The following is a 230,686-nucleotide window of genomic DNA, read 5'->3' on the forward strand; positions in this document are numbered from 1 at the left end:
AACAACAATGCAAATCTAAGGGGGGAATAGCAAGAGGGTAACACGCTACGCGATGTTTCGGATTCCTTTTCGTTTTCAAATAACTGATTATCAGCTATTTGAATACATTTTAATATCCTGACAACCAACGATTTGCGACAAACGGGCTGAAAACGCCCATTTTTAGGGAAGATTTTGCGACAAATCGGCGAAATATGGACACATTTATAGGAATTAGATTCAAAAAGGAAACAGCAAAACGTTTTCAAGAATTTTCAAGAACACACTTCAAATCACATACTGAGGCGATGGCAGCGATGCTCGATTTTTTCTTCTACAACGAGATATCGCCAAAGGAAAAATTGGGTCCGACCGGTCGGACAATCGAAGCTTCTATTAAGAAACGTATCAATGCGGTAATCGCCATCATGCGAGATATGGAAAAGACCCAGACCAAGCCGACAGTCGCAATGATAGAATCACTTTTTCAGACCGAAGCACCAACAAAGAAACCTTTGATTTTAGAAAAGAAATTCGTGGAAGAAAAGAAGGAAGTGCGATTCAGAGAAAAGCAAAATCACAACAACGAACTTTAAATTTTTGAGCTATGTATATCACAATTACACCTCAAAAATTAGGCGGTACCTACTCACAAAGTTCAGCGGATTTTGTGGGTTATTTAGAGAAAGAAAACCAAGGTCTTGAGCAAGAGAATCTGGAACACTTTTTCAACCAATATGGCGATGAGATTTCAGCCGAAGAAGTGGTAAAAGATATCGATGGAAATGGTGCTAAATTGAAGAAGACCGAACCGAAGTTTTATTCCATAACGGTCAGTCCTTCAAAATACGAATTGAACAGATTGCAGAATAGCAGCGAAGATTTAAAAAAGTATACTCGTGAGCTGATGAAGGATTATGTAGCGTCTTTCAATCGGGAAATTAATGGTCGACCGATTACCATCGATGATATAAAATGTTATGCTAAAATTGAACACGAAAGAACCTTTAAGGGAACTGATAAACAGATTCAAGAAAACCAACCCTATGCCACAAAAATACTTCAGCTCAAAAATGACATTCGTAAAATTGAGAGCGGAACACTAGAAGGAAATATTAGACATAAGGAAAAGGAAATGGCAAAATTGGAACGTGAAGCACCACACCAACAAAATGGCAAACGTATTGTTCAAGGAATGCCTAAGGCGGGAAATCAAAGTCATATTCATATTATCGTGAGTCGAAAGGATGCATCCAATACATTCAGCCTTTCGCCAGGGAGTAAACACAAAGCTTCGGAAGTGGAGATGCATGGTAATAAAGTAAAACGTGGTTTTGACCGTGATAAATTTTTTCAGAGTGCAGAGAAAACTTTTGATAAAACGTTCGACTACCAAAGAAACTTTGCGGAGACCTACAAGGCAAGAAAGGATTTCATAAAGAATCCAAAAATCTATTTCGCATCATTGATGAAATTACCCACCAATGAAAAAGCATTGGCCTTCAAAATAATGGGCAAAGCGGGCATTTCGATGATGCCAAGTATTCCTGTTACGCAAGCACAGTTGGCAATGAAAATATTTAACAGGCTACGACGTAGTGCGGAAGTGGCCATCAAATCAAGTTCCATAGGAATCTAAATTATGCAGTTGGACAATCTCTTAACGGTACTTTTAATTATTGGTTTGACCAGTACGGTTTTCTATGGAATGTTTCGGATAAGCAGATATGCATTCATCATCAATTTTCTGATGCTTGGTGTCCTTGTATTTAATCTAAACGAACAAACACAACTAATTTTAATAGCACTCTATTTGGTCTGTCCTCTCACATTAATTAATATTGTATGTCTATTTCTTTTGGTCTGGAGAAAGGCAAATATCAGAATGAAAGTATCTATTAAAAGATAAAAGAAAGTCGTCCAATGTATTGATGTTCCAAACATTTAATTTGATTAATTGATTAAAAATTCAAACCGATTGTCCGCTACATTTTTAATAACGTAATCCCACGGGAAGATTTGACCGTTCATAGCAATATAGACACCCTTCTCCAATGTCCGTAAAGCGCAAATTGCATATCCCAAGTTAAAAGGAGCATCGCTGTTCTTTTCCGTTCCTAGTAGAAAAGAGCCAACCAAAACTATAGTTTTATTAAAATCAACTTGACCAAGAAGTGCAGCAGTCTCCAACATGGTAATTGTGCCGTGAGTTATGAGAATCTTTTCTTCTTTGGAAGTCTCAATCTTACTGACCAGTTGTATTCTATCTTTAATTGTAATCAAACGACTATCCTTGCAAAAGGCCTCTGTTATCTTATACTTAAATGAAACATTCGCAGCTTCGAGAATATCTACAATACTCATTCTAGCTATTTGTCGATTTTTTTCATTCTCATAGTCTAACCCCTCTATAGTGCCACCTGTAGTAATAATTTTAATCATCTTTTATTATAATTAATAACACTATTATTTAGTTCAAGTTATGAGTCGAATTACGAATAGTCAAATTTGTCTTAATAACTTTATGGACATGAATTCCACTATTCTTGTTTTCAACCCTTTCAATTAAAGCTGTAAGTGCTTCCTTTCCTAAGTTCGCAGAGTACTCAGAAACAGTAGTCATTGGAGGGTTAGAATGTTTTGTCATTAGACTATTATTAAATCCAATAATTGAAATATCTTCAGGCACTTTAAAACCTGCTAATTGAATCATATTCAAAGCGCAAATTGCTGATTGTTCATCTGCCGCAAGTACTCCGTCAATTTTGTTGGTTTTTAATGCCTGTTTTAATATTATTTCAAAGTTTTCATAGTTATCAATCTTAATTAAAATCGGTTGTATTTTTTTACTTGTTTTCATTTTTAATGCTTGCAGGTATCCTTGTTTACGAAGTTCGCCTAGGCTAGTATCTTCTATTGCGGATAAAAAAGCAATATTGTTGCATCCAGAATCAATAAGGTACTCCGTAGCTTGGAAAGCTCCGTCAAAATCATCATTTGTCACTTTGTCACATGCAAATTTTTCAAATACCTGCTTGAAAAGGACGATGGGGTGATTTTGATGAATAATCAAGTCAAAATTCTCCTTGTCCTCTAGCAACTGTGTCTCTTTTGATAATGAGATCAATATTCCTAGTACGCCTCTACTAATCATCATTTCCAAACTTTCCTTTTCTTTTTCGGTTTCAACATCGGATATTCCAATGACTATATTATAGTTAAGGCTATTAGCCTCCGCTACAATACTTTGTATCGCCTTTGCATAAGATTCTTCAATAATATTTGGTACGATTACACCTAAACTCCTTATGCTTTTTGACCTGATATATTGATTGCTCGGACTTTGCAACCAAGATTCCCCTAATCTTAAACTTCGTGCGGCAAAATTCGGCTCATACCCACAGGCCTCAGCCATCTCCTTTACTTTTACTTTGGTTACCTTGCTTATTTCAGGGCTATTGTTTAATGCCTTTGAAACTGTAGAGATTGATAAGTTAAGTAAGTATGCAAGCTCTTTCAGAGTTGTAGATTTCAATTTTTTATTTTTTAAAAGTTTGAGAAAGTCGAATAAAACTTTCAACTTTCTTTATTTAATTATTGTCGCTTTTTTCAATTGGAACTATAGAATATAATCAGTATTAACAAAATTTGAAGTTCGGGTCTCAAGCAATCTCTCCAAAATTTCATTATTTAGTTGATTGTCCTTAGAGGCCACGAAGGTCCGAATGGAGAACGAACGTAAAGAGTCATGAACACTCAAAGTAGCAACTGCCGAATCCTTTCTTCCCGTAAATGGATATACGTCAGGTCCACGTTGACAAGAACTATTGAGATTCACGCGACATACCAAATTAGCCAAAGTATCAATCAACGGCGCCAATTTATACACATCCTGACCAAACAAGCTCACTTGTTGACCATAGTTACTTTCCGCCATATCATCCAACGGTTCCTTAATATCACTAAATGATAAAATGGGAATAATGGGACCGAATTGCTCCTCCTTATAAACCCTCATGTCCTTAGTCACAGGATATAAAACCGCTGGCCAGATGTAATTTTCGAAACGTTGTCCTCCTTTTTTATTTAAGATTTTAGCTCCTTTAGCTAAAGCATCATCGAGTAATTCCTGAATATAGGCTGGTTTTTGAGGCTCAGGAAGTGGAGTTAATTTCACACCTTCCTCCCAAGGATTCCCAAATTTTAATGTGTCTACTTTTTCTGCAAAAGCTTTATTAAATCCATCAATAATTTCATCATGCACATAAACCACTTTCAAAGCTGTACAGCGTTGTCCATTGAAAGACAAAGTTCCGGCTAAGCATTCGCTAATTGTCAAATCTATATCAGCATCTGGCAAAACGACAGCTGGATTTTTAGCCTCTAGACCCAATACCAAACGTAATCGATTACTCTTCGGATGTTGCTCTTGCAATGCGTTAGCCGATGAGCTATGTCCGATAAGTGCCAAAACATCTATCTTTCCAGTTTTCATAATAGGTCCAGCAATAGCTCTACCTCTACCAAAAATAATATTTACAACTCCTTTCGGGAAGCTTTCTTGAAAAGCTTCCAAAAGCGGAGTGATCAACAAAACACCAATCTTTGCTGGTTTGAAAACAGCAGTATTTCCCATTAATATTGCAGGAATTAACAAACAGAAGGTCTCATTCAAGGGATAATTATAAGGCCCCAAACAAAGCACAACACCTAGAGGTCCTCTTCGAATGTGGGCTAAAACACCAGATTGTTTTTGAAACTTAGCCGAATCTCTATCGAGTGCCTTATAGTTTTCAATAGTATCATAGATATAGTCAACCGTCCGATCAAACTCCTTTTCAGAATCGGGGAGGGTTTTTCCAATTTCCCACATCAAAAGCTTAACCACTTCTAATCTCTTTGTTTTCATTTTCTCAACAAAATGTTCCATACATTCAATACGATCACGTACACGCATTGTGGGCCATGTGCCTTGCCCTTTGTTATACGCTTTTACCGCAACATCTAATACTTCTAAGGCTTCTGGTTCTCCCATATCTGGAGTACTTCCTAAAAAAGTGGGTGCATATTTTTTAGTCAAAGAGATTGTGGAATGTATATCCGTTGTTTTGCCCTTCCATTCTTTTAGTTCGCCGTCAACTAGATAGTGAATTTGTTCAATTGTCTTGGTTATCCGAAATTCTTCAGGTATAATAAAGTTCTTTTTGCTCATTTCTATGTTTTCTTCTTTTAATGGATTTGAGTATAAATTGAATTAGCTTTTTTTTTTAATTATTTTCTGCTTAAGTCTACGATTTTATCTCTTTTTAGTGGGTCACAATTTGTGCTAACGTTTAAAGCACTTACCATCCCATGTCAATCACTAAATTCAAGTTTGTTTATTAGTTTTACCTCCGGGAATTATGTTTGTCATAAATCGATTATTGCTTTCTTAAGTTAATCAAGATTTATCTCAAAGTTTTCAATTCTATTAGTATGAGATTTCTTCATATTAATCAATTCACAATACCTATTTCTACTAAATCAAATCCAACTTAATATTTGTATTGTGGGTTATAAAAGAAAAGGATGGCTACAGTAGACCACCCTTTCTCACTTAAACTAACCAACTAAAAGCTCTTGTTCCAATGTTGGAAATTGTAATTATATAACAATGGTTTTAAGATAGCTCATCGGCTGCGATGAATTCTTCCAAATCACTTACCATATCTACACTTCCACAATAGAAAGGTACGCGCTGATGTAATTCTTTTGGCTCAATATCAAGTATCCTTCCCTTCCCATCGATAGCTTTACCACCGGCCTGTTCCGCTAAGAACGCCATTGGATTGCATTCATAAAGCAATCTTAATTTACCATCTCTACTGATCTCACTATTGGGGTATAAATAAATTCCTCCTTTTATCATGTTTCTATGGAAATCGGATACTAATGATCCTATATATCTAGCTGTATAGGGTCTATCTTCCTCCTCTTTTTGACAATACTTAATATAGTTTTTCACCCCTTTAGGGAAGTGCACATAATTACCCTCATTAACTGAATATATATTACCTCTTTTAGGGAACTGCATATTTGGATGGGATAAATAGAAAGATCCGATCGCTGGATTCATAGTAAATCCATTAACTCCATCTCCTGTAGTATATACTATCATTGTAGATGTACCGTATACCACATATCCTGCCGCTACTTGATTTTTTCCTGGTTGTAGAAAATCTTCTAACACAACTGGGCTTCCAATCGGACTTATTCTTCTATAGATTGAAAATATGGTTCCCACAGAAACATTAACATCAATATTCGACGATCCATCCAAAGGATCTATCAAGACAACATATTTATTGTTATTCTTCTTATCACTACTATTCAGGGCAATGAAATCATCCTCTTCCTCCGAGGCGATCCCACATACAATTTCTCGGTTATCCAATGCTTGGATAAATTTTTCATTTGCAAAAACATCTAGTTTTTGTTGATTTTCACCTTGAATATTAGTTTCGCCGTAAGAGCCTAAAATATCTTCTAATCCTGCCTTATTGACTTCATGACCCACGACTTTGGCGGCCAATCTTATTCCGTTTATTAAATTGGAAAGTTCCCCTGTGGAATATGGAAAAGCCAATTGATGCTTTATTATAAATTCGCCGAGTGTCCTGGTATTTTTAACCATCCTTTAAAGAATTATCAATTTTGATTTAACAGCTATATTCAAAACAACACAATTTTTTCTTAAGGTATTTTTCAATTCATTTTTTCTAATAGAAAGTTCAAAATGAAATACTTTAAATTTTAAAAAGATTGCCGCATTGAGAAATGATTTCGATGCGGACAATCAAATTTGCTAATGGTTACCTATATCGTCTTTTAATTAGTTTCAAATCGTTTTTTTTAAACAATAAGAGGATAGTTTTAACTTAACCTTTTTATTACAAGACTTAAAAGAAGCTCAAGGCTACTTGTAATGCAACAAATTTTTGGTCTGGATTAAACATAACTTGTGCTGATGTAGGAATATATTTTTCTCTAAAAACTTTAACATCCCTATTGAACACTACACCAAAATTATTTAGTGTGTTATCGCCATAAAAATTAGTTTCGTTTGCAAAAGAAAATGCAGCTGCTGCAAAAAGACCGACAGAGGAGTGTTTTCCACTATACACCGTATAATTAAGTTGTACGTAGTTAGAGAATGCATTTTTTAGGTCTCCATTATCGTTAGCATAGCTGTCTCTACCTAAAAGAATAGTACTCCATGACAGTGAAAAAGGAATCTTTTTAAACGCATAGCCAACGGTAAGGTCAACAAAGTGTGACGTAGTAGCTATATCATAATCAAAAACTTTCGCATCTGGAAAACTACTATAGTTATTAATATCCCATAAGGAAACGAAGAACCCTCCTGAAGAATAACTTACATAATAGTCCATTTCAGTATAGTCTCCGTTAAATCCAGCACCAGCCCAAAAACCAGCGTCAAATTTTCCATTCTTAGAAGTATAGTGCGCTTGAGCAGCAGTCATGGGGGCATCGGTTACCCGATATCCACGCCACAAATGCATGTTTTTAACAGTTAGATTAAAGTTGAAGGGCTTATATGGTTTGCTTTCTGCCATACCCATTTCTTCAGCCTTGTCTATTGTTTCTTCCTGCGCATTGATAGAAACTATCGAGAAGGCAATAAGAAATATGGCAACAATATGTTTAAAATTTTTCATCGTTATAGTTAAATTTATTTTATAGGTTTTATGAAAGGCTCATGTAAAGAAAAGCTGCAAGTACACCACCTATGATGGGGGCAACAACGGGAATCCAAGCGTAGCCCCAATCACCTTTACTTTTTTTTGTTTTGACAGGTAAAAGCGAATGCATAATACGCGGCCCTAGATCTCTTGCAGGATTAATAGCATAACCCGTAGTTCCACCTAAGGACAAACCGATAGCCCATACTAAAAATGCAACTGGTATAGCACCTACTGAGCCTAGGCCTACTAAAGTGCCTTTGCCATCTTCTAGGTTCGCTCCCGCGAAGTAAAAAATTACAAATACCAATACGAAGGTTCCAACAAGCTCACACATAAAATTGGTGAACACGTTGCGTATTGCTGGTCCAGTTGAATAAACGGCCAATTTTGAATCTGGATCTTCCGTTACATCAAAGTGATCTTTATGTGTCAACCATATTACAAAGGCACCTATCATGGCACCAATGAATTGTGCTAGAATAAATGAGGGTACACTTGCCCAATCAAATTTTCCAGCTACGGCCAAAGCAACAGTTACAGCTGGATTTAAATGTGCTCCACTATATGGGCCTGCTACTACGACTCCTATGAAAACTGCCAGGGCCCATCCTGTGGTAATAACTATCCAACCACTATTGTTGCCTTTTGTTTCGTTAAGGACTACGTTTGCTACGACTCCACATCCTAATGTTAAGAGAAGAGCGGTTCCTATAATTTCTGCTATAAATGGTGTCATGATAATTAGTTTTTTACGTTAGAGTTCGCCCAATATTGCAAAGCGTCGATAGCTCTATACCAGCCCTCAATACCTTTTTTAATTTCTGTTCTTTCCTTGGTTGGTTTGAAATGAACATCAGCATCCCAGATCTTTTGAATCTCTTCAGGACTTTCCCAGTAACCAACAGCCAATCCCGCTAAATAAGCAGCACCCATAGCTGTTGTTTCAACGATTTTTGGTCTTACTGTGATGGTGTCGAGTACATCAGATTGAAATTGCATCAACATGTTGTTAACAGTTGCGCCACCATCTACTCTTAGTTCTTTTATGGAGATTCCCGAATCAGCTTCCATTGCTTTTAAAATATCCATAGTCTGATAAGCAATGGCTTCTAATGAAGCACGAGCAATGTGTGCATCTGTACTACCTCTAGTAATTCCGAAAAGAGTGCCTTGTGCTTGTTGATTCCAATACGGTGCTCCTATGCCAGCAAATGCAGGTACAAAGTAGACACCTTCTGAGCTTTCTACCGAAGCTGCTAACTCCTCAATTTCTGAAGAAGTCTTTATTATCTTTAAACTATCACGAAGCCATTGTACCACGGCACCGGCTATGAAGATGCTACCTTCAAGTGCATATTGAGTTTTGCCATTGATTTTCCATGCAACTGTAGTAAGTAAATTATTCTTTGAAACCTTTGGTTGATCACCTATATTCATAAGCATAAAACAACCTGTGCCATATGTATTTTTAACCATTCCCGGTTTGGTGCACATTTGACCGAATAGAGCTGATTGTTGATCGCCCGCTATACCAGCTAATGGTATTTTACTCGCAAAAACAGTACCTGAGGTATGACCATAAATCTCACTTGATTGTTTCACTTGTGGTAGCATACTTTTTGGAATTGTAAGAAGTTCTAAAAGCTCATCATCCCAGTCCATAGTATTTATGTTATACATTAGAGTTCTGGATGCATTGGTGACATCGGTTATATGAAGTTCACCTTTTGTGAAATTCCATATTAGCCATGTATCGATGGTTCCAAGAGCTAGCTCACCAGCCTCGGCACGTTCTCTCACCCCTTCCACATTATCCAATATCCATTTTACCTTTGTGCCAGAAAAATAAGAGTCAATTACAAGTCCTGTTTTTTCCCTGATAACTTGTGATTTACCTTGACTTTTTAATTCATCACAATAGTCGGCGGTTCTTTTATCTTGCCAAACGATAGCATTATAAACAGGTTCTCCTGTTCTTCTGTCCCAAACGACCACCGTTTCTCTTTGATTGGTAATACCAATAGCAGAAATATTTTCTCCCACAAGCCCTTCTTTTGCTAAGGCTTCAGTGGCAATACCTGCCTGCGTGGACCATATTTCTTTAGGGTCATGTTCTACCCATCCTGGTTTAGGAAAATATTGGGTAAACTCTTTTTGCGCCACGGAAATAATACTACCGCTTTTGTCTACAATAATAGCGCGTGAACTGGTTGTTCCCTGATCTAGGGTCAATATAAATTTTTTCATAAGTAAAAAGTTTGATTATTGTAGGACTGCGCAATCCTAAGGTTAATAAATATGAATATTCGATTTGTTTTTTACAATACGTAATGCATAGCCACCATATTAAAGTCGACGATTTCTTTTTGTTTCCATTCATCACTTTTATTCAACTCTTTTGCTAGGATTTTAGCAACCGTCGGTGCAGCTTCTATTGCTGCTCTAGCATCCAGAAACAATATTCTCACTCTTCTGGCTAAAATATCTTCAACAGTCCTAGCCATCTCATTTCTTATTGCCCACACCACTTCAGCTCTAGTATATTGTAGATTTGGGTGTATTCTTTGTCTTAACTCAGGAGATACAAGGATTAAGCTTTCAATGTTCTCTCGATCGCTACCATAAATATGAAGTGGATGGGATCTATCAACGTGATTGCAGGCTCCGTGTATTTTCAATTCCTTTGTTTTGCATTTGATATGGGGTAACTTTCCTAACTTCATTGCTTTATCAATAGTATCCTGAGCCATTCTCCTGTAGGTTGTCCACTTTCCCCCGATAACGGAAATCAATCCCGATTCCGATACAATCACTTTATGACTCCGAGATATTTCTTTGGTTTTTTCCGACCCATCTTTTGGAGCAGCTAATGGTCTGAGCCCAGCATAAATACTTCGAACATCTTTCCTTGTAACTTTTTTAGTCAAATACAAATTTGCTGTTGCTAGTATAAAATCAACTTCTTGTTCGAGGGCTATGGGTTCTATAGATGCTTTTTCTAGCAAAGTGTCAGTAGTGCCTAAAACGACTTTATTATGCCAGGGAACTAAAAATAAAACCCTGCCGTCACTTGTTTTGGGAATCATAATTGCGTCATTTCCCGGAAGAAATGATTTATCAATCACCAAATGCACGCCTTGACTAGGACGCACGGTTTTCTTTGCATTCTGGATATCCATTGTAAGGATATCATCCGTTAATACCCCCGTTGCATTGATAATCGTTTTGGAGGAGAAAGTAAAAGAATTATCAGTTTCTGTGTCAATTGCCGTGACCCCACTAACCATTCCATTTTCCTTGGTCAATGCCTTCACTTTGAAATGATTCAGAACGGTAGCCCCTTTTTCAATACATGTTTGTGCTATATTAACAGCTAATCGCGAATCGTCAAATTGACCATCGTAATAAAGAACACCACCTTTTAAGTTTTCTTTTTTTACGGTGTTCAATCTTGAGTATGTCTCTTTTGGATTAATCCTTTGGGATTTACCCAGACTAAGATTACCCGCAAGAAAGTCATATGCCTTTAGTCCCACAGTGTACTGTATCTCATCCCATCTTCTGTAGTTGGGAATTATAAAAGACTGATTTTTTACGATATGTGGTGCGTTCCTCAGCATAAGCCCTCTTTCGAATAGTGCTTCTCGGACTAAGGATATATCTCCTTGGGCCAAATACCGTACACCACCGTGTGCTAGCTTAGTACTCTTACTAGATGTGCCTTTAGCAAAATCATATTGTTCCAGCAACAAAGTTTTAAATCCTCGAGTCACGCTATCTAAAGCTATGCCCAATCCTGTTGCCCCACCACCGATTACTATAACGTCCCAAGTTTGGATGATTTCCAATTGTTTCATTAAAGTTTCTCTTTCAAATAAATTCATTTCAAAATGATTCTTTTAGTTTCGTTTGGTTGTAAATATATCTAAATTTTACGAATCTCAAAATTTTTGAGTAAAATATTTATATATTTGACTATAATTATCCATCCGAATTATGGATTTATTACAACCGTTTATCTGAATTGATTGACTTTACTTGTGTTAGTGCAGTTTAGTTTCGATTTAGTTTCGTTTTTATTCTTTTAATTTTTTTATATGATCAATACTCGAAGTTCTATGCAGCGTTATGAAATTATTTTAGATAAGCTCCAAAGAGAGAAGCACGTAGAGGTGTTAAGTCTCAGCCAAGATTTGGAAGTTTCTGCTGTTACGATAAGAAAAGATTTAAAGGCCTTAGAAAATAAAGGAATGTTGTTTCGTACGCATGGAGGTGCTTCCTTGAAGAAGCTCTATATAAATGATAGACCTCTTACCGAAAAAGAAAAAATACATATAGAAGAAAAGACAGAAATTGCCAAAGCAGCTTCTAATTTAATTGTAGAAAATGACTCCATCATTATTGCATCCGGTACAACAGTTCAGGCTTTGGCAAGTGCGATTGTTCCTTTGGGCCGTTTAACTGTAATTACTTCGTCAATAAAAGTCGTTCAGGAATTAATGCGATTTGACAACGTGGATATTTTGCAATTAGGTGGGTATATTCGAAATAGTTCCTTATCTGTAATCGGTAATTATGCAACTAAAATTCTTGAAAACATTTCCTGTAGCAAGTTGTTTTTAGGTGTGGACGGTATTGATGTAGAGCACGGGTTTACCACGACTAGTTTAGAGGAGGCTCATTTAAATAAAAGCATGATGGCGGCTGCGCAAAAAACTATAGTTTTAGCGGATTCATCTAAATTTGGTCAAAAAAGTTTTGCTAAGATATGTGAAGTGTACGACGTTGATGAGATTATTACGGACAGTGACCTTTCTGATTTCATCGTTAAGCAGTTTGAAGAAAGGGGCGTAGATATTACCGTTGTCGATGTTAAGTAGGCAATGCGATGTAAAGAAGTTCAAGACATTAAATCCCTCCTATTTACATTAAATTCATCCGCAAATCGGCTACTATTCCATTCTTGGAATAGCGCCATATACAAACTGATATGTGTGGGATTTAAACGGTCATCCAAAAAGAACTTTTCAAAAGCCGCATTGAGTAGCTTTATATAGTTCATAGCTTATGATTTTATCGTGTGTTGTACGCGATTTGTAATCATTACATTTTGAATTTCCTCGGCATCGTAGTAAATAATGCCTCCCACTTTGGTATAAGGTAATGTACCATTGATGCGCAGCGTTTGAAGTGTGCCTGGACTAACTTGAAGTAAGTCCATTACTTCAGAAGATTTTAGATACTTCTTAAGTTTTCCACTTCCTTGTTTTGATAAAAGGTTTTTAATATCATCGAGCAATTCCATTTTGAATTCTCTTAAATCATCTGAGGTAATAATTGTTGCGGGCATAATTGAACGGGTTTTAGAAGAAAGAGGCTATATTATTTTCTGTTTTAAATGATAGCCTCTAACTTGATTTGACTTTCGTTCTACAAATTTGTGGAGTTTTATTAGATTTTATTCCCCATATCGACCGTAGTACGGTCAAAATTTAACATCTTTAAATTTGGAGTGTTTTGTACCTATTTAATGTTTAGTTTATCAATTTTCACTATGAAATAGATAGAAATAAACTAAAAACTAGCGCGCAAAGAAGATGACCGTAGGTCAACCGTACTACGGTCTTTTTAGGATTGAAAAATGATGATTAGACAGAACTATTCTTCACTTTTATTCATTTCAGATAACAAGCTTGTAGTGAGGTCATCTAGGAATACCGTTCTACTGTTTTTTCGATTTTTAATATCCTGGTAAGTTTTGTAAATGTCTTTAGGTGTAAAATCGAAAATCTCTTGCATAATTTTGGACACTTTACTAATACTTAAATTGTTTTGCTTTGAAACTCCAGCAGAAGATAGAGCATAAACAAATTCTACCCAATCAGTATTTGTGAACGGCCATATCAACTTTTCGGTATTTTTCAATGCCGTTTTAGTAGGCCTCAAAGAGAATTCTAAATCGTGTAACCTATTATCAAGATAAGCAACTAGACGGTTGTAGGCCCTAAATTTCCCTAAGAGCATATCTCTAGGGGTAAAGAAATCAGGATCCTGAAAATAAAATTTAGAAGTTGTTATATGATAAAAGTCCATATAATCTCTTGTGTAATATTCCTTGTCAAAATGGGTTTCCTCTGCATCAGTGTATTGAGTGAAATCTAAATTGTAAATAAAGAAACGGTTAACTTTCTGTATTTTTTTTCTAATAAATTTTCGCTGACAATCTTTGTCAGCTTTTGGGAACTGAATCTCAAAAGAGCGTATTTCAGAAAAATAGATAAGATGTCTTAATGGGATTTGTTTGGTGTGCTTAAAAAAATAAATTTCATCCGAGATAGAGTCGAATCCTTTGTTAACAATTTCCTTTTTAAATTGACCTAAAAGTTTCGTGCAGACTATTATAGAATGCTTTGAGCGTTGCATAATTGTCTTTGAGTTTTCTTCAATTTCTAATAATTGCTTTTCTAGATTTTGAGCGAGTAAATGTAATTTCATACCATACCTAATTACAGAGTTAGCAACTGTTGATAGTATGGTCGATATTAGATAAGGTAATTACAAAGAATTATGTTATTGACGTTCTATAGACAGTTTTTTACAGGAAAACTGCAAAAATTATGCCTTTTTAAATATTTATCTAATTCTAATTTCTTTAGGAGGTAAAAACTGGTGTAGGATACTAGGGCGATATTTCTATTTACTATAATTTACTTATTAAAAATTAATTACACTATCCAAAGCATCATCAGCATCTTTGTGAATAAAATTTGCTTGATAGCGAATGGTAGTTGTTACAGAAGAATGACGATATAATTTTTGCAGCATCTGAATAGGGATTTTATCCCCAGATATATTTCCGAAACTATGTCTTGCGATGTGCATACTGATGTTCTTTTTAATTCCCAATTGCTTAGCAGCAATCTTTAACCTTCTGTTTAAATTTCGAGTTATTGATTGTGTTCTTTTTGAAATTTCCTCAGCATTATTAAGGTCTATATCCCTCAATTGAGGAAACACTAGTCCATTGTTTTCTGATTCATCCTTATAGTTATTGAATATTCCAGTTGCTTTCTCAGGAACTTTTAGCGAAACCAGTTTACTGTTTTTATTCATTCTATAAAGTAGTCTTCCATCATTAAAATCCGTCCATTTTAATTGAAGGACATCACCAACCCGAATACCAGCAAAATAAAAACTGATTAGCCAAATATGAATTGCTTTTTGTTGAGCTTCTGTAATATCTTGAGCATTTTCTAACTTTTGTATTTCATCAGAAGTAAAGCCTATTTTTTGAGATTCAGGAATTCTAATTGTCATTTTGCCTTTACCAAAAGGATATAGCCCTCTATCAGTAATAGATTCTGCAATAGCAAGATTATAAATTGTTCTAATTAAAATAAGGTAGTTTACAACCGTTCTAGGGGAAAGCTTTTTGCTATGTATTAAATAAGTTTCAAATTTCTTTAGTAAGGCAACATTTAACTTGTTAAAAGGAAGCACATCCTTACCTAAAAATTCCTTAAACTTTTTTAAACGGCCAAACTCAGTATCATATTGATGATGTTTATTTCTATTTTTAAGATTTTTAAGGTGCATATTGGCAACAACAAAGAAATCAAATCCCTTGTTTTCTACTATCTTGTTTCTAATTTCTGCAACTGATTCGTACTCTGGTTTCATTTCAGATTTTAAAACCTTATCATTAGCTTCTGCAACTTTACTGACAATAAAATTATTGAGCACCTTTGAGTTTGGATGGGACTTCCGAACGTTACGATTTTTTTCGTCCCAAAATTTTTCATCAATATATTGTCCAGTATTTAGGAAAGAACTTTTACGGTCTTTAGTTATCCGTATAGCAATAGGGAACCGTCCAGCTTTATTCTTCTTTTTTCTCAAAACTACTCTTACCGTTGCCATATTAAAACTATTAGATTATAAAGATAATCATTTTAGGTACAACATAGGTACAACATTTGTTGGTTTTGTTTGCTATTATTTGATATTAAATAATATTAATCGTTACTTAATACGTTGTATTTCAGTGTATTTGCACTAGTTTAGCATACAAGTATCAAACACTCATAACCCGAAGGTCGCTGGTTCGAGTCCAGTCCCCGCTACTAAAACAAAAACCTCTGAGATTTCAGAGGTTTTTTTATGCAGTAAATTCTCCTAATGGGTTTTTGTCCAATTTCAAATCAACACCCTTAAACTTTATATTATTTTCATTAAGTTTTATTGAAAGTTGGTTTAACTTACCTTTAATGACTCCTTATTAAACATTTTTATCTAAAAGATGAAAACTAGATTACTTCTTATCATCACTTTGTGCATTATTCCTTTGTGGAGTAATGGGCAAAGCCTTTCCCCTCCAATTCAGAATTACAGTAGCTATGAATACAATGCCGCTAGTAAAAATTGGGGACTAACTATTGATGAGAACGGTGAATTATATGTGGCAAACAACATAGGCTTGCTTCACTTTAATGGCGAAAGTTGGACACTCAACAAACTGCCCAATAAAACGATAATACGCTCAACCGCATATGTGAATGGAAAAATTTATACCGGCTCTTATGAAGAATTCGGTTTTTGGAAAATGAATCCATACGGTTCATTAGAATACACCTCTTTAACCCATTTAATAAAAGAACACGAATTTACGAACGAGGAGTTCTGGCAAATAATACCTCTTAACAATGCCATCATTTTTCGATCCTTTTCAACCGTATATATTTACCGAAACAATGAAATAAGAGTTTTAGATGCTCCTTTTGTTGTTACAAATATTGCCAAGTATAAAAACGAGATTATTGTTGCCGGTGAACAACGTAGATTATATCGTATTAAAGACAATACACTTGCTCCCTTGGAATCTCAGGAAATATTGGAAGGAAAAACTATTGTAGATATGGTTTCCTTTGGAGACAATCTACTTATCGGCACCAAACTTAATGGCTGTTATATGCTCAACAATGGTCTAATAGCTCCATTGGACGACGCTATAAACAACGAGCTAAAAGACCACCAACTGAACAAAGTATTGTCTCTCGACAAAAATACAATTGCATTTGGCACTATTAAGAACGGCATCTACACTTATGATGTTAAGCACAATACCTTTCAAAACCTCAACAAAGCACTGGGACTGCAGAACAATACCGTTTTGGCCATGCTGCATTATAAAGAACAATTATGGCTGGGTCTAGATAATGGTATAGATAAAATTCAATTGAAAAACCCTATTACTTATTATACCGACCATTCAGGTGTTTTAGGTACCGTTTATGATCTTGTAGATCATGAGGGCGAGCTATATTTGGGCAGTAATACCGGTATTTATCATTTTAAGGATGACCAGTTGCAATTTGTACCTGGATCACAGGGGCATGTTTGGGATTTGGAAATTATAGACGGAGATTTATTCTGTGGTCATAACACAGGTACTTTTATTTTAAAAAATGATAAGCTCAACAAAGTGTCCGACATTTCCGGGGGATATCAAATAGCCAAAATCCCTGAAACACAATCTTCTTATATTCAGGGTACATATACCGGTTTAGCAAATTTTAAAAAGGGGGAAAACGGAAATTGGATCACCAGCCGTATTACCGGCATTGACTTTCCCGTAAAGCAATTATGTTTTGAAAACGCTACAACTTTATGGGCGGCACATCCATATAAAGGGCTTTTTAAAATAACCATGAACGGTACGCACACAAAAGTGCTATCAACAACAGAAATTAAAACTGGTGCCATACCCAACACTTACAACATCAAATTGTACAATATTAAAAACCAAATAATACTATCTAGTGAAGGTAATTGGTTCAAATATGATCCAATAGCTGATATTATATCGGAATTTGAAGAGTTTAAAGATTATGTAAATATGGATCTTGTCAACTATAATTCAACAAGTTATTGGTTTTTTGATAATGATAATCAGAAAAAAATTATTCATACAGACCTTGGTGATAATCAATTTACATTAGATGATGCCCTTCTTAGAAAAAGACTTGCTATAGAAACGGAAACCATAGTAAACTATAATGATTCCATATATTACTTTACCCTTACCGACGGGTTTGGAAAACTTAACCTGAATAAATTTGAAAATGAATTAAAAAATGTAGCATTACCAATACCCAGATTAAGTTCTTTTCAAGATGAAAAAGAAACGTATTTATTAAATAATTCAAGTTTTAAAATACCCTTTAACAAATCCAAATCTTTACTTATTAATGTTTCCGCTGGCAGTATTAAACAGTATACCTATTTCTATGAACTTACAGGCACAATTGATCAGTCTAACTATTTGGATCATGGTACCATTCAACTTCAAAACCTACCCTTTGGAGATTACACGCTAAAAGTTCATACCGTTAGTATTGGTAATGAACTATCTGCCCCAAAGATTATTGAATTTAAAATTTTGAGGCCTTGGTATTTTTCCAATTGGAGTTTATTGGGCTATCTACTATTGATTATTGCGGCCATTCTTTTAGTCCGCTGGTACAACAGGCAAAAATTGGCTAAAAAGCATAACCAACTAAAGGTTCAAATGCAACGGGAACAAGATGAACGTTTGGCACAAATAGAGAAAGAAAAATTAGAAAAAGAAATTAAGAGAAAACAGACAGAACTGGCAAGAACCACCATGAGTGTTGCCAAAAAAAACGAATTGATCATAGAGCTAAAAGATATGATTGCATTAAATCAAGAAGCCTTTAGCAACAAACAGCGCTTTAAGTCGCTATCTAAAAAACTTGATAGCTCTTTGGATGAAGACCAAGACTGGAAACATTTTGAAGTAAGTTTTAAAGAACTGCATGAAGATTTTTTTGAAAATCTTTTAAAGAAATATCCAAAATTAACACCCAAGGATTTAAGATTATGTGCTTATCTCAAGATGAATCATACCACAAAAGAGATTGCTCCGTTAATGGGTATTTCTGTTCGTGGTGTTGAGATCCACAGATATCGTCTTCGCAAAAAATTGAATATAGACAGCTCGCAAAACCTATCTAATTACCTCATTAAATTTAAATAAAACATCAATTAATAATTTTTACAACCACCACTCGTATTAAGAATGCGTTAATTAGCTACATCATTACTACATCAAAACGTTAATTTTTACTTTTCCATTAACACATTTACTACTGCAAAACCCCATAATCAAGGCTTTTCACGCACTACACACTATTGATGTACTTTTTATGTAGTTCAATAAAATTTAACTGCTCCTTGTTTTGATAACTTGCTATCAAAATTAACAACTTGATAATTTTACAACTCAATTTTTAAACAATTATGAAAATAGGAATCAAATTTTTAACATTCTGCATTTTAATGACCCACTTGGCGGTTTTTGCGCAAAATGGAATTTCGGTTTCGGGAACTGTTATTGACGAAGGTGGTCAACCATTACCTGGTGCAAGTATTATAATTAAAGGTACTACTACAGGAACCCAAACTGATTTTGACGGTCTATATGTTTTAAACGATGTACCTAGTGATGGTACTCTAGTAATCAGTTACATTGGCTACTCTTCCCAAGAAGTTTTGGTGAACGGTCAATCAACTATTGACATAAGCTTATCTGAAGATTCTCAAACTTTAGATGAAGTGGTTGTCGTGGGTTACGGTACTCAGAAAAAGGCAGATCTTACTGGATCTATTACGACCATTAAAACAGAAGATATCACTAGAACGCCAACGAGTGCGGCCATGCAATCCTTACAGGGTAAAGTAGCAGGTCTTCAGGTAGTAAGTAGCGGAGCTCCCGGTACAGGACCAACAATTAGGGTTCGTGGTATTGGATCATACGTAGGTGGCGCATCAGACCCACTATATGTAGTTGATGGTACCTTTTTCGATGACATCGATTTTCTTAATACAGAGGATATTGAAACTATCTCTGTTCTTAAGGATGCCTCTGCCTCCGCAATATACGGGGTACGTGCCGCTAATGGTGTAGTATTGATCGAAACCAAATCGGGTAAAACCAACCAAAAACCAGAAATTACATATAATGGTTACCAAGGGGTACAAATTGCACAAAATGTGGTTACACTTTCAAACAGTGAACAGTTTGCTACCTTGGCAAGAGAATCTGGTTCTGCTGCCGAGGCACAGTCTATTGAAAATGCCATACAACGATATGGAAGAAGTAGAATCAACCCTAATGTACCAGATGTCAACACAGATTGGTACGATTTAATTTTACGTCATGCCCTTCAACAGAACCACAGTATTGGTGTTGCCGGTGGTACGGAAGCCGTAACATATTCATTAGGCTTAAACTACTTTGAACAAGAAGGTATTTTGAACATGAAGAATGAATACCAAAGGTTCAATATTAGGTCTAAGGTAAATGTGGATATTACCAATCGCTTAGATATTGGTATCTCTACCCTTTTTAGCAATGCTACAAGTTATAGACCGGAAAACACGGCTTTTGCTTTGGCATATTATGCAACGCCTACAATGCCTGTACTAGATCCTTCTAAAACAGATGCATACCCAAAACCTTATGCGAATGCACAAGATTTAGGATACAGAGGTACGCAGAATCCTTTTCCTATAATGGAAAATACCGAGAACCGAGACAAGATCAGAAATACCTTAACTACGGTGGACTTGAACTATCAATTAGTTCCGGATAAATTAACACTAAAAACTGCTTTTTACCACAACTTTGAGACTACAGAAACTAGAGAAGTACGTTTACCTTACTTTTTTGGAAATGGTAACGCATTTAGGGAAAATGCCGAGTTAGTAAAAAGAAACCAAACTTTTTCTGAACAAACATGGGACAACACGTTAACCTATGACGATAGCTATGGCAAACATAACCTAACGGCATTGGTAGGTACTTCTTACAGAGACCGCTCTTATGAGCAATTAGAGGCTAAGGGACTTAACTTTCCCAACGGACCCGGTATTGGCGATGAATCTTATTTCTTGGATTTAGCAAAAACGATTGATGTAGATGGCGTAGGTGATGACGGTCTTAGACAATATTTTTTCTCATACTTTGGGCGAATTGCTTATAACTTTGATAGCAAATACTTGCTCTATGGTACGTTTAGAGCTGACGGAACAAGTAAATATCAAGAGAAATGGGGCTATTTCCCAACCGTTGGTGTGGGCTGGGTGGTTTCCGAAGAATCTTTCTTGGAGAACAGTAACGTTATTGATTTTTTAAAATTGAGAGCCAGTTGGGGTGAGTTAGGTAATGCAAACGTTGCAGCCAGTACCGGTGGTATTACCTCAACAGAGGTAGATGCCGCTTTTGGTGATGTTCGTTATCCAGGCTTAGTAACCAGCAGTGATTTTGAAGCCCTAAAGTGGGAGGTTACTGCAGAGACCAACGTAGGTTTGACCGCCAGATTATTCGATAATAAATTAACCATAGATTCTGATTACTACGTAAGGGAAACTCGTGATGCGGTTATACCGGTATCTAGATTGTTAGTACCAGGTGAAACCAGACAGAACGTGGGCGTCATTAGAAACTCCGGTTTTGAAATAGTTGCCAATTGGAATCAGAAAGTATCGGACAACTTTAGCTTTAGTGTTGGGGGTAATTTCTCAACTCTTGATAATGAGGTATTAGACTTAGCGGGACAAGAAAATCTAACTTCTGGTGGCGACACTGCCCAACGTACCGTTGTTGGCGGCACCATTAATCCGTTCTTCGGATTAAAAGTAGACGGTGTTTATCAGACCGATGAAGAAATTTTATCGGATCCTGCGGCACAAGCTGCAATTGCCAATGGTTTAACCGTAGCGCCAGGAGATTTAAAATTCGTTGATCAAAACGGAGATATGGTAATTGATGCCCAAGATAGAGTGGATCTTGGCTCATATCTTCCAACATATTCTTTCGGATTCAATTTTGGAATGAATTATAAAGCGTGGGATTTTAATTTAAATGTAATTGGTCAAGGCGGTAATGTCATTGCCAACCAAAAACGTTTTGCCATTCGCCAGACACCAGATGCCAATATAGATAGAGATTTCGCCGTAAATAGATGGAACGGTGCCGGTAGTACCAATAGCTATCCATCGGCAAGAGGTATCAGAAACCCTTGGAGCAACCAGTTCTTAAGCAGTTTTTTTGTTGAAAAGGGAGATTTTGTGAGACTACAGAACGTAACATTAGGGTATACGCTACCAAAACTTAATAGCAAATTCAATCCTGATATAAGATTCTATATCACCGCAGAGCGTCCATTGACATTCTTCAACTATAACGGATTTACTCCTGAAGTTTCTGATGGTAGAGACACACAGGTTTACCCTATACCCGGTGTATACACCTTTGGCGTAAATATTAAAATTTAAACATACAGCTATGAAATATATAAAAGTTAAGAAACTAACAGTGCTTTTAGCCTTTCTAGGTACTGTACTAATAGGTTGTTCAGACGATCTGGACCAACCGGAACTGAATAATAATTTTGCGGGAGGAACCGATTTCTCCCAAACCGATGATATGATTTTTTCATTGATAGGAGTTTACCAATCTGTTGCAGATAGAGGTTGGGAACAGCCACTAGTAGTTGCTACAAGAGGTGATGATGTTAATGCAGCGGGTGACCAACAAGGTCTAAAAAATCAAGACCGTTATGTGTACGACAACTCCTTCTTTGGATCAAGAACATTATGGGAAACGTATTATGGCGATATCATAGGTGCACATACGGGTATGGAACAGATTGAAAGATATATGGAATTTGCAGATGATGAGGGCATCGCTTTAGGCAATCAATATATCGCCGAGGCAAAAGTTTTACGTGCCGTGCTGCTTTTTCAACTATCGCAAGTGTATGGTTCGGTATTCATTCCTACCTCATCAAACTTAAATGATTTTGCAGACGTAACATCCGTACCTAGTAAAGATGAAGTTATGCAACACATTTCGGATCAAATGGACGAAGCAATTCCGTTCTTGCTTGACCTAAGACCAAATGAAAGAACTGACCTACCTGGCGGCGTTACCAAGTACACCGCTTTAATGATAAAGGCAGAGGCAAATCAAGAACTAAAAAACTACCAAGCCGTAGCAGATGCAACTGGTGAAATTATTGCTTCTGGAAAGTTCAGTTTGTTCCCAGATTATTACGAACTGTTTAAAACTCCCGGTAAACTAAGCGACGAAAATTTATTTGAATTTCAATACTCGGATTTCGGCAATGGTGAGGGTGATAGGGTAAGCCACTTGTACGCTCCATATGGTCCAAACTCATGGAATCCGGAGGTTGATGGTTCTAGTAATGGCTGGGGATTCTTTGAACCTAGCTTAAAATATATAGAATTCATGTTGGACAGGGGCGAGACCGATCGTCTGGAAACTTCGGTTTTCTTTAGTCAAAAGGGTATTGACAGTTTGATCGCTACTACGCCTTATACCGCAGAAACCCTACCTTCATTTGTATCTCCCATTACCAGGGATGGTGATGAAAATACTTCAACGGTTCGTTCCATATTTTCAAGTGGAAAACACTATTTACCTACCAATCAATTAATACCTGGCCGTACGGCTTATGGCAGTAACAAGAACAACATTGTTTTTCGTTACTCAGAAACATTGCTAATGTATGCCGAAGCTCTAGTTCAAGGTGCCAATAATTCTGTAATGACTGCAGATGAGGCGGTAAACCAAGTAAGGGCAAGAGCAAATATGGCTCCATTAAGTGGGGTTACCCTTGATCAAATCGTGGATGAAAAATATGCAGAACTTTCAATGGAATGGGGAAAGCGTTTTTTCGATATGGTACGCTTGGGCAGGTATGATGAACTAAGTTTTGATGGCAGAACATTTACGGAAGACAGGGCTTTTGTAACCTATCATCAAGATCAGATAGACGAGTTTCCAATATTAGGTGAAATAGCAAACTAAAAACCAACTACAATGAAATATTTTAAACACATTATTACATTTTGGTTGGCTGCCTTTATTTTGGTAGCCTGCGAAGATGGTATAGATTCTCTTACCGAAGTTGACCCAGGCGCAGATGAAACGGCTCCTAGCATTACCATTACATCTCCAACAGAAGGTTTGGCAGTAAAAGTTAATGAAGAATTAGCAACTATTACCATAAAATTTGAAGCTCAAGATGATATAGAATTAGCTTCTGTCAACGTTGCTTTAGATGGAACAACTATTAAAAGCTATGCTGATTTTCTGGATTACAGAAGGTTGGTAGTTGATGATTTGGTTTATGACCAATTAGCGGATGGTGATCATGTTCTTACCGTAACGGCCACAGACCTAGATGGTAAAACTACTAACGGCACGGTCAATTTTACAAAAGAGCCAGCCTATGTTATTAAATATCCTGGTGAAATTTTATATATGCCTTTTGATGGCGCGTATGTTGACCTGATCAGTTTTGAAGAAGCCGAAGAATTTGGTACACCTTCTATTAGTGAAGATAACATTGCTGGAGACGGCGCTTACCAAGGTGCAACCGATACGTATTTGACCTTAGACCCTGAACGATTCAAGAATGCAGAATTCAGTGCTATCTTTTGGATGAAAATCAACAGTTCTCCCGATCGTGCAGGTGTATTGACTATGAGTGCGCCTTTAGTGAATGGCGCAGACAATGACCTTTCTAAAGGGTTTAGATTTTTCCGCGAAAATGCTAATGGCAATCAACGTTTTAAATTAAATGTAGGTTCTGGTGATGCAGGTACTTGGTTTGATGGCGGCGAGGCTGCAGACGTAGATCCTTCTTCAGGAGAATGGGTAAACTTCGCATTTACCATTTCCGATGCTGAAGCCGTAGTATATATTGACGGTCAAATTGCCAGTGAAGGTGCTTTTAGCGGAATTGATTGGACAGATGTTAATGTGCTTTCCATCATGTCTGGCGCCCCTAACTTTACAGCATGGGGTCACTTATCAGATGAAAGCTTAATGGATGAACTTCGTATTTTCAACAGAGCAATTTCTCAAGATGAAGTTCAACAAATAATGGCTGACGATTCAGGTGAATTCGTTTCTTCCTACCCTCCTACTTTTGATGGTGAAATGTTCTATATGCCTTTTGATGGTAGTTACAATGAACGTTTTAGAGACATTGACGCTACCGTTGTAGGTACACCTGGTTATGCCGGTGAAAGCGTAGAAGGTGATAATGCTTATGCCGGTGCAGCAGATTCTTATTTAACGTTTCCAACAAATGAATCCGGAGCGCTTACTACAGAGGAATTTAGTGCAACATTATGGTACAAATTGAATGCAGACCCAACAAGAGGTTCCATCTTAGTTATGGGTCCAGAAGATGTGGACAACGCAGGTTACCCAGATGTACAGAACAAACGCACAAACGGATTCCGATTCTTTAGGGAAGGTGATGCAACAAGACAAGTATTTAAGTTGAATGTGGGTAATGGTGACGGTGAATCTTGGTTTGATGGTGGCGATGCGGCTGCACTGGATCCTACTACTACAGACTGGGTGCACTTGGCTTTTACCATCTCCGGTAATGAATGTGTGGTTTACTTTGATGGAGAAGTTGTTGCTCAAGGTGACTTTACAGGCGTAGATTGGACAGGTTGTGATCTATTATCCATAGGTTCAGGCGCTCCAAGGTTTACAGAATGGGGACATGGTTTTGACCTTAGTTTTATTGATGAGCTAAGATTATACAACAAAGCACTGACCCAACAAGAAATTCAAGATATAAGACAAGCAGGTCTTTAAGCACGATAATAGTTTAGTTTAAATTAGTTAATGTAGTAGATTTTATGAGGTTATTTTTAATTTCAATGACCATTGCAACTTTGTTAGTGGGTTGTAATGGTCAATCCTCTAAGTCCAAACTTAGAGATCAAGACAAACAAAAAGAAGACATCAAATTAACGGATGAACAATTATTGGATTCCGTACAAAAGCAGACATTCAATTATTTTTGGGAAGGTGCAGAACCTACATCAGGGCTGGCAAGAGAAAGAATTCATTTAGATGATATTTATCCAACCCACCATAAGGATATTATTACCATAGGTGGTTCAGGTTTTGGTGTAATGGCAATTTTAGTTGGTATTGAAAGAGAATTCATTACACGCGAAATGGGTCTTGAAAGATTGGAAAAAGCTGTAGATTTTCTTGACAATGCCGATCGTTTTCATGGCGCATGGCCACACTGGCTTACTCCAGATGGTAAAATGACTCCGTTCAGCAAAAAAGATAATGGGGGAGACCTGGTAGAAACCGCATTTCTTATTGAAGGCTTATTGACCGTTAAAGAATATTTTAAAGACGGTAATGAACGTGAACAAGCACTTGCCCAACACATACAACAACTATGGGAAGAAGTGGAATGGGATTGGTATACCAAAGGTGAAAACGTACTGTACTGGCACTGGTCCCCGGAGTATGAATGGGATATGAACTTCCCAGTAGGTGGTTATAACGAAGCTTTGATCATGTACATTTTGGCAGCGGCATCTCCTACCCATCCTATTAAAAAAGAAGTTTATGACAAAGGCTGGGCTAGAAATGGCGCTATAACAAAAGATACCACTTTTTACGGTCTACCCACCGTTTTAGATCATTATGAAAGTGATGCATCTCCCGTAGGCCCTATGTTCTGGGCTCACTATTCTTTTACCGGTTTAAACCCAAAAGGTTTAAAAGACCAATATGCAGATTACTGGGAATTGAACCATAATCATACCATGATACAGTACAAATATGCCGTTGACAACCCTAAGAATTTCAAAGGGTACGGAGATGACCTTTGGGGGCTTACGTCCAGCTATTCTATTAAAGGATATGACGGACATAGACCAGATAGGGATATCAGCGTTATTTCCCCAACTGCGGCACTGTCTTCCATGCCATATGCCCCTAAGGAAAGTATGGCATTTTTAAGAAACCTGTACACCAACCATGATACGCTTGTGGGTAAATACGGTCCATATGATGCCTTTAGTTTGGAAAAAAACTGGGTATTGCCTAGATATTTAGCTATTGACCAAGGTCCTATTCCGGTGATGATAGAAAATCATAGAAGCGGATTATTCTGGATGCTTTTTATGACCAACAAAGACGTAATTAACGGGTTGGATAAATTAGGATTTTCAGTAGCATCTACAAAATGAAGGGCAAAAACCGACATAGGTACCAAAAGAAAGCACTCCAAAAGGCGTTCGCTATATTCTTGGGAATCTTAACGATGACGGTAATGGCGTGCTCCTCATCGGAACCCGATGCCCCAACTGGGCAATCTGAGCTACCGGAAACACCAACAGAGCCAGAACCAGACCCTGAAGTACCCGAAATTACGGATGAGGAACTTTTAGACCTTACCCAACGTGAAACTTTCAAATACTTTTGGGATTATGCCGAAGCAAACTCTGGTGCGGCACGTGAACGTTTTCACCCCAATGAACCATCTAACGACCCAAATACGGTTAGTATTGGCGGTACAGGTTTTGGATTAATGGCACTGATCATCGGTATAGAAAGAGGTTTTATTAGCAGAAACGAATCTGTAGAACGTATTGATCAAATCTTAAGTTTTCTGGAAACTGCCGATCGTTTTCACGGTGCGTGGCCACACTGGCTAGATGGTACCAATGGTACCGTTAGACCTTTTAGCGAAATGGACAATGGTGGCGACCTTGTAGAAACCGCATTTTTGGCGCAAGGCTTGATCTGTATTAAAGAATATTTTAAAGATGGTGACGATACCGAAAAGTCTTTAGCGAATAAAGCTGACACCCTTTGGAAAGGGGTTGAGTGGAACTGGTACACGCAAGATAAAAATAGCCTGTACTGGCACTGGAGTCCCAATTTTGGTTTTGATATCAACTTAGAACTTAAAGGGTATAATGAAGTAATGATTGCTTATATAATGGCTGCCGCTTCACCAGAATATTCCATTGAAAAAGATGTGTACACCAACGGCTGGGCATCTAACGGAGCTATTAGTGATGCTACCAGTGCATATAATATTCCATTAGTGGTGGATCACGCAGGAAACTCCGCTAACGGTGGACCATTATTTTTTTCGCATTATTCTTATTTAGGGCTGCGACCACAAAACTTGAACGACGAATTTGTTGATTATGGTGCTGCGGCCATCAACCATGCTAAAATCAATTATCTGTACTGCGTAGAAAATCCTAAAAATTTCATCGATTATGGCGAAAATTGCTGGGGATTAACGGCTAGCTACTCCAGAAACACAGATGGCACTTTAGGGTATAACGCACATAGCCCAAGTAATGACACAGGCATAATATCTCCAACAGCGGCTATAAGCTCCATTCCTTACACTCCGGAAGAATCCCTAAAAGCGCTACGCTATTTTTATCAGCATAAAGATAAATTATTGGGACCTGCAGGATTTTATGATGCTTTTAGTCCGCAAAACAATTTTTGGGTTGCGGAAGCCTATTTGGCAATTGACCAAGGACCTGAAATCATAATGATAGAAAACTACAGAACGGGCTTACTTTGGAATCTTTTTATGCAGAATGAAGACATTCAAAATGGTCTTAACAAACTAGGTTTTACGTATGAAAAATAAACACTTGTTTCTTCTCGCCATAATTCTTGTGTGCAGCTATACAGCTTTTGCACAAGATAGCAGCTTATTTGAAAAGAAAGAATTGATCGTAAAAGGTGATACGTTGCCATATAGAATGCTATACCCAGAAAATTTTGATACGGAAAAAACTTATCCGTTGATCTTATTTTTACATGGTGCAGGTGAAAGAGGCAATGACAACCAAAAACAATTAACACATGGTAGTGCTTTATTTCTTGATCAAAACAATAGAACCAAATTTCCCGCAATTGTTATTATGCCACAATGCCCTAAAGATGATTATTGGGCTCAGGTAAACGTAGATCGTAGCAACTACCCTGTTCAATTGGACTTTCAATTTAAAAAAGGACCAACCAAGGCAATGGACCTTGTGCTGCAATTATTGGAAAATTATGAAAAAGAAGACTTTGTAGATAAAAACAAAACTTATGTCATGGGGCTTTCTATGGGCGGTATGGGCACCTATGAACTTTTAGCAAGACAACCAGACCGTTTTGCTGCCGCAATTGCAATATGTGGAGCGGGCGACGCAACTTACGCAACAAATTACGCGAAGAAAATTCCTGTATGGGCATTTCATGGTGCTCATGATAACGTTGTTGCCCCTTTACAAACAATGGAAATGGTTAGTGCTTTACTACATGAGGGAGCTTTCCCCCGGCTTACCTTATATGATTTTGCCAACCATAATAGTTGGGATCCTGCTTTTACAGAACCAGATTTACTACCATGGCTTTTCTCTAACTCCTTGAACAAAGAATAAAAGGTCATTAAAACCGATATTTATGTCTCATACCTTTAAATTACTACCATTACTCCTATTGTCTTTTGCCATTTCTAAAATGTCTGCGCAAGAAACCATACCTGAAGTTGAAGCCTTATTGAGCAAAATGACTTTAGATGAAAAGATAGGACAGCTAAATCTATTGACACCTGGTGGCGGTATTGCTACGGGGTCTGTTGTAAGTGAAAATGTTGAAGCAAAAATAAAAGCTGGTCAAGTAGGTGGTTTATTTGGTGTATCAGGACCAGAGAAAGTTAGGCAGGCACAAGAAATAGCGATAAAAAATTCTAGATTAAAAATTCCTTTATTAATAGGTTCCGATATTATTCACGGTTACAAAACCACCTACCCTATTCCATTGGGTGTGGCTTCTAGTTGGAATATGGAACTAATTGAAAGTGCCGCAAAAATGGCTGCAAAAGAAGCTACCGCAGATGGTATTAACTGGAATTTTTCACCAATGGTAGATATATCCCGTGATGCCAGATGGGGAAGAATTTCTGAAGGTTCTGGCGAAGACCCATACTTAGGATCGGCTATTGCAAAGGCAATGGTAAAAGGTTACCAAGGAAAAGATTTAAAAAATGCGTATACCATGATGGCCACGGTTAAGCATTTGGCATTGTACGGTGCCGTTGAAGCTGGGCGTGATTATAATTCGGTTGATATGAGTAAGGTAAAAATGTACAACCAGTACCTACCACCGTACCAAGCAGCTGTAGATGCCGGCGTAGGTAGCGCCATGACATCTTTTAATGATATTGACGGTATACCTGCTACTGGGAATAAATGGTTGATTACGGACCTATTAAGAAAGCAATGGGGCTTTAAAGGTTTTGTTGTTTCTGATTATACTTCTGTAAATGAAATGACCGCGCATGGATTGGGAGACCTGCAAGCTGTTTCTGCCCAAGCCATTAATGCGGGACTTGATATGGATATGGTGGGCGAAGGTTTTTTGACCACACTTAAGAAATCCGTACAAGAAGGCAAGGTAACCAAAGAAGCCATTACCATTGCCTGTAGAAGGATTTTAACCGCAAAGCATCAATTGGGACTATTTGATGACCCTTATAAATACTCGGACACTTCAAGACCTAAAAAGGATATCCTGACCGCAGAAAACAGAGCAGCTGCCAGAAAAATTGCCACACAATCCTTTGTACTTCTCAAAAACGAGAACAACATACTTCCTTTAAAAAAAGATGCTAAAATCGCATTGGTTGGTCCTTTGGCAAATGATAAAAACAATATGCTGGGTACATGGGCACCCACAGGTGACCCTCAATTATCCATTCCGGTTTTAGAAGGTTTAAAAAATGTAGCTCCAAAAGCTAAGATAACGTACGCCAAAGGGGCTAATATCACCAATGACCCTGAACTGGCTTCACGTGCCAATGTTTTTGGGCTACGCGTAGATATTGATAAACGATCGCCAGATGCCATGATTACAGAAGCTTTGCAAAACACTAAAAATGCAGACGTCATCGTTGCCGTGGTCGGGGAAGCTTCAGAGTTTGCAGGGGAAGCAGCTAGTAGAACCGAAATTTCAATACCTCAGAGTCAAAAAAAATTAATCAATGCCTTGGCAGAGACTGGCAAACCTGTGGTATTGGTACTTTTTAGTGGAAGACCACTGACCATCGCAGAAGAATTTAACCTACCGGTAAGTATTCTACAAGTTTGGAACCCTGGTGTTGAAGCCGGTAACGCTATTGCAGATGTGCTTTTTGGAGATTATAATCCGTCAGGTAAATTAACGGCAAGTTGGCCTAGAAACGTAGGGCAAATCCCCATATACCACAGTATGAAAAATACAGGTAGACCAGCACCTACCCATACATTTGAAAAGTTCAAATCCAATTACCTGGATAGTGAACTATCTCCCCTTTTCCCTTTTGGTTATGGGCTGAGTTATACCACATTTGAGTATAGTGCAATAGCTATTGACAAGAAAAAAATAGCACAAGATGAAGCTGTAAATATCTCGTTTACCGTAAAAAACACTGGTAATTATGATGGTGAAGAAGTAGTTCAGCTCTACTTAAAAGATGAGGTCCGTAGTATAACACCTCCAAAAAGACAGCTTAAGGGTTTTAAAAAAATATTCCTGAAAAAAGGGGAAAGCCAAAGAGTGACTATCTCCCTTTCTGCAAATGATTTAAAATTCTATAACAGTGAATTAAAATTTGTAGCTGAACCAGGGAAATTTATTGTTTTCGTAGGTGGAAATTCCAATGCTGAGATGTCTACTGAATTTGAACTGGAATAAATCTTTGATCCAATATTTAGAATAAAATTTAATTCGACTATGCGACTAGGCATCCTAACGCTTATAGGCTTATTGACCATTGCTTGTAACACCAAAATAAATACGAGTAAAAAAACCGCTCAAAAACCAAATATCGTATTTATCATGGCAGATGATCACGCCATTCAAGCAATAAGTGCTTATGGCCATCCCATCAGCAAAATGGCAAATACTCCTAATATTGATAGGATTGCCGAGAATGGAGCCATATTCCAAAACAGTTTTGTTACCAACTCCATTTGTGGTCCTAGCAGAGCAGTGATCCTCACCGGAAAACATAGCCATATAAACGGATTTAGACAAAACGGAGATCACTTTAACGGTAGTCAGCCCACATTACCTAAAATGCTACAGCAATCTGGTTATAACACCGCCGTATTCGGTAAGTGGCATTTACATGGTTATCCGGAAGGATTTGATGATTGGAAAATTATTGTAGACCAAGGAAACTATTATAATCCTGATTTTATTGAACATGGCGATACAACCCGTATAGAAGGCTATGCCACCGATATTATTACCAATGATGCCTTACAGTGGCTGCAACAGGACCGAACAGATTCTCTTCCATTTTTTTTAATGGTACAACATAAGGCACCGCATAGAAATTGGATGCCCGCACTGAGACATGCAAACCTTTACGATTCTATACAATTTCCATTACCCGATAGTTATTTCCCTGATTTTAATAAACAATGGGCTTCTAAAGAGCAACTACAGACCATATATAATGACATGTACGAAGGCCATGATTTAAAAATGACCAAATCTTTTGGGAGCACACAACTCCTGAATAATCCATGGACCACGGACTTTGATAGAATGACCCCAAAACAACATGACGCTTGGGATGCCGCTTACTTAGATAAAAACAACGATTTTCATAAAGCTCACTTAACTGGTAAAGATTTGGCCATTTGGAAAGGTCAACGTTACCTTCAAGATTATATGGCAACTATTGCCGCAGTAGATGAGGGTGTAGGCAAAATTCTTGATTATTTGGAAGAAAGCGGTCTTGACAAAAACACGCTAGTGGTCTACACTTCCGATCAAGGTTTTTGGATGGGTGAAAATGGTTGGTTCGATAAACGTTTTATGTATGAAGAATCTTTTAAAACACCACTACTAATACAGCTACCTGGTACCATAAGACCAGGAACTAAAATCAATGCCATGGTGCAAAATCTAGATTTCGCGCCTACTTTTTTAGAACTTACCGGGTTTTCCAATTTAAGTAAAGACATGCAAGGAGAATCTTTTTTCGGGTTATTGAACGGGACACTTAACGAAGACGATTACAGAGATGTGGTCTACTATCATTATTACGATTACCCCGCATTTCACATGGTGAAGAAGCATTACGGTATACGAACAAAACGTTATAAACTAATACATTTTTATGATGATATAGATACTTGGGAGTTATACGACCTTGAAAAAGACCCAGATGAAAAAATGAATTTGATCATGAATACCAATTATGCCCAGGTCTTACATAGAATGCGCGTTAAACTGGATAGTGTACAAACACATTACAAGGTTACCGAAACTGAATTTAAAAAAGCTTCTAAAGATAAAGTGGACAAAGCCTACGAGCAATTTAAGAGACTTAGGGGCACACCAGCTACATTTAACTAGGCTCGCTGCTCTAGGCTGTTAAGTAAGTTCTTTGCCGCCAACCAAAATTTCTTGGTAGTGGGGTTTGGTATCACGTGCATTTCCTCATCTTCATCACTAGAACCCACCATAAGCTTTATATATTCAAATGCCTCATTAGGTATTTCATCCGATAGAAATGCCATACTCCAAGTATCAAACTCCCTAGAATAGATATTTCCCTCAGAGAGCAGCTTTACCTCATGATGTCGATTATCAACCTTTATCCTTTCGAACAATGTCAATACAACTTCTGCTTCCCCTTCCAAATACTGTATAAACATTCCATCATGATATATTAAACAACCCGTAATATCATTTTTAAAATTAAAATCTCTTGAGGTATTGAGTATTTCATTTATTTGGGTTGCATTCAGTGTTTTGGCAATAGACCTATAAACCAAATTATACATAAAAACCGGTGTCTAATTATTAAATTCTACAACAATTTCTTTAACATAGCGAGGGAACAAAAAGACATCTTTTTCTTACAATTATATTAAAAATAAATATCTTAACACTATTTAGCACCTAATCTTCTAAATTAAATCTGTAGGGTCAATTTTATTTTTTATAGCGACTATAGTATTTACATATATACCATAATTTTCAGTAACACTCTTAAAACATGAATATTATGAAAAATACAATAGTTATAACTGCAGCATTGACCTTGATATTAGCATCATGCTCAAGCACAAAACAGACGACAACAAATCCAACAGAAACCGTTACCGAGCAGGTAAGTACTGAACAAAACGTAACAACTGAGAATACAAATTCAGAAGCCTCCAACACATCGGTTATTGATCAGCAAAACATGGCCGCACAAGCTAATGGCTCAACAGGTTCCATGAACAACGTAATGGCAAAAGGTAGCACAACTACCATTAGAGATGAATATGCTGATATGTTCACAAAATTGGAAATGAGCAACGAACAAATAAGTACGTTTACCGCTGCCATGAACAGATTTAAAACTAAACAGGCCAACACACCAAGTGGCGAAATGTTAGGAAGTATTGAAAGTGAACGTACCCGACAATTAGAAGAAATTCTTTCTAGTGGCCAATATGCAAAGTATGAAGAATGGTTAGCTAATAATCAGTAAGTAGCTACGGCTTTCATTCATGTATTGCATCAATTCTATAAGCTATTCAACAAACTTTTGAGCAAAGCCCCTTGTACCTTTATACAATACTAATTATAAAATAATATTACAATGATAAAACCTACGCAAGAAGTACCTGAGTTAAAATTGCCGTTGATCAATGATACAAAATGGAGTTTGTATGATCAAGATAGTAAAGCATTTACAATGCTTGTTTTCTATAGAGGTCTACATTGCCCCGTTTGTAAAAACTACCTTGAAGCCCTAACAAAAAAATTAAAGGATTTTAGCGATAGAGGTGTTCATTTAATCGCCATAAGTAGCGATAGTGAAGAAAGAGCAAAAAAGGCTGGTAACGAATGGAATATTCCTGAGCTACCCGTTGGTTATAATTTACCTATTGAAACCGCAAGGGAATGGGGGCTATATGTTTCTAAAAAAACATCTGACAAAGAGCCAGATGAATTTTCAGAACCAGGATTGTTTTTAATTCGACCAGATAATACTTTATATGCAAGTGCCATACAGACCATGCCATTTGCAAGACCTAACTGGGACGATATTTTAAACGCAATTGACTACGTTACCAAAAATGATTATCCTGCCAGAGGTGGAGAATAAAAATTTGCGCTTTGTTATAATAGCACGCAACAAAAAAAGTGATTTGAATTCTTAAGAATCAAATCACTTTTTTTCTGTTTTCAATCTATGTTAATTTCGTTTATTCTTTCTTCTCTTTCCACTTTTCAAACTTGGCTTTTGCTTCATCGCTCACCATAGGATAAAGCCCGATAATAGGCGTACCTGCTTGTACACTTTCCATTACGAACTCTTCATACATGGTCATTTCTAAACATTCATTGGCTACTTCATCTGCAAGATGCGCCGGAATAACCATTACACCATCATCATCACCCAGTATAATATCTCCAGGAAATACCGCAACATCACCACAACCGATAGGATCATTTATAGCAATTGCCTGGTGCAGGGTAAGGTTTGTAGGTGCCGATGGTCTATTATGGAATGATGAAAAATCCAGATCCGCAATTTCCGCAGAATCCCTAAAACCGCCGTCGGTAACAATTCCAGATACCCCACGAACCATTAACCTTGTTATCAATATTGACCCTGCCGATGCCGCCCTTGCATTCTGGCGGCTATCTATAACCAAAACAGCACCTTCTGGACACTGCTCTACTGCTACCCTTTGCAAATGCTTTGGGTCTCTAAATACTGAAATTGGGTTAAGATCTTCCCTTGCCGGTATATAACGCAAGGTATACGCTTCGCCGACCATCGTAGGCCTTCCTAATTTCAACGGTTTAACATGCTGTATAAATTGATTTTTCAATCCTTTTTTAAAAAGACATGTTGCTACTGTAGCGGTACTTACTTTTTTTAATTTGTTTTTTGTAGATGTTGATACTTTGGTCATAATTGCTTCTTCAATAATTTTAATATTCCGCCTTTTTCCATGCTTCTTTGATAAAGGTTAAATCCTTTTTCATTTTAGCGAATACTTCTTTTTTATCCATTTTTATGGTTGTTGCACCATGTTCCGCACCACCAAGATCATATTCTAAATGCAATGACATAGGCACCTTAATTTTATACTTTTTTAGTATAGAGAAATAATGTACAAAATCTACCATTCCCTCACCTAAAGGGGTATTGATCGGCTGCCATACACCATCTTTAAGACCCCACTTAAAATCTTTGATGACCAAAGATTTTATAAATGGCCGAATACGCCTTAAATCCAATTCCCAACTTTTACCTCCTTCTACTATGGCATGCCTAATATCATACTGACAACCGAGAAAATTAGTATCTGACTTGGCAAAAATAGATGGCAGATCCCAAATTGGGGCACCTACATGATTACCCGCATGGTTTTGATAACAACCAACCAAACGTAATTGTTTATTTACTTCTGCCAACTTCTTCGCTTGATCAGTAAACTCCTCCATACTTTCATCTATGGTTTTTTCCTCAGGATAAGATAACCAACCGGTACGATAATGTGTAAAACCTAATTGACTTGCGGTCTGTAATACATTCAACTCATTTGGTTGTAAAATATCCCAAACGTTAGTGGTCATCATTTGAGGTTTTAACCCGTACTTTTTCATTGCTTCTACTACGCGAGGCAAATCGTTTGTAACATTATCTGGCAATACATGACCTTTTGGACGTACGGTTACATCCAATCCATTAAATCCTATTTCTGCCGCTTGTGCAGACATTTCATTGTAATCCAAAAATTGTAAATGTTTGGAGAACAGATTGATTTCCAATTCGTCTTCACTCGTAGCTAATGATGGAAAAAAAGAATTATTTACATGTAGTAACGGTATGCCTGCCAAGGCACTAGCAGATTTTTTCGCGAATTCTCTTCTTGATATCGATTTATTATCATTTCTCATTTTCACCTACTTAAAATTGTTTTACTGCCAGTTTTAATGTTAAAAATTTGGAGGTCTTACAAATATATGTATTTTTGGTCAACCAAACTGGTTAACCAGTTTTGATAAATCGACCTATTTTTTGACGATTAAATCTAATGTCAAATCACAACTAATAACATACACCTGTCACATTACATTTATAGAACAAGATTAACCCCGTTATAATGAAAAAGTATTTTACACTATTAGCTGCCGTCTTACTCCTAATTTCTTGCGGTAAAAAGACCAACGTAAATAATATTACCGTAAAGGATATCAGTGAGCTAAATACGGCATTAGCAAATGCAAAACCTGGTGATGAAATTGTTATGACCAATGGTGATTGGAAAAATGTAAACATTAAGTTTGTAGCCTACGGCAACCAACAGAACCCTATCACCTTAAAAGCCGAAACCCCCGGAGAGGTTAAAATCACAGGAACATCTGACCTTAAAATTGGTGGTGAATATCTTATTGTAGATGGTTTACATTTTGTTAATGGAGCTTCTCCAACAGATGCCGTTATAGATTTTGGTATTGATCAGGATACAGTAGCCAATCACTGCAAAGTAATCAATAGCGCCATAACCGATTTTAATAAGGCGCAAAGGAACATGACCGATTTATGGGTTCGTTTCAGAGGAAGACATAATGAGCTTGACCATTGCTATATTGAAGGAAAATCAAATAGAGGACCAACAGTTAGAATAGATTTAGCAGGAAACAACAGTATCAAAAATTACCATAAGATTACCAACAATTATTTTGGACCAAGACCTCCAAAAGGTGGTCCCAGTGCAGAGACCATTCAACTAGGTAATAGTTTTACATCTATGGCTCCTAGCCATACCTTGGTAGCCAACAACTTTTTTGATCATTGTAATGGCGAGGTAGAGGTTATCTCTAGCAAAACAAATTTCAATGAATTTAGAAACAATGTATTTTATAAAAGTGAAGGATCATTGGTTACCAGACATGGTAACTACTGTATTGTAGATGGTAATATTTTTATTGGTGATGAAAAATCTGAACAAATTGGTGGCGTAAGGCTAATAGGTACGGGTCATTGGGTGACCAATAACTACTTTTATAACCTGAACGGACAAACGTTTAGAAGCCCATTGGCCGTTATGAACGGAATTCCTAAATCTCCATTAAATAGATATTTACAGGTTACAGATGTCGTTGTCGCCAATAATTCTTGGGTAAACTGTGTGTCTCCTTGGCAATTTGGCGTAGGATCTAATGTTGACCAAAAAGACATCCTACCAAAATCAGAGATAAGATCGGCAACCCCTATACGTACCATAGTAGCCAATAACCTAATCTATAACGAAACACCGGACAAACAACCTATAGTCACCCATGATTCCATAGATGGTATTTTGTTCAAGAGCAATATGATCAACAACCAAGGCGGCATTTTCAAAACGGTAGACGGACTCATACAAGAAGATATTGCTATGACGGTTGCCAAAGGAGATATATTAATGCCCGAAAAAACAATGCCCGATTTTAAGCTGTACCACGGCTTTGAATTTGACCAGATCAAAACAGATCTTTTTGGTAGTCCCAGAGCTGATCACAACATGGTAGGCGCAGTTGTAGAAAAGCCATCTGACAAAAGTGATATGATGAATATTTCATTATATGGACCAGATTGGTACAACAAAGACACCGCTAAAAACTCCTTGACCAAAACACATACCGCTGCTAACACAACAACACTTATAAGCGCTTTGTCTTCTGCAAATAATGGGGATACCATTGTACTATCTGCCGATCGTTATGAGATAAATTCCCCCTTAAAAATCAATAAAAAAATAGTTATTACCGGTCCTTCAAATAACTCAAAGACCACCATACAATATAGTGGAGCATCTAAATCTCCTGCTTTTGAAATGCACCCAAAAGGCGAACTTATGCTTAGAAATGTTCATTTAAATGGTCAAAAAGAACAATACGCTTTTGCTAGTTTAAAAGAAAGCATGTCCAGCTTATACAATCTTACTGTTGAAAACTGTATTATTTCTGACTTTGATTACGTTCTAAAAGCCTATAAATACTCCTTCTCAGAACATATCACTTTTGAATCTACATCGGTATTAAACTGTTCAAACGGACTTGAACTATCTGAAGAAACTGAAGACAAAGGAGAATACAATGCAGAAAACATAACCATTAACAACAGCACATTTGATGGTGTAACCAGCAATGTGATCGACTATTACAGAGGTGGATATGATGAATCTACCGTTGGCGGTAATCTAATTATTACCAATAGCACTTTTACGCATTGTGGCTCAAAAGCTGAAGAAGGATTACTACTGAATACCTACGGAATTATCAATGTACACCTTAAAAACAATGAGTTTATAGATAATCCTGTAAAACTTGTTGCACGTCTTTGGGGAGCCAAAAACAATAATGCTTCTGGTAATGAAATTAAAAATTCTGGGGAATTGGTGGTACAAGAGAATTTGCCATTAAAACTAATGTATTAACATATTAAAACATGAAAAATACGGCAGCCCTTTTCCTTATAGGATTTTCAACAATGCTATGTGCTCAACATATTTCCTCAGATAGCGTTTTAGGTGTAAATGAACTTGCCACTGTTCTTAAACCCGAGACAAAAGCTGAGTTTTCTGATGAAAACAACATTACGGATAAACAGTTGGCAGCCTATTTTAGAAGAAAGTTTACAGAACGTTTTTTCTATGATTACCGCACTGTTGATAATAGACTAGCCCTTTACAATGAGAAGTATCATAATTTTGAGGAGCACAAGAGCAGAGCTCAAGACCATATCTCAAAATTCGCTGATTCTACCCAATGGGTTTTGCCTTTTAATTATTTAAACGGAGATAAAGTAAATGCTTACGCGCTACGCCATTTAGCCAGACAGCACAAAATGGCAGATATTATTCTCACCTATTTTAATGAGGATAGAGACCCAAAACACATTCAATATTTTGAAACTCAAATGCGCTCCTTAAATACCGCACTTGAAAGTGGAGCTTATGAAAAAATTGAAGACGGTAACGGAGTTTATGAGGTATTTAGATCCGGGTATAGAATACTGAATTGGTTGTGGATCCATAATTTAATCTTGAACGAAGCCGAATATTCAGATAGGGACCAATTAACCACAATAGCTACCCTTCTGCAACACGGGCAACACCTTTACGAAAGAAACCAAGAGTTTCAACCAGGTAACCATCAAACAAGAGGTATGTCGGCTTTGGCAATGTTGTCTATTTTATTGAGGGATTTTGAAGGTACAGAGTTGTGGTACAACACAGCAATGCAGCGCCTTAGTGAGCATTTGGATAAGGAAATCAATGATGACGGGTTTCAATTTGAACGTTCTGTTCATTACCATATGAGCGACATCAATAATTATTATTACGTATACCAATTAGCTAAGATTAACAACATAACTATTGATACTTCTTGGAAGAACAAGCTTGAGGGCTTATTCTCTACATTGGCAAAAATAGCTTACCCAGATAAAAGTGCACCTGTATTACAAGATGATACTGAAATTCCTTGGGCAGAAACCAATGATATATCAAAGGTTATGACCCTTGGATATTTATTATTTGAAAATCCTGAGTTTGGGTATTTTGCCTCGGATAATGTAGATGACAGAATGTATTGGTTCTTAAATCAAAATCAGCTGCATTTATTGCAAAATATTGAACGTAAGAAACCTACTTATGGATCTCTTGCACTAACGGACACTCACTATTACGTTATGCGTGAAGGATGGAATGCAAATGATAAAATGATGATGATTAGTGCCGGATTAGACGAGGACAAACCAGACCACCAACATGGAGATATGCTAGGCATACAAGCCATGGCAAACGGTCATGCCATTCTACCAAATTATCAGGTTAGATATTCGCTGAAAGATTTTGAATTATTCAAGAACTCCATGGTCAAGAATGTGGCTTTAGTAGATAACGAGCTACAGGGAAAACAATGGACTTCTAACAAAGGAGGCAGTGGCTTTGGCAAATTTGGTAATTTGCCAAAGCCAACCGTTATTAATTGGACCACGCACAAAGATTATGATCTGTTCATTGGAAAGCATGATGGTTTTGACAATGTAGGTGTTAGTTACTCAAGACAGGTCATCTCTGTAAAAAATGATTTTTGGATCGTGAAAGACAACTTTTCCTCTGATCAAGAACATGAGTACAAACAAGTTTGGCAAGGACATTATACAAATGAAAATGGATCCAATCTTTTGCGGGCTACCGCACCGGACGCTAGCGGACATGACATCTTACAATTATATGCCACAGATACCGTAATCACTTCTGGCAGCAGAGGGAAAAATTGGTCTCAAGTTTCTAAATTGAATGAGAAGAATTTTAGCTTTTTAACCCTTATATATCCGTACAAAGGCTATGACAACAGAATTGATGAGACTAGTGAAACGTTAAATTTGAACGAATGGAACATAAACGCATCTCTTTCCAAAATTCAAAATGCAGGCTATACCATCATCAGCAAAGAAAACACGGCTTATTTCTTTAATGCAAATAATATCTTGTTCAAAGAACTGAGCGTGAGAACTTCCAAAAATGCGGATTTTATCATTCAAAAAGTTGGAAATACATATCGAATCACTTCTACTAGTGCGGATGAAAATTCTTTTACGGTTTCAAAATTAAAATCACCTGAAGAAACCAAAACCCTACTACCGGGCGAAACTTGGGAATTATAATAGCATCGATCATCTATAACAACTCTATTCAACCAATTTACAATAAGGCATTTAGTGAACAAATTTTATTGGAGAAATCGCGAAAATCAGCGACCGAATTTCAAAATTTAAATATTACGAAATTGGTAATTGTCCAAGGTATAAATTATCAAAACATAATTAAAAACACCTATAATATGTTAAATATTTGCCAGTCTTACAAATATCCTTATTTTTGGTAAACCAATTTGGTTAACCAGTTTTGCTTTATGAAACCTCATCATCTATTATTTTCAGTTTTATGTCTTTGTTTGGTATTCTCCTTTACGCCAAGCCCATCATCTAACCTGGTGCATACCGTAGAAGAGTTTGAAGCTAAACTAAAACAAGTACAACCTGGAGATAGTATTGTACTCGCTAATGGTGTATGGACAGATGCTGAATTACTTTTTGAAGCCAACGGTACGGCAGAAAACCCCATAACACTTACTGTTGAAGAAATGGGCAAAGTCATTCTATCCGGTGAATCTAACCTAAGAATTGCCGGAGATCATTTAATTGTCAAGGGCTTGGTTTTTAAAAATGGCCACACCCCTACCAATGCTGTAATTTCATTTAGAAAGAGTAGGGAAAAAATGGCAAATAATTGCCGATTAACCGAATGTGTAATCGATAACTACAACAACCCAGAACGTCAAGTACAGGACTATTGGATCACTATTTTCGGAAAAAACAATAGAATTGACCACAATCACATTGCAGGAAAAAAGAACCTTGGGGTAACCATGATCGTTGGTTTAGATACTGAAGATAGTAGAGCCAATAACCACCAAATTGACCATAACTATTTTGGACCACGCCCTACGTACGGTAATAACGGAGGCGAGACCTTAAGAATTGGAACCAGCCACCATGCATTGGAAAAATCCAACACATTGGTTGAATCCAATTATTTCGACAGAACTAATGGGGAGCATGAAATTATATCGAACAAGTCTTGTAATAACACGTTCAAGTATAATACTTTCTTTGAATGTACCGGCACATTGACTATGCGCCATGGTAATGAAACCTTAGTGGATGGCAATGTGTTCATAGGTAACAACAAACCTAGCACTGGCGGTATTCGTGTAATCAATGAAAGCCAAACTGTAATAAATAACTACCATATTGGCTTAACCGGCTATCGTTTTAGAGGTGCTTTTGTTATGATGAACGGTGTACCAAACTCACCTCCTAATAGATATGTACCTGTTATAGATTCTAAAGTAAACAACAACACATTTGTAAATTGTGATAACATTCTTTTTGGTGCAGGCAGCGACGCCGAAAGAAGTCAGGCTCCAAGGACATCAGAGTTTTCAGAGAACATCATTTATAATGAAAGCAAAAAAGATGTTTTCACCATTGATGATGATATTAGCGGCATTACTTTTAAAAATAATATTCTTGGTGAACATTCTGAAACCACTATAGAAGAAGGGTTTAAAAATGCCAAAATTAAACTGGTAAAAGACGAGAACGGATTATTGATTCCTACTTCTAATAAAATCAAATCGAAAGTATCTATCAGTCCTAAAATTGCAACTAAAGAAAATACAGGTACAACCTGGTATTCTAAAACTGATAATTACGTGAGCTTAAACTCTGGCAACGTTATCAATGCTGAAGCTGGCATTAACACCCTGTACGAGGTGGTAAAAACATCAAAACCTGGCGACATTATTATTCTTGAAGATGGCGGAACATACTTACTGACCAAAGCCATTAACATTAACCATCCACTTACTTTTAAAACACTAGGTAATGAAAAAGCAACCATTCTCTTTGAAAGAATGATGGCTTTTGAAATACAGAACGGTGGTAGTCTATCACTGGAAAACATCACTTTTGACGGCACAAAATCTCCGGATTACGCAGGTAACGCTGTAATAAGTACCAGCAAAACCAGTATGATAGATAATTACAAACTGTTTATAGAAAAGTGTGAATTCAAAGATATGGTTGTCAACCACTCGTTTGATGTACTACGTGTTTCTAAAGGAACTTTTGCCGATACCATTAGCATAAAGAACTCTAGCTTTAAGAATATTTCTGGCAGTATTGCCGCATTGGATAAAGAAACAGATGACATTGGCGCATATAATGTAGAGTATTTTATAATGAAAAATAACGCAATAAATGATTTACAGGGCGCTGCATTACGATTATACAGAGGCGGTAAAGATGAAAGTACTTTTGGTCCGTTCTTAGAAGTAGAACACAACGTTTTTGACCATGTAGGTTATGGCAAAAAGAACAAATATGACGCTACCCTTTCGTTATACGGCGTGCAGGAAATTGATATCAAGAACAATATTTTTAAGGACAGTAAAGCCATAAACATGCATTTGGTAGTTGGTGAACCTATTGTAAAAGTTCTCAACAACGCTTTAAGCAATTCAGAAAAACTGATCGTTACCGGAGACCAAAAATATCATGTAGAAAATCAGTGGCAACTTACCCCTGATTTTAAAGAAAGTAGCAATTATTCATTAACTACAGACTCCCCTTTAAAAGGTAAAGGTACCGATGGCAAAGACTTAGGTCTTATTAAAAATTAACAACAAGAATGACCAAAAACATAACAACGATACAAGTAATTATTTGCTGCATTTTTCTTTGTTTCAGCACTATGGCCCAAGAGCACCCCAGCTTGATTCTGACCAAAGCCGGCGTTCAAAATATACGGGCAGAACTGGGTAACGTTCCCCTCTTTGATGCATCGCTAGAAAAGTTAAAACAAGAGGTTGATGCAGAGATTGCACTAGGTATTGACACTCCGGTGCCACAAGATTATTCCGGTGGTTACACACATGAACGTCATAAACGTAATATGGTGGTCATGCAGCAAGCAGGTGTTCTCTATCAAATTTTAGATGATGCAAAGTATGCCAAATATGTAAAAGACATGCTTATGCAATATGAAGCAATGTACAAGACCTTACCCTTACACCCTAAAACAAGGTCGTACGCAAGAGGTAAATTATTTTGGCAATGTTTAAATGATTCCAATTGGCTGGTCTATGTTAGTCAGGCATATGATTGCATTTATGATTATTTGGATAAAGCCGAAAGAAAGAAACTTGAAAAAAATCTTTTTAGACCTTTTGCCGACCATATATCCGTAGATAGTCCGCAATTCTATCAAAGAGTACACAACCACAGCACGTGGGGTAATGCCGCCGTAGGTATGATAGGCCTGGTCATGAACGATAAAGAATTGATTGATCGCGCCTTATATGGCATAAAAGGGGTCAGTTTAGATAAGACAGCAAAAGATGATGATGGCGGTTTCTTAAATAAGGATGGTAAAGCAGGATTTTTAGCAAACATAGAAGAACCATTTTCCCCGGATGGCTATTATAACGAAGGGCCATATTATCAACGTTATGCCATGTATCCATTTCTAATTTTTGCGGAAGGATTACATAACGTAAAACCTGAACTTAAAATTTTTGAATACAAAGACGGCGTACTGTTAAAATCTATAGATGCACTTCTAAATTTATCTGACGCAGACGGTGATTTCTTCCCCCTTAACGACGGTCAAAAAGGAATGTCCTATTATAATAACGCATTGGTTACAGCCGTAGATATTTCATATTATTTTGGCAATCAAGATCCTGGTCTTTTAAGTATTGCCGCTAAACAGAACAAAGTTTTGCTAGATGATACCGGACTTGCCGTTGCCTTAGGTGTTAAGAATGGAAAAGCGCAGCCTTTTGAAAAAAAATCCATCAACCTGTCTGATGGACCAGAAGGTAAACAAGGTGGTGTGGGAATTCTAAGAAGCGATGGATTAGAACTTGTTTTTAAATATGCTTCTCAAGGATCTAGTCACGGTCATTATGATAAACTCTCATATTCTTATTATGAAAATGGAAATGAAGTATTACAGGATTACGGATTGGCACGTTTTGTAAATATTGAACAAAAAGGGGGTGGCAATTATCTAAAAGAGAACAAAACTTGGGCAAAACAAACCGTTGCGCACAACACGCTGGTTCAAAATGAACAGTCTCATTACCAAGGAAAATATGATATAGGTAGCAAGTATCACCCAAATTTGTATCTATTTGATAGCTCTCAAGAAAATATTCAAATTGTTAGTGCTACAGAAACAAATGCCTATCCTGGAACAAAAATGCAAAGGACCATGGCCATCATTAAACAAGATGGATTTGAAAAACCGTTTATGTTGGATATTCTAAAAGTGACATCGGACAGTACAAACCAATATGACCTTCCATTCTATTTCATGGGACAAGTAGTAAAAACCAATGTAGACTATAAAATCCCCAATACCCTTGAACCTTTAGGTGAACATAACGGCTACCAACATTTATGGTTGGAAGGTACCGGAATGACAAATAACGAAAACACAAAATTCAGTTGGCTGGACAATGGTAGATTTTACACCATGACATCAGCTACATTACCAAATGATGAATTAAAATTGGTTAGAATTGGTGCCAACGATCCAGAATTTAATTTGAGGAGAGAAGCAGGTGTAATTTTACGTAGAAAAGACATCAATAATACATTGTTCGTTTCTACAATTGAATCTCATGGTAGTTATAGTCCGGTTTCGGAATTAGCCATAAACTCTAACAGTAACATCCAAGAATTGAAAGTTGTAGTAGATACCGCCGCATATACTGCCATTGAGATTACAGCCATTAATGACGAAACAAGCCTATTCATTATAGCCAATACAAACAACTCTAAGGAAGCTGAACATAAATTAAAAATTAACGATAAGAATTATGAATGGTCAGGTTCTTATCACTTTAACAAATAATAACAGAAATAGATTATGAAAAGATTTAGTGAAAAATATGTCATTGCAAAAGATATGGAATGGGAAGTTCTTGGTGGCGGAGTATCAAGAAAATTCTTAGGCTATGACAACCAAATTATGATGGTAAGAGTTAAATTCGACAAAGGAGCACTAGGGGCTCCACATCAACATTTTCATACACAGGCTACTTATTGTGTGTCAGGAAAATTCGAATTTGAAATTGACGGTGTAAAGCAAATTGTAGAAGCGGGAGACGGTGTTTATATCGAGCCAAATTTACTTCATAGCGCAGTTTGCCTTGAAGAAGGAGAACTTATTGATACTTTCAGCCCTGTAAGAGAAGATTTCTTAACAGGTGAGGGTCCATCTTACTTTGGTGACAAAAAATAATTAAGATATATATTTCAATTAACGCTACGTTTTGCATTGGTTACGCCCCCTTTCATGACCCATGCCATAAAGCATCAATATTAAAATTGTTACGAATGTAGTGTACCATTTTAATTCGTTTTCATAGCGATAACGAATATCAATTTAAAAGCTGAATCAAAAAATAATGGCAACAGACAATTTACCCCTTTTAGGAAAGATAAAACGAAGCCTTAAAAATTTTGGTCCAGCTTTTTTTATTATTGGCTATGTAGTAGGAACAGGAAGCGTAACCTCTATGGTGGTTTCCGGTGCCAAATATGGCCTTAGCCTATCGTGGGCGCTATTACTATCATGCTTTTTTACATATTTTCTTCTTGTAGCCATAAGTAAATTGACCATAGTTTCTGGAGACACCTTAATGTTCAATTTTAAAAAGACATTTGGTAAGCCATTAACTATATTTATAATTACTGCCCTACTCGTCTCTATAGTTTCTTCATGTATAGGTGTAATGGGTGTTGTAGCAGAAGTTACCATGGAATGGATTTCGGTAAAAACAGAAATCTCTTTCCTTAACGGTCCTATGGTATCCATTTTCTTTATTGCATTGCTTATTGCTCTTTTCTGGACCGGAAAACACGAAAATTTTATAAAAGCAATGAGTATAATGGTCGGTTTTATGGCGCTAGCCTTCATTATAACCAGTTTTATGGTCGTTAATGAAGCAGGTACCTCTATCACCGAATTTTTTCCGGAGCTACCTAAAGGGGATAATAACGGATTAGTTATTGCCGGTATTGTAGGCACCACAATGGCTGGTGTATGTTTAGCCTCTAGAAGTATTTTGGTTCAAGAACAAAATTGGGGTTTAAAGGATTTAAAGACTGAAAATAAAGATGCCATGTCATCTATGATCATGACATTCTTTATTAGTCTTGCCATTATGATCAGTGCTACCGGAACATTATATTTTAAAGGCGCACCGGTAGATGATGCAACTGACATGATGCATGCCTTAGGACCTTGGGCCGGAGATTTTGCCTTAACCCTGTTCACACTGGGTATTATTGGGGCAGGTTTATCTTCCATATTCCCTAACCTACTTCTTTTCCCATGGCTGGTGGCAGATTACACCAATACAGAGCGTGACATGAAAAAACCGCTTTATAAACTTATAGTTGTTTTAGTGGCGTTATCCGGTCTAATTGTTCCTGTTCTAGGAGGTAAACCAGTATGGATCTTAATAGCCTCGCAAGCTTTGAGTCCGTTTGTAATGCCATTGATCACATTGTTTTTACTTATTCTTTTAAATAAAGAAACGATTATGAAAGAACATAAAATTAGCTTGTGGATGAATCTTGCTTTAGGTGCCACCTTCATTTTCAATTGCTATATGCTTTATGTAGCCTTAAACGGGTTTATTGATTTTATTCAATAACACGTTCAAATTACACTACAATTGAATATTTAATCTTATGAAATACATATCTCTGGTATTAACCATGTTATTCCTTCTGGCATCATGTAAAAAGAATATCGGAAATAACGGCATTTATGTTGAAAATGCCACGGAACTAAAGAACGCTATCGAGCAGTCCAAACCAGGAGATAACATTATACTTTCTAATGGAATTTGGAAAAATACCGGAATTACCTTCTACGGCCACGGCACCAAAGACAAGCCTATCTCAATTATTGCAGAAACACCGGGCAAGGTATTTCTAGAAGGCAATTCATACCTACATTTGGGTGGTGAACATTTACACGTTGGCGGACTCTATTTTAGAAATGGTTACTCGCCTAATAGTTCTATCATACGGTTTATGATCAATGAAGACAGTGTTGCCAATTACTGCCGAGTAACCAATACCGTTCTAAAAGATTTTAACCAACCCAATAGATACACTAATGATAGGTGGATAGAATTTTATGGCAAGCACAACAGTTTTGACCACAACTTTGTCTCCGGAAAATCTAATGACGGAGAGACTTTACGGGTTTTCTTTACAGGAAACCAGCATATAAACAACCACCATCAAATTACACATAATTATTTTGGACCGCGCCCTAGAAAAGGTGGACCAAGAGCGGAAACCATACGCATTGGCGATAGCAAAACCCGTTTTGCCCCTGGTTATGTGAATGTATCCCACAACTATTTTGAAGCTTGCAACGGGGAGGTGGAAATCATCTCCGATAAAACCAATTTTAATATTTTCAATAGAAATATTGTTTACAAATCAGAGGGGTCTTTAGTACTAAGACATAGTAATTATGCCAAAGTAAACGGAAACATTTTTATTGGGGGCGACGATTCTGATTTTTATGGTGGTATAAGGGTAGTGAACTCCGGACATTCTATTACCAATAATTACTTCTATAAAATTAAAGGGCAAGAATTCAGGTCTCCACTTGCTATTATGAACGGTATTCCCATGACACCTTTGAACCGTTACCTACAAGTATCTGATGTAGTCATAGCCAATAACACTTGGATAGACTGCAAATCACCTTGGCAAATAGGAATTGGAGAAAATATAGAAAGTGCCAGTGTATTGCCTGCCAGTGAAATTAGATCCGCACCACCAATTAGGTCTATTGTAACCAATAATCTTATTTATAATACAAGAACTGATAAATTACCTGTAATTAACCATAGCGAAATGAATGGGATTAAATTCCATAACAACGTGATTGACAATAATGGTGAAACGTATTCCGAATTTAATGTGCTAAAGAACGGTAACCTTAAGATGAAAAAGGTCAACGAATGGCTTTATATATCTGCAGATATTAACGATCCTATTTTAAGCGACACATATATTGGAAATGATGTACCGCTCATTGAAACCGATCTTTTTGGATCTCGTAGAAAAGATAAAAATAGAATAGGTGCCATTAACCAGTTATCCCTTGCTGAAGAGTTTGTAATTGACAAAAACAAATACGGACCAGATTGGTTCTCCCCAAAAAATGTTACACATGAACCTAAAATCATTAAAGCAACAGCCACTAAAGGAGATTTAGCCCGTAAAATTGAGCAAGCCCAGTCTGGCGATATTATTGAATTAACAGATACGGCTTACCATATTGAAAAACCATTATCTATAGATAAAGACATCACACTACGTTCTAAAGATTCTACAAATAAAGCGCAAATACTATTTTCAGGTGCTACCGATAGTGTTGCCTTTAATATGATGCCAAAAGGACATCTTAAGTTAAAGGATCTTCATATAAAAGGCCTAGACCATATAATTGCTTTTTCTCCTTTAAAAGATCAAATGTCATCTGCCTATACTGTGGATGTAGACAATAGTAAGATAGAGAATTTTGCATTTATCATAAAAGCGTACAAAGGCTCATTTGCAAACAACATCACACTTAAAAACACCCTGTTTAAAAATTGCTCTAATGGCATTGTTCTAGCCGCAGATTTAAAAGGAGATTATAATGCGGAAATGGTATTAATTGACCATTGTACGTTTCTTAATATCGATAAAAACGTTATTGATTTCTTTAGGGACGGATATGACGAATCAACTATTGGCGGTCATTTAACCGTTACCAACAGCAATTTTACTGCGTGCGGAAAGCTTGAAAAAAGTAGTATTCTTCTCAAAACAAAAGGAATTATCAACGTCTTGTTAGCTAATAATACTTTTAAAGAAAACCCTGTTGATTATGCAGCATTATTATGGGGAGAAAAGAATAACCATTATACAAACAATACTTTTATTAAATCTGGAGGAATTAAGGTTGAAGAACAACAAAAACTAAAAATTCTTTATTAAAAGTACTTAAAGTTCAAGCTGCTCTACAATTACTTATTTGGAAAATATCAACTATTTAGGCGGATAGCAAAGTAATATTTTCGATGCTATTTTTGATTTAAAAACGACCTCCTCTATAGCGGCCGAAAAAAATATTTCATCGCCTTGAGCAAAACTATACTCCTTACCTCCACTAATGATTGTACCCTCACCGTAATAAATAACAGCAACAAAAAAACTACCATTAGCTTTTAAGGAATGTTCACCATTTACAGTTAAATCCAATTCACTTAAACCAAAGCAATCTGTATGGCTTTCATTAAATATTGTATTCAGGGTATGTTTATCAGATGAGTCAATGGTCTTTGGAGATACTTTCCACCTTTTCAACGCCTCTTCATAAGAGCAACCATCATAATGAAAACAGTCTAGCATATTTTGCTCACCAACACCTTGGTGTATTAACTCATCGGAAATTGTTAATCCCGCGGGAGTCACTTTTTCTACTCTCATAGTATAATCCGTAGGCTCTTGTACTTCCATTAAAAAACACCCACTACCAATGGCATGTGGCACTCCGCCATAAATCATATAAGCATCACCAGGGTTCACCTCTATTTTATGAAGGCAGTCTAGCATACCTTCTATATCTTGATTTTTAAATAAGATTTCCCACTGTTCTCGGGTCACTCCTTCTTTAAACCCCATGTAAATGACACTCTTTTCGCCATTTATTTCACGTTTGTTCAATACATACCAAGATTCTGTTTTTCCAAAAGCGGAATCTAACATGGTTTTAGCATAGTCTTTATCCGGGTGTACCTGTATGGTTAATCGCTCTTTTGAGTCCAACATTTTTATCAGCACACCGGTAGTGCCAAATTTATCTGCCAAAGCCTTACCTAAATAAAGTTCTTTGTTAGACGCTACCAATTCCTTTAAAGAATAAGTTCCAGAAGGTGTTTGGACCATAGATAGACCTTCATTTTCAGGTCTACCCTTACCCCTAGCCGTCACAGTTGACATTATCCACTCCTCTGGCATGCTCCCATCAACCTCTGGAGAATCTTTTTTCCATTTATCGATTAAGGCGCCACCTTCATATGTTCTCCAAACCCTGTTTGAAAATTGTTTTAGAGGTATATAAGCATATTGCTGAAAATCGGTATTCATATTCATGTTTTAATATGTGTTTAGAAAAATCAAAAAGACCTATGAAAATCAAATATTTTGAATTCAAGGATTATTATTAAAAAGTAAAAACAATTGAAATTTCAGTGTAGAAAACCGTTCAAATTTAAGAATTAAAATACAGATTTTAGATAAAAAACTAGCATTAATGGATTCAAAATTCATTATCTCAAAAATGTTGGCATTTGTTAATTAAATACCAAATCCTCAATATTATATAGGGTTTAAAACAGATTTAGAAAAATTAAGTCACCCCGAAGATGTTAAAATGTAAATTTCTCTTTTTTTAACGATTAAATAACATATATTTGGTAAACCAAATTGGATAACCAGTTTGGAAAACCAAAATTTTCAACATTACTCAACTTAAATTCGAACTTAAACTTCAATTAATTAAATGACAAAAATTAAGATTAACAACGAGATTACCCCTTAGTTCCACATTAGAACTATGTAATGATTTACCACTGTATACTATAAGCAAGAAGAATTAAAGATCAATCTAGATCAAACAGTGATTAAATGACTTAATCAGGCTTAAAACAAGTCGAACTTAAATTAACATAACAAGACAAAAATGAATTTAAAAACGAAATTAGCATTGATAATGATGTTGTTGGTCAACATTTCATTATTCGCACAAGATGGGTACAACCTGACCGGTACGGTTACCGACGAAACAAATATGCCTGTGCCCGGTGCCAATGTTGTTATTCAAAATACAACAACCGGTACTTCTACAGATTTTGATGGTAACTATTCCATTACCGTTAAAAACGGCGATGTTTTAGAGTTTTCTTACATTGGATACGCTAAAAAATCTGTTACTATAAACGGCCAGCAAACGTTAGACGTTGTACTTGCTGAAGATGCAAGTCAACTTGAAGAAGTTGTTGTTGTAGGTTATGGATCTCAGAAAAAAAGTGATATTACAGGTTCTGTTTCATCTGTAAAATCAGAAGAATTAAACGCTTACCCTGTACTGAATGCAGAACAAGCATTGCAAGGTCGTGCAGCTGGTGTTGTTGTACAGTCCAACAATGGTGGTGAGCCAGGTGCTCCTATCAGTATTAAAATTAGAGGTAATACCTCTATTAATGCAAGTAGTTCTCCACTTGTTGTTGTAGATGGTTTTGTTGGCGCTTCTATGCCACAAGCAAATGACATTCAGTCAATGGAAGTTTTAAAAGATGCATCTGCTACCGCCATTTATGGATCAAGAGGTTCTAATGGTGTTATACTGGTAACTACTAAAAAAGGTAGAAGCGGAAAATTATCAATTGAAGCCAACACTACTTATGCCATTCAAAATATCTCTAACAGATTAGATTTATTGAACGCCAGTGAATTTGCCGATTACCAAAATCAAATTAGAACTAACAACGGTGTAGCCACTCCTTATACTCAAGGACCAGCTGATACAGATTGGCAAGATTTGATCTATAGATCGGGTAGTACATCTAATAACCAAGTTTCATTTTCCGGTGGTAGCGAGAAAATTAACTTCTACGCTTCTGCCAACTATTTTAAGCAAGAAGGTATTATCATAGGTTCTGATTTTGAAAGATTAACGTTCTTATCTAACGTTGATGCTCAAGTAACGGATAAATTAAAATTAGGTATGAACCTTTTTGGAAGTAGAGGAATTAAAAATGGTTCCGCTACTCAATCAGACGGTTCAGTTTCTGCCGGTGGAGATGATGTGATTACATTAGCTTTAAGATATGCGCCAGACCAGCCTGTTTATAACGCAGATGGAACGTACACATTTGGTAATACCGTAGGTGACCCTGTGGACAACCCTTTTGCTGTAGCAACAGAGAGAATAGATGAAACAAAAACTGATAATTTTAGAGCTAACCTTTATGCTAACTATGAAATTATTGAAGGTCTTAGCTTTAAAAGTACTTTTGGTTTAAGTACAGAGAACCAGACTAGAGGTATATACTTACCTTCATTATTAACCCAAACAGCAGGTGGTGAAAGTGGAAGAGCAATTGTAAATACTGATAGAGAAACAAGTGTTTTAAGTGAAAACTATTTGACTTACAACAAAGAATTTGGAAAAAGTAATTTAACTTTATTAGGAGGTTACTCTTACCAAAAAACGGTTTCAGAAAACTTTTTCTCTGAAGCAACCGGTTTCATCTCCGATGGTTTTTCTTACTATGGCCTAGGTTCTGCAACCAATATATTACAACCAGATTCTTCAATATCAGAAGTAGAAATCCAATCTCAATTTGGTAGATTCAACTATGATTATGATGATAAATACTTATTGACTGCAACGCTAAGAAGAGATGGTGCATCTAACTTCTCTGCTAATGAAAAGTATGCTCTTTTCCCTTCTGCAGCTTTAGGGTGGAAAGTTTCCAATGAGAATTTCCTTAAAGATAGTAAGGCTATTTCCAATTTGAAATTTAGAGCTAGTTACGGTGTAACCGGTAACCCATCAATTGGGGCTTACGAATCTTTATCAAGACTTGAAACTCTTTATGCTTCAAGTAACGGACAAACTGTTAGCGCCGTAACACCAGAACAACCAGAAAATCCTAATTTGAAATGGGAATCTTCGTATCAAACAAACTTTGGTATTGATTTAGGTTTAGTCAACAATAGAATATCCATGTCATTGGATTACTATAACATTGATACTAAAGATTTGATATTAACGGATAATAGTATCACCGAATACCTAGGATTCTCAGGTGATGATATTCTAGCTAATGTTGGGGAAATAAACAACAGAGGACTTGAAATTGCTTTAAGCACAAAAAATATTCTTAAAGAAGACTTTAGATGGACTACTGACTTTAACATTGCCTTCAATAAAAATGAAGTAGTTAGCTTAGTAAACGATGCTGATTTGTTTTTTGATGCAACACCAAGTTATTTTAGCCATGATAGAAGTTATATCTTAAGAGTAGGCGAAGAAGTAGGTCTTTTCTGGGGTTATGAATATGCTGGCGTATACCAAGGCGGTACAGCACCAGATGGCACACAAACTTTATCTGGCGGTGTAGCAGGTGATCCATTATTTGTTGATGTAGATGGAAGTGGTGACATTACAGAAGCAGATAGAACAACGATAGGTAACCCTAACCCTGATTTCACATGGGGTTTCACTAACAATTTTACATACAGAAACTTAGATTTAAGCATTTTCTTCCAAGGTTCTCAAGGTGGTGACATCTTTAACTTGACCAATGTTCAGTTAACAAACGGTGATGCAAATACTACAAGAGCATATTACAATAGCGCTTGGACACCAACCAATACAGATACCAACACACCGCGTGTAGGTAACAACAGTAACAGAGAAATTTCTTCTCGTTTTGTGGAAGACGGTAGCTATGTAAGACTTAAGAATATTTCTTTAGGCTATACAGTTCCTTCTGAAGTTTCAGAAAAGTTAGGTCTTGATAACCTAAGAGTATCTTTAAGTGGACAAAATCTATTGACCTTTACAGATTATTCTGGTTTAGATCCAGAAGTTAGTTACTACGGTTCTGGTGGTAACAATAATACTTCTGCTAACACTGCTCAAGGTTTTGACTTTGGTAACTACCCAACAGTAAAAACTGTTACAATGAGCCTTAATTTAAAGTTTTAATAACGAATTAATTTAAAATAAGAAAAATGAAAATATTTAAATTATTACTATTATTGGTAGGTTTATCAATAATGGGCTGTTCAGATCTAGAAGAAGAGCCTGTAGGTATATTATCAGCAGAAGGTTTCTTTGAAACTCCTGCGAATATACAAACGGCAGTAGATGGTTCGTTAACACATGCTATAAACGAGAAGTTCTGGGGAAGAAAATTGTCTATTGCGTTAATGTTACGATCAGACATGGTTAGTCTTGCCTCTAATGAAACAAGAAGAGTTGAAATGAATGAATTCACAACTCTTGCAAGTAACGGTATGATTAGTGAATTTTGGCCTAGAACTTATCAAGGTATTGCCGCTGCAAATGCTGCAATTGCAGGTGCTGAAGATGTAGATGTTGATGATTCCATAAAAAACCCGATAACTGCACAAGCTTATTTTGCAAGAGCATTCTACTATTTTCACTTAGTACGCCTTTTTGGAGATGTTCCTTATATTGATGCTCCTGTAACAGATTTTGACGCTGCTACATCAATTAGTAGAACACCAGCTGCGGAAGTATATGAAAATATTATTTCAGATTTAGAGTACGCAAAAACATGGTTACCAGCAACGGTGACATCAAGAGCAACACCTTCAAAAGCGGCAGCTAGTTCGTATTTAGCCTTAGTTTATCTTACATTGGAACAATGGCAGAATGCTTACAATGAAGCTCAAGAGGTTATAGACAATGCAGGTACTTATAATTTAGCATTAGAGCCTAATTTTCAAAATCTGTTTAATGCTGATGCTATAGACGCATCTCTCGAACCAATTTTTGCATTGGATTATAACAATTTTGAAGCAGACGATAATGCTTATGATCAAACAGCTCCTATGACCGGTATTAGAGGCGACGATAGAAACCTAGGAGGAGGATGGTCTGTAGCCGTACCAACTTTAGAAGTATATACTACATGGGATGCTGCAGATTACAGAAGAGCGGTTAGTATGGATGACGAAGTATCTATTGGAGGTACTGTTGTTGACTACACTCAATTTGACATTAGTGGTCATGAATTCGCAAAAAACAACCCTTACATTGCAAAATACACTCGTTTCCCTGGACCATTTGCCCGTGCGAACGCTAGAGCAACTAGCCATAACTATTCTATGATTCGTTATGCCGAAGTATTATTAATTGCAGCAGAAGCGGCAGTAGAATTAGGAGACAATGCAACGGCGTTGAATTATATCAACCAAGTGAGAGCAAGAGCAAGAATGGGGGGAGAAACCCAAACTGGTGCAGGTGTTACCGTAGTGGTAGAGCCTAGTGATGAACCTGCAGATCTTACAGGTACCGTTACAGTTGATGACGTTTTAGAAGAAAGAAGACTTGAATTTGCTTTTGAAGGCATTAGATGGTACGATATCGCTAGAAGAAGAATCGGAAATGAAGTATTTGGAGCATCTGGATTAGAAGGTGAAAAACCATTTTTCTCTGAAGATGATTATTTACTTCCATTACCTGAAGATGAATTGGAAAGAAACCCTAACCTAACACAAAACCCAGGGTATTAAAATATAGATCATATTAAAGAAGTTGTTTGAGTTGGTTTTTTTAAAAGATGGCTGGCTTTTTGAGATAGCCAGCCCATCTTTTTCCTTACAACAAAAGAAGTTCTGAACATTAGACCGGCGAAAAATTTGTTTATACAGTTATTTTTTTAAATTTGACAAACCAATCTGGTTAACCAATTTTTTCCGTAACTAAAAAATGTGAACTATGAAGTTGGAAATCTTAACAAGAAATGAACATAAGGAACTTCACAATACCATTATTGCTAAAATAAGGGATCTCATACTGAACAAGAATCTTGAGCCAGGTGACAAATTGCCTTCTGAGCGCATGCTATCAGAAAAATTTGAAGTAAGTAGAAATAACATTAGAGAAGCTATTCAAAAACTTGAGTTCTATGGCATATTAAAATCTAAACCACAAAGTGGAACCTTTGTTGCAGATATAGGACCGGTTGCCATGAAAGGGATGATGAAAGATATCCTAGCACTAGAGGATCCAGATTTTAAATCATTGGTAGAAACTAGAATATTACTAGAACTTAAAACAGTTAGACTAGCAGCAAAAAGAAGAACGGAAGAAGATTTGGCTAAAATGGAAGCGGCTTTAGAATCTTATAAAGAGAAAGTCTTGAATAATGAAGAGGCCGTGCAAGAAGATTTACTTTTTCATTTAGCTATTGCCCAAGCTTGTGGAAATAGCACTATAAATAGAATGATGTTGATTATTACGCCAGAGATCATCAACAACTTTGAGAAATATCATGTTTGTGATAAAGACCAAGGTCCAAAACGAATTAAAGAGCATCAAAACATTTTTGACGCTATTAAAGAACAAGATACTCAATTAGCGAAACAAATGATGAAAGATCATTTTAATGAGCTATACAAGTATTGTTACAATATTTAAACGGATGATTTAATTTATCCTAATTAACCAGCTGAATGATAATACAAGGATTTTTATATACCAGCATAAAACGTCCACTTATTCTCATCGGTAAGCAATAACCAATAAATATAGAATTATGAAAGTTAAGGGTTTAAGATGGTGGATAATTGTGCTCATTTTTATTGCAACGGTTATTAACTATATTGATAGAACTGCATTTGCTCTACTTTGGCCAGAGATGGGTAAAGACTTAGGTATGGACAAAGCAGATTATGCTTTCATGTTCAATATCTTTCTTGCCGCTTATGCAATAGGAAAATTTGCATCGGGCAAATTATATGATGAAATAGGCACCAGACTTGGATTTACCGTTTCTATTATTGTTTGGTCTGTAGCATCAGTACTTCATGCCTTTGCAGGTGGTATAGTTTCGCTTTCTATATTTAGAGGAGCATTGGGCTTGGGAGAAGCCGGTAACTGGCCGGGTGCTGTAAAAAGTAATGGTGAATGGTTTCCTGTAAAAGAAAGAGCAATTGCACAAGGTATATTTAATGCCGGGGCTTCCATTGGAAATGTCATAGCACCCTTCATTATAGTATTTCTTTATGCCCAATTTGGCTGGAAAACTACCTATATAATATTAGGAGCCGTAGGACTTTTATGGGTGATTCCATGGTTATTTTTAAACAAATCTACACCTGAAAAACACCCTTGGGTAACCGATAAGGAAAGGAAATTAATTTTATCGGATAGAATTGAAGAGGAAGACACAGGGTCTAAAAGAAAGAGTTTAAGCGTAAGTGCTATACTAAGCTATAAAGAGTCTTGGGGTATTTTATTATGTAGATTTTTTATAGAGCCAATATGGTGGTTCTTTGCTGCTTGGATGCCAATTTATTTAAATAATAAATTTGGATTAAGTATTGAAGAAATCGCCAATACTATGTGGATATCATACTTAATGGCGGCAATTGGAAGTATTGCTGGTGGTATGGTATGTGGTAATTTAATGAAAAAATATTCAGTTGATATTTCCAGAAAAGCTACTATAGTTCTAGGCGCAATTTTAATCCTTATAGGATTTGTAGGTATCATAATGTTCGTAAAACAAGACAACTTTATGACTTTTATATACCTGGCAGGTCTAGCTCTTTTTGGTTTCCAATTTGCAATAGGAAATATACAAACCTTATCAAGTGATTTATTCAGTGGTCCATCTGTTGGTACATTGGCAGGTATGGCAGGAACAGTTGCCGCAGTATCCCCGATGATAATGAATTGGTTTGTTGGTAAAATTACCGCAAATTCTTATACTCCGGCATTTATTGCAATTTGTATAGCAGTTGTTTTGGGAGTCCTATCCGTTCTATTTTTAATAAGAAAAATAGAACCCGTTAAAAAATATGTAAGTAAAAATTTAAAGTAAAATAAAATAGTAATAAATATAAAACAGCATGAGTACAGAAGGAAAAGTAGCAGTAATTACAGGAGCAACTGGAGGAATCGGATTTGCAGTTGCTAAAAGATTAGGACAAGATGGTTACACCGTTATCTTAAATGGAATAGATGACGAAGCTGGTGCCGAAAGAATTAAAGAACTTACTGCAGAAGGTATTACTGCCGAGTACTTAGGATTTGATGTTACCAATGAAGAAGCGGTGGCAAAAAACATTAAAGCAATCGGTGAAAAATATGGTAAAATAGATACATTGGTAAACAACGCTGGTGGTCTAGGTGGTAGATCTCGTTTTGAAGAAATGACAACTGAATTCTATAGAGGTGTTATGGCCTTGAACTTAGATTCAGCTTTCTTTGCTTCTAGAGCTGCAATCCCTTACCTTAAAAAAGGTGAGCACCCATCTATAATCAATTATACCTCTAATGCAGGTTGGACAGCTGGTGGACCAGGTGCTGGTATCTATGGTACGTCTAAAGCAGGAGTTCATGCTTTGACCAGAGCTTTGGCAAAAGATTTAGCTGAATATGGTATTAGAGCAAATGCAGTATCACCAGGTACTATTGACACTCCTTTCCATGCTCAAATTAAAGCTACGAAACCAGAAGTTTTTGCTTCTTGGGCAAATAACATTATGTTAGGTAGATTAGGTCAGCCAGAAGATGTAGCTGGTGTTGTTTCTTTCTTAGCTAGCAAAGATGCAGCTTTCATTACTGCCGAAACTGTACAGATCGGTGGTGGTCAAGCTTTAGGTATTTAATAAAACCTCTGTTTATAATAATAAGGCGTCATTGTATTTACATTGACGCCTTTTATTTTGATGATTCCCTAATGATCAGTTCTGAATTCAATATTAATTTATTCAGTTTTTGTTCAACAACCTCCTTTTCAACGTAACCTAAAAAGGTTTCGGCAGCAAGCCTTCCTATTTGCGCACTATGCTGACTAATACTTGTAATGGTAGGAGTCACCAAAGAAGTAAACGGTTCATTTCCAAAGCCTACCAACTTAATATCTTGGGGCACCCTAATACCTTTTTCCTTAAGAACCTGTAAAGCACCCAATGCGGCATAATCACTTGCTACGTAAACCGCGTCGGGCCTGTTTTTAAGAGATAATAAATTTTCAATTTGCAACCTGCCGTCCTCTAAGGTCAAACCACTTTCTATAAGTAATTCTTCATCTGGTGGCAGATGATGTTTTTTAATAGCATCAACATACCCACGTATTCTATTGTTAAAAATTCTAGTTCTTCTATATCCTCCAATATGTGCTATGCGCTTACAACCTTGCCCCACTAAATGATCTACGATCATATGGCTACTTTGATAATCGTCTATACCAACGTAATCCACATTTAAGTCATTCTCTCCCCTATCAAACAATATTAAAGGAATTCCATTAGATTTTATTTTCTCATAATAAGAAAGATCTACCGTTTCATTCGCCATTGAAGCAATTATTCCATCAACTTGGGTATATAAAAGTGCATCGATATTCTTACACTCCTTTTCGAATGATTCGTTAGATTGGGTAATAATTATATTGTATCCGGCTTTATTGAGAACACCTTCCATATTTTCAACTACCGATGAAAAGAAGTTACTATTTGTTCTTGGTACAATTACCCCTACCAAATTACTTTTACCTTTTCTTAAAGCACTAGCCAAATGATTCGGTTGGTAATTTAATTCCTTAGCAACTTGCTTTACCGCCTTCTTCGTCTTAACACTAATACGGGTATCGTCATTTAAAGCCTTGGAAACCGCTGCCGTAGAAATATTCAAAACATTGGCAATGTCTTTTAAAGTTGTTCTTTTTTTATTCAATTACTTTATATATATTTGTTTAATCGATTAACCAAAAGTAAGACTTTAATTAAAGTAAACAAAAATTGTCTGTTTTGGTTATTTTTTACCTCAAGTGGTTAATCGATTAAACAAATGATAATTTAGTACATATTAAACTTAATAGTCAACATGAAAAAAGTAGTAACATTCGGTGAAATCATGCTTCGTTTAGCACCACAAGGATTTTTAAGGTTTTCACAAGCCAATAATTTTGATGTAGTATATGGTGGAGGGGAATCTAACGTAGCTGTTTCATTAGCTAATTATGGTGTTCCTGTAGATTTCGTAACACGTTTGCCAAAAAATGACATTGGTGAGTGTGCCATGATGGAAATGCGCAAAAGAGGCGTTGGTGTAGATAAAATAGTATACGGTGGTGATCGTTTAGGTATCTATTTCTTAGAAACCGGTGCGGTATCTAGAGGTAGTAAAGTAGTTTATGATAGAGCTCATTCCGCAATTTCAGAAATAGAATCTGGAATGATCGATTGGGATGCCGTATTCGAAGATGTAGAATGGTTCCACTGGACAGGTATTACACCTGCAATTTCCCAAGGTGCTGCAGATGTTTGCTTAGAAGCTGTCAAAGCTGCAAGTGCAAAAGGAATTACTATTTCTACGGATTTAAATTATAGAGCCAAACTTTGGACATATTGTGACGATGCTCACAGAGAAAAAATAATGGCCGGATTAACTGAATATTGCGATATTATATTAGGTAACGAAGAAGATGCCGAAAAGCACTTTGGTATTCACCCAGAAGGTTTAGATGTTCATAAAGATGGTGCTGATGTTAAGGCTGAAGCTTTCTTATCTGTATGTAAGCAAATGATGAAGAAATTCCCTAAAGCTAAAAAAGTGATTACCACTTTAAGAGGTTCTATTTCTGCATCGCATAACACATGGGCCGGTGTTCTTTGGGATGGAAATAAAATGTACGAAACCCGTCAATATCAAATTACCGACATCGTTGACCGTGTTGGTGGTGGAGATTCTTTCATGGGTGGTTTGATCTACGGATTATTAAAATACCCAGAAGATGACCAAAATGCACTTGATTTTGCAGTTGCGGCATCTTGTTTAAAACATACGATCAAAGGTGATGCCAACCTAGTTACAGTTTCTGAAGTTGAGAAACTAATGGGTGGTGATGCTTCTGGTAGAGTTGCTAGATAATTAAAACATTATCCTTTATCCTCTAAAACTAAAAATATGTCTCAAAAGTCAATTTTAATCCTCTGCGGTGGCGGTCCTGCTCCTGGTATAAATACCGTGATCAGCACTGTGGCAAAGGCATTTTTAAAAGACAATTATCGTGTTTTAGGTTTGCATGAAGGTTTTAAAGGAATATTCGATGAAAATCCGCAAATCAAGGAGTTTGATTTCTTCCATGCGGATCGGATTTTTAGTAGAGGTGGCTCCACTTTGATCATGAGTCGTTTTAAACCTAAAAACGAAAAACTAAACACTAACCTGTTTATTGATAATAATGTGAAGCTATTGGTAAGTATAGGTGGTGACGACACCGCCTCTACTGCCAATAGAATTACAGGTTATCTAGAAAAAGAAGGTATTTCAATAGCCAATATTCACGTACCTAAGACTATTGACAACGATTTACCATTACCTGACAGAAACCCTACATTTGGTTTTCATTCTGCTAAAGATGAAGGTGTACGCATAGGTAACACAACTTATGAAGATGCACGTACCAGCCAAAACTGGTTTGTTATGTCTACCATGGGAAGATCAGCCGGTCATTTAGCATTTGGTATTGCGGCAAGCTGCCATTTTCCAATGATGATCATACCAGAAATGTTTAATCGTACGGCTATCACCTTTGATAAAGTAGTACGTATGGTTATTTCATCAATGATCAAACGTAAAATTGAAAACATTCATTATGGTGTTGCTTTGATCAGTGAAGGGGTATTTCATAATATGCCAGATTCAGAACTTAAAAAGTGTGATATCAATTTTACTTATGATGACCACGGGCACCCAGAATTAGGTAATGTTAGTAAAGCGCATATTTTCAATATGCTCGTTCAAAAAAAATTAAAAGAACTAGGTATAGATATTAAAAGTAGACCAGTAGAACTGGGTTACGAATTACGCTGTTGTAGACCTATAGGCTTTGACCTTACCTTATGTACGGTTTTAGGTCTGGGCGTAAAAAAATTATTTGACGAAGGTAAAAGTGGCTGTATGGTCACTGCCAATTCAAGAGGGGAAATTACACCGTTGTTCTTATCGGATATTCAAGATGAAAACGGTAAAATAGCCCCAAGATTAGTAAATATTGATTCAGAATTGGCAGAACAATGCTTTCAAAACCTTTACTATGTAGGTGAAGATGATTATGAGGATGCGAAAAAATATGTAGATCATCCTTCAGACTACGATTTCAACAAAATTTTAAAAGAGAAATAAAAAACAAATGGCACAATATTCAAGAATAGAAGTAGCAAATGTAATGAAGGAATCTGGAATGGTACCTTTGTTCTACCATCCGGACATTGAGTTAGGTAAAAAGATTTTACAAGCTTGTTATGATGGTGGTGCACGTTTAATGGAATTTACAGCTCGTGGCGATTTCGCTTTCGAAGTATTTTCCGAATTGAACAAATACGCTATTAAGAACTTACCTGGTATGATTATGGGTGTAGGTTCTATAACCGATGCTGCTGCAGCATCATACTACATGTCTATAGGCGCAAATTTTATTGTAACTCCATCTTTAAGAGAAGATATTGCTATAGTTTGTAACCGTAGAAAAGTATTATGGTCTCCTGGTTGCGGTTCATTAACCGAAATCAACAAAGCCGAAGAAATGGGCTGTGAGATCGTAAAATTATTCCCTGGTTCTTTATATGGCCCTGGTTTTGTAAAAGGCATTAAAGGACCTCAACCATGGACCAGCATTATGCCTACCGGTGGTGTAAGTACAGATGAGGACAATCTAAAAGGTTGGTTTGATGCAGGGGTTACTTGTGTTGGTATGGGATCAAAATTAATCAGTAAAGACATTTTAAACAATAAAGATTACGCAGGTTTAGAAGCTTTGGTAAAAGAAACCTTGGCTACTATCAAGAAATTAAGATCATAAAGTATAGAGACAGTACCTGAAACATTTTTGTTATCGGGAAAGTCTTTTAAAAGTGCATATTTAAGTTGTTAGTTGGAAAAGGGCATTTAAACTTTGACATTACGTTGAAGTTTGGTGCTCTTTTTTTTTGACAAAATTCAGGACAATACAAATTATTAGTCAATAAACATTGAACAACCTGACCTTTAGTTTTCAGTAACTATAACTATTTTAGACAGTTACCATCTTAGAAAAAATTCAATCATATTATTAACCAATTAGTTTATATTTTAGGGGTATGAACAACAAATTAAGCATAATCATCCCTCAATATATATTCCTTGCTTTCTTTATATTTCTAATACCCAATCGCTCCTTAGCACAAATTTCAAAAGATAGTTCACTACATTACAGAAAAGCAATTCTAAACCCTTCTCAACCTCAAGACCTGCCCTCTGGCGTTCACTATTTTACCAAGAAAAAAGAGCGGGATATAGAATCAAAAGATACCTTAAATGCAATTTATGACCTTAGGCTGCTTTCTATAGCTGAATTTAAAATTGGTAATAATTTCAGTAGTGAAAATCATATTGTTGAAGCCCTTAATCTTATTGAGTCAATGCAGACCAAAGATACTTTGATCAACTCTAGGGTAGGTCTTTACAACCAATTAGGGCGTATTTATAGAGCATCGAACAACGCAACCGAAGCTATTAGAACTTTTGACAACGCATTACAAGTTGCCAATAAACTAAGCGATAGTGTTATCGTCTTGAACAATAAGGCCAATATCTACAAAGATCTTTTGGACTATAAAAACGCATTGGACATTTATTCGTTTCTATTTGAAAAACGTTTTGATTTTGCCAATGATTATCAAACTACCTTGGTAACCGATAATTTAGGTCTTGTACAGTCTAAACTTCACATTCCAGAGGGATTGGATAATTTAAAAAATGCTTTAACACTTCGTCAAAAAAATAATGACCTTATTGGTCAGCACGCGAGCAACACTCATTTATCAGAGTATTACTTGGATAGAAAAGACACTACAAAAGCATTATTCTATGCAGAGAAAGCGCTATCCCTTTCAGACAAGATCAACAGTAGTTCTTTTAAACTAGAATCCATATCGTTACTTATGAATATGGATAAGAATCCTCTTATTCATGAATATAAAAAACTGACCGACAGCATAGCCAATGCCAAGCAAATAGCAGAGAACAAAAATGCATTTCTAAAATATAATGTAGCCGAAGAACAAAAGAAAACTCAAGCCAGTATATTACTGCAAGAAATAGAATCACGTAAGCGGTTGGCTTACCAAGCCCTTGCCTTTATTATTTTTCTAATTCTCGTTGGTTCTTATTTTATCTACAGAAACCGATACAGAAAGGCTAAAATCGAAGAAATCTATAAAACCGAAACCAGAATTGCTAAAAAAGTACATGATGAAGTTGCCAATGACATGTATAAAGTGATGACATCTCTTGAGAACAATTCAGGAATTGACACTACTATTTTAGATGAAATGGAAAAAATCTACACCAAAACACGAGATATTTCTAGAGAAAATAGTGCAATTGACCTTAGAAAAGATTTTGGCAAGCAATTAAACGATTTATTGCTAGGATATAAAAATAGCAAAGTCAATATCATAACCCGTAACCTTTCTAAAATGCCTTGGGACAGTATTTCTGAAATGAAAAAAACAGCTATCTATAGGGTATTGCAAGAGCTCATGACCAATATGCGCAAACATAGCCACGCAACTTTTGTAACCTTAGTTTTTGAAAAAGAAGGAAAAAAAATTCATATTAATTATCGTGATAATGGCGTTGGATGTGATCTTTTTAAGAAAAATGGCCTTCAACATACGGAATCCCGTATCGCTTCTATAAATGGAACTATTAATTTTGAATCCAAGCAAGGTGATGGCTTTAAGGCATCAATAATAATTTAATGCATGTTCAAAAAAGTTTTAATTGCGGAGGATATGGAAGACATCAATAAAGGTGTATTTTCATTACTGACCGAATTGGGTGTTTCACAAATAGATCAGGTTCAATATTGCGATGATGCCTATTTAAAAATAAAAAGGGCGGATTTGGATTCGGTTCCGTTTGATCTTGTAATATCGGACCTATCATTTAAGGTGGACCACAGGTCACAGACTTACCCATCAGGGCAGGCTTTAGTGGCTAAACTAAAGTCAGATTTCCCTTCCCTAAAAGTCATTGTATATTCTGTTGAAGATCGTTTGCAAGCCGTGCGTACTCTCTTTAACCAGCATGATATAGATGCATATGTTTGCAAAAGCAGAACAGGACTTAAAAATTTGACCCAAGCTATTTGTGAAGTTGCTAAAGACGGAAAATTCTTATCCCCAGAAGTTTCAAATGCATTTAGTGCCGAGAACGAACTGGAAATTGATGACTACGATATTTCACTTTTAGACAACCTTAGTAAAGGCTTATCTCAAGATGAGATCAGCGCACTCTATAAAAAAGAGAATATTTCACCTGCTAGCCTAAGTTCAATTGAAAAAAGATTGAACAAATTGCGAATACAATTCAACGCCAATAATGCCATTCACCTTGTGGCCATCGTAAAAGATTTAGGGCTAATCTAAAAATAAACCGTTGCCTTACGGAAAACCGTAATACTGTTAGTTATAATGGTGTTAGGTTTGTTCTTGCTTAGCAATAGGCACACTAACCAGAATTAAAATACATATTGCTATGGCCATCCTGCTGAAGAGGTATTTCGGGGGAACTGACCGATTTGGTAGGTATGGCCTATTTATAAAATAAGCATTTGGTTCCTTTTAAACCACAGCAGCAATATCAACCGCCACTTTTAATTTACTCTGTCCGCTACCATATACAACCCCTTTTAAAGGTGGCACGTCATAATAATCCCTACCCCAGCCTACCACAATGTGTTGGTCTTTGGGTATCTGGTTGTTCGTTGGATCAAAATCTACCCAACCGAAACCTGGAATATAAATAGCAAACCATGCATGGGAAGCATCGGCTCCTATTAATTTTTCTTTACCGGGGGCGGGTAAGGTTTCTATATAACCACTTATATAGCGTGCCGGTAACCCTACAGACCGTATACACGCAATGGCTATTTGGGCAAAATCTTGACACACTCCTTTTTTCTCTTTCATTACCTCTTCAATCGGTGTAGAAATCGTAGAAAATTCCGAATCAAAATCAAAGTCGGTATAAATGCGTTGCATCAATTCATATGCAGCTTCAAAAACTGATCTATCACCCTTAAAGGACAATTCTGCATAGTCCCTAATCGCCTTATCCGTCCTTCTAATAAAAATAGATTCCAGCACATATTGCTTAGCTTCCAAAGTTTCCGCATCCATCCCCTGTAATGCAGCTAGGGCATGGTTCATGGTAATATTTTTACATGCCTCGCTATTGAATGATTCATGGTACTGGACGTATTCCCGTTTAATCTTACTCTTTGTGGTTACTTTTAACGTTCTATGCTCGGTTTGAATAGAAAAACGTGTTATATAATTTCCAAAAAAGTCTTTACGCTCGGTAATTTCAGCTGGTTCAGGCGATATTTCAATGGCATAATCCAACAGTTCCTGGCCTTTTGATTCTCTAGGGCGTAACGTTGCAATGTTATGACAATAGCTTACAGGAGCGTTATAGTCATACTTGGTAATATGTGTAATATTGAATATCATTATTAAATGGGAAATGACTGTGTAAACAATTGTGTTTGCTTGTCCGTATGATTAAAATAGGTATTGGATATAGATTGTGAGGTCTTATACAACAAATCAGAAAGTTCTTTTAAAAGGGTATCTAACTGCTCTCTTGTAACATCTGTTTCAGATTTTGTCCGAACCAGCTTAGAAGACTCTGCCAATCTTAACTTTGAAAATGCCTCAAATACAAATTTTTGATAGTTACTTAATTGATGGTCATGTTTGGAGTGTGGCAATCTTGCGATATCTTTTTGCAATCTATTGATCATAAAGGTCAATGAACGTGCATAATCCAGATCCAATACCACTAGATCCAACACATGTGCCAACTCTATATGAGAGCGGTAACTGTATCTGTATATATTAAGGCTTTCATGACTGGTCAACAGGTACTCCAACAAATCATACTCTACCTGCTCATCATATTTTATGGTCAATAAGGCCCTACATTTAGTAATATTCAAACTACTTTGCTCCAATTGCAACCCTATAAAGTATAATAGCAAACCTTGTTGCACCATGATACTTTCTTCAATGAGCCCCATAAATGCAATTAAACGTGTAATCAATTGATTTAAAACTTTGAGAATTTTATTTATGGAGTGATCATCACCATCTACCAAGGAGTTCCAAATTTTTTGGATATTCTCAAATACACGCCACATATCCGAGGACCATAAATTACGGATGGAATAATAGGAGTTTCCGAACATACTTATGGTATGCGCCAGACTGCCCACCCTATGCTTATCTAAAATAACGGATAACATTTCCTCATACGGATTATCCATGGCCAATTTGCCATCTTTTGCTCTTTCCACGAAGCCAGGATAGGTACCCGTCAATTGTGTAACCGCTTTAAAAAGCACCTTAAGTTTTTCAGAATCGGGTTTTTCGTTTCTGTTCTGCACAATGGCCATTTGTCGCATTACCGTACGTAAAAAACGTGCATTTACCAATGTACGCCCCACATAGCGCCCCGCCCAATATAAATTTTCTGCCGTTAAGCTGGGTAAATCATTTAGTCCCGAAATGGCAATAGATGATTTTTGCTGCCAATGCCTATTTTTTTCTTCCACAATGGGTTCATCGTCCAATATCCAAAAATCTTTACTGGTACCACCTCTTTGATTAGACACTCTTACCGTCTCGCCATCTGGAGCCACCCTGACCAAACCACCTGGCATTACGGAATAGTTTTTTTTAGATGCGATGCAAAACGCTCTTGCCACAACATTTCTTGGCGCTAATTTATCATTGGTAAAATTGGGAGCCGTTGAGAAATTAATGCGTTCTTGTGCAACAAAACGATAGGGACGCTCCAAAATGACTTTTTTAAGTTCATCCAATGCTTCCGCACTCATTAATTCTCCAAAATAGATACTTTCCCTATTGGTACGATCTATTCTTTTTATGACCAATTTTGAAATGTTATCCAAAACAAAGTTTCTTTCTTTTTCTTGTCCGCACCACCATGATGCGATCTGAGGTAATTTTAATTCCTCATCCATAAAGAATTTTGCTATGGCCGGCATAAACGGAATCAATCCCGGATTTTCAATAACTCCACTTCCTATGGGGTTTATGACCGCTACATTGTTTCTTCGTACAACATCCAATAATCCGGCTACGCCCAAATGTGAATCTTCCCGTAGTTCCAAGGGATCGGTAAAGGCATCGTCTACCCTACGCAATACCACATCGATCTGCTTTAAGCCTTGTAAAGACTTCATCCAAAGAAAGCCATCACGCACCACCATATCATTACCTTGTACCAATGGATACCCTAAGAAAGACGCCATATAGGCATGTTCAAAATAGGTTTCGTTATGTGAGCCCGGTGTAAGAATCACAATATTCGGATTTTCCTTTTTCCCAGGTGCGGCATCAATAAGCATTTGATTGAATTCCTGAAAAAATCCGGATAAACGCTTCACTTTCATTTCCGCGTACAAATCCGGCAGAATTCTACTGGTCGTGGATCTATTCTCCAAAGCATACCCCATACCTGATGGTGCTTCTGTCCTGTCATTTACTACCCATAAACGCCCATCTGTTCCACGGCATAAATCTGCGGCATAAATAGACAAATACTGCTCTAACTGAAGCTCCATACCGGAACATTGCCTAAGAAAACCCCTATGCCCATAAATTACTTCATAGGGTACAATACCGTTTTTTATTAATTTTCGGTCGCCGTAGACATCTTTTAACACCAAGTTGAGTAATTCTGCCCTTTGCTTCAACCCTGCCTCGACTTCTGCCCACTCATTCTGGTGCAGCATAAAAGGAACCACATTAAGGTTCCAAGGTCTATGCATACCCTGTGGATCGTTGTACACATTATAAGTGACCCCATTTTCTGACAACAGCCAGTCTATATCTTTTTGACGTGCCGTTAGGCCCGTGATCCCCAAGTTATCAAAATTGGTCAATAGTTTACTCCAATAGGGTTTTATACCATTGTTCAATGAATACATTTCATCATTGCCCTGTTGGGTATCATAATTATTGAACCACGTGGTTTTTGTTGTTGGCATTACCTCTTCAATTACTTCTTACGCAAATCTGTTACATGTGGATACTCTGGGTTAACCGGCATCTCTTTGTATGCAAATGTATTTGAACCTTTCTTAGGTTCTACCATTCTGCCCGTAAAATTTGTTGAAGCCACCAATTCTGTAGGTGTTACCTCATCTTGTGTCATGCCAATATCCCAAAATCTATTAATTCTGCGCGATTCTGCTTCTAAGCTATTTACCGGATAGGTGTCATACGACCTACCGCCTGGGTGTGCCACAAAATAGGTACAGCCACCAATCGACTTTTTGTTCCAATCATCAACTATATCAAATACCAGCGGAGTATCTACCCCAATAGTCGGGTGTAAGGCAGACCATGGTTCCCAGGCCTTAAAACGCACTCCCGCTACGTACTCGCCCTTTGTTCCTGTTGAGCTCAATTCAATTTTAACTCCATTACACGTTAAGGAGTATCGCTTTTCATTAAAATTATTGACTTTTACCTGTACACGCTCTAATGAAGAATCTACATAACGGGATGTTCCGCCACCGGTCATTTCCTCACCAAGCACATTCCACGGTTCTATGGCCATACGCAATTCCATTTGTATGGTATTGACATCTACCATACCGTATAACGGGAAACGGAACTCAAAGAAGGGATCAAACCAATCTAATTTGAACGGATATCCCGCTTCGTTCAACTGCTCTACAATATCCTTAATATCTTCTTTTACATAATGCTCCAGCAAGAATTTGTCATGCAATTCCGTACCCCAACGCACCAATTTGTGTTTGTACGGTTTTTTCCAAAACCATGATACCAACGTACGCACCAACAACATTTGCATTAAGCTCATTTGCGCATGAGGAGGCATATCAAAAGCACGTAGCTCCAAGATACCCAAACGCCCGGACGAAGAATCCGGAGAGTATAATTTATCTATACAAAACTCCGCTCTATGGGTATTCCCTGTTATGTCCGTCAACAAATGCCTGAACAGACGGTCAGTGATCCAAAACGGTACCTCTTTATCATCTGGTATTTGCGAAAAGGCAATTTCAAGTTCATATAAGTTCTCCAACCTTGCCTCATCTACTCGTGGAGCCTGACTAGTAGGCCCTATAAATGCACCTGAGAACAAGTAGGACAGTCCGGGGTGATGTTGCCAAAAAGTCAAAAGACTTCGTAATAACTGAGGGTTACGTAATAACGGACTATCAGCCGGAGTTACACCGCCCAAGGTAACGTGATTACCACCGCCTGTACCGGTATGCTTACCATCTAGCATAAATTTTTCGGTTCCTAAGCGGGCCTGCTTTGCTTCGGCATATAAGGTTAGCGTATTGTCCGTAAGTTCTTGCCAATTTTTTGCAGGATGTACGTTTACCTCAATAACACCAGGATCAGGGGTCACCTTTAAAACTTCTAACCTATTATCACGAGGTGGTTCATAGCCTTCTAGAATCACCGGAACTTTCAATTCTTTTGCCGTAGCTTCTATACTTGCCACCAAGTCCAAAAAGTCTTCGGCACTATCTAACGGAGGCAAATAAAGAAATAATTTATTCTCCCTGACCTCTGCACAAATTGCCGTACGCACATAAGGGTGCTTTCTTGGGTGACCTATAGATTTTAATTTCAATCGTTTTTCCAATGCATCGCCAGGTTTTGGCAAATCCGGCGAGGGTTCAAACAACTCTACCTCAGCCGTTGGTTCTGAAGGTATTGGTGGGTCTTGGGGCAATGCCGCCAAAGGCAAACGTAGTCCTATAGCGGAATTACCGGGTGTAAGAAACAAATTTTTATTTCTAAACTTCCATTTATTCGTAAGCCATTTATTGTTCTTTTTGGTCAAAGGATATACGTGACCTACTACTTCACCAATTCCATTTTCCAATATTTCACCCAATTTTCTACGTAGGTGACCATCATCTTTATTATATTTTTTAGGATTGACATCTACCGGTAATTTTCCTTCTTCCCATAAAAAGTAAAAAGCATCTTCATAGGCTGGCATTACACTGTTGGTCTTACAACCCAAATAGCCCCCTAAAGTCTTTAAAAATCGTTTGGTAATATTTCTGGGCATTTTATATTCCTCAGAGAAAGATGCCAATAAACTTGGATCGTTCCAAATGGGTTTTCCGTCTTTGCGCCAGTGGATACCAATGAGCCAACGTGGCAAGGCCTCTCCAGGATACCATTTACCCTGTGCGTGGTGCAAGAGCCCCCCTTTACCAAATACCTCTAGTAGCCTGATGGAAAGTTTGCTCGCCAATTCCCTTTTGTGTTGACCATCTGCAGCGGTATTCCACTCCTCAGACTCCATATCATCTATAGAGACAAAGGTAGGTTCGCCACCCATAGTTAAACGAACGTCATTGGCCTGCAATTCTTCCTCTACCTTAAAACCAAGATCATAGATTGCTTGCCATTGTTCATCTGTGTAGGGCTTGGTTACACGTGGCGATTCAAATATTCTGGTAACCGAATTTTCAAATTCAAAGGTAGTTTCGGCAAAATCACTGAATCCGCTTACCGGTGCGGCACTTTCATAAGATGGTGTACATGCCAATGGAATATGACCTTCTCCCGTAAACAAACCAGATGTGGCGTCTAGACCAATCCATCCGGCACCGGGCAAATATACTTCTGCCCATGCATGAAGATCGGTAAAATCCTCTTCTGGACCAGAAGGACCATCCAGTGATTTTTCATCGGACTTCAATTGTACTAAGTACCCGGAAACAAAGCGAGCCGCCAAACCTAAATGACGAAGTGTTTGCACCAGCAACCATGCAAAATCCCTACAAGAACCCAACTTAGCCTCTAAGGTTTCTTCACAGGTTTGTACCCCGGGCTCCATTCTCAACGTATAATCCAAGTAATTATACAATTTGCTATTTAGCCCAATTAAAAAATCTATACTTCTTTGCGGAGTCAAATCTATCTTTGACAACCACTCATTCAATAACGGACCACTCTCCACTTTTTCCAAATAAGGCAAAAGTTCTTTCTTAGCCTCATCGGAATATTTAAATGGAAATTCCTCTACAGCTTCCTCAACAAAAAAATCGAACGGATTGATTGTTTTTAAATCGGCTATAATTTCTACATCAATTGACAGCTCAGTGGTTTTATCGGGAAAAACAATTCGTGCCAAATAATTTCCAAAAGGATCTTGTTGCCAATTAAAAAAATGATTTTCAGGTTTAATTTTAATTGAATAAGCCTCTATTGGTGTTCTACTATGTGGTGCCGGACGCAACCTAAAAATATGTGGCGATAGATTTATACTTCTATCGTAGATATACTTGGTCTTGTGTTTAATTGCAACTTTTAATGCCATACGGTTGTGGGATTTCGGTACTACCTAATATAAGCACATTAATCAGCAAATGAATATAAGTAGGCATGAATCACAAAATTTTTATTCAAATTGGAGTTGGAACGCTATTTATTGATAGATTGCTAATGTTAGGGGGTGTTTGTTGATCTTTTTTGGATAGAATAACTTTAAAAAAAAAGATGGTGCTGAATAACGCAACCCAAGGGGTTACTATTTTTTTGTAAATTGAAACGTACATAAAACGCTCTACTTATGGAAAAGGCACTGCAAACCATGATCGATAACATGCCTGAAAAGACGGGGAAATCATTGAATGAATGGAAGACCATTCTTAAAGAAAAGTCATTTGCCAAACATTCTGAAGGTGTCAATTATTTAAAGAAAGAACATAGTGTTACCCACGGTTTTGCAAATACCATTGTTACCCTTTCAAAAGAAGAAAACCATGCTCCAACGGATTTGGTCGATCAGCAATATAAAGGTAAAGAAAGCCTACTCCCAATTTATGAAAAGTTGCTATTTGCAATAAAGCCTTTTGGAGATGATATTACCATAACCCCAAAGAAAACTACCGTAAGTATTATTCGCAAAAAGCAATTTGCATTGATAAAACCTGCTACCAAAACCAGAATAGATTTAGGATTAAAAATAAAAGACAAGCCAACTACTGAGCGCTTGCAGAATTCTGGTCCGTTCGGTACCATGTGCACCCATAGAGTTCAACTTACCGAAGTTTCCCAAGTGGATACCGAATTAATTGACTGGCTAAAAGAGGCTTATGAAAAAGCTATTTAACACAACCCTTTCATTAATTATATCACATTAAGCTATCATACATTTTCTTGGCACTGTACCTTTGTCCCATGAGTATTGAACAGACTGCCATTAAAACAACATACTTTAGCATTATAGGTAATATCCTCTTGGCCCTTATTAAAGGTTTAGCGGGATTCTTTGGTAATTCTTACGCTCTTATTGCAGATGCCATTGAATCTACCACTGACATCTTCTCCTCTATTTTGGTGTTATTAGGATTTAAGTATGCAGAAAGACCCGCAGATGAAAATCACCCTTACGGTCATGGTAAAATAGAACCCATTATTACTTTTTTAATTGTTGCTTTTCTAGTGATATCTGCAACCGTTATTGCCTATGAAAGCATTGATAACATACAAACTCCACACAAAACCCCAAAATCATGGACATTATTAGTTCTTGGCGTTATCATTCTTTGGAAAGAAATATCATACCGAATCGTCATTAAAAAAAGTAAGGAAACCAATAGTACTTCGCTAAAAGCGGACGCTTGGCACCATAGAAGTGATGCCATAACATCGATCATGGCTTTTATAGGCATTTCAATTGCCCTAATTTTTGGAAAGGGTTACGAAACGGCCGATGATTGGGCCGCCCTAATTGCTTCGGGTTTTATTCTTTACAATAGCTACCTAATCTTACGACCTGCGTTAGGCGAAATAATGGACGAGCAACGGTATGACGAACTATTGGAAGAAATACGTAAAAAATCACTGGAAGTACCCGGGGTTACCGGTACAGAAAAATGTTTTATACGAAAAGCCGGAATGAAATATCATATTGACCTCCATGCCATGGTAGATGGCACTATATCGGTTACAAAAGGGCATGATATTGCACATTTACTAAAAGACCATCTACATCATGAAATTCCGAACCTAGATCACATATTAATACATATTGAACCTGATGATTTGTAACTAAACCCCCAAATGCAACAAGGCCAAAGCATCTTCTGTTTTTCCTTCTACCAACCACTGTTGTGCCAGTTTGTGCAATGCCACAGCATCTTCATCGCCGTTTAGTATAGATTTCACCTCTGCATGTGCTGCAATAGCAGCAATTGCTTCTTTTGTAGGTAATTCTTCTAAATTCCCCAATCTACCCAAATTATTCCCCGTCAGTACCGTACTGTTACGCACAGCTTCTGGCAACATATCCACCCCAATACCTTTGGTTCGTATAGGTTTTGGTATTTCAAACAAGGCATCGCCATTAGCCCTGCAATACCAATTACCGCCCATACGGGCAACCAAATCTAACTTGGGGGTATCCAATTTTCCTTCGGCATCTAGAAATGCTTTCTTTACGTGTATCTGAACTACTTTTGCCAACACTAGATTTCCTGCTCCCGGACCATCACCCAATGCTATTACCTGATCCACCACACACTCAAAAGCTACGGGAGCTTCCCCTACTCTTGGTGGCTTTACCTTATCACTTGGCACTTGGGTTAACCCTGATTTTACAAATTCATTTACACCATCACCGTATTCGGTACTTGACAATGACATTTGCTCTACCATGTCATAATTCACTATATTGATTACCGTTTCCTTTACTTCCAATACATTCTCCAAGGTGTGCTTGGTGGTATTGTCACGACCTCTTCTTGAAGGGGAAAAAATCATGATCGGAGGGTTTACACTGAATAAGTTGAAATAACTGAACGGACTCAAATTTACATTGCCGTCCTTATCAATTGTGCTGGCGAAACAAATAGGTCTTGGCGCTACAGCAGATAATAAATACCCATGCAGTTCTTGTTGAGATATACTTGCCGGGTCAATTGTATTTATTTCTTCGTGTTGTGACATTGTGCTCATATTCTAAATTACTTACTGGGTAAAATAGTACCCGTTACTTCACCAAAACCAACCCTTACGCCTTCTTTTTCCGCGAATCCTTTCAAGGTTATGGTGTCATTATCTTCAATAAAGGTGCGTTTGCTTCCGTCTTTTAATTCGAAAGGTTTTTTACCTCCCCACGAAATCTCCAACAACGATCCATAGGAGCTTTCATCTTTGCCCGATATGGTACCCGATGCCATGACATCGCCTACATTTACATTACATCCGTTTACGGTATGGTGCGCCAATTGCTGCATCATATTCCAATACATGAATTTAAAGTTTGAGCGACTGATTATTGTTTCTTCCGAAGATTTGGAAGACATCCCTACTTCTAACTGTATGTCATAATTTTTGGCTCCCTCATATTGTAAATACGAAAGTACAGCTGGATCTTGCTTAGGACCTTGAACCTTAAATGGCTCCAATGCCTCTAACGTAACAATCCACGGCGACATGGATGATGCAAAACTTTTGCCCAAAAACGGACCTAAAGGTACATATTCCCATTTTTGAATATCCCTAGCGGACCAGTCATTGAATAACACCAATCCAAAAATATGTTCGGAAGCATTTTCAACTGTAATTCGTTCTCCTAATTGTGTAGATTTACCTACTATGAACCCCATTTCCAATTCAAAATCTATAAGCCCCGATGCTTGAAAAACCGGTGTTTCCATTTCATTGGTTTTCACTTGACCCATAGGTCTATGAATATCGGTACCGCTAACTACAATAGAAGAAGCGCGACCGTGGTAGCCTACCGGAATATGCCTCCAATTGGGCAATAGCGCATTTTCTGGATCACGAAACATTTTACCTACATTGGTAGCGTGCTCAATACTCGAATAAAAATCCGTATAATCGCCTACTTGCACCGGTAAATGCATCGTAGCGCCTTTCTGTTGCACAAATGCTTCCGGATGATTTTTTAATGGCGAATTTTCAATCACCAGCAACTGCTGTATATCTAAACGGACTTTATTGGTAATCTTCTTTCCTAGAGCAATAAACTCGTTTAAAGTTGATTGATTAAAATAGTTGGCATCGACCTCTATCAACCCTAACTCTGATACCACAACCAAATCAACAATTTGCGCTCCAATAGCAATACCTACTCTTGGCTTATCATCGTTCACCGAAAAAATGCCAAAAGGAAGATTGTAAATGGAAAAATCTGAATTATGGGGTACGCTGACCCATGTTCTTAGTGTTGTCAAGTGTTTTCTTATTTCTGTTATAACCAAGATTGATAATAATCGCCATCATCTAATTTCATGGCATTCTCAGTAACCATCAACGGCTTAAAGGTGTCTATCATAACCGCTAATTCTTCAGACCCTTTTTGACCTATGCTACGTTCTGCAGCACCTGGATGCGGACCGTGTGGTATACCTGCGGGATGCAAAGAAATATTACCCGGTTGCACACCGTTTCTGCTCATGAAATCACCATCAACATAATACAGCATTTCATCCGAATCTATATTGGAATGGTTATATGGTGCCGGAATGGACTGCGGATGATAATCGTACAGTCTTGGCACAAACGAACAAATTACAAAGGCATTTGTTTCAAAAGTTTGATGCACTGGTGGCGGCTGGTGAATTCTGCCCGTAATAGGCTCAAAATTATGAATGGAGAATCCGTATGGGAAATTATATCCATCCCAACCTACAACATCAAAAGGATGCCCTACATATACCATTTCATGCATGACCCCTTGCTTTTTCACCTTTATCAAATGTTCATTGGTATCGGTAAATGTTTCAAGGTCTTTCGGCAATTTGTAATCGCGCTCACAGAACGGAGAGTGTTCCAATAACTGCCCAAACCAATTGCGATACCTTTTTGGCGTATAAATTGGCGAATATGATTCGGCATATAATATGCGATTGTCTTCACTATCAAAATCTATTTGATAAATGGTTCCTCTGGGAATGATCAGATAATCACCATATTCAAAAGGAATTTGCCCAAAAATAGTCCTTAAGATACCAGAGCCTTTATGTATGAACAACATTTCATCGGCATCGGTATTCTTATAAAAATATTCGCGTAACGATTTTCGTGGTGCCGCTACCCCAATGATGATATCACTATTGACCAATAGTGGCTCACGAGCTACTAAAAAATCGTCTTTTGCGGGTGCATTAAAACTAACCAACTTTAACGAACGTATATTCTTCTCCAAAGCAATTTTAGGAGACACATCGGTACTCTTTACGATCTCTTTGACCATGGTAGGTCTATTTTGATGATATAATAAAGAGGACATACCGTCAAAACCAATGGTACCGAACAATTGTTCCGAGTACAACTCCCCATTGGGTTTTCTAAACTGCGTGTGCCTTTTTGGCGGCAACGCACCTTGCTTATGATAGATAGGCATATACGTTCGTTTTGTTAGTTACTACTATTTTATTAAAATTAAACTATTCTTGGCATGTCAAGAAATCTGTTGAACTTATAAGGTTCCCCTTAATTCTTGCTCACGTTCAATAGCTTCAAACAAAGCCTTGAAATTTCCTTTTCCAAAAGAAGTTGCTCCTTTACGCTGAATAATTTCAAAAAACATGGTTGGTCTTGCCTGTACCGTTTTGGTGAAAATTTGCAACAGATATCCTTCATCATCACGATCTACCAAAATACCTAGTTTTCTCAATGATTCTATATCCTCATCAATTTCACCAACTCGCTCTGTCAATACATCATAATACGTTGTAGGTATAGTCAAAAACTCCACACCTCTACTTTTTAAATCAGAAACCGTTTTTACGATATCATCGGTTGCTACGGCAATATGTTGTACACCTTCACCTTCATAAAACTCCAAATATTCATCTACCTGAGATTTTTTCATTCCAGGAGCAGGCTCGTTGATCGGGAATTTAATACGACCGTTGCCATTACTCATTACTTTACTCATGAGCGCTGTATAATCGGTAGAAATATCCTTATCATCAAAAGACATTATTTGCTTAAAGCCCATTACATTGGCGTAGAAATCTACCCAATAATTCATTTTACCTTCGTTCACGTTACCTACCATGTGATCTACAAATTTTAATCCAGTAGACGTTGGCTGATAATCGCTTTCCCATTTTTGGTAGCCTGGTAAAAATGTACCGTTATAATTTTTCCGCTCTACAAAAATGTGTACTACTTCACCATAAGAATAAATACCAGAACTTACCACCTTACCGTGCTCGTCTTCTTCGGTTTTTGGCTCCATGTAACTTTTAGCTCCTCTTTTCATAGCCTCGTTGTAAGCATAGGTAGCATCATCTACCCACAGTGCCGTTACCTTAACTCCGTCACCATGCTTGTCTATGTGCCTACCCACATCTGTACCACTCTTTAACGGTGACGTCAAAACCAATCTAATTTTATCTTGCTCTACCACATAGGATTCAAAATCCCTACTACCGGTTTCAAGACCTTTATAAGCTAAGGATTTAAAACCGAAAGCGGTTTTATAATAATGTGCCGCTTGTTTAGAGTTACTTACATAAAGTTCTAAATAATCGGTACCGTTAATAGGCATAAAATCTTGTGCCTCTTTGTGTTTGTTTTCTGCTACTGTTGAAGTTGACATAGTATATGATTTAGTTTTATATTGTTTTTTGTTGCTCATGCAACATATATGATAAAAAAATTTATGTTGTGGTCGTTTGGCTCTTCATTAAAACCTCAATTGCGGCCAAAAGTGCTTTGTTAGCCTCTCTTACTCCAAAAGATATACGCACTTTCCCCGGCGCACCAAAATTACCTACAGGGCGTACCATTATACCTTTTTTTTCTAAAAAAGAGGTAAACTCCATATCATTCACCGGTGGATCTATTAGCACAAAATTACCCTGTGTTGGCCAATATTTGATATTCATTGTATCAAGTCCGTTCAAAACATACTTTCTTTCTTCCTTAACCAATGCTACAGTTTTGTTTACAAACGCTACATCTTCCAAAGCAGCAATTGCCCCCTCTAAAGCCAATGATGACAATAGAAAAGGTTTACAAATCTTACGCATGTAATTGCTTAGTTCTAAAGGGGCATAACAATAGCCAACCCTTAGACCTGCCAAACCATAGGTCTTTGAAAAACTATTGATTGCAATTACATTTTTACCTTCTACTACAAAAGGAATTCCCGAAGTGTAATCTTCGGCTTCGGCAAAATGTCTGTATACCTCATCTAACACCAGTACTACATGGTCAGGTAATTTATCAATGAAATTTCTTAAATCTGTCAGTGGAATATAATTTCCTGAAGGATTGTTGGGCGATGCTAGAAATACCAACTTTGTTCTATCATTAATAGCCTCTAGAATACCGTCCAAATTGTAATCATAATCCTCGGTCATGGGTACGTTGATCGCCTTGGCTCCCATCCAACGGGTAAAGGCCGTATAAGGTAAAAAGCAAGGCTGACTCACAATTACCTCGTCATCTTCGTTCAAAAATGCCTTAGAAATCATATCTATAATTTCTGAACCACTATTTGCAGTAATAAAGTTATCTACGGTAAGTACACCATCAAAATCTTTCACCAACGCCTCACGTAACCTTATATCCGTATTATCCGGATATAGGCTCAAATCATCTAAGGTATTTGCCAAGGCTTCCTTAACTTTTGGGGAATACCCTAACGGATTTTCGTTAGAGGACAATTTGTGAACGGTAACACCATCGGGCATTACAATCTTCTTACCTCCGCCTTTGTAAGTGCTATCTTCTAATATATATTTCTTAAAACCTGGTTGCATATTTCTAGTACTTTTTGCCAATTTGAACTAAGTAAAAATACAACTTTTTTTTAATTTTGTTGCATTAACAACAATTTTAACGATAAACTCCTGTATTTTTGGAAGAATAACTTTGAGATTATGGACAGGACGGAGGGCTTCGGCGTTTACATTGATCGTACTTTAAAAAAAGTACAGAGCACTTTTTTACAGGTATTTGCAGAAAACAACATTGATCTTACTATTGAACAATGGGTGATCTTGCAACGTGTACATTTAGAAGGAAAAGACGCTTCGCAAGCTGACATTGCCAAATCTAACTTTAGAAATAGGGCTACAACCTCTAGGGTAATCAGTGGATTATGCAAAAAAGGGTTGCTACGTAAATCAAGATTCAGAGATGATCAAAAAAGATATAAATTGGTCATCACAGAAGAAGGTTCGGCTCTAATAAAACAAGTAATGCCTTTTATTCTTGATTTAAGAAAAGTTAGTACCCTGGGAATCACTGAAGAAGAATTCGAAATTTTCTACAAAGTACTTGACCAATTATGGGAAAATTTTGATCAATACGAAGGTCGTTCATAGTCATATTCCAGTCGATAAAAGAAATAATTAAATTTTTATTGATTTTGGTTTTACCAGTCTATAAAAATCACTAAGTTTGCACCCACATTTGAAAAAATGGTGTCGGTCGCATAGCTCAGCTGGATAGAGCATCTGCCTTCTAAGCAGACGGTCGGAGGTTCGAATCCTCCTGCGATCACTCTGAAGCCCCTTTTTAGGGGCTTTTTTGTTTAAATAACTTATTCAAGTCGTTCTATTTTTTTCACAAACCCAATAATCTTAAGGTTTTTATTATTTTTGAGATACTAAGACCATCACCAAACTACCATGTATACACTTACCTACGAATCTACTGCCGTTAATATTATGACCAGTTCAGAAATGGAGTCTTTGCTTGAGGAAGCACGTACACATAACAAGAGTAAAGATATTACCGGTTGCCTTATCTATTATAAAGGGAAATTTGTTCAACTTTTGGAAGGGGACAAAAAGGAGGTGCAAGAACTCTATGATAGAATAAAAAAAGACCCACGCCATAAAGAGGTTACCTTATTTTCAGAGGATAAAATTATCAAAAGAACTTTCCCTAATTGGGGCATGGCTTACTACCCTATGGATGAGGAGCACACCAACCAATATGAACTTGAACAGTTTAAAAGAAACTTAATCTTACTTTCCGATCTTGTTGAACCTACTAATTTGACAGCAAAGCAATTTTGGAAAAAGATAAAGACAATGATTGCAGAATCGCCCACGTAATTTCACTCAATTCTATATCATTTTATTATCTAACAGTAATTAATTATCATCTTCATTCTTTATAAGTGGATGATCCGTTCTGCCTAAACCAATTATCTTTATAATATTGATTATCGTATTATACAACATTAATACCACTACGATCAAGGCAGAACTTAATATTGCGCTTACACCAATAGTAATGTAATATATGGCATCAAAATAATTTTCCGGAATATTCTCACTTTCCGTGACAGGCAGATTAAACACCAAAAAGAACAACAAAGAGGCTATAAAAATTGCCGTATCCAGCTTTGCAATTTGCATAATGTGCAAGTAATGATCATTCTTCAGTTTAGAATTTGTCCCTGAACTCACACCTAAAAGGGTTAACATTAGCGCCAATATGGTTGCCGATGCTAGCACTATGGTATTACATAAGGTATTTAATCCGGTAAGGCTAGACTTTATTAAAACTTTAGCTTCATAACCGCTTAAATTTCCAAGCATAAAAGTACCTAAACCAATAAACCCTAAAGAGATCAAGCCGCCTATAATTGCGCGCTTTGTATAAAGTGAAATATCTATACTCATATTACATAAACAAATTAATACTGATTAGATTTTTTTATAAGTATCCCATTAAAACCTTGCGAATACCCATGAAACTGTAATACCGAAAATCATATGTGCAAGGATCAATTGCAAAAAGAAGTATGTCCAATTAATTTTTGGCGGGTTACTGTGATTACTAATTATCATTGACCACCCGGCAACACCTATGACCCCAAGTGCCAATCCAAAAATTAATCCCGTCCAAATGACAATATCCTTACTGAAATGGAAATAATAGGCGTACATAATGGCAGCCATACTAATGCCTATTAGAAAATGAATTAACCAGCCTAAATAATAATTATTATCCACATAATCTTTCATAGTCTTAGAAAGACCAATAAGCTGATTTAATAAATGTGCCTCGTTAAATTTGTGACCGCTCAACAATTCAACTACATGACTAAAGCCTGTCATAATCGTAGTTCCTATAATGCCAGCGCAAAATATAGTTAACATTTCCATTGCTGTTTTTATTTCGTTAAACTGCTCCTAGCATTAAATTAAATAATAATTGGTGCATACCATTATCTATATTTTTTTGAACAAACAATTACTTGTAATGAATTACTTTTTGGAGCTTAACGCCAGTACCTTCAATGATATGTAATGCAATTAATGACAGTTATGCATTTTAAATAACCAACAAATAATAAATGGCATGGAAGAAATTATTGGAATTTTCGCCGGCGTCTTTACCACCATTGCGGCAGTTCCACAAATTTACAGAGCTTGGAAAATAAAAAAGGTAGATGATGTCTCCCCTAAAATGTTTTTTATATTAATTCTAGGGGTCCTGCTCTGGACAGTATATGGTGTTATGAAACAAGATGCTCCAATTATTATTACCAACGGTATTTCAACACTATTGAACATCACCATGTTCATTCTCATTTTCAAATATAGAAAACAAGAAAAATGAAGGAATTATTTAACACCTCTTGGGAAACAGTAATGTTAATTTCAATCAGTGCATGTGGCATATATTTAGCAGTTATTGTTTTTACACGCATTACCGGAAAACGAAGTTTTTCAAAAATGTCAAGTTTTGATTTTGCAATGACCGTTGCCGTTGGATCAATTATTGCTACAACAATCCTATCTTCTTCTGTAAAAATGATCGAGGGTATAGTTGGCTTGGCAATGGTATATCTATTGCAAATAAGCATTGCATTTGCCCGAAGAAATAAAACTATACAGAATTTGGTAGATAATTCACCTTTATTACTCATGGATGGGGAGAAAATTATTGAATCCAATTTAAGAAAAGCCAAAGTTACAGAGAGTGATTTACGTTCAAAATTGAGAGAAGCCAATGTAACCGAACTCAGTCAAATTAAAGCGGTTATTTTTGAAACTACGGGAGACATTTCAGTTCTACATAAAAAAGATGATGCTCCTTTAGATTTATGGATTATGAAAGATGTGAAAAGAGAATAGCACCTCCCTTCTCATACTTACACCATTACAATTTAGTCCTAATTTGTGTCTTATTGCTATCATTATTTATCCATATGCTATACCGCACAATTTCCAATTAAAAGAGCAAATCAATTAAGTGCTCAAATTTTAATTTCAAGTAAGAAATTACAACATATTAAAATCTAACAAGATGAAATTAGCATATAAAAATTGCATAGAAGCCTGTAAAAAATGCTTTATCGATTGCCAAAACTGCATAGTTAACATGGCTGGTAAAGAAAGTATGAATGAGTGTCCAAATTGCTGTATTCAGTGTGTAGATACTTGCCTTAGCACCATTAAAATATTAATGGCAGATAGTCCTTTTTCTTCAAAACAAGCAGCGCTTTGCGCTGAAATTTGCGAATGGTGCGCAGAACAATGCCAACAACATGACCATGAGCATTGTCAATTGTGCGCAGAATCTTGCTTGGCATGTGCCAAAGAATGTAGAAAACTTGCAGCCTAATACGTATTTAAAACTAAGAACATGGAAAATATAACGATAGATAAAAATCAAGAACAGGCAAAACAACCTGGTAATGAATTCAAAATGAATCCTGAGCCACTTACCATACGTGAAAGCTACAAAGGCAGTGATAAATTAAAAAACAAAGTTGCACTGCTTACAGGTGGAGATAGTGGTATAGGTAAAAGCGTAGCGGTACATTTTGCAAGGGAGGGCGCAAAAATTGCCATCATTTACCTAAACGAGGAAAAAGATGCACTACAAACTAAAATTGAAATTGAAAATGAAGGTGGAGAGTGTCTTTTGATCAAAGGAGACGTTAAAAATGAACAGTTTTGCAAAGATGCTATTGATAAGACCATTTCTAATTTTGGAACCTTAAACTGTGTTATTAATAATGCGGCCATGCAATTCCCTACCGAGCATATTGAGGATATCAAAATAGAGAATTTGCATACCACTTTTGAAACCAACATCTACCCTTATTTTTATATTGTCATGGCTGCCATGAAACATTTAAAATCTGGTGATACCATTATCAATACGACATCTGTTACTGCATATAGAGGGTCTGAGCACTTAATAGATTATGCCAGTACAAAAGGAGCAATTGTTTCTTTTACCAGAAGCTTGTCAAAATCACTTGCAGAGAAAGGAATTCGTGTAAATGCTGTAGCCCCCGGACCTATTTGGACTCCTTTGATACCAGCTACTTTTGACGGTGAAAAACTAGAGAAATTTGGTAAAGATGTGCCGTTGGGTAGACCTGGCCAACCTGCCGAAGTAGCTCCAGCCTATGTGTATTTAGCCAGTGAAGACAGTAGCTATATGACAGGACAAGTATTACATATAAATGGTGGTGAAGTAATTGGCGGATAATTAATTGTATACATAATGATCAAAGATGAAGTGTTCCATATTTATATGGCAGAAGATGATATGGAAGATCAACAAATATTTAGAGATGCTATAGCTAGTTTGCAAGAAAATATAAATATTACCATGTTCTCAAATGGGTTAGATTTACTAAATGAATTGCAAACTAAAACTCTAAAGCCAAATGTTATTTTTCTGGATCTTTTTATGCCTCGATTGAATGGAGAGGAAAGTTTGACCGAAATTAGAAAGAGTACTGCCCTTGATGATATTCCGGTAGTTATATTTTCTAATCTGTACGATATTGACCGTATTTCAAATTTGTTCCAAAATGGTGCAAATAGATATCTCCATAAGCCTAATTCCTTTAAAACGCTAACATTTGCTTTAAAGAGAACTATAGAATCTATTAAAAACAACACTTTAGGGGGTACGGCGATAATAAACTATGTAGAAGAATAGTTACATAGTAGGATGATTCATTTTTTTTGACTCAAAAGGATCAATAAACTTTTAGGTATTGAGTTATTTTTAAAATCAATCGCATTATTGCACAACGAAGGCAAAAGCTAACTTGCAATTGAATTATCAGCACATATAGTGCATATTCAACCAAATAATTTTAGAGTACAAATTATTTACCGAACATGAGCAAACCAATTTTAAATGTTTTCCTGGCAGATGATGACAGTGATGACAGAACATTCTTTTCTGACGCCTTGCGCGAAATACCGATACAGACCAAAATATCGGAATTTAACAATGGTGTTGACCTAATGGCAGAATTACTATCTGAAACTGCGGCGCAGCCAGATGTAATTTTTCTAGATTTAAAAATGCCCATGATGGACGGATTTGAATGCTTGTCCGATATCCGAGATTTGGATAAATATCTTAATACACCGGTAATTATCTATTCAACTTCGTATCATCCTAAAGAAATTGACCGACTAGAGGAAATGGGAGCTTCATTGTACTTACAAAAACCTTCATCTTACAATCAATTAAAAACGCTATTACACAAATGTCTTCGTTATGTAAACAATGCAGAAGGAGATATCCTAGATAAAGAATTTGTAATCTCTATCTAATTCCCCTATTCATATTACCCTCCTCCTTTAAATTATATCAGAACACTTTTTTATTTATCAGTTTTTTTATTAATTGTTACACTAAACCAGTAATACCTAAATAGCACTTATCTGGCAAATATTTATTTTATAAAGCCAGATTTCGATTTTTGATACCACGTAATACTTCAGATTTTTCCAAAATAAAAAAGCCAGCTCATAGAGCTGGCTTTTTTATTTTTATATCGTTCCTCTTATGCAGAAAGGGATACGTTTCTAATATTCATTAAGTAAGCTTTTGGCGTACAATTAAATTTGTTTCTAAATATTTTAGAAAAATAACTTCTACTGGTAAATCCTATTGAATATACTATTTCAGAAATATTCATATCAGAAGTCTGAATTAGCTCTTCCGCTAAAATTAAACGTTCGTTTCTAATAAAATTAGTCACTGTCGTACCTTCCATCACTTTAAAACCTTCTTGAAGTTTGGTTGGCGAAAGACCGTATTCTTTACTTAAATCTGTAACGGTATAAGGGTACTCTGGCTTTCTCTTAATTGCATTCACTGCTTCCTCTATTCTTAAAAGCTCTTTTTTAGTCAACATTGAAGATACTTGTCCATCATTCTCCATGTCTTGCTTACAATGTAAAATCTCTAACGCAAGGGTAAAATTCACTATTCCTTCAATAAGTAGCTTTCTTACCAAGCCTACCTGCGTAATAGCTCTAATCTGCAATAATTGTTCTTTAATCTTTAAATTAAAAGTACCTATATGTGGTTCTCCATCTTCATTTAGAAAAGTTGCGAATAATTGATCATAAAGTTCTTGATGGTTATTATTATCTATTGCATTACCATCTTGAGTAACCTTAATAATAGATAAATTGGATTTTGAAGCTCCTCTCAACTTAATATTTATTGTATCGTTAGATCCACCTACTACAACGGTTTGCAAAGCCTCAACTTTTTGAGAATCGCTACCTTTTGTAAATCTAAAATTACCTTCTAAACAGTAAACGAAATATAAACTACGGTTTTCATCAAGCTTTAAATCAAAATTAAAATCTTGATTTAAATCCATGTCATATTCAGTATAAGATATACCTGATCCTAATGATACTGTTTGTATTCTACCTGTTCCCTTATCATTATCGTATTGAAGAATACGATCGCCTTGAAAGCTAGATATACTTCCACCTAACACATTGTTGAAATAACTTAATTGATTATGAACTATTTGCATGATAAATTGTTTTGAAGGTTATTATTTAACGCAGCCTCTTGTGCCTCAAAAGCATTTGATGAATCAGGAGTGCTACCTTTTACATTTGACGTTTGGTCATAAGAACTTTTTCGTCTTACGTTACCTACTCTAGCATATTGAAGATTATTCATAGGGACTTGCATTTCTTGTTGTTACAAAGATGCAGCCAAAGAAGAGTAAATGTGTTACATGATTTTTAGAAGCTGTTACACAATTTTAAGAAAGGCGAATTACGAACTATATTAAGGTAGGTAGGTAAACAATGAATTGCGCCCCTTTATTGATTTCCCCTTCGGCATGTATTACACCATTATGGGATTGAACAATTTTTTTACAAATAGACAACCCTAAACCTGTACCGGTAAATTCGGTTTTTCCGTGAAGTCTCTGAAAAATCTCGAATATTTTTTCTTGATACTTTTTCTCAAAGCCTATACCATTATCAATGAACTGTAATTTTACATAATTGATATTTGGTAGCAAAGTTTCTAAACTATCATTTTTGCCAGTAATAACACTACTTACAATCTTAATTTGAGGTTGAACCCCTTCCCTAATATATTTTAAAGAATTACCAATAAGATTAGCAAATAACTGTTCTAATTGAAACTGAATGCCGTTGACCACCGGTAAGTTTTGAGTAACAACTTCGGCATTTAACTCATTTATACGTTCACCAAGGTCTTCAAGTACGTTGTTAAGAACATCGTTGAGATCTACCCTTTTTGGTTGCTCATTAACCTCATCAATTTTTGAATATGAGAGAAGATTACTTATCAAATTTCGCATTCGATCAGATGAATATTTTATTTTATCCAAATATCCTTGTGAACGACTATTTAAACGACCTTCTTCTTCATCGTGTAATCGACTGGCGAACATTTGTATTTTACGCAAAGGTTCTTGCAAATCATGACTGGCCACTCTATTAAAAGCTTCTAGATCAGCATTGGTTCTCTTCAGCTCCGCATTTTTAATCTGTAAAACGGATTCTGCCTCTATTTGCGTGGTAACATCTCTTATAACGCCTACCATATACCATTTACCTTCTTTTTGGTAACACTCGCCAATAGTGTTCATATACTTAAGTTCATTAGACTTCGTATACACCCGAAACACTTGATCTGTCTTCGATTTCTTTCGTTTAGCCTCTTTAAAACTTGTCTTAACCTTTTCTATATCATTAGGGTGCAGAAAGGTCAATAAACGATCATACTGATTGTCAAACTCGTTAGGTTCATAGCCAAATAACCGGTACACATTATCTGAGTACTTAATCTGTTCTTTCTCTAAATTCCAACGAAAACTACCAATATTGGCCACATGTTCAGCCTCTGACAATAATCTGTTTTGTATGAAAAGTTCATTCTCATATTTCTTTTCTTTGGTTACATCTTTAGAAAATAAAATGAGACCATCGTTCATTTTAACAGCTCTAGTACTTAACCAAAATGAATCTTCCTTAAATATAAATTCCCTGGTATATTCTTTATTCTCTCCCGTAGCATAGCAGGTTTTCAATATTTCTATTACCCCGTTTTCAGAATTCTTTGGATAATATTCTAAAATACTTAGCCCTACAATTTTGTCGGCTTCTTCATTGGTAATTTCATCCATTCGATTATTTAAATAATCGATTCTAAAATCTTCAACCTCACCATCATTATTGAAAATAGGCTTTAAATAGCATATAATACTATCATTACTATCTAAAACGCGAACACCAAATAGATTGGAAATTTCCAATTCATGCGTTCTAGATTGTTTAGTACCCAACGGTAGTTTAGACTCGGCATCGGTAATATAACTCGGTTCCAACTCAGCAAGGGTAATCAAGAGCCCATTGTTAATGCACTTTGCATCTACACGGTAATTAAAAACCCCGTCATCTTTTTTAATAGATATATGTGTAGTACTTGGTTCTTTGGCAGTAAACACCTTATTAGCAACAGTTAGTATTCCATCAACATTGGAAAGTTCCCCAAAATTTAGGTCAGTAATCACTTCGGTTGTTTTGCCAAAAAAGTCAAGGGCTTTTTGGTTGGCATACTTTATAGTATACGCTGAACTTTTTGAAGTTACATCGGTTTCTGGTTCAATATATAGCAGTGCAGTGTTGAACCCGTCAACAATATCCTCAAAAAAACTGCCTACCATATTATTCACCATTATCTCCTACTATTTTTTATTTTAAGTTAATACACTGCGAAGTAACCGTTTATATTATGATTTGACTAGTGCTAAAACAAAAAAAGTTGCTCCTAATGAAACAACTTTTACCTATAAGACCTATTGAAAATTTAAATTTTCAATAAAAAATTCTCTTTCTTAAAATCATTTAGGTGGTATGCCCAATTCATTTTAACCACTTGTTTCAATGACTTTTTAAGCTCGCTGAAACTAGAAGGTTTTTTTATGTAAATGTTTGCCCCTTTTTCAAAGGTCTCCTCAATATCTCTTTCTGCAGAAGAGGTAGAATAAATAGCCACCAACAAATCTTTAAGATGTGGTGTATTTCTAATGGCTTCTAAACACTCAAACCCATTCATTATAGGCATGTTCAAATCTAAAAACACCAAATCTGGAGTATTCTTCGTATCACTAAGCAAAAACTCCATACAGCTTTTTCCATTTTCCAATTGATGCAAATCTGTATTAAGCTCTATTCCTTCTAACGCATCAGCAAAAAACTGTCTGTCGTCTTCGTCGTCATCTACAAGGAGTATCTTTAATTTATCCATTTCACTTTTCATGTATTGAAAGAAGAACCATTCTTCTTACTTTTTTCTAAACTTCAAGTATTGGGTAATTGTCAACCCCGTTACTTTTTTGAACTGATTCGATAAATGAGGTACACTACTAAAATTCAAGTCGTGGGCAATTTCGCCCAAACTTGCATTTTCTAAAAGCACTAACTCCTTCACTTTTTCAATGCGCACTAAGATATAAAAATTCTCAATTGAGGTGAATGTTTTACTAGAAAACAAGTTTGAAAGATATGGATAACTAAAACCCAACTGATTAGAAAGTAATTCTGATATTTTTACGTTTCTAATATCTCCATCATACACCATTTTCTTAATGTATATCTTGATTTCCTCAACGATATCCCTATTCTCCTTTGTTTGGATTTTTATTCCAAAACCTTTAAGCTCTTTAGAAATTGACTCAAGCTTTTCATTGCTTATATCTTCAGGTAGCTTAATAGTACCGTCTTCCAAAATTTCAAAATCAATCCCCGCTGCAACCATTGTTTTACGAAATACTTCACTAACCATTTTTTCAGGGTCGACTATGAAACTATATTCCATTTAAAAACAGTAATTAATTCGCAACAATTTAAGTTGTAAAAATATTATTTATATGAAACTTAATATAACAAAATACAATAAATATTGACCACTTTTGAGCCTATGGTGTAAATTAATTTTATTTGTAAGGTTATTACTAGAATTATTTATCGAACCAGTAGTTAAATACAGACCTACCGCTACTCCATGGTATAAATTAATGCTCCATACGCAGGTATATTCATTTTTCCAGTGAAATGTTTGGCGTCTGTGACTTTATCTACAAATTCTACGTCGGCAACTTCCATATTAGAAAATGCATTATCATAGATTTCACTCCCTGCATTGATTTTTAACATAAATGGTTGGCTCTCATTTAACCCAATACCATAGTCTTTATATTCTTGATTGCTGAAATTCAAAATAACCAATACCGGTTCTGTAGGGTCATTGGCATCAAAACGTTTGTAAGCTAAAATTTTGGTTTCGTTATTAACATGAAGAAAATCAATATGCTGGCTTCTTAGCCCTTTGCCTCCCGGCATTTCTCCAGTTCTCAAATGAATAATGTCACTTACCAAAGTTTCTATTCCTTCATGTTTTTCCAGTTTTCCCCAGTCTAAAGCTTCGGTGTCTTTAAAATATTCATCTTCAATAAACTCCTGTCCTTGAAAAAGCATGGGTATACCAGGTGCGGTTAGCGTTAATACCATTCCCAATATGGCTCTTTTCTTGGCAAAATTGCTCTCTGCATCGCCTGGCTGAATCTCTTCTGGCACCCTTGCTTTACCATTGGCTACCTCATCATGAGATTCTGTATAAACTACGCGGCTAAAGGCATCGTCACTGTACTTAAAACTTAGGGCTCCTACGATTTTTTCCAAATCCCTACCATCATCATGGGTATCTTCAATAACTTCCCTTACCGGATGCACAAAATTCATATCCCATTGTGAGCCATACATTAACCCACCGTCTTCAACGGCATCCGTCACCCTACTATCACCTTTCAAATCTTCTGCTATAGTCAAAACGTGAGGGTATTTCTCTCTAATCTCCATGTTAATATCGCGCATTAATATATTTCCTTCCTCTATTTCCGTATCATATCCCAATCCGCCACCTTCATAGCGTATGTATGAAGTAGCGTCCATTCGCAGCCCATCACAATGGTATTTTTCTATCCACATCAATGCGTTATCTCGCAAATATTGGCATACTTCCTCTCTACCATAATCTGGTCTGGTGTCTCCCCAAGGCGTATCGCTTCTGTGATCATTATAAAAGTATATACCGCCTTTGTCATTTTCACTCCAACCATCAAATTGCCACAGATCCACATCTGAAGGACCAAAGTGATTGTATACCACATCCATAATTACCGCAACTCCTTTTTTATGCGCCTCATTCACAAGTTTAGCAAAACCATCTGGTCCACCATAATCTTGTTCAATAGCAAATGGATGAGCCGGATTGTACCCCCAAGAAATTCCACCTGCAAATTCAGCCACAGGCAATAGTTCTATACAATTAATCCCCAAACCTTTTAAATAATCCAACTTTTCAATAACATCATCAAAAGTACCTACGGCATCTGGTGACGACCTGTTAAAAGTACCAACATGCAGTTCGTATATCACCAATTTATTCCAACTTGGCATTTTAAAACCGGTATCATCCCATTCAAAATCCAAAGACCTTATGACAGAATTTCCATTACTGTTTGTTACTTCAAACGCGTAAGGGTCATTCCTGGGCAATAGCTTACCATTATATTCAATAAAGTATTTGTATTCATCTCCTGAAGAAGCTTTATCCGTTACCACAGACCAGTATCCGTTTTCCTCTATCTCAAGGGGAATTTCGCTTTCAGACCAATTATTAAAGCTACCTGCCACAAAAACCTTGTCTGCATTAGGCGCCCATACTCTAAAGGTTACAGTACCATCATCTATGATAGCACCCATACCTGCCGATTTTGTTATAGTAGTATTCATATACCAAAAATAGACTGCATTTTTGGCTAACAATACTCTTAACGCACCATGCTTTAACTCAAAAAAATAAATTTTGAATAACCGCTAAATGAGATATTATGAAGTTAATTAATATTCTAAGATATTTGTTTATTGCTGCTTAGGAACAACTACAGTAAAAACGGAACCTTTGTTTAATTCGCTCGTTGCACCAATGTAACCAAAATGGTTCTGTACGATCTTTTTAACGATTGCCAAACCAATACCGGTACCCACATATTCTTGCTTGGTATGCAAGCGCTGAAAGACTTCGAATATTTTCTTAGAGAAATGCTCTTCAAAACCAATACCATTATCGGTAATGGTAATTTTCACATACTCCTTACCTTCCAATAAATTATCATCAATAATCTGTGCATTGGTTATAGTTTCCGTGTTAATGATAATAACAGGTGCAGTGTCATGCTTTACATATTTCAATGAATTAGACAATAAATTATAGACCAACTGTCTAAATTGAAATGGCACTACCTCCAATTCTGAAGAATTCAGCAAAGTAATTTTTCCGTTCTTTTTCTGAAGCTCTTCTCCTAAATCACTTTTTACGTCTTCTACGAGATTCTCCAATTCAATTTTTTCAAATACCCGTTGCTCGGTATCTGCCCGTGAATAGGATAATAAATCATTAATAAGAGATTGCATTCTAAAGGCTGCGGACTGTATTTTTTTAAACTTTGTCTTACCGGAATCAGACAGTTTATCATATTCTTTATCAAGTAAAATTTCCGTAAACATTTGAATCTTACGCAATGGCTCTTGCAAATCATGACTAGAAATATAGGCAAAGGACTGCAGTTCTTTGTTCATGGCTTCTAACTTAATATTGCTATCCGCCAATTCCTTGGTACGGTTATCCACTTCCATTTTCAACTCATCTGCAAATGATTTTTGCTTATCAATACTCATGGCCGTACCTACAAAGCCCACCATCTCTTCCTTTTCATATTTTGGAACTCCTAGCACTTTGAACCATTCATATTTACCGCTTGAATGTCTTTTGACCCTATACTCCAAGGCAAACTCGGTTTTATTCTCTACTGCATGTCCAAACCCGGCATAGATCAGATCCAAATCATCTGGGTGAACTACATCTACCCAAACCTGTCCCGTAAAATCTTCTTCCTTTTCTATACCAACATAGTCCAATAACGCGCGGTTGGCATATTGTATATTTATTTCCTTATCAGTTACCCAAATCCATACTGGCGAAAGATTTGCCAGCTCCCTGAACCTTCTTTCACTCTCCTTTAATCTTCTTTCTGCAAGTACGGTTTCTGTTGTATCTGTTACAATGACCAAAACCCCAGACACATCACCTTCTTCATCTTTTACCGGGCTATAACTAAATGTCCAATAAACGTCTTCTATTCTACCGTTTCTAAATATAGGTACCAGTAAATTTTCTCTCCATATGGACTCACCCTTTTCCGTAACAACTTTTAACATTGGTTCAACTTCTTCCCAAGCTTCATCCCAGGCCTCTTTTCCATTTAGTCCTAAAATTTTTGGATGTTTACCATCGTCACCTAAAATTGGCCTATAAGCATCATTGTAAAAACTTTTCAAAGTCTTTCCCCAAAACAATAACATAGGGAATGGAGAATTCAGTAGAATGTTTATGGTTGTTCTTAAACTCTGCGGCCAGCCTTCAGGAGGGCCTAAAGGTGTAAGAGACCAATCTTTTTCTCGCATCAACCTACCCATTTCACCACCATCATCAAGAAAATGAAATTTTTTATTCATAAGGGTTGCAAATAGAAGTTTCTAAAATTATGGTTATTGTATTCTTTACGTAAAAGCATTACAAGGTTAGCTAAATTAAACTAGCTATTACAAATTAAATAATTTACCGAAGAAAGTCTTGACTCAATAAAATAGAATTGCTCTTTATTAAGACCATGAGGATTGATTGAAACTTTGTGACTTTTACATTCCATTTTATAAAAAACCTTAAAATTGAAAATGTTAGAAAATCAGCAATTTTGACTCAAAAACAAGCAAAAAACCCTTTAAAATAGTCAAAAAAATCATAAAACAAGTCAATTTCTTGCATTTTAACTGAATTTTACTATGTTACTGTTTAACTAAAGTTATTCTATGCGACAATTAAAGATCACAAAACAAATTACGAACCGAGATGCCAAATCATTAGAAAAATATTTTCAAGAAATCAGTAAGATAGATTTAATTACTGCTGACGAGGAAGTAGAGCTGGCGCGAAAAATTCGTGAGGGTGATCAAAAAGCATTGGACAAGCTAGTGAGCGCCAATTTAAGGTTCGTAGTATCTGCCGCCAAGCAATATCAAAATAGAGGCTTACGCCTTACAGACCTTATTAACGAAGGCAATTTAGGCTTGGTAAAGGCTGCAAAACGTTTTGACGAGACTAGAGGATTTAAGTTTATCTCATATGCCGTTTGGTGGATCCGCCAGTCTATTTTACAAGCACTTTCCAAGAAATCTCGTATGATACGTTTACCTCAAAACAAAATAGCGGTCAGTTCTAAAATTTATCAAGTGTATTCAACCTTGGAGCAAGAAAACGAAAGACCTCCAAGTGCTGCGGAAATTGCAAAAGAATTGGATATGAGCGTTTCTAAAGTTAAGAGCTCTATGAAAAACTCCGGAAAATCCATTTCACTTGATGCTCCTTTTAAAGAAGGTGAATCCTCATCCCTTTACAACGTATTAGAGTCTACATCTCTGGAAAGACCGGACAAGGATGTTATGGCAGAGTCGTTGGAAACAGACATCAATCAAGTTTTGCAAAAAATTCCAGAAAGACAGGGCGATGTTTTACGCCTGTTCTTTGGCCTAGGGAACCAACCTGCTATGAGTTTGGTTGAAATAGGCGAAGTATTTGATGTTACCAGGGAACGAGTTCGCCAAATTAAAGACAAGGGTATAAAATCTTTACGCCGAACTTCTAACACAGAAGTATTAAGAGCCTACCTGTAAACCAAAGCTACATAATTAGCTAATCACCTTATACACAAACTATTATTAACACCCCTTAAAAATAGTATAACATAAGCTTAACACCTCTAATTTGTAGTTGGTGATGCTTATGTTATGTTACTGTTTTAAAAAAGAATACATGAAATTAATCTACATCAAAAGAGAAAGTAATATTAAAGAACTATACAGAACACGCACCGGACTTATGAAATCGAAAGTGACTTCGATCACCAAATATTTTATGGGAGTACCTATAAAAACCATTCACTCATACAAACAAATTTATCAAGGGCGTAAAAATAATGCCATTGAAAAAATGCTATTTATATAATCACATTATCACACAAATATTATCCAATAAATTAAACAGAATTCATGAAGATATTAGTAATAGGAGCAGGTAACATGGGCTTAACGTATGCTGAGGGCATGTCCAAATCAAAATTACTTAAGAAAAGGAATATAATGGTGCTTGACACTTCTGAAGAAAAATTGGAGGAATTAAGAGAAAATCCTCAATTTGATGCTTTTGATGACCTTAAAAATTGTGCCCCACAGGCAGATATCATTTTTATTGCCGTTAAACCATACCATGCTGAAAGCGTTTTTTTAAAGCTAAACCCGTTAGTAAAACCTGGCCAGATCATGATATCGATCATGGCGGGCGTTACCATAGATACCATAAAACAATTAACGGGACTCACAAAAATAGTTCGTGCCATGCCTAATTTACCGGCCCAGATCGGTAAAGGCCTCACCTCTTTTGTAGCCTCTGAAGATGTTACCAGAATTGAGCTGTTGACCATTGAAAGTCTTTTGGACACCACAGGTAAATCTATATTGGTTAGTGATGAAAACTTTATTGACGCCTCTACGGGTATTTCAGGTAGTGGACCAGCTTACGTTTTCTATTTTATGCAAAGTATGATGGAGGCAGCTTTAAAAATGGGCTTTACCCCAAGTGTTTCTAAAGTACTGGTAGCACAGACCTTTACAGGAGCCATTGAACTTTTTAACCAAAATGAACTATCGCCAAATTCTTGGATGGACAAGGTGGCAAGTAAGGGTGGTACTACCCGTGCAGCATTAGACTCTATGGAAAACAATAATGTTGGAGAATTAATTAAAGAAGCAGCATTCGCAGCATTTGAGCGTGCAGTAGAACTTGGAAAAGAAAAAGTAAATGTATAAGCAGAAAATAGTAATTAAGGTAGGCACTAACGTCATGACCAATAAGGACAATCGTATAGTGAGACCAGTATTACGAAATTTGGTACAACAGATTGCAGAATTATATGAACGTGATATTTTAACCGTATTGGTATCCTCAGGATCGGTAATTGCAGGTCGTGAGGTTCTTGGTACATCGTCTATAGAGAACGATACGCAACGCAGACAGGTGTATTCGGCTATTGGCCAACCTAGAATGATGCGATTATACTATAACATTTTTCATGATTATGGTATGAAATGTGCCCAGGTACTGCCTACAAAACGCGATTTTACACCTGGTGTACACAGACAGAACATGATCAATTGCGTAGAAGGTCTGTTGTCCGAAGGGGTAATACCGATCGCCAACGAAGATGATGCCGTATCTGTCACCATGAGTATGTTTTCCGATAATGACGAACTGGCAAGTTTAATAGCTCAGCTGATAGATGCTGACAAGCTGATTATTCTAACGGATATTGACGGACTCTATACCGGTAACCCTAACGAAGAAAGCAGCGACCTTATAGCACATGTTAATCCTGAAGAAAATTTAGAAGAATTTATTCAAGATAACACCAAAAAAGCAGGTGAAGGTCGTGGTGGCATGGGTTCTAAATTAGATTACGCTCAGCAAGCCGCCGCAAAAAACATACCTACGTTTATTGCCAACGGTAAAAAAGATAGGACGATCATTGATATTATAGAAGGAAAAAATGTGGGCACAAAAGTTACCCTTGAAGAAAAAGCAGAAGCATAATGAAGATAATTTCAACAGAAATAAAAAATAAGGTTTTAAATAGTATGATGTTACTTTTGGATACCAACCGAAGTAGCATTCTCAACGCCAACAAGAAAGATCTTGATTTGTTTACCAAAGAAGATCAAGCTATGTATGATAGACTCATTGTAACCAACGGCAAAATTGATGGTATGATCGGATCTATTAAAGAGGTGATGTCTCAAGAAGATCCTGTGGGTAAAATCATTTCTACCAAAAATTTGGATAACGGATTAGATATTACCAACAAAACAGCTCCTTTTGGTACAATCATGATCATCTATGAATCTAGACCGGACGTCACCATAGAAGCCGCTGTTCTTGCTTTTAAAGCGAGCAATAAAATATTGCTAAAAGGTGGTAAAGAAGCGCTTTACAGTAATACAATTCTTGTTGAACTATGGCACAAGGCATTAGAGGAGAACGGACTCTCAAAAGCATACATTCAGCAATTGACCATGAACAGGGAAGAAACGCAAGAGTTCTTAAGAAACCCTACCGAAAAACTTGACCTCATTGTACCTAGAGGAGGTGAACGCCTCATTAACTTTGTAAAGGAACATGCAAAATGTGCCGTGTTGGTTAGCGGAAGAGGAAATAACTTTTTATTTGTAGATAAAGAAGCAGATTGGGAAAAAAGCGTTAAGGTCATCATGAACGCCAAAACCGAAAAAATATCGGCATGTAATGCTTTGGATAAAATTTTGATCAATTCCAATATTGAAAATTACGAGCAGAAATTAGCGGATATTTACCAACTTTTAAATGCAAATGGTGTGGAAACATTGGTTGATGCCGATGTAAACAATATTCTAAAAGATGCTCAACAAATACATGATGAAGCAATTTGGGAAGAAGAATTTCTAGCCATGAAATGTTGTTTAGGTGCTGTTGAATCTCTCGATGAAGCGATAGAAAAAATAAACGATAATTCTGGCGGACACTCTGCCACTATTATGACCACCAATAAAAATACGGCACTACAGTTTATGGAAGAAGTAGATTGTGCCGCAGTATACCAAAACGCATCTACAAGGTTTACAGATGGCGGTCAAATGGGTGTTGGTGCAGAACTTGCGATTAGTACAGATAAATTGCACCACCGTGGTCCATTAGGTCTTAAACAATTGGTAACCAATAAATATTATATATTTGGTAACGGACAAATTCGTGAATAGCATTCTAGTTCCCCTAAAAGTGAAATAATGTTCGAAACAATTGAAAATATAGACGGTGCATTGGTCTATCATGGCAACATGCACAAACGAATCTTTTTTTCTGAAGCAGAAAATATCAATCTTGACCATTTACTTCTCAAAATAAAAGATTTGGCCAAAAAGAAAAACTACGAAAAAATACTTGGCAAAGCATCTGAAAAAGGTGTCAAGGTTTTAAAATCCAAAGGGTTTGTAGTGGAGGCTAAAATACCAGGTTTGTATCGTGGTACAATTGATGGCTATTTTCTTGCAGAATACACCAAGCAAGAACGTCTTGCCCATGATGAAAAGACGAAAAAGACCATTAGCACGGTAAAGACCATTGCAGAAGCCGCTAATAAACCTCAAACAGACCCACATCTTCAAACGCCTAGTAACCTGAAAATAAGGTCACTCACGGACTCGGATTTGAAAAATTTAGAAAATTTACATCAGAAAGCGTATAAATATCACCCGCATCAAATTAAGAATGCGGAATACTTCTCTAAATTAAAGAGTTTGAACCATGAGTTCTATGGGCTCTTTCAAGATGGTCAATTACTGGTTTCTGCTATTCTTGCCATTAATGAAAGTGAACTGAATATGGAGATTGTAGATTTTGTAACCCATCCAGATTTTAGAGGTCAAAATCTTTCTTATTACCTAGTACAGGATATTAAGGGTCAAATGAATATTTATGGATGCAAAACCCTTTATACCATGGTAAGGGCTACCTCATATGGTTTAAACATCACCTTTAGCAAACATGGGTTTGTTCTTGCCGGCACCCTTACCAATAATTGTATGGTAAGAGATGCTATGGAGAGTATGAACGTTTGGTATTACAAAGAAAAGTAATATAACACTACACATAATGAATGCCGGTTTTGAGCCTATGACTACTCAAAATCGGCATTATTTATTTATTGTCTCACTTTATGACAATAATTCTTTGATAGTGTTCAATTTTGTGCTTTATTTGAAAAAACTATTCAAATTTTATCAAATTCACTCATGAAAGGTGCAAATAATACGAATTACATTCCTAACCTTTCTTATGACTGTGTCATATTTGGTTTTAATGGTAAGTCGTTGAAAATACTCATTCTTGAATATCATAACACTGGTTTTTTTGCATTACCCGGTGGCTTTATCAGAAAAAATCAAAGTTTAAAAGAAGCCGTACAACAAGGGGTAAAAGAACGTACCGGATTAACCAATGTTTACCTAGATCAGTTTCAGGTATTTGGTGAAGTTGACAGGGCAGATTCTTATGCCATGAGCCGCATTTTAGATGGTAGCAACAAAAACACACCCGAAAACCAATGGATGATGGATCGTTTTTTAACCGTTGGCCATTACGCACTGATCAATTATGAAGAGGTAGACCCAAAACCAGATCATTTATCTGATAGTATTGGCTGGTACGCAATAGATGATGTTCCAAAATTAATGATGGACCACAATGAAATCGTGGATAAAGCATTAGAGGTTCTTCGTAATAACATTAGCGAAAAATTGATAGGGCTCAACCTATTGCCCCAAAAATTCACCATGAAACAATTACAACAGGTTTTTGAGGCAATCCTAGACCAAAAATTAAGACGTACAAGTTTTCAACGTAAAATGCTGTCATTGGATATTTTAGAACGTCATGAGAAGCTTTTTGAAGGCAAGGCGCACAAAGCACCTTATCTATATAGCTTTAAACAATAAAAATAATACTCACACTTTATACAACAACAATGAAAAATTCAACTAACAACTTATTTAAATGCATGGCAATTGCCATTTTTATGCTGGGCACGGTAACCACTTTTGCCCAAAAGAAATTTGGAGGTCTTGCGCTTTACACGGTCAGAGATGACATGGGCAAAGACGCCAAAGCTACATTACAAGCGGTATCAGATGCAGGATACAAGAATATTGAAGCTGCAGGTTATGAAGATGGAAAATATTATGGTATGACTCCAGCTGACTTTAAAGGTTTATTAAAATCTTTAAAACTGAAACCGATCAGTACGCACCAAAGCGCGGTTACCCTTGACAATGCCGATCAGATGATGGCAGATGCCAAAGCCGCCGGTTTTAAGTATTTCGTTGTTCCTATTCCACCAATGGGTATGTTTACCTTTAACCAAGAGAACATGACTATGGGCATGACCGGTACCGTAGAAGAACTGGCGGAAATTTTAACCACCTTAGGAGAAAAAGCAAATAAGGCAGGGTTAAAATTATTATACCATAATCATGATTTTGAATTTAAAAAGAATGAAAATGGTATTGTACCCATAGACTACCTATTGGAAAATGTAGACCCAAAATTATTGAACTTTCAAATGGATCTTTATTGGGTAACCAAGGCTGAGGCCAATCCAATTGCTTACTTCAACAAATATCCGGGAAGATTTAAAATTTGGCATGTAAAAGACATGGATGAGCAAGGAAGATTTGCCCCTGTTGGCACAGGATCTATCGGTTTTGAAAACATCTTGGACAACAAAGAACTTTCTGGCATGAAATATTACATGGTTGAACAGGACATGACTTTTGACGGACTAAAACCTTTAGAAGCTATTAAAATAAGCCATGAAGGCATTAAAAAAATAGGTTTCAAATAAATTTAAATACCAAACAACGGAGACTGCCCCAAAGAATTTATTTTCTTTGGGGTTTTCTTTTTTTTGCACTGTCCAGATTAAACCTTTTATAATTTTTTAGGTCTAAAACTCTTATTAACTATAATCTTACATTTGCACGCGCAAAACCGACTTTAAAATTTATAAAATGAAAATGACCACCAGTTTACGAATGAGAATTATTCACCGCTACCTAGGCTTCTTTCTAGCAGGTATTATGGCTATGTATTCCATAAGCGGAATAATCATGATTTTTAGACAGACCGATTTTCTTAAGAGTGAAAAAATAATTGAGCAGCAATTACAGCCAAACTTAAAAGCTGGTGAACTTAGCGGAGCACTACGCGTTAAAGGTGGCATAAAACCGGAAAAAACGGAAGGTGATGTAGTCTATTTTAAGCAAGGGCAATACAATAAAGCTACAGGTATGGCTACCATAAAAAAGATGGAACTTCCATTTATCTTAGATAAGATGGAGCACCTCCATAAAGCCACAACCAATAGCCCTGTTTATTTCTTGAATATTTTCTTTGGGCTATCACTACTATTTTTCGTGATTTCATCATTTTGGATGTTTTTGCCCAAAACTTCAGTTTTCAAAAAAGGACTTTATTTTTCTTTGGCAGGTATGGTTTTGACTATTATACTGCTATTCGTTTAGTACAAACTCGACTAATTCAAACGTGAACCGTTGTAAGGAACTTTCCTTACAGCGGTTTTTTGTTTTAGCAGCTATCAGTATAGTGACAATACCAAAAACCTCCCTTCTCGGGAGGAGATTGAGGAGTAGGTGATTGGGTACTGAAAACCTTTTGGAATTTGCCAACCCTTAAAAACCCACCCCTAGCCCCTCCTAGGAGGGGAATAGTTTGTGACTTTTATTACACTTTTTAGATAAAAAAGTGGTGGCAACCTTTTTTGAAAACGTAGCTCCCCAACAACCGACAAACCCCAAAACAAAGACGCTAACCTCCCCTCTCGGGAGGGGATTGAGGGGTGGGTAAACGGGTGCTGTAGATTTCATGGAACATGCTAACCCTTAAAAACCCACCCCTGGCCCCTCCGAGGAGGGGAATAGTTTGTGACTTTTATTTCACTTTTTAGATAAAAAAGTGGTGGCAACCTTTTTTGAAAACGTAACTCCCTAACAACTAAAAAAACCAAAACAAAGACGAGAACCTCCCCTCTAGGGAGGGGATTGAGGGGTGGATGATCGGGTGTGGTAGATTTCATTGAACATGCTAACCCTTAAAAACCCACCCCTAGCCCCTCCGAGGAGGGGAATAGTTTGTGACTTTTATTACACTTTTTAGATAAAAAAGTGGTGGCAACCTTTTTTGAAAAGGTAGCTCCCCAACAACCGACAAACCCCAAAACAAAGACGCTAACCTCCCCTCTCGGGAGGGGATTGAGGGGTGGGTAATCGGGTGTGGTAGATTTTATGGAACATGCTAACCTGTAAGGACCCACCCCTTGCCCCTCCTAGGAGGGGAATAGTTTGTGACCATTATTACACTTTTTAGGCAAAAAAGTGGTAGTAACCTTTTTGAAAACGTAGCTCCCCAACAACCAATAAACTCAAAACAAAGACGCTAACCTCCCCTCTCGGGAGGGGATTGAGGGGTGGGTAAACGGATGCAGAAGATTTTATGGAACATGCTAACCCTAAAGAACCCACCCCTAGCCACTCCGAGGAGGGGAATAGTTTGTGACTGATTAAACTCCATCCATTAACCTTTAATTAATCAAACTTCTGTATCTTTCCATAAGCAAAGTACTCTCCCCTAACACTTTATAACATTATCTTTATCATAAATCCATAACCATTGGATTTTTAAAAAAAACCGTAAAACAAATATCTGACCAAATGAAAAAAGTTTTAACCCTTCTTATCCTTTTAGCAACTACATCATCCGTTTTAGCACAATCAAAACTCATAAAAGCAGCTTCTTTTTTAGATGTTAGAACCGGTAAATTAATTTCACCTGCCAACGTGCTCATTGAAAACGGAAGTATCAAATCCATTAATCCAAAGGCATTGCCTGATGGTTTGGAAACGATTGACTTAACGGGTAAAATATTGTTACCCGGGCTTATGGACATGCACGTGCATTTAGATGGGGAATTTAAAGGTAATTGGGACTATGTTTATAAGGAAAGTGCCAGTCAAGGTACTATTAGGGCTGTTGCAAATGCTGAAAAAACATTGATGGCAGGCTTTACCACCATTAGAAGTATAGGGCAGTTGCATATTACTCCAGAATTAATAGATGTTGCCGTTTCAGAGGCTTCTGACCAAGGTACTATAGCTGCACCACGAATTATTCCATCGGGACATATGATTACCATTAGCGGCGGACACGGGGATATTTCTTTAGGACTGGCGGAAGGATTGGTTACCGTAGGTCCCAATGACGGAGTGATCAATGGTAAGTATGACGCCATAGAAGCGGTAAGATATCAAATTAAGCATGGTGCCAAATTCATAAAAATGCACGCCACGGCAGGTGTACTCTCTATGGAAGATGCCATTGGCGCCCAACAACTAAGCAATGAGGAAATGAAAACCATTGTTGACGAAGCTGCTAGGCACCATATTAAAGTTGCCGCCCACGCACATGGTACAGAAGGTATTAAAGAGGCGATAAAAGCCGGCGTGTACTCTATTGAACATGGGTCTATTATAGATGATGAAGGCATTCAACTAATGAAAGAAAACGGTGTTTATCTAGTACCTACCAGGGGACTGGCCACTATAATAGAACCCATGATAGATAAAATGGATCCCGTTATGGCCGGTAAGGCAGAATATGTAATGCCCATTGCCAAACAAAACCTTACCAAAGCTATAAAAGCAGATGTCAAAATTGCTTTTGGGACGGACACGCCTATAATTCCCCATGGAAAAAACGCCATTGAATTTGCGGCATTAATAGATTGTGGCATGAGTACTAAAGAGGCTATCAAAACCGCTACTACCAATAGTGCAGAAATGCTAGGGCTCACCGATCGTGGTGAATTAAAAGAAGGTATGCTCGCAGATATTATTGCTGTAGACACAAATCCAATAAAAGATATCTCCACTTTGGAACACGTAAAATTCGTGATGAAAAACGGTACAGTTTATAAGAATGAAAAATAAATAACCTTGTAGAATTCAATCAATCAAAAAAACAAATTATGAAATCATTACATCGCAGTATTAGCAGTACGTTACTTACTTGTCTATCTGTTGTGCTTTTTATAAGTACCTCAGCGATCGGGCAATCAAAATCAGAAGAAATAGATGCACTCCTAAATCAATATCTCTCATATGGCAAATTCAATGGCTCTGCTCTTGTTGCCAAAGATGGTGATGTCATTCTTAAAAAGGGTTATGGTATGGCGAATATGGAGTGGGATATCCCTAACAGTCCCAACACCAAACATCGTTTAGGATCGATCACCAAGCAATTTACCGCCATGCTTATTCTTCAATTGGCAGCGGATGGAAAGCTAGATCTACAAGCTCCCATAACTACATACTTACCAGAATATCCAATAACTACCGGAGACCAGATTACCACCCACCATTTATTGACCCATACCGCCGGTATACCCAACTACACCTCATTTCCTAAGTTTATTGAAGAAGATAGTCGCGACCCATATTCGCCAGAAGAGTTCACTAAAAAGTTTCAGGATATGGAATTGGAGTTTACCCCAGGGGAAAGATTCAATTATAGCAATTCGGGGTACTTTCTTTTGGGTTTTCTTGTTGAAAAACTATCCAGCAAAACGTATGAAGAAATGCTAACGGAACATATATTTTCTCCACTAGGAATGAAAGATTCCGGATTTGACCATCACTCCAACATCCTTAAAAATAGAGCTACAGGCTATGAAAAAAATGGGAGCGAATTCATAAATGCTCCTTACCTAGATATGTCCATTCCGTATGCCGCAGGATCTCTCTATTCTACCGTAGAAGATTTATATCTGTGGGATCAAGCGCTATATACCAACAAATTGTTACCTCAAAAATATATGGATATGTATTTTAAACCATACATACCTGCATTTGGCAGTTTTCACTATGCCTACGGATGGATGACCGGTAATGAAGCTCTTGGAAATACAACGGATAGTATTGCCGTAATTAGCCATGGTGGCGGAATTAACGGATTCAACACACAAATTTCCAGATCGCCATCGGACCGATCATTGATCGTGCTTTTAAATAATACAGGCGGCGCTCCCTTAGGTCAAATTACGCAAGCTATTCTCGGTATTATAAACAATAAGAGCTATGATCTCCCAAAAGCTTCCTTGGCATCTAAAGTTTTAGAGGTCATAGAGACAGCAGGTATTGATGCAGGAGTAGCCTTTTATGAGAAAAATAAAGACAATCAAGATTTTGATGTCAATGAAAATGAGATGAACCAAGCGGGATATAAATTATTAAGGTCTAACAAAACCAAAGAAGCTATTCAAGTCTTTAAGTTAAATGTAGACGCGTATCCAAATTCCGCCAACGTATATGATAGTTATGCCGAAGCGTTAATGAAATCAGGTGATAACAAAGGTGCTATTGAAAACTATACCAAAACGGTGGAAATGAATCCTGGAAATATAAATGCGATAGATATGCTTAAACAATTAGGTGTTGATACCAGTAACTTCACTAAAGAGTTTGAAGTACCAGAAGCACTACTGGAAAGTTATCTAGGCGTCTACGAATTAATGCCCACTTTTAAAATTACAATTACCAAAGATGGTAAACAATTAAAAGCACAGGCAACGGGGCAGCCATCGTTCAATATTTTCGCCAAATCGAAAGATACTTTTTACTTAAAAGAAGTTGCCGCACAAATTCAGTTCATAAAAGACGAAAACGGAAATACAGAAAGTTTGACCCTATTTCAAAACGGACAGGAAATGAACGGTATGAAGGTGGAGTAAAATACCCACCCCTAGCCCCTCCAAGGAGGGGAAAAAATTGAGACCGTAATTTAACTTTCAGCAAAATAATTAAATGACAATTGAACTTTCAACCAACGCTAACTTCACAATCAAAAACGCAATTCTCCCCTCTTGGGAGGGGACTAAGGGGTGGGTACTACTATGAGAAAAATTATACCATACCACCCATATTTAGTAGAACTTGCTAAAAAGCTAAGGAACAATATGACCTTAGGTGAAATTGCCCTATGGCGAGAAATTAAGGGTAAAAAATTGGGTTACAAATTTAGCAGGCAAATACCTATTGACCAGTATATAGTAGACTTTTACTGTAAAGATCTTCAACTTGCCATAGAAGTAGATGGCAGTATCCACTTTAAAGAAGGACATGAAGAAAAAGATAGGAAACGACAAGCACGTTTGGCATCTTTAGGAGTAAACATGATTAGGTTTTCAGATAGTGATGTGAAGAATAATCTATCTAGCGTTTTGGAAGAAATTAAAGAGTATATTGAAGAATTGGAACAAGGAAGAACCCACCCCTAGCCCCTCCGAGGAGGGGAACAGTTTGGGACTATTATTGGACATTTTAGATAAAATAGTGATGGTTACCTTTTTGAAAACGCAGCTCCCCAACAACCAAAAAACCCAAAACAAAAACGCTAACCTCCCCACTCGGGAGGGGATTTAGGGGTGGGTGATCGGGTGTAGTAGATTTCATGGAATATGCTAACCCTTAAGGACCCACCCCTAGCCCCTCCAAGGAGGGGAATAGTTTGTGACTTTTATTTCACTTTTTAGATAAGAAAGTGGTGGTAACCTTTTTGAAAACGTAGCTCCCCAACAACCAACAAACTCAAAATAAAAACGCTAACCTCCCCACTTGGGAGGGGATTGAGGGGTGGGTGATCGGGTGCTGTAGATTTTTTGGAACATGCTAACCCATAAGGACCCACCCCTAGCCCCTCCGAGGAGGGGAATAGGTTGTGACTTTTATTACATTTTTTAGATAAAAAGTGGTGGTAACCTTTTTGAAAACGCAGCTCCCCAACAACCAACAAACCCAAAACAAAGACGAAAACCTCCCCTCTTGGGAGGGGACCAAAGGGGTGGGTTCTTAGGTGTTCTGATCTTAATTATAAACCTCCCCGCCTTATAGTAGGCAACCCGTTTATTTTTCTGACAGTTTTACGGAAAACCGTAAGAAAATATGCCGAAAACTTCTTTATATTGCAGTAGTAAGCAAAGTATACTCCCCCTACCACTTTAGCTGAAAATATTTTATAATAGCAATTGCACAAATACCTTACTATTTACGAATATGTGTAATTGTAAACATACACCATAGTTAGGCACAAGCTGAAAAAACCAACAATGATAGAAACAGTGGACAACATAGAACTCGACAAAGAAAATGTTGAATTTAATAATGCTGCTGAATTTGTAAAGCACACTGATAAGCTAATTTATCTTACTGGAAAAGCCGGTACTGGAAAAACCACATTTCTAAAATACATCAAGAAAATCACAAGAAAAAATACTGTGATTTTAGCACCAACAGGAGTCGCTGCTATAAATGCCGGTGGTGTAACAATTCATTCTTTTTTTCAAATTCCTTTTGGTCCATTTGTCCCAGATGATTTGCGACTTAGAACAAGTTCATTAGGTAGCGAAAACAAAGTTACTATCTATGACACATTCAAGTACCAAGAAGAAAAACGAGATATAATTGAAAATTTGGAATTATTGATTATTGATGAAATATCAATGGTTAGAAGTGATGTATTAGATGTAATTGATAAAATACTTCGAGTTTGTAGAAAAAAACCACACTTCCCTTTTGGCGGTGTTCAAGTAATCCTAATTGGAGATACTTTCCAATTACCACCAATAGCAAACCGAGAGGAATGGAATATCTTATCCCAATTTTACAAAACACCTTTTTTCTTTAGCGCAAAAGTTATTGAGACCGAAAAACCACTCTATATTGAGTTAAAAAAGATTTACCGACAAAATGAACAAGAGTTTATCGACCTATTAAATAGAGTTAGAGTAAATCAAGTAAAACCTATTGACTTTCAAACCTTAAACTCAAAATACCAACCAACATTTTCCGCAAATGGTAGTGATTACATAATTCTTGCTACTCATAACAGAATTGTAAATGAAACAAACCTTACAAGATTAAATCAACTCGAAACAGAGCAATTTACTTATGAGGCAAAAATCACTAATGTTTTTCCTGACAAAATGAAACCGACTGACCATTATTTGCATTTAAAAGTTGGTGCTCAAATAATGTTTATCAAAAATGATAGTGGAGACCGTAAGAGATATTTCAATGGGAAAATTGGAAAAATTAAAGAACTTGAAGAAAATAAAATCGTAACAGTATTCGACAATGAGCAAGAAGTCGAAGTAGAGCGAGCAGAATGGCAAAATATTAAATACACTTACAATAAAGAAACTAAGAGTATAGAAGAAGAAATCATAGGAACTTTTGAGCAATTTCCAATAAAATTAGCTTGGGCAATAACCGTACATAAAAGTCAAGGACTAACTTTTGAAAAAGTCATAGCTGACCTTAGTGGAGCATTTGCATCTGGTCAAGTATATGTTGCTTTAAGTCGTTGTACTTCCTTCAATGGACTTGTGTTAAAAACACAACTTCATCAAGGAGCAATTAAGACTGACCCAAGAGTTATTGAATTTGCAAAGAACGAAACGCCAGACACTTTGGTTGCAGAAGAACTAAACACTGGAAAGGCAGATTTTTATTATAAGAAAGCAAGAGAGGATTTTAAAAAAGGAAAAATTAAATCCGCGTTTGATTTTTTCAAAAAAGCTCGAAAGTTTCGGAATGATATAGATACGAATCAATTTAAAAAATTCATTGAAGTACAAGGAAAACGGCTTATAGATTACAAACAAAAAAGCTCTTCGATTATTGAGAAAAATGAATTGACCAACAATGAACTGACAGAAGCAAAAGAACGTATTGTTTTGCTAAATCAAGAACTTGACGAAAAATCAGCTAAAATATCTGAACAGAATTCCTCGATTGGATTACTTTTAGAAAAAACTGCTGAGTTTGAAAACGAAGCCAAACGTTTTAAAGAAGCATTAAAACAAGTTGAAAACGAACTATTTGACTCTCAAATTCACTCTAATGGACTTGAAACTAAACTTCGGAAAACTGAATCGGATTTAAGCAAAAAAAACAAAGAAATTGAAATCAATAAAAGAGAAATAGAACGACTTAAAAACTTGAAATGGTATGACAAAATACGAGGAAAGAAATAAAAAGCCAGTGCCTAAAAATGTATAAAAATAATAGCGGTTTAATTGCTAAAACGAACGTAAGTAAATATAAAAAAGGTCTGTGTTTAACCGAAAAGTTAGTACTTGAAAATCCGCTACTTTTCTTATACTAGACCGTTAGCAAACATTAAGAACAAAAATGAGATTAAGAACCATTAAACATATAATTCAAGAAATATTACCTGAATTAGAGGTTTTAGCAGGTAAAAGAAATTCTTCACCGCCAACATACCAAATGAACAACCCTGAAGATTTGAAAAATGCGATTTTGGAAATTGAAGATTTGGGACTGATGCCTGATATGTTGACTGAACTTCAAAATCAAAGCTTTTATAGTTTTAATGGAGCAAATCTTATAATTCAACAGCAAGAATTTAATATACTTAACAAGAATATACCTCAATTAAAGGCTATACTCGAAGGAACAGCCGAATCGATTGAAATGGCTCAAAATCACGAGATTGATAGTAGTTTAATTGTTAGCATAAAAATTCCTGATATTGCAGACTTCCAAGAATTAGAAAAAGTAAGTTCTAAATTGACAAAAATTTTTAGCCAAACTCTACTAACTGATGAAATTGAAGGTGGATTCAAAATTATAGGTTTTGATTCTGGTTCAAACTGGATTGATATTCTTGCCACTTCAACAGCCATTGTTCAAACTATTGGCGGACTCGCTTGGTCTGGAGCAGTAGTCTTCAAAAAATTGCAAGAAGGACTATTGGTACAACAGAAAGTTAGAGAAATGAAAATCTCTAATAATGCCATAGAAGAAGTTGTTGAAAAATCAAAAGAAGGGGTAAATGAAATCGCAGAAAAGGAAGCTCAATTTATTTACAACAAGTATTTTTCAGGTAAAGACCCTGAACAAATTGCACGAATAAAAATGGCTCTAAAAGAAATCGCTGATTTATATAATCAGGGCGGAACAATTAAACCATCTTTAGAAGCTTCAGAAGAAGTGGAAGAGGAATTTCCAAATATGTCTGAACTTCCGAGTATAGAATCAAAAGTTAAACAAATAGAAGCTAAGAAGAAAAAATAACGTTTGCTAACTATGGCTATAAGTAATTGCTTGTTCTCGTCTACTTCTAAAAATCCTCTCGAATTTTTATTTTGGTGTGTACTTGCAAAATTTTGTGCTAACCTATGTAACTATTAATAGACAAGACCGTCATTAATCCCTATCCAATTTCGAACAAGAAATACTTTAAAAGAGAAGAAAAAAATTAAATAATACCAAATGCCAAGGTGAAAAATAATTAATGTAATCTATGATTACCTATGAAAACTATCTTTGTTACATTTCTATTCTTCTTTTTTTACTATACTAACAATGCCCAAGACAGCTTCAATAAACTACCACAGGCAGCAAATATCAGTTGCCCTATACTCTTGGTTGACGAGCATATTATCGCCCATAAAAACATCATCACTTCAAAGGAAGACATTGAAGATATAGCAGTGATAAAGGACAAACCTAGCCGCAAAGCGCATTTTTATAATCTCACGGCAAACGGTATTTTGTTTGCCAAACTAAAAAAGAAGATACCTTCTAAAACACAAACACAACTCAATGCCTTTTTTAATTTGGAAGAGAACAACCCGGTGTATGTTAACGGTTATCTATTAGAGCATAATACCTATACCATTGCTACAGAAAGTATTGCGATCATAGACCTAGTAATGCCAAATGAAGAAAATGAGTTGGATCAAAAAGTCATCAATGTTTGGATACTATCCCAAGAAGAGCGTAAAAATGGCTGTTCACTGCAACAAATGGAGTAAATTAGTTGCTCACCTCATCATCGCTCATCATGAAAAAAACAATTGCACTTATCTCTTTCATTCTATTTTCCTCCATAACATTGGTTGCCCAGCAAGATCAATTTCTAGAAGATAGTATTGAACGTTTGGAGAACTCCCGCAAGTATTTGCTCTTGGTCGCAGAAATGATGCCCGAAGAAAAGTATGGTTACAAAGCCACGGCAGAATCTTTGAGCTTCTCCGAGCATCTAATGCACATTGGTTTTGCGCTAGATTGGCATAGCCAGTCGCTTTTAGGTGGTCGTGAAGCCCGTGTATACCAAACCGATACCGTTTTTAAACCTGCCCATAAGACCAAGGCGGAAATGATGGCACGTATAGACCAAACCTTTACCGAAGCCATTGCCTTGTTAAAGGATTTTGACCCCAAAGCATTGGACGATCATTTGGACTATTTTGGGCTGGATCGTTCTAAAAGACAAATATGTATGCTGTTGGCAGACCATATTACCCACCATAGAGGGCAAATGTTGGTTGCCATGCGCTTAAACGGTCTTACGCCACCACGGTACGTTTTGTATCAATAATATTACTCCTGCTTCTTTTTATCAGAATTCATAATAGAAAGTACAATACCTACTAGGCCTATGCAGACGCCGGCAAATACGGCGATCATTACTACACCATTGCTCCAGTTTACCAAGGGAAGATTCATTGTTATCATAGTTTGGTCATTTTAATGCCGTAAAAGTAATTTCTTACGGCTGTTTATTCTATGATAATTGTCAGTCCGCCAACAATAACTAGTGCATTTTTGATTGGATTATCGCCTAAAGATTGTATGCCTAATTTGGGTTCTGTATTTTTATAGTTACAAATGATATTTGAACATGGTAGATAAAATTAAATGTCCGAATTGTGCGCATGAGTTTGATGTAGAAGAGGCGCTTTCTGGCAAAATGCAGGCTCATTTTAAGGCTGAATACGAACGTAAAGTAGCAGAGCAGGCAGAGAAATTCAATAAAGAACGTAGAAAGCTTGAACTTGAGGTAGAAGAGTTCGAGAAGAAGAAAGAAAAAGAGAACGAGCTTTTTAAAGAGAAGCTGGCGCAACGTCTTGCTAAGGAATCTGAAAAAATACAAAAGCAGACCAACGAATCTTTTGAGCAGCAACTGCGTGCCCTACAACAAGAGAACGAAAAAAAGAAAGAGGAGAACAGAGCTTTGCGCGCCCAAGAGATCGATCTTTTAAAACGTGAGAACGAATTAAAGGAGAAAGCCGAGGAACTGAAGATGAACGTGCAAAAAGAGTTGTTGGAGAAGCAATCTATCATAGAAGAAAAAGCCAAGGCAAAAGAGCGTGAGGCCATGGCGCTGAAAGAGAAGGAATACCAAAAGCAACTGGACGACCAAAGGAAACTTATTGATGAAATGAAGCGCAAGGCCGAACAAGGTTCTATGCAAATGCAGGGCGAAATACAAGAACTTGCCTTAGAAGAGTTGCTACGTAACACCTACCCTTTTGATAATATAGACGAGGTTGGCAAGGGTATTCGTGGTGCAGATTGTATACAAACGGTGATTAACTCCCTTCAGCAGACCTGTGGTTCTATCGTATATGAGAGCAAGCGTACCAAGAACTTCAGTAATGATTGGATCAATAAGCTGAAGCAAGACCAGATCAATTGCAAGGCAGATATTGCGGTGATCGTTACCGAGACCTTTCCGCCAGATATGGATCGCTTTGGGGAGAAGAACGGTGTATGGATCTGTGGCTTCAATGAGGTAAAAAGTGTATCGCTGGTGCTGCGCGAATTGCTGCTAAAAACACAATCGATCAAATCATCTGACGAGAACAAGGGCGATAAAATGGAGCTTTTATATTCTTACCTAACCAGTAACGAGTTTGTACAGAACATTAATAGAATTATTGAAAACTATGATTCTATGATCAAGCAACTGAACTACGAGAAAAAAGCCTCATACAAGAATTTTGCGGTTAGGGAAAAGCAAATTTGGGGCGTTCAAGAGAATATTAACGTGCTGTTTGGTTCTATTAAAGGTATTGCCGGTAACTCATTATCTACCTCAACGATTCTTGACCTTCCGGATGCGGAGATTGATGATTAGTTGTTGGTTGTTGGTTGTTGGTTGTTGGTTGTTGGTAACATAATGAATTTCACTTTGCGCTAAGCACAAAGCCCTTAATAAATTATGCGCCAAGCGTGCCACGCATTGCGTTTAGCGCTGGGCGCTAAGCTCTTTTTAGTTTGGAATTTAGCCAGGTGATCATCTTTTCAAATCGGAAAGAGATGAATATTAAATATATACAGCTTATAAAACTACCGAAATTACTACTTGATGTATCTTTAAAATAGAACACATTTAAAAGTGTAGCCGCTAAACCTAAAACACCAACAGTAAGAATAAAGTATTTCAAAATTTTCATGGTAAGAGGCTGAATGTGTTTTTGCATGTTTTGAACGATTTTGATAATTAACTACGCCTATATGTAGCATTTTTGTGCAAATTGTTACATGTTTTGATGAAAAAAGAGATCTTATAAATAACCAAATTAATTTAATGGTTTAATTATTGATGCTAATTCACTTATGAAGAGACCTGTACTTTTTGGCATATTTTTTATCCTTATAGCCATAGGCTGTAATGCCCAAGAAGCTACAATTTCTGAATATGACTTGTATGGATGTTGGGTACTGAAAAAGGAAACAAGCCCATCAACCAACATTGCAATTTATCATCGCTGTGATGATATACCACCGGAGGATGTAAAATTTGGATCTAAAATAACCCTACTAGCATTTAATGAAAGTGAACATGAAAGCACGAGCGATCAAGCATGCTTTACTACATTAACCGAAAAAGGAACTTGGGAATTTGATGAGAACACAAGAATAGCCAGTTTATACTCCGGTCATAAATGGTTGAAAGAATTTAAACAACTTTACCCTGAAGAATATGCCAGTTGGGGATCACCTGAAAAATTTGAACAACTAAAATTCAGGATTATCGGTATGGAGAACAAACAACTTACCGTAGAAATCATTCCTAAGCAATACCATAAAAGCCCAAGGGAAGACTCATTAGAATAACACTATGGAAATAAAACGATTATTATGTATTCCTCTACTGGTTGTCACCTTCATGTCTTGCCAACAAGAAAAGAAAGCATCAAGTGATGATGTAACTGTTATGTGGACGTCTTTTTTGTCCGATTTAGAGGCTAAAGATAAAGTAGCTTTTAAGCAATCATCGGACAAGACCATTCGCTGTTACGATTGTTTAGAAAATACTCCATCCGAAGTACAACAAATGAACCTTTTAAGGGAAAACGACTCTCTCTGGTACGATAAAATTTATGAAGATTTCATTTATATTCCCATAGATAGTTTTATCGCCAATGACTATGACATCCTGTTCAATCAAAAATTCATACACATGCTCAGGGAAAATGAAACGGTTATTTCAAACGAAGATAAGAATGGGGTGGCATTCGCCCACATATTAGTGACCACTACCCTACCCACTGCATTTTTTGAAGGTGGGCAACATATTTTTTCATTCAAGAAAAATAAAAATGGCGAGTGGAAACTGAATGAAATCGGCACCATACCTTAAGGCCATTTTCACCTACCTACCCAACTTTTAAAATCCGATGCTTTTGCCTTGCTCACTACAATACGCTCGTTACACGGCGGATGGACTTCTACCAACAGCTTACTGTTAAAGTGTAGTTTTATAGTAACAATAGCTTCTCTACGTACTATAAATTGCCGGTTTGCCCTATAGAAAAGTGTTGGATCAAGTGCATCTTCCACTTCCTCTAACTTGATATCCAATACATAGGAACGCTCTTGTACCGTAACCGCTTTCACCACACCGGTATCTATATAAAAATAGGCAATATCCGCTGTTTTAATAGGCAACAATTGATCACCGATACCCACTAAAAATGTCTGTTTATACCTATTGGGCTTGGTCTGTATTAAATGTAAGAGGCTTTGCATTTGCTGCTCGTCCATTCCCTTTTTTTGATTTTGGGCATTAAAGCGATCCAAGGCATCTGAAAGCTCTTCTTGATCAATAGGCTTCAACAGATAATCAATACTATTCACTTTAAATGCCTTTAACGCATACTGGTCATAAGCGGTGGTGAATATAATAGGAACGTTAATAGTGACCTGATCAAAAATTTCAAATGAAATACCGTCTGCCAAGTGAATATCCATAAACACCAAAACACCTTCAAACGGATTACTGAAAAAATCTACTGCAGCCTTAACGGTATCTAACACCGTAACGATCTCAATATTTGGATCGATCTTGGTCAGCAGATACGCCAAGTTATCACTAGCGGCAAGTTCATCTTCTACAATTATTACTTTCATGCCGGGCGGTTTAAGGGCAATTCTACTTTAAATATATCATTTTGGGTGCTTACCTTAACTTCATTCTTTAGTAAAAGCAAGTAGCGTTTCTTTAAATTGTACAAGCCCGTGCCCATACCTTCTGCCACGGTACTACGCGTACGAATAGGATTTTCCACAAACAACGATCCTTCTGTAGAATACACCTTAACGGTCAACGGGTTGGTAGATGATATCTCATTATGCTTTACAGAATTCTCCACTAAAGATTGCAAAGCCAAAGGCGGCACTTTACGATCTAAGAGTTTTTCATCTATATCTACCTCTATTCTTATACGATCGCGGTAACGGGTTTCCATTAAATAAATATAGCTACGTAAAAACTTTAGCTCGTCTTTAACGGGCACCAAATTGATCTCGCTACTCTGCAAAATGTAGCGGTACATGTATGAAAGCTTATTTACGAACTGCGTAGCTTTTTCATTCTCACGAATTAATGACGATAACGAGTTTAAGGAGTTAAACAGAAAGTGTGGATCTATCTGGTTTTTAAGGGCGGCAAGCTCATTCTCCAAATTTTGTTGTTTCAACTGTTCATTTTCTATTCTACTCTCTTGCTTATCCGTACTTACCCGTAATAACCTAGCTATAAAAAACAAAACAATTGATAGATTGATGAAGGTGAAATTGACCCAACCTTCTTCGTGAGATTCCAATACCCTGCCATTTACCAAAGGATAAAACGCAATAATCACCTTGACCACTACAAACAGCGATACAACATTTATGACCAGTATTAATAGCCATTTTAAAAACGGAGGCCATTTTAATCCATCATAATCTATATTGGCATTTAACTGAATGACCGACCAAGAAAAACAAAAGAAGAATAGATATCTATATAAAAAATCGGTTACCCATGACATGGAGAAATTTAAATTCCCCTCCATAATACCATTATATAGATAGATTGTTTTTGGCAGCGATACCAAAATACCTAAGAGTAGGGCCGTTTTTACTACTTCACCCTGTTTAACCTTTGTCAATGCCATGTAATCTCTTTTCTAAATGGTACTTCTCAAATATACCGTAATAATAACTTTGATTTTGTAAAACGTAAAAAAGCCGGCCTTTGCAAAAGCAAAGACCAACTTACATTTAAACTACACTAACTTCTTAAAGTGCATAGGCGTTAAAATTGTTTGGCAAATATGCCGCAGTTTCAAAACCTAATTCCACTATTTCTTCCTCTTCAAAAATTTCAAAATCTATTTCAGATAAATTAGCACCTGCATAGGGATCAAAATCAAGAGGCAAATATTCAAAGGTGTCAAAACCTAAGTTTACTTCTTCGGCCATCTCTACCACTACTATTTCATTGGCGTTTAATTTGCCCATTTCTAAAGATGCTTCTAACTGCGCTTCTAGATCAATAACACAATCTTCAAAAATAGCAGTGATTTCTGCCTTATCTGCTTCCTTTTGTTTCTGTACTCCTTTAAATGATATAAAGGTGACGGCCACTATGACTACCGCCGATAAAATTTTAATGTTTTTCATGATTTTATAATTTTAAGTTTTTAGAATTGTTTTCTATACCCCAAAGATATTGAGCAATACCGCAGGCAGATAATATTAGTGACTCAACTGTCGAATTTGCCATCTAAAACAGCTTTAGACAGTTATGAATTATTTTTGGTGGATGTAAAGCGGGAATAATTTTGAAGAAATTAGTACCTGAGCACTACCAATCTGATGCTTTTAAACAAAGAGTATACTTTTGTTTTTACGGATGCCTTCCTATTTAGTGAACCACTCCCTAACCGTTTCCTCTGCCAATTTATTATTTGGGGTAAACGCATTGTTATGCTCGCCACGGTATTCTATGTAGCTAGGAAATTTCCACCATAGTATGCCCTGGCACCATGGCTCATTTTGAATTCCCTTAAATATAACCTCATAAGACCTTTGCTGTGCCTCTTCATTGATAGTTTCATCTGCCTCAGCATGCGGATTCTTCCAAGGGGTATCTATACTCCTGAATCCGATTTCGGTAAAAACTATTGGCTTTTTAAAGCGGTCATATACTTTTTTAATTTTGGTCTTCACCGTATCGAACCTTAAGCTCATTTCGGCATTGGTAGGATTGTCTTTTTTACTTAATGGATAGTAGGAGTTCAACCCAATGAAATCTAAATCGTCCCAAAACTCGATTTTCTCGAACTCATCGCCCCAATTGGCGGCATAAGTGATCTTACCTGAGTAAAGTGCACGGGTTTGTTTGATCATTTGGCGCCAAGCATCTGGTCTTGCCAAAGTGGCCTTTGTAAATTCCACACCAATACATAAGGCATCCATCCCATGAATTTCTGCCAAGAAGGCGTAATGACGAATCCATCTATAATAATAATCATGAAATTTATCCCATTGGGCATCCGTAGGCATATCTATACCACCTGGCCAGCTTCCACCTACATATATCTGTGGCTTTAGCAAGGTATACATGCCCATTTTACTTGCCATGGACACGGCATGTACCACGGCATCATCATTTTCACTACCGGCATTATCACTAAAGTGTAAAGGGGTTGGTGTATTAATATCGTTAATACCCGTATAGGGTACAATGGCCATGGCATTACTGCCCATATTCTTTTGTTTTAAAAGAGATTCGGTCGCTTTTTGAGAACCGTAGCCGTTGTAAATACTATAACCTTCATGTGCAAAATTAAAACCTTTTAGATAGGGCAATGTCTTTGCTTGCTTTTGGATTTTCGGATGCGCTTTAGGCAACTCCTCTAAATATTGTTGCCATTTTACGTTCAATCTTTTTATCTCAGCATCAGAAAGCGATATGTTCTTATATTGTTTCAAGTACCGATCCTTACCCCAAGTCTTTACCAAAAAATCTGTGAAGGTACTTGCCATACAATCCCTTATCAATGAAGATTCCATTTCTAAAAATGAATTGTCCAATAGCTCTGCTACGGTATACGTATTTTCAGATTCAACCAATCTTGCCGCCCAGTACTTATAGCCTTTCATTTGCCAAGTATCCGTAAAATAAATAGGTAGACCTACATTAAATATGGTTTTACTACTCTCCCCAATTAGGTTGTACAAAACCAATGCATTGTCCCTACCTATATTATTATGTGCATATATATTGTTGACAATAGTATGTACGGCATTTGTTGCGGGATCAAAAGTAGAGTGATCGGTATTGCCTGTCATCAAACCTTTCTCTTCTGTACAGGTATAAAAGTTATAGGTAATTTTTGGGACATTGCCGTTACCAACAAAGTTGACCACTTTGGCTTTGGCCGCTTTGACCTCTCTTAATTTTTTAGTTACATCAGCGGTATCGATCGCTTTTTGATGGTCTATAAACTTAAACTCCTCAGTATCCAATAACACTCTTGTACCTGTGGCGAAATCAAAGAAAGTAGACCCTTCAATTCCCCAACGGGTATTAAAATCGCCCATAACCAATCGTTCTTTCTGCTCATATACCTCATATTCTAAATTCTGACGGTAAAACGACTGACCTCTTTCTGCTACCTTATCGGCAAAAAGTTCAAACACTTCTTTGGCATCGGTACCAGTTAAATATGCGAAAGGTAATTTTGAGTCTAGCGGACTTGGGTAAAAACAAACGCCTAAAATTGAATTGTTATTTGGAATGCTCTTAGTCCCTATGGTTATATCGGTTTCGGAAATTTGAAACGGCGTATTGGCCATATATTTTTTAATGAAAGGGTTTTCATTTACGGCACCCACCAAATAGACAATAGATGTCTTAAATATTTCTTGATCAACCTCCGCTACCGATTTAAAACTCACCTTTACACTGCGTCTAGAACGAGTAAGCTCTTGTTTTGAAAGTTCTTCCAGAAGTTTTTGGTATAGCTGTTGCAAGTTGGGGTCCTTTGCCCCATACACCACTAATATCTCTCGTTTATCGAAGAACGACCTGCGTAGATCCCTTCTAGTAGAAACGGAATCCAGAGTTACCGAAACACCTTCATTTTCCGATGTTGGCAGATATTGTACCCCTGCAAAACCTACAATGCCAACTATTACAAAAAGTGTGACCAAAAGATATTTCCTTTTCATGAACCAAGAGATGATTAAACTATAGTATAAGATAGCAAAACTGTAAAACCTAAAGCTGACCAAGGCGTTTTTTAACTTAAAAAAAGGAGTTTTATGATTTGCTACCGCATGGTGCTTAAAATCAAATTGTATCTTAACTTTGTAATCTAATTGCCAACGCTTCATGAAATCTTTGCTGTTTTTTACCATGCTTTTCTGCACTACCCTTTTAGTTGCTCAAAACAACGCCATTATTCCTTTAGAGAACTTTACCGAGCTACAAGTGTATGATAGAATTAGCGTTACCCTGGTAAAAGGTGAGGAAAACAAGATTGAAATACCTCTAGAACACAAAAAAGACCTTAGCATTACCGAAAACGATGCACGTTTACGCTTAAAAATGTGTTCTGGGGAATCTGTATTAAATTCCACCTTAAGCCTTAAACTTTATTATACCGAAGCATTATCGATAATAGATGCCAATAAGAATTCTAGAATTATATCTACAGGATTGGTCATTGGTACAGATTTAGCGATCGAAGCACAAGATGCCAGCACCATTACCTTAAATATTGCCTATAACAATGTATCTGCCAAAAGCACCAGTGGTAGCGAGATAAAACTTTCGGGTACCAGCACCAACCAAGAGGTCATAATCAATACCGGAGGTAAACTTTTTAACAAGGGGCTAAAGACTAAAAACAGTACCGTAATAGTGCTATCTGGTGGCAGTGCCGAAGTTTATGCCAGTGAGGCCGTTATTGCAAAAGTAAAAGCTGGTGGTTCCATTACAGTATATGGAAATCCAAAATCAGTGGACAAGGATGATACCTTTGGTGGCAAGATTGCCATACCCGAGTAATTACTGTTCTATACTCTGAACATTAAACGCTACAAGTTCACTTTCTTGAAATTGCGGAGTAACCTCGATCGGGTTACAGCATACTTCACAATCTTCTACATAAGTCTGTTGCGCAATAGATGGGTCTAGAAGCATGGAAACTTCTTCCCAGCAATACGGACATTGAAAATAATGCTCGAACATAGAAAATGGTTATGCTTTCAGCTCTTTTGCCAATTCTTGTAAGGTAAGAGTTTGTATAAGATTTCCGCCATTTGAAGTAAAAATGGTCTCATGACCTAATTTTATGGCCAAAATATCCTCATCCTCTTCCAAATGAATATCGGTAGCGTTTATCTGTACTTCTTCCAACTTTACATCAAAGCGTTTTTTTAAGGTTATTGAACCGTTCGCCTTACGTAACTCAAACCCGTAAAAATCGAAAAGTCGCTGTAACCCACTAAAAAAACTGAAGCCAATAAATATTAAACCTGCCATGGCAAATTTATATGCCAAGGTAAAAACATCTAGTTCATCGCCATTTATAAAGGTGTATACCAAATTGATACAACCGTACACGCCCAAAAGAAACACCAAAAGACCAACAATAACCGCTAAAACATCTGTAAACAATGCTTTTTGAGTTCTTGTAATGGTAAATCCGTCAACGGTTCTATTTGCTTGAAAACCAAAATCCTTCAAATACTCTAAATTCTGGATCTGTGCCCTTTTATTTGCAATGGTGGTGTTTAAATCACTAAGGTCCACAACAACAGCACGTTTTTGCAACTCCTCCTGTAAACTTAATTGCGCTTCAAAAGTGAGCAATGAATGTTGGTTCATTATCTCTATGAGTTCGCTATTTGTTCTATCGCTATACATGTCTTTCGTAATTAATTGCCCCTTACAATTCTATATTCAATAACTGCCCAGTTAGCTGCAACAATTGTAGTTCTGCCAGCTTAGCATCATATTTTGCCAAATTCTTATTGGTCTGCGCATTCAATAAATTGATCTGTGCCTGTCTAAATTCTATGGACGTAATACTACCTAACTGAAACTGCTCTTTTGAACGTTCAAAGTTATTCTCATTGGTAAATACATTCTGTTCTTGTATTTGATATATTTTCAGCAGATTCTCATATAACGCCATGGCATTCTGCATATCACGATTTACCTCTAGCTCTACCTGCTTTCTTAACAGTTCTTGATTGGCATAGGCAATTTTCGCATTCTTTACGCTTACCGTTGTACTACCGCCATCAAAAAGATTCCATGTTAAACTGGCACCCAATGCATAATTACCAACGTTAGAATTTGTACCCGGAAAAACCGCTCCCGTTAAAAATGCAGAAGGAGCATTCTGGTTTCTGTTCCAACCGTAAGAACCTGTTAACCCAATAGTAGGCAAATACCCAGACTTATTTACTTTAATGTCATAGGCATTAATGTTCAAATTGGTCTCTGTCTGTAGTACGGCCACGTTATTGGCTATGGCTTGATCCATAAACTCCACTATTTGAAACTTAGGTATAAAGACCACTGTGGTATCTACCATATACTGTGAACTTAAATCTTGATTCAACACTACGTTTAGATCGCGCTTTGCATTGGCCAATTGCTGCTCAGTGTTCAATAATGCAATACTATCATTGGTCATATCTACCTGTGCGTTCAAAATATCCAATTTGGTGTTTTGTCCGTATTCAAAAGAATATTCCGACCTTGTGATCCTATCCCTAGAAATCTCCAAAGCTTGCTTTTGTACATTTCTATTTTCAGTTAAACGGGCAATTTCAAAATAGACCGTAAACATTTGGATCATGGTGTTCTCAATAGTCTCACGTGCCTGTAAGGTACTTAGCTGATACTGCTCTTTTAGTCTTTTATAGTTATAGTACCTACCCAAACCATCAAACAAAGTGTAATTAAGGTTTAAAGCCGCACTGTATCTTTGGCTCTCTGCACCATCAATGGAAATATCATCTCTAGCACTACCATCATCATTGAACTGCCCTGGGAATTCCGTGGTCGTATTATTGTTATTATATGTAGCAGCGGCAGTACCCGTTAACGTTGGCAAATAGCCGGAGTTGAGCACACTGGCATTATTCTCGGCAATATCAACCTGACCTTTTGCAATCTCAATTCCAAAATTATTCTCCAATGCCTTAGCTACAGCTTCTTCTTTTGAGAGTGTTTTCTCTTGTGCAAAAATTGAACAAACAGGGAGAAATATCAATAATGTGATGAATCTTACTTTACTCATTATAACTTATCTAGATTCTTATGTGTTTGAGCACCATCTTCTATTGCATGTTGCGTATGACCTTCTAAATGCGCAGCTTCCTTTCTTTCCTTGATCGCTCTTTCTACCTCTTCTTTCGTAATCTTATGACCAGAAGCGAAAGATAGATTCTGTGCTTTTAAGTTGTTACTGAACGATAAAAACAATGGCAACATCAACAAGGTAAGCACCGTAGCAATACCAATACCATAAGCAATGGAAATTGCCATTGGCTTTAAGAATTGCGCCTGTCTACTGGTCTCTAACATTAGTGGAGCTAAACCTGCGATCGTGGTTACCGATGTTAAGAAAATTGCTCTAAATCTTGATTTACCGGCTTCAAAAATGGCGTTGTCAAAAGACATACCTTCCCTTAAATTAGAATTGAACTTACCTATGAGTACCAAACCATCATTAACCATAATACCGATCAATGCAATGATACCCAATATAGAAAGTACGTTTATAGGAAAATCATGAATCCAGTGACCCCAAGCAACTGCGGTAAAGCTAAATGGCACCAATAGCAGTAACATTAACGGCTGACTGAAACTTCTAAACGTAAATGCTATTGTGATGTATATTAAAAGGATTACCGTAAAACCAACCAGTTTTAAAGACCCTGTCAACTTCTCCAATTCTCTATTTTGCCCTTCATAAGAAGCACTTACCGTTGGATATTTAGATTGTATTTCCGGCATGTGTACGTTTTGAATCTCCGTCATGATTTCCGTGGGACTATCCTTTACATCTTTCATATCTGCGGATACCTGAATTTCTCGCCTTCCTTCTAAACGGTTGATGGCTACATCTCCACGAACAATAGTATAATCTGCAACCTCGCTTAATGGCACACGCTCACCAGACGGAGTTACAATTCTCATATCATCTAAATTGGAAATTGAAGAACGCTCTTCTCTATCATAGCGCACCCAAACCCTAATCTCATCTTGTGACCTTTGAAAACGTTGTGCCTGTACACCAAAGAAACCGGCACGAACCTGGGTCATTAAAGCTTGAAGATCCAAACCAAGTAAATAGGCATTTTCCTTTAAGGTCAATCTGATTTCTTTAATACCGGCAGGATCATTATCGGCAATATCCTTTAATCTTGGGTTTTTAGTAAGAATTTCTTTAAGCTCTACCTTTGCAGCCTTTAATTGCTCTATATTATTCCCTAATAAGGATACCGATACAGGCGATCCACCAAAATTACCACCAGAACCATAGATCAAACTTTCTACGCCTAAAACCGGACCTACCAATTCTTCCAATCTACGGGTAACCATATCCGCAGAAATCTCATTAGGTCTTTCTTCGCCTGGTAATAGGTTAATGGTCAATACCGCAGATGAAGAACCTGGTCCCAATCTTCTAATCATATTTTCAAAAACCATTTTATCGCCTTCAGGAAAATATTTATCGGACAGTTCTTGATTTACTATGATTGCTTTCTCCTCTATAAATGAAATAATAGAATCTGTTATTTTCTCATTGGTTCCGTTTGGCATTTCTAGTTCTATACCCACACGGTCACTGGCAATTCTTGGAAAGAAAGCCGTTCTAATAATACCACCACCAACAGAACCTAACGTTAATATGAATGCCGAAGCGAAAACGGCAAACATAAATATTTTATGATTCATTGAAAATCTCAATACGGGAGTATAAAGATTATCACGCATCCATACCATTAATCTATCTCCAAACTCATTTATTACCCTAAGTTTGGCAAATGCATTTGCGAATCCGCTTTTTGGCTTGGTATCAATAGGCTGTAATGCTTTTGAATGTGCCAAGTGAGCAGGTAATATGACCAATGCCTCTACCAATGACACCACCAATGTTAAAATAACGATTACGGATACTTCACCAAAGAATTCCCCAATTCTACTATCTAAAAACAAGAAAATAGAGAATGCCAAAATAGTGGTTATAATAGCGGAAATAATTGGAGGCAATACCTCCATAGTACCATCTACAGCTGCCTGAACAGGAGATTTACCTTTTTCATAATGCTGATAGATATTCTCTGCAATTACAATACCATCATCTACCAGAATACCAATTACGATAATCATACCAAATAACGACAGTACATTAATGGTAACATCAAAGAAGCCCGCAAAAACAAACATTCCTAAAAACGCTACCGGTAAACCAAAGGCTACCCAGAACGCCAATCTAGTATTCAAGAAAAGTGATAGGAATATCAACACCAAAACCATACCCATAATGGCATTTTCGGTTAATAGTTGCGTTCTTTGATTAAGAGTGATAGATTGATCGGAAACAACATCCAATTTAATGTTATTGTACTTTTCATTGAATACATCAACATATTCATTCACTTGATCGGCCGCTACAATAAGATCTTCATTATTGGTACTTGTAATAGAGACACTAACAGATAAATTGCCATTGAAATAACTTGCATTTGGCGTTTCTGCAAAGCGATCCCTTACTACCGCCACGTCTTTTAAACGAATTACGTTACCAGATTGATCTGCCCTAACCACAAGGTTATTTAACTCACTACCATAATACGAACGGTTATTGGCACGTATTAAATACTCTTCGGCATCAGTCTTAATATTACCACCGGTCACAAGTATATTGGCATTACCAACTGCACTTGCAACTTCTGTAAATGAAAGTCCGTATGCCAAAAGGTCATTCTCGTTCACGGCTATTTCAATTTCCTCATCTGGAAAACCAGAAATCTCTATTTGAGATATACCGTCCATTGCACGTAGGTCATTCTCAATTTCCCTACCTACACTTTTTAATGTTGCCAACGGAATATTATCTCCACTTATTGCAAATGATATGGTTTGGCGAACGGTCTCTAACTTAGAAACAATCAAAGGCTCCATACCTGTTGGAAAGGTCGGCACCCTATCTACCGCATTCTTGACCTCCAAAAGCATGAAATCTATATTTTCCCCTTTTTCAATCTCCACATTGATCGTACCACTATTTTCTCTTGAGGTAGAGGTTACACGATCAACACCTTCAAGTCCTTTTAGGTTATCCTCTATCTTTAGAACAATACCTTCTTCCACCTCTTGTGGCGAAGCACCTGGATAAGTAATGGTGATAGAAATATTTTTAGAATCCGTCAGTGGAAAGTAAGAAGATTTCAATGCCTTTGCACCAACTATACCAAATAGGGCAAAGGATATTACTACGACATTTACGGCAACATGATACCGAATAAAATATTCAATCAGTTTACGCATTATCCTTTAGTATTTTCTGGTTGTTCAGCATAAATTTTAACTGCCATACCGGTATAAGCTCCGCTTATTGGCTTTGAAACTATAGTAACACCGTTGGGTACGTTCTTAAGAACTACACGTTTATCCGAAAAATAAACGGGCTCTACATCTATGACGTCAAGTATAGAATCCCTTACTACAAAAATCTTGTTATCTTCCAATAATAGACCTCTATCTACCTCAATAGCATTCTCCTCTTTTTTAGCATCAAGATCTGCCTCTAAGTACATTCCTTCCCTTAGATTCTTATCTTCTACCTCTATATATGCATTTACGGTTTGTGTCGCTTGATCAATACTTCCATTGATTCTAGTAACCTTGCCCTTATATGTGCTGTTATCATCCAAATTTGTTAGTTCTACAGATTCGCCCACTTTCAATAGATCCGTATATCTTTTACTTATGGCAACTTCCAATTCATAAACTTCGGTATTAATGAACTCCCCTAGTTTTTGACCTGATCTTACCAAAGTACCTTCTGTAACCAAAGTCTCTGTAAGTACTCCGGAAAATGGTGCCACAATACGGTATTTGGATAATCTTTGTTCTAAATTCTTAACATTATAATAGCTAGTTAAAATACCTCTTCCAGAGATGAAGAACTTTTCTTTTTCAGTAGCCAATTCTGGTAAGGCGGGAGTACTTTTAGACATATCAAAATTGGTAAGATAGTCTTGCCACTTTGAGTAAATGTCCGGGTAATCTAAACGTAAATCTGGCATTACCGCCGTTAATTGATTGAAGAGATTACTTTTGGCAGACTGCACACTTGCCGCGTATTCATCTGCATCTATATTTATAATGGTCTCACCTTTACGAAAAGACTGACCTTCTTTAAACAATTTGCTCCCCTTTTTGAAGACTCCTTGAACCTCCGCATATAGCTCTACGCGTTGTTTAGCGGTTAAATTACCATTTGCCGATACTATAATTGGTACCGTACCATTTTCAACGACCTCGGTAAATACTGTTTTTACTACTTTCTCAGATTTGGGTTTGAATGTTTTCTTACTATCAATAATATAACCCGCTAAAAAAAAGGATACTACAATTAGTAAAATACCTAGAACGGTAAAAATAATTTTTCGCATTTTATTATAATTTATAAGCGTATTTCAAAAAACACAGGATCAAAAGTACTTTTTAATATCCCTTAGGATGATGATGATTAAATGAAACGACCAAATTCAAGAGTGAAACGACTTTGAAACAATCTCAGCTTAAATCTACATGCCGTTTTGTACAAAAGTTTTTAAAAAAAGCACTTACTATCAACGGGTAAAATGTCTTTACCTTATAGGGTAATCATCAAAATATTGTTAAAACAGAATAGCTTTTTTAAATAGACTTTAACTAGAAATTTTTGGAAATCATATAATCATCGGCGAAACTACAAAAAAACACTTCTGGCATTGAAAGCCTTTATGGTTAAAGTAATCATAAAAAATATTGACTTTACGGTAGGTATAAAACAAAAAAGGGATGCTCTCACATCCCTTTCCCTTAGTATTTTTAAGCTATTTAATTTCGCTTTGCATCTTCATATTTGGTATCTACTATACGTGTTCTATTTACTTCGCCCGTACCAAATTTTAAATTCAAAAATTCGTCATCACTATCAAACACAGCAAGTTTAGTACTTTGCATTCTTAACAATGAGTTTAGGGATCTAAAATCATTGCCTTGTAATTGTACAAATTCTAGGTTACTCAATGTTGCCATACCACTTGGCAAATCGCCTTCAAATTTATTATAAGAAAGAATTATTTCCCTTAAGTTCACCAAGCGTCCTAAATCTACTTCAATTGCTCCTGCCAACTTATTTCCAAATAACTCTAAACGCTCTAATTTTTCAAGTTTTTCAAGCGACTTGGGTAAACTTCCTTCTAAATAATTACTGGAAAGGTTTAAGGTCTTTAGATTAGAAATTGCACCGATACCATCAGGAATTTCACCTTGAAATAAATTATTGAACATAGAAAGTTCTTCCAATGCTGCCATTTTTGAAAAATCTTGGGGCAAAGTCCCTGATATCTTGTTCATTTCTAAACGCAATGAGGACAGCTTTTGCAAACTAAACAAATCTTTAGGCAGTTCACCTTCAATCACGTTAAAAGCAAGGTTCAATGATTTTAAATGAGAAAGCGCAGAAATACCATCTGGAATAGCACCTGTTAAATTGTTTCGATATAATTTTAAACCAACAACATGACCGTTTGCAACCTCAACTCCATGCCAAGTAGCTGGATCGGACTTCAAATCCCATTTACGCTGCCACTGTTCACCAACGGTGCTATTATTGAAATCTATTAAATATTGTTTCTCCTTTTCAGGTATTTGTGCATTGACCAAATAACTACAGGTCATGAAAAGCACTATGCAGGTAAAATTAATAACATTTTTCATACTGAAAATATTAAGGTTTGGGGGCTTTTTAAATACACTTTTCACAGCTTAAACAAGTATAAACCTACTTTAGTGTAAAAAGTACTTTTATTATAACGTGCAAAAAATACATTTATGATATATAGCTGAACCTTTATGGTACAAAAACAAGAAAGAGATGCTGTTCAACATCTCTTTCTTTCACCAAACTAACTAAAAGTGTAAACTACTCTTACTCTTCTATATCTTCAAACTTCGTATCCACCATTCTGGTTCTACTGAAGTTTATATCTTTAAATTCTATTTTATCGTCTTCTTTATCGTAATCAAAAACCAAATACTCTTTAGTTTCCAAAAGCTCTAAAGCTTTAAAAGAACTAAAATTGTTGTTCTGAATTTGAAATACCTCTAGGCTAGCCAATTGTGAAAACTCGTTGGGAATATCACCTATAAGTCTATTGTTTGCCAATACCAATTCCTTTAAATTACTAAGGTTACCCATATCTCTTGGAATAGCACCTTCTAATCTATTTTCAAAAAGACCCAAAGTCTCTAATTGAGATAACGCACCCAATGAACTTGGTATATCACCAATGAATTCATTACTAGAAAGATTCAGCACCTTTAATCCTTTTAAATTACCAACCGTAGATGGAATCTCCCCTGTGAAAAAATTATTGAAAGCAGAAAGTTCCTCTAGTTGTAACAAGCTACCAATACCTTCAGGTAGTTCACCATTTAACCTGTTCATTTCTAACTTTAAAATTTTTAAATTGGATAGGTTTTCAATTTCTACCGGTAACTTACCTGTTATTGAATTAAATGCAAGATTCAATACTCTTAGGTTCTCAAGGTCACCTATTTGCGAGGATAAAGACCCCATAAGATTATTATGAAACAAGTTGATTTCAACTACCTTGTCATTTTCAACCTTAACACCGTGCCATTTAGAAACTGGTGCATTCAGATCCCATTTCTTTACCCAATGCTTACCATTGGTAGTTTCGTAAAGATCAATTAATGCTTTTTTCTCTTTTTTAGATACTTCTGCAAAACAAACTGTTGTCAGAAATAATAAGCTGAAACTTAAATAGTATAGTTTTTTCATATGATGGTGGTTTGGTAAACGTATTCAACTAGGAATTATCCTACAAATTTGAACTAATAACGTTGAAAACTGAAATTTTATCGTTGATTTACCCTGCTATGTTGTGAAAGTAGCTAAATCTGTGGTGAAACTATCAAAATCTGTGGTGAGACAAAACTGAATTATGTTAATTCCTCAATATCAATTGTTAACGTTTCCCACTTTTGCATTAACGTCTCTAATTTCTTCTTTTTGGCTTGATATCCATCAAAGAAATTAGGCTCAGCTATAGTAGCATCATAGTCTACCAACAAATTATGGTCAATCTCTTTGATCTCCTTTTCTAAAGAACCAATTTTACTTTCTACAGAGCTTAATTGATTTTTTAAACTCTTAATTTTTTTCTGATCTTGAAATGATGTGGTTGCTTTTGGCTTCTCCTTTTCGGCAACAACGGTCTGTTTTTTCTCAATTGCCCTAAAATCCTCTACTTTACGTTGCTCCAAGTAAAAATCTACATCGCCCAAATATTCTCTAATCTTTTGGTCTTTAAACTCATAGACTTTATTGGTAAGCCCTTGTAAAAAATCTCTATCGTGAGAAACTAAAATTAAGGTGCCTTCAAAGTTTAAACAGGCTTGTTTTAGTACATTTTTAGATTTGATATCCAGGTGATTGGTAGGCTCATCCATTACAAGTACGTTAAATGGCTGCAATAACATCTTTGCCAAAGCCAAACGGTTACGCTCACCACCGGACAAAACTTTAACGTATTTATCAACTTCATCTCCCCTAAACAAAAATGACCCTAAAATATCTCTAACCTTACTTCTATTCTTTTCATTGGCGGCATCTATCATGGTATCAAGTATGGTCTTATTACCATCTAAATACTCTGCCTGGTTCTGAGCAAAATAGCCTATTTGCACGTTATGCCCCAATTTTAAGTGACCCTCATGTTCCAAATCGCCAACTATAATTTTAGCCAGGGTAGATTTTCCTTGTCCGTTCTGCCCAACAAAAGCCGTTTTGCTGTCACGTTCAATGAGCAAATTAATATCGTTTAACACCAAATTCTTACCGTAAGACTTAGAAAGCTCCTCTATCTCAACCACTACCTTGCCAGGAGTGACGGATACAGGAAAACGCAGACTCATAACACTGTTGTCATCTTCATCAACTTCAATACGTTCAATTTTATCAAGCTTCTTTATTAAAGATTGTGCCATAGAAGCCTTGGTAGATTTTGCCCTAAACTTCTCTATTAAACGCTCTGCTTGCTGAATCTCTTTCTCTTGATTCTTCTGTGCATTAATTTGTTGTTGTTTGATCTCATTCCTTAAAACCAAATACTGGGTGTATGGCTTATTATAATCATATATGCGACCTAAAGATATTTCTATAGTTCTATTGGTTACATTATCCAAGAACATTTTATCATGAGAAACAATTACAACAGCACCGGTATAATTATTTAAAAACTGCTCAAACCAAATAATGGATTCTATATCCAAGTGGTTGGTAGGCTCATCTAAGAGCAACACGTCATTACTTTGCAGCAGTAGTTTTGCAAGTTCTATACGCATTCGCCATCCACCGGAAAAAGTTTCGGTCTTTTTATCAAAATCCTCTCTTTTGAAACCTAAACCTTGTAGTATTTTTTCTGTCTCTCCTTGGTAGTTATATCCTCCCAAAATTTCATAATGTTGGGTAATATCACTTAAATCTACTATTAATTGATTGTACGATTCTGATTCATAATCTGTACGCTCTGCCAATTGATGGTTAATCTCATCTAACTTTAACTCTAGAGCTTTGATCTCTTCAAAAGCTTGATAAGCCTCTTCTAAAACCGACCTGCCTTGAACAAAATCTATATCCTGTCTTAAAAAACCAATTTTTATGTCTTTTTCAACCGCAATTACTCCGGTATCCAAAGCCATATCCTTATTAAGCAGTTTTAATAAGGTTGACTTACCTGCACCGTTTTTACCTACTAACCCTACTCTATTACCGGCATTTAAGCGAAATGAAATTTCTTCAAATAGATATTCTCCTCCAAAAGAGACAGATAGGTTGTGAACGTTTAACATAAATTCTAATTCTTCTTGTTAGCCTTGGATATAGATAAAAATTATCTATACATACATGCTTAATTATCTTTTCTTCAAATAGATATAAGACAAGAAAAATGCCTTAAAATCGTACCTTAGTGTAAAGTTTTGCAAATGTTAAAAAAAGGAAACAAACTCTACAGTATTTTAACAGGAAGTTGCCCCAGATGCCATAAAGAAAGTATGTATGTGGACAAAAACCCATATCATATGGGCAAAATTTTTGAAATGCACGAAAGATGTGATCATTGCGACCTAAAATATAAAATTGAGCCTTCTTTCTTTTATGGCGCTATGTATGTTAGTTATGCAGTAGGTATTGCTTTTGCCGTTGCTGCTTTTGTCATTGCCAATCTTTTTCTTGGAGCTAGCCTCATCACCACTTTTATTGCGATAATTGGAACCCTGGTCGTATTTATGCCTGTAATCATGAGAATTTCTAGAAATATTTGGATCAATATGTTCGTGAAGTATGATGCCAAGGCCACTTTACACAACACTAGTCATTAGTAAACCGGGCTATGTCCATTTCTGCCAATAGCGGTGCTTTTGTTTCAATACGATCATAAAGAGATTTGGCCGCCCACGGTGCAATGGTAATACCATGAGATCCAAAACCGTTCAGCACCCATAAGTTTTTGTGCTTAGGATGTTGCCCCACCAATGGTCTTCTATCTTTTACCGTAGGTCTCATACCTGCTACATGATCAACCACTGTATAATTACACTTTAAAAGGCCATTAAGTTTTTCTATAAGTTCATTCTTGGCTTTCTCTGTAGTAATATTGTCTTTTTGTTCTCTGTTGTAGGTAGCACCCACTTTGTATAGATCATCACCAAGCGGAATTAAAAAAATAGATGATTTTATAATATTCCCCTCATTTAAACCTTTTGCCTTGATTACAATATATTCTCCTTTAGACCCCTGTATTGGCAAATAATTGAAAAACGGATTGCACACCATACCGTACCCTTCGGTAAATACAATGTTTTTAGCTTTTACATTTTGATATACAACACAATCCTCTTCAACTTTCAATTGCTCATAATGAAATGTCTGTGCGTAAATTTTATCATTTTCACTTAGCCATTTCTCATAACTATCAAATAAGAATTTAGTATCCAGTTTACCTGTTTGTAATACTTTACCAAATTGAAAAGGGATGTTAAGGGCTGCATTATCGTTTTGCGCCAAGGTAACATCCAAAAAGGGCTTTAACTTGTTTTTATCGGCAGCTTCAAACCACAAATTTTGCTCTTCAATAGAAGCGAATTTTCGGAGTACATTTAATTTTTCATCAAACCTTACATTTAAAAATTGCTCTAACCCGCTATAAAATTCGGTAGCCACAGGCAATTGCTCATCTGCCCGCCATGAGAGTGTAAACCTTTTTAAAATTATAGGATTGTACAAACCACCTGCAACTCTAGAAGATGTTTGTGAACGGTCATTAAACACTACAAAAGTCTTATTATTTCTGCGTAGGTTTTCACAAAAGGCAGTACCTGCCAAACCTAGACCAACAATCATATAATCTACCATACCACAAATGTACTTACAATGTATGAAACAGTATATAAAACAAAAGACCCGATCTACAGATCGGGTCTTTTTTATGTGAATTGGATTTTCAGCAAGCTTAGTAAGCCCACATGTCTTGTTCTTTATCTCTAATAGTTTCTTTGATTCTTTTTGCTTCCAACAATTGGAACAAAGCATTATCAGAAATGTAATCATCAATATTTCTATCTCCTTGAACGTTATCTTCTTTATAAATAACAGCATCAAACCTACGTGCATTCAACAACATGTCAAATGATATGGGTTGTGCAGAATTCTGGGAGTTAAATAGTTTAGCCTCGTGCAACATTTCGCGCGCATCTGGGTACCATACCCAAAAAAGCTCAACCATATCTGGATTTTCGTCGTCCATAAAGTTAACATCCGGAGCAACAGGAGCAATACCTAAAAGACGGTACTTTAACTCTCCTTGTCTTTTATCGAAATACCAAATACCTTTTATATGATATTCTTCAATATCCGCTGCAGAAATAGTTCTACGGGTAATATACTCTTCAGAAACAGCTTCACCTGCATTCATTTGCTCATACCCATAATCTAGAGTATCAACCATTTGCAAGGCATCTTTTAAATCTGCATAAGTTCTTTTTTGTGTAAAATAAGAATCTGTATAAGTATCTAATTTTCCACTTTTTAAATTTTTAACCAGTACGTGGTATAATGACCTTCTATCTGGTCCAATATCCATAGTATCTGTTGGGTAGTATAATGGGAAGTTTACTCTCTCATCTAAATCTATGGTCTCCCATAAGGTTTTAGACCAAAGTATATCCCTATCATCTACATAACCATATTCTAATGGAGCATCATTATCCACAGCCTTTTGAGCTTCTGTACGAATACCAACCTCACTAGGTTTCTTTGCGTTCAATACATTTGCCTGGGCCATCATTGATAAAGGTAACATTGTTACCGCTCCCATTACTAAAACATTTTTCCAATTCATGTTTGTTTCACTTTAAAATTAACCGGGCAAGACCATAGGGCTTACCCGGTATCATTCCATTTATTTAGTTTGTAATCTCCACTACTACTGGAGATACTTTCTTTAACTTGTAACTCTTATTGTTTGTGATATAAGCTTCGATATCGAATATTTGTACAACATCTCCTCTTTTAGCACGTGATAAAGCTTGTTTAGCCTTAGCATTCATTTTGTTTCCTCTAACAGAAACGGTTGGCTGACCTGGTACTTTGAATTTGAAACCGCTTACCGCTAAGTTCAAATCAAAATCGAAGTCTTCTAAACCAGCACCTATAGTAGCGATCTCAACATTTCTCTTTGGAAGTTTAAGACTACCTGTTTGCTTGCTTATGCTTCCTTCCGGTCTTGGAATATCCTTAATTCTGAATTCAGACTTAGAAGATACAGACTGACCATCTGGCAATGTACCTGAAGCTGTAATAGTAACATTTCTACCAGTACCTGGTGTCATTACATACTTACTACCACTTACCGCTTTAAGACCTGGAGCAGATGCTCTAACCTTATTGTTAGGTATACCTGGTATAGAGATAGACATTGGGTTAGCAACACCTCTATAAACAACATTCATTTTATCTGCAGCGATCAAAGCAGCATTTGGCTTAGAAATCGTTGCGAAAGAGTTATTAACCTCAACAGGAATTTCTTCACCGTCTTGCTTAAAGTAGATCGTACCTTTTACTTCATGATCACCGGCAGAACCAGAACCAATCAACATTTTAACACCACCTGCCTCTAATTTATAATCAGAACCTTCAGATAATTTTCTTCCGTCTAAAGTCAATTCAGCTCTTACTGGAGTAGAAGAATTATCAGTTTTGCTGATAATGATCTTACCATCGTACTTTTCACCTGCATAGTATGCAGATTTAGTAGCCGAAAGAGATGTTGCAAAGTTCTTTAAAGAAACTTGCTCGGTCAACTCACCTGCCAACATAGATTTCAAAGCTGCTTCTTCAGTTATCTTAACATCAGCTTGTAACTGTGTTAATTTCGCCAAAGATGCTACTAAAGGATACCCTTCGTAGTGGTAGTTGATCCAATCTTGCTTTGTACCGTCTCTTTTTTCAACTTTACCGTTCTCATCTCCTGTTTGGAAACGATCGATAACAGATTGCTTTAAAGCAGCTGGTACTATTGCAGCAACTTGATCTCTATAACCTGTAAGGTTACTCATGAACTTTTTACCGTCTTCCGATAAATTTTCACCTTGAAATAATTTCTGGTCTAAGTAATCGGACATATCCATACGAGCATAATCTTTAGGATCTTCGATCCCTTCCATCATACCTTTTTTAAGTCCTTCCAAATAATCATAATACTCTTGAGACATTGCTTTGATCTGCTGAGCATTTTGATATAACTTGTCATACTTTGCAGCATCTTCAGATGCTTTAGTTCCAAGACTTTCCAAGAACGCATTGTTACTTGCTGTTGTCTTTTCGTTAGAAGTCTCTAGCTTTTCATTCATAATACCGAATGCCGCTAGCACCTCTTTACTCATGTTTAACGCCAACATTGCGATGAAGATCAAATACATTAAGTTGACCATCTTCTGACGTGGTGATTGTTTTCCTCCTGCCATGGATTTTTAATTTAGATTTTTAATTAATAATTGATTCGGGTCGGTAAAAATCCAAATTAGTTTTTGCTCATTGCAGATAACATACCACCATATACACCATTCAATGAAGAAAGGTTTGTAGACAAAGATGCCATTTGATCTTTAAGTGCACTTGCATTTTGAACAACCTCTTCATTAACTGAAGCTTGTTTGCTAGCACTTTCCAATTGTACTTTATAAAGACTGTTCAAAGACTCCATTTGAGCTGCAGCCTGAACCATTTCGCTTGAATATTTCTTAGTAGACTCCATTGCATCAACAGTTGGAGCGATACCTTTAGCAGCACCTTCAAAGTTCTTGATGCTAGTACCTAAGCTTTCCATAAGGTTTGCATCTACACCAGCTTCTTTTAATAAGTCATCCAATTTCTTAGATAAAGATGCCTCTGCTTCTTTTACTTCTGTAGCAGCTTGTGCTTTCTTAGGAGCTTTGCTCTCACCACCAGCTAATTCTGGGTATACCAATGACCAATCTAAATCGTCATCTACTGGTTCAAATGCACTGATCGCAAAAATAAGTGCTTCTGTTATAAGACCTATCGCTAGAAGAATACCACCATTTAAAGGTCCTAACTCCCAGTGAAGAATTTTAAATAATGCACCGATAATTACAACTGATGCTCCAAGGCCGTAGGCCATGTTAAATAATTTTTTTGTGGATTTTGACTGTGCCATGATTTTAATTTAATTTAAGGTTTAATAAAAAAGATTTGGTTAAAAAATGAATTTGAATTTATTATAAAACTGTTAATATTATTATTTATTGTGTTGAGTCTTCCTCACCCATATAATCTTGTACTGTTCTGAATCCTATGTAACTACGAGCTGAATCTGCATACTCAAAGTCTCTTGTACTTACTTGTAAAAAGTATGCTACATCTTTCCAAGAACCTCCTCTAATAACTTTTCTTGTGTTAGATTGATCACCTCCGTTAGGGTTCATTGTTGAAACATAATCGTAAGCACTTGGATCGTAGCTAGAGTTTGTCCACTCAGATACATTACCGGCCATATTATACATGTTATAATCATTTGGCTCGTAAGATTTAGCTTCTACCGTATATAAAGCGGCATCTGCTGCATAATCTCCACGTTGTGGTTTAAAGTTTGCCATAAAACAACCTGTATCACTAATAACGTATGGTCCACCCCAAGGATAAGTACCACCTTCGATACCACCTCTTGCCGCATATTCCCATTCTGCCTCTGTTGGAAGTCTAAATTGGTTTACGAACTGCTTTCCACGACTCTTATTATCATCATTCTTGAACTTGGTTCTCCAATTACAGAATGCTTTTGCCTGTTGCCAGCTAATACCTACTACAGGATATTCGCTATACGCATCATGCCAGAAATAATCATTGTGCATAGGCTCATTGTACGAGTATGAGAAATCTCTGATCCATACCGTAGTATCCGGATAAATTTCTACCTCTTCTGTTCTGATAAAGTCTTTACGGCTAGTATTTCCTTTTACAGATGCTCTTGCCGCTGCTTCAATATCCATCCAGCTGTACTTATATTTTAATTGCTTAACGTCAATAGTACGTTGACCATTATAAGATTCTTCTTCAGACAAATAGATAGAATCCATAATTTCGGTATAATATTCATCTGGATATTCCGATGTGTCCCACACAAGGTCTTCATCTTTGCTCAACGCTCTACCTTCGTATCCTGTTTCGCCCATACCAGAGTAATTATCCAACATATATTTATCATATACAGATGCTCTTGTTGTATCTGCATCTTTAAATGCATAATCACCAATACCACCTTCTTCTGGACCAATACCTAATTCATCTGCTAAAATGGCCAACTTGGTTCTAACAATAGAATCTTTTACCCATTCTACAAACTGACGATACTCACTATTGGTAATTTCAGTATCATCCATGTAAAAAGAACGTACCGTAACTGTCTTGGTTGGTGCATTCAATAATTTTCCTTGGTCTTCCTCACTCTTACCCATGATAAAAGAACCCCTTGGGATAAGTTCCATTCCATATGGTTTTTCTGGATACCACTTTTTTCCCTGGACTCCGGTTAGCTCACCTTTCTGTTTAGACCCACAACTTGTGAGTAAAAAAACAAACGCTATAGAGGATAACAATAGCTTCTTCATACTTTAGGTTAAATTTCGATTATGGTTTAAACTCAGAATACAATAATTTATTCTAACAACTAAAACTAGGTTTTATATAAAATATTGTATTAAAGTCTTTTAATGCTTTAAAAAAAATTATGTTAATTAAAGCCTTTCTTATAGGCCTTGAACCACCTTTCAGGAATCTGTTGATTACATGCGTCTACATAATCCTTCTCGGTGCAAGGTAATAACGCAGGTGTATTGGCTTTAGTATGTGAAGTAAAAATAGATGGCACTTCTGTCCACCATCTTTCTGTTAATAAGCTTTTGTAGAACACCAATTCTTCATCTTCGCTAGGTACGTTATACTTAACAAAATCATCTGTTTTGGTGTATGGAGATTCTTTAATCCTAAAATTGATACCTTCTATAAAGTACCATATTATTTGTGCTATTAGCTGTTGTGATTGTACGGTATTCTCCATTTCGTACAATCCAAAAACAGACACTTTATCACTGATACCGGCATATCTGGATATTGCACATATTTCTCTACCATTAAATCCGTTAGGAGAGAAATTTGCCGACATAGAAATTTCACTTGCTTTTACAGATCGTAAGTCTAAACTTACCATGTGCGCATTTCTTAGCACAGGCTCTGCCAAAGAAATATCATTTGCAACCTCACCAAGTCTATAGGCATCAAAAAATAAACGCTCCATAAGATCTATTTCTTCCTGGGCATTAAAATAACTTTGATAACCAATATTTGAAAAATTGAAAAGGTTATTAGGTTTATCTGTAATGATTTTACTCATGTAGGAATGCGAAGATATAAGCTCATCTTCTATACCAAAATCGAACCTGCTATCAATAGCTACCAGGTTGATCATATCCCTAATACCATCAAAAGCCCTGTATGCAGGATATGTAATATCTTGTGTAGCTCCTAAAATGATAGGAATGATATCTTCTTCAAGTAAACCGGCAACTACTTCTTTTACTACAAAATAAGTATCCTCTACAGTTGCGCCTTCTTCTATATCCCCCAGATCTACAATAGTTGCGTTCCAATTTCCTATTAAAAGTTTGTAGAACTGTAATCGTATAGCGGAAACATCTAGCTTTTCGTGTTTTTTCTCATATGCATTTCTAGACTCCCTTACCCCTAAAATGGCAACTGTGGCATTTGCCAATACCGGCAAACCATCCTTTTCAGTATGTATATAGGTGTTTTTACCAATAGATTGACTTGGCAATAACTCATTATGGGCTAAAACTTTGTCCGATACCGGAACTAAAAAATCAAAGGCCATTATTGAATAGGTTTAGAAATCATAAAAATACTACACTCTTATAAAGACTTAAAAATAGATTACTTTTTTTTCTTAGCCTTGGCTTTTGTCTTTTTCTTTGGTGTTTTTTGTTCAATTAATTTCTGAGCTTCTTCCAACGACATTTTGGTAACATCTACCGTTTTAGCCAATTCAACCTTGATCTTGCCCTTAATAACGTTATGGCGCCCCCATCTGGCTTTCTCTATCCGAATACCTTCTTCTTCCCAGTTTTGAACGACCTTATCTATTTCTTTTTGCTTTTTAACTTCAATAAGCTCAACAATATCGTCATTTGATAAGTTGTCAAAATCATACTTCTTATTAACGTTGATGAACATACCGTTCCATTTTATGAACGGACCAAACCTACCTACTCCTTTGGTAACCTCTTTTTCTTCGTACATCGCAATTGGCGCGTCCGCTTTTTGCTTGGCAACTATTAATTCTATTGCTCTATCCATCTCTATTTCAAAGGCACTTTCCCCTTTATCCATAGAAATGAATTTATCGCCGAATTTTACATAAGGTCCAAATCTACCCACGTTGGCCAATACCTCTTCTCCTTCATAAACCCCTAACTTTCTAGGAAGCTTAAACAGATCCATTGCTTCTTCATAAGTAATGGTATTCAAAGATTGCTCTGGCAACAAACTGGCGAATGTTGGCTTCTCTTCATCATCTACGGTTCCAATTTGAACCATTGGCCCGAATCTACCTAAACGTACAGATACTTGTTTACCACTCTTAGGATCTTTACCTAAAATTCTTTCGCCACTTGCGCGATCCGCATTTTCTTCAACATCTACCACATTTGGATGAAAATCTTTATAAAAGTCTTTCATCATTTTCTTCCAATCTTCATCACCAGAAGCTATTTCATCGAAATCTTCTTCTACCTGTGCAGTAAAGTTGTAGTCTAATATATTGGCAAAATTACTTACCAAGAAATCGGTAACGATCATACCTATATCCGTAGGCACCATTTTTCCTTTGTCCGAACCTACATTTTCACTAAGATTCTTTTCTTCTATTTTATTTGATGCTAATATCAATTGTTGATACTTACGTTCTGTACCCTCAATTGTACCTTTTTCTACATAACCTCTATTAAGGATCGTAGAAATTGTTGGGGCATATGTAGATGGTCTACCAATGCCCAGCTCTTCTAGCTTTTTAACCAAAGAGGCTTCTGTAAATCTATATGGCGGTCTTGTAAAGCGTTCCGTCGCAGAGATAAAATTATTCAGCAAACGCTCACCTTCTTTCATGGCGGGCAACATACCTTCTTGTTCTTCGGCAACATCTTCATCATCTACGCCTTCCATATACACCTTTAAGAATCCGTCGAACTTTATCACCTCACCGTTCGCCGTGAATTCTTCTGAATGTTTATTGGTCTTGATCTTTACATTGGTACGCTCTAACTGTGCATCGCTCATTTGAGATGCAACCGTACGTTTCCATATTAAATCATATAACTTAGATTGATCACGTTCTAATGATGGGGACTGATTGCCCATATCAGTAGGCCTAATGGCCTCATGGGCTTCTTGCGCCCCTTTAGATTTACCGGTAAAATTTCTAGTCTCGCTATAAGATTCACCATAGTTCTTTATGATAGCTTCTTTTGCCGAAGCCAATGCTTCATTGGACAAGTTTACACTATCCGTTCTCATATAGGTAATTAAACCTGCTTCATATAAACGTTGTGCCACCTGCATGGTTCTACCCACAGAAAAATACAATTTCCTTGATGCCTCTTGCTGTAATGTTGATGTTGTAAACGGCGCTGAAGGCGATTTCTTTGCTGGTTTCTTATCTAATTTGCTTACCGAGAAATCTGCAGAAATATTCTTTTCTAAAAATGCCTTGGCCTCTTTTTCAGAAGCAAAGGTTTTATTCAGCTTGGCAGAAAACACACTACCTTCTTCAGTCTTAAATTCTGCAGCGATCTTAAATGATGCTTGCGGCTCAAACGCCTCAATATCCCTTTCTCGTTCTACGATCAACCTTACGGCTACAGATTGTACACGACCGGCAGAAAGACCCGGTTTAATTTTTTTCCAAAGTACCGGAGATAATTGATAACCTACCAAACGATCCAAAACTCGCCTAGCTTGTTGTGCATTTACAAGATTAAAGTTGATTTCTCGCGGATTCTCTATTGCCTTCTGAATTGCAGCCTTGGTTACAGAGTTAAAAACAATTCTTTTTGTTTTTTTCTTATCTAGCCCCAATTCTTCTGCCAAGTGCCATGAAATGGCTTCTCCCTCACGGTCCTCATCACTCGCAAGCCATATAGTTTCCGCTTTATCCGCAAGACCTTTAAGCTTTTTAACCAAAGCCTTCTTTTCTTTATCTACTATATATTTAGGGGTGAAATCATTCTCTACATCTACTCCCAACTCCTTAGAAGGTAAATCTGCAATGTGACCAAAGCTCGATTCTACCTTAAAATCCTTTCCCAAAAACTTCTCTATAGTCTTGGCCTTTGCAGGAGACTCAACAATTACTAAATTTTTCGCCATCAACCTTGTTTATACTTACAAATGTATACTAAAAATTATACTTTGAAATTTCAGGAATTTATTTTTTCCCATATTTCAACAGAGATACGCTCGTAATTTCATGAAATTCACAGCTATAAACAAACCAATTGCTCGCCTTCAACAGCTAAAGCTTACGAAATAAAAAGGGGAGGCTATAAATGCCTCCCCTTTTTTTTAACCATTTCATAATTTTACAGCTGTAATGTACTTAACAGCCTAATATCATTATTTACATATTCGTATTGATACAAAGTACCTTCTCCAATCATCAAAAGAGATGATGATAATGGTATAACATCATAAGCAACAATATCTTCAAAAGTGTTGATTAAAGATATATTAGGAGCATTGCTCTTGTCATACACTTTTAAACCAGCAGTACCGTCACAAACAAATAAGGTATCTCCTTTTATTCCCAAACCGTTTGGACCGACCATTGGATAAATCACTTTTAATTCTGGATTTTCCAAGTTGGACACATCTACAACGTAAAGACCACTTTCCGCAGTGCCACAAAAATTACCGCCTTTTAGCGTTACATATGCATAATCACCATCAACGACTACGGGATCACAGGCAGTACCATGCCTAAATTCTGAAATAAACTCTGGCTTTTGAGGGTTTTCAATACTATAAATATACATTCCTTGGGCACCTCCAATAAAAAGAATTTCTCCCTGACTATAAATTGTTTCTATATCCCAAGCGACTTGCACATCATCTAACACCTGTACATTTTCTACATCGGTAATATCAAATATGTTAATATCACTGTAATCTACCACGTATAGATAATTGCCAATAATCTTAAAACGAGCCAAAGAACCGCCCTGCCCTGTTGTTGGCGATTGATTATTAAAATTTTCGGCTACATCTGCAAAAACACAATCGTCGCAATTAAACCTGGCCTCATACTCCTTTATAGGGCGCCTTTCCGTGTTTACTTCCCACCCAACTACAATATCTTTATCATAGTCAATATCTCCGTATTCATAAAAATCGGCTTGTGGAAATTCTGTATTGAACATCCAAACATCATTATTATATATGGCATTGACAATACGACTGGTTAAGGTGATATTATTTATATCCGAAATATCGAAAATCACCAAATCACCATAGCTATCCGCATATATCTTATCGTTTTTAATAGATATATCATTGTTGCCTTCCAATTTAATAAATGCGATAGGCTCTGGGTTTGAAGGATTTTGGTTATTTATGACATGAAAACCTTGATTTACATCATTCACAAAAATATAATCTCCGTAAGCGTATATCTTGCCCGAAGTCACAATGGGCACAGGTTCCGTAACGGCTACGGCTTCTGCCTTAAAAGAAACTGCATCTTGTAAAATTGGTCTAGCTACAAGGTATTCTTCATAGGGTCCGTCATCATCACATGACACCAATGCTGATGTGGCAATTACACACAAAACAAAAAAGAAATTTCTCATCGTCTTTAAATTTAAACGGTTGTACCCTATAGATTAAAGTTACCGCTAATAGTTGCGTTATCAACTAGTTAAATTTACGACACCTCATTAAAACCTACACCATCCTTATACATATAGTATGCAGGTACTTTACTCAACATTACAGTAAACAATACACCAATACAACATAAAACAAAGCCCAATTGTGCCACAAACGACATGACCAATACCAGACCAAAAATGACCAGCCAATTTTTGTTGCCTAACGTAAAACTTGCCTTAACCATTTCTAATGCCGACAGATCATTTGAGAACGCTAAAAAAGCGGGCAGTAATGACATAGGCACTATCAAATAGAACACACCTAACCCACAAGCAAGCCCACCTAAAAGTGAGAGTCCTAAAAGATATAAGGACAAAATGAATACTTTACCCAATCTACCTTCCTTAAAAAAATAAAAGTAGTCATCATTAGCAACCTCATCCATATCCTTTTGCTTACAAATCTTTAGAAAAGCCGCATTCAACGCCAACGCCATAGTGGTAATAACCAACAGCAAAACAGGAAGCAAAATTACCATTGCAATGACCATCATTGGCGGTAGTTCATTCTGTTCCAGCGCTTCACGATCCGTAATTCCGGCAGCTATCATTGGCACGTAAAACAAAATATAAAATGGCAGTATTACTACAAATGTCAACAATAATGTAATGAAGCCCTGTAGCCACACTTTTTTAAAAAGTTCTATTGATCTGCTAAAAATGGTACCAAAGTCTAGATTTGGTCTACTTTGTATGTGCTGTGCAAGGTTTTCTAAATTCATAGGAGTAAGTGGTTATTTTTAATGTTAAATCTAAATAATTAATAAGCGCAAAGCTTAAACTATACCTAAATAATCATGTCATCTTGTCATATTTTTGATTATAATAGTATCTTTGCCATCCAAATTATTTTATACGCAACGTATTACAAAAATGGAGAAAACCATAGACGAAAATGTGCAGGGCACAACTTTGGTAGTAGAAGGAAAAGAGACGAACAAACGTAATCTTTATATTGAGAGTTACGGTTGTGCCATGAACTTTTCGGACAGTGAAATTGTAGCTTCTATACTAGCGACCGAAGGTTTTAACACCACCCAAACGTTAGAAGAAGCAGATTTAGTACTTGTAAATACATGTTCTATTAGAGATAAAGCTGAACAGACTATACGTAAAAGACTTACGGAATACAATAAAGTAAAAAAATCTAGACCCCATTTAAAAGTTGGTGTTCTTGGCTGTATGGCAGAAAGATTAAAAGACAAGCTTTTAGATGAAGAAAAAATAGTGGACATGGTCGTTGGACCAGATGCCTACAAAGATCTACCCAACTTGATTAAAGAAGTAGATTCTGGCAGAGATGCTGTTAACGTCATTCTTTCCAAAGATGAAACTTATGGTGATATTGCACCGGTTAGATTAAACACCAACGGCGTAACGGCTTTTGTATCTATCACCAGAGGATGCGATAATATGTGCACCTTTTGTGTAGTCCCTTTTACCAGAGGTAGGGAAAGAAGTAGAGACCCACAGTCCATTCTAGCCGAAATACAAGAGCTTTCGCAAAAGGGTTTTAAAGAAATTACATTACTTGGTCAAAATGTAGATAGTTATTTATGGTATGGCGGCGGACTCAAGAAAAATTTTGAAAATGCATCTGAAATGCAAAAAGCCACCGCTACCAATTTCTCTAAACTTTTAGATATGGTAGCACTTGCCTACCCTAAAATGCGTATACGTTTTTCAACATCCAACCCTCAAGATATGACCTTGGATGTTATAAAGACTATGGCGGCACATAAGAATATTTGCAACCATATTCACCTACCCGTTCAAAGTGGAAGCAATCGTATACTAAAGGAAATGAACCGCTTACACACTATTGAAGAGTATTTTGAACTCATAGATAACATTAGAAAAATAATACCTGACTGCGCTATTTCCCAAGATATCATTAGCGGTTTTCCAACAGAAACAGAAGAAGACCATGCCGACACCTTAAAAGCGCTTGAATATGTAAAATATGACTTTGGTTACATGTACGCCTACTCTGAAAGACCGGGTACTTTAGCAGGTAGAAAAATGGAAGATGATGTTCCTGAACCTATAAAAAAGAGACGTCTTTCTGAAATTATAGCCCTACAAAGAAGCCACTGTCAATTTAGAACGGAAAAGCACGTAGGTAAAATTCAAGAAGTCCTGATCGAAGGAACCTCTAAAAAATCCGAAAATGAGTGGATGGGCAGAAACTCTCAAAGCACCGTGGTTGTTTTTCCTAAGGAAAACTACAAAATTGGGGATTTTGTAAATGTTCAAATCAATGATTGCACTTCAGCAACCTTAAAAGGTGTTGCTGTTGGGTACTCTGACAATAATTAACTTTTAGTAGCCATTTTATATGGAAAGCATACAAAGTATAAAACAACGTTTTGAAATTATTGGGCAAGACCCAAAATTGAATCGTGCTTTAGAAAAAGCAATGCAGGTTGCCGCAACAGATATTTCTGTTTTGGTTACCGGTGAAAGCGGTGTAGGCAAAGAATCGATCCCAAAAATTATTCATTCGCTTTCTCACAGAAAGCATGCTAAATATATTGCGGTCAACTGTGGAGCCATACCGGAAGGCACTATAGACAGTGAACTTTTTGGTCATGAAAAAGGTGCTTTTACAGGTGCAACACAAACCAGAAGTGGCTATTTTGAAGTTGCCGATGGCGGTACCATATTTTTAGATGAGGTTGGCGAGCTACCTTTAACCACACAGGTTCGTTTATTACGTGTATTGGAGAACGGAGAATTTTTAAAAGTTGGCTCTTCCCAAGTTCAAAAAACAGATGTACGCATTGTTGCCGCCACAAATGTTAATATGTTCGAGGCGATTAAAAAAGAACGCTTTCGCGAAGATCTTTATTACCGACTAAGTACCGTTGAAATCAACATACCACCTTTACGTGAACGCCAAGACGATATTCATTTATTGTTCAGAAAATTTGCATCTGATTTTAGTCAGAAATACAAGATGCCCACGATCAGACTAGATGACCATGCCGTTTCTTTACTTACCAAATATAGGTGGCCGGGTAACATACGTCAGTTAAGAAATATTGCTGAACAAGTGTCTGTTCTTGAAGAAAACAGAGCAATAACAGCATCTACCCTGCACGGATATTTACCTAACAACAATTCAAGCAATTTACCTGCGGTAGTTTCCAATTCTAAATCTGAAAGTGATTTCAGCAACGAAAGAGAAATCCTATACAAGGTTTTGTTCGATATGAAAGGCGACCTTAACGACCTTAAGAAGTTGACCATGGAGCTACTTAAGAACAATGATTCTCAAAAAGTTCAAAAAGAGAATGAAAACCTTATACGTAAAATCTATGGTAATGAAGATGATGAAGATGTTGATTTTGATCATGACACCCAAGATGACACTTCTTTAAACGTTCTGCACTTACCCGAACCTAAAAACGAAGAAGCATCTATTATTCAAGATTCTTACGAAGACAAATATCATTTTGCCGAAGAAATTCAAGAAGAAGAAACCCTATCTTTACAGGAGAAAGAGGTAGAATTGATTAAAAAGTCATTAGAAAGAAACAGAGGAAAAAGAAAGGCAGCCGCAACTGAGTTAGGTATTTCTGAGCGCACACTTTACCGCAAAATAAAACAATACGACCTTTAACATTAAATGAATCGCATTTCAATGAGATATCTTAAACAATCCATACTATACCTACTACCTATATTTTTATTTTTAAGTTGTGGTGTATACAATTTCACTGGCGGAAATGTGGGTGAAGCAAAAACCTTTAAGGTCAATTATTTTCAAAATTATGCCACTCAAAGTCCTGGTTCTACTTTTGAACCTGGTATGGATAGAGACTTCACACTTGCATTGCAAGATAGAATTCAAAACCAAACCAGCTTAGAATTGATCAGTACGGGCAATCCACATTTACTATACGAAGGTGAAATTACAGAATATAAAATTTCACCAATGTCTGCAACTGCAGCGCAAACAGCAGCTCAAAACAGACTTTCTATACGGGTTAAAGTCAGGTTTTACAATCAATTGAAAGAAGATGCCGCGTTTGACCAAAGTTTTTCTTTCTTTTACGACTACCCTGCAGACACACAGTTAGCAACTATAAAAAGTGAAGCCCACGAGGTAATTTTTGAAAGACTAACCCAAGATATTTTCAACGCCTCTTTGGCAGACTGGTAATTACATGAACGTTAAGGACTTTACATATTTTCTAGAAAACCCTACCAAAGTGGTAGAACCCATTCATACCAAACATTTAGAAGATATTATAGCCGAGTATCCTTATTTTCAAGCTGCACGGGCACTTCACTTAAAAGGACTCAAAAACTTAAACAGCTACAAATACAACAAAGCTCTAAAAACAACGGCTGCTTTTACGACAGATAGAGATGTGCTTTTTGATTTCATTACATCTAGAGACTTTTTACAATATGATACAGCTACGGCAACTATTGCCGAAATTGAGGTCAATAACGCCATTGAAGTTCAAGAAGAAAATAAAGACCTAACAATAGTTCATTCAACTGAAACTAAAGAAAACACAGATTCTCTTGACATTTCTGATGAAGTAATTACCACAAATGAAAGTAGCCCCACTGAAGAAACTGAAGACCTGAATGACACCACTAAAGAAGCACCTACAACTTCTTTAATTACACCATCTCAAGACAACCCCCTACCACAAGACGAAAAAGATGCAGAGCAAATTTTGGATCCGGAGTTGTTTCAATCTAAAAACCCTGATAATACCGAAGAAGAAAATGCGCTAGACATTGGAAAACCTCTAACTTTTGATGCCAAAGAGAAGTATTCTTTTTCAGAGTGGTTAAGCCTTGCCTCCAAAAAACCTTTAGAAAAATCAGTTGAAGAAGATTCCACTCCTTCAAAAGAGGACGACACCAAAAAGCAACAAACCGTTATTGCAGAAAACAAGGTAGAGGCAGAAAGCCAAAATACAGACAGTGTCAAAGAAAAAAAGACAACAGACAAACCTGTAAAAAAACCAAGGGTAAAAAACGAGGCCATCAAAAAGAAATATGATCGTATTGACAAGTTCATAGCTTCCAACCCCAAAATTGTACCTACGGAACAAAGTACAACCATAGACATTTCACAGTCATCTACCATTAACCAGAACGAGCTAATGACAGAGACTTTAGCAAGGGTTTACCTAGAACAAAAAAAGTATAAAAACGCTATTCAGGCCTACAAAATTTTAAGTTTGAAATATCCAGAAAAAAGTAGTTTCTTTGCAGACCGAATTAAGGCGGTAGAAAAATTACGAAAAGATAATAAATAATTTAGAATGAGTACATTTTCAATTTTCCTAATACTTATCATAGTCGTTTGCTTATTGTTGGTATTAGTGATCATGGTACAGAACCCAAAAGGTGGCGGACTTTCCTCTTCTTTTGGCGGAGGTGGAAACCAAGTAGTTGGCGGAGTAAAAAAAACAGGTGACTTTTTAGATAAGAGTACTTGGACGCTAGCTGGTTTATTAATAGTTTTAATTTTAGCATCTAACATTGCACTTAAAGGCAATTTTGGCGATGCAGATTCTAAATTATTACAAGGTGACGACATTGAAACCGTAGTTCCTGAAACATTACCTGAGGAGGTAACACCACCAGTTACAAATGAAGCTACGCCTTCAGATAGTTTATAGACTACACACTACAATACATTTAAAATGCCAGCTTATGACAAGCTGGCATTTTTTGTTTACAATTTGTCAGTAAAAAGGCAATGGCATAATTTCTGCCTTTACATATGCACAAAACTAAAAATCAATTTAAAAATTAATAATTATGGCTAAAGTTAATATCAAACCATTGGCAGACCGAGTTCTTATTGAGCCAATGGCAGCTGAGACTAAAACTGCATCTGGACTTTACATTCCTGATACCGCAAAAGAAAAACCACAGAAAGGTAAAGTTGTTGCTGTGGGTCCTGGTACAAAAGATGACAGTGTTACCGTTAAAGTTGGAGATACAGTTCTTTACGGAAAGTACGCCGGTACCGAATTAAAATTAGAAGGTACGGACTACTTGATGATGAGAGAGAGTGATATTCTAGCTATTATCTAAAAATAGCATTTGGCTTGGGCATAAAACCTAAGACCTTTTAATTTTCACGAAATAGATAATTAATAATTTTAATGACCTAAGACATATCATTGGGTCAAAATTTAAACAACAAATAAAAATGGCAAAAGATATTAAGTTTGATATAGATGCTAGAGACGGCCTTAAAAGAGGTGTTGATGCATTGGCAAACGCAGTAAAAGTAACATTAGGACCAAAAGGTAGAAACGTTATTATCAGCAAATCATTCGGAGCTCCACAAGTAACTAAAGATGGTGTTACCGTAGCAAAAGAAATTGAATTAGAGAACCCATTAGAAAACATGGGTGCTCAAATGGTAAAAGAAGTTGCTTCTAAAACCAATGATTTAGCAGGTGACGGTACTACTACCGCTACAGTTCTTGCTCAAGCTATCGTAAAAGAAGGCTTAAAGAACGTTGCTGCAGGTGCAAACCCTATGGATTTAAAGAGAGGTATTGATAAGGCTGTTGAAGCTATCGTTGCCGATTTAGCCAAACAATCTAAAAAAGTAGGTGATTCTTCCGAGAAAATTAAGCAAGTTGCCTCTATCTCTGCCAACAACGATGAAACTATTGGTGATTTGATCGCTCAAGCTTTCGGTAAAGTTGGTAAAGAAGGTGTAATTACCGTTGAAGAAGCCAAAGGAACAGATACTTACGTTGATGTTGTTGAAGGTATGCAGTTTGACAGAGGATATCTTTCTCCTTACTTTGTTACCGATTCAGAAAAAATGGTTTCTGAATTAGACAGCCCATACATCTTGTTGTTCGACAAGAAAATTTCTTCAATGAAAGACTTATTACCAGTATTGGAGCCAGTAGCTCAATCTGGTAAGCCATTATTAATCATAGCTGAAGATGTCGATGGTGAAGCATTGGCTACATTGGTAGTGAACAAATTAAGAGGTTCTTTAAAAATTGCTGCCGTTAAAGCTCCAGGTTTTGGTGACAGAAGAAAGGCAATGTTAGAAGATATCGCAATTTTAACTGGTGGTACGGTTATTTCTGAAGAAAGAGGTTTCTCTTTAGACAACACTACTTTAGACATGCTAGGTACTTGCGAAAAAGTACAGATAGATAAAGACAACACTACTATTGTAAATGGTGGCGGTGTTGCAAAAGATATCAAAACTAGAGTTAACCAGATCAAATCTCAAATAGAGACAACTACCTCTGATTATGATAAGGAAAAACTTCAAGAGCGTTTGGCTAAATTAGCCGGTGGTGTTGCCGTACTTTATGTTGGTGCTGCTTCTGAAGTTGAAATGAAAGAGAAAAAAGATAGAGTTGATGATGCTTTACACGCTACAAGAGCAGCCGTTGAAGAAGGTATTGTTGCCGGTGGTGGTGTTGCATTGGTAAGAGCAAAATCTGTTCTTTCTAAAGTGTCAACCGATAATGAAGATGAGGCTACAGGTCTACAAATTGTAGCTCGTGCCATTGAAGCTCCTTTAAGAACTATCGTTTCTAACGCAGGTGGTGAAGGTTCAGTAGTTATCGCCAAAATACTTGAAGGTAAAGGTGATTATGGATACGATGCCAAGTCTGAAAAGTATGTTGAAATGATGAAAGCAGGTATCATCGATCCTAAGAAAGTAACTAGAGTAGCATTAGAAAATGCAGCTTCTGTTTCTGGAATGATCCTTACTACTGAATGTGCTTTAACAGATATTAAAGAAGATGCTCCAGCTATGCCTCCAATGGGTGGCGGTGGCGGAATGCCAGGCATGATGTAAAAGCCCCTAAATCCCCAAAGAGGACTTTAAAATTTAAACCGCTCTTGAAATATCGAGAGCGGTTTTTTTCATTTTAAATATGAGCAACAAAAAAACCACCTTCTTTATTTACAGAAGGTGGTTTTAATGTCCAAAACAGTATGCCTTCTAAAGGCAATAACTAGACTACTTCTTTCTAGGAGCAGCTTTTGGAGCAGCCTTTTTACCAGCTTTTGCCGGTGCAGGCTTTGCAGCTGGTTTCCCTGCTGATTTTGCTTGTGCCATTGGTATAGAATTTAAAAATAAATCTATAGCTAATGTATTTCAGATTTTGATCGGTGATTATTTTGTTGGCAAAAGATTAACTAAAATTTCACCCATTTTTTTCTTTTCAAAACCTCACTCTAAACCAAGCAATTATCTAGTTACCATCATGATGTTGACCATCATCAGAATTGTCTTCCCTATATCTACAACAAGGATGCACACTATTATAAGCTTCTTCTGTTGCTTTTAATTCTTTGGTATCATGACCAACGGCAACGATAGCCGTTTTTATTTTCATTGCATCGGTTTTGCGCTCATCCATTATAATATCCAACTGGTGCGTTGGTATGCTCCAGTTTGCATACTTTACCCCTTTCACATTCAGCGCAGCTTCTTCAATACGCTCTTTACACATGGCGCATTTACCATTGACATCAAATGTCATTTTCTTATTCTTCTCTTGTGCATAGGTTATCACGGCAATTAGCATCATTGCAATGGATAAAATAGTTGTTTTCATAGTATGTATATTAATTGATAAATTAAATTTTAAATCTAAAGCCTGCATAGAACATTCTACCCATAATTGGCGCAAACACTATTGTAGTATCAAAATTTGGACCAAACGGATCATCTGCCCCTAAAACAGGGTTGTCTTGCTGTACATCAGAAAGGTTTTCACCTCCTACATATACCTCAACACTTTTTGAGAACACCTTGGTAATTTGAGCATTCATATGGTTATAAGGCGATGAAAACTCAGCCAACTGGTACGCTACAGGGTTGCTACTTGTATCCGGTAGTCTTTTCTTACCCATACTATGCAAGGTATAATCAAATTTCCACTGAGATCCGTTCTCCTTGGCTTCGGTTTCATACCCTAAATTAACAAAAAATCGATGTTGCGCCAGTAAGGGTTTTTGAAGGTTTCCGCTTCTATAGTCTGTTGAAACATCATAGAATTTATATGATGTTCTTAAGTCTAAACGTGGTAATAGTTCATAATTCACCTCAACCTGAAAACTTTTGGCACTACTATCACCATCTAAATTGTAGAAAGAAACTTCCTGAGGGTTCTCCCAATCTACTACTACCTGATTCTTAAAATCAGTGATGTAATAATCTAAAGTAATATCACCTTTTTTGTTCAAAAAATTAAATCCTTGTAAAAAACTTACTCCATAATTCCATGCATCTTCCGGCTCCAAACCATAAACTTCACCATCTGTACTGGCAATATTGATGGTTCTTGCAGAGCCAAATAGCTGCTGATTCTCGGCAAAAATATTGGCTGCCCTTTTACCTCTACCAAAAGACCCCCGTAAACTTCCTTTTTCCCATGGTGTATACCTAATGTGAAACCTAGGTGTCACAAATGTTCCCAATCTATTATGATTATCTACACGTAAACCTGCGGTTAAACTCACTTTTTCTAAATTCTCATAACTATACTCCATAAATGCACCTACAGAATTATCTACTCTAGAGTAATCTGTTGCCGACACCAATTCATCATAGCCATCGTAAGCGAAAGTAATACCGGTTTTGAACTTACTTCTAGTATCACCTATAATAGAATTGAATATGAGGTTGCTATACAAACTTTCATGGGTAATATCATAGGTTCTAAATCCAAAGTAGGAATCTTGTTTATGTAAACTGTAAGAAGTTTGAAAACCCAGACTTTGAAAAGGCAATTCCGGAAAAACATAACCTAACTTAATTGACGTATCAAACCGGCGGGTTTTGATTTCACTTCCCCACACTTCGGCTTCGCTCAGTGCAGGAATTTCGGCTTCGCTCAGTGACCTATTTCCACCATCTACTCTATCCGTATCTGGCTCAAAATCCACTTGCCCTACTTGTTTTTCATCATTCAAAAAACGAATATTGAAGAAACTAACCCATCCTTTTTCGGCATCTTGATATTGCCATCTGTTCATTACATTTAATTGCTTACCCAAGGGTGCATCTAAAAATCCGTCATTATTGTCATCCTCTTTTTGCGTTCTGGTATTACCATGAACATAAAGTCCTGTGCTCAACTTTTCCGTTAACTTTCTATTGAAATGGGTATTCAATTCATAACGCCCATTTTGATTTACATATCCATTTACAAATACGGCATTATCGGTTAACGGCTTTACGAGCTCTGTATTTATTTGCCCTGAAATACTTTCATAGCCATTAACAACACTACCAGCCCCTTTGGTTATTTGAATACTTTCTATCCATGTACCTGGTGTAAACGTTAAGCCATAAGCTTGTGATGCACCGCGCACCATTGGAATATTCTCTTGGGTTATCAATAAATACGGACTGGTTAAACCCAACATTTCAATTTGCTTGGTTCCCGTTAGCCCATCGGACAGGTTCACGTCTATAGCCGGATTGGTTTCAAAACTTTCCGCCAAATTACAACAGGCCGCTTTTAAAAGCTCATCGCTGTTTACCGTAATCACATTCTGCGGACTAAAATAGGTTTTCTGAATAGCATCACGCTCTTGTTGCACCACCACCTCATCTAGCTCGTTTGAAGGTTTTAAACTAATACGAATTGTCTTAGGTTCATTTATAACCAACGTATCACTTTCAAAACCTACATAACTAATAATTAATTTATTATGCCCTATTAAATAAGGTATGGAAAATTCACCATCAAAATTAGTTACCACTCCCGTTTGGGAATCTTGCCAATACACATTGGCACCAGAAAGACCAAGCGCATTTGAGCCTTCTGAATCTAAGACCACACCGTCCACCTTTTCTTGTTCTTGCGAAAATATAAAAGCAGGCAGCATAGCCGTTATTAGTATTACTATATATTTATTCATTATTTTTTTTCGAAGTATTTCATTTCATTTATTCCCTAATCTGTGCATCCTGTACACTAAGACATAAAATTTAAATATTGAGACCATGCCAACTACATGAGTTCCAGCAAGGAATATTTAACTTTTAACGGGTATCTACCATTTACGACATGGCATTAAATACCATTATCAATTGGAATCAAATTAAAAAAACTTCGTGAAGAATATGTAAATCCTCTGTGAGTATAGGATGAGGATTTACATTACAAAGAATATCATATTCCGTTTCTACAAACAAGCCTACATAGGTACTAGCATAAGAATATAAAAATATCTTTATGGGAAAATCTAAATCTGTTTCATGATAAGTCAAATCATCTTGCCCTTGCATGGTAAACACTTCATTATCACAACAAGGCTTTTTATCTTCAATTGGCCCATCACTTGTTGACATAGCATCTAACCCCAAACAACAATCATCTGCATGTGTAAATACACCAACATCCATAACACGCCCCATACAAAGATGCTTCTCTACCGTCCACGAAATAGTGGACAACAACAACAACAACAACAACAACAACAACAGAAACACCATTGTCAAGGAAAACAACTTATGAAACAAATTTTTCATGACTACAAAGTTACAGATTATAAAAAATTAAAAATCACATATTTAATGAAATTTAGTACAAGGCATTAAATCCTTAGTAATTTCATTAAGAAATATTGCAAAACATATACGATAAAAACTTTTTTCAAGTTAAAAGCACTGAACACATTAACGTAATAACCAATAACTAAATTTTTAACAATTATGAAAAAACAATTAAAAACCACTTTTCTTATTTGCACTATTGCGCTTTTTATAGGCAGTTGTAGTTCAGACGACGGATCTGTTTTTGACACCCCAATACCAGATAACACTGGCGGTGATGATGGCGATGACACTGATGAACCGGAGGTAGCAACAATAGTTTTCAATGAGGCCGTACCTTCATCGAACATAACTTCTGCCTCTGCTAGTGGAGAAGCGGGCACGAATGTAACCGGTAGGGTTATTTTTACCTCAGATGCCACTACTCAACGTAGAATGTATATTACACAAAATTACTTAGGTCAAGGTGAAATGCCTTTTAGCTCTTTTGATTTGGAAAGTGATGATCTTGACAAAGCACTGAAAGCGGACGGCTCTATAGATTTAGATGGCGCCACCAAGAAAGAAATAGATTTTTCATTTCCACTTCCTGTGCCAGATATTGAAAACGGTGAAATTGTTTACTCATTTTGGACCACTACAGGCAAAGGTGATTTTCGAGATAGCTCAAAAAGATTGGCATTAGGAGTAGGTCAAATTACAGTTACCGTAGGTACAGGCGCAAACCCTGTAGCTGCAGTTAGGGAATTTACGGATATTAAACTATTTGCCCCCGCACAAGATGGATCAACGGAATCTTTTTTTTCCCTATTAAATGAAACTGTATATAGAATTGATGTGGGACCTGAGTTTAGAGCTTTCTGGGATTTTGGATACTACTACGGTGCTTCCGGCCCTTCTGCCGGCGACAACGCTTCTTTTGCTTCAACGGAACAATATGATGCTTCTTTTGGATTTGATGTTGAAGGACTTAAGCCTGGCGCAGAGGAAGAGAATGCCGCTACCGAAACATTGAACCAAATGTTTTTTGCAACTTCTACAACAATAGATGTCGCAGCATTTGATGCAATAGCCTTAAACAGTGAATTAAATTTTATTACAAGTTCTAGCGCCCAAAAAATCACGAACTTAAGTGTAGGCGATATTATTGAATTTGTAGATAACTACGGCAAAAAAGGTTTAATTAAAATTACAGCCATAGAACCTGGCTTCAACAATAACGATTTTATTGAATTCGATGTAAAGATTCAACCATAATCTTAAATCATAATCATATATTGAAAAAGAGGATGTTTAAATACATCCTCTTTTTTTGTTTTAGAGTCTATTGTTACACAGTAACAATATGTATTTTTGTCAAAAAAAAGGTATGTTCAATTTATTGCGCCCTCAAGTAAGCTCCATTATAGACTCAAACAAAACTCCAGATGCAAAAATGCTAGCCATTTGTGAACTTCTAAAGGCCGAAGTACCACATTATGATTGGGTAGGGTTTTATTTTAAAAACGGGGACAAGCGCGAGCTAAAACTAGGCCAATACGCCGGTGCACCAACAGACCATACCATTATTCCTTTTGGCAAAGGCATTTGCGGGCAGGTTGCAGAAAGTAATGAAAATTTTGTGGTGCCAGACGTACAGGCCCAAGACAACTATATAGCCTGCAGTATTACCGTGAAATCAGAAATAGTTATACCCTTATTTTTAAATGGCGAAAACATTGGGCAAATAGACATAGATTCCAATACTCCAGACCCATTTACAAAGGCAGATGAGACCTTTTTGGAATTCGTTAATTTTGAAGTAGCCAAAATTCTTTAAAACTTTAGGGTTTTTGTTGATAAACTACGCCATTTTGTAACCGCAAAAAAATTACTTTTGCTTGCTTATTAAAAACATTTAAGCATCATACAATGAGCAGTGTAAAAAAAGCGTCTTCAGCCTTAATTTCAGTTTTTCATAAAGACGGATTAGAGCCGATAGTAAGAAAATTTCAAGAATTAGGAATCACTATTTACTCCACTGGAGGAACCGAAAAATTCATCACTGATTTAGGAATAGACGTTGTTCCGGTAGAGGATGTAACAAGCTACCCTTCTATTTTAGGAGGAAGAGTTAAAACTTTACACCCAAAAGTATTTGGCGGTATTTTAAACAGACAGGATAACGAAAGTGATGTTGCACAGTTGGCAGAGTTCGAAATTCCGCAAATAGACATTGTTATTGTGGATCTGTATCCGTTTGAAAAAACGGTTGCCAGTGGTGCTTCTGAGCAAGATATCATTGAGAAGATAGATATAGGTGGTATTTCGCTTATACGTGCCGCAGCCAAGAACTTTAAAGATGTTACTTGCGTTTCCTCTATGGAAGATTATGCTGATTTTCTTGAAGTTATTTCTGCAGATAACGGAAACATTAGCTTAGAAGATAGAAAGCGTTTTGCCGCTAAATCTTTCAATGTTTCCTCCCACTACGATACTGCTATTTTCAATTATTTCAACCAAAACCATGATTTAGCCGCGCTTAAAGTCAGTGAAACTTCCGGTAAGGTTTTACGCTACGGAGAAAACCCTCACCAAAAAGGATTCTTCTTTGGTGATTTTGATGCAATGTTCTCCAAGCTTCACGGTAAAGAATTATCATATAACAATCTATTGGATGTTGACGCAGCTGTAAACTTAATGCTAGAGTTTAAAAATGACGCACCAACCTTTGCTATTTTGAAACATAACAATGCTTGCGGACTAGCACAAAGAGACACGTTACACCAAGCTTATGTAGACGCTTTAGCCGGTGACCCCGTATCTGCTTTTGGCGGTGTTTTAATCAGTAACAAAGAAATTGATAAGGCTACAGCAGAGGAAATACATAAATTATTCTGCGAGGTAGTTATAGCTCCAAGCTACAATGCTGAGGCATTGGAAATTTTAAAAGGAAAGAAAAACAGAATCATCTTGATCCAAAATGAAGTTGACATGCCAGAAATGCAAGTAAGAACTTGTTTAAACGGTATGCTTCTTCAAGAAAAAGATCATAAAACAGATGCTATTGCTGACCTTACGAATGCAACTACCACTAAACCTACTGATCAAGAGTTAGAAGATTTAATTTTTGCATCAAAACTTTGTAAGCATACAAAATCCAATACCATTGTTTTAGCCAAAAACAAACAACTTTGCGCAAGTGGTACCGGTCAAACCAGTAGAGTAGATGCCTTGAACCAAGCAATACACAAAGCAGAGTCTTTTAATTTTGACCTTAAAGGTGCGGTTATGGCAAGTGATGCTTTCTTCCCGTTCCCAGACTGTGTTGAAATTGCCGATAAAGCAGGAATCACCAGTGTAATACAACCAGGGGGATCCATAAAAGACCAATTAAGCATAGATTATTGCAACGAACACAAAATTTCAATGGTGATGACAGGCACACGTCATTTCAAGCATTAATTTCATTACTTTTGTCGATGAAATACACCCTTTTATCTAAAATTTAAACATCACATATGGGATTTTTTGATTTCTTGACCGAGGAAATAGCTATAGATTTAGGTACAGCGAACACCCTTATAATTCATAATGACAAGGTAGTTGTTGACAGTCCGTCAATAGTTGCTAGAGATAGAATTAGCGGTAAAATCATTGCAGTTGGCAAAGAAGCCAACATGATGCAAGGAAAGACCCATGAAAATATCAAAACTATTAGACCATTGAAAGATGGTGTAATTGCTGATTTTGACGCTTCTGAGAAAATGTTGATGATGTTTATTAAGAACATTCCGGCATTAAAGAAAAAATGGTTTCCGCCAGCATTGCGTTTAGTTATTTGTATTCCTAGTGGAATTACAGAAGTAGAAATGCGTGCCGTAAAAGAATCTGCAGAACGTGTTAACGGTAAAGAGGTGTATTTGATCCACGAACCAATGGCAGCAGCTATTGGTATAGGTTTAGACATTATGCAACCAAAAGGTAACATGATTGTTGATATAGGGGGTGGTACTACTGAAATTGCCGTAATTGCACTTGGTGGTATTGTTTGTGATAAGTCTGTTAAAATTGCAGGTGATGTATTTACCAACGACATTATTTATTACATGCGTACCCAGCATAACCTTTATGTAGGTGAAAGTACTGCAGAAGCCATTAAAATAGAAATAGGTTCGGCAACCGAAGACCTACAATCTCCGCCAGATGAGAAGTCGGTTCAGGGACGCGATCTTTTAACAGGAAAGCCAAAACAAGTTCAAATTTCATATAGAGAAATAGCTAAAGCTCTTGACAAATCTATTTTGCGTGTAGAAGATGCGGTAATGGAAACATTATCCCAAACTCCACCAGAATTAGCTGCCGATATTTACAATACAGGTATTTATCTTGCCGGTGGTGGCTCTATGCTACGTGGTCTGGATAGAAGGCTATCACAAAAAACCGATCTACCTGTGTATATCGCGGAAGATCCTTTACGTGCAGTTGTTCGTGGTACCGGTATTGCATTAAAAAATCTAGAACGCTATAAGAGTATATTGATCAAGTAAGAAGTTCTTTTTTTAAGAATAACTTTTTAACTTCACGATAAACAACCTTTAGTAAAGTTTAAAAATCATTTAATAGTGGTTATGATGATGTTTTACAAGTTAATACTTGTTAGAACTTAACTAACGAGAGTTAATTTCAAATCTCAATTATTGAGTAAAAATTTAGAGGTGAATGCAGCAGATCATAAATTTTTTAATTAGGAATAAGATTTTCTTACTATACCTTTTTTTGCTCTTTATTTCATTCATTTTCACATTTCAATCGCATTCGTACCATCAATCTAAATTTTTAAATTCCTCCAACTATATTACTGGAAGTATATATACATTCTCAGATAATATAACTTCTTATTTTGGATTAAGGGAAGAAAACAACAGGCTGGTAGAGGAAAACAAACGACTTAGGGATAGGCTATTCAACAACGTATTACTATCGCCTTCAAGAATAGATTCTACTTCTGTTAATTATGAAATAATTAGGGGCAGGGCAATTAATAACAGCTATGCCGATCAACGTAATTATATAACTATCAATAAAGGTGAAAACGATAGTATTGCACAAGATATGGGTGTTATAACTGATAAAGGTATTCTTGGCATCGTGGAAAACACGTCAAATAATTTTTCTACCGTGCAGAGTATTTTAAGTGACAAATCTACCATAAACGCTAAAATCAAAAACTCTAACCACTTTGGATCTTTAGTTTGGGAAAACACGACCGACTATAATGTTGTTCAACTAATTGACATTCCAAGATTGGTGCCGTTAACCATTGGCGATACCATTGTAACGGGAGCCATGAGTAGCATTTTCCCGGAGAATATACCCATAGGAACCATTAAAAGTTTTGATTTGGACAATTCTAAAAGTTTCTACTTTATTAATGTAGAACTGTTCAATGACATGACCAATATTGGGACTATATATATCATTAAAAATTTAAATCGCAAAGAAGTTTTAGAACTAGAAGCAGAAACAGAGGCCAATGATCAATAGTACGACATTTTTAATTGTACTCCGATTTATTTTATTGGTACTGGTACAAGTACTAGTATTCAATAAATTGAATTTTTTTGGGTATATAAACCCACTGGTTTACATTCTCTTTCTTTACTGGTATCCTATCAAACAAAATAGAACTACCTTTATACTTCTATGTTTTTTCTTAGGTCTTTGCATAGATATTTTCTCTGACACACTTGCCATTAACGCAGCGGCCACAGTAACCATAGCCTATTTAAGACCAACCATAATGCGTTTTGTCTTTGGTGTCAATTATGAATTTCAAAGTTTTAAGTTAAACAATAGCACTAAGGCACAACAATTTACGTTTTTAGCGTTATTGATTATAATACATCACTTGGTATACTTCACTTTAGAAATTTTCAGCTTTGCAAATAGCTTGTTAATTTTACAAAAAACAGTCGTAGTGGGTATTTCCACGTTGATATTAGGCATTTTGTTCAGTACGTTATTCAGCACTAAAAAAGAATGAGAAAAATTCTTTTATCATCTATTATCATTGTAATCGCAATTACCTTTTTGGGAAGGCTATCCTATTTGCAAATTTTCAGTTTTTCTGCAGAACAGGTTTTAGAAGACCCGGCAATTAAAGCTATTTATGATTATCCAGAACGTGGCTACATATACGATCGTAATGGTCATCTATTGGTAGGTAATGACCCTGCTTATGACGTCATGGTCATACCAAGGGAAGTAAAGGCTCTGGACACTTTAGAGTTCTGTGGGCTTTTAGGCATAGAAAAAGAAAAATTCGTTGAAAAATTAAGAAAAGCAAGAGTATACTCCCCTAGACTTCCTTCTGTACTTGTACCTCAACTATCAAAACAAGATTATGCTAAGCTCCAAGAGAAAATGCGTAAATACAAAGGTTTCTATATTCAAAAAAGATCTTTACGTTATTACGACACACCCAGTGCAGCCAATGTTCTTGGGTATATAAGCGAGGTAAACGAAGGAGATCTTGCCGTCAACAAGTATTATGTACAAGGTGAATTAAAAGGCAGAACTGGAGTAGAACGTTATTACGAAGACCTTTTAAGAGGAAGAAAGGGTGTGCAATACATACAAAAAGACAGATTTAATAGAGATATTGGTCCATATAAAAATGGGGAATTAGATACTTTACCTGAGCAAGGAAAACAAATTAGTATTACCATAGATAAAACCTTACAAGAGTATGGTGAAACCCTAATGAACGGAAAAAGAGGTGGTATTGTAGCTATAGAACCTTCTACAGGAGAAATTCTCTCCATGATTTCCGGGCCAACATACGACCCTGCATTATTGGTTGGTAGAGAACGTTCAAAAAACTATACTAAACTTTATAACGATACCATAGCGAACCCTACCTGGGACCGATCCATTCATGCACAGCAACCCCCTGGATCACCATTTAAAACGCTGAACGCACTCATCGCCCTTCAAGAAGGGGTTTTGGATGAGTCTACGACCATTCAGTGTTATCACGGTTTTTATGTGGGCAAGAAAAAAAGAGGCTGTCACTGTGGTGGAGGTTTAAGAAAACTAAATAACGGAATATCTCAATCATGCAACGCTTATTTTGCTGGTGCCTTCAGAAAAATATTCGAAAAATTCGAAACTACGGATGAAGCCATGGATGTGTGGGAAAAACACATGCGAAGCTTTGGTCTAGGCGATTATTTAGGTTACGATTTGCCATTTGGTCAAAGAGGTCGTATTCCTAGTAAAGAATATTATGACAAGTGGTATGGGGATAATAGATGGAGTTCGTCTTATATTATCTCAAATTCTATTGGGCAAGGTGAAATATTGGCAACTCCTGTACAATTAGCGAACATGACAGCGGCCATTGCCAACAGAGGGCACTATTTTACACCGCACATTTTAAAGAAAATTGAAGGCAAGGATATTACAGAACCAAAATTTACCGAAGCAAAGCACACAACGATCGACCCAAAATATTTTGAACCGGTAGTTCAAGGTATGGCAGATGTTTATGTAAGCGGTACTGCAAGATGGTTACAGATACCAGGAATAGAAGTAGCAGGAAAAACTGGTACGGCGGAGAATTTTACCAAAATAGATGGTGTACGTACCCAATTGACGGACCATTCCGTTTTTGTGGCATTTGCACCTGTAGACGACCCTAAAATTGCCATCGCCGTTTATATTGAAAATGGATACTTTGGCTCTAGATATGCTGGCCACATTGCCACGCTTATGATAGAGAAATACCTAAAAGGAGAAATTTCCAGAAAGGATTTGGAAAAAAGAATGTTGGAAAAAACATTGGAAGCCGAATACGCGAAACCCTACAGTGGGGAGGAGTTCAAAATAAACGAGCGTGTCTGGTAGAAGTATACTCAAAAGAATAGACTGGCTAAGTGTTTTCATCTATTTTGCACTGGTGCTCATTGGCTGGATCAATATATATTCCAGTACCTTTACAGATGACAGTAGTTCCATATTCGACATTGGTACCAGATATGGAAAGCAACTATTTTTCATAGGGGTAAGCCTAGTGACCATTGTTATTATCTTAGCATTGGAGGTCAATTTTTACGAAAGATTTTCTAGCCTCTTCTACCTTATTTCAATGGTTTCCCTACTTGGCTTGTTCGTATTTGGTAAAACCATTGCCGGAGCAACTTCCTGGTATGACCTTGGTTTTTTTAATTTGCAACCTTCTGAGCTAGCTAAAGTGGCTACTGCTTTAGCATTAGCAAAATACTTAAGTGATATACAAACAGATATCAAAAGAAGAAAAGATCAATTTTATGCGTTACTAATTATTATAGTACCCGCATTATTGATTATACCACAACCGGACCCTGGTAGCGCATTGGTATTCTTTGCCTTAATATTTGTCATCTTTAGAGAAGGCTTACCACTCTATTATTTAGTAGTGCTAGTAAGTTTAATTCTCGTATTTGTTATTACCCTAATGTATGGTACGGTTTGGCTTGTAATTGGTATGGTTTTATTTACCATAATTTTATTTGCACTAAAAAGGAAAACTTTAAAAATTCCCGTTATACCACTTAGCCTAACGTATGCTGCAGTTATACTTTTCTCCCTTTCGGTAAACTTTGTATTCAACAATGTTTTTGAACAACGCCATAGAGACCGTTTTGGGCTATGGTTAAGATTGGAGAAAGATCCAAAAAAATTGGAGCAAATTAGAAAGTCTATCGGATACAATACCTACCAATCTGAAAAAGCAATTGAGTCTGGAGGATTTTTTGGTAAAGGCTTTTTAGAAGGTACAAGAACAAAAGGTGACTTTGTACCTGAACAGGATACAGATTATATCTTTAGCACCGTTGGGGAAGAATGGGGCTTCTTGGGTACGGCTACCGTAATAATTCTGTTCTCGGTGTTGTTCCTAAGATTGATTTCATTGGCGGAACGTCAAAAAAATGATTTTGCCCGTATGTACGGTTACGGTGTCATATCTATCCTTTTAATTCATTATTTCATCAACATTGGAATGGTGATAGGTATTTTACCTACTATAGGTATACCCTTGCCTTTCTTTAGTTATGGGGGATCTGGTCTTTTATTCTTTACAATTTTACTTTTTATATTCTTAAGACTAGATACCAATAGATTAAAAGAAGGTTTTTAAAATTTCCAGCCCACCGTACTTTTACTCCCCTCAAAAGCACTTTGTTGTTTTTTTGATATTTGGTTAAAAAAATCAATACCCGTAGCTTTTTCAACTTCATCCACAGATACCACAAAATTTCTGAGCGATGTGAATTGGGGTTTATTGGGGATTAAAAAAGAAAGCGTGTATATCTTATCATCTTTTTTTCTGGCAATAATTTTATAGAAATAATCAGGAACATCAACACCTTCTTCCCCTATTTCTTCTAAACCTTTTTCCAATACGCCACCAGTAAATACATACAAAGTGCCATATTGTTTTGCCCACCGTCTTGTCTGTTGCTCTAAATCGTTCCAAATACCAGCATTGAACTCCCTATTTTGCGGACTTATATTACTGGTATAAAAGGTTTCATTGTAAGCTTGTAGGGAAAACCTACGATCACCAGCCGGTACCAAATGCCCGCGATCATAGCCAGACCCTTTATAATTACGCCAATCGGCAGATTTTGATGATACAAACGGGTCTTCAATAAAATATGGCCGCTTTCTATCATCATACGTCAAATGACTTTTATCCAACACATAGGCTACCCACTCTGCTTGCTCATATGGTTCATTATAAGACAGGGTAAAAAATGAATGATTTACAATTTCTCCTGTGGTGGACTCGGGTAACAACTCTTCTGGAAAATCATTGGGACCATTATCTGTATCGGTTTTTGAATACGTAGCCGGGGTATAAAAATTATCAAACAACCAAAAACCAACTACGCAAACAAGAATTAGAACGCTATAAATAGTTCTATTTTTATTACGGTATGCCATGCGCCAAAATTACCGTAATTTTGTAAGAATCAAAGCAATTTACCGACGAATAAAGCCAGTATAATAAGTCTAAAACGAAAGGAAATATTATGATGTTAACTTGGAAAGATGTTATTCATTTTTCAGTAAATGGTAATCCTGAACCAGACCAAAGGGTTGAAAAAACCGAACTGGAATGGAAAGATGTACTTACGCCCCAACAATTTAAAATTACTCGTAAAAAAGGAACCGAAGCCCCGCATTCAGGTGCCTTATGTTCTGCGCATGAAGCCGGCAAATATGAATGTGTTTGTTGTTCCACACCTTTATTCGATTCAACTATTAAGTTTGAATCCGGTACAGGATGGCCAAGCTTTACGCAACCTATTAAAGAAAACGCCATAAAATATCACAAAGACACCTCTTTTGGAATGATACGGGTAGAGGTTATGTGCAATACTTGCGATGCCCATTTGGGACATGTTTTTCCTGACGGGCCAGAACCAAGCGGATTACGGTACTGCATTAATTCTGAATCTATGCAATTAGAAAAGGAGGAAACTAATGGATAATACTAATTCTGAAGTTGCTACGGTTGGCGGTGGATGTTTTTGGTGTACAGAAGCTGTTTTTCAAGAAGTAAGAGGTGTTCATAAAGTAGTTTCAGGATATACCGGTGGCAAAGCCCCTGGAAGACCTACGTATAGAGAAATCTGTTCCGGTCTTACCGGACATGCAGAGGTTGTACAGATTACTTTTGATCCAGCTGTAATAACATATGAAGATATACTGATTATCTTCATGACCACGCATGACCCTACGACCTTGAATAGACAAGGGGCAGATACCGGAACGCAATACAGATCGGTAATTTACTATCACAATGCCAGTCAACAGCAAAAAGCAAATATGGTCTTAAGTGAAATGCAGAAGGTGTATGAAAAGCCCATTGTTACCGAGTTAAGTTCGCTTGGCATATTCTATGATGCAGAAGATTATCATCAAGATTATTATAAAAATAATTCTGAACAAGGATACTGCCAAGTGGTCATTAACCCTAAATTGGCAAAATTAAGGCAGCTACATGCAGATAAGCTGCTGAAATAATACACTGTTTTCTGCCTAACGATCATAAATTTCTATTTATCTATAGAAATTTTCCGCTCACCTATGAATGTCAATTTTACTTCATAGGTGAGTTTATTTTTGAGACATAGTAATCCTAAAATCCTACTTATTATGAAATCTCAAAAAACATTCTACTATATTGCCCTAGGTTTTTTTGCTATAGCGGTAATTGGCTCTATAATTAACTCCGTCATAAATTTTGATACTGTTTCAGAAACCTTCACTAAACTAGGCTATCCTATATATCTTATTTACATTTTAGGTGTTTGTCAGTTTATTGGTTTAACCATGATTTTGTTGAACAAATCTCACTGGACCTTAGAGTGGGTATACGCAGGTTTTTTCATGAACTACACCTTAGGTGCCTTAGCCCATTTAGCCGTTAAAGATGGTAACGGTGCATCTGCAGTAGTATGTATAGTGCTACTTTTTGTAACCTATATTCAAAGCAGAAAAATTCGAAATAGCAATAATGAATTAGCTGAATTTGGAAAACCACAATTCGCAAAATATATCTAACTCAAAAAAAAGCCGCTACATAAATATGTAGCGGCTTTAATAGCTTATTTAACTCTTTAATTCTTAACACTTGCCAATTTGCCTTGCTTAATGTTATTCATTTTTAAATCTTCCAAAACATTTACCGCTTCTTCAACGTAAACGTCTTTGGCTAGATTTTTATGCCATCTATTACGTTTTTCACGTAAAATTGAATCTTTTGTAAATAATTGTTCCTCATATCCTAAAGATTGAAAGGTAAGTTGTGAATCGTAATCCGTTAGCTTTTTAAAATAATCAGACTGTTCTTTATCCTTGTCTTTTTCTTCTTTATAGGTATCATAATTCAAAGAAATTTCCGTCTCGTCTTGTTCAGCCTTTAACCATTTGGCATTTTCTTCGATCAATTTAATTTGAGGACTGTTGGCCATACGTTTTTTACTATCGGCAATGGTTTTTTCGTAATCTATATAACCATCCCAAGCTTTATAATCCGCAGGAGTAATCTTATCCCACCCTAATGGATTGGATTGATCTCTTTCGCCTAAATCAATATAACTATATCTATCTGGAACAATGATATCACTTTTTACACCCTCTAATTGTGTAGAACCGCCGTTAATTCTGTAGAACTTTTGGGTCGTAATCTTTATAGCTCCCAAATCTCCATGTTCATTACTACGCAACATATTGTTCAGCGGTATTACATTTTGTACCGTGCCTTTACCAAATGTTTGCTTACTACCAATTACGATTGCTCTTTTGTAATCTTGCATTGCCGCAGCTAAAATTTCAGAGGCCGATGCAGACAATTCATTTACAAGAATAACCAAAGGACCATCCCATTGTATTCTTTCGTCTTTATCATCATATACATCTTTACCCTTATCTTTAGAACGAACCTGAACAATTGGTCCATCTTTTATAAATAGACCTGCCATTTCAACAACGGTCTTTAAAGATCCACCACCATTATCACGTAAATCCAAAATAAGACCTTCCATGCCTTCTTCCTTTAAACGCTCTACTTCTTTGGCTACATCTGTAGCTGCATTTCTTTCGCTATAATCATTAAAGTCAACATAGAACTTTGGTAAATTTATAATCCCAAATTTCTCTTGTCCCTTAATGATATTAGCAGATTTCGCATATGACTCTTCCAATTCTACAACATCTCTTGTCAATGAAACCACATCTAATGACCCATCTACTTTTCTTACCGTTAAGTCTACAACGGTACCTTGTGCACCTTTAATTAATTTGATGGCATCATCTAAACGCATACCAACAATATTGATAGGTTCTTCACCATTTTGACCTACCTTGATAATTTCGTCACCAACTTCTAATCGTTGATCTCTCCAAACTGGTCCGCCAGAAATGATCTCTACAATCTTTGCACCTTCCGGCTTTTTCTGAAGTCTTGCTCCAATACCCTCAAATTTACCAGACATGCTGGTATCAAACTTTTCTTTTTCTTCTGGAGCGAAGTAGAAGGTATGTGGATCAAACTCATCTACAATGGTATTGATGTATTGTACAAACCAATCTTTGCGCTCTAAATCACCAACAAAATCAAAAAATTCATCCAATGTAGTTTCCGTAGATTTTCTAGATTGTTCTTCAGCTTCTTTTGGTGAATGAGCAGTATGATCATGTTCATCGGTACTTTCGATTTCCTTGTTCTCCATGTGAGAAATTTTAGAATCATAAGTTCCCAAAGTAGCATATTTCAACTGCTTTCTCCAACGTTCTTTAAGCTCTTCCCTATTTGCCGCAAAAGGCTCTTCATCATATTTTATACTGATGCTTTCGTTTTCGGAATAATCAAAAGGAGTTTCCAAAACCTCTTTATAAATACCCTTTGCATCATTCATACGTTGCATTAATCTTTCATAAACTATATTAAAGAAAGTGATGTCGGTATTTTTAATTTCATCATCAATTTGAAACTTATATTTTTCGAACTCGGCAATATCCGAAGCTAAAAAATATCTTTTGGTAGGATCTATGACATCTATGAAGTCTTCAAATACATGAACGGAAAAATCGTCGTTCAATGCTTTTGGCTCATAATGCCCCTTTTCAAGTACGTAAGTGATGAGATCCAACAATAATTTATCCTTATCGTCATTTTCAAAATTCTTATTGGTAAAACTGCATGATGCAACTGCCGCTAACATCAATAACAGTACGTAGGCTAAATTTCTTTTCATAAAATTATCTTTTACTTTCCTTTTCAATATCTCCGAATTTGAGGGTTTACAGTAGTGGTAAAAGCCACTTAAACCTCTAAGGTAAAGAAAAAACCATGCCATTTAATGGGCTTGCGATTAATTTTTTGTTAAACGGCCATCGGAACATATCATATTTAAAAACGTATTTTTACTACAGAAAGTATACGCTATGGAAAAACCATTGATTTTAGTTACCAACGATGATGGTATTACCGCACCCGGATTACGCATGCTGATCTCCATCATGAAAAAAATAGGAGATGTCGTGGTCGTTGCACCGGATAGTCCGCAATCTGGTATGGGGCATGCAATTACCTTGGACACCGCCCTATTTTCAAAAAAAATGAAAATAGACTTGGACAATGATGATATTGAAGAATATAGTTGTAGCGGAACACCTGCGGATTGTGTAAAATTGGCATTGCAAGAGTTACTGCCCAAAAAACCCGACATCTGTGTCAGTGGCATAAACCATGGTGCAAATTCTTCTATCAACGTTATTTATTCCGGTACCATGAGTGCGGCCATTGAAGCTGGTATAGAGGGCATTCCCGCTATTGGCTTCTCTCTTTGTGACTATAATTGGGATGCAGATTTTTCCCATGCACAAGATTTTATTGCTACGATCGTTACCCAAGCTTTAGAAAATGGCATTCCTAAAAGAACGGTTTTGAATGTCAATATACCTAAGCTAGAAAAGAAAAAAATAAAAGGCATTAAAGTATGTAGACAAGCAAAGGCAAATTGGAAAGAAAAATTTGACAAACGAACCAACCCCATGGGTAAAGATTATTATTGGCTAACGGGAGAGTTTGAACTTTTGGACAAAGGTGAAGATACAGATGAATGGGCATTGGCCAATGGTTACATCTCAGTAGTACCCACTCAATTTGATTTAACAGCACACCATGTTATTCAGGAATTGAATACTTGGAATTTTTAATTGATAATATTATTTAGAAGCAACACTTTAATGAACATTAAAAAAGAAATTATAATCGGTTTTATTGTAGGTATCATTGCTAATACCATTGGTACTTTATTATACATTCTTTTATTTTCTGATTTGAGTATTACCGAAACATTTCAGGCTGCCGTTACTCAAGAGCATATTGGCAGTCTTTTAGCATTGGGCGCCATTTTAAACTTAATTGCTTTTTTTGGTTTTTTAAAAATCAAAAGAGATCATAGAGCAAAAGGGGTTTTGATCGCTACCATTTTAACCGCTTTTATAATTCTCTATTATAAAATCTTTTAAAATGAAATACTACATTATTGCAGGTGAAGCTTCGGGCGACCTACATGGTTCCAATCTGATCAAAGCGATCATGGCACAAGATGGTGATGCCCAGATCAGATGCTGGGGCGGAGATTTAATGCAACATGCTGGTGGAACATTGGTAAAACATTACAAAGAGCTTGCTTTCATGGGGTTTCTTGAGGTACTCATGAACCTGAACGCTATTTTCAAAAACATTAAGTTCTGTAAACAAGATATTGCGGCATTTCAACCGGACGCTATAATTTTCATTGATTATTCCGGATTTAATTTACGTATTGCCAAATGGGCAAAAGAGCATAATTTCTTGACCAATTACTACATATCTCCTCAAATTTGGGCATCAAGAGAGGGGCGTATCGAAAAAATTAAAGCCACGGTAGACCACATGTATGTAATACTGCCTTTTGAAAAAGAATTTTATGAAAAGAAACATAATTTTCCTGTCAATTTTGTGGGACATCCTTTATTGGACGCCATTGCCAATAGACCAATATTAAATGAAAGTGAGTTCAGGGCACAAAATAGTCTCGACCTTGAAAAACCAATTATTGCATTACTTCCCGGAAGCAGAAAACAAGAGGTTCAAAAAATGCTCAGTGTAATGCTCTCACTTACTTCTGATTTTTCAGATTATGAATTTGTTATTGCCGGCGCCCCTAGTCTTGATAAAGATTTTTATGCTTCGTTTTTAAAAGATGCCAATGTAAAGTTCATTCAAAATAAAACGTATGATTTACTTACGGTTTCTAAAGCCGCCCTTGTTACCAGCGGTACGGCCACATTGGAAACTGCTTTGTTCAAAGTACCACAAGTAGTCTGCTATAAGGCAAATTGGATCTCTTACCAAATTGCCAAACGCATTATTACTTTAGAGTATATTTCTCTGGTCAATCTTATCATGCAAAAAGAAGTTGTTAAAGAACTTATACAAGATGACCTTACAAAGCAGAATTTAAAAAAAGAGCTCTCCCTTATTTTAAATGGTGAAGCAAGGGAAAAACAACTATCATCTTACAATGAACTTATTAAAAAATTAGGTGGTGCCGGGGCAAGTTCCAATGCCGCTTCTTTGATCATTGAAAATGCTAAAACTGCATAGGTAGATCTATTTTAAAAAATAATTCTATAATTTTGAAGTTACACGTATTACAGTGTATTCTCTAATTTATGCGTAAACTACCCTTTCTAATAATTATTTGTTTTTTAACCAGTTGTGGTGTTAAAAAAAGTTCCAGTTCTGACAAGGAACGAAGAATCTCTGTTGCCGCCGCAAATAATGAGCGAACGGGTAATACTGAAAAACCTTCTTATCATAAAGAACACAAGATAAACCCACCCGCACCGACCAATACAAAAGCAGACGACATTATTAATACCGCTCTTTCATTTGCGGGTACACGATATAAATTTGGTGGCACTACCAAAAAAGGGATGGATTGTTCAGGGTTATTATATGTATCTTTTGGAGAGCATGATGTGCAATTGCCACGCACTTCTTTTCATATGGCGGAAGAAGGTCATAGAATAGCCGTAAAGAATATTGAAAAAGGAGATTTACTATTTTTTAAGACCACCCGTGGATCAAAACGAATTAACCACGTAGGTATGGTGGTGGGTACTGATAATGATGAAATAACCTTTATACACGCATCTACTTCAAGAGGTGTTACCGTTTCTTCTTTAAGAGACGGTTTTTGGAACCAAGCCTTTGTAAAAGCCACAAGAATATTATAAAATGAAGCTCTTAGCGTTTATTCCCATTAGATTAACGCTATTACTTATTCTTGGAATTTTAATTGGGAAATTTTTCTCCTTTGATCTGCTCTACTTAGGTATATTTATTGGTGCTCTTTTTGTACTATTATCCGCCATTTTTTTATTTGAAAAAAACACAAAATCTGTATTTTTCGGAATTGTCTCTGCCTTAATTTTTGTGTTTTTAGGCACGTTTTGTTACACTAATGCCCAACCCGTAAACCACAATGACCATTACACGAAGATCACTTACACCAACAGTGATTTATGGTCCTTGAAAATTAAGGATGTATTAAAGCCCAATCCATTTTCATATCGGTACTATGCAACGGTAAAAGGTATTGGTCAACACCCTACCACTGGAACTATATTAATAAGCATTCCTAAAGGTTCTTCTGGACAACAGTTTCATATTGATGATGAATTTGTGACCCGTACGAAGTTAACCGACATATACCCTACCTTAAACCCGCACCAATTTGATTATAAAAACTATCTCAAAAATATTGGTATTTATCATCAAATGCAGATTGAACAAAATCATTTTACAATTACCTCTAGGTCAAAGACCACTTTAAAAGGCATAGCTTCAAGTGTTCGAAACCATATTATTTCAAAACTTGAAAAAGAAAGTTTTGGTGAAGATGAATTCGGGGTAATTCAAGCGTTGCTATTAGGACAACGATCAGATATTTCCGAAGAGACCTACACCAACTACCAAAAAGCCGGTGCCGTACATATTTTAGCCGTATCTGGACTGCATATAGGTATTTTACTTTTATTAATTCAATTTCTATTGAGTCCGCTAAAACAAATTCCTAAAGGCAGAACTATTATCCTATTGCTATCAGTCCTATTTTTATGGGCATTTGCCTTTATAGCCGGACTCTCAGCCAGCATAATACGCGCCACCACTATGTTTACGTTTGTAGCCTATGCACTGTATTTAAACAGACCTAGCAACACCTTCAACATTTTAGCATTATCCATTCTATTTATCTTATTGTTCATTGATCCCAACCTATTATTTCAAGTAGGGTTTCAAATGAGCTATGCAGCGGTTTTCGCCATCCTCTGGATTTTTCCTATTCTTAGGGATTTGTGGTTTCCAAAAAATAAAGTGGTGCGTTATTTTTGGCAATTACTATGTGTAAGTATAGCCGCTCAACTAGGTGTTCTACCAATTAGTCTGTTCTATTTTCACCAATTTCCCGGTTTGTTCTTTGTTTCCAACTTAATTATCGTACCTGCATTAGGTGTTATTTTAGGCATGGGGATTTTGGTTGTTTTCCTATCTATATTCAACTGGCTTCCCGCTCAATTCGTTTGGTTATACAATAAAATTATTGGGTTTATGAATAACCTTATAGCCTGGGTCGCTCGACAAGAAAGCTTTATATTCGGTGATATTCCTTTTGATGTGGTGCAGCTGATACTCTCCTTCATAGTTTTAGTCATGGGAGTTCAATTATTTACAAGATTTAATTCTAAAAGAATACTATTGTGTCTTGGCAGTGTACTTTGTTTTCAAGGTTATACGATATATCAAGAAATCAACACAAATGAAAAGGTTGAAGCTATGGTATTGCACAAAACCAAGGAGCGCATAATTTTTAATAGAAATGGAAAAGAATTGACCGTTTTAACAGATAACTATAACCAACCAGACTATTTAATTTCAAGATATAGAACTGCTGAACGCATACATAGCGTTAGTTTTGACACCTTAAAAAACGGTTACCATATTAAAAATAATTCGTTGCTGATTATTGATAGTACCGGTGTTTATCCCCTTTCAACATCCGATAAAATTCTTTTAACACAATCACCAAAAATTAATCTGGACCGATTAATAGATAGCATACAACCTAAAGAAATTATTGCAGATGGCAGTAACTACAAAAGTTATGTTGACCGCTGGAAAGTCACATGTATTAAAAATAAAATCCCTTTCCACTACACAGGTGAAAAGGGAGCTTATTATTTCAAGTAAGGAATACTAATGTACCTTACCCATTAACTTTTTAATGATCGGTGATGCTACCAGTACAATTAACCCTGCACCTATAGCATACTTGGCTATTAATAAAAAGCCATCTGTATATACCGTTAAGGTTTCAAAACCATTTACATCACCATCTGAACTTTCTATAGCCAATTGTTTACCGATGAAACCAACAATTTGGAATGCAAAGGCAGATGATAAGAACCATACCCCCATAATAAAAGCTATTAACCTTGCAGGAGCTAGATCGGTCATTTTAGACAACCCAACAGGTGACATAAAAAGTTCACCCACAGATAGCAAGAAATACATTAGCAACAAGTATGTGAACGGTACAAAACCATTTTCATTGGCACTACCGCCACTAATAGCAAGAACGTAAAAACTGATTCCCGCAAAAAGTAATCCCAATCCAAATTTATAAGGTGTCCTAGGGTTCCAATTCTTTTTACTTAACCATGTCCACATCATTGAAATAGGAATAGCCAAAATGATAATAAACATAGAGTTCAACGAATTGGTCTGTGCAGCCGACATAATACCGTCAAGATCAATATTTCTTGCTGCGAACAACGTAATTACACTTCCAGATAGTTCATGGAAACCCCAGAAAATGGTCATAAAAAAGGTAAGTAACACCGCGACAAACAATTCTTTTCTCTCTTTAATATTCGCTTTGAACATTTCGTAAGCCAAGTATGCCAAAACCGCTATACCAATACCTGTAAATATAATATTGACAATATTCTGATCCGCAAACATACCTTCTGTAGCAATTGCCTTATAAGAAGATAATAACAACGCAATCAACGGTGCAGACAACACAGCTAAAACCGGCACAAGAATTCCTTGTTTTACACCAAGTACCTTTTTTTCCAAGACTTGCTCATTTGGAGGTAAACCTCTATCGCCAAATACATTTTTTTGAATTCCGCTCCAAAAAACGATCAACCCGGTCAACATACCTATTCCTGCCAGACCAAAACCATAGTGCCAGCCATATGTTGCGGCCAGCCATCCACATAATAATGGAGCTACCCAGCCCCCAATATTAATACCCATATAAAATATGGTGAATCCAGAATCTTTTTTAGGATCTCCTTTTTCATACAGCGTACCCACAAAAGTAGAAATGTTAGGTTTAAAGAACCCGTTACCTACAATAATGAGCGACAAAGCTAAAAAGAATGCCATATTGTTTTCTATAGCCAATACAAAATGCCCTATGGACATAAGAATACCGCCCAAAAAAATTGAGTTTCGCATTCCTAAAATCTTATCTGATAATTTGCCGCCAATTACCGTAGAGGCGTATACCAATGAACCATAGGAAGAATAAACTGCCGCCGTAGCATAATCTCTTTCTGCCAAGGCTTTGAATATTACGTCTATCATGTAGAGCGTGAGCAGTGCACGCATTCCGTAAAAGCTAAAACGCTCCCATAATTCTGCAAAGAATAAGTAAAATAAACCCTGTGGGTGCCCAAAAACCTGTTTTTGGTCTGAAAATTCGGTACTTTCAGTCATATTGATGTTAGTTTGATTATAGTTTTTCTTTAATAAAATTGGTCATTTTGTTATAGAGGTGAATTCTTGTATTTCCACCATAAATACCGTGGTTTTTATCCGGATAAATTCCCCAATCGAATTGCTTATCCGCCTGTATCAAAGCCTCGATCATACGCATTGAATTCTGCACATGAACATTATCATCACCAGTACCATGAATAAGTAAGTAATCGCCTTCCAACAAGTGAGGATAGTTAAACGGCGAGTTATCATCATATCCACTTGGATTTTCCTGTGGCGTTTGCATATAACGCTCTGTATATATTGTATCATAAAAAGCCCATGAGGTAACAGGTGCTACCGCAATTGCCATTTCAAAAGTGTCGTTACCCTTTAAAATACAGTTTGTGGACATAAAACCACCATAGCTCCAGCCCCATATACCTGTTCTACTTTCGTCAATGTATGGCAACTCGCTTAATTTCTTAGCAGCGGCTATTTGATCTTCTACTTCATATTTACCCAACTCTTTTTGAGTAACCTTCTTGAAATCCCTTCCTTTAAAACCCGTACCACGGCCATCTACACAGGCAACAATATAACCTTCCGCCACCAAACCCTGGTGCCAGTAGTCGTTAGCCCCCATCCAACTGTTAGATACGTTTTGAGATCCAGGACCACTATATTGATACATAAATAATGGATATTTCTTAGTTGAATCAAAATCTTTTGGCTTGATCATATACATGTTCAAATCATTGCCATTAATTGAAATTGTAGAAAATTCTTTAGGACTCACAGCATAACTTTCCAGTCTTTGTAATAATTGACCATTATCTTTTATATCCTTTACCTTTTTACCGTTTATTGCCTTATGCAGTGTGTATACAGGTGGTATTTCAGCACTAGAATACGTATTTATAAAATACGTGAAATCTGTACTAAATGAAGCATTGTTGGTTCCTTGAGTAACAGCTAATGCCTTTTTATCATCTCCGCCGCTACTAATATTATATACCCCACGGTTTATTGATCCGTTCTCGGTAGACTGATAATAAATTTTATCTTCGTTTTGATCGTAACCATAGTATTTGGTAACCTCCCAATCTCCCTTGGTGATCTGACTCATAAGATTACCGTCTTCCCCGTATAGATATATATGATTAAAACCGTCTTTCTCACTGGTCCAAATAAAACTATCATCTTCTAAAAAAGTAAGATTATCGGTGATATCGACATAAGCATCATCTTTCTCTTCCAGTAAAACAGATACTTCATTCTTTTTAGCATTTACGGCATACATTGTTAAATGATCCTGATGCCTGTTCAAGGTTTGAACACTCAACATATCTTTATGGTTCATCCATTTAATTCTTGGTATGTAGTATGCGCTATTTAAATCTACCGCAGCAATATTACCACTAGCCACATCTAAAAGATGTAAGGTAACTTTAGAATTGTTCTCTCCGGCCTTTGGGTATTTAAATACGTGTGGTTGTTGATATAGCCCTGTACCGTAAACATCCATAGAAAATTCGGGCACACTTGTTTCATCAAAACGTAAAAAAGCTATCTTACTTCCATCGGCATTCCATTCGAAAGCTCGTACAAAAGAAAATTCTTCTTCATATACCCAATCTGTTACACCATTTATTATTTGATTCTTAACTCCGTCTTGGGTTATTTGTTTGGTTTCACCACTTTCAATGGTAAAAATATAGAGGTTATTATCCTTCACATAGGCTACTTGGCTACCATCTGGAGAAAACAATGGTTCTTGAATTTTTGATTCACTAACCTTTACTACCTTCTTAGATGCAATTTCATATACATAAAAAACACCCAACCTTGACCTTCTAAAAATGGGTTCTATTTCAGTTGAGAGCAATAATTTTTTTTCATCATCGCTAAAGGTATAAGCTGAAAAGGAAGGTATTTCGGCTAAATCTGCAGAAGATACTACGGTACCTACTTTTTCCAAGGTCTTATAATCATATTTATCTACCGTTATAGATTGGCTGAACCTATTTGTATGAAGTACGGTGTATTGAGTACCGTTATTCATGGAACGTAGCGCTTCAAGACCTTCGGTTCTAAAAGCACCTTGATAAATTTCGGAAACTGATATCTTTTTTTCCTGTGCCCAAATAATTACGCTGAACGAAAGTAAAATCAACGTAAATAAGTGTGTTTTTCGCATAAAAATTTGAATTTTGTTAAATCTCTCAAGTTTACCACTATTTCCTTAAAAAAACACGCTTTACTGAAAAAAAGAAGCTGGTTTTAACGCTTTGCTTAGATAAATTAGATTCAGGTCAATATGCTTATCTTTACCAGCGTAAAATTGGAATCTATTGGAGGTGTCCAATTCTTTACAAAACATGAACAATTAGTAGAAAGTTATACCTAAATGACCGAGCCAATAAGTGGTTTTTCCAAACTTTCCAAAGAAGAGAAAATAGATTGGATCACCACAAATTACACCAAGAATGCAGCACAATCAAGAAAAATTCTGCAAACGTATTGGAATCTAGACCAAAACGTTCAACAGTTGCACGATGAATTTATAGAAAATACCATTACCAACCTCTACGTACCCCAGGGCATAGCTCCCAACTTTTTAATAAACGATACGCTTTATGCCATACCCATGGCCATTGAAGAGAGTTCGGTTATAGCGGCAGCGAGCAAAGCCGCAAAGTTTTGGCTAAAAAAAGGAGGATTTAAAACAACCATATTAGGAACCGAAAAAGTAGGTCAAGTTCACTTTATATACAAGGGCGATACCAATAGGTTAAATTCGTTTTTTACTTATTTAAAGCCCATTTTATTAGCTGAAAGTGCATCTCTAACTTCCAGTATGGAAAAAAGGGGCGGTGGTATTACAGATATTGTTTTAAAAGATAAAACCAAGCAACTAGAAAACTATTACCAACTACATGCCACCTTTGAAACCAAGGACGCCATGGGTGCCAATTTTATTAACAGCTGTTTAGAGCAATTTGCAGCTACTTTAAAAAAAGAGGCCGGTAATTACGATGATTTTTCCAAGCAGGAAAAAGATATTGAAGTAGTAATGAGCATTCTGTCCAATTACGTACCCAATTGTAGCGTACGCGCAGAAGTTAGTTGCCCGGTGGAAGATTTAAAACTTACAGAAGAATTAACACCACAGCATACCGCCGAAAAAATAGTACAGGCGATTAAAATTGCACACGTAGAACCCTATAGAGCGGTTACGCATAACAAAGGCATCATGAACGGTATAGATGCGGTTGTTTTGACCACTGGTAACGACTTTAGGGCCATAGAGGCAGGCGTACATGCTTATGCTTGTAGAAATGGTCAATACAGCAGCCTGACCCATGCATCCATTGAAGATGGAATCTTTACATTTTGGATAGAACTTCCCTTGGCTTTAGGTACTGTTGGCGGACTCACAAATTTACATCCGCTTGTAAAACTAAACCTTGAAATACTACAACGCCCTTCTGCTGAAGAACTCATGCAAATTATAGCGGTAGCGGGTCTAGCACAAAACTTTGCAGCAGTGAGTTCATTGGTTACTACAGGAATTCAAAAAGGACATATGAAAATGCACCTTTTGAACATTCTTAACCAGCTGGGCGCCAATGAAAACGAAAAAGCTAAATTAGTTACATATTTTAAGACCAACCCCGTAACGCACCACGGCGTGGAACTACAACTTAACGAGATAAGAAAATAAGCCTTTACCATATGCCCACATCCTTTTACAGCAACGGTAAACTATTGCTCACTGGAGAATATGCTATTCTTGACGGAGCCAAAGGTCTGGCTTTGCCTACAAAATTTGGACAGTACCTGAGCTTAACCCACTCAGATTCAGAGAATTTTATTTGGAACAGTTTAGATGAAAATGATGCTGTTTGGTTCAGTTCAGAATTTTCCAAGAATAGGCTTGAAACCATTCACACTTCTGACCCGGAAGTAGCTCACAGGCTATCTCAAATTTTAGTAGCGGCTAAAAAACTTAACCCTTTATTTTCACCAACTACAGATGAAGTAAATGATGTAGAAACAAAAGTAACCTTCCCTAGAGATTGGGGCCTTGGCACTTCTTCTACCTTAATATCAAATATAGCATCTTGGGCAGAAATTAACCCCTATGAATTACTGGAGGCCACCTTTGGCGGTAGTGGTTACGATATTGCTTGTGCTACACATAAAACGCCAATTACTTATCAAAGAAATGGCTTTAGTCCAAACATACAGGAAGTCAATTTTAAACCTAATTTTGAAGACCGACTTTTCTTTGTTTACCTGAACGAAAAGAAAAATAGTAGAGATGCCATTACCAGTTATCGCAACTTGAATTTCAATAAAACCCAACTGCTTAGCGCAATCAACAATATCACCGATAAAATTTTAAGCTGCACTTCTTTGAAGGAGTTTGAACACCTACTCAACCAACACGAAAAGATTTTATCTAAAACACTTCAGGTACCAACTATTAAAAGCATTCTTTTTGCAGACTATTCGCATACAATAAAAAGTCTAGGTGCCTGGGGCGGAGATTTTGTCCTTGCTATTGGAACAGAGGAGGATATGGTTTATTTTAAAAATAAAGGCTACCATACCATTCTGCCTTATCAAAAAATGATATTATAAAAAAAGAACATCTAAATTAGATGCTCTTTTTTTATTTTGACAAACTAACTTTTTAGTAAAAAGTAGCTCTTTTATCTTCTATTTCCGCACCTTCTTTAAGAGCGTTATACACTGCTGTATTCACACGAGCAGCAGCTCCTGTTTTTAGTGCATTTGCATATACACTATAATTATCAAGCTTAGGTGCTTCGGTTTTCTTTACAATTTCAATTTTAAAGATTCCGGTGTTACCTTCTATTAAACCAGAAGTTGCACCTTCAGCCATACCATAAGCAGTTCCTACCACTACAGGCTCGCTACCTGCACCAGGAATTGTAGGGGATTTTACCGTAAGAGCAGAAGCATTTGATACACTTACACCATTATCAGATGCAATAGTACTCATGTCTTTACCTTTATTGGCCGCAATAATCTTTGCGGCTTTACGCTCTTTTCTAATTTTAGGCAACACAAGTACGGAAGCATCTTCAGCACTCATAACACCTTCTGCGTAATAACCTGTAAGTTGAACTACTGCATAACCGTTATTAATATTGAATCTCTTAATGTCACCAACCTCAGTATCTCCATTGAAGGCCCATTGTACAATATTTCTTTGATTTGGCAAACCAGGAAGGTTTTCATCCAAAGCTTTAATTTTGTTTACCGGACGTACAACATAGTTACCCTCTTTTGCCAATGTTGAAAAAGCACTTTCATCATCTGTAGTTTCCATTTCAAATTTGGTCGCATTGGTAAACAACGTATTTATTGTTTCTTCTGAAGCTACTATCTCTCTTGAAACAGTTGCAATCTGAACCACATCTTCCTTATCATCAATTTTAATTACATGAAATCCAAAATCTGTTTCGACCATACCGATCGAACCTTCTGAGTTTCCAAATGCAAAGTCATTAAAAGCAGGAACCATTACCCCTCTTTGAAAGTACCCTAAATCTCCACCATTAGGAGCAGATGGACCATCTGAATTATCTCTAGCCAAGGTTGAAAAAACAACACCAGATTTTTTTGCTTCCCTTAATAGTTCTTTTGCCTTTGCCTCAGCTTCTTCTTTTGTTCTCTTTACTTCTGGGTTTGCTCTTGTAGCACCTTCGTAAGCCAAAAGAATATGACTTGCTTTCACCGAACCGTTTGGTTTTCTAGCAATTATTTTAGAAATCTTATAAGAATCCCCATCTTTATACGGTCCGTAAATTTGACCTATGTTCAAACTCATTAAGGTGTCCGCAACACTAGATGGTAAATTTTTCTTAGCCTTAAAAATAGTATCGAACTTAGTGTCTGAATATCTATCTAAAAATGCCGCAACATCTTTTGTATTTCTAAAACCTCTGATAGTATCGTTACGGTCTGTTTGAGAATTATACTCGATCGTATCGTCTAAAAGTTTTGTGATTTCTTCTTTGATAGCAGCTTCATCAGCTTCAGAAGGCTTTTCCTGAAAAAATACATACTGTAAATCTCTTGCAGGGTCCTGCTTGTACTCTTCTTTATGCTTGCTAACGTAATCTGCAATTTCGCTTTTAGTTACTGTAATTGTACTATCCGGGATAGAAGTATAAGGTACTCTTACATACTTAATATCCATTTTCTCGTTAGCCAATTTATAATCTAACTCACCTTCTTTTAAGGTAGCACCAACGCCTGCCTTAACCATGTTAAAGTAAGTTTGCTCTTTTGCCAATTGTACGATCTCAGCTTCTGTTTGCAACCAGGCTTCATATTGCGCAGGGTTGTTCACTTTCCAATCCGCAACGGTCTGCTTAAACATATTTGCATCAAACTGACCATTTTGATCTTGAAATTGAGGATTTTGAGCATAACCTGTTGTTCTTAAAAAGTCAACGATCTGATCTTGCTCTATACCAATACCTAAATCCTCAAACTGCTCACCTAAGATGGTCTTTCTTATTTTATTTTCCCAAACCTGATTTACCACTTGCATATTAGATGCAGTAGGACCAATTCTGTTAGAAGCCACCTCTACCTCTTGTCTAAATTCATCAATAGAAATATCTTCTCCATTAATTTCGGCTACGGACGAACCTACTTTATCTCCTCCAAAATTGCTACTGGTAAATACCCCAGAAATAACAAATGCAAAAAGTGCCAAACCTATGATCAAGATCAACACTGTTGTACGTTTCCTAATATTTTCTAATACTGCCATTCTTATTAACGTTTAAAATAATCGTTTGTGGTTATTGGGTGGCAAAACTACCATTTTTAATTGAAATAATAAAAACTAAAAAGCCACCTAATTTATTGATTGATGCACTGTTATTCCTCTTCCAAAACTTCTATGGAAATCAAATCTATTTTTGTGTTGGAAACTTCCAACACGGTAAACTTATATTGCTCTATAGTAAGCTCTACCTCTTTCTCAGGTATTTCACCCAAAGTATGCACTAAAAGCCCACCAAGGGTCTCATATTCATCTGATACAGGAAGACTTAATTTATAATTTTCATTGATATCATCTACTTCTAACCTTGCAGAGAACAAATAATGACGCTCATCTACCCGCTCTTCCCTTAAATCCGTAGTATCATGCTCATCTTCGATCTCACCAAAAAGTTCTTCAACAATATCCTCTACCGTTACCAAACCAGAGGTACCGCCATATTCATCTAAAACAACAGCTATACTTTTTCGTTTTTTGATGAGAACATTCAATATATCTTGAATAAGCATGGTCTCCGGCACAAACTCAACCGGCAGTAAAATACTTTTAATTGTCTTAGGTTTTTTAAATAGCTCATAAGAGTGTACATAGCCTATAACATTATCTACGGTATCATTATATACCAGTATTTTAGAATAGCCCGTTTCCGTAAACAATTTCGCCAAGTTTTTTGGAGTTTCGTGCATTTCTACCGCAACTATTTCAGTTCTAGGCACCATAACTTCCCTAGCCTTTACAGCTGCAAACTCCAATGCATTCTGAAAGATCTGTATTTCAGTATCTACTTCATCTTCCTCCTCTACCGTTTCCATTTGCTCGGTAATGTAATCTCCCAACTCTAACTTGCTAAATGCCAATTGGACCTCATCACCTGATGTACCAAATACGTACTTCAAAATAATATCGGACACCCAAATAATAAAGTCGGATATAAATGAAAAAAGTATATAAAATAAAAATGCAGGTATCGCCAATAATTTCAAAAGGTTATTGGCATAAATCTGAAATAGCACTTTAGGTAAAAATTCAGCGGTAATCAATATGATGAACGTAGATATCAAAGTTTGGGTCAACAAACTAAAATCTGTAATCAACAACTGCAAAATTGCATTATCGGGCACTATTTCAGTGAACCAATTCATGAGTAATTCTCCCATGAAAAGTCCATAAATTACCAATGCTATATTGTTACCAATAAGCATGGTAGCTATAAATTTTGATGGTTTTTTAGTTAACCTTGTCAGTACAGTTGCTAAAAAGCCCTCTTGTTTTTTCTCAATTTCAATATGAATTTTGTTCGCAGAAATAAAGGCAATTTCCATTCCTGAGAAAAATGCTGAAAAAATCAAGGAAAGTATAATGATAATACCGGCTGTACCCACTATTTATTTTGATTATCACGCTTACGCTGTTCAAATTTCTTTCTATAATTTCGTCTAAACAAAAACATACCTATTGAAATTACGGCAAAAAATATAAAGAAATACGCCATACTTCGATCGGTATTCCAATCCGTTATTATTCTATAGATAGAAAAGCCCGCGACTATAACGTACAAATACTCTGTATATCTTAAAATATTAATCATTTTTTTCTTCTTTATTTTCTTCTTTGATCAACATTAAACCATAGGTTTTATGTGCATTTAAAAACTTCAGGTCTTTTTGTATATCCATACCTTCACCATCCATTACAGTACCGTCATCTGGATTGGTAAACGTAAATTTTTCTTGGGTAAAAGCCCACTCATTACCACGATCATAATATAGCTGTGATGTAGCTAGCTTTTTACCGTCATCTCCTTTTATAAGCACATTACCACGCAAATCTACAATAGAAGTCTTAGAGTACAATACTCCATAATCTGCCTCTATCGTTGTTTTTTCATTTTTCTCGTTAAAAATTTCTACCAGCAGACCTTCTGGAAATGTTTGATACGGAAATGAAAGCTGCTCAAAATCGTTTCTGACCGGTCCGGATAATACTGCCATTACTCTAGACGAACCGTCATCTTCAGATCCTAATTTTTCAGGTGTTTCAGTATAGGTAAGTACAAAATCCTCTACTACACCCCTGGGGTAAATTTTCTTTACCGCTTCTTCACCCACTCTCTTGTAATTATCTTGACAAGATAAAAAAAGCATTGCCATGGTACATACCACGGCAATGCCTCTAAAATTATAAATCTGTTTCATTTTCTCTATAAAGAAGGTACTTTCACGCTACCACCAACCCAACAGTTGAACGTAACGGTCTTACCGGCCATGCCTGAACTAAAGATCATTTCTTTAGTTGGAGCCTTAGCACTGTAACTGTTTGCCGCTTGACTAGCTGAACCCCCTAATGAAGGATCCACTCTTCCTGCTTGTCTAGCCATATCTGCAGCTTTCCAGTAAATTGCTCTCTTTTCAAACGCTGAGCTACCACAATCGTTAGCACTTGTTGCGTACAAGTTAGCAATTAAAAGATATGCACGACCATTTGACGGGTTTGCATCAATGGCTTTTTGAGCGTATTTACGTGCAGTAGACTTACTACCTTTTCTTTTATTGATCACCGCAACTTTGTAAGCGATCTTAGATTTCTTATCGTTATCTGTTTCTAGAGATAATGCCTTATCAAAATCCGCAAGGGCACCAGAACTATCTCCGTTCTTCATTTTTAAAGTACCACCGTAAACATAAGCATCTGCAGAAGGATCTAAAGACAATTGTGCTTCAAATAACTTTTGGAACATTGGATCATCTGTACACTCTTTGTTGAACATAAGACCTACTGCTCTTTTTACCCAAACAACATCACCCTTTTTCTCTTCAAAACTCTTTTCATATAAAGGAATAAGGTTACTACAATCTGCCAATGGACCTAATTTAGAATCGATACTACCAGCAATCTTACCGTAATTTTCAGAGTACGAATTATAAACCCTTAAACGAGACTTTTCTTTTGAAGTTAAAGTACCAGCTTCTTCTTTTGGTAAAAGCTTAGCTATTTTACCTGTAAGCTTTTCATTTTCAGTTTCTATTTTTTCGGTAACTGCATCATATACATCAAAAACTTCTTGTAGATCTTTTCTACCTGCTTTGTGCTCATCAACCAAACTAGAGAAATAGATATATAAAGCCTTTGGGTTTGTAAAGTTTTCTTTATCTTTTGTAAATGCCTCGCTTAACATACTGTACATCTTAGCATCATCTGCCATTTTGTTATCGTACATTACCAATGCCTTATCTACCATTGTTTCACCTGCACTAGTTTTAGATGAAAAATGTTTAAGCTTATTATCATAAAGCCCCATAAGATCGTTGGCAAACTTTTCTTTGTCTGCACCTGTAGCCTTATCTACCTTATCTTTTAGGATACGCTCACCATAAACATAAATAGCATTGTTTAATTGAGGACATGTTTCATAAACCATTTTCCATGGCTCATAGGCCGCTTCATAATTTTTAACTTTCGCATGCTCGGAAAATATTGACAGGTTGGTCATACATTCAGGGTTTTGCGCCTGCGCATTGCTCACTCCCATCATCCCAAGGAACATAATTGCCGTGAAGTAAAGTTTCGATTTCATTTTTTCTCTTTTTAAAATGGTTAATGTACTAAATTTTTATTAATTGATTTTTCTTTTCTGGAACCAACGATCGTTCAATGAGAGACCTACATTAAATTTAAAATAGCTTTCTTCAATCAAATCCGCCCTAGTAGTCCCTCTTCTACCAAACTCAAAACCTAAGTTAAGGTTAGAGAAACTTCTGCCCAGTGGTAAGCCTAATCCAAAAGTTATGCCAAAGTTATTTATATCAACATCGTTCACCAACATACCCGTCTTATCTAAACGTAGACCTGCACGGTAGGTAACCCTTTTTAAATAACTTGTAAATGAATCATGATCAGGGGTTAGAAAGGCACCAAAGGCAAATGAACTTGCATCTTCATACGCCACATTAGCTGAACCCAAGAAAACATTTTCAAAAGAACTCATTTCTTGAAAACTATATTCTGCACCCACAAACCATTTATAATCTTCACCATAACCAATACCCAAAGTAGTAGTGGTCGGTATCTTTAATTCTGTATTCTCTAAATTCTGAGCAGCCAAATTCACCTCTAGCTCTTCTATGGTTACACCACTGGCTACTGAAAAAGAACCCAATTGCCTATCATTCTTGGAAACCAAATTACCTTGGGTGTTCACACGAACCGATGTATGAAGTCTTTGCCTACCCTTAATCAAAGGCGTATAATTTAAAGCATAGTTGAAATCAAAACCATTTACTCTAGATGAACGCCTATCAAATGTACCAAACTGCACATCTTCTATTTGCTGCAACCTTTCACTTTCAAGTGTACCAAAATTGAAATTAACGGTTGCACCAATACTTAAGTCTTTTACAATTTCATACCCAATTGAATAAAAAGCGCGGGTTAAACCACCCTCACCCGTATAAACATTAGTCAACGACCCGCCTGTTTCGGTACGATCATCAACCAAATTATATCCTACCGAAGAATATGGCATTATACCAAACCCCATACCCAAACCTTTACCTACACTAAAACCAAGTGCCAAGTAATCTAAACTTGTAATAGAGCTTTCCTCTTCTGCTGTGAAACTTTTAAGCGTAAATTGTTTATTGGAGACTCCTGCTGTATAGGTCACCAATCCTTCCCTGTCCATAACTTCTAGACCTAACTTACCAAAAGCTGCTGGGTTTTTTAAATTGATATGAATACTATCGGCATATACACCAATACCTCCCATCATTTGATTTTCTACCGTACTGTTATTTTTTAAATCACCTATTCCGTAAAAAGAATAAGGAGAAACAGTACCATCTTGAGCGTACAAACCAATAGTGGTTATGTATACAATTGTAATTACAATTTTTCTGATCATTTAGTGCTTGTTGTATTCCAGCAAATAATTAAGCCCTTTCAGGAGAAATTTGGAATCCGCAAATATGGTATTTTTTAATCGTTTAGACAAAAATAGTGTGTCTCCACCGGTTAAAATAACTGTTAAATTTTTAAATCTAGCTTTGTAAAGATCAATGACACCGTCTATTTCCAGTGTAATTCCATTAACCGCCCCACTGTGTAGACAGTTTTCAGTGGTGTTGCCAATGTAGTCTAACAGCTCCTTTTTTTCGAGTAACGGCAATTTAGATGTTTGGTAATGCATAGCATTGTACCGCATTTGCAAGCCCGGGGAAATTGCGCCGCCTAGATACTCATCAAAATCATTGATCATATCATACGTAACACAGGTTCCGGCATCAATAACCAAATTATTTTGATGTGGATTATAATAATAGGCAGCCGTAGCCAAGGCCAAACGATCTACACCCAAAGTTTGTGGAGAGGCATATGAGTTCTTAAACGGCACTTTTGACGCATGACTAAGCTCATGAAGTTCACTAAAAATAGCCAAAACCTTAATCTGGTCCTTTGAAATTGACCCTACACTAGAAATTATTGAAAATTCTATTTTAGGAAATTCCTTGAAAATTCTTTTTACCGCCTCAACAAACAAATCTACAACAACAGTCTCTAAATGAATTATTTCCGACTTTTTAAAGATTGCTAATTTGACATTTGTATTACCCGCATCAACAATTAAATTCATGTTGCAAAGATTAAAAATTAAAAAAACATTTTTCTTTTTTTACGATTTAGTTTGGAAATCATAAAATTGAAATTATATTTGCACCCGCTTACAGCAAGCATGGTGCCTTAGCTCAGTTGGTAGAGCAATGGACTGAAAATCCATGTGTCCCTGGTTCGATTCCTGGAGGCACCACAATAAATCCTTACTTAACGGTAAGGATTTTTTTGTTTATATCCCTTTCTTTTCTACACCAAAAATATACAAGGATAGCCAACCTACACACCATAACAGCTGTATTTTTTACTTTATAATTAGTAAGTAGGCAAATTGTAGAGTTTCCAATGAAAATTTGCAAATCAAAGTAGGTGCTGTGCTGTTAATATCGACTAAAGACTACTTTAGCCGATATTACCACAATATAGTGAAGCAAATTTCTACCAATAGATAGAAGGAAATAAAGATTAAATTTTAGCGTAAATTAAATAGTCGCAATCCATACAATGATTTTACAACATGTTAATCCCAAACCCGTTCTACCTTATGTTCTGTAAAATCTTCAATTTTTAATTCGTTTTCTGAATTGTTCACAATGGTCAAAGCCCTAAAAAACTCATTGGGGAAAATTTGATTGGTCATCACATACTGACCCTCATTGATGAATAGCTCTAACGAAGAATGGTCTAAAAGCATCATTATTTCTATAGGTCCGTCCGGTATATTCGGAATCTTCATTTGCTGAACACCAGGAGCAAATTTTTCACTAAAGTCTACCTTACCCGATTTTCTTCGGTCAAAAGTGACAACTTTCTTATCCCTATCAACATCTATACTTACGCTATCGCCATTTTTATTTCTAAAGTACATTTGCGCATTGGGCACGGAAAGCGTAAACTGTATTTTACTCTGGTTCCCATATTTAAGAGGCATAATTCTTTTTCTCGTAGGCAAGATTTCCAAAACACTTTCCGGATAAGCCATTGCTACGTGCCTCTCAAAACTTTTTAACGGATAGTTGTACAACAACACGTCATCATTTACTTTCCGCAAGGTCAATTCTCTAGGCACTGTCATTGCACTTCGCCATTTATCGGTAGGTGTATCTCTTGCATAGTCCCAATTACTCATCCATCCAATAAAAACACGTTCATCATTAGGTGCATCGTTATAGGTTACTCCTGCATAATTATCCCTACCTAAATCTATCCACTTATGCTCCACTTGGTCCGAGGTAAATGTTTCTCCATCAAAATCTCCTATAAAATATTGCGTACCACTACCCCCATTTGGTGCACCCGGATTAATACTGATCAACAATACCCATTTTACCTCATCGGTACCTTCAATCTTCAACGGAAATAAATCTGGACATTCCCAAACACCTCCATGAGCACCTTGCTCTTTACCAAACTCACTAACTTTTTCCCACTCTTTTAAATTAGGAGAGTTCCATATTTGCAAATGATCACCTGCCACTAGTAGCATTGTCCAAGTTTCTGCCTTATCGTTCCAAAACACTTTGGGATCCCTAAAGTCTTTAATGCCGGTATTACCGATTACGGGGTTGCCCTCATACTTGGTCCAACTATCACCATTATCCAAACTATAGGCAATGCCCTGAGTTTGAAAATTTTTTTTACCTGCTTGCTCGCCCGCCATGTCATGATAGGTGAAAATAGCCACCATTGCCGTCTGATCCTCCGTGCCAAAACCCGAAGTGTTATTGTGGTCCATAACTGCACTACCAGAAAATATAAATCCATGTTCATCTGGAAAAAGCGCAACCGGCTTGTGCTTCCACTTCATCATATCTTTACTTACCGCATGACCCCAATGCATGGGTCCCCAAACGGTACTATCCGGGTAGTATTGATAGAACAAATGATATACCCCATCATTATAGACAAGTCCGTTTGGATCGTTCATCCATTTTTCTTCTGGTGTAAAATGATATTGGGATCTATAGGGTTCTATATAATACCCTGTTGGCTCTACATCTTCCGTGAAGACTTCTTGTTTAACGTCTTGTTTACAACTAGTTATTAAAATACCCATTATCAAGACAAACACCTGTAAGCCTTTATTTTGCAAAGTTTTAACCATAAATTCACTTTTCAACCGGCACTTCTTGAAATCTAATTATAGTACCTTTGTAAAGATGAAAATACTAATTTCTAAATTAATATTCTGTCTTGTGATTTTATTACACTTCTCTAATAAAAGCTTAGGTCAAGACAAAATTACCAAGGCTTTGAATTCTTGGAACCAAGGTACTATACCTTATGTATATTTTGATAATCTACCGATTACCGATTCTATTGCATACTTAGATACAAGGGAAAAAGAAGAATTTAAGGTAAGTCACCTAAAAAATGCCATTTGGGTAGGATACAAAACATTTGACGAGCAAAAAGTTCTAGAATCTTTACCTGACAAAACACAACCTATTATAGTATACTGTTCTATTGGTGTACGCTCAGAAGATATTGGAGAGAAATTAAAAGAATTAGGGTATACAAAAATTCTAAATCTTTATGGGGGAATTTTTGATTGGAAAAATAAAGGCGGACAAGTTTTTAACAGCAAAGAAATACCTACCGATAGTGTTCATGCTTTTAGCAGGCATTGGGGCAAACTTTTACAAGAAGGAATTAAGGTGTACTAGTTAGGAGTTAGGAAAATTTAAAGAATCAGATTGGGAATATTACAAAACAATAAAACGGAAAAAGACGAGAAAATTATAGATTTCACTCTCGCAAACTCAAACAACCTTTTGCTTATTTTCACCAGAAACCCAGAACTTGGTAAAGGCAAAAGGCGTTTAGCTGCAACTGTAGGTGACCAAGCCGCATTTGATATTTACAAATTCTTATTAGCGCACACGGTAGCCATTACCATAAATCTTTATGCCGAAAAACAGGTGTATTACTCAGAAGAAATTTGGAATAACGATGTTTGGGACAATTCTAAGTTTGATAAAAAAATACAAATAGGCGATGACCTTGGCATTCGTATGGCAAATGCCTTTCAAGAAGGTTTTCATAACGAATATCAAAAAATCATTATCATTGGCAGTGATATGCTAGACCTTTCTCAAGATGATTTAGAAGATGCATTTAAGGCTTTAGAGAAAAACGATTTTGTAGTAGGTCCCGCAGAAGATGGAGGATATTATTTATTGGGCATGAAAAAATTTATGCCCGAACTTTTTAAAAATAAATCATGGGGAACGGAAACCGTTTTAAAGGACACCTTAGCAGACCTGAAAAATGAAACAACCGCCCTTTTAGAAACAAAAAACGACGTTGATTATTATGAGGATATAAAGGATATTGAAGCCTTTGCCCCTTTTTTAAAACATATGACAAAATGATGAAAGAAGAACTTTTAGAGTCTGTAGCTTACCTTAAGAACAAAGGTTTTGACAACCCAGAAATTGGTATTGTACTGGGCACAGGATTGGGAAAATTAGTAGATAGTATTGAAGATCCCATAGATGCCCATTATAACCACATTCCATTTTTCCCATTGGCCACCGTGGAATTTCATACAGGAAAATTAGTCTATGGAACCATATCCGGAAAGAAAGTTGTGGTCATGCAAGGTCGTTTTCACCTTTATGAGGGGTATGACTTTCTAGACATTACCTACCCTATTCGCGTAATGCATATGTTAGGTATTTCAAAACTGTTTATCTCTAACGCCGCTGGTGCGGTAAACCTAGATTTTAAGAAAGGAGATATGATGTTGATAGAAGATCATATTAACCTTCAAGGAGGCTCTCCATTAGCATTCAAAGGTGTAAGCGAATTTGGCGAACGTTTTGCAGATATGTCCGAACCTTACGATGTGGATATGCGCAACAAACTTACCGCCATTGCAAAAGAGCATGACATTTCATTGAAAAGCGGTGTGTATGCATCTGTTGTAGGACCTCAATTGGAAACCAGGGCAGAATACAGAATGATCAAATTAATAGGTGCAGATGCAGTAGGTATGAGTACCGTACCAGAGGTCATAGTTGCCAATCACTTATCATTACCCATAGTAGCCGTTTCTGTTTTGACCGATGAGTGCGACCCAGATAACCTAAAACCTGTTGATATAAGTGAAATTATCTCCATTGCCGAAAAAACAGAACCAAAAATGGTGAAATTATTCAAGGAATTGATCAAGCAACTGTAAGGTACTCCAGTATTTGACTACCATAAGTTAGCAAGTATTGATTTATGAGTACCCCACAGCCAACCATTAGTATTATTATACCGGTATTAAATGAAGAAAAGTACATTAAAGATGTGCTTTTCTCCATTTCTGCCAATGCACGAACCAAGTGCATTAAAGAAATATTAGTCATTGATGGCGGTAGCACGGACCAAACAATTACCAATGCTGAAGCATACGGAGCCACAGTATTAAAAAGCAAAAAAGGGCGTGCTGCACAAATGAACTTTGGTGCTACAAATGCCAACGGTGAAATTCTCTATTTTTTACATGTTGATACTTTACCCCCAGAGGGTTTTGACAAAGAGATCATTCAAGAATTCAAAAAAGGATTTGAAGTAGGATGCTTTCAAATGCGCTTTAACAGCAACAGTAGATTTTTAAAATTCTTTTCTTGGTGCACCCGTATAAACCACCACATTTGCAGAGGTGGTGATCAATCACTTTTCATTACCCGTAAACTTTTTCACCATCTAAATGGTTTTAATGAAAGCTATATTGTATATGAAGACAATGAATTTATTCAGAGAGTCTATAAACTAAAACCATTTAAGATAATTTCTTCTGCTGTAACCACTTCTGCCAGAAGGTACGAAGAACGTGGCATGATTAGGCTACAGTATCATTTTGGCATGATCCACTTAAAACATCGTTTAGGCGCAAATCCAAAAGACCTATACCAATATTACCTAAAACATATAGCCGCTTAAATTATTGGCGCCTTTTTATTTCTTCACATTTTAAAAAATTTTACGACACCTATTAGTTACTATAAGTAGGTCTAAGTTTTAAAATTACCCAATAACGGGTATTGTTCTCCAGTATCTACCATTTTACATTTATAAATGTTAATTTAAAACTATACCAAAATGAAAACCAACGTATTAAAGCACTTTTTCTTTACTGTATTAACTCTTTTTATTATCAGTTGTGATAAAGACGAAACCGAGGTAACCGAAAATGAACAACAAGAACAAGAACAGATTGAGGAACCAGAAGAGGAAGTTACAGACCCTACAGTTGTTTTAGCCGAAGAAAGGGAAACTGTCATAAACTCCCTTACAAATGGAAATCAACAAACATGGAAAATTACTGAAGCTATTTTGACCAATAATTCAGGGACTTTTAATATTTCAAATAATTTTAATGTTATTGACGACGAGCTTATTTTCATCAATGAAGTATTTGCAGGTTCTAAAACAGACTTTAACGGTACGTTAGAATGGAGACCAGGAAATTTCATTGAAACCGAGGCTACAACAATAGAGGAAACCTTGGTAGATTATTATGAATCTCCTTTTAAAACATCCTTTGATTTTGTTAGTGAAAGTAGCGCTAACTTGGAAAGCCCTGGTTTTACATTTACCTATGTAGACGAAAATACAATTACAGGAACCGTTTTAGGCGAAGGTTCATCAACTATTGATATTATACTTAGCCCAAAAACAGTGGAGGACTATGTACAAGTACCCACTGAAACATTATCTTTTTCACCTGCTTTCACCTATCCATCAAATGCAGTTAGCGGGATGTCCCCAGGAATGACAGGATCAAATAGCAGCAACAGTATCTATATTGTAACAAGGGAAGATGGTATGAGAGGTTCAGAATCCATGAATCCAGAACGTGTCTCAAGATTCGATCTTGAAAACGGAAACCTCACTGATCAATTATTTTTTCAAGGAGATTTTGTTTCAAAACAACTTCATATTATAGACAATAAACTAAAAGTAGTTGGCGGGCAATATATAAATACATATGATTTAGGCTTACAGACAAATCCTACCAGTGCTTCTTATGAAGGTCAGATTGCATTATCTAGACATGGGTCTGCCGTAATAAACGACGAAATTTTTATCGTAGGCGGATCTCTTGGCGACACACAAAATGTTGGTAATGAAATTTATAAATGGGATGATCTTAATTCATCACTTTCTCTTGAAACTACCATGCCAGAAATTAGAAGTGGCGCCCGCGCAGAAACCGTCCAAAACAAACTATATGTTTTTGGCGGTACAGAAGAGTTCGTTGGTCAAAATGCAAAAAATACTATTTATATCTATGATTTTGAAACAGGGGATTTGAGCACTGAAACCATGCCATCATCTGTCCATTTTACCTACACCGGTAAACATGAAAACTTAATAATTGTGGGAGGACAAATTAAAACATTTACAGATGATGCCGATGCAGATGGTAACCCTGACGGATTTTTAACTCAGGTTGACATTGATCCTTATTTAGGGGTGTACAATACATTAAACAATGAATTCACTGAATTGAGCACTAACCTAACAAGTTCTGAAAATGAAACCATTCATTCTATGACCGTAATCAATGGAAAAATATATATTCTTTACGGTCAACAAGAAGAAGTGGCAGAAGGAGAATTTCAAAATTGGGATGTTTTAGTAGCTGATTTAAACTAGATATCTACTGATTTAATTGCAATCTTATATATTAACCTTTACGGACATAACAACCGTAAAGGTTTTTTTATAGCAGAACAATTTAGACAGTTAGTAGTAGTTCTATTCCCCTTCATAGTCCAGCAACACCCCTTCACTGATCCATTTTGCCAATGCCTGCCTATTATCTGGATCTACGATCCTTACTTGATCTTTGGCATTTCTAATATTACCAATTTCAATAAAGGTCATAGCAGGGTGAGTCTTTTTCACCAAATAAAGAGAGGTTCTATCCTCAAAAGTACCAGAGTAGCTTCGGTTTGGTTGGTATTTCTTATACTTGGCTTCAAAGGTCTTATGAATACTTTGCGCCAACCTTTTACCATTTTTACTATGCTCATGGTGATAAAAAAACACATCTATGTTCTGCCCCTCACTTCTACTATCTACATGTGTAACTATCAATCTTTGATAGTTGCCTTTATTAGATTTATATAAATCATTTACAATTTCTACACGCTGCTTTAATCTCGCAACTTGATTTAAAGGTATTGTTTTGTCTAAATAAGCCACCTCATCATGGTCGATCTCTAAAATAAAATCATCCCTAATACCGTCATTGGGATCTTGTATAATAATATAGACTTTTGCACCATGGGAAAGCAATTCTTTTGCCAAACGCAAGGTTATGTCATATGCGTATTCATCTTCTGCAATGGCCTTACCGGCATATATGCCCATTGCTCCGGGATCAGGACCGCCATGACCGCTCACTAAATAATATATAGTACCTTTTAATCGCTCACTTTTCTCAATGACATTTTTATGCTTCTCACCAAATATATCGTAAGAAACACTTTCCAATTCCTTAATTTCCTTAGACTGTATCTGCAGGGAATCTACAATTGCCACAGTATCTAATTTTACAGCTGGCATAATGTATGTTCTACCCGCAATAAGATGTACACTATCGCGTAAATTATCATTGTTCAACAACACAAATTCATCGAACACTTCATAGGGATCAACACCTTGCTTTCTTAACAGTGACAATATACCGTCACCAGGTTCTGCAACAATAGTTTTTAATGAATCTTGCCCAAAGCAAAAAACACTTAAAAACATACATACTACTATGGTAAAATTATTGTAATTCATCTTGGTACCAAACGCAAGGTCTATGCCATAATTTGCGGAAGACCTCTCATAAAGACACAAAGATTGCTAAAAATATTGACCAATACCAAAGACAATACCATTGTCTCCGTCTTTTGTGATTCCGTAGCCGTAATCTATTCTAAATATTGCATTGAAAATGCGCTTGTGCATAAACCTGAGCCCTACACCTGGGTAAATTCTAAGGTTTTCACTTTTCCATAAGTCATCAAACCCACCAGCCGGGTTTCTCCATGTACCACCATCAATAAAGAAATTTCCTTGTAGCACAAATTTATTTTTTTCGATGATGGTTTGCCTGTATTCCGTATTCAGCACAATCATAGCGGTACCCCTATCTATAGTGTTGCCTACACCTCTTATATTTAAGTTATTATCTACGGTAAAAGGAGCGAACGGACTGTCCACGTTACTTGCCAAACCTAAACGCAATCTATTGGCCCAATTTCCCCGTTCTCCAATTCTTTTAAAAAAGGTGAAATCGTTAAAACCAATTAAAAATTCAGGTAAATTATCATCGGTACTACCTACGTACTGAAAATTTAGTTGACTTCTAAATCCGTCTAAATAATGATAGTAATAGTCCAACCCGTTATAATCATAAATAAATTTGAACAAATGCTTATCAACATTTAAGTTCAATGGAACATCTGCACTGGTAGCACCGTCAACATACGCATAATCCTCAGTAAAAAAACTGAAACCAAATTCCATTCTGTTGAATAAATTGAACTCATACAAAGCCAACAGCTCAAATCCTGTATTACTATACCTATAATCTGCGGTATCGTTTTCAAAAAACACCGGCTCAAGTGTTGTAAAATTATTATAGTTTAACGCTAGACCCAGCTTACTGGTAACCAAGTAAGGTGCCCTTACACTTACCCCAAAAGAACTATAATTATCATACTGATAAAACGCTCCTAAAGTAATATTTTGACCAAAGGAATTAAATTCTTGCAGCCCTACCCTAAATGCGAAATTATCATTGGAAGAACTAAACAGATTGGCAAATGGTATTAAAGTAAAATTTTCCTCTACAACATACTGCACAATACATTGGTCACTAGGCAATAAATTCACCTTATAATATGCGTGAGATATTGAGGGCAGCTTTTTTAAACGGAGAATATCTTGATCCATTACTACAGAATCTAACTCCATACCTTTCTTTAAGGTAACCAGCTTTTCAATAAAAGAAATCTTAGTCCGCTTTGTTCCTGAAATCTGCAGTTGACTTACCTCATTGGTTTGCCCAAACGCAGATGAGCATACCAAAAACAGTACTGCAACAACCAACAGCATACCTTTACATTTTGAGGTATTTAAATCATAAACCATAAGGACATTTCATCTTGACTTTCAATATAGAACAAATTAAGTACGGAATCAATTTTAGTTAAAAACAACATGACTTAAACCAAAAAAGAGTCTAATTGCCTTACAACAATAGACTCTTTTAAGAAACACTCAAATAAAAATTAAAAAATACCTCTTAACCCTAGATTAAATGTTTGTCCTAAACCGGTATTACTACCGCGTACAAAATTAGTATACAGCAATTCTAGGTTCAAGGCACTTGTTAACTGATACTTTGCACCACCACCAATGGCAGTGAAATCTTGTGCAAAATTGTTACCTAAATCCAATCGTTGAGAATGTTGCGCCAAAGCTAAAACTGTGAATTTACTAGAAGGAAAATAGCTCAAGAACAAACCTGGGGTCAGGTTTAAACTATTATTGGCAAAGCTTTCTTCTTTATCACCAAAACTCAACTCTGAGTTTATTTCACTAAAAAGTTGCCATTTGTCTCCCGGAAAAGTATAGTCATAGAAAAATCTATTCTGCCATATGTAACCTTTTTGATCTAGGAAAACCCCGTTTTCAGTTTCATTATCCACTAATGGAATAAAGAAAGAACTCTGTATGGAAAAATTACTTACCGATGCTATTGGCACAAACTTTACAGATGGTGCAATGGAGGTTAGTCCAGATCTAGCTGTGTTATTTTCGCCATCAAATTTAAAAACATCAGTAGCACTTCTATCTCCGATCACGTTAGATCTAAATTCTAAAATAGCACCTATATTCCATCGTTTATTGGTTCCTACACCTGTATATCCTTCTAACGTAGAGGTAAAAAAGGTTTGTCTAGGTTCAGTACCGTCTGTAAAAGTACTTTTGGTCTGTGTGTATAAATTGTTGAACCATTTTACATCATACTGACCCTTACCTACCAATTTTGAAGGTGTATACTGTTGAATATTACTTTTCTGCTGCAAACTATCTTGGGCAAAGCCCGATATTATTGAGCAAAAGAAAACTATTGAAAATATCGTTTTTGTTGAAACTCTCATCTTTGGTTTTTTTTAAAATTCTAAATTGATTATTTGGTTTCGTTCAAAGACCAGTCATAAGGATAGTAAGATACCTTTGCCTTTTCTGGTAATTGTTCTTTTCTGTAGGTATTTATAAAATCTACGGTGCTTCCTTTTTGTTCAAAATCTCCCTTATACCACTCGAATAATTGTGAAATTTGCACCTTATTCTTATTCACTTTTATAAAATTGGGGTTGTTCAATGCCAAAACCGTTTGTTTTTGTAGCTGACTGTTCAATGTAGCCGGTTTATATGCCGTATTTATAATAGGAGGACAACCCAAACCTGCACATACCAATACAAAATGAAATCTTGCTTCAGAAGGAAATTCCGCTCTCAGCAAATTATTCTCTATACCGTTCAAGGTTATGGATTTACCGCCAACCTCATGTTTAGTTTTATCAAAAAATCCAGGAACATCCAATGGTGACTTTAATGGGTAATTGTTTATAATACCGTCTATGACCAATAAATTATAAGCATTGATCCAGAAGGCTTGGTATTGTGTAGCATCAGATTTAGAAACCGAAATACCCTTTGCTATTTCCAAAACCTCATTTAAACTTTTTGGGTCATTTTTAATTGCGGCATACTTCACTTTGCCGTTCACCACATTGGCTTTAAAAAAGCTATCGCTTTTGCTAAAAAAAGTTGTTAAATCTTGTGCCGTTATACTGTTTACAGCAAAAAGGATAAACAAAAAAGGTATAATAGTTTTTTTCATGGTAATCTTAATTTAAAATTGCTTTTGAGATTGTTTAAGTCGGTCATTTTTTAAAAACCATACAAACAAAAAAATATTTTTCAACGATTTTTTCAATACTTACGTCTCAATTAATCACTGATTTTCTGGATGTTACAAAGACGTTTTAATTTCATTAAAACGCAAACTACGCTTAAAAGTATCACAGAGTTATAACAAGTTTATAATCTTTCTAAATTAAAATGTAGCTGTTAAGTTATTACCTTTAATACCGACACAACCACCAACAAAATCATTTTATGGATCATATTGTAATTATAGGTAATGGCATTTCTGGGGTCACTTTAGCTAGACATATTCGTAAACTATCGGACAAAAGAATTACTATTATTTCTGCAGAAAGCGATTATTTCTTTTCGCGAACAGCCCTAATGTATGTTTACATGGGCCACATGAAATTTGAACATACCCAACCTTATGAGAACTGGTTCTGGAAAAAGAACAGAATTGATCTTATGAACGGTTTTGTTGAAAAAGTAGACACCGATTCTAAAAAATTACTTTTAAAAGGAGGTTCTACTGTTTCTTATGACAAATTGGTAATTGCAACAGGCTCAAAACCCAACAAGTTTGGCTGGCCCGGTCAAGATTTAAAAGGTGTACAAGGACTGTATTCCAAACAAGATCTTGAAATGCTAGAAAAAAATGCCCCTAACAACAAGGTATGTAATAGAGCGGTAATTGTTGGTGGCGGACTTATAGGTATAGAAATGGCAGAAATGTTACGTTCTAGAGAAATACCGGTCACTTTTTTAGTTCGTGAAAAAAGTTTTTGGAACGGTGTGCTACCCGCAAGAGAATCCGCAATGATCAACGAACATATAATTGAACACCATATAGATTTACAGTTAGACACTAATCTTGAAAAAATTATTGCCGATGATAATGGGCATGCCAAAGCGGTTGTTACGGATAAAGGTGAAACCATAGAATGTAACGTTGTTGGCTTAACTGCCGGTGTTGCCCCTAATATAGATTTTCTAAAAGATTCTGGCATAGAAATAGGTAGAGGTGTTAAAGTAAATAGATTTCTAGAAACCAACATAAAAGATGTGTATGCCATTGGCGATTGCGCAGAGCAACATGAAGGCATAGGTAGCAGAAGACCTATAGAGGCCGTATGGTATACTGGTAGAATGATGGGCGAAACCCTAGCACAGACTATCTGTGGAAACCCAAGAAAGTATAATCCCGGTCACTGGTTCAACTCTGCGAAATTTTTAGATGTAGAGTACCAAACTTACGGGTGGGTTTTTAGTGAACGAGGCAAAAAAGAAACTGAACAGCATTTTCATTGGAGACACCCCGAAGAAAAAATATGTATTACCGTAGCGTTCGACAAAGACACTAATCAATTTTTAGGCATCAACACTTTTGGCATACGCATGAGACATGAGATCTTTGACCAATGGTTAACGGAGAACAAAGATATTGATCATGTAATGACTTACTTAAAAGATGCCAACTTTGATCCGGAATTCTACAAACTACATGAGGACGCAATTGTTGCCAAATACAATAGCGATTACAACAAGAACATTAATCCAAAGAAAAAAAGTTGGAAACGAATTTTCAGCATCGCCTAACTCAATTATTAAAATAAAAACACACCTACCATGGGTAATTTAAATAGAAGTATGTCACTTGCGGGAGAACCGCCAAAAGCTTTGAACACTGGCCAAAAATTGGCTGTAATAACAGGTATGACCGGTATGGGCATTCTTATTTTACAATTGTTCAATTTAAATTTAGGCAATAGTGCACTATGGCTTTCAATAGCTATTCTTGCCATTTTTGCCGGAATCATTTGGTTTTCACAAGCTGCATATGCACATAAACATAAAGGGATAAAAAATGATGGGGTTTGGTTTAAATCAATGTCCAGCAGAGGTGTACTAGCCTGGATGGCAGGTATCGCCTTAACAGGATTCTACATTGTTCTTTACTTTTATCCGCAATATTTAGGACTAGTAAAAGATGGTGACAACACTGGTTTAATTGCATTATTTGACCCCTTGAGCAAAGCTTTAAGTGGCAACCCAGCTAGCCAATGGTTTGTTTATGGTACGCTATATACCGTAGCTATTTTGGCTTTTGGAGCTAAATTTATTTGGAAATACCGTCACAATAAATACGAACAGTTAAGAACAGTAAGTGTTATGTTCTTTCAAACGGCATTTGCATTCTTTATCCCAGAAATTATGGCAAGGTTAAACGGTGATTTACCCTATTATGACCTTAAGAATATGTGGCCCTTAAATTATTATAATTTTGAGCGTTACCGTATTAACGGTTTCATAGATTCTGGCAGTGTAGGTATGACTATGTTATTCTTTGGGATCATATCCATATTTGTTATATCTCCTTTCTTAACCTATAAATATGGTAAACGTTGGTACTGCTCTTGGGTTTGTGGTTGTGGTGGCCTGGCAGAAACTGCTGGAGATTCTTTTCGTCAATTAAGTGATAAATCTAAATTCGCCTGGAAAGTTGAGCGCTGGGTTGTACACAGTGTAGTAGTATTCGTAACCTTAATGACTACTGCGGTAATCTACTCTTATTTAGGTAATGACACCAGTAAATACTGGCTAACAAAAACCATGTTTATTTCTGGCGTTGCCATTATTTTAACCGCTGTATTTGCATGGGTAATGATTTACAAAAGAGATGAACTTGAGAAAGATGCCAAATATGGCGCTATTGGATATTTTACCATAATAGCGGTGTTAATAGGTATGCACTTTTTTAGTGGCTCTGGAAACATATTCATTTTTAAAGCAGAAACCCTACGTTCTACCTATAGCTTTTTGATCGGTAGTATTTTCTCCGGGGTAATAGGAACAGGTTTCTACCCTATTTTAGGAAACCGTGTATGGTGTAGATTTGGATGCCCAATGGCCGCAATATTAGGATTTCAGCAACGTATGTTCTCTAAATTTAGAATTACTACCAATGGTGGTCAATGTATCTCTTGCGGTAACTGTTCTACCTACTGTGAAATGGGTATAGATGTTCGTGCTTACGCTCAAAAAGGCGCAAACATTGTAAGATCTAGTTGTGTTGGCTGTGGTATCTGTTCCGCTGTTTGCCCTAGAGGTGTATTAAAATTAGAGAACGGACCAGAAAAAGGACGTATAGACTCTAAGGAAGTTTTGTTGGGCAATGATGTTGATTTAATGGATCTTGTAAACAAAAACTAGTGGTATTCAGTAGGGTCATTTAGAAAGTGCCCAAAGTTATCATCTAGGAAAAAGAACATGAAAGATTGGTTTTAGCTAATCTTTCATGACCTTTACAACGTAATAACCACCATAGAAATTAAAAATGAATCGCTTTCTTTTTATCATAATTCTCCTCTCTTTGCATTTGCAGGGGCAAAAAGAAATCAATTATCCTGAGGTAATTTATGGTAAGGAAAATATAAGCGCCAGCTGGGTTAGCCACCCAGATATTAAAGGAGGAGAGGACACTGCAGTGTTATTTAGAAACACTTTCAATATCACCGATTCTAAAGAAGATTTCATCATTAATATTTCTGCAGACAATCATTACTTTCTATATGTAAATGGGCATTTTATTACCCACGGTCCGCAATTAAGCGACATTCAGCACTATAAATTTGAAACCTTAAACTTAAAAGACTATCTAAACAAGGGCAAAAACGTTATTGCCGTTAAGGTCATCAATTTTGGAAAAAGGAGATTCTTGGGCATGCAGTCCATATTTACTAGTGTTATGGTAAATGGCGTTACCAACAATGCAAAGATTATCAATACCACAGGAAACAATGATAATTGGTTAAGTACTATAGACCAATCATATAAAGCCAATGAAGTGGTTTGGAGAGGTAATGGAGAAAAGGCGATCGTTGGCGGATTCTATGCAAACAATCCAACCGATATTGTTGATATGAACCACTACCCAACAAATTGGGAAACGTTGGATTATGATGATTCCAAGTGGAAAAAGGTTGATTTTTTTGAGAATGCAAGTAGCATGGGCGGTTCCATTGCCTATTTGTTAGAACCTCGTAATTTGCCTTTGCTTTCGTGGGATGAGGAACCTGTAGGTAGTATTGTAAGGTCAAGTAACCCTCTTGACACCGCTTTCCCAAAAACAGGTGAACTTAGAGTTGCTCCAAACAAGAATATTACTTTTTTAATCGATCGACAATATGTTACCAACGGTTTTCCTGAACTGATTTTTAGCAAAGGAAAATCAGCCAAAATCACTATTAAATATGCCGAGAATCTTTTTGGTGAAAACAATGAAAAAGGTGATCGAAACAATATTGAAAACAAACAGCTTTTAGGGTATTACGATGAAGTTATTTCTAACGGTAATGTGGCTCAAAAATTTATTCCTAATTGGATGCGCACTTTCCGTTTTATAGCATTTGAAATAACTACCAAAGACCAAGAACTTATTCTAGAAAAGTTTGTAAACCATAGATCACGAACAACCATACCATCCGTCGCAAAGTTTACATCTGACAATACCTTGTACAATGATATTTTTGATATCTGCAAACGCACTATAGATATCTGCACACAAGATTATTTTTTGAGCGATGCCTATTATGAGACCATGCAATATGTTGGCGATACCAAAATACAGGCATTAATTTGGCAGGCAATGAGCGGTAATACGGCACATACCAAAAATGCCATTCGCCAATTTGATCATTCCAGGGATTCTGATGGCAATATATTGGGCGCCTATCCTCTACGCTCTACATTTATTTACCCTACCTATTCTTTGGTTTGGGTAGATATGATTGCAGACTATTACAAAACCTCTGGCGACAAAGCATTTATACATACTTACAAAGACGGCATCGTCAATACTTTAGCTGGTTTTGAAAAGAACATGAATGAGCTTAATTTGGTAAACAAAACTCCCTATCGCTATTTCGTTGATTGGTATACAGGACCCAATAATGGCAGTGGTACGGCAACAAAAAATGATGGTCTTAATTCTGCCGTTGTAAGCCTACATTATGTGCATGCACTACAGAACGCCGCACTACTTTTTAAAGAAATAGGAGATGATCATACCTATAACAGCTATAAAAATAGAGCGCAAGAAATTATAGCATCGGTCAACGAACATTGTTACGATGCCAAAAGAAAGCTCTTTGCTGAAAGACCAGACAAGACCATTTATGATCAACATACCAATATCATGGCCATATTGACCAATGCCATACCATTGTCAGAGCAAAAGGATTTATTGTCGAAAATTTTAACCGAAAAAGATTTATTACAGGCTACCTATTACTATCGCTTTTATCTTTTTGAAGCGATAAAAAAAGTTGGTGCACCAGAGCTATTCGACCTTGCACAAAAACCTTGGGAGCAAATGATCACCGATCATATGACCACTACCCTAGAACGTTTTGAAAGTACAGAAAAACCAACACGTTCAGAGGTTCATCCGTGGAGTGCATCACCATCCTATTTTTATTTCAATTATTTGGCGGGCATCCGGTCCGTAAAAAATGATTTTGAAGAAGTTGAGATCGTTCCTGCTTTTGGTGAGCTAAATGAAATTAAAGGTTTACTCCCCACATCAAAAGGGAATATTGAATTTGAACTAGAAAAAAATAAAGAAACGTTATCCGCTGTAATAACCATTCCAAGCAATATGATCGGAAAGCTGGTTTGGGGCGGCAAAAATATTGCACTAAACAAGGGAAAAAACCACTACACCATACAAAGGGACAAATAGCAAGTAAAATTGCATACCGTATGAAACCAGTGAATTAAATGAAATAATATGAAGCTATTAAAACCCACATACGCCATATTGATCTGTTTAGGATTGTTAGCTTTTATAAAGCCCGAAGACAAACATTATAAGCGTAACTTTTATGATGACGGCACCATAGAAAGTGAAGGATGGATGCGGTATAATACAAGAACAGATTACTGGACTTTTTACCACCCTAACGGAAACAAATCTCAACAAGGATTTTATTCTTACGGTAAAAAAGACAAATATTGGTTTTTCTTTGATGAACACAGAGTTAGAACTAAAGAAGGACGGTTTAAAGATAATAGTGAAATTGGTTGGTGGCTCTTTTACGACCCACAAGGGCGTATTAACCATAAATGTCAATTAACAAATGGAATAAAGGACGGATATTGTTTAAAATATAAAGATGCAAAACTCATATCTGCCGAAAAATATAGTAAAGGAGAAAAAATTAAAGAATGGACATCTTTTAGGGCCTTTACACATGAAAATAGTTTATCTGATTTAAAATAATGACAGACATAAAGGTAATTATACCAGCTTTTAACGAAGCAGATTCTATAGCACATGTCATCAACGAACTGCCCAAAACGGTATCTGAAATAATCGTTGTAAACAATAACTCTACAGATGACACAGTAAAAAATGCAAAAGCCGCGGGTGCAACGGTACTCACAGAAAACAAAAAAGGCTATGGCTTTGCATGCTTGCACGGGTTAGATTATGTAGCAAAAAAATCTGAACAACCAGATATTATCGTATTTATTGATGGAGACTATTCTGATTATCCGGAAGAGCTGGATAAGGTAGTTGCCCCAATTTTGGAAAATGACATTGATTTTGTAGTAGGTGCCAGAGAAAAAAGTTTAAGAGAAGAGGGTTCCATGACCCCACAACAGGTTTTTGGCAACTGGTTGGCCACATTTTTAATGCGTTTGTTTTTTGGCGCAAAATTTACGGATTTAGGTCCATTTAGGGCAATTAAATACGAAAAGCTCAAAGAATTGAACATGGAAGACAAAACTTATGGGTGGACAGTTGAAATGCAACTAAAAGTTCTTAAGAAAAAAATGACATATACCGAAGTACCAGTACGTTACAAACGAAGAATTGGTATCTCAAAAGTATCAGGAACCGTAAAAGGTAGTATATTTGCTGGCATAAAAATTTTGGGGTGGATCTTCAAATACAGTATTAAATAATATGGAACTAGCTTTAGCATATTTCATCATCGTAATTTATAGTATTTCTTTACTATTAATTTTCTTTTACAGCTTGGCACAGCTAAATCTGTTGATCAATTATTTATCACAAAAGAGACAGAACCAAACGGCACCAAAATTTAATCTGTTAGACCCAAAAGAAATTCCGTTCGTAACCATACAACTTCCGGTCTTTAACGAAGAGTATGTAATGGACAGGCTTTTAGAGAACATCGCAAAAATTGAATACCCAAAAAGTAAATTGGAAATTCAGGTTTTAGATGATTCTACGGATGATACCGTAATAGCTACCGCTGCAAGCATAGCTAAATTACAGGAGACCGGTCTAGACATACAACATATTACAAGAACAGACCGATCTGGTTTTAAGGCAGGTGCCTTAAAAGAAGGATTAAAAATAGCTAAAGGTGAATTCATCGCTATTTTTGATGCAGACTTTTTACCGGCTGCAGACTGGCTTAAAAAAACCGTTATCTATTTTAAAGATGAAGAAATAGGTGTGGTGCAGACCCGTTGGGGCCACCTAAACCGAGACTATTCCACTTTAACTAAAATACAGGCGTTTGCTCTTGATGCTCATTTCACATTAGAGCAGGTAGGGCGCAACAGTAAAGGTCACTTCATCAACTTTAACGGTACCGCAGGTATTTGGCGTAAAGAGTGTATTCTTGATGCCGGTAACTGGGAAGGAGATACCCTCACAGAAGATTTGGACCTAAGCTACCGCGCACAGTTAAAAAACTGGAAATTTAAGTATTTAGAAGATGTAGAAACCCCGGCAGAACTACCTGTAGTTATCAGTGCCGCTCGTTCACAACAATTTCGTTGGAACAAAGGTGGGGCAGAGAACTTTAGAAAAACGGTTTGGAGCGTTATTACCGCAAAGAACATTCCATTTAAAACCAAGTTCCATGGTGTTATGCACTTGTTGAACAGTTCCATGTTCTTATGTGTGTTTTTGGTAGCTATATTAAGCATACCATCGCTTTATATTAAAAATACCTATGGTCATTTGGATTGGGTATTCTCTTTGTTAAGCTTGTTCACGATAAGCACCATTATATTGTTTGTCTGTTATTGGTTTACCTACAAGAGTATACAAGGTAGCGGCTTTGATAATTTTATAGATTATATACGAATTTTCTTTACTTTTTTCTCGGTTGCCCTTGGGTTCTCTTTACATAACACCATTGCCGTACTTGAAGGTCATATGGGTAAAAGAAGTGAATTTGTACGTACTCCAAAATTCAACATTAGCTCATTAAAACAAAGTTGGAAGGGAAACAAATACCTAGCTAAAAAATTATCGCCCAATATGATATTGGAATTTGCATTAATGCTCTACTTCATGTTTGGCATGTACAGCGCCATACCATTAAATGATTTTGGACTTTTTCCATTCCATTTTATGTTATTTCTAGGGTTTGGGTTTGTATTCTTTAAATCTTTGACCTCAAGGGCTTAAAAACACTATAATTGCAATATTTTAAAAAGATAACTCAACTGGGTTATCTTTTTTTATTTTCAAGACATCCTAATGTAACCTGAACGCCAGAAAGACCATTTACACATTTATTTTTTCTACAATAAAGGGTAAAAAAGATTTTCACTTTATATTGTGATTACTATAGAGAATAGCATCAAAATTTAAAACATGGATCCTAAAGAAAATCTCAAAAATCTAGGACTTGAACTTCCTACAATATCAACACCAGGTGGCAATTATGTTTCTTTAAATATTAGAGATAACATAGCTTACATCGCCATTCAATTTCCTATTTTAAATGAAAAGTTCTTATACCAAGGTAGATTAGGGAATGAAATTTCAACAGAACAAGGGTATAAAGCTATGGAACTATGCGCCTTAAATGTATTGGCTCAAGCAGAAAGTAGAATTGGTTTTCATAAAATTATAGGTTTAAATCATTTTGACGCCTACTTTCAGTCAGCAGAAAACTGGGACGAATCGCCAAATGTTGTCAATGGAGCATCTAATTTGTTCGTAAAGGTTTTAAATGAAAAAGGTCAACACTCAAGAGCAATATTTGGAGTACATAAATTACCTAGAAATTTCTGCGTTGGACTAACAGCTACCTTTACCATTAAAACCGAATAAAGACCATGGAGCATAGCGTGATAAAAATACATTAACTCAACTTATACGCTGTGGTTACAATGACACCGTGTTGATCAACAACCCTTAACAGCTCTTTTGACTTCACTGTTTTTAAGTTAAAAGGTGACTCCTGTAACTTTATACCGCTTTTCATTTTAAGCCTTGTACCTTGACCCGAAATAATGTCTATGTTGGCAACAAACTTTTTGTTTGGTAAGTGCTCCGTAACAATAACATAGGTGTACTGCATTAACTTACGGGTAATCTGATGAACTTCGGCATTAGATAAATGTTGTAGTACTTGTCTTAAGATAGCGCAATCTGCAACAGGAAGGTCATCTACCGCAATATCCAAACATTGAAACTCTACGTTCTTTGATTTAAACTTTTTCTTGTTGTACGTAATTAATTCGGGTACTATATCAACGGCAACATAATTCTGGGTATAACTTACCAGTTCTTTACCTATATTAAAATCTCCACATCCTAAATCACACACGGAAATAGGGTTTTCAAATGAAGTTAAAAAAGTAGTTAATGTCTCTATATAAGGTTTTACAATTTCCGGCTTATGAGAACCTTCACCCGAATAAAAATCTTCAGTACCACTACCCCACAGATTCATTTCATACACTTGTTGCATAGCCTTTTTGGTTGGCCAAGGAATCTTATTTGGTTTAATACCCTTTTTATCAGTATTCATAAGCAACAGTGCAAAATTTCGACTTCAAAATAAGGTATAAAAATTTAAAAATCACCACCTAACCTGAGAACATAAAATTAGTTTGCGTACAAATTCCCCTATTCATGGCTTTCAGCAGGTAGTTACCCCAAACTATCAGTGATGATTATTTAATACTTATAATCGTTTATTTAAAGAAGGCTATTTTAATACCCATTGAAATAAATGCCAAGCCTCCTATTTTATTTAACAGTTTACTTGAACTAGGGTTTTCTTTGATCTGGTTAGAAAAAACACTTGCGAACAAGGTTAAAATAATATACCAAACCACCCCTATAAACGCATAAGTTACACCTAACATTACATACGGCATTGGGTTATGTATTTGGTTGGCGGATATAAACTGCGGAAAAAAAGCAACAAAGAATAATGCAACTTTAGGATTTAATGAATTAGTCAAAAATCCTGACCAAAAATCACTTTTCACCTTTTGACCATTAGTTGACAATTGCTCTAAACCATCAAAATCGGTTCTTTTTCTATAAGTTGCCACCCCTAAATAAATGAGGTATGCAGCACCTAAATATTTAACTGCGGCAAAGGCAAAGGCTGATTTGGCCAATAATACGGATACTCCCATTGCCGCACACAAAGTATGCGTCAATATACCCACATTTACTCCTAATGCCGCTTGTATTCCAGATTTTCTTCCTCGTCCCAAAGACTTGTTCAGCACAAAAAAAGTGTCTAAACCAGGTGTCATTATAAACAATAATGCCGATACCATAAAGGTTACAAAATTTTCTATACCCATAGCTCTATAATTTTAAAAATCCACAAGGCAAAGAAATGACTTTAAAGGTTTATGAAAAATACATATTTGTAGCTTTTTAATGCATAAATTGCATTAATTATGACTACACAGCAAATAAAATATTTTTTAAGCCTTGCCACGGAACTTCATTTTTGGAAAGCTGCAGAAAAATTGTTCATATCTCAATCTACCTTAAGTAGACAAATTCAATCATTGGAAGAAGAAATTGGTTATCAACTATTTAAACGAGATAAACGCAATGTAAAACTCACCGATGCGGGTATTTTCCTAAAGGACAAATGGGCAACTACCATCAATGACCTTAATCATTTTCAAAAACAGGCAAAGAAGATAGACCAAGGCACTTCTGGCCATATTTCCCTTTCTTACCCAGGTTCTATTGCCTTTAGTTATCTACCGCTTTTCTTAAGTAAAATCAACGCTAGCATACCAGATTTAAAACTAGAATTAACTGAGCCTATAGATGAAAACCATGAAAAATTGCTACTTAATTATGATACCGATATTGCTTTTAATAGAGATGCCATAAATAACACTCATATAATGTCGTATAAATTACATACTGAACCTATCTGCCTTGTTGTTCCAGAGAAACATTGGTTGACCAATACAACCTTAAAGGATTTAAAGGTGTTGCAAGATGAAAAATTCATTATTTCTGGCTTACATAGAAACACTTACTTTCCTTCACTATTAAGAAGTCTTTTTCAAAAAAACGGTTTTGAGCCAAAAACTGTTATTGAATCTGATTTTGGAGGTATGATCATTAATCTTGTAGCACAAGGCCTAGGCATATCTATACTACCGTTATCCTATAAATTCTCAAATGCAATTGGCGTTAGGTTTATAGCGCTAGATGAGACTATTAGCTTATTTATGAACTGGAGAAAAAATGATCCTAATAGAATAACAGAAAGAGTAGTTAAACTTGCCAAAGAAATGACAAACCCTACTTAAATCAATATTTTAAAGTTTGTAGAATAAATGGATCCAAATAGATCTTGATAGCCTAAAATTAAAAGTGCTCAATAGTATAGTTACCAAAGCAATAATAGTAAATACCCGCAACGGTGACAGATCTACAAAATACCAAAACAATACAAGGCTTATTATCATTTGTGCCACAGCCAAGGCATAACTAACGAACATAGCTCCAAAAAAGAAGCCCGTTTCTTTTTCAAATTTAAAATTGCATTCAGAACACCTTTCATTCATTGTTGGCATTTTAAACAAAAAAACATTTCCTTGCCCACTAAAGACCTTACCCTCATTACAATTAGGACATTTGCATTTTACAACATTCAACACTTTACTCATGACCCCATTTTTATACTGCAAAATTAAGACATAAAATAAAGATTTCGGTCGTATCATAAGCACATATATTTGTACTTTTAAGACATTTTATATGAAAATACCCATTTTACATATTAGTCAGTTTTTAAAAAACAAGCCGTTACACAGTCTTTATGTAAACTCTTTTGCAGACCATATTCAAATCAATAAGAATCTTATAAATAAACCTCATAGCCATAATTTTTACTTGTGCGTTATTTTTACCAAAGGCACCGGCACACATGAAATAGATTTTGACACCTACCCAATAGAACCCGGAAAGGTCTTCTTCTTAAAACCTGGGCAAACTCATTTTTGGAAATTTGAATCGCAACCAGAAGGTTATATTTTCTTTCACTCTCAAGAATTCTATGAACTTAAATTTTTGGATCATTCCTTAAATTCTTTTCCTTTTTACTATTCCAACCAAAACCCGCCTTTGCTTCAATTATCTAAAGAGAAACTGATACACCTAACCACTGGTTTTCAAGAACTTTTCACAGAGTACAGAGAAGAAAATTTACTAAGAGAAGCTAAAATCATTAGTCTTATACACTATATATACATAGAATTAACGCGTGCATATACTGCCGACACTATTATAGAAAAATTAGGATCTAACAGCTATGCGAATATACTTGAGCGACTGGAAAAATTAATTAACGCACACTTTTACACCGAAAAATTACCTAAATTCTATGCTGAAAAACTAAGTATTACAACCAAACACTTAAACAGAGTGGTTCAAAAGACCATCAGCAAAACTACAACTACCTTGATCTCTGAGCGTATCATGTTAGAAGCTAAACGTTTGATCGTTCATTCTAATGACAACCTAGCCAATGTTGCAGACACCTTGGGGTATTCTGACTATGCCTATTTTTCAAAATTCTTTAAATCAAATACAGGGATGACCCCAATGGAATTCAGAAAAATATATTTTCATTAAACCACTACAAGATATCATGATGAATTTAGAAACAAACAAAAGGAACGCCATCGCTTTTTACAGAACGGCATATTTAGGAAACCCAAAACTGGCCATAGAAATGTATGTTGGCAAAGAATACCTTCAGCATAATCCCGCAGTTGCCAATGGTACGCAAGGTTTTATAGATTATTTTGAACGCATGCAAAAAGAATACCCTGAAAAATCTATTGAATTTGTACGTTGCATTGCAGAAGGAGATTTGGTTGCATTACATACGCACCAAGTATGGCCAGGAAATGACCAATATGTTACAATGGATTTTTTCAGGTTTGATACAAATGAAAAAATATGCGAACATTGGGATGCTATACAGCAAATACCAGAGAAATCTGAAAATCCAAATACTATGTATTAACCCATCAACTTAAAGTATTATGAATAAAATTAATATTCAAGGCATTAATTGGGATGCAAAATCATCTTTTCAAAGAGGTCCTGCAAAAGCACCTGCCCTAATCAGAAAAGCACTATACAGTGATTCTATGAACTTATGTACGGAGCTTGGAACAACAATAGAAAATGACCTAATAACGGATAATGGTGATTTCAATATTGAAGACTATTTTGATATCGCCACTATTACCCAAAAGAATATTGAAAATGGTGAAAAGTTACTGACCTTGGGTGGCGACCACTCCATAACTTTCCCGATTATTAAAGCGTTTCATGACCATTATCCAAAACTTGACATTCTACATATTGATGCCCATGCGGATCTATACCATGACTATGAAGGCGATCCTTACTCTCACGCTTGTCCTTTTGCCAGAATTATGGAAAACGGCTATGCCGTAAAACTTGTTCAAATAGGCATTCGTACCTTAAATCAACATCAGGCAGATCAAGTAAAAAAGTTCGATGTTGACATTCATGAAATGCGAAACTTGGACTTAACTGCAATACCCAATTTTAAAAATCCCTTGTACATTTCTTTAGATATGGATGGTTTTGACCCTGCCTTTGCACCAGGGGTTTCTCATCATGAACCGGGCGGACTCTCTTCTCGTCAAGTTATAGATTTAATTCAGGGTATAGACGCCCAAATTGTTGGTGCCGATATTGTGGAATACAATCCTGATCGAGATTTTAATGATATGACCGCATATTTGGCAGCTAAAATGATGAAAGAGCTTTTAGGAAAATTGATGGTCCATTAAATTAAAAATCAATAAAAAACCATTAAATTGACCTGTTACTAAATTGAAAACCCCTAATGCCAACTAGCTTTAAAAACTTTTTGAAACTCCATAAAGTTTCCCTCACCTTAGCGGTATTAAGTTTTGTATTCTACTATACGTTTGCCTATCATTTACCTAGAACAGATTTCATAAAACTGCTTACCCTATTTGTTGCCCTATTCTTTTTCTGTTTTAAGCTGATACAATTTGAAAAACACAACTTTAGGTTTTTACTGGGTATAGGCATCATTTGTAGACTGGTATTTTTATTTGCAGAACCTAATCTTTCACAAGATTTTTATAGATTCATTTGGGACGGACATTTAGTAGCCAATGGCAATAACCCCTATCTATACACTCCAGATGAGTTAATGCAAAACATGGTATCAATAATACCGAATGCCCAAGAGCTGTACGACGGTATGGGTAGTTTAAGCGCAAGGCACTACAGTAATTACCCCCCATTAAATCAACTTATTTTTGCCTTGGCCACTATTCTTGGCGGCAAGAGTCTTTTTGGATCATTATTCGCTATGCGTTCAATTATTATTCTGGCAGATGTAGGTATTTTCTATTTTGGCAGAAGGTTATTAAAAAACCTTAATCGATCTCCGCATCTAATATTCTGGTATTTCATTAATCCGCTTGTAATAGTTGAACTCACCGGAAATCTTCATTTTGAAGGGGTCATGTTATTTTTCTTTATTCTATCGATGTTTTTATTGTCCATAGATAAATGGAAAACCGCCGCAATGGTTATTGCCTGCTCCATCTCCATAAAATTAGTACCTCTTTTATTCCTTCCTATTTTTCTAAAATATCTGGGTTGGAAAAAAAGCATTGTTTTCTATAGCATTATCGGCATAACGTCCATAGCTCTTTTTCTGCCTTTTAACACGCCAGAATTTATAGACAACTATAGTAGAACCATTAAACTTTGGTTCTCTAATTTTGAATTTAACTCGAGCCTCTATAACCTTGCCAAAAAAACAGCCGTTCATTTTGACGCAAAACCTTGGGAGTTCATTAAAGAATACGGTAAAATCACCCCACTAATAACTGTTATTACTGTAGGGTTATTTACATTTTTTCCCAAGAAATACGACTTAAACAGGGTACTTTGGTCAATGATGTGGGTTTTGACCATTTATTATTTCATATCTACCACAATACACCCTTGGTATATTATATTTTTAGTGCTACTATCTATTTTTACTACATATAGATATGCCATTATTTGGTCTGCCGCCGTAGTACTTAGTTATTATGCATATTCCCAAGCAGATTTCAAAGAAAGCCTTTGGCTTTTAGGCATTGAATATATTTCAGTATTTGCCTATTTGACTTATGAAATTGTTGCACATCGTAACAAAAAGTAAACTTTTTGTAAAAATTATGTCATGCGGGATGTCAAATAAATATAATTTGTACATTTACCCCGTAATGAACGAAATAAACTACTTTTTATATAGCACCTTGAGCCCAGTGGCTCTAGCGCGCCCGTTCACATCTCGCCGTCGTCGCCCGTAAGGGTAAGATATATTTATGGAATTAGGTGAGTCCATTTCCGCACAACAAATCAAATTTATTTTTTACACTTTTAAATCTAACTGGCAATGAACTTAATTGTTGCTAACGAATCACATTTTAAATACGCTCAGGATATCTGCGATACCATAGCTGAATCTGCCAAAGTACGCGGTACCGGCATAGCAAAACGAACCCCAGAGTATATTCAAAGAAAACTTTCTAACGGTAATGCCATACTTGCATTGGACGGAGATAAATTTGCGGGTTTCTGCTATATAGAAGTATGGGGACACGAGAAATTTGTAGCAAATTCCGGACTCATAGTACACCCAGATTATAGAGGGCAAGGTCTAGCTAAAAGTATTAAAGCCAAAATCTTTGAATTAAGCAGGGAGAAATTTCCAGATGCCAAAATATTTGGAATCACCACAGGTTTAGCAGTGATGAAAATTAACTACGAACTAGGCTATAAACCTGTTACATTTTCTGAACTTACAGATGACCCTGAGTTTTGGAAAGGCTGCCAAACTTGTAAAAATTTTGACATCCTTACGAGAACTGAACAAAAAATGTGTCTCTGTACCGGTATGTTATATGACCCTACCACAAAGAAAAAAACTGAGAACACTAAAGAAATGAACGGGAAGGCATTTACAAGATTAAAAAGTATAAAAGAGAGTTTGTTTCTGAAAAAGAAATAAGAGAATAGAAGTTATGGAGCTTAAAATGACTTTTTCCAATTACAGATTTAATGTTCAAAGTCTTATTTCTTTCTTCTAACCTCTTAACTCAAAACCTATAGAACCAAAATAAATAATTATCCGGCTTGCCGGAATTGAACATCATACAATGAAAAAATTAGTACTAGCATACAGCGGCGGATTGGATACTTCTTATTGCGCCAAGCATTTATCAAAAGACAAAGGATTTGAAGTTCATGCGGTAAGCGTGAACACAGGAGGTTTCTCTGTTGCGGAAATAAAGGAAATTGAGAAGAAAGCTATTGAACTGGGCGCTTCATCATATACCTCTATAGATGCCGTACAGACCTTTTATGATAAAGTAGTAAAGTATCTTATTTTTGGTAATGTACTTAAAAACAATACCTACCCACTTTCCGTAAGTGCAGAACGAATTGTACAGGCGATTGAAATTGTAAACTACGCTAAAAAAATAGGCGCTGGCTATATTGCCCACGGTAGTACAGGCGCGGGTAACGACCAAGTACGTTTTGATATGATTTTCCAGATCATTGCCCCAGAAATTGAAATCATCACGCCTATTAGAGATAACAAATTAGCTAGGGAAGAAGAGATCGCATACTTAAAAGAAAACGGTGTAGATTATCCTTGGGAAAAAGCAAAATACTCTATCAATAGAGGACTTTGGGGTACTTCTGTTGGTGGTGAAGAGACATTAACTTCAGAAAAGCCCTTACCAGATAGCGCCTACCCAAGCCAATTACAGGAAAAGAACCCTACAGAGGTAAAACTTACTTTTGAAAATGGCGAATTGGTTGCTATTGATGGTGCAAAAGACAACCCTGTTGCAAATATTGAAAAACTAGAGGCTTTGGCATCTAAATATGCCATTGGTAGGGATATTCACGTTGGCGATACTATTATAGGTACCAAAGGCAGAGTTGGGTTTGAGGCTCCTGCTTCTTTAATTATCATAAAAGCACACCACTTATTAGAGAAACATACACTTACAAAGTGGCAACAATATCAAAAGGAACAACAAGGCAATTTCTATGGCATGTTATTGCATGAAGGCAATTACTTAGATGCTGTAATGCGTAACATAGAAACCTTCTTGACAGATACTCAAAAAACGGTTTCCGGAGATGTATTTGTAGGATTATATCCATTTCAGTTCAGGTTACACGGTATTTCATCTAAACATGATTTAATGACCGATGCTTTTGGTAAATATGGCGAGGTCAATAAAGGATGGACAGCAGATGACGCTAAAGGATTTATTAAGATCCTTTCAAATTCCGGAAAAATCTACAACCATGTAAATGGGGATAAATAGTTAGGAGTTAGGAGTTAGGAGTTAGGAGTTAGGAAAAATAGTATTAAGTAATGAGTACAAAGTATTAAGTAAAGAATTAAAAGTGTTGTTTAAGTACTTCGTACTTAATACTTAATACTTCGCACTAATTACACAAAAGAAAATTATGATTAAAGCAGGTATTATTGGTGGTTCTGGTTATACGGGAGGTGAGCTTATTCGCATCTTACTACATCACCCAGCAACTGAAATCGATTTTGTATTCAGTACTACTAGAGCCGGAAAAAAGGTGACAACGGCTCATCCAGACCTATTGGGAGTTTCTGATATAGCGTTTACGGGTAATGTAAATCTAAATGTAAACGTTGTTTTTCTATGTTTAGGCCATGGTAATTCTACCGCATTTTTAAACGAGCATCATTTTTCAAAAGATACCGTTATCATAGATCTGAGCAATGATTTTAGATTGCACACCGACGCCAATTTCAATGGTAAGGAATTTGTTTATGGTTTACCGGAATTATTCAAATCCGAAATTGAAAATGCAAAATATATAGCTAATCCAGGTTGTTTTGCAACTGCTATCCAATTGGCATTGCTACCCTTGGCAAAAGCCGGGTTGTTGAACAATGAAGTACATATAAATGCTGTTACCGGTAGTACCGGTGCGGGTGTTAGTCCGTCTTCCACATCGCACTTTTCATGGAGAAATAATAACGTTAGCTGGTACAAACCTTTTACACATCAGCATTTAGGGGAAATTAACGAGAGCTTACATTCATTTCAAAAAGATACTGGCAATCTGTATTTTATGCCCAATAGAGGGAATTTTACCCGTGGTATTTTGGCAACTTCCTATACCAAATTTGAGGGTAGTTTAGAGGATGCTAAAAAAATCTTTCAGGAATTTTATAATGATGCGGTGTTCACCCAAATATCAGATGAGCCCATCAATTTAAAACAAGTGGTAAATACAAATCAATGTCACATCCACTTACATAAACATGAAGATGTGCTGTTGATCACCTCTGCCATAGATAACTTATTAAAAGGTGCATCTGGGCAAGCGGTGCAGAACATGAATTTAATTTTCGGTTTGGAAGAAAACCTAGGACTTAATTTAAAAGCCGGAGTCTTCTAAATGATTTGATGGACTATTGAAATAACATAAGATTGAAATAAAATTAATGGGGACTAATTTTAAGTAGTGATATGAAATTTACGGTTTACTTCATACTTTTTACTTAGCACCTTTTACTTAATACTACACCAAACATGAAAACAGCCATTATAGGTACAGGTAATTTAGGACTTTCTATTGCTAAAGGCATATTGAACAGTAATGGTGCTACCAGTATGTACCTTACCAAGAGAGATACCACAGCTATAGCAGAATTTGAGAAATATGATAAGGTTACCGTTACAAATGACAATAGAATAGCCGTTGAAAATTCAGATATTTTAATTTTTGCCGTACAGCCTATTCATTTTGCCGCCATTCTAGAAAGTATAAAAGATCTATTGACGGATAAACATGTAATCATCTCTACTATTACCGGATTTAGTATTGAAAAAATAGAAGCGGTAATTGGCAAAGACAACTTTATCATAAGAAGTATGCCCAATACGGCTATTTCCGTGGGTAAATCCATGACCTGTATCTGTAGCAACGAAAAAGGTAAAAAAAGGGTTGAATTGGCAAAAGCCATTTTTAATAGAATGGGACATTCTATGGAAATTCCCGAAGGTCAAATGCAGGCTGCAACCGTAATCTGTGCAAGTGGCGTAGCTTTTTGGATGCGCTTAATACGTGCCACCACCCAAGGAGCTATACAACTTGGTTTTGATGCCAAAGAGGCGCAAGAACTTGCCATGCATACGTGTAACGGTGCCGCAAGCCTTTTAATAGAATCCGGCAATCATCCTGAAGAAGAAATTGACCGTGTTACCACGCCTATGGGTTGTACCATAACCGGTTTAAATGAAATGGAACACCAAGGTTTAAGCTCATCATTGATACGCGGAATTATTTCCTCTTACGACAAGATCACCGAATTCAAAAACAAGTAAACACGCTACCCAACCCGTTCATTATTTTGAACTTGAAACTTTTCAACTATGAAATTATTTGACGTTTACCCTTTATATAATGTAATCCCGGTTTCCGCAAAAGGCATTGTAGTAACTGATGACCAAGGACAGGATTATTTGGATTTCTACGGCGGGCATGCCGTTATTTCCATTGGTCATACGCACCCACATTATGTAAAGCGTTTAAAAGACCAATTGGATAATATTGGGTTTTATAGCAATGCGGTACAAAACCCTTTACAGGTAGAATTGGCCAACAAATTGGGTGAAGCATCCAATTGTGAAGATTACAATCTATTCATGTGCAACTCTGGCGCAGAGGCAAATGAAAACGCATTGAAAATGGCTTCTTTTGTAACCGGAAAATCAAAGGTAATTGCCTTTAACAACGGTTTTCATGGACGTACTTCTGCTGCGGTAGCAACAACGGACAATCCATCTATCAATGCTGAAATTAACCTGCAACATGAAGTTGTTTTTCTCGACCTAAACGATAGTAAGGGTTTTGAAAGGGAAATATCAAAAAATGTTTGTGCCGTAATCATCGAATCAATTCAAGGCGTTGGTGGTTTAGATGAACCTACGACCGAATTCTTACAGAACATTGCTTTGTTATGTAAAGAGAATGATGCATTGTTAATTGCAGATGAAGTACAATGCGGATTTGGCAGAAGCGGAAAATTCTTTGCATTTCAACATCATAACATTCAACCGGACATTATTAGTATTGCTAAGGGAATGGGCAACGGTTTTCCGGTAGGTGGTATTCTTATTCATGAAAGTATAAAGGCAAAATACGGAATGTTGGGCACCACTTTCGGTGGCAATCATTTGGCTTGTGCAGCCACCATGGCAGTTTTAGAAGTAATTGAAAAAGAAAACCTAATTCACAATGCTAAAGCATTAGGTGAATATTTCAACGAAAAAGCAAAAGAAATTCCACAAGTAAAACGGGTAAAAGGAAAAGGCTTAATGTTAGGGCTTGAATTTGATTTTCAGGTTGCCGATCTCCGTAAAAAATTAATTCACGAACATTTTCTTTTTACAGGTGGGGCAAAAGATAAAACAGTGCTAAGAATTTTACCAGCCCTGAATATTACAAAACAAGATTTAGACGTGTTTTTTACAGCTCTTAAAAAAGCCCTATCATGAAGACAACCCTAAGCATATCTAAAAGGAATGCCGTACTTAAGCGTATGGCCGAATTGGTGCAGCAAGAAGAATCAATTCTAATATCTGCCAATGAAAAAGATTTAAATTCTTTTGAATCAGGCGATATTGCAATGGTTGATCGCTTAAAGGTAAACAAGACCAAGGTAGCAGAAATGATTTCTTCCTTAAAAAAATTAGCTGCCTTGCCAGACCCTTTGCATGTAGAACGTTTTCAATTTACCCATGAAAATGGTTTAGAGATAAGCAACAAAACCGCCCCTTTCGGTACGATCATGATTATTTATGAATCTAGGCCAGATGTTACCATTGAAGCTGCGGGCATCGCATTTAAATCGGGCAACAAAATATTGCTAAAGGGGGGCAAAGAGTCTTTGAACTCCAATTTGGTTTTAGTAAACCTATGGCACAAAGCTTTGGAGTCTTGCGATTGTGCTACGGATTGGGTGACTTACCTTAATTATTCTAGAACAGAAACTCAGCAGTTTTTAGAAAAACCAACACAAAAACTAGACCTAATTGTACCTAGAGGCGGCGAAAAGCTGATCGCTTTTGTTAAGCAACATGCACAGTGCCCGGTAATAGTAAGCGGTAGAGGAAATAACTTTGTATATGTTTCGCACGAGGCAGATTTGCAAATGGCACTGGATGTTATCGTCAATGCAAAGACCACAAAAATTTCCGCTTGCAATGCCGTTGACAAAGTCATCATTTCAAGAGATTTACCACGCAAGGCAGAATTTTTAAGTCATTTGATCAAGACCCTTAAAAAACACAATGTTGAAATTTTGACCGATGCCAAATTAGCCGGATTAGATGGCACCTCTCAAATGGAAAATGAATCTGTTTGGTTTGAAGAGTTTTTGGATTATAAAATTGTATTAGGGCAAGTGCCAGATGTAGATGAAGCCGTACAGCTCATCAATACCTATGGAGGCGGCCACTCCGCTTCTATCATTACTAAAAATGAAGAGGAAGCAGACGTTTTCATGCAATCTGTGGACACCGCTGCGGTATACCATAATGCATCTACCCGCTTTACGGATGGCGGACAATTTGGTCTTGGAGGAGAACTAGCCATTAGTACGGATAAATTACATCAACGCGGCCCTATAGGATTACAGCATTTAGTAACCAATAAGTGGTACGTAAAAGGAAATGGACAGGTAAGGTAGTTAGGAGTTAGGAGTTAGGAGTTAGGAGTTAGGAGTTAGGAGTTAGGAAAATAAGATTTCACCTAACATAAACGATATTAAAATGTTGAAAAAGAGAATTTTATTGAAATTAGGTTCCAATACCTTAACCAAAGACACTGATCATATTTCCCGAGGAAAAATTGAGGATATTGGTCGGCAAATTGCCGCTCTAAAAGATAAGTTCGAGTTTATTATTGTGAGTTCCGGTGCCATTGCCGCTGCAAGGCAGTTTGTTAAGTTGGAACATAATGGAGAAGAAATTAATGTAAAGCAGGCATTGGCATCTATTGGCCAGCCTCATCTAATGCGCATTTTTCAAGAAAATTTTAGGGAGCTTGGGCTCTTTACATCACAATGTTTGTTATCCTATTCCGATTTTGAAAATGAGCAAACTAGAGCGAATATTAAAAACACCATTAATGTTCTTGTTGCCAACAACTTCATTCCTATCATTAATGAAAATGATACCGTTGCTACTGATGAGATCAAATTTGGTGATAACGATAAATTGGCCGGTTTAACTGCATCGCTTTTATCTGCTGACATTCTTATCATTGCTACAAATACAGATGGTATTTACACAAAATCATCTTTAACGACTTCCACACCAAAAACAATAGAATCCGTTTCAGACCTGACCAAATTGCTAAAAGAAATAGGGGAATCCAAATCTACCCACGGCACCGGTGGCATGCAGTCAAAAATTGATGCAGCCACCATTGCACAAAAAGCAGGTATTGAAACCTGGATCACCAATGGGCTGAACGATAACTTTATTGTTGATGCCATTGAAAATAAAAGCACATTTACAAAAATAACATCATCATGAATTACCTTTCAATAAACGATATAGACGTTTTATCCAACTGGGTAAAAGAAGCCATAACACTAAAAAAACAACCTAAAAAATTTAAGGAATTAGGTAAAGACAAAACTATTGGATTGTTATTCTTTAACAACTCGCTTCGTACACGTTTAAGTACCCAAAAAGCAGCAATGAATTTGGGTATGGAAGTTATTGTGATGAATTTTGGTAGCGAAGGTTGGGCTTTGGAATATGCCGATGGTACCATTATGGACCAAGGAACTTCTGAACATATTAAAGAGGCCGCCCAAGTAATTTCACAGTATTGCGATATCATTGCCATCCGTGCCTTTGCCGGTTTGGTAGATAAGGAACTAGATGAAGCGGAAGAGGTGCTCAACGGTTTTAAAACATATGCTTCGGTACCTATCGTAAATATGGAAAGCTCTGTGGGGCACCCATTACAAGCATTAACCGATGCCATTACTTTAGAGGAACACAATTTTAAAAACAACCCTAAGGTTGTTCTTTCTTGGGCGCCGCACCCAAGGGCTCTACCACATGCCGTTGCCAATTCATTTGTACAAATGATGCAAAAGCAACATGCCGATTTTGTGATTACGCATCCTGAAGGTTATGAACTGGACCCTAACATCACAAAAGATTGTACTATTGAGCACAACCAAGAGAAGGCTTTAGAAAATGCCGATTTTGTTTATGTAAAGAACTGGAGCAGTTATACTGATTATGGTCAAATAAAATCGCAAGATCCAAACTGGCAAATGACACTTAAAAAATTAGGTAAGGCAAAATTTATGCACTGTCTTCCTGTTCGTAGAAATGTTGTTGTTGCCGATGAAGTTTTGGATAGTGACCAGTCTTTGGTTATAGAACAGGCAAATAACAGAACCTACGCAGCACAATTGGTGTTAAAGAAAATACTGGAGAGCAATGAAAATTAATAAGTGGATCTATATTGGTATTGCGCTATTCGCCCTCATCCTTTTTGTAATGAATATGGTAGATATTGACCATAGCACCGCTCATTGGAAAGCCTATATGGGTCCGGTCAGTAATATTATTCTAATAATCGCCATGGTACTCATGTTCAAATTTGCAGATTATGAAAAATAAATTAAGTGTTGTAAAAATTGGTGGTAATGTCATAGAAGACGAAAACGCCCTAGACGTTTTTCTCACTGCCTTTTCTAAACTTGAAGGCTTAAAAATTTTGGTCCATGGCGGTGGAAAATTAGCCACTCAATTAGCAACCAAACTTGGCATTGAGTCTAAAATGATAGATGGCAGGCGTATTACCGATGCCGAAACCGTTGATATTATAACCATGGTGTATGGCGGTTTGGCAAACAAGAAAATAGTTGCGCAACTACAAGCTAAAAACACCAACGCAATTGGATTAAGCGGTGCAGATGGTGATAGCATACAGGCTCATAAACGTCCTGTCAAAGAAATTGATTACGGATTTGTAGGCGATATAGATGGTGTAAACGCTGCATTATTATCCAAGCTTTTAACGGCGGATTTAACACCCATTTTCTGTGCCTTATCGCACGATGGTGCCGGACAGTTATTGAATACCAATGCAGATACGATTGCCTCTGAAATTGCAATAGGCATGGCACCTACCTTTGAAACTACGTTGTATTATTGTTTTGAGAAAAAGGGGGTTTTAATGGATATTGCCGATGAAAACAGCGTAGTTAAAGACATTAATACCAATACCTATAAATCACTTTTATCCGATGGTATCATTGCTGACGGAATGTTGCCAAAACTTCATAATTGCTTTCATGCCCTAAACCACAACGTAGCAAAAGTTTGCCTGGGCGATGTTACCATGTTAGATAAAAACACAGAACTGTTCACGACAATAAAACTTTAAGATGAACCAAACAGAACTTACAGAAAGTGCAATTGCATTACTGAAGCAACTCATATCAATAGAATCTTTTTCTAAAGAAGAAGATAAAACAGCCGATGCAATACAGGCTTGGCTGGCAAAATATGACATACCTACGGAAAGAGACCTCAACAATATTATTGCTAAAAATAAATATTGGGACGACTCAAAACCTACATTATTACTGAATTCGCACCACGATACGGTAAAACCAAATACGGCATACACCAAAGATCCTTTTTTGCCCCACATTGAAGATGGCAAGTTGTTTGGTCTTGGTAGTAATGATGCTGGCGGACCGTTGGTTTCCCTTTTGGCTACTTTTGTAAACTATTACAATGCAGAAGACTTAAATCACAATATTTTAATGGTCGCCTCTGCAGAAGAGGAGAATGCAGGTGAAAATAGCTTGCGCGGTTTATTGCCAAAACTTCCACATATAGATGTAGCCATTGTTGGTGAACCTACTTTGATGCAACTTGCTATTGCTGAAAAAGGATTGGTGGTTTTTGATGCTGTTGTTAAAGGTACTCCATCGCACGCCGCACATCCAAACAATAATAATTCCATTTACAACACCATTAAAGTTCTGGAATGGTTTAAGAATTATTCTTTTGAAAAATCTTCTGAAGCCTTGGGAGATGTAAAAATGACGGTTACCCAAATAAATGCTGGCAAACAACATAATGTGGTACCGGCACAGGTAGATTTAGTAGTAGATGTACGTGTAAACGATGCATATAGCAATAAAGAAATTGCAGATTTATTAAAGAAGGATGCGCCATGCGAATTAAAGGAGCGATCTTTGCGTTTAAATTCATCGAAAATAGATAAAGACCATCCGTTGGTGCAATCTGGTATTGCCTTGGGCAGAACTACATATGGATCACCTACATTATCCGATCAAGCAGCGTTAAGTTGCCAATCGTTAAAATTAGGACCTGGGGACAGCACACGCTCCCACTCTGCCAACGAATTCATCTATGTACTTGAAATTGAAGAAGGCATAGATTTATATATTAAATTATTAAAAGGCTTCCTTTCAATCAACAATTAACAATAACCAATTACCAATAAGCTGTTCATTGCTTAATTTATAATTGATAACTGACAACATATGAAACTCTGGGATAAAGGATTTAGCACCGATAAAAAAATTGATCACTTTACAGTTGGCAACGATAGAGAATTGGATTTACACTTAGCAAAATACGACGTTATTGCCTCTAAGGCACATGCAAAAATGCTGGGTAAAATAGGATTGATTTCCCCTAAGGAAACCGCTGAACTTGTAAAAGAACTTGATAATATTGCCGCGCGAATAGAAAAAGGCACATTTTCTATAGAAAATTCTTTTGAAGACATGCATTCTAAAATTGAATACATGCTGACACTAAGTCTAGGAGATACCGGTAAAAAAATACATACTGCACGTTCTAGAAACGACCAAGTTCTTGTAGCCATGCATTTATACCTAAAAGATGAATTGACAGAAATAAAGGCGATGACCAAATCGCTTTTCAACCTTCTTTTGGTAAAAGCACAAGAGCATAAAGATGTTATGCTACCAGGTTACACTCACTTACAGATTGCCATGCCATCTTCTTTTGGGCTATGGTTTTCCGCCTATGCAGAAAGCTTAATAGATGACCTTTATTTTATTGAAGCGGCTTACAAAGTTGCAGATCAAAATCCGTTAGGTAGTGCTGCCGGTTACGGTAGTTCATTTGCTATAGACCGTAGTTTTACCACCAAAGAAATGGGTTTTGAAACCATGAAATATAATGTGGTTGCAGCACAAATGAGTAGAGGAAAAGCTGAAAAAGCTACCGCTTTTGGTATTGCCAACATTGCGGCTACCCTATCTAAAATGGCCATGGATATTTGCTTGTATATGAGTCAGAATTTCGATTTCATTTCTTTTCCAGATGAGCTAACCACTGGTTCCAGTATTATGCCACACAAGAAAAATCCCGATGTGTTTGAGTTGGTACGTGGCAAGTGCAACAAACTACAGTCTATTCCTAATCAATTGACATTGGTCATCAATAATCTACCTAGTGGTTACCACAGAGATTTGCAATTGGTGAAAGAAATTATTGTTCCGGCAATTCAAGATATGAAGGCTTGTTTAGAGATTTTAACTTTTAGCCTAAAGGAAATCAGAGTGAACGATAGTATTCTAGACGACCCAAAATATGATTATTTGTTTAGTGTGGACACATTAAATGAGTTGGTACAAAGCGGTATGCCGTTTAGAGATGCCTACAAGAAAATGGGTATGGAGATCAATGCAGGTACTTTTACTCCAAAAAGAGATATTCATCATACACATGAAGGAAGTCTAGGTAATTTATGCTTAAAAGAGATTCATGATAAAATGAAAAAACTCAACTGATTTTCACATACTTATCAGAATAAATCTTGGTAAACTGCGCTCCAAAAGTGACTATTAAACTAGAGTAGGACACCCAAAGCATGACCAAAATTATACTCCCGGCCGCCCCATAGGTAGAGCCGGGTTCCGCTTTTCCAAAATAGAATGCCAAAGCATATTTACCAAGTAAAAACAATACAGCAGTAAGTGCGGCACCTACTTTAACCGCTTTCCAACGAACATGAGTACTGGGCAAATACTTGAACATAGCCCCAAATAATAAGTAGATAAAACCAAGTGATAATATTAGATCTAAAACGAACCCAAGTTCTAACATACCATCTGGCAAAAGTCTGGAGAGCTGCGTTGAAAATGCCGATAATAGAGAAGTCAATACAAAACTAACCAATAATAAAAAGCCAATAATAATTATAAAACCAAAACCTTTTAAACGCATAAACAATGTAGAAATAAACTCATTTGTGTATTTAGGTTTTGCCTCCCAAATTTCATTCAATGCGTTTTGTAATTGATAAAATACTCCCGTAGCACCATAAATTAACACACCGATCCCTAAAAGGGTAGCAATTAATGAAGTTTGCTGACTACCTTGATCTTTGATCATCTCTTGAATAGATTGTGCGGTTTCTGGTCCCATGGCAGAAGAAATTTCAGCGAACAATTCTCCCTGAACTATTTCCTTACCCCAAATACCGCCAACTAATTCCAATATTAAAATAAGCAGACCTGGCAATGACAATATTGCATAATATGCTATAATAGCACTAATCTGAAATGGCTCCTTTTCTATCCAAGCATGATACGTTTTCAGTAATAACTTAGGGAGATGGGTTAGTTTAAATTTGGAATTCTGTCTATTAATCTTTTCTACCTGTGCCATACGTACTGAAATGAACTCAGATAAATTTACCCGTATAACCTTTAATGCAATAATGCTATAGCATAAAATACTAACTCTTATTCTTTCAGAAAATTAATGAATTCATAAAATCCCTTTTAACAATTTATGAATGAACTCTAATTTTTTCTCTACAGGTTTTGAGATTATAAACGGATAGGGATCGTCTTCTCCCAAAGAACGGTTCATACTATTAAGTGTAAATAAAAGGGGAATACCTGTTTCCATTATTCTACTAAAATCAGTAACGGTATATGGATCAAAAGCCGCATTCATTTTCAGGCTTTTCTTAGCAATTATTTTAGGATTTGATTTGAGACCGAAATTATATGCGGTTTCCAATACATCGGTTAAGTGTAAGTAATGGGACCACGTTTCTGCCCAATCTTCCCAAGGGTGGGATGATGCATATTTACTTATAAAACTTTGTTGCCAATTAGCCTTTGGACCATTATTATAATGGGTGGTCAATGCATCTGCATATGATTGAGATTCATCACCAAAAATGCTCCTAAAATCCGCTAATACCTCCGGATTATCACGAATTAGCAAATCCCAATAATAATGTCCCACCTCATGCCTAAAATGACCGAGTAAAGTTCTATATCGCTCTGCCATTTGCTGTTTTACCTGCTCGCGAACAACAGGGTCCGCTTCCGCTATCATAAGGGTAATTACACCATTTGCATGACCCGTTTTTAATCCTTTTGATTCTTCTGGAAGCTCATCTTTCTCCAAAAAATCAAAGCAAAAACCTTTATCATCATCTATTGTTTTGCTAACTACCGGTAGTCTAAAACGCAATAATTGATATACCAATCTGTGCTTCGCGACCTCAATATGTTTCCATTTTTTAAGATTATCATCATCTAAAAGATGTGGAATTGTTCTGTTCAGGGTACAGGCAAGACAGAATTTGCGATCTCTAGAAACGTCAACCAACCAGTTACAGACCGTGTGCTTATAGTTCTCACAATATTCATAGGTCTTTCCATCCAGTTCCTTAACCTGCCATGTAGCGGCACTTGGATCTAAAGAAACAATTTTATTGTAATATGATGAATAACCCAGTTTAAAACCGCAGTTTAAACATGTATTGTTTTCAAAAACAACCGTACTCTTACAATTGGTACACTGAAATAATTTCATATCCTATAGCCTTTATTAAGACAAGGAGCATGTACTATTTGATCATTTTGAAATTAATGATTTCTTGTTCTGTCAAATATCTCCAGTGCCCTCTTGGTAAATCTTTTTTGGTAAGACCACCATAAACTACCCTATCCAATTTTTGGATTTTATATCCTAAGGTTTCAAACAAACGCTCTACAATTTTATTTCTAGAACTATAAATTTCAATACCAACTTCCCTTTTGGGAGCATCTGCAATGAAACTTATATCCTGTACACGAACTACTTTTTCATCTACAACGACCCCTTCCTGAATTTTCTTTAAATCAGCACTTCGTAATTCTTGCTCAAGTACTAGATGATATATTTTACGTAGACCGTTGATAGGGCTTTTTAACGTCTTGGTCATATTACCATCATTGGTAAACAAAAGTAAACCTGTATGTTCTTTTTCCAATTTATCAACGGGAAGTAATTTTGACTTAGAAGCACTTGATATTAATCCAGAAACGTGTCTCTTACCTCTTTCATCGCGAATGGTGGTAACAAAGTCTTTTGGTTTGTTAAGTAGTACGTATTCTCTTTTGACCGGATTCAATAATTGACCATCGAATTTTACCTCATCGCTTAACTTTACCTTGTAACCCATTTCGGTTACAGGCTTACCATTTACTGTTACACTACCGGCGGCAATGTATATATCGGCATCTCTCCTAGAACATACACCAGAATTGGCCACGTATTTATTTAATCGAATTGAATTAGGATCTTGCGGCTTACTTGGAGTTACATTTTTTTTAATGGGCGAATTACCACGGGCGTAGCTCTTTTTTTTAAAATTACCACCTTGCCTACCCGACGGTTTCTTACCTCTACTAGAATCATCCCTGCTCATAATTGTAACAATTTTGCACAAAGGTAGCAAATTGCATTGCGGTTCAAATAGTTATATGCAACATATTACCAACAACTACAATATTCTATTTAAAACTAAGTCTATGTCAATAAGAAGAATACTGAACACCCCCATTACTATGATCAATTTGAGAATATTATGCAACCAAACATAATCTTTACGTGCCTTGGCCCTAAACAATAAGACTATAAACAACAGTAATAGAAGAACACATATTATAAAATAGATGTTCATGTGGCCTACATCAAATCTAAAAATCAATAATAACGACGGTACTAAAGTCAAAAGAATTAAAAATGAGATTACTAGTTTAGATGTTCTTGCGCCATAAATAATAGGAATGGTCCTATAATTCTGTGCTAAGTCACCAGAGATATTTTCCAAATCCTTAATTATCTCTCGAGCAAGAATAAGTAAAAAGAGAAATACGGCATGCACAAATATTACCGTCTGTATATTCTTATAATAAATAAACACCACAAAGAAAGGAGTAATAGCTAATGTGGCGGAAATAAAATTACCTAAAAACGGAATTCTTTTTAGCTTATGGGAGTAGATCCAGATACCAAAAATATAAGAGGAAAAAAAGAATACAGCTTTAAATGAAACATAACTGGCCGCAATTACCGCTATAAAATTCAACACAAAATAAGTAGTAAGCTTAAACCGTTGGCTTACCAAACGATCCAGCATACTTTTTCTTGGTTTATTTATGAGGTCTTTTTCAGCATCATAAAAATTATTAATGATATAACCACCCGCAATAACCAAAGCAGATGCCAATACGATAACAAAGAGATTAATATCCA

199 protein-coding genes and 2 tRNA genes (1 of these 201 cut by a window edge) are annotated in these 230,686 nt (G+C 36.4%); 118 read left to right on the forward strand and 83 right to left on the reverse strand.

The window, feature by feature from the left end; all coding sequences use genetic code 11:
* The first annotated feature begins 194 nt into the window (after window positions 1–194).
* Both B2Z27_RS11225 and mobB read left to right on the forward strand, forming a co-directional pair.
* Window positions 195–575: a BfmA/BtgA family mobilization protein gene (locus tag B2Z27_RS11225; protein ID WP_025613689.1), complete on the forward strand. Its 381-nt coding sequence runs from the start codon at window positions 195–197 to the stop codon at window positions 573–575.
* Window positions 576–586: 11 nt separating this feature from the next.
* A complete protein-coding gene (gene mobB, locus B2Z27_RS11230) occupies window positions 587–1,618 on the forward strand; it encodes a MobB family relaxase (RefSeq protein WP_286813723.1) in 1,032 nt (343 codons plus the stop codon).
* 314 nt (window positions 1,619–1,932) lie between these two features.
* Here the strand turns inward: mobB and B2Z27_RS11235 are convergent, their stop codons facing one another.
* The 8 genes from B2Z27_RS11235 to B2Z27_RS11270 form a co-directional block, all read right to left on the reverse strand.
* Window positions 1,933–2,421: an asparaginase domain-containing protein gene (locus B2Z27_RS11235; RefSeq protein WP_286813724.1), complete on the reverse strand. Its 489-nt coding sequence runs from the start codon at window positions 2,419–2,421 to the stop codon at window positions 1,933–1,935.
* Window positions 2,422–2,449: 28 nt separating this feature from the next.
* On the reverse strand, window positions 2,450–3,559 hold the full coding sequence (locus B2Z27_RS11240) for a LacI family DNA-binding transcriptional regulator (protein ID WP_286813725.1): 1,110 nt from the start codon (window positions 3,557–3,559) through the stop codon (window positions 2,450–2,452).
* A 39-nt stretch (window positions 3,560–3,598) separates the two neighbouring features.
* Window positions 3,599–5,191: an NADP-dependent glyceraldehyde-3-phosphate dehydrogenase gene (locus B2Z27_RS11245; protein WP_286813726.1), complete on the reverse strand. Its 1,593-nt coding sequence runs from the start codon at window positions 5,189–5,191 to the stop codon at window positions 3,599–3,601.
* A 447-nt stretch (window positions 5,192–5,638) separates the two neighbouring features.
* The gene (fbp, locus tag B2Z27_RS11250; RefSeq protein WP_286813727.1) at window positions 5,639–6,652 is read right to left on the reverse strand and encodes a class 1 fructose-bisphosphatase; all 1,014 of its coding nucleotides are present in this window, start codon (window positions 6,650–6,652) and stop codon (window positions 5,639–5,641) included.
* 265 nt (window positions 6,653–6,917) lie between these two features.
* Window positions 6,918–7,697 carry a hypothetical protein gene (locus tag B2Z27_RS11255; protein ID WP_286813728.1) on the reverse strand — a complete coding sequence of 260 codons (780 nt, stop codon included), beginning with the start codon at window positions 7,695–7,697 and terminating at the stop codon, window positions 6,918–6,920.
* A gap of 28 nt (window positions 7,698–7,725) precedes the next feature.
* Window positions 7,726–8,460 carry an MIP/aquaporin family protein gene (locus tag B2Z27_RS11260; protein ID WP_286813729.1) on the reverse strand — a complete coding sequence of 245 codons (735 nt, stop codon included), beginning with the start codon at window positions 8,458–8,460 and terminating at the stop codon, window positions 7,726–7,728.
* 5 nt (window positions 8,461–8,465) lie between these two features.
* The gene (gene glpK, locus B2Z27_RS11265; RefSeq protein ID WP_286813730.1) at window positions 8,466–9,971 is read right to left on the reverse strand and encodes a glycerol kinase GlpK; all 1,506 of its coding nucleotides are present in this window, start codon (window positions 9,969–9,971) and stop codon (window positions 8,466–8,468) included.
* A 71-nt stretch (window positions 9,972–10,042) separates the two neighbouring features.
* A complete protein-coding gene (locus tag B2Z27_RS11270) occupies window positions 10,043–11,608 on the reverse strand; it encodes a glycerol-3-phosphate dehydrogenase/oxidase (protein ID WP_286813731.1) in 1,566 nt (521 codons plus the stop codon).
* Window positions 11,609–11,821: 213 nt separating this feature from the next.
* Here B2Z27_RS11270 and B2Z27_RS11275 point away from each other — a divergent pair, with 213 nt between their 5' ends.
* Entirely contained in the window at window positions 11,822–12,604 is a 783-nt protein-coding gene (locus tag B2Z27_RS11275; protein WP_286813733.1) for a DeoR/GlpR family DNA-binding transcription regulator, read from the forward strand.
* 20 nt (window positions 12,605–12,624) lie between these two features.
* On the opposite strand, the gene B2Z27_RS11280 is transcribed toward B2Z27_RS11275, so the two are convergent.
* From B2Z27_RS11280 to B2Z27_RS11295, 4 genes are all read right to left on the reverse strand, one after another.
* A complete protein-coding gene (locus tag B2Z27_RS11280; RefSeq protein ID WP_286813910.1) occupies window positions 12,625–12,786 on the reverse strand; it encodes a hypothetical protein in 162 nt (53 codons plus the stop codon).
* A 3-nt stretch (window positions 12,787–12,789) separates the two neighbouring features.
* Entirely contained in the window at window positions 12,790–13,074 is a 285-nt protein-coding gene (locus tag B2Z27_RS11285) for a helix-turn-helix domain-containing protein (protein ID WP_286813734.1), read from the reverse strand.
* A gap of 308 nt (window positions 13,075–13,382) precedes the next feature.
* Window positions 13,383–14,219, reverse strand: coding sequence for an RteC domain-containing protein (locus B2Z27_RS11290; RefSeq protein WP_190362238.1), 837 nt, complete (start codon window positions 14,217–14,219; stop codon window positions 13,383–13,385).
* 219 nt (window positions 14,220–14,438) lie between these two features.
* A complete protein-coding gene (locus B2Z27_RS11295) occupies window positions 14,439–15,644 on the reverse strand; it encodes a site-specific integrase (RefSeq protein ID WP_190362239.1) in 1,206 nt (401 codons plus the stop codon).
* Window positions 15,645–16,023: 379 nt separating this feature from the next.
* On the opposite strand from B2Z27_RS11295, the gene B2Z27_RS11300 reads away from it, so the two are divergent.
* From B2Z27_RS11300 to B2Z27_RS11340, 9 genes are all read left to right on the forward strand, one after another.
* Window positions 16,024–18,780, forward strand: coding sequence for a helix-turn-helix and ligand-binding sensor domain-containing protein (locus B2Z27_RS11300; protein WP_286813735.1), 2,757 nt, complete (start codon window positions 16,024–16,026; stop codon window positions 18,778–18,780).
* Between the two features lie 263 nt (window positions 18,781–19,043).
* Complete coding sequence (locus tag B2Z27_RS11305) at window positions 19,044–22,082, forward strand: SusC/RagA family TonB-linked outer membrane protein (RefSeq protein ID WP_286813736.1); 3,039 nt, start codon at window positions 19,044–19,046, stop codon at window positions 22,080–22,082.
* Window positions 22,083–22,092: 10 nt separating this feature from the next.
* Complete coding sequence (locus B2Z27_RS11310) at window positions 22,093–23,640, forward strand: RagB/SusD family nutrient uptake outer membrane protein (RefSeq protein ID WP_286813737.1); 1,548 nt, start codon at window positions 22,093–22,095, stop codon at window positions 23,638–23,640.
* Between the two features lie 12 nt (window positions 23,641–23,652).
* On the forward strand, window positions 23,653–25,452 hold the full coding sequence (locus tag B2Z27_RS11315; protein WP_286813738.1) for a LamG-like jellyroll fold domain-containing protein: 1,800 nt from the start codon (window positions 23,653–23,655) through the stop codon (window positions 25,450–25,452).
* 44 nt (window positions 25,453–25,496) lie between these two features.
* Window positions 25,497–26,855, forward strand: a complete 1,359-nt coding sequence (locus tag B2Z27_RS11320; protein ID WP_286813739.1) for a glucoamylase family protein — start codon at window positions 25,497–25,499, stop codon at window positions 26,853–26,855.
* An 83-nt stretch (window positions 26,856–26,938) separates the two neighbouring features.
* Window positions 26,939–28,288 (forward strand): glucoamylase family protein, encoded by a 1,350-nt coding sequence (locus B2Z27_RS11325; RefSeq protein ID WP_286813904.1) that lies wholly within the window; start codon window positions 26,939–26,941, stop codon window positions 28,286–28,288.
* Window positions 28,278–29,072: a prolyl oligopeptidase family serine peptidase gene (locus tag B2Z27_RS11330; RefSeq protein ID WP_286813740.1), complete on the forward strand. Its 795-nt coding sequence runs from the start codon at window positions 28,278–28,280 to the stop codon at window positions 29,070–29,072. The genes B2Z27_RS11325 and B2Z27_RS11330 overlap by 11 nt, the downstream gene beginning before the upstream one ends.
* Window positions 29,073–29,094: 22 nt before the next feature.
* Window positions 29,095–31,365, forward strand: coding sequence for a beta-glucosidase BglX (gene bglX / locus B2Z27_RS11335; protein WP_286813741.1), 2,271 nt, complete (start codon window positions 29,095–29,097; stop codon window positions 31,363–31,365).
* Window positions 31,366–31,404: 39 nt separating this feature from the next.
* Entirely contained in the window at window positions 31,405–33,042 is a 1,638-nt protein-coding gene (locus B2Z27_RS11340) for a sulfatase family protein (protein WP_286813742.1), read from the forward strand.
* Here the strand turns inward: B2Z27_RS11340 and B2Z27_RS11345 are convergent.
* Window positions 33,039–33,473: a BLUF domain-containing protein gene (locus B2Z27_RS11345; protein ID WP_286813743.1), complete on the reverse strand. Its 435-nt coding sequence runs from the start codon at window positions 33,471–33,473 to the stop codon at window positions 33,039–33,041. The genes B2Z27_RS11340 and B2Z27_RS11345 overlap by 4 nt on opposite strands.
* Before the next feature lie 224 nt (window positions 33,474–33,697).
* Between B2Z27_RS11345 and B2Z27_RS11350 the strand changes: the two genes are divergently transcribed.
* Together B2Z27_RS11350 and B2Z27_RS11355 are read left to right on the forward strand one after the other, a co-directional pair.
* Complete coding sequence (locus B2Z27_RS11350) at window positions 33,698–34,171, forward strand: hypothetical protein (protein WP_286813744.1); 474 nt, start codon at window positions 33,698–33,700, stop codon at window positions 34,169–34,171.
* A 111-nt stretch (window positions 34,172–34,282) separates the two neighbouring features.
* Window positions 34,283–34,792 (forward strand): peroxiredoxin-like family protein, encoded by a 510-nt coding sequence (locus B2Z27_RS11355; RefSeq protein ID WP_058105204.1) that lies wholly within the window; start codon window positions 34,283–34,285, stop codon window positions 34,790–34,792.
* A gap of 100 nt (window positions 34,793–34,892) precedes the next feature.
* Here the strand turns inward: B2Z27_RS11355 and B2Z27_RS11360 are convergent, their stop codons facing one another.
* Together B2Z27_RS11360 and B2Z27_RS11365 are read right to left on the reverse strand one after the other, a co-directional pair.
* Window positions 34,893–35,609, reverse strand: a complete 717-nt coding sequence (locus B2Z27_RS11360) for a ribonuclease activity regulator RraA (RefSeq protein ID WP_286813745.1) — start codon at window positions 35,607–35,609, stop codon at window positions 34,893–34,895.
* 19 nt (window positions 35,610–35,628) lie between these two features.
* Entirely contained in the window at window positions 35,629–36,600 is a 972-nt protein-coding gene (locus B2Z27_RS11365) for a sugar phosphate isomerase/epimerase family protein (RefSeq protein ID WP_286813746.1), read from the reverse strand.
* Between the two features lie 206 nt (window positions 36,601–36,806).
* Here B2Z27_RS11365 and B2Z27_RS11370 point away from each other — a divergent pair, with 206 nt between their 5' ends.
* The 7 genes from B2Z27_RS11370 (at window position 36,807) to B2Z27_RS11400 (ending at window position 50,350) form a co-directional block, all read left to right on the forward strand.
* Window positions 36,807–39,125 carry a chondroitinase-B domain-containing protein gene (locus B2Z27_RS11370; protein ID WP_286813747.1) on the forward strand — a complete coding sequence of 773 codons (2,319 nt, stop codon included), beginning with the start codon at window positions 36,807–36,809 and terminating at the stop codon, window positions 39,123–39,125.
* Window positions 39,126–39,136: 11 nt separating this feature from the next.
* Window positions 39,137–41,362: a heparinase II/III family protein gene (locus B2Z27_RS11375; protein WP_286813748.1), complete on the forward strand. Its 2,226-nt coding sequence runs from the start codon at window positions 39,137–39,139 to the stop codon at window positions 41,360–41,362.
* 248 nt (window positions 41,363–41,610) lie between these two features.
* The gene (locus B2Z27_RS11380; RefSeq protein WP_286813749.1) at window positions 41,611–43,944 is read left to right on the forward strand and encodes a chondroitinase-B domain-containing protein; all 2,334 of its coding nucleotides are present in this window, start codon (window positions 41,611–41,613) and stop codon (window positions 43,942–43,944) included.
* Between the two features lie 8 nt (window positions 43,945–43,952).
* On the forward strand, window positions 43,953–46,184 hold the full coding sequence (locus B2Z27_RS11385) for an alginate lyase family protein (protein ID WP_414673402.1): 2,232 nt from the start codon (window positions 43,953–43,955) through the stop codon (window positions 46,182–46,184).
* Window positions 46,185–46,199: 15 nt separating this feature from the next.
* Entirely contained in the window at window positions 46,200–46,574 is a 375-nt protein-coding gene (locus B2Z27_RS11390; protein ID WP_058105197.1) for a cupin domain-containing protein, read from the forward strand.
* Between the two features lie 166 nt (window positions 46,575–46,740).
* Window positions 46,741–47,994: an Nramp family divalent metal transporter gene (locus B2Z27_RS11395; RefSeq protein ID WP_286813750.1), complete on the forward strand. Its 1,254-nt coding sequence runs from the start codon at window positions 46,741–46,743 to the stop codon at window positions 47,992–47,994.
* A 37-nt stretch (window positions 47,995–48,031) separates the two neighbouring features.
* Window positions 48,032–50,350, forward strand: a complete 2,319-nt coding sequence (locus B2Z27_RS11400; protein ID WP_286813751.1) for a chondroitinase-B domain-containing protein — start codon at window positions 48,032–48,034, stop codon at window positions 50,348–50,350.
* A gap of 51 nt (window positions 50,351–50,401) precedes the next feature.
* Here B2Z27_RS11400 and B2Z27_RS11405 read toward each other — a convergent pair whose 3' ends face one another.
* Window positions 50,402–51,502, reverse strand: coding sequence for a type I phosphomannose isomerase catalytic subunit (locus tag B2Z27_RS11405; RefSeq protein ID WP_286813752.1), 1,101 nt, complete (start codon window positions 51,500–51,502; stop codon window positions 50,402–50,404).
* A 595-nt stretch (window positions 51,503–52,097) separates the two neighbouring features.
* On the opposite strand from B2Z27_RS11405, the gene B2Z27_RS11410 reads away from it, so the two are divergent.
* From B2Z27_RS11410 to B2Z27_RS11430, 5 genes are all read left to right on the forward strand, one after another.
* Complete coding sequence (locus B2Z27_RS11410) at window positions 52,098–55,133, forward strand: SusC/RagA family TonB-linked outer membrane protein (RefSeq protein WP_099191247.1); 3,036 nt, start codon at window positions 52,098–52,100, stop codon at window positions 55,131–55,133.
* Window positions 55,134–55,159: 26 nt separating this feature from the next.
* Window positions 55,160–56,689, forward strand: coding sequence for a RagB/SusD family nutrient uptake outer membrane protein (locus B2Z27_RS11415; protein WP_058105192.1), 1,530 nt, complete (start codon window positions 55,160–55,162; stop codon window positions 56,687–56,689).
* 205 nt (window positions 56,690–56,894) lie between these two features.
* Window positions 56,895–57,596: a FadR/GntR family transcriptional regulator gene (locus tag B2Z27_RS11420; protein WP_058105191.1), complete on the forward strand. Its 702-nt coding sequence runs from the start codon at window positions 56,895–56,897 to the stop codon at window positions 57,594–57,596.
* A gap of 118 nt (window positions 57,597–57,714) precedes the next feature.
* Window positions 57,715–59,004: an MFS transporter gene (locus tag B2Z27_RS11425; protein WP_286813753.1), complete on the forward strand. Its 1,290-nt coding sequence runs from the start codon at window positions 57,715–57,717 to the stop codon at window positions 59,002–59,004.
* Between the two features lie 28 nt (window positions 59,005–59,032).
* Window positions 59,033–59,794: an SDR family NAD(P)-dependent oxidoreductase gene (locus B2Z27_RS11430; protein ID WP_058105189.1), complete on the forward strand. Its 762-nt coding sequence runs from the start codon at window positions 59,033–59,035 to the stop codon at window positions 59,792–59,794.
* 52 nt (window positions 59,795–59,846) lie between these two features.
* Here the strand turns inward: B2Z27_RS11430 and B2Z27_RS11435 are convergent, their stop codons facing one another.
* On the reverse strand, window positions 59,847–60,863 hold the full coding sequence (locus B2Z27_RS11435; RefSeq protein ID WP_058105188.1) for a LacI family DNA-binding transcriptional regulator: 1,017 nt from the start codon (window positions 60,861–60,863) through the stop codon (window positions 59,847–59,849).
* A 150-nt stretch (window positions 60,864–61,013) separates the two neighbouring features.
* On the opposite strand from B2Z27_RS11435, the gene B2Z27_RS11440 reads away from it, so the two are divergent.
* The 5 genes from B2Z27_RS11440 to B2Z27_RS11460 all read left to right on the forward strand — a co-directional run bounded on the left by B2Z27_RS11440 (window position 61,014) and on the right by B2Z27_RS11460 (window position 66,604).
* Window positions 61,014–62,060, forward strand: a complete 1,047-nt coding sequence (locus B2Z27_RS11440; protein ID WP_058105187.1) for a sugar kinase — start codon at window positions 61,014–61,016, stop codon at window positions 62,058–62,060.
* Window positions 62,061–62,096: 36 nt separating this feature from the next.
* Window positions 62,097–63,317, forward strand: a complete 1,221-nt coding sequence (locus tag B2Z27_RS11445; protein ID WP_286813754.1) for a 6-phosphofructokinase — start codon at window positions 62,097–62,099, stop codon at window positions 63,315–63,317.
* Between the two features lie 7 nt (window positions 63,318–63,324).
* Complete coding sequence (locus tag B2Z27_RS11450) at window positions 63,325–63,993, forward strand: bifunctional 4-hydroxy-2-oxoglutarate aldolase/2-dehydro-3-deoxy-phosphogluconate aldolase (RefSeq protein ID WP_286813755.1); 669 nt, start codon at window positions 63,325–63,327, stop codon at window positions 63,991–63,993.
* Window positions 63,994–64,270: 277 nt separating this feature from the next.
* Window positions 64,271–65,935: a tetratricopeptide repeat-containing sensor histidine kinase gene (locus B2Z27_RS11455; RefSeq protein WP_286813756.1), complete on the forward strand. Its 1,665-nt coding sequence runs from the start codon at window positions 64,271–64,273 to the stop codon at window positions 65,933–65,935.
* Window positions 65,936–65,938: 3 nt separating this feature from the next.
* A complete protein-coding gene (locus B2Z27_RS11460) occupies window positions 65,939–66,604 on the forward strand; it encodes a response regulator (RefSeq protein ID WP_071340329.1) in 666 nt (221 codons plus the stop codon).
* A 195-nt stretch (window positions 66,605–66,799) separates the two neighbouring features.
* Here the strand turns inward: B2Z27_RS11460 and B2Z27_RS11465 are convergent, their stop codons facing one another.
* The 3 genes from B2Z27_RS11465 to B2Z27_RS11475 are packed head-to-tail and all read right to left on the reverse strand — an operon-like array spanning window position 66,800 to window position 73,589.
* Window positions 66,800–67,690 (reverse strand): transglutaminase family protein, encoded by an 891-nt coding sequence (locus tag B2Z27_RS11465; RefSeq protein WP_286813757.1) that lies wholly within the window; start codon window positions 67,688–67,690, stop codon window positions 66,800–66,802.
* A 2-nt stretch (window positions 67,691–67,692) separates the two neighbouring features.
* A complete protein-coding gene (locus B2Z27_RS11470) occupies window positions 67,693–70,254 on the reverse strand; it encodes a circularly permuted type 2 ATP-grasp protein (RefSeq protein ID WP_286813758.1) in 2,562 nt (853 codons plus the stop codon).
* An 11-nt stretch (window positions 70,255–70,265) separates the two neighbouring features.
* A complete protein-coding gene (locus B2Z27_RS11475) occupies window positions 70,266–73,589 on the reverse strand; it encodes a DUF2126 domain-containing protein (RefSeq protein ID WP_286813759.1) in 3,324 nt (1,107 codons plus the stop codon).
* Window positions 73,590–73,841: 252 nt separating this feature from the next.
* On the opposite strand from B2Z27_RS11475, the gene B2Z27_RS11480 reads away from it, so the two are divergent.
* Together B2Z27_RS11480 and B2Z27_RS11485 are read left to right on the forward strand one after the other, a co-directional pair.
* Entirely contained in the window at window positions 73,842–74,384 is a 543-nt protein-coding gene (locus B2Z27_RS11480) for a DUF4287 domain-containing protein (protein WP_286813760.1), read from the forward strand.
* Window positions 74,385–74,452: 68 nt separating this feature from the next.
* On the forward strand, window positions 74,453–75,325 hold the full coding sequence (locus B2Z27_RS11485) for a cation diffusion facilitator family transporter (RefSeq protein ID WP_286813761.1): 873 nt from the start codon (window positions 74,453–74,455) through the stop codon (window positions 75,323–75,325).
* Here the strand turns inward: B2Z27_RS11485 and B2Z27_RS11490 are convergent, their stop codons facing one another.
* The 5 genes from B2Z27_RS11490 to B2Z27_RS11510 all read right to left on the reverse strand — a co-directional run bounded on the left by B2Z27_RS11490 (window position 75,326) and on the right by B2Z27_RS11510 (window position 81,042).
* Window positions 75,326–76,222 (reverse strand): flavin reductase family protein, encoded by an 897-nt coding sequence (locus tag B2Z27_RS11490; protein WP_286813762.1) that lies wholly within the window; start codon window positions 76,220–76,222, stop codon window positions 75,326–75,328.
* A gap of 17 nt (window positions 76,223–76,239) precedes the next feature.
* Window positions 76,240–77,475, reverse strand: a complete 1,236-nt coding sequence (fahA, locus tag B2Z27_RS11495; RefSeq protein ID WP_286813763.1) for a fumarylacetoacetase — start codon at window positions 77,473–77,475, stop codon at window positions 76,240–76,242.
* 17 nt (window positions 77,476–77,492) lie between these two features.
* Window positions 77,493–78,647 carry a homogentisate 1,2-dioxygenase gene (locus B2Z27_RS11500; protein ID WP_286813764.1) on the reverse strand — a complete coding sequence of 385 codons (1,155 nt, stop codon included), beginning with the start codon at window positions 78,645–78,647 and terminating at the stop codon, window positions 77,493–77,495.
* A 75-nt stretch (window positions 78,648–78,722) separates the two neighbouring features.
* On the reverse strand, window positions 78,723–79,853 hold the full coding sequence (gene hppD, locus B2Z27_RS11505; RefSeq protein ID WP_071340338.1) for a 4-hydroxyphenylpyruvate dioxygenase: 1,131 nt from the start codon (window positions 79,851–79,853) through the stop codon (window positions 78,723–78,725).
* Window positions 79,854–79,914: 61 nt separating this feature from the next.
* Window positions 79,915–81,042: a pyridoxal phosphate-dependent aminotransferase gene (locus B2Z27_RS11510; protein ID WP_286813765.1), complete on the reverse strand. Its 1,128-nt coding sequence runs from the start codon at window positions 81,040–81,042 to the stop codon at window positions 79,915–79,917.
* 99 nt (window positions 81,043–81,141) lie between these two features.
* Here B2Z27_RS11510 and B2Z27_RS11515 point away from each other — a divergent pair, with 99 nt between their 5' ends.
* The 3 genes from B2Z27_RS11515 to B2Z27_RS11525 all read left to right on the forward strand — a co-directional run bounded on the left by B2Z27_RS11515 (window position 81,142) and on the right by B2Z27_RS11525 (window position 82,326).
* Entirely contained in the window at window positions 81,142–81,588 is a 447-nt protein-coding gene (locus tag B2Z27_RS11515) for a MarR family winged helix-turn-helix transcriptional regulator (RefSeq protein WP_058105173.1), read from the forward strand.
* Window positions 81,589–81,692: 104 nt separating this feature from the next.
* Window positions 81,693–81,766 (forward strand) — tRNA-Arg (locus B2Z27_RS11520).
* A gap of 128 nt (window positions 81,767–81,894) precedes the next feature.
* Window positions 81,895–82,326 carry a BLUF domain-containing protein gene (locus tag B2Z27_RS11525; RefSeq protein WP_074669987.1) on the forward strand — a complete coding sequence of 144 codons (432 nt, stop codon included), beginning with the start codon at window positions 81,895–81,897 and terminating at the stop codon, window positions 82,324–82,326.
* A 39-nt stretch (window positions 82,327–82,365) separates the two neighbouring features.
* Here the strand turns inward: B2Z27_RS11525 and B2Z27_RS11530 are convergent, their stop codons facing one another.
* Window positions 82,366–82,899 carry a hypothetical protein gene (locus B2Z27_RS11530; RefSeq protein WP_286813766.1) on the reverse strand — a complete coding sequence of 178 codons (534 nt, stop codon included), beginning with the start codon at window positions 82,897–82,899 and terminating at the stop codon, window positions 82,366–82,368.
* Between the two features lie 48 nt (window positions 82,900–82,947).
* A complete protein-coding gene (locus B2Z27_RS11535; protein WP_286813767.1) occupies window positions 82,948–83,379 on the reverse strand; it encodes a DUF6789 family protein in 432 nt (143 codons plus the stop codon).
* A gap of 202 nt (window positions 83,380–83,581) precedes the next feature.
* On the opposite strand from B2Z27_RS11535, the gene B2Z27_RS11540 reads away from it, so the two are divergent.
* From B2Z27_RS11540 to B2Z27_RS11565, 6 genes are all read left to right on the forward strand, one after another.
* A complete protein-coding gene (locus tag B2Z27_RS11540) occupies window positions 83,582–83,842 on the forward strand; it encodes a SemiSWEET family sugar transporter (RefSeq protein WP_286813768.1) in 261 nt (86 codons plus the stop codon).
* Window positions 83,839–84,360, forward strand: coding sequence for a DUF421 domain-containing protein (locus B2Z27_RS11545; protein ID WP_286813769.1), 522 nt, complete (start codon window positions 83,839–83,841; stop codon window positions 84,358–84,360). Before B2Z27_RS11540 ends, B2Z27_RS11545 begins: the two co-directional genes overlap by 4 nt.
* Window positions 84,361–84,607: 247 nt before the next feature.
* Window positions 84,608–84,850 (forward strand): four-helix bundle copper-binding protein, encoded by a 243-nt coding sequence (locus tag B2Z27_RS11550; protein ID WP_232231319.1) that lies wholly within the window; start codon window positions 84,608–84,610, stop codon window positions 84,848–84,850.
* Window positions 84,851–84,871: 21 nt separating this feature from the next.
* A complete protein-coding gene (locus B2Z27_RS11555) occupies window positions 84,872–85,729 on the forward strand; it encodes an SDR family oxidoreductase (RefSeq protein WP_286813770.1) in 858 nt (285 codons plus the stop codon).
* Between the two features lie 15 nt (window positions 85,730–85,744).
* A complete protein-coding gene (locus tag B2Z27_RS11560; protein WP_286813771.1) occupies window positions 85,745–86,188 on the forward strand; it encodes a response regulator in 444 nt (147 codons plus the stop codon).
* 185 nt (window positions 86,189–86,373) lie between these two features.
* Window positions 86,374–86,817, forward strand: a complete 444-nt coding sequence (locus B2Z27_RS11565) for a response regulator (RefSeq protein ID WP_286813772.1) — start codon at window positions 86,374–86,376, stop codon at window positions 86,815–86,817.
* A 233-nt stretch (window positions 86,818–87,050) separates the two neighbouring features.
* On the opposite strand, the gene B2Z27_RS11570 is transcribed toward B2Z27_RS11565, so the two are convergent.
* The 7 genes from B2Z27_RS11570 to B2Z27_RS11600 form a co-directional block, all read right to left on the reverse strand.
* Window positions 87,051–88,043, reverse strand: coding sequence for a helix-turn-helix transcriptional regulator (locus B2Z27_RS11570; protein ID WP_286813773.1), 993 nt, complete (start codon window positions 88,041–88,043; stop codon window positions 87,051–87,053).
* Window positions 88,034–88,195, reverse strand: coding sequence for a hypothetical protein (locus B2Z27_RS11575; RefSeq protein ID WP_156894535.1), 162 nt, complete (start codon window positions 88,193–88,195; stop codon window positions 88,034–88,036). Before B2Z27_RS11575 ends, B2Z27_RS11570 begins: the two co-directional genes overlap by 10 nt.
* A gap of 106 nt (window positions 88,196–88,301) precedes the next feature.
* Entirely contained in the window at window positions 88,302–90,233 is a 1,932-nt protein-coding gene (locus tag B2Z27_RS11580; protein WP_286813774.1) for a PAS domain-containing sensor histidine kinase, read from the reverse strand.
* Window positions 90,234–90,364: 131 nt separating this feature from the next.
* Window positions 90,365–90,805, reverse strand: a complete 441-nt coding sequence (locus tag B2Z27_RS11585; protein ID WP_058105352.1) for a response regulator — start codon at window positions 90,803–90,805, stop codon at window positions 90,365–90,367.
* Between the two features lie 36 nt (window positions 90,806–90,841).
* Window positions 90,842–91,375 (reverse strand): helix-turn-helix domain-containing protein, encoded by a 534-nt coding sequence (locus B2Z27_RS11590; RefSeq protein WP_286813775.1) that lies wholly within the window; start codon window positions 91,373–91,375, stop codon window positions 90,842–90,844.
* 179 nt (window positions 91,376–91,554) lie between these two features.
* Entirely contained in the window at window positions 91,555–93,351 is a 1,797-nt protein-coding gene (locus tag B2Z27_RS11595) for an alpha-amylase family glycosyl hydrolase (protein WP_286813776.1), read from the reverse strand.
* Window positions 93,352–93,480: 129 nt separating this feature from the next.
* Window positions 93,481–95,133 (reverse strand): sensor histidine kinase, encoded by a 1,653-nt coding sequence (locus tag B2Z27_RS11600; RefSeq protein WP_286813777.1) that lies wholly within the window; start codon window positions 95,131–95,133, stop codon window positions 93,481–93,483.
* Window positions 95,134–95,487: 354 nt separating this feature from the next.
* Between B2Z27_RS11600 and B2Z27_RS11605 the strand changes: the two genes are divergently transcribed.
* The 16 genes from B2Z27_RS11605 to B2Z27_RS11680 all read left to right on the forward strand — a co-directional run bounded on the left by B2Z27_RS11605 (window position 95,488) and on the right by B2Z27_RS11680 (window position 112,792).
* The gene (locus B2Z27_RS11605) at window positions 95,488–96,348 is read left to right on the forward strand and encodes a sigma-70 family RNA polymerase sigma factor (RefSeq protein ID WP_286813778.1); all 861 of its coding nucleotides are present in this window, start codon (window positions 95,488–95,490) and stop codon (window positions 96,346–96,348) included.
* A 139-nt stretch (window positions 96,349–96,487) separates the two neighbouring features.
* Window positions 96,488–96,679 carry a hypothetical protein gene (locus B2Z27_RS11610; RefSeq protein ID WP_071340352.1) on the forward strand — a complete coding sequence of 64 codons (192 nt, stop codon included), beginning with the start codon at window positions 96,488–96,490 and terminating at the stop codon, window positions 96,677–96,679.
* Between the two features lie 44 nt (window positions 96,680–96,723).
* A complete protein-coding gene (gene proC / locus B2Z27_RS11615) occupies window positions 96,724–97,539 on the forward strand; it encodes a pyrroline-5-carboxylate reductase (protein ID WP_058105158.1) in 816 nt (271 codons plus the stop codon).
* A complete protein-coding gene (proB, locus tag B2Z27_RS11620; protein ID WP_058105157.1) occupies window positions 97,532–98,320 on the forward strand; it encodes a glutamate 5-kinase in 789 nt (262 codons plus the stop codon). Before proC (B2Z27_RS11615) ends, proB (B2Z27_RS11620) begins: the two co-directional genes overlap by 8 nt.
* Window positions 98,320–99,519 (forward strand): glutamate-5-semialdehyde dehydrogenase, encoded by a 1,200-nt coding sequence (locus B2Z27_RS11625; protein WP_286813780.1) that lies wholly within the window; start codon window positions 98,320–98,322, stop codon window positions 99,517–99,519. Before proB (B2Z27_RS11620) ends, B2Z27_RS11625 begins: the two co-directional genes overlap by 1 nt.
* A 27-nt stretch (window positions 99,520–99,546) precedes the next feature.
* On the forward strand, window positions 99,547–100,395 hold the full coding sequence (locus B2Z27_RS11630) for a GNAT family N-acetyltransferase (protein WP_286813781.1): 849 nt from the start codon (window positions 99,547–99,549) through the stop codon (window positions 100,393–100,395).
* A gap of 156 nt (window positions 100,396–100,551) precedes the next feature.
* A complete protein-coding gene (locus B2Z27_RS11635; protein WP_091608835.1) occupies window positions 100,552–101,253 on the forward strand; it encodes an NUDIX hydrolase in 702 nt (233 codons plus the stop codon).
* A gap of 62 nt (window positions 101,254–101,315) precedes the next feature.
* Window positions 101,316–102,158: a sugar phosphate isomerase/epimerase family protein gene (locus B2Z27_RS11640; RefSeq protein WP_286813782.1), complete on the forward strand. Its 843-nt coding sequence runs from the start codon at window positions 101,316–101,318 to the stop codon at window positions 102,156–102,158.
* Window positions 102,159–102,324: 166 nt separating this feature from the next.
* Window positions 102,325–102,837 carry a hypothetical protein gene (locus tag B2Z27_RS11645; RefSeq protein ID WP_074670002.1) on the forward strand — a complete coding sequence of 171 codons (513 nt, stop codon included), beginning with the start codon at window positions 102,325–102,327 and terminating at the stop codon, window positions 102,835–102,837.
* Window positions 102,838–104,043: 1,206 nt separating this feature from the next.
* A complete protein-coding gene (locus tag B2Z27_RS11650) occupies window positions 104,044–105,318 on the forward strand; it encodes a metal-dependent hydrolase family protein (RefSeq protein WP_286813783.1) in 1,275 nt (424 codons plus the stop codon).
* A 38-nt stretch (window positions 105,319–105,356) separates the two neighbouring features.
* Window positions 105,357–107,117, forward strand: coding sequence for a serine hydrolase (locus B2Z27_RS11655; RefSeq protein ID WP_286813784.1), 1,761 nt, complete (start codon window positions 105,357–105,359; stop codon window positions 107,115–107,117).
* 162 nt (window positions 107,118–107,279) lie between these two features.
* A complete protein-coding gene (locus B2Z27_RS11660; RefSeq protein ID WP_099191193.1) occupies window positions 107,280–107,663 on the forward strand; it encodes an endonuclease domain-containing protein in 384 nt (127 codons plus the stop codon).
* 828 nt (window positions 107,664–108,491) lie between these two features.
* Window positions 108,492–110,420: an ATP-dependent DNA helicase gene (locus B2Z27_RS11665; RefSeq protein WP_286813785.1), complete on the forward strand. Its 1,929-nt coding sequence runs from the start codon at window positions 108,492–108,494 to the stop codon at window positions 110,418–110,420.
* A 157-nt stretch (window positions 110,421–110,577) separates the two neighbouring features.
* A complete protein-coding gene (locus B2Z27_RS11670) occupies window positions 110,578–111,483 on the forward strand; it encodes a hypothetical protein (protein ID WP_286813786.1) in 906 nt (301 codons plus the stop codon).
* Between the two features lie 239 nt (window positions 111,484–111,722).
* Window positions 111,723–112,226, forward strand: a complete 504-nt coding sequence (locus tag B2Z27_RS11675; RefSeq protein WP_286813787.1) for a hypothetical protein — start codon at window positions 111,723–111,725, stop codon at window positions 112,224–112,226.
* Between the two features lie 29 nt (window positions 112,227–112,255).
* Window positions 112,256–112,792: a DinB family protein gene (locus B2Z27_RS11680; protein WP_286813788.1), complete on the forward strand. Its 537-nt coding sequence runs from the start codon at window positions 112,256–112,258 to the stop codon at window positions 112,790–112,792.
* Between the two features lie 2 nt (window positions 112,793–112,794).
* Here B2Z27_RS11680 and B2Z27_RS11685 read toward each other — a convergent pair whose 3' ends face one another.
* On the reverse strand, window positions 112,795–112,929 hold the full coding sequence (locus B2Z27_RS11685) for a hypothetical protein (RefSeq protein WP_286813789.1): 135 nt from the start codon (window positions 112,927–112,929) through the stop codon (window positions 112,795–112,797).
* Between the two features lie 166 nt (window positions 112,930–113,095).
* Here B2Z27_RS11685 and B2Z27_RS11690 point away from each other — a divergent pair, with 166 nt between their 5' ends.
* Window positions 113,096–114,334: a DUF2130 domain-containing protein gene (locus B2Z27_RS11690; protein WP_286813791.1), complete on the forward strand. Its 1,239-nt coding sequence runs from the start codon at window positions 113,096–113,098 to the stop codon at window positions 114,332–114,334.
* 124 nt (window positions 114,335–114,458) lie between these two features.
* On the opposite strand, the gene B2Z27_RS11695 is transcribed toward B2Z27_RS11690, so the two are convergent.
* Window positions 114,459–114,680, reverse strand: coding sequence for a hypothetical protein (locus B2Z27_RS11695; RefSeq protein ID WP_143751732.1), 222 nt, complete (start codon window positions 114,678–114,680; stop codon window positions 114,459–114,461).
* Window positions 114,681–114,816: 136 nt separating this feature from the next.
* On the opposite strand from B2Z27_RS11695, the gene B2Z27_RS11700 reads away from it, so the two are divergent.
* Together B2Z27_RS11700 and B2Z27_RS11705 are read left to right on the forward strand one after the other, a co-directional pair.
* Window positions 114,817–115,317: a hypothetical protein gene (locus tag B2Z27_RS11700; RefSeq protein WP_286813792.1), complete on the forward strand. Its 501-nt coding sequence runs from the start codon at window positions 114,817–114,819 to the stop codon at window positions 115,315–115,317.
* Between the two features lie 4 nt (window positions 115,318–115,321).
* Window positions 115,322–115,843, forward strand: coding sequence for a hypothetical protein (locus tag B2Z27_RS11705; RefSeq protein ID WP_286813793.1), 522 nt, complete (start codon window positions 115,322–115,324; stop codon window positions 115,841–115,843).
* Window positions 115,844–115,851: 8 nt separating this feature from the next.
* On the opposite strand, the gene B2Z27_RS11710 is transcribed toward B2Z27_RS11705, so the two are convergent.
* The 4 genes from B2Z27_RS11710 to B2Z27_RS11725 form a co-directional block, all read right to left on the reverse strand.
* The gene (locus B2Z27_RS11710; protein WP_286813794.1) at window positions 115,852–116,613 is read right to left on the reverse strand and encodes a LytR/AlgR family response regulator transcription factor; all 762 of its coding nucleotides are present in this window, start codon (window positions 116,611–116,613) and stop codon (window positions 115,852–115,854) included.
* Window positions 116,610–117,644 carry a sensor histidine kinase gene (locus tag B2Z27_RS11715; RefSeq protein WP_286813795.1) on the reverse strand — a complete coding sequence of 345 codons (1,035 nt, stop codon included), beginning with the start codon at window positions 117,642–117,644 and terminating at the stop codon, window positions 116,610–116,612. Before B2Z27_RS11715 ends, B2Z27_RS11710 begins: the two co-directional genes overlap by 4 nt.
* A gap of 124 nt (window positions 117,645–117,768) precedes the next feature.
* On the reverse strand, window positions 117,769–118,152 hold the full coding sequence (locus B2Z27_RS11720) for a hypothetical protein (RefSeq protein ID WP_286813796.1): 384 nt from the start codon (window positions 118,150–118,152) through the stop codon (window positions 117,769–117,771).
* A gap of 240 nt (window positions 118,153–118,392) precedes the next feature.
* A complete protein-coding gene (locus B2Z27_RS11725) occupies window positions 118,393–120,708 on the reverse strand; it encodes a glycoside hydrolase family 113 (RefSeq protein WP_286813797.1) in 2,316 nt (771 codons plus the stop codon).
* A 163-nt stretch (window positions 120,709–120,871) separates the two neighbouring features.
* Between B2Z27_RS11725 and B2Z27_RS11730 the strand changes: the two genes are divergently transcribed.
* The gene (locus B2Z27_RS11730) at window positions 120,872–121,549 is read left to right on the forward strand and encodes a head GIN domain-containing protein (RefSeq protein WP_286813798.1); all 678 of its coding nucleotides are present in this window, start codon (window positions 120,872–120,874) and stop codon (window positions 121,547–121,549) included.
* On the opposite strand, the gene B2Z27_RS11735 is transcribed toward B2Z27_RS11730, so the two are convergent.
* The 8 genes from B2Z27_RS11735 to B2Z27_RS11770 form a co-directional block, all read right to left on the reverse strand.
* Window positions 121,550–121,732, reverse strand: a complete 183-nt coding sequence (locus B2Z27_RS11735; RefSeq protein WP_058105087.1) for a CPXCG motif-containing cysteine-rich protein — start codon at window positions 121,730–121,732, stop codon at window positions 121,550–121,552.
* 9 nt (window positions 121,733–121,741) lie between these two features.
* The gene (locus B2Z27_RS11740; protein WP_286813799.1) at window positions 121,742–122,410 is read right to left on the reverse strand and encodes a hypothetical protein; all 669 of its coding nucleotides are present in this window, start codon (window positions 122,408–122,410) and stop codon (window positions 121,742–121,744) included.
* A 22-nt stretch (window positions 122,411–122,432) separates the two neighbouring features.
* The gene (locus B2Z27_RS11745) at window positions 122,433–123,797 is read right to left on the reverse strand and encodes a TolC family protein (RefSeq protein ID WP_091601678.1); all 1,365 of its coding nucleotides are present in this window, start codon (window positions 123,795–123,797) and stop codon (window positions 122,433–122,435) included.
* On the reverse strand, window positions 123,797–127,057 hold the full coding sequence (locus tag B2Z27_RS11750; protein WP_099191165.1) for an efflux RND transporter permease subunit: 3,261 nt from the start codon (window positions 127,055–127,057) through the stop codon (window positions 123,797–123,799). The genes B2Z27_RS11745 and B2Z27_RS11750 overlap by 1 nt, the downstream gene beginning before the upstream one ends.
* Window positions 127,057–128,187 (reverse strand): efflux RND transporter periplasmic adaptor subunit, encoded by a 1,131-nt coding sequence (locus tag B2Z27_RS11755; protein ID WP_215997168.1) that lies wholly within the window; start codon window positions 128,185–128,187, stop codon window positions 127,057–127,059. The genes B2Z27_RS11750 and B2Z27_RS11755 overlap by 1 nt, the downstream gene beginning before the upstream one ends.
* A gap of 430 nt (window positions 128,188–128,617) precedes the next feature.
* Window positions 128,618–129,502, reverse strand: coding sequence for a leucine-rich repeat domain-containing protein (locus B2Z27_RS11760; RefSeq protein WP_286813800.1), 885 nt, complete (start codon window positions 129,500–129,502; stop codon window positions 128,618–128,620).
* Between the two features lie 211 nt (window positions 129,503–129,713).
* Window positions 129,714–130,589: a leucine-rich repeat domain-containing protein gene (locus B2Z27_RS11765; RefSeq protein WP_286813801.1), complete on the reverse strand. Its 876-nt coding sequence runs from the start codon at window positions 130,587–130,589 to the stop codon at window positions 129,714–129,716.
* Window positions 130,590–130,750: 161 nt separating this feature from the next.
* Window positions 130,751–132,661, reverse strand: a complete 1,911-nt coding sequence (locus B2Z27_RS11770) for an ABC-F family ATP-binding cassette domain-containing protein (RefSeq protein WP_074670021.1) — start codon at window positions 132,659–132,661, stop codon at window positions 130,751–130,753.
* A 135-nt stretch (window positions 132,662–132,796) separates the two neighbouring features.
* On the opposite strand from B2Z27_RS11770, the gene B2Z27_RS11775 reads away from it, so the two are divergent.
* Entirely contained in the window at window positions 132,797–133,192 is a 396-nt protein-coding gene (locus B2Z27_RS11775; RefSeq protein ID WP_286813802.1) for a DUF983 domain-containing protein, read from the forward strand.
* On the opposite strand, the gene B2Z27_RS11780 is transcribed toward B2Z27_RS11775, so the two are convergent.
* The 9 genes from B2Z27_RS11780 to B2Z27_RS11820 all read right to left on the reverse strand — a co-directional run bounded on the left by B2Z27_RS11780 (window position 133,182) and on the right by B2Z27_RS11820 (window position 145,107).
* Entirely contained in the window at window positions 133,182–134,225 is a 1,044-nt protein-coding gene (locus tag B2Z27_RS11780) for an NAD(P)/FAD-dependent oxidoreductase (RefSeq protein WP_286813803.1), read from the reverse strand. The genes B2Z27_RS11775 and B2Z27_RS11780 overlap by 11 nt on opposite strands.
* A 97-nt stretch (window positions 134,226–134,322) precedes the next feature.
* The gene (gldN, locus tag B2Z27_RS11785) at window positions 134,323–135,210 is read right to left on the reverse strand and encodes a gliding motility protein GldN (protein WP_058105077.1); all 888 of its coding nucleotides are present in this window, start codon (window positions 135,208–135,210) and stop codon (window positions 134,323–134,325) included.
* 64 nt (window positions 135,211–135,274) lie between these two features.
* Entirely contained in the window at window positions 135,275–136,834 is a 1,560-nt protein-coding gene (gene gldM / locus B2Z27_RS11790; protein ID WP_058105076.1) for a gliding motility protein GldM, read from the reverse strand.
* Between the two features lie 56 nt (window positions 136,835–136,890).
* Window positions 136,891–137,547 (reverse strand): gliding motility protein GldL, encoded by a 657-nt coding sequence (gene gldL / locus B2Z27_RS11795; protein ID WP_058105075.1) that lies wholly within the window; start codon window positions 137,545–137,547, stop codon window positions 136,891–136,893.
* Window positions 137,548–137,632: 85 nt separating this feature from the next.
* A complete protein-coding gene (gldK, locus tag B2Z27_RS11800) occupies window positions 137,633–138,997 on the reverse strand; it encodes a gliding motility lipoprotein GldK (RefSeq protein ID WP_091601660.1) in 1,365 nt (454 codons plus the stop codon).
* Window positions 138,998–139,119: 122 nt separating this feature from the next.
* Window positions 139,120–140,277 carry a formimidoylglutamase gene (locus B2Z27_RS11805; RefSeq protein WP_058105073.1) on the reverse strand — a complete coding sequence of 386 codons (1,158 nt, stop codon included), beginning with the start codon at window positions 140,275–140,277 and terminating at the stop codon, window positions 139,120–139,122.
* A 59-nt stretch (window positions 140,278–140,336) separates the two neighbouring features.
* On the reverse strand, window positions 140,337–142,826 hold the full coding sequence (gene topA / locus B2Z27_RS11810; RefSeq protein ID WP_074670025.1) for a type I DNA topoisomerase: 2,490 nt from the start codon (window positions 142,824–142,826) through the stop codon (window positions 140,337–140,339).
* A gap of 212 nt (window positions 142,827–143,038) precedes the next feature.
* Window positions 143,039–144,304, reverse strand: coding sequence for an LVIVD repeat-containing protein (locus B2Z27_RS11815; protein WP_286813804.1), 1,266 nt, complete (start codon window positions 144,302–144,304; stop codon window positions 143,039–143,041).
* Between the two features lie 74 nt (window positions 144,305–144,378).
* The gene (locus B2Z27_RS11820) at window positions 144,379–145,107 is read right to left on the reverse strand and encodes a hypothetical protein (protein WP_286813805.1); all 729 of its coding nucleotides are present in this window, start codon (window positions 145,105–145,107) and stop codon (window positions 144,379–144,381) included.
* 151 nt (window positions 145,108–145,258) lie between these two features.
* Between B2Z27_RS11820 and miaB the strand changes: the two genes are divergently transcribed.
* The 7 genes from miaB (at window position 145,259) to groL (ending at window position 152,213) form a co-directional block, all read left to right on the forward strand.
* Window positions 145,259–146,704 carry a tRNA (N6-isopentenyl adenosine(37)-C2)-methylthiotransferase MiaB gene (gene miaB, locus B2Z27_RS11825; RefSeq protein ID WP_210708326.1) on the forward strand — a complete coding sequence of 482 codons (1,446 nt, stop codon included), beginning with the start codon at window positions 145,259–145,261 and terminating at the stop codon, window positions 146,702–146,704.
* Between the two features lie 19 nt (window positions 146,705–146,723).
* A complete protein-coding gene (locus tag B2Z27_RS11830) occupies window positions 146,724–148,010 on the forward strand; it encodes a sigma-54 interaction domain-containing protein (RefSeq protein ID WP_286813806.1) in 1,287 nt (428 codons plus the stop codon).
* 21 nt (window positions 148,011–148,031) lie between these two features.
* Window positions 148,032–148,553 carry an LptE family protein gene (locus B2Z27_RS11835; protein WP_286813807.1) on the forward strand — a complete coding sequence of 174 codons (522 nt, stop codon included), beginning with the start codon at window positions 148,032–148,034 and terminating at the stop codon, window positions 148,551–148,553.
* A 4-nt stretch (window positions 148,554–148,557) separates the two neighbouring features.
* Window positions 148,558–149,673 (forward strand): hypothetical protein, encoded by a 1,116-nt coding sequence (locus tag B2Z27_RS11840; protein ID WP_286813808.1) that lies wholly within the window; start codon window positions 148,558–148,560, stop codon window positions 149,671–149,673.
* Between the two features lie 6 nt (window positions 149,674–149,679).
* Window positions 149,680–150,039 carry a preprotein translocase subunit SecG gene (secG, locus tag B2Z27_RS11845; protein ID WP_058105065.1) on the forward strand — a complete coding sequence of 120 codons (360 nt, stop codon included), beginning with the start codon at window positions 149,680–149,682 and terminating at the stop codon, window positions 150,037–150,039.
* 142 nt (window positions 150,040–150,181) lie between these two features.
* Entirely contained in the window at window positions 150,182–150,460 is a 279-nt protein-coding gene (locus B2Z27_RS11850; RefSeq protein ID WP_036156781.1) for a co-chaperone GroES, read from the forward strand.
* A 118-nt stretch (window positions 150,461–150,578) separates the two neighbouring features.
* On the forward strand, window positions 150,579–152,213 hold the full coding sequence (gene groL, locus B2Z27_RS11855; RefSeq protein ID WP_058105064.1) for a chaperonin GroEL: 1,635 nt from the start codon (window positions 150,579–150,581) through the stop codon (window positions 152,211–152,213).
* A 400-nt stretch (window positions 152,214–152,613) separates the two neighbouring features.
* On the opposite strand, the gene B2Z27_RS11860 is transcribed toward groL, so the two are convergent.
* The 3 genes from B2Z27_RS11860 to B2Z27_RS11870 all read right to left on the reverse strand — a co-directional run bounded on the left by B2Z27_RS11860 (window position 152,614) and on the right by B2Z27_RS11870 (window position 155,906).
* On the reverse strand, window positions 152,614–152,979 hold the full coding sequence (locus B2Z27_RS11860) for a heavy-metal-associated domain-containing protein (protein WP_058105147.1): 366 nt from the start codon (window positions 152,977–152,979) through the stop codon (window positions 152,614–152,616).
* A gap of 22 nt (window positions 152,980–153,001) precedes the next feature.
* On the reverse strand, window positions 153,002–155,293 hold the full coding sequence (locus tag B2Z27_RS11865; RefSeq protein WP_286813809.1) for a TonB-dependent receptor plug domain-containing protein: 2,292 nt from the start codon (window positions 155,291–155,293) through the stop codon (window positions 153,002–153,004).
* A gap of 178 nt (window positions 155,294–155,471) precedes the next feature.
* Window positions 155,472–155,906 (reverse strand): HYC_CC_PP family protein, encoded by a 435-nt coding sequence (locus B2Z27_RS11870; RefSeq protein ID WP_286813810.1) that lies wholly within the window; start codon window positions 155,904–155,906, stop codon window positions 155,472–155,474.
* Window positions 155,907–156,089: 183 nt separating this feature from the next.
* On the opposite strand from B2Z27_RS11870, the gene B2Z27_RS11875 reads away from it, so the two are divergent.
* From B2Z27_RS11875 to rodA, 8 genes are all read left to right on the forward strand, one after another.
* Window positions 156,090–157,187 carry a hypothetical protein gene (locus tag B2Z27_RS11875; protein WP_286813811.1) on the forward strand — a complete coding sequence of 366 codons (1,098 nt, stop codon included), beginning with the start codon at window positions 156,090–156,092 and terminating at the stop codon, window positions 157,185–157,187.
* A 112-nt stretch (window positions 157,188–157,299) separates the two neighbouring features.
* A complete protein-coding gene (locus B2Z27_RS11880; RefSeq protein WP_058105061.1) occupies window positions 157,300–157,749 on the forward strand; it encodes a GAF domain-containing protein in 450 nt (149 codons plus the stop codon).
* A gap of 92 nt (window positions 157,750–157,841) precedes the next feature.
* Window positions 157,842–159,374, forward strand: coding sequence for a bifunctional phosphoribosylaminoimidazolecarboxamide formyltransferase/IMP cyclohydrolase (gene purH, locus B2Z27_RS11885; RefSeq protein WP_058105060.1), 1,533 nt, complete (start codon window positions 157,842–157,844; stop codon window positions 159,372–159,374).
* 56 nt (window positions 159,375–159,430) lie between these two features.
* Window positions 159,431–160,459, forward strand: a complete 1,029-nt coding sequence (locus B2Z27_RS11890; protein ID WP_027066022.1) for a rod shape-determining protein — start codon at window positions 159,431–159,433, stop codon at window positions 160,457–160,459.
* A 172-nt stretch (window positions 160,460–160,631) separates the two neighbouring features.
* A complete protein-coding gene (mreC, locus tag B2Z27_RS11895; RefSeq protein ID WP_058105059.1) occupies window positions 160,632–161,456 on the forward strand; it encodes a rod shape-determining protein MreC in 825 nt (274 codons plus the stop codon).
* Complete coding sequence (gene mreD, locus B2Z27_RS11900; protein WP_286813812.1) at window positions 161,446–161,955, forward strand: rod shape-determining protein MreD; 510 nt, start codon at window positions 161,446–161,448, stop codon at window positions 161,953–161,955. Before mreC ends, mreD begins: the two co-directional genes overlap by 11 nt.
* On the forward strand, window positions 161,952–163,820 hold the full coding sequence (gene mrdA / locus B2Z27_RS11905) for a penicillin-binding protein 2 (RefSeq protein ID WP_286813813.1): 1,869 nt from the start codon (window positions 161,952–161,954) through the stop codon (window positions 163,818–163,820). The genes mreD and mrdA overlap by 4 nt, the downstream gene beginning before the upstream one ends.
* A complete protein-coding gene (rodA, locus tag B2Z27_RS11910) occupies window positions 163,810–165,093 on the forward strand; it encodes a rod shape-determining protein RodA (protein WP_286813814.1) in 1,284 nt (427 codons plus the stop codon). Before mrdA ends, rodA begins: the two co-directional genes overlap by 11 nt.
* On the opposite strand, the gene B2Z27_RS11915 is transcribed toward rodA, so the two are convergent.
* The gene (locus B2Z27_RS11915) at window positions 165,090–165,902 is read right to left on the reverse strand and encodes a DNA/RNA non-specific endonuclease (RefSeq protein WP_286813815.1); all 813 of its coding nucleotides are present in this window, start codon (window positions 165,900–165,902) and stop codon (window positions 165,090–165,092) included. The genes rodA and B2Z27_RS11915 overlap by 4 nt on opposite strands.
* A gap of 92 nt (window positions 165,903–165,994) precedes the next feature.
* Here B2Z27_RS11915 and msrB point away from each other — a divergent pair, with 92 nt between their 5' ends.
* The 3 genes from msrB (at window position 165,995) to B2Z27_RS11930 (ending at window position 167,528) form a co-directional block, all read left to right on the forward strand.
* Window positions 165,995–166,453, forward strand: a complete 459-nt coding sequence (msrB, locus tag B2Z27_RS11920; protein WP_286813906.1) for a peptide-methionine (R)-S-oxide reductase MsrB — start codon at window positions 165,995–165,997, stop codon at window positions 166,451–166,453.
* Window positions 166,446–166,988, forward strand: a complete 543-nt coding sequence (gene msrA / locus B2Z27_RS11925; protein ID WP_286813816.1) for a peptide-methionine (S)-S-oxide reductase MsrA — start codon at window positions 166,446–166,448, stop codon at window positions 166,986–166,988. Before msrB ends, msrA begins: the two co-directional genes overlap by 8 nt.
* Before the next feature lie 132 nt (window positions 166,989–167,120).
* A complete protein-coding gene (locus tag B2Z27_RS11930; protein ID WP_083365572.1) occupies window positions 167,121–167,528 on the forward strand; it encodes a DoxX family protein in 408 nt (135 codons plus the stop codon).
* Window positions 167,529–167,584: 56 nt separating this feature from the next.
* Here the strand turns inward: B2Z27_RS11930 and B2Z27_RS11935 are convergent, their stop codons facing one another.
* Window positions 167,585–169,723, reverse strand: a complete 2,139-nt coding sequence (locus B2Z27_RS11935; protein WP_286813817.1) for a carboxy terminal-processing peptidase — start codon at window positions 169,721–169,723, stop codon at window positions 167,585–167,587.
* Between the two features lie 190 nt (window positions 169,724–169,913).
* On the opposite strand from B2Z27_RS11935, the gene surE reads away from it, so the two are divergent.
* From surE to B2Z27_RS11960, 5 genes are all read left to right on the forward strand, one after another.
* The gene (gene surE, locus B2Z27_RS11940) at window positions 169,914–170,687 is read left to right on the forward strand and encodes a 5'/3'-nucleotidase SurE (protein WP_058105051.1); all 774 of its coding nucleotides are present in this window, start codon (window positions 169,914–169,916) and stop codon (window positions 170,685–170,687) included.
* Window positions 170,688–170,717: 30 nt separating this feature from the next.
* Complete coding sequence (locus tag B2Z27_RS11945; RefSeq protein ID WP_058105050.1) at window positions 170,718–171,002, forward strand: hypothetical protein; 285 nt, start codon at window positions 170,718–170,720, stop codon at window positions 171,000–171,002.
* Window position 171,003: 1 nt separating this feature from the next.
* Window positions 171,004–172,125: a lipid-A-disaccharide synthase gene (gene lpxB, locus B2Z27_RS11950; protein ID WP_286813818.1), complete on the forward strand. Its 1,122-nt coding sequence runs from the start codon at window positions 171,004–171,006 to the stop codon at window positions 172,123–172,125.
* A 68-nt stretch (window positions 172,126–172,193) separates the two neighbouring features.
* Window positions 172,194–172,760, forward strand: a complete 567-nt coding sequence (locus tag B2Z27_RS11955; RefSeq protein ID WP_215997149.1) for a C40 family peptidase — start codon at window positions 172,194–172,196, stop codon at window positions 172,758–172,760.
* Window position 172,761: 1 nt separating this feature from the next.
* The gene (locus tag B2Z27_RS11960; RefSeq protein ID WP_286813819.1) at window positions 172,762–174,774 is read left to right on the forward strand and encodes a ComEC/Rec2 family competence protein; all 2,013 of its coding nucleotides are present in this window, start codon (window positions 172,762–172,764) and stop codon (window positions 174,772–174,774) included.
* Between the two features lie 6 nt (window positions 174,775–174,780).
* On the opposite strand, the gene B2Z27_RS11965 is transcribed toward B2Z27_RS11960, so the two are convergent.
* Window positions 174,781–176,313 (reverse strand): peptide MFS transporter, encoded by a 1,533-nt coding sequence (locus B2Z27_RS11965; protein ID WP_286813820.1) that lies wholly within the window; start codon window positions 176,311–176,313, stop codon window positions 174,781–174,783.
* A 16-nt stretch (window positions 176,314–176,329) separates the two neighbouring features.
* Window positions 176,330–178,495 (reverse strand): S9 family peptidase, encoded by a 2,166-nt coding sequence (locus tag B2Z27_RS11970; RefSeq protein ID WP_286813821.1) that lies wholly within the window; start codon window positions 178,493–178,495, stop codon window positions 176,330–176,332.
* 210 nt (window positions 178,496–178,705) lie between these two features.
* Here B2Z27_RS11970 and B2Z27_RS11975 point away from each other — a divergent pair, with 210 nt between their 5' ends.
* A complete protein-coding gene (locus tag B2Z27_RS11975; RefSeq protein WP_286813822.1) occupies window positions 178,706–180,022 on the forward strand; it encodes a hydroxymethylglutaryl-CoA reductase, degradative in 1,317 nt (438 codons plus the stop codon).
* An 11-nt stretch (window positions 180,023–180,033) separates the two neighbouring features.
* Window positions 180,034–180,945 (forward strand): GYDIA family GHMP kinase, encoded by a 912-nt coding sequence (locus tag B2Z27_RS11980; RefSeq protein ID WP_286813823.1) that lies wholly within the window; start codon window positions 180,034–180,036, stop codon window positions 180,943–180,945.
* A 52-nt stretch (window positions 180,946–180,997) separates the two neighbouring features.
* Here the strand turns inward: B2Z27_RS11980 and B2Z27_RS11985 are convergent, their stop codons facing one another.
* The 7 genes from B2Z27_RS11985 to B2Z27_RS12015 all read right to left on the reverse strand — a co-directional run bounded on the left by B2Z27_RS11985 (window position 180,998) and on the right by B2Z27_RS12015 (window position 188,759).
* On the reverse strand, window positions 180,998–183,115 hold the full coding sequence (locus tag B2Z27_RS11985) for a peptidylprolyl isomerase (protein ID WP_286813824.1): 2,118 nt from the start codon (window positions 183,113–183,115) through the stop codon (window positions 180,998–181,000).
* A gap of 110 nt (window positions 183,116–183,225) precedes the next feature.
* Window positions 183,226–184,452: a hemolysin family protein gene (locus B2Z27_RS11990; RefSeq protein WP_058105144.1), complete on the reverse strand. Its 1,227-nt coding sequence runs from the start codon at window positions 184,450–184,452 to the stop codon at window positions 183,226–183,228.
* Between the two features lie 59 nt (window positions 184,453–184,511).
* Window positions 184,512–184,718, reverse strand: a complete 207-nt coding sequence (locus B2Z27_RS11995) for a hypothetical protein (protein ID WP_058105041.1) — start codon at window positions 184,716–184,718, stop codon at window positions 184,512–184,514.
* Window positions 184,711–185,325: an LPS export ABC transporter periplasmic protein LptC gene (gene lptC / locus B2Z27_RS12000; RefSeq protein ID WP_286813825.1), complete on the reverse strand. Its 615-nt coding sequence runs from the start codon at window positions 185,323–185,325 to the stop codon at window positions 184,711–184,713. Before lptC ends, B2Z27_RS11995 begins: the two co-directional genes overlap by 8 nt.
* A 5-nt stretch (window positions 185,326–185,330) precedes the next feature.
* Window positions 185,331–186,704 carry a tetratricopeptide repeat protein gene (locus tag B2Z27_RS12005; protein ID WP_286813826.1) on the reverse strand — a complete coding sequence of 458 codons (1,374 nt, stop codon included), beginning with the start codon at window positions 186,702–186,704 and terminating at the stop codon, window positions 185,331–185,333.
* Between the two features lie 39 nt (window positions 186,705–186,743).
* Window positions 186,744–188,030 carry a hypothetical protein gene (locus B2Z27_RS12010; RefSeq protein ID WP_058105038.1) on the reverse strand — a complete coding sequence of 429 codons (1,287 nt, stop codon included), beginning with the start codon at window positions 188,028–188,030 and terminating at the stop codon, window positions 186,744–186,746.
* Window positions 188,031–188,759 carry a type III pantothenate kinase gene (locus B2Z27_RS12015; protein ID WP_071340407.1) on the reverse strand — a complete coding sequence of 243 codons (729 nt, stop codon included), beginning with the start codon at window positions 188,757–188,759 and terminating at the stop codon, window positions 188,031–188,033.
* Between the two features lie 101 nt (window positions 188,760–188,860).
* Here B2Z27_RS12015 and B2Z27_RS12020 point away from each other — a divergent pair.
* A tRNA-Phe gene (locus B2Z27_RS12020) sits at window positions 188,861–188,933 on the forward strand.
* Between the two features lie 324 nt (window positions 188,934–189,257).
* On the opposite strand, the gene B2Z27_RS12025 is transcribed toward B2Z27_RS12020, so the two are convergent.
* Complete coding sequence (locus B2Z27_RS12025; RefSeq protein ID WP_286813827.1) at window positions 189,258–190,841, reverse strand: glycoside hydrolase family 32 protein; 1,584 nt, start codon at window positions 190,839–190,841, stop codon at window positions 189,258–189,260.
* A gap of 91 nt (window positions 190,842–190,932) precedes the next feature.
* On the opposite strand from B2Z27_RS12025, the gene B2Z27_RS12030 reads away from it, so the two are divergent.
* From B2Z27_RS12030 to B2Z27_RS12050, 5 genes are all read left to right on the forward strand, one after another.
* Window positions 190,933–191,403 carry a rhodanese-like domain-containing protein gene (locus B2Z27_RS12030; protein WP_286813828.1) on the forward strand — a complete coding sequence of 157 codons (471 nt, stop codon included), beginning with the start codon at window positions 190,933–190,935 and terminating at the stop codon, window positions 191,401–191,403.
* A gap of 30 nt (window positions 191,404–191,433) precedes the next feature.
* Window positions 191,434–192,111 carry a TIGR04282 family arsenosugar biosynthesis glycosyltransferase gene (locus B2Z27_RS12035; protein WP_414673385.1) on the forward strand — a complete coding sequence of 226 codons (678 nt, stop codon included), beginning with the start codon at window positions 191,434–191,436 and terminating at the stop codon, window positions 192,109–192,111.
* Window positions 192,108–192,923 carry a purine-nucleoside phosphorylase gene (locus B2Z27_RS12040; protein ID WP_099191120.1) on the forward strand — a complete coding sequence of 272 codons (816 nt, stop codon included), beginning with the start codon at window positions 192,108–192,110 and terminating at the stop codon, window positions 192,921–192,923. Before B2Z27_RS12035 ends, B2Z27_RS12040 begins: the two co-directional genes overlap by 4 nt.
* 44 nt (window positions 192,924–192,967) lie before the next feature.
* Complete coding sequence (locus B2Z27_RS12045; RefSeq protein WP_286813829.1) at window positions 192,968–193,672, forward strand: TIGR04283 family arsenosugar biosynthesis glycosyltransferase; 705 nt, start codon at window positions 192,968–192,970, stop codon at window positions 193,670–193,672.
* Between the two features lie 159 nt (window positions 193,673–193,831).
* The gene (locus B2Z27_RS12050; RefSeq protein ID WP_286813830.1) at window positions 193,832–195,391 is read left to right on the forward strand and encodes a Kelch repeat-containing protein; all 1,560 of its coding nucleotides are present in this window, start codon (window positions 193,832–193,834) and stop codon (window positions 195,389–195,391) included.
* Between the two features lie 102 nt (window positions 195,392–195,493).
* Here B2Z27_RS12050 and B2Z27_RS12055 read toward each other — a convergent pair whose 3' ends face one another.
* From B2Z27_RS12055 to B2Z27_RS12070, 4 genes are all read right to left on the reverse strand, one after another.
* A complete protein-coding gene (locus B2Z27_RS12055) occupies window positions 195,494–196,495 on the reverse strand; it encodes an N-acetylmuramoyl-L-alanine amidase family protein (protein WP_286813831.1) in 1,002 nt (333 codons plus the stop codon).
* Window positions 196,496–196,594: 99 nt separating this feature from the next.
* Window positions 196,595–197,851 carry an outer membrane protein assembly factor gene (locus B2Z27_RS12060; RefSeq protein WP_286813832.1) on the reverse strand — a complete coding sequence of 419 codons (1,257 nt, stop codon included), beginning with the start codon at window positions 197,849–197,851 and terminating at the stop codon, window positions 196,595–196,597.
* A 176-nt stretch (window positions 197,852–198,027) separates the two neighbouring features.
* Window positions 198,028–198,903, reverse strand: a complete 876-nt coding sequence (locus B2Z27_RS12065; RefSeq protein ID WP_058105033.1) for a hypothetical protein — start codon at window positions 198,901–198,903, stop codon at window positions 198,028–198,030.
* Between the two features lie 29 nt (window positions 198,904–198,932).
* A complete protein-coding gene (locus tag B2Z27_RS12070; protein WP_286813833.1) occupies window positions 198,933–199,649 on the reverse strand; it encodes a DUF547 domain-containing protein in 717 nt (238 codons plus the stop codon).
* A 278-nt stretch (window positions 199,650–199,927) separates the two neighbouring features.
* Between B2Z27_RS12070 and B2Z27_RS12075 the strand changes: the two genes are divergently transcribed.
* The 7 genes from B2Z27_RS12075 (at window position 199,928) to B2Z27_RS12105 (ending at window position 208,784) form a co-directional block, all read left to right on the forward strand.
* Complete coding sequence (locus tag B2Z27_RS12075) at window positions 199,928–201,274, forward strand: NAD(P)/FAD-dependent oxidoreductase (RefSeq protein ID WP_286813834.1); 1,347 nt, start codon at window positions 199,928–199,930, stop codon at window positions 201,272–201,274.
* 30 nt (window positions 201,275–201,304) lie between these two features.
* Entirely contained in the window at window positions 201,305–202,888 is a 1,584-nt protein-coding gene (locus tag B2Z27_RS12080; protein WP_058105030.1) for a 4Fe-4S binding protein, read from the forward strand.
* A gap of 124 nt (window positions 202,889–203,012) precedes the next feature.
* On the forward strand, window positions 203,013–205,418 hold the full coding sequence (locus B2Z27_RS12085; protein WP_286813835.1) for a hypothetical protein: 2,406 nt from the start codon (window positions 203,013–203,015) through the stop codon (window positions 205,416–205,418).
* A 48-nt stretch (window positions 205,419–205,466) separates the two neighbouring features.
* A complete protein-coding gene (locus B2Z27_RS12090; RefSeq protein ID WP_074670092.1) occupies window positions 205,467–205,958 on the forward strand; it encodes a toxin-antitoxin system YwqK family antitoxin in 492 nt (163 codons plus the stop codon).
* Complete coding sequence (locus tag B2Z27_RS12095) at window positions 205,958–206,647, forward strand: glycosyltransferase family 2 protein (protein WP_286813836.1); 690 nt, start codon at window positions 205,958–205,960, stop codon at window positions 206,645–206,647. Before B2Z27_RS12090 ends, B2Z27_RS12095 begins: the two co-directional genes overlap by 1 nt.
* Window position 206,648: 1 nt before the next feature.
* The gene (locus tag B2Z27_RS12100; RefSeq protein ID WP_286813837.1) at window positions 206,649–208,133 is read left to right on the forward strand and encodes a cellulose synthase family protein; all 1,485 of its coding nucleotides are present in this window, start codon (window positions 206,649–206,651) and stop codon (window positions 208,131–208,133) included.
* A gap of 189 nt (window positions 208,134–208,322) precedes the next feature.
* On the forward strand, window positions 208,323–208,784 hold the full coding sequence (locus B2Z27_RS12105) for a RidA family protein (RefSeq protein ID WP_286813838.1): 462 nt from the start codon (window positions 208,323–208,325) through the stop codon (window positions 208,782–208,784).
* 31 nt (window positions 208,785–208,815) lie between these two features.
* Here the strand turns inward: B2Z27_RS12105 and B2Z27_RS12110 are convergent, their stop codons facing one another.
* A complete protein-coding gene (locus tag B2Z27_RS12110) occupies window positions 208,816–209,487 on the reverse strand; it encodes a class I SAM-dependent methyltransferase (protein ID WP_286813839.1) in 672 nt (223 codons plus the stop codon).
* 166 nt (window positions 209,488–209,653) lie between these two features.
* Window positions 209,654–210,280 (reverse strand): LysE family translocator, encoded by a 627-nt coding sequence (locus B2Z27_RS12115; RefSeq protein ID WP_099191098.1) that lies wholly within the window; start codon window positions 210,278–210,280, stop codon window positions 209,654–209,656.
* Between the two features lie 99 nt (window positions 210,281–210,379).
* Here B2Z27_RS12115 and B2Z27_RS12120 point away from each other — a divergent pair, with 99 nt between their 5' ends.
* On the forward strand, window positions 210,380–211,258 hold the full coding sequence (locus tag B2Z27_RS12120; RefSeq protein ID WP_286813841.1) for a LysR substrate-binding domain-containing protein: 879 nt from the start codon (window positions 210,380–210,382) through the stop codon (window positions 211,256–211,258).
* Window positions 211,259–211,267: 9 nt separating this feature from the next.
* Here the strand turns inward: B2Z27_RS12120 and B2Z27_RS12125 are convergent, their stop codons facing one another.
* Entirely contained in the window at window positions 211,268–211,516 is a 249-nt protein-coding gene (locus B2Z27_RS12125; RefSeq protein ID WP_244745288.1) for a DUF983 domain-containing protein, read from the reverse strand.
* A gap of 193 nt (window positions 211,517–211,709) precedes the next feature.
* Here B2Z27_RS12125 and B2Z27_RS12130 point away from each other — a divergent pair, with 193 nt between their 5' ends.
* From B2Z27_RS12130 to argH, 16 genes are all read left to right on the forward strand, one after another.
* Entirely contained in the window at window positions 211,710–212,585 is an 876-nt protein-coding gene (locus B2Z27_RS12130; RefSeq protein ID WP_286813843.1) for a helix-turn-helix transcriptional regulator, read from the forward strand.
* Window positions 212,586–212,604: 19 nt separating this feature from the next.
* Entirely contained in the window at window positions 212,605–212,982 is a 378-nt protein-coding gene (locus B2Z27_RS12135) for a nuclear transport factor 2 family protein (protein ID WP_286813908.1), read from the forward strand.
* A 19-nt stretch (window positions 212,983–213,001) separates the two neighbouring features.
* On the forward strand, window positions 213,002–213,784 hold the full coding sequence (speB, locus tag B2Z27_RS12140) for an agmatinase (RefSeq protein ID WP_286813844.1): 783 nt from the start codon (window positions 213,002–213,004) through the stop codon (window positions 213,782–213,784).
* 80 nt (window positions 213,785–213,864) lie between these two features.
* Window positions 213,865–215,184, forward strand: a complete 1,320-nt coding sequence (locus B2Z27_RS12145) for a mannosyltransferase (protein WP_339630875.1) — start codon at window positions 213,865–213,867, stop codon at window positions 215,182–215,184.
* Between the two features lie 237 nt (window positions 215,185–215,421).
* Complete coding sequence (locus B2Z27_RS12150; protein WP_058105019.1) at window positions 215,422–216,036, forward strand: GNAT family N-acetyltransferase; 615 nt, start codon at window positions 215,422–215,424, stop codon at window positions 216,034–216,036.
* 148 nt (window positions 216,037–216,184) lie between these two features.
* Window positions 216,185–217,372 carry an argininosuccinate synthase gene (locus tag B2Z27_RS12155; RefSeq protein WP_074670108.1) on the forward strand — a complete coding sequence of 396 codons (1,188 nt, stop codon included), beginning with the start codon at window positions 216,185–216,187 and terminating at the stop codon, window positions 217,370–217,372.
* Between the two features lie 145 nt (window positions 217,373–217,517).
* Window positions 217,518–218,492 carry an N-acetyl-gamma-glutamyl-phosphate reductase gene (gene argC / locus B2Z27_RS12160; RefSeq protein ID WP_286813846.1) on the forward strand — a complete coding sequence of 325 codons (975 nt, stop codon included), beginning with the start codon at window positions 217,518–217,520 and terminating at the stop codon, window positions 218,490–218,492.
* Between the two features lie 134 nt (window positions 218,493–218,626).
* Complete coding sequence (gene proC, locus B2Z27_RS12165; RefSeq protein ID WP_071340427.1) at window positions 218,627–219,421, forward strand: pyrroline-5-carboxylate reductase; 795 nt, start codon at window positions 218,627–218,629, stop codon at window positions 219,419–219,421.
* A gap of 48 nt (window positions 219,422–219,469) precedes the next feature.
* The gene (locus B2Z27_RS12170) at window positions 219,470–220,594 is read left to right on the forward strand and encodes an aspartate aminotransferase family protein (protein WP_286813847.1); all 1,125 of its coding nucleotides are present in this window, start codon (window positions 219,470–219,472) and stop codon (window positions 220,592–220,594) included.
* Entirely contained in the window at window positions 220,591–221,787 is a 1,197-nt protein-coding gene (locus B2Z27_RS12175) for a glutamate-5-semialdehyde dehydrogenase (protein WP_099191080.1), read from the forward strand. Before B2Z27_RS12170 ends, B2Z27_RS12175 begins: the two co-directional genes overlap by 4 nt.
* Window positions 221,788–221,869: 82 nt before the next feature.
* On the forward strand, window positions 221,870–222,637 hold the full coding sequence (gene proB / locus B2Z27_RS12180) for a glutamate 5-kinase (RefSeq protein ID WP_286813849.1): 768 nt from the start codon (window positions 221,870–221,872) through the stop codon (window positions 222,635–222,637).
* Window positions 222,634–223,575, forward strand: coding sequence for an acetylornithine carbamoyltransferase (locus B2Z27_RS12185; protein WP_414673386.1), 942 nt, complete (start codon window positions 222,634–222,636; stop codon window positions 223,573–223,575). Before proB (B2Z27_RS12180) ends, B2Z27_RS12185 begins: the two co-directional genes overlap by 4 nt.
* Window positions 223,565–223,747 (forward strand): hypothetical protein, encoded by a 183-nt coding sequence (locus tag B2Z27_RS12190; protein ID WP_058105011.1) that lies wholly within the window; start codon window positions 223,565–223,567, stop codon window positions 223,745–223,747. The genes B2Z27_RS12185 and B2Z27_RS12190 overlap by 11 nt, the downstream gene beginning before the upstream one ends.
* Window positions 223,737–224,516: an acetylglutamate kinase gene (argB, locus tag B2Z27_RS12195; RefSeq protein WP_286813850.1), complete on the forward strand. Its 780-nt coding sequence runs from the start codon at window positions 223,737–223,739 to the stop codon at window positions 224,514–224,516. Before B2Z27_RS12190 ends, argB begins: the two co-directional genes overlap by 11 nt.
* A 1-nt stretch (window position 224,517) precedes the next feature.
* The gene (locus B2Z27_RS12200) at window positions 224,518–225,591 is read left to right on the forward strand and encodes a M20 family metallo-hydrolase (protein WP_286813851.1); all 1,074 of its coding nucleotides are present in this window, start codon (window positions 224,518–224,520) and stop codon (window positions 225,589–225,591) included.
* Between the two features lie 60 nt (window positions 225,592–225,651).
* Window positions 225,652–226,932 (forward strand): argininosuccinate lyase, encoded by a 1,281-nt coding sequence (gene argH, locus B2Z27_RS12205; protein WP_058105008.1) that lies wholly within the window; start codon window positions 225,652–225,654, stop codon window positions 226,930–226,932.
* On the opposite strand, the gene B2Z27_RS12210 is transcribed toward argH, so the two are convergent.
* From B2Z27_RS12210 to B2Z27_RS12225, 4 genes are all read right to left on the reverse strand, one after another.
* A complete protein-coding gene (locus B2Z27_RS12210) occupies window positions 226,925–227,812 on the reverse strand; it encodes a YihY/virulence factor BrkB family protein (RefSeq protein ID WP_286813852.1) in 888 nt (295 codons plus the stop codon). The genes argH and B2Z27_RS12210 overlap by 8 nt on opposite strands.
* Window positions 227,813–227,914: 102 nt before the next feature.
* A complete protein-coding gene (locus tag B2Z27_RS12215) occupies window positions 227,915–228,979 on the reverse strand; it encodes a zinc-binding metallopeptidase family protein (RefSeq protein ID WP_286813853.1) in 1,065 nt (354 codons plus the stop codon).
* A 34-nt stretch (window positions 228,980–229,013) separates the two neighbouring features.
* A complete protein-coding gene (locus B2Z27_RS12220; RefSeq protein ID WP_071340436.1) occupies window positions 229,014–229,856 on the reverse strand; it encodes a pseudouridine synthase in 843 nt (280 codons plus the stop codon).
* Between the two features lie 75 nt (window positions 229,857–229,931).
* On the reverse strand, window positions 229,932–230,686 hold the 3' portion of the coding sequence (locus B2Z27_RS12225) for a geranylgeranylglycerol-phosphate geranylgeranyltransferase (RefSeq protein WP_071340437.1). Its footprint extends 151 nt past the window's final position; only the last 755 of its 906 coding nucleotides appear in the window; its start codon lies off the right edge, out of view — the gene reads right to left on this strand; its stop codon occupies window positions 229,932–229,934.

The sequence above is a fragment of the Maribacter sp. UBA3344 genome, from assembly GCF_002362375.1.
In the GTDB taxonomy this organism is placed as follows: Bacteria; Bacteroidota; Bacteroidia; order Flavobacteriales; family Flavobacteriaceae; genus Maribacter; species Maribacter dokdonensis.

Excerpts from the sequence above, each read along its gene's own strand:
- B2Z27_RS11225 (WP_025613689.1), top strand. The coding sequence starts at position 195 with ATGGACACATTTATAGGAATTAGATTCAAAAAGGAAACAGCAAAACGT.
- mobB (WP_286813723.1), top strand. The coding sequence starts at position 587 with ATGTATATCACAATTACACCTCAAAAATTAGGCGGTACCTACTCACAA.
- B2Z27_RS11235 (WP_286813724.1), bottom strand. The coding sequence starts at position 2,421 with ATGATTAAAATTATTACTACAGGTGGCACTATAGAGGGGTTAGACTAT.
- B2Z27_RS11245 (WP_286813726.1), bottom strand. The coding sequence starts at position 5,191 with ATGAGCAAAAAGAACTTTATTATACCTGAAGAATTTCGGATAACCAAG.
- fbp (WP_286813727.1), bottom strand. The coding sequence starts at position 6,652 with ATGGTTAAAAATACCAGGACACTCGGCGAATTTATAATAAAGCATCAA.
- B2Z27_RS11255 (WP_286813728.1), bottom strand. The coding sequence starts at position 7,697 with ATGAAAAATTTTAAACATATTGTTGCCATATTTCTTATTGCCTTCTCG.
- B2Z27_RS11260 (WP_286813729.1), bottom strand. The coding sequence starts at position 8,460 with ATGACACCATTTATAGCAGAAATTATAGGAACCGCTCTTCTCTTAACA.
- glpK (WP_286813730.1), bottom strand. The coding sequence starts at position 9,971 with ATGAAAAAATTTATATTGACCCTAGATCAGGGAACAACCAGTTCACGC.
- B2Z27_RS11270 (WP_286813731.1), bottom strand. The coding sequence starts at position 11,608 with ATGAATTTATTTGAAAGAGAAACTTTAATGAAACAATTGGAAATCATC.
- B2Z27_RS11275 (WP_286813733.1), top strand. The coding sequence starts at position 11,822 with ATGATCAATACTCGAAGTTCTATGCAGCGTTATGAAATTATTTTAGAT.
- B2Z27_RS11280 (WP_286813910.1), bottom strand. The coding sequence starts at position 12,786 with ATGAACTATATAAAGCTACTCAATGCGGCTTTTGAAAAGTTCTTTTTG.
- B2Z27_RS11285 (WP_286813734.1), bottom strand. The coding sequence starts at position 13,074 with ATGCCCGCAACAATTATTACCTCAGATGATTTAAGAGAATTCAAAATG.
- B2Z27_RS11290 (WP_190362238.1), bottom strand. The coding sequence starts at position 14,219 with ATGAAATTACATTTACTCGCTCAAAATCTAGAAAAGCAATTATTAGAA.
- B2Z27_RS11295 (WP_190362239.1), bottom strand. The coding sequence starts at position 15,644 with ATGGCAACGGTAAGAGTAGTTTTGAGAAAAAAGAAGAATAAAGCTGGA.
- B2Z27_RS11300 (WP_286813735.1), top strand. The coding sequence starts at position 16,024 with ATGAAAACTAGATTACTTCTTATCATCACTTTGTGCATTATTCCTTTG.
- B2Z27_RS11305 (WP_286813736.1), top strand. The coding sequence starts at position 19,044 with ATGAAAATAGGAATCAAATTTTTAACATTCTGCATTTTAATGACCCAC.
- B2Z27_RS11310 (WP_286813737.1), top strand. The coding sequence starts at position 22,093 with ATGAAATATATAAAAGTTAAGAAACTAACAGTGCTTTTAGCCTTTCTA.
- B2Z27_RS11315 (WP_286813738.1), top strand. The coding sequence starts at position 23,653 with ATGAAATATTTTAAACACATTATTACATTTTGGTTGGCTGCCTTTATT.
- B2Z27_RS11320 (WP_286813739.1), top strand. The coding sequence starts at position 25,497 with ATGAGGTTATTTTTAATTTCAATGACCATTGCAACTTTGTTAGTGGGT.
- B2Z27_RS11325 (WP_286813904.1), top strand. The coding sequence starts at position 26,939 with ATGGCGTGCTCCTCATCGGAACCCGATGCCCCAACTGGGCAATCTGAG.
- B2Z27_RS11330 (WP_286813740.1), top strand. The coding sequence starts at position 28,278 with ATGAAAAATAAACACTTGTTTCTTCTCGCCATAATTCTTGTGTGCAGC.
- bglX (WP_286813741.1), top strand. The coding sequence starts at position 29,095 with ATGTCTCATACCTTTAAATTACTACCATTACTCCTATTGTCTTTTGCC.
- B2Z27_RS11340 (WP_286813742.1), top strand. The coding sequence starts at position 31,405 with ATGCGACTAGGCATCCTAACGCTTATAGGCTTATTGACCATTGCTTGT.
- B2Z27_RS11345 (WP_286813743.1), bottom strand. The coding sequence starts at position 33,473 with ATGTATAATTTGGTTTATAGGTCTATTGCCAAAACACTGAATGCAACC.
- B2Z27_RS11350 (WP_286813744.1), top strand. The coding sequence starts at position 33,698 with ATGAAAAATACAATAGTTATAACTGCAGCATTGACCTTGATATTAGCA.
- B2Z27_RS11355 (WP_058105204.1), top strand. The coding sequence starts at position 34,283 with ATGATAAAACCTACGCAAGAAGTACCTGAGTTAAAATTGCCGTTGATC.
- B2Z27_RS11360 (WP_286813745.1), bottom strand. The coding sequence starts at position 35,609 with ATGACCAAAGTATCAACATCTACAAAAAACAAATTAAAAAAAGTAAGT.
- B2Z27_RS11365 (WP_286813746.1), bottom strand. The coding sequence starts at position 36,600 with ATGAGAAATGATAATAAATCGATATCAAGAAGAGAATTCGCGAAAAAA.
- B2Z27_RS11370 (WP_286813747.1), top strand. The coding sequence starts at position 36,807 with ATGAAAAAGTATTTTACACTATTAGCTGCCGTCTTACTCCTAATTTCT.
- B2Z27_RS11375 (WP_286813748.1), top strand. The coding sequence starts at position 39,137 with ATGAAAAATACGGCAGCCCTTTTCCTTATAGGATTTTCAACAATGCTA.
- B2Z27_RS11380 (WP_286813749.1), top strand. The coding sequence starts at position 41,611 with ATGAAACCTCATCATCTATTATTTTCAGTTTTATGTCTTTGTTTGGTA.
- B2Z27_RS11385 (WP_414673402.1), top strand. The coding sequence starts at position 43,953 with ATGACCAAAAACATAACAACGATACAAGTAATTATTTGCTGCATTTTT.
- B2Z27_RS11390 (WP_058105197.1), top strand. The coding sequence starts at position 46,200 with ATGAAAAGATTTAGTGAAAAATATGTCATTGCAAAAGATATGGAATGG.
- B2Z27_RS11395 (WP_286813750.1), top strand. The coding sequence starts at position 46,741 with ATGGCAACAGACAATTTACCCCTTTTAGGAAAGATAAAACGAAGCCTT.
- B2Z27_RS11400 (WP_286813751.1), top strand. The coding sequence starts at position 48,032 with ATGAAATACATATCTCTGGTATTAACCATGTTATTCCTTCTGGCATCA.
- B2Z27_RS11405 (WP_286813752.1), bottom strand. The coding sequence starts at position 51,502 with ATGAATACCGATTTTCAGCAATATGCTTATATACCTCTAAAACAATTT.
- B2Z27_RS11410 (WP_099191247.1), top strand. The coding sequence starts at position 52,098 with ATGAATTTAAAAACGAAATTAGCATTGATAATGATGTTGTTGGTCAAC.
- B2Z27_RS11415 (WP_058105192.1), top strand. The coding sequence starts at position 55,160 with ATGAAAATATTTAAATTATTACTATTATTGGTAGGTTTATCAATAATG.
- B2Z27_RS11420 (WP_058105191.1), top strand. The coding sequence starts at position 56,895 with ATGAAGTTGGAAATCTTAACAAGAAATGAACATAAGGAACTTCACAAT.
- B2Z27_RS11425 (WP_286813753.1), top strand. The coding sequence starts at position 57,715 with ATGAAAGTTAAGGGTTTAAGATGGTGGATAATTGTGCTCATTTTTATT.
- B2Z27_RS11430 (WP_058105189.1), top strand. The coding sequence starts at position 59,033 with ATGAGTACAGAAGGAAAAGTAGCAGTAATTACAGGAGCAACTGGAGGA.
- B2Z27_RS11440 (WP_058105187.1), top strand. The coding sequence starts at position 61,014 with ATGAAAAAAGTAGTAACATTCGGTGAAATCATGCTTCGTTTAGCACCA.
- B2Z27_RS11445 (WP_286813754.1), top strand. The coding sequence starts at position 62,097 with ATGTCTCAAAAGTCAATTTTAATCCTCTGCGGTGGCGGTCCTGCTCCT.
- B2Z27_RS11450 (WP_286813755.1), top strand. The coding sequence starts at position 63,325 with ATGGCACAATATTCAAGAATAGAAGTAGCAAATGTAATGAAGGAATCT.
- B2Z27_RS11455 (WP_286813756.1), top strand. The coding sequence starts at position 64,271 with ATGAACAACAAATTAAGCATAATCATCCCTCAATATATATTCCTTGCT.
- B2Z27_RS11460 (WP_071340329.1), top strand. The coding sequence starts at position 65,939 with ATGTTCAAAAAAGTTTTAATTGCGGAGGATATGGAAGACATCAATAAA.
- B2Z27_RS11465 (WP_286813757.1), bottom strand. The coding sequence starts at position 67,690 with ATGATATTCAATATTACACATATTACCAAGTATGACTATAACGCTCCT.
- B2Z27_RS11470 (WP_286813758.1), bottom strand. The coding sequence starts at position 70,254 with ATGCCAACAACAAAAACCACGTGGTTCAATAATTATGATACCCAACAG.
- B2Z27_RS11475 (WP_286813759.1), bottom strand. The coding sequence starts at position 73,589 with ATGGCATTAAAAGTTGCAATTAAACACAAGACCAAGTATATCTACGAT.
- B2Z27_RS11480 (WP_286813760.1), top strand. The coding sequence starts at position 73,842 with ATGGAAAAGGCACTGCAAACCATGATCGATAACATGCCTGAAAAGACG.
- B2Z27_RS11485 (WP_286813761.1), top strand. The coding sequence starts at position 74,453 with ATGAGTATTGAACAGACTGCCATTAAAACAACATACTTTAGCATTATA.
- B2Z27_RS11490 (WP_286813762.1), bottom strand. The coding sequence starts at position 76,222 with ATGTCACAACACGAAGAAATAAATACAATTGACCCGGCAAGTATATCT.
- B2Z27_RS11500 (WP_286813764.1), bottom strand. The coding sequence starts at position 78,647 with ATGCCTATCTATCATAAGCAAGGTGCGTTGCCGCCAAAAAGGCACACG.
- hppD (WP_071340338.1), bottom strand. The coding sequence starts at position 79,853 with ATGTCAACTTCAACAGTAGCAGAAAACAAACACAAAGAGGCACAAGAT.
- B2Z27_RS11515 (WP_058105173.1), top strand. The coding sequence starts at position 81,142 with ATGGACAGGACGGAGGGCTTCGGCGTTTACATTGATCGTACTTTAAAA.
- B2Z27_RS11525 (WP_074669987.1), top strand. The coding sequence starts at position 81,895 with ATGTATACACTTACCTACGAATCTACTGCCGTTAATATTATGACCAGT.
- B2Z27_RS11530 (WP_286813766.1), bottom strand. The coding sequence starts at position 82,899 with ATGAGTATAGATATTTCACTTTATACAAAGCGCGCAATTATAGGCGGC.
- B2Z27_RS11535 (WP_286813767.1), bottom strand. The coding sequence starts at position 83,379 with ATGTTAACTATATTTTGCGCTGGCATTATAGGAACTACGATTATGACA.
- B2Z27_RS11540 (WP_286813768.1), top strand. The coding sequence starts at position 83,582 with ATGGAAGAAATTATTGGAATTTTCGCCGGCGTCTTTACCACCATTGCG.
- B2Z27_RS11545 (WP_286813769.1), top strand. The coding sequence starts at position 83,839 with ATGAAGGAATTATTTAACACCTCTTGGGAAACAGTAATGTTAATTTCA.
- B2Z27_RS11550 (WP_232231319.1), top strand. The coding sequence starts at position 84,608 with ATGGCTGGTAAAGAAAGTATGAATGAGTGTCCAAATTGCTGTATTCAG.
- B2Z27_RS11555 (WP_286813770.1), top strand. The coding sequence starts at position 84,872 with ATGGAAAATATAACGATAGATAAAAATCAAGAACAGGCAAAACAACCT.
- B2Z27_RS11560 (WP_286813771.1), top strand. The coding sequence starts at position 85,745 with ATGATCAAAGATGAAGTGTTCCATATTTATATGGCAGAAGATGATATG.
- B2Z27_RS11565 (WP_286813772.1), top strand. The coding sequence starts at position 86,374 with ATGAGCAAACCAATTTTAAATGTTTTCCTGGCAGATGATGACAGTGAT.
- B2Z27_RS11570 (WP_286813773.1), bottom strand. The coding sequence starts at position 88,043 with ATGCAAATAGTTCATAATCAATTAAGTTATTTCAACAATGTGTTAGGT.
- B2Z27_RS11575 (WP_156894535.1), bottom strand. The coding sequence starts at position 88,195 with ATGAATAATCTTCAATATGCTAGAGTAGGTAACGTAAGACGAAAAAGT.
- B2Z27_RS11580 (WP_286813774.1), bottom strand. The coding sequence starts at position 90,233 with ATGGTGAATAATATGGTAGGCAGTTTTTTTGAGGATATTGTTGACGGG.
- B2Z27_RS11585 (WP_058105352.1), bottom strand. The coding sequence starts at position 90,805 with ATGGATAAATTAAAGATACTCCTTGTAGATGACGACGAAGACGACAGA.
- B2Z27_RS11590 (WP_286813775.1), bottom strand. The coding sequence starts at position 91,375 with ATGGAATATAGTTTCATAGTCGACCCTGAAAAAATGGTTAGTGAAGTA.
- B2Z27_RS11595 (WP_286813776.1), bottom strand. The coding sequence starts at position 93,351 with ATGAATACTACTATAACAAAATCGGCAGGTATGGGTGCTATCATAGAT.
- B2Z27_RS11600 (WP_286813777.1), bottom strand. The coding sequence starts at position 95,133 with ATGAATAAAAAATTTCATTTTCTTGATGATGGTGGTGAAATGGGTAGG.
- B2Z27_RS11605 (WP_286813778.1), top strand. The coding sequence starts at position 95,488 with ATGCGACAATTAAAGATCACAAAACAAATTACGAACCGAGATGCCAAA.
- B2Z27_RS11610 (WP_071340352.1), top strand. The coding sequence starts at position 96,488 with ATGAAATTAATCTACATCAAAAGAGAAAGTAATATTAAAGAACTATAC.
- proC (WP_058105158.1), top strand. The coding sequence starts at position 96,724 with ATGAAGATATTAGTAATAGGAGCAGGTAACATGGGCTTAACGTATGCT.
- proB (WP_058105157.1), top strand. The coding sequence starts at position 97,532 with ATGTATAAGCAGAAAATAGTAATTAAGGTAGGCACTAACGTCATGACC.
- B2Z27_RS11625 (WP_286813780.1), top strand. The coding sequence starts at position 98,320 with ATGAAGATAATTTCAACAGAAATAAAAAATAAGGTTTTAAATAGTATG.
- B2Z27_RS11630 (WP_286813781.1), top strand. The coding sequence starts at position 99,547 with ATGTTCGAAACAATTGAAAATATAGACGGTGCATTGGTCTATCATGGC.
- B2Z27_RS11635 (WP_091608835.1), top strand. The coding sequence starts at position 100,552 with ATGAAAGGTGCAAATAATACGAATTACATTCCTAACCTTTCTTATGAC.
- B2Z27_RS11640 (WP_286813782.1), top strand. The coding sequence starts at position 101,316 with ATGGCAATTGCCATTTTTATGCTGGGCACGGTAACCACTTTTGCCCAA.
- B2Z27_RS11645 (WP_074670002.1), top strand. The coding sequence starts at position 102,325 with ATGAAAATGACCACCAGTTTACGAATGAGAATTATTCACCGCTACCTA.
- B2Z27_RS11650 (WP_286813783.1), top strand. The coding sequence starts at position 104,044 with ATGAAAAAAGTTTTAACCCTTCTTATCCTTTTAGCAACTACATCATCC.
- B2Z27_RS11655 (WP_286813784.1), top strand. The coding sequence starts at position 105,357 with ATGAAATCATTACATCGCAGTATTAGCAGTACGTTACTTACTTGTCTA.
- B2Z27_RS11660 (WP_099191193.1), top strand. The coding sequence starts at position 107,280 with ATGAGAAAAATTATACCATACCACCCATATTTAGTAGAACTTGCTAAA.
- B2Z27_RS11665 (WP_286813785.1), top strand. The coding sequence starts at position 108,492 with ATGATAGAAACAGTGGACAACATAGAACTCGACAAAGAAAATGTTGAA.
- B2Z27_RS11670 (WP_286813786.1), top strand. The coding sequence starts at position 110,578 with ATGAGATTAAGAACCATTAAACATATAATTCAAGAAATATTACCTGAA.
- B2Z27_RS11675 (WP_286813787.1), top strand. The coding sequence starts at position 111,723 with ATGAAAACTATCTTTGTTACATTTCTATTCTTCTTTTTTTACTATACT.
- B2Z27_RS11680 (WP_286813788.1), top strand. The coding sequence starts at position 112,256 with ATGAAAAAAACAATTGCACTTATCTCTTTCATTCTATTTTCCTCCATA.
- B2Z27_RS11685 (WP_286813789.1), bottom strand. The coding sequence starts at position 112,929 with ATGATAACAATGAATCTTCCCTTGGTAAACTGGAGCAATGGTGTAGTA.
- B2Z27_RS11690 (WP_286813791.1), top strand. The coding sequence starts at position 113,096 with ATGGTAGATAAAATTAAATGTCCGAATTGTGCGCATGAGTTTGATGTA.
- B2Z27_RS11695 (WP_143751732.1), bottom strand. The coding sequence starts at position 114,680 with ATGCAAAAACACATTCAGCCTCTTACCATGAAAATTTTGAAATACTTT.
- B2Z27_RS11700 (WP_286813792.1), top strand. The coding sequence starts at position 114,817 with ATGAAGAGACCTGTACTTTTTGGCATATTTTTTATCCTTATAGCCATA.
- B2Z27_RS11705 (WP_286813793.1), top strand. The coding sequence starts at position 115,322 with ATGGAAATAAAACGATTATTATGTATTCCTCTACTGGTTGTCACCTTC.
- B2Z27_RS11710 (WP_286813794.1), bottom strand. The coding sequence starts at position 116,613 with ATGAAAGTAATAATTGTAGAAGATGAACTTGCCGCTAGTGATAACTTG.
- B2Z27_RS11715 (WP_286813795.1), bottom strand. The coding sequence starts at position 117,644 with ATGGCATTGACAAAGGTTAAACAGGGTGAAGTAGTAAAAACGGCCCTA.
- B2Z27_RS11720 (WP_286813796.1), bottom strand. The coding sequence starts at position 118,152 with ATGAAAAACATTAAAATTTTATCGGCGGTAGTCATAGTGGCCGTCACC.
- B2Z27_RS11725 (WP_286813797.1), bottom strand. The coding sequence starts at position 120,708 with ATGAAAAGGAAATATCTTTTGGTCACACTTTTTGTAATAGTTGGCATT.
- B2Z27_RS11730 (WP_286813798.1), top strand. The coding sequence starts at position 120,872 with ATGAAATCTTTGCTGTTTTTTACCATGCTTTTCTGCACTACCCTTTTA.
- B2Z27_RS11735 (WP_058105087.1), bottom strand. The coding sequence starts at position 121,732 with ATGTTCGAGCATTATTTTCAATGTCCGTATTGCTGGGAAGAAGTTTCC.
- B2Z27_RS11740 (WP_286813799.1), bottom strand. The coding sequence starts at position 122,410 with ATGTATAGCGATAGAACAAATAGCGAACTCATAGAGATAATGAACCAA.
- B2Z27_RS11745 (WP_091601678.1), bottom strand. The coding sequence starts at position 123,797 with ATGAGTAAAGTAAGATTCATCACATTATTGATATTTCTCCCTGTTTGT.
- B2Z27_RS11750 (WP_099191165.1), bottom strand. The coding sequence starts at position 127,057 with ATGCGTAAACTGATTGAATATTTTATTCGGTATCATGTTGCCGTAAAT.
- B2Z27_RS11755 (WP_215997168.1), bottom strand. The coding sequence starts at position 128,187 with ATGCGAAAAATTATTTTTACCGTTCTAGGTATTTTACTAATTGTAGTA.
- B2Z27_RS11760 (WP_286813800.1), bottom strand. The coding sequence starts at position 129,502 with ATGAAAAATGTTATTAATTTTACCTGCATAGTGCTTTTCATGACCTGT.
- B2Z27_RS11765 (WP_286813801.1), bottom strand. The coding sequence starts at position 130,589 with ATGAAAAAACTATACTATTTAAGTTTCAGCTTATTATTTCTGACAACA.
- B2Z27_RS11770 (WP_074670021.1), bottom strand. The coding sequence starts at position 132,661 with ATGTTAAACGTTCACAACCTATCTGTCTCTTTTGGAGGAGAATATCTA.
- B2Z27_RS11775 (WP_286813802.1), top strand. The coding sequence starts at position 132,797 with ATGTTAAAAAAAGGAAACAAACTCTACAGTATTTTAACAGGAAGTTGC.
- B2Z27_RS11780 (WP_286813803.1), bottom strand. The coding sequence starts at position 134,225 with ATGGTAGATTATATGATTGTTGGTCTAGGTTTGGCAGGTACTGCCTTT.
- gldN (WP_058105077.1), bottom strand. The coding sequence starts at position 135,210 with ATGAATTGGAAAAATGTTTTAGTAATGGGAGCGGTAACAATGTTACCT.
- gldM (WP_058105076.1), bottom strand. The coding sequence starts at position 136,834 with ATGGCAGGAGGAAAACAATCACCACGTCAGAAGATGGTCAACTTAATG.
- gldL (WP_058105075.1), bottom strand. The coding sequence starts at position 137,547 with ATGGCACAGTCAAAATCCACAAAAAAATTATTTAACATGGCCTACGGC.
- gldK (WP_091601660.1), bottom strand. The coding sequence starts at position 138,997 with ATGAAGAAGCTATTGTTATCCTCTATAGCGTTTGTTTTTTTACTCACA.
- B2Z27_RS11805 (WP_058105073.1), bottom strand. The coding sequence starts at position 140,277 with ATGGCCTTTGATTTTTTAGTTCCGGTATCGGACAAAGTTTTAGCCCAT.
- topA (WP_074670025.1), bottom strand. The coding sequence starts at position 142,826 with ATGGCGAAAAATTTAGTAATTGTTGAGTCTCCTGCAAAGGCCAAGACT.
- B2Z27_RS11815 (WP_286813804.1), bottom strand. The coding sequence starts at position 144,304 with ATGAGAAATTTCTTTTTTGTTTTGTGTGTAATTGCCACATCAGCATTG.
- B2Z27_RS11820 (WP_286813805.1), bottom strand. The coding sequence starts at position 145,107 with ATGAATTTAGAAAACCTTGCACAGCACATACAAAGTAGACCAAATCTA.
- miaB (WP_210708326.1), top strand. The coding sequence starts at position 145,259 with ATGGAGAAAACCATAGACGAAAATGTGCAGGGCACAACTTTGGTAGTA.
- B2Z27_RS11830 (WP_286813806.1), top strand. The coding sequence starts at position 146,724 with ATGGAAAGCATACAAAGTATAAAACAACGTTTTGAAATTATTGGGCAA.
- B2Z27_RS11835 (WP_286813807.1), top strand. The coding sequence starts at position 148,032 with ATGAGATATCTTAAACAATCCATACTATACCTACTACCTATATTTTTA.
- B2Z27_RS11840 (WP_286813808.1), top strand. The coding sequence starts at position 148,558 with ATGAACGTTAAGGACTTTACATATTTTCTAGAAAACCCTACCAAAGTG.
- secG (WP_058105065.1), top strand. The coding sequence starts at position 149,680 with ATGAGTACATTTTCAATTTTCCTAATACTTATCATAGTCGTTTGCTTA.
- B2Z27_RS11850 (WP_036156781.1), top strand. The coding sequence starts at position 150,182 with ATGGCTAAAGTTAATATCAAACCATTGGCAGACCGAGTTCTTATTGAG.
- groL (WP_058105064.1), top strand. The coding sequence starts at position 150,579 with ATGGCAAAAGATATTAAGTTTGATATAGATGCTAGAGACGGCCTTAAA.
- B2Z27_RS11860 (WP_058105147.1), bottom strand. The coding sequence starts at position 152,979 with ATGAAAACAACTATTTTATCCATTGCAATGATGCTAATTGCCGTGATA.
- B2Z27_RS11865 (WP_286813809.1), bottom strand. The coding sequence starts at position 155,293 with ATGAATAAATATATAGTAATACTAATAACGGCTATGCTGCCTGCTTTT.
- B2Z27_RS11870 (WP_286813810.1), bottom strand. The coding sequence starts at position 155,906 with ATGAAAAATTTGTTTCATAAGTTGTTTTCCTTGACAATGGTGTTTCTG.
- B2Z27_RS11875 (WP_286813811.1), top strand. The coding sequence starts at position 156,090 with ATGAAAAAACAATTAAAAACCACTTTTCTTATTTGCACTATTGCGCTT.
- B2Z27_RS11880 (WP_058105061.1), top strand. The coding sequence starts at position 157,300 with ATGTTCAATTTATTGCGCCCTCAAGTAAGCTCCATTATAGACTCAAAC.
- purH (WP_058105060.1), top strand. The coding sequence starts at position 157,842 with ATGAGCAGTGTAAAAAAAGCGTCTTCAGCCTTAATTTCAGTTTTTCAT.
- B2Z27_RS11890 (WP_027066022.1), top strand. The coding sequence starts at position 159,431 with ATGGGATTTTTTGATTTCTTGACCGAGGAAATAGCTATAGATTTAGGT.
- mreC (WP_058105059.1), top strand. The coding sequence starts at position 160,632 with ATGCAGCAGATCATAAATTTTTTAATTAGGAATAAGATTTTCTTACTA.
- mreD (WP_286813812.1), top strand. The coding sequence starts at position 161,446 with ATGATCAATAGTACGACATTTTTAATTGTACTCCGATTTATTTTATTG.
- mrdA (WP_286813813.1), top strand. The coding sequence starts at position 161,952 with ATGAGAAAAATTCTTTTATCATCTATTATCATTGTAATCGCAATTACC.
- B2Z27_RS11915 (WP_286813815.1), bottom strand. The coding sequence starts at position 165,902 with ATGGCATACCGTAATAAAAATAGAACTATTTATAGCGTTCTAATTCTT.
- msrB (WP_286813906.1), top strand. The coding sequence starts at position 165,995 with ATGTTAACTTGGAAAGATGTTATTCATTTTTCAGTAAATGGTAATCCT.
- msrA (WP_286813816.1), top strand. The coding sequence starts at position 166,446 with ATGGATAATACTAATTCTGAAGTTGCTACGGTTGGCGGTGGATGTTTT.
- B2Z27_RS11930 (WP_083365572.1), top strand. The coding sequence starts at position 167,121 with ATGAAATCTCAAAAAACATTCTACTATATTGCCCTAGGTTTTTTTGCT.
- B2Z27_RS11935 (WP_286813817.1), bottom strand. The coding sequence starts at position 169,723 with ATGAAAAGAAATTTAGCCTACGTACTGTTATTGATGTTAGCGGCAGTT.
- surE (WP_058105051.1), top strand. The coding sequence starts at position 169,914 with ATGGAAAAACCATTGATTTTAGTTACCAACGATGATGGTATTACCGCA.
- B2Z27_RS11945 (WP_058105050.1), top strand. The coding sequence starts at position 170,718 with ATGAACATTAAAAAAGAAATTATAATCGGTTTTATTGTAGGTATCATT.
- lpxB (WP_286813818.1), top strand. The coding sequence starts at position 171,004 with ATGAAATACTACATTATTGCAGGTGAAGCTTCGGGCGACCTACATGGT.
- B2Z27_RS11955 (WP_215997149.1), top strand. The coding sequence starts at position 172,194 with ATGCGTAAACTACCCTTTCTAATAATTATTTGTTTTTTAACCAGTTGT.
- B2Z27_RS11960 (WP_286813819.1), top strand. The coding sequence starts at position 172,762 with ATGAAGCTCTTAGCGTTTATTCCCATTAGATTAACGCTATTACTTATT.
- B2Z27_RS11965 (WP_286813820.1), bottom strand. The coding sequence starts at position 176,313 with ATGACTGAAAGTACCGAATTTTCAGACCAAAAACAGGTTTTTGGGCAC.
- B2Z27_RS11970 (WP_286813821.1), bottom strand. The coding sequence starts at position 178,495 with ATGCGAAAAACACACTTATTTACGTTGATTTTACTTTCGTTCAGCGTA.
- B2Z27_RS11975 (WP_286813822.1), top strand. The coding sequence starts at position 178,706 with ATGACCGAGCCAATAAGTGGTTTTTCCAAACTTTCCAAAGAAGAGAAA.
- B2Z27_RS11980 (WP_286813823.1), top strand. The coding sequence starts at position 180,034 with ATGCCCACATCCTTTTACAGCAACGGTAAACTATTGCTCACTGGAGAA.
- B2Z27_RS11985 (WP_286813824.1), bottom strand. The coding sequence starts at position 183,115 with ATGGCAGTATTAGAAAATATTAGGAAACGTACAACAGTGTTGATCTTG.
- B2Z27_RS11990 (WP_058105144.1), bottom strand. The coding sequence starts at position 184,452 with ATGGAAATTGCCTTTATTTCTGCGAACAAAATTCATATTGAAATTGAG.
- B2Z27_RS11995 (WP_058105041.1), bottom strand. The coding sequence starts at position 184,718 with ATGATTAATATTTTAAGATATACAGAGTATTTGTACGTTATAGTCGCG.
- lptC (WP_286813825.1), bottom strand. The coding sequence starts at position 185,325 with ATGAAACAGATTTATAATTTTAGAGGCATTGCCGTGGTATGTACCATG.
- B2Z27_RS12005 (WP_286813826.1), bottom strand. The coding sequence starts at position 186,704 with ATGAAATCGAAACTTTACTTCACGGCAATTATGTTCCTTGGGATGATG.
- B2Z27_RS12010 (WP_058105038.1), bottom strand. The coding sequence starts at position 188,030 with ATGATCAGAAAAATTGTAATTACAATTGTATACATAACCACTATTGGT.
- B2Z27_RS12015 (WP_071340407.1), bottom strand. The coding sequence starts at position 188,759 with ATGAATTTAATTGTTGATGCGGGTAATACAAATGTCAAATTAGCAATC.
- B2Z27_RS12025 (WP_286813827.1), bottom strand. The coding sequence starts at position 190,841 with ATGGTTAAAACTTTGCAAAATAAAGGCTTACAGGTGTTTGTCTTGATA.
- B2Z27_RS12040 (WP_099191120.1), top strand. The coding sequence starts at position 192,108 with ATGATGAAAGAAGAACTTTTAGAGTCTGTAGCTTACCTTAAGAACAAA.
- B2Z27_RS12045 (WP_286813829.1), top strand. The coding sequence starts at position 192,968 with ATGAGTACCCCACAGCCAACCATTAGTATTATTATACCGGTATTAAAT.
- B2Z27_RS12050 (WP_286813830.1), top strand. The coding sequence starts at position 193,832 with ATGAAAACCAACGTATTAAAGCACTTTTTCTTTACTGTATTAACTCTT.
- B2Z27_RS12055 (WP_286813831.1), bottom strand. The coding sequence starts at position 196,495 with ATGTTTTTAAGTGTTTTTTGCTTTGGGCAAGATTCATTAAAAACTATT.
- B2Z27_RS12060 (WP_286813832.1), bottom strand. The coding sequence starts at position 197,851 with ATGCTGTTGGTTGTTGCAGTACTGTTTTTGGTATGCTCATCTGCGTTT.
- B2Z27_RS12065 (WP_058105033.1), bottom strand. The coding sequence starts at position 198,903 with ATGAGAGTTTCAACAAAAACGATATTTTCAATAGTTTTCTTTTGCTCA.
- B2Z27_RS12070 (WP_286813833.1), bottom strand. The coding sequence starts at position 199,649 with ATGAAAAAAACTATTATACCTTTTTTGTTTATCCTTTTTGCTGTAAAC.
- B2Z27_RS12075 (WP_286813834.1), top strand. The coding sequence starts at position 199,928 with ATGGATCATATTGTAATTATAGGTAATGGCATTTCTGGGGTCACTTTA.
- B2Z27_RS12080 (WP_058105030.1), top strand. The coding sequence starts at position 201,305 with ATGGGTAATTTAAATAGAAGTATGTCACTTGCGGGAGAACCGCCAAAA.
- B2Z27_RS12085 (WP_286813835.1), top strand. The coding sequence starts at position 203,013 with ATGAATCGCTTTCTTTTTATCATAATTCTCCTCTCTTTGCATTTGCAG.
- B2Z27_RS12090 (WP_074670092.1), top strand. The coding sequence starts at position 205,467 with ATGAAGCTATTAAAACCCACATACGCCATATTGATCTGTTTAGGATTG.
- B2Z27_RS12095 (WP_286813836.1), top strand. The coding sequence starts at position 205,958 with ATGACAGACATAAAGGTAATTATACCAGCTTTTAACGAAGCAGATTCT.
- B2Z27_RS12100 (WP_286813837.1), top strand. The coding sequence starts at position 206,649 with ATGGAACTAGCTTTAGCATATTTCATCATCGTAATTTATAGTATTTCT.
- B2Z27_RS12105 (WP_286813838.1), top strand. The coding sequence starts at position 208,323 with ATGGATCCTAAAGAAAATCTCAAAAATCTAGGACTTGAACTTCCTACA.
- B2Z27_RS12110 (WP_286813839.1), bottom strand. The coding sequence starts at position 209,487 with ATGAATACTGATAAAAAGGGTATTAAACCAAATAAGATTCCTTGGCCA.
- B2Z27_RS12115 (WP_099191098.1), bottom strand. The coding sequence starts at position 210,280 with ATGGGTATAGAAAATTTTGTAACCTTTATGGTATCGGCATTATTGTTT.
- B2Z27_RS12120 (WP_286813841.1), top strand. The coding sequence starts at position 210,380 with ATGACTACACAGCAAATAAAATATTTTTTAAGCCTTGCCACGGAACTT.
- B2Z27_RS12125 (WP_244745288.1), bottom strand. The coding sequence starts at position 211,516 with ATGAATGAAAGGTGTTCTGAATGCAATTTTAAATTTGAAAAAGAAACG.
- B2Z27_RS12130 (WP_286813843.1), top strand. The coding sequence starts at position 211,710 with ATGAAAATACCCATTTTACATATTAGTCAGTTTTTAAAAAACAAGCCG.
- B2Z27_RS12135 (WP_286813908.1), top strand. The coding sequence starts at position 212,605 with ATGAATTTAGAAACAAACAAAAGGAACGCCATCGCTTTTTACAGAACG.
- speB (WP_286813844.1), top strand. The coding sequence starts at position 213,002 with ATGAATAAAATTAATATTCAAGGCATTAATTGGGATGCAAAATCATCT.
- B2Z27_RS12150 (WP_058105019.1), top strand. The coding sequence starts at position 215,422 with ATGAACTTAATTGTTGCTAACGAATCACATTTTAAATACGCTCAGGAT.
- B2Z27_RS12155 (WP_074670108.1), top strand. The coding sequence starts at position 216,185 with ATGAAAAAATTAGTACTAGCATACAGCGGCGGATTGGATACTTCTTAT.
- argC (WP_286813846.1), top strand. The coding sequence starts at position 217,518 with ATGATTAAAGCAGGTATTATTGGTGGTTCTGGTTATACGGGAGGTGAG.
- proC (WP_071340427.1), top strand. The coding sequence starts at position 218,627 with ATGAAAACAGCCATTATAGGTACAGGTAATTTAGGACTTTCTATTGCT.
- B2Z27_RS12170 (WP_286813847.1), top strand. The coding sequence starts at position 219,470 with ATGAAATTATTTGACGTTTACCCTTTATATAATGTAATCCCGGTTTCC.
- B2Z27_RS12175 (WP_099191080.1), top strand. The coding sequence starts at position 220,591 with ATGAAGACAACCCTAAGCATATCTAAAAGGAATGCCGTACTTAAGCGT.
- proB (WP_286813849.1), top strand. The coding sequence starts at position 221,870 with ATGTTGAAAAAGAGAATTTTATTGAAATTAGGTTCCAATACCTTAACC.
- B2Z27_RS12185 (WP_414673386.1), top strand. The coding sequence starts at position 222,634 with ATGAATTACCTTTCAATAAACGATATAGACGTTTTATCCAACTGGGTA.
- B2Z27_RS12190 (WP_058105011.1), top strand. The coding sequence starts at position 223,565 with ATGAAAATTAATAAGTGGATCTATATTGGTATTGCGCTATTCGCCCTC.
- argB (WP_286813850.1), top strand. The coding sequence starts at position 223,737 with ATGAAAAATAAATTAAGTGTTGTAAAAATTGGTGGTAATGTCATAGAA.
- B2Z27_RS12200 (WP_286813851.1), top strand. The coding sequence starts at position 224,518 with ATGAACCAAACAGAACTTACAGAAAGTGCAATTGCATTACTGAAGCAA.
- argH (WP_058105008.1), top strand. The coding sequence starts at position 225,652 with ATGAAACTCTGGGATAAAGGATTTAGCACCGATAAAAAAATTGATCAC.
- B2Z27_RS12210 (WP_286813852.1), bottom strand. The coding sequence starts at position 227,812 with ATGGCACAGGTAGAAAAGATTAATAGACAGAATTCCAAATTTAAACTA.
- B2Z27_RS12215 (WP_286813853.1), bottom strand. The coding sequence starts at position 228,979 with ATGAAATTATTTCAGTGTACCAATTGTAAGAGTACGGTTGTTTTTGAA.
- B2Z27_RS12220 (WP_071340436.1), bottom strand. The coding sequence starts at position 229,856 with ATGAGCAGGGATGATTCTAGTAGAGGTAAGAAACCGTCGGGTAGGCAA.